Here is a 217,393-nt window from a genome sequence, read left to right as displayed (position 1 = left end):
CAGTCTACGTGTGCGTAGTGACGGGTCGGGGTGTCATATTCAACGTGAGAAGTGTTGATGGTGATACCACGAGCTTTTTCTTCCGGCGCGTTATCGATCTGGTCGAATGCACGAGCAGCACCGCCGTAGGTTTTAGCCAGTACGGTGGTGATTGCAGCGGTCAGAGTAGTTTTACCGTGGTCAACGTGGCCGATAGTACCAACGTTAACGTGCGGTTTTGTACGTTCAAATTTTTCTTTAGACACGGCTATATTCCTTACTATAGTGCTCTCCCCTTCAGGAGAGAGCACGGGACTTTGGTATTAACCCTTAGGCTTATTTACCACGGGCTTCAATTACGGCCTGAGCAACGTTACTCGGCGCTTCATCATACTTCAGGAATTCCATGGTGTATGATGCACGACCTTTGGTCAGAGAACGCAGCTGAGTTGCGTATCCGAACATTTCAGACAGCGGTACTTCAGCGTGGATCTTAACGCCAGTAACTTCAGATTCCTGACCTTTGAGCATACCACGACGACGGCTCAAGTCACCGATAACGTCACCGGTGTTCTCTTCTGGAGTTTCTACTTCAACCTTCATGATCGGCTCAAGCAGAACTGGTTTCGCTTTCTTAAAGCCTTCTTTAAAGGCGATAGAAGCAGCCAGTTTAAACGCCAGTTCAGAGGAGTCAACGTCATGGTAAGAACCGAAGTGCAGACGAACACCCATGTCTACTACCGGGTAGCCTGCCAGCGGACCTGCTTTCAGCTGTTCCTGGATACCTTTATCAACGGCCGGGATGTATTCGCCAGGGATTACACCACCTTTAATGTCGTTGATGAACTCGTAGCCTTTCGGGTTTGAACCCGGCTCCAGCGGGTACATGTCGATAACAACATGACCATACTGACCACGACCACCAGACTGTTTCGCGTGTTTACCTTCAACATCGGTAACTTTCTGGCGGATAGTTTCACGGTAAGCAACCTGCGGTTTACCTACGTTCGCTTCAACGTTGAATTCACGCTTCATACGGTCAACGATGATGTCGAGGTGCAGTTCGCCCATACCCGCGATGATGGTCTGGTTAGATTCTTCGTCAGTCCATACACGGAAAGACGGGTCTTCTTTAGCCAGACGGCCCAGAGCCAGACCCATTTTTTCCTGGTCAGCTTTGGTTTTCGGTTCAACTGCGATGGAGATTACCGGCTCAGGGAATTCCATACGTTCCAGAATGATCGGCGCATCCGGGTCACACAGGGTGTCACCAGTGGTTACGTCTTTCAGACCGATTGCAGCAGCGATGTCGCCCGCGCGAACTTCTTTGATCTCTTCACGTTTGTTAGCGTGCATCTGAACGATACGACCGAAACGCTCACGTGCAGCTTTCACGGAGTTCAGTACGGTATCACCAGAGTTAACCACACCGGAGTAAACACGGAAGAAGGTCAGGTTACCAACAAACGGGTCGGTAGCGATTTTGAACGCCAGTGCAGAGAACGGCTCGTCATCACTTGCGTGACGTTCAGCCGGAGTGTCTTTACCGTCGTCCAGGATACCGTTGATCGCAGGTACGTCAACCGGGGATGGCAGGTAATCAATTACCGCATCCAGCATCGCCTGAACACCTTTGTTCTTGAACGCAGAACCACAGGTTACCAGGATGATTTCGTTGTTCAGAACGCGCTGACGCAGAGCACCTTTGATTTCTGCTTCAGTCAGTTCTTCACCACCCAGGTATTTTTCCATCAGCTCTTCAGAAGCTTCAGCTGCGGATTCGATCAGGTACTGGTGCCATTCGTTAGCCAGTTCAACCATGTCTGCCGGGATATCTTCGTATTCGAAGGTTACGCCCTGGTCAGCGTCGTTCCAGTTGATAGCTTTCATTTTCACCAGGTCAACAACACCGGTGAAATGTTCTTCAGCACCAATCGCCAGCTGCAGCGGAACCGGGTTCGCGCCCAGACGGGTTTTGATCTGGTTAACAACTTTCAGGAAGTTCGCACCCATGCGGTCCATTTTGTTAACGAACGCAATGCGCGGAACTTTATATTTGTTTGCCTGACGCCATACGGTTTCAGACTGCGGCTGAACACCACCAACTGCGCAGTAAACCATTACCGCACCATCGAGAACACGCATGGAACGTTCTACTTCGATTGTGAAGTCAACGTGCCCCGGGGTGTCGATGATGTTGATGCGATGCGGCTCATACTGCTTAGCCATACCAGACCAGAATGCAGTAGTTGCAGCGGAAGTGATGGTAATACCACGTTCCTGCTCCTGCTCCATCCAGTCCATGGTTGCAGCGCCGTCATGAACTTCACCGATTTTATGGTTTACACCGGTGTAGAACAGAATACGTTCGGTAGTAGTGGTTTTACCGGCGTCGATGTGCGCACTGATACCGATGTTACGGTAACGTGCGATGGGTGTTGTACGAGCCATTTGTTTCCTCGTTTATCTTTTAGGCGTTCAATTTAAGTAGCCCAAAGCGGGCTGCTTACTGGAAGCGCCCGCCTGGTGACTAAAACTCCGAAGGGATTACCAACGGTAGTGTGCGAACGCCTTGTTGGCTTCGGCCATACGGTGAACGTCTTCACGTTTCTTAACTGCAGTACCTTTGTTTTCTGCAGCATCGGAAAGTTCGTTCGCCAGGCGCAGAGCCATGGATTTATCACCGCGTTTACGAGCAGCTTCAACGATCCAACGCATTGCCAGAGCATTACGACGAACCGGACGGACTTCAACTGGTACCTGATAAGTAGAACCACCAACGCGGCGAGACTTAACTTCTACAGTCGGGCGCACGTTTTCGAGAGCTACTTCGAATGCTTCCAGTTCAGATTTACCAGAGCGCTGAGCCAGGGTCTCCAGCGCGCTGTATACGATAGATTCAGCAGTAGATTTTTTACCATCTACCATCAGGATATTTACAAATTTAGCCAGCAGTTCTGATCCGAACTTCGGATCCGGCAGAATTTTACGCTGACCAATGACGCGACGACGTGGCATGGAAATACTCCGTTGTTAATTCAGGATTGTCCAAAACTCTACGAGTTTAGTTTGACATTTAAGTTAAAACGTTTGGCCTTACTTAACGGAGAACCATTAAGCCTTAGGACGCTTCACGCCATACTTGGAACGAGCCTGCTTACGGTCTTTAACGCCGGAGCAGTCAAGCGCACCACGTACGGTGTGGTAACGAACACCCGGGAGGTCTTTAACACGACCGCCACGGATCAGGATCACGGAGTGCTCCTGCAGGTTGTGACCTTCACCACCGATGTAGGAAGTCACTTCGAAACCGTTAGTCAGACGAACACGGCATACTTTACGCAGTGCGGAGTTCGGTTTTTTAGGGGTGGTAGTATATACACGGGTACATACGCCACGTTTTTGCGGGCATGCTTCCAGCGCAGGCACGTTGCTTTTCGCAACTTTGCGAGCACGTGGTTTGCGTACCAGCTGGTTAACTGTTGCCATTAAATAGCTCCTGGTTTTAGCTTTTGCTTCGTAAACACGTAATAAAACGTCCTCACACAATATGAGGACGCCGAATTTTAGGGCGGTGTCGAAAAGGTGTCAAGAAATATACAACGATCCCGCCGTCACCAGGCCATCTGGCTGGTGTGCTTAACCGTAAGTCTGACGAAATCAGTATAGTCAATTGGGATGATATCGTTCGAAATTTGAGCAGTCAAACCGCGGGCAATGAGGTCTTCGTTCAGGGCATAAACCTTAATGGGGGCATTACGCAGACTTTCAAGGTAGCGGTTGCCGTCAACTGCGGCAGTTACGCCATCCTGCAATAACAGCAGTTCGTCGCCCTCACTGAGCAGACGCAGCAGCGCAGGAAAATCTGTCAGCCAGGGTGAGCGATGTAATGTGTGCAGCATGTACGCCTCAAAATCTCAAAATAACATCGTAGTTGCCGAGTTCGCTGCGTAAGGCTTCTGCTTCAAGCGGCGTGGCTTCGACAACAAAAGGTGTCTGCGGATCTAACCCGCGCTCGCGCAGAGAAGCCGCACAAACCCAGCACTGTTCAATGTCGTACAGATCCAACAATTTAAAAGTGGCAATGTAATCACGCGCCAGCACCGCATCGGGCTTTTGTCCTGGCAGAAGCTGAAAAACGCCATCGGCGATAAAGAAGACGGCGAGATCGTCAGTTAAAGCGGAAGTTGCCAGTAAAGCATCTAATCCCTCACGACCAGCCGCGGTGCCATGAGGCGCAGTAGAAAAGACAAACGCTATTCGTTTCATCAGAACTGTACCACCCTGTCACAGGTTAGCGAGGCTTCTGCCAGAGCGCCAAGTCCGCTTAAGGTAAATCCCGGCTGAAGGTTTGACGAGGCCAGCCCCAGTCTTCCTGCTTCAGTTTCATCGACGATACCGCGGCGTAACGCTGCCGCTACGCAGATATTCAGTGCCACGCCATGTTGCGCATTCAACTGTTGCCAGCCGCGCACAAGGTCAAATTCGTCGCTTGCCGGTGAGGTCAATTGGTTAGCGTTATAGACCCCTTCCCGGTAGAAAAAGACGCTACTCAACTCATGGCCTTCTGCTATCAGCGCCTGTGCAAACTGAAAAGCACTACTCGCCTGTTGCGTTCCGTATGCTGGCCCGGTCACCACGATGGCAAAACGCATTACTTATCTTGCCCCTGGAAATCACCGCTCTTGAACTGACGGATATAGAGATAAACAGTATGTTTGGAGATGTTGAGACGATCAGCAACCTGGTTGATCGCATCTTTGATATCGAAAATGCCTTTCTCGTAAAGATTCAACACGATTTGACGATTTTTGGCGTTATTAGAAACATTACGATCGGCGTTCACTTCTTCAATGGTGAACTCCAGTGTTTGGGTAACCAGATCTTCAACCGAAGACGCAAAGTTGACACTTGAACCGACGTCCGGGGTTTCTGGCGGCACAAAAGTGCTCATAATCTGCGAGAAGGGAACATCAAGATTCATATTGATGCACAGCAGACCAATTACACGCTGTTCGCGGTTACGAATCGCGATGGTCAGGGACTTCATTAATACGCCGCTTTTGGCGCGAGTAAAGTAGCATTTAGAAACGCTGCTATCCGCTCCCGTCATGTCGTGCAGCATACGCAGTGCCAGATCGGTAATTGGCGAGCCAATCTTCCGGCCTGTATGTTCGCCGTTGGCAATACGAATGGCTGAACATTTTAAATCCTGCAAAGAGTGCAAAACGATTTCACAGTGGGAACCAATGAGCATCGCTAACCCGTCCACCACCGCTTCGTAGGATTTCAGAATATCAAAATCGGTCTGGTCGAAAGGACGTTGATCCAGTAAATCCAACTCACTGGTTTCGTTGGTTAAAAGCGACCTGGACATGAAAAAAAACACTCCTTTTCAGGAGCCTGTCGTTAACTTTTCAGGGCAGGCTCATTAATGATGCGGGTAATTAAATTAATACAGCGGAGGTTCCGCTTTCCAGCACTAATTATATCCGGCCTGCAATAAAAAAACCGCCGCCTAGTCAGGCGGCGGTTTTTAATGCTTATTTTTTAGCAGAATCTGCTGCTTTAGCATCTGCTTCTGGCTTCGTATCAGCCTTCGGTGCTGGTTTCACATCCAGCAGTTCTACGTCAAATACCAGAGTAGAGTTCGGTGGGATCCCCGGAACGCCCGCTTTGCCGTAAGCCAGCTCTGGTGGAATAACCAGTTTGATCTTACCGCCTTTCTTGATGTTCTTCAGACCTTCAGTCCAGCCAGGGATCACGCCGTCCAGACGGAACGAGAGCGGTTCACCACGGGTGTATGAGTTATCGAACTCTTTACCGTCGATCAGCGTACCTTTGTAGTTCACCACTACAGTATCGCTGTCTTTCGGTGCTTCGCCTTTACCAGCTTCCACTACCTGATAAACCAAGCCAGTTGAAGAGGTTTTTACACCTTTCTCTTTGGCAAATTTCTCGCGGTACTCTTTACCTTTCGCTTCGTTATCAGCAGCATCTTTTTCCATCTTCGCCTGAGCGGAGGACTTCACGCGTGCTTCAAACGCTTGCAGAGTCTGTTCGATCTCTTGATCGGAGAGTTTGCTTTTATCAGCAAATGCATCCTGAACACCCGCGATTAGCTGATCTTTATCCAGTTTGATGCCCAGCTTTTCTTGTTCTTTCAGAGAATTGTCCATGTAACGACCGAGCGAAGCACCCAGCGCGTAAGCTGATTTCTGATCGTCATTTTTGAACGCTGCTTTGCTGTCAGCAGTTGCAGTTGGTTTCGCCGCTTCGGCAGCAAAAGTGATTGGTGCATGCAGGGCAACGGCCATTGTGGTCGCCAGCAGCGTTACTTTAAACAGTGATTTCATCCATATCTCCAGGATCGGGGCATCTCACCCCTGGGTTAACTATTATCAGAAAGGTACTATAAAACGTTGTCGAACAAATCTACATACAGATACGCCCTATTATCATCTATTTTCAGACTCTTTTTGTTTAAATTAGTTTCGATGACTGCGAAATGAGTGCTGTCTCGGGCAGCAAAGTTAAGTAGAATCCGCGGCGACCATTCGACAAAAGAGGTGAATCATGCAGGATTTAACTTTGGAAGCACGCCTGGCAGAACTGGAGAGCCGGCTGGCTTTTCAGGAAATCACCATTGAAGAACTGAACGTCACGGTGACCGCTCATGAAATGGAGATGGCGAAACTGCGCGATCATCTGCGTCTGCTGACCGAGAAGTTAAAAGCCAGCCAGCCGTCGAACATCGCGTCGCAGGCTGAAGAAACGCCACCGCCGCATTATTGAGGCGTAAAAAAAGCGGGGATTCCCCGCTTTTTTGTCACTTTTTCGGTATTAGTGGCAACCGCAACCGCCGTTACCTTTACCGCCACAGCAGCCTTCGCCACCGTGTTCATGACCGTGATCGTGGCCATGACCGCCGCAGCAACCGTCGTGGTCGTGATCGTGGTGATGATCGTGCGCACCGTGAACGTGACCATGAGCCAGTTCTTCTTCAGTCGCTTCGCGAATCGCCACAACTTCAACGTTGAATTTCAGATTCTGACCAGCCAGCATGTGGTTACCGTCAACCACAACGTGATCGTCTTCAACCGCAGTGATTTCAACCGGTACTGGACCCTGGTCGGTTTCAGCCAGGAAGCGCATACCTACCTGCAGTTCATCAACGCCCATAAATACGTCTTTAGGAACGCGCTGCACCAGGTTTTCGTCGTACTGACCGTAAGCGTCGTTCGCGCCAACAGCGACATCAAATTTGTCGCCAACTTCATGACCTTCCAGCGCTGTTTCCAGGCCAGAGATCAGGGAACCGTGACCATGCAGATAGTCCAGCGGCGCACTCACCGGAGACTCATCAACCAACACACCGTCTTCTGTACGTACCTGATAGGCCAGGCTGACCACCAGGTCTTTTGCTACTTTCATGATATCTCCTGAGCATGGGAAGAATAGTGGCGCAGATTGTAGCGGAATTCTGCAGCCGTGTACTCACTAGCTTAAAAAAACTCGGCGCATATCGCTAGTCCGGATGAAAAATCCCGATCACTTGTTCATCTTTGCGAACGTGATCGCGGGCTTCTTTGTCTGCTTCTCGCATCTGATGTCCGCACTTAACACATTCAACAATATCAATATTATTTTCGCGCCACATCGCCATTGAATCCTGTGCCTGACAGGCAGGGCATTTTGCGCCCGCAATAAAACGTTTTCGGATTGCCATCTTTACCCTCTACTCAAATTCATCCCAGCCGTCCAGCTGGCGTCGTTCTTGTTGCATCTCACGCTGGAAAATCTCTTCCAGTTCGCGTCGGGCTTCCCTGGCGCGAGAAATTTGTACGGTATCGGCATGCATCGGGATAAGCTCCCGCAGCATACGCATATCCAGGCGACGAAAATGCAGCTGCGCCCGCTGTGCCTGATGCGGGTGCATCCCAAGCGTAACCAGCGTTTTGCGCCCCAGCTCTAACGCACTGGAGAATGTCTCACGGGAAAACTGCGTCACCCCTGCCTGTAATAACTCATGCGCTTCCACACGTCCGCGTGCTCGCGCAAGAATATGCAAATGCGGGAAGTGTTGCTGGCAAATCTCCACCAGCTTCATGGTGTCTTCCGGCTCGTTACAGGTAATGACAATAGACTCTGCGGCCTCTGCACCCGCAGAACGTAAAAGATCTACCTGCGTGGCGTCACCGTAATAAACTTTGTAGCCATATTTACGCATCAGGTTAACAGCGCTGATATCCCGCTCCAGCACAGTAATGCGCATTTTATTTGCCATCAGCAAACGACCAATCACCTGACCAAAACGCCCAAAGCCCACGACAATGACCTGCGGTTTATCATCGTTGACCCACGGTTTTTCGTCTTCTTCTTCCGGTCCGTTAAACTGGCGGGATAGCCATTTATCCACCAGCTTCATCAGCAGCGGCGTGGTCATCATGGAAAGCGTCACCGTCACCAGCAACAGCGCCATCTGGTCGCCCTGGAATAAGCGTTGTGAAGAAGCGGTAGAAAAGAGTACAAAGGCAAACTCACCACCCTGACTCAATACACCAGCAAACTGCATTCGCTCTGAGCTACGCACGCCATACAGTCGCGCCAGTAGATACAGCACGAGAATTTTCACCGCCACCAGCACAACCACGCTTATCACTACCCACAACAGATGGGTATAAAGCACCCCGAGGTTGAGCGACATCCCGACCGAGATAAAAAATAGCCCGAGCAGCAACCCCTTAAACGGATCGATTGCCGTTTCCAGTTCGTGGCGATATTCGCTTTCTGCCAGCAACACGCCAGCAATAAACGTACCGAGCGCCATCGACAGCCCCAGCGCATCCATAAATAACGCAGACCCCAGCACCAGCAGTAACGTCGCGGCGGTGAACACTTCTCGCACACCAGAAGCCGCAATAAAGCGAAATACCGGACGCAGCAAATAGCGTCCACCAATCAACATGCCGACAAACGCCAGCACCTTCATACCGACTTTCATCCAGTCGAAATGTTCGTCAGCCGATCCCGCCAACAACGGCACTAACGCCAGTGCCGGGATCACCGCCAGATCCTGAAACAGTAACACCGAGAAGCCTAACTGGCCGGATTCGCTGCGATTCATCCCTTTTTCGCGCATCAATTGCAACGCCATTGCAGTTGAAGACATCGCAAGGCCAATGCCACCGACCACCGCCGCCTGCCAGGCGAAATCCGTCAGCATCAATAATCCCGCCAGCAACGCCGCGCTTAACAGCACCTGTGCCGCGCCTACGCCAAAAATCGAACGCCGCAGTTGCCAAAGCTTGGAGGGATTCAACTCCAGGCCGATGATAAACATCAGGAATACCACGCCAAGCTCTGAAAAATGGAGGATCTCATCGACGTCGCTAATAAACCCCAGTCCCCACGGGCCAATTGCAATCCCTGCCAGCAAATATCCCAACACAGCGCCAATACCCAGCCGCGATGCCAACGGCACCGCAGCCACCGCCGCGAAGAGAAACAGTACTCCTGCGAGTAAAAAATCGGAACCTTCCATCAGCGGCCTCCTGGAGACAGTGGATTTGCCAGCCAGTCACCGTAGGCTCTGGCGTGGCTCGCCAGCTCCTGTGCGCTTTGCCGTCTCGCCCAGTAAATAATGATGGGGCTTAACCAATGCATCCGGCACATGCCCGCCGCCAGTTCAAAGGGGCGCAGAACATCGCTCATCGGGTAGCGATTCAATGCGTCATAACGGTAAGCACTTTCCGGCTCGCCGGTGGTAATCACGCTACGCCAGTACTTTCCCGCCAGTTGGTTTCCCCCCGGCCCGCTGGCAAAACCACGACTTAATACCCGGTCCAGCCACTCTTTCAGTAGCGCCGGGCAGCTATAGGTATAAAGAGGATGCTGAAAGACAATCACCTCGTGCTCGCGCAGTAATGCCTGCTCACGTGGGATATCAATAAAAAAGTCGGGATAGTGCGCGTAAAGGTCGTGCACGGTAACATTGCTGAGCTGCGTGGCCGGTTTAAGCAGTACCCGGTTTGCCACCGAGTCCTGAGATTCCGGATGGGCATACAGCAGCAAAACTTTCGCTGGCTGAGACATCATCCCCCTCCCGGTATGGTTTTTGTGTATAGTCGCTGTTTTGGGCTACCATTGCGCCCGGTGCGGCAGCTCGCCCATACATTACATTATCATAATGATAAGTTAACATAGTCTGAACATACGGCGCCTTATGATTGTTTTCTCCTCGTTACAAATTCGTCGCGGCGTGCGCGTCCTGCTGGATAATGCCACCGCCACCATCAACCCCGGGCAGAAAGTCGGCCTGGTGGGTAAAAACGGCTGTGGTAAATCTACCCTGCTGGCATTGCTGAAAAATGAAATCAGCGCCGACGGCGGCAGCTACACCTTTCCGGGAAACTGGCAACTGGCGTGGGTGAATCAGGAAACGCCGGCACTGCCGCAAGCGGCGCTGGAATATGTCATTGATGGCGACCGTGAATATCGCCAACTGGAAGCGCAACTACACGACGCCAATGAACGTAACGATGGGCACGCCATTGCGACCATTCATGGCAAGCTGGACGCTATCGACGCATGGAGTATTCGCTCCCGCGCCGCCAGCCTGCTGCACGGCCTCGGTTTCAGCAATGAACAACTGGAGCGCCCGGTGAGTGATTTCTCCGGTGGCTGGCGTATGCGTCTTAACCTTGCCCAGGCGCTGATTTGCCGTTCAGACTTACTGCTGCTCGACGAACCAACTAACCACCTCGATCTCGATGCCGTTATCTGGCTGGAAAAATGGCTGAAGAGCTATCAGGGCACGCTGATCCTGATCTCTCACGACCGCGACTTCCTCGATCCGATCGTTGATAAAATTATTCATATCGAACAACAAAGCATGTTCGAGTACACCGGTAACTACAGCTCGTTTGAAGTGCAGCGCGCCACCCGTCTGGCGCAGCAACAGGCGATGTACGAAAGCCAGCAGGAACGCGTGGCGCATCTGCAAAGTTATATCGACCGTTTCCGTGCCAAAGCCACCAAAGCGAAGCAGGCCCAGAGTCGCATTAAGATGCTCGAGCGTATGGAGCTGATTGCCCCTGCGCACGTCGACAACCCGTTCCGCTTTAGCTTCCGCGCGCCGGAAAGCCTGCCAAATCCGTTACTGAAGATGGAAAAAGTCAGTGCGGGCTATGGCGATCGCATTATTCTCGACTCGATTAAACTGAATCTGGTCCCCGGTTCGCGCATTGGTCTGTTAGGCCGCAATGGCGCGGGTAAATCGACATTAATCAAACTGTTAGCCGGAGAACTTGCGCCAGTCAGCGGTGAAATTGGTCTGGCGAAAGGGATCAAACTCGGCTACTTCGCCCAGCATCAACTGGAATACCTGCGCGCCGACGAATCGCCTATTCAACATCTGGCACGTTTAGCGCCGCAGGAGCTGGAGCAAAAACTGCGTGACTATCTCGGCGGCTTTGGTTTCCAGGGCGATAAAGTGACGGAAGAAACGCGCCGCTTCTCCGGTGGTGAAAAAGCCCGCCTGGTGCTGGCATTAATTGTCTGGCAGCGCCCGAATCTGCTGCTGCTCGACGAACCGACCAACCACCTTGATCTCGACATGCGTCAGGCACTCACCGAAGCATTAATCGAGTTCGAAGGTGCGCTGGTTGTCGTCTCGCACGACCGTCATTTGCTGCGTTCCACCACTGACGATCTCTATCTGGTTCACGATCGTAAAGTCGAACCGTTCGACGGCGATCTGGAAGATTATCAACAGTGGTTGAGCGACGTACAAAAGCAGGAAAACCAGACCGACGACGCGCCAAAAGAGAACGCGAACAGCGCCCAGGCACGTAAAGATCAGAAGCGTCGGGAAGCGGAGCTGCGTGCGCAAACCCAGCCACTGCGTAAAGAGATTGCCCGTCTGGAAAAAGAGATGGAGAAGCTGAACGCGCAACTGGCGCAGGCGGAAGAGAAACTCGGCGACAGCGAACTGTACGACCAGAGCCGTAAAGCGGAACTGACCGCCTGCCTGCAACAACAAGCGAGCGCTAAATCCGGGCTGGAAGAGTGCGAAATGGCATGGCTGGAGGCCCAGGAGCAGCTTGAGCAGATGCTGCAGGAAGGCCAAAGCAACTGATGGCACAGATAACGACGACCGATGCCAATGAATTCAGCAGCAGTGCTGAATTCATCCCTATGCGCGGTTTCAGCAATTGCCATCTGCAAACCATGCTGCCGCGTCTGTTTCGTCGTCAGGTGAAATTCACTCCGCACTGGCAGCGGCTGGAGTTGCCCGACGGCGATTTTGTCGATCTCGCGTGGAGTGAAGACCCTGCACAGGCGAAACATAAACCGCGTCTGGTGGTGTTTCATGGTCTGGAAGGCAGTCTCAATAGCCCTTACGCCCACGGCTTGGTTGATGCGGCGAAAAAGCGCGGCTGGCTGGGTGTGGTGATGCATTTTCGCGGATGCAGCGGTGAACCTAATCGCATGCACCGCATTTACCATTCGGGCGAAACCGAAGACGCCAGTTGGTTTTTACGCTGGCTGCAACGTGAGTTTGGTCATTCGCCAACGGCTGCCGTCGGCTATTCGCTCGGCGGTAATATGCTGGCCTGTTTGCTGGCAAAAGAAGGCAATGATCTCCCGATTGATGCGGCAGTGATTGTCTCCGCGCCGTTTGTGCTGGAAGCCTGTAGTTACCATATGGAAAAGGGCTTTTCCCGCGTTTATCAGCGTTATTTGCTGAACCTGCTAAAAGCCAATGCGGCGCGCAAGCTGGCGGCCTACCCCGGTACGCTACCGATTAATCTCGCGCAGTTAAAATCGGTACGTCGCATCCGTGAATTTGACGATCTGATCACCGCCAGAATTCACGGCTACGCTGACGCTATCGACTATTATCGTCAGTGTAGCGCCATGCCTATGCTGAACCGGATCGCCAAACCGACGCTGATTATTCACGCCAAAGACGATCCGTTTATGGATCACCAGGTGATCCCGAAACCGGAAAATCTTCCTCCGCAAGTAGAGTATCAACTGACCGAACATGGGGGTCATGTTGGTTTTATTGGCGGTACATTACTTCACCCGCAAATGTGGCTGGAGTCACGCATTCCTGACTGGTTAACAACGTATCTGGAGGCGAAATCATGTTGATTCCCTGGCAAGACATCTCCCCTGAAACGCTGGAAAATTTAATTGAAAGCTTTGTGTTACGTGAAGGCACCGATTATGGTGAACAAGAGCGTACGCTTGAACAGAAAGTCGCCGACGTCAAACGCCAGCTACAGTGCGGAGAAGCGGTACTGGTCTGGTCGGAACTGCACGAGACGGTCAATATCATGCCGCGCAGTCAGTTTCGCGAATAACCTGCAACCGTCGGCGGACGAAATAATAATGATAGCCAAGTCATGGAGTTACTATGTCTGCCAAACATCCGGTCATTGCGGTAACAGGATCCAGCGGTGCGGGGACTACCACCACCAGCCTCGCGTTTCGTAAAATATTCGCCCAGTTAAATCTGCAAGCCGCCGAGGTGGAAGGCGACAGTTTTCACCGCTACACCCGCCCGGAAATGGACATGGCGATCCGCAAAGCGCGCGACGCCGGGCGGCATATCAGCTACTTCGGTCCCGAAGCCAACGACTTCGGCCTGCTGGAACAGACCTTTATTGAATACGGCCAGAGCGGCAAAGGGAAATCTCGCAAATATCTACATACCTACGACGAAGCCGTGCCGTGGAATCAGGTGCCAGGCACATTCACCCCGTGGCAGGCGCTACCGGAACCCACCGATGTGCTGTTTTATGAAGGTTTGCACGGCGGCGTGGTCACACCACAGCATAACGTTGCGCAGCATGTAGACTTACTGGTTGGCGTGGTGCCTATCGTTAACCTGGAGTGGATTCAAAAACTCATCCGCGACACCAGCGAGCGCGGGCACTCACGAGAAGCGGTGATGGACTCTGTAGTGCGTTCAATGGAAGACTATATCAACTACATCACGCCGCAGTTTTCCCGCACCCATCTTAACTTCCAGCGCGTTCCCACCGTCGACACTTCAAACCCGTTCGCGGCAAAAGGCATTCCATCGCTGGATGAAAGCTTTGTGGTGATCCATTTTCGTAATCTGGAAGGGATTGATTTCCCCTGGCTACTGGCGATGTTGCAGGGCTCATTCATTTCCCACATCAATACATTAGTGGTGCCGGGCGGCAAAATGGGTCTGGCAATGGAGTTAATTATGCTGCCGCTGGTGCAACGACTGATGGAAGGGAAGAAAATCGAGTAGCGCCGCTAATAAGCCGGATAAAATACTATCCGGCGTCACAACGGGATAGTTAAATCACGCAGCAACCACTTCATACGAGTGGGTAATATTCACGGCTTTTTCCAGCATCAGCGCCACTGAACAATATTTCTCAGCAGAGAGATCCACCGCACGCGCAACCGCTGCGTCCTTCAGGTCGCGACCGGTGACGATAAAATGCAAATTGATATGGGTAAACAGGCGCGGAGCCTCTTCGCGGCGTTCAGAGGTTAGTTTTACTTCACAATCAACCACATCCTGACGCCCTTTTTGCAGGATAGAAACCACATCAATGGCGCTACAGCCACCCGCCGCCATCAGCACCATTTCCATTGGACTTGGCGCTTTATCGCCAGAGTTGCCATCCATTAAAATCTGGTGACCAGAGGCGGATTCACCCAAAAAAGTTAACCCTTCAACCCACTTCACACGCGCTTGCATAATCGGAACTCCATTGCGTCAATTTTCCTGACAGAGTACGCGTACTGACCAAATCGCGCAACGGAAGGCGACCTGGGTCATGCTGAAGCGAGACACCAGGAGACACAGAGCGAAAGCTATGCTAAAACAGTCAGGATGCTACAGTAATACATTGATGTACTGCATGTATGTAAAGGACGTCACATTACCGTGCAGTTCAGTTGATAGCCCCTTCCCAGGTAGCGGGAAGCACATTTCGGCAACCCAGAGACAGCGGCGTTTTCTGGCTCTGGAGAAAGCTTATAACAGAGGATAACCGCGCATGGTGCTTGGCAAACCGCAAACAGACCCGACTCTCGAATGGTTCTTGTCTCATTGCCACATTCATAAGTATCCATCCAAGAGCACGCTTATTCACCAGGGTGAAAAAGCGGAAACGCTGTACTACATCGTTAAAGGCTCTGTGGCAGTGCTGATCAAAGACGAGGAGGGTAAAGAAATGATCCTCTCCTATCTGAATCAGGGTGATTTTATTGGCGAATTGGGCCTGTTTGAAGAAGGCCAGGAACGTAGCGCATGGGTACGTGCAAAAACCGCCTGTGAAGTAGCTGAAATTTCCTACAAAAAATTTCGTCAATTAATTCAGGTTAACCCGGATATTCTGATGCGTCTCTCCGCGCAGATGGCGCGTCGTCTGCAAGTCACTTCAGAGAAAGTAGGCAACCTCGCTTTCCTCGACGTTACAGGTCGCATCGCGCAGACGCTGCTGAATCTGGCGAAACAACCCGATGCCATGACTCACCCGGACGGTATGCAAATTAAAATTACCCGTCAGGAAATCGGTCAGATTGTCGGCTGTTCTCGTGAAACCGTGGGGCGCATTCTGAAGATGCTGGAAGATCAGAACCTGATCTCCGCACACGGGAAAACCATCGTCGTTTACGGCACCCGTTAACCCCATCGGAGTGGCGCGTTACCTGGTAGCGCGCCATTTTGTTTAAACCGATGTGGCGCAGACTGATTTATCATCCTGATATCAACTATGCACTACGACAAACACTGGTGCTATGTTTGCCCGTGGCCGTTGGTCTGTTGTTTGGCGAATTAAGACTCGGCCTGCTGTTTTCACTCGTCCCTGCCTGTTGCAACATTGCGGGGCTTGATACCCCCCATAAACGTTTTTTCAAACGCTTGATTATTGGCGCGTCGCTGTTTGCTACCTGTAGCTTATTGACACAGCTGCTGTTGGAAAAAGATATCCCCCTACCCTTTCTGCTGACCGGGTTAACGCTGGTACTTGGCGTCACTGCCGAGCTTGGGCCATTACACGCAAAATTGCTTCCTGCATCGCTGCTGGCTGCCATTTTTACCCTCAGTCTGGCGGGATATATGCCGGTATGGGAGCCATTGCTCATTTATGCGTTAGGCACACTCTGGTACGGGCTGTTTAACTGGTTTTGGTTCTGGATCTGGCGCGAACAACCCCTACGCGAATCACTTAGTCTGCTCTACCGTGAACTGGCTGATTACTGTGAAATCAAATACAGTCTGCTCACTCAGCATACCGATCCCGAAAAAGCGCTCCCGCCACTACTGGTACGCCAGCAAAAAGCGGTCGATTTAATTACCCAGTGCTATCAGCAAATGCACATGCTTTCCGCGCAAAATAATACTGACTACAAGCGGATGTTGCGCATTTTCCAGGAAGCTCTGGATTTACAGGAACATATTTCGGTCAGTTTGCATCAACCTGAAGAGGTGCAAAAGTTGGTCGAGCGTAGCCATGCGGAGGAAGTTATCCGCTGGAATGCGCAAACCATCGCTGCTCGCCTGCGCGTGCTGGCTGATGACATTCTTTACCATCGCCTGCCGACGCGTTTTACGATGGAGAAGCAAATTGGTGCACTGGAGAAAATCGCCCGCCAACACCCGGATAACCCCGTGGGGCAATTCTGCTACTGGCACTTCAGCCGCATCGCTCGTGTGCTGCGTACCCAGAAACCGCTCTATGCCCGCGATCTGCTGGCGGATAAACAGCGGCGGATGCCATTACTTCCGGCGCTGAAAAGTTATCTTTCATTGAAATCTCCGGCACTGCGCAATGCCGGGCGACTCAGTGTGATGTTGAGCGTCGCCAGTTTGATGGGTACCGCGCTGCATCTGCCGAAGTCGTATTGGATCCTGATGACGGTGTTGCTGGTGACACAAAATGGTTACGGCGCGACCCGTCTGAGGATTGTGAATCGCTCCGTGGGAACCGTGGTCGGGTTAATCATTGCGGGCGTGGCGCTGCACTTTAAAATTCCCGAAGGTTACACCCTGACGCTGATGCTGTTTACCACCCTCGCCAGCTACCTGATATTGCGCAAAAACTACGGCTGGGCAACGGTCGGCTTTACCATTACTGCGGTGTATACCCTGCAACTGTTGTGGCTGAACGGTGAGCAATACATCATTCCGCGTCTTATCGATACCATTATTGGTTGTTTGATTGCCTTCGGTGGCACGGTATGGCTGTGGCCGCAGTGGCAGAGCGGGTTATTGCGTAAGAACGCCCATGATGCTTTAGAAACCTACCAGGAAGCGATTCGTCTGATCCTGAGTAAAGATCCGCAACCAACACCACTGGCCTGGCAGCGAATGCGGGTGAATCAGGCACATAATACTCTGTATAACTCATTAAATCAGGCGATGCAGGAACCCGCGTTTAACAGCCATTATCTGGCTGACATGAAACTGTGGGTAACACATAGTCAGTTTATTGTTGAACATATTAATGCCATGACCACGCTGGCGCGAGAACACCGGACATTACCACAGGAGCTGGCGCAAGAGTATTTGCAGTCTTGTGAAATCGCTATTCAACGCTGTCAACAGCGACTGGAATATGACGAGCCGGGCGGGTCTGGTGACGCCAATATCATAGACGCGCCAGAGATGCTGCCGCACGAAGGCGCGGCTGGTACCCTGGAACAGCATTTACAACGGGTTATTGGCCATCTGAACACCATGCACACCATATCGTCGATGGCGTGGCGTCAGCGACCGCATCACGGGATTTGGTTGAGTCGCAAGTTGCGGGATTCGAAGGCGTAATCAATTCATTGCCAGAAGCGACATCTTTTGCCTGATGCGACGATGACGCGTCTTATTTACGCCCCGACCACCTTCGCCACCGCGTGGGCGAAACGTTGCATCCCTTCATCGATATCCGCATCATCCACCACCAGCGATGGCGCAAAACGCATCACATCCGGCCCAGCGTTCAGCACCATTACGCCAGCCTCGGCACCCGCATAAAGAAAATCACGCGCCTGACCTTTGTACTGAGGTTTTAGCTCCGCGCCAATCAACAACCCCATGCCGCGAATATCGCTAAACACATCAAACTGCTGATCGATCTTCTGCAAATGGTCAACAAAACGCTGGCGTTTCGCCTGAATGCCTTCCAGCACTTCAGGGGTATTGATGATATCAAATGCCGCACCCGCGACTGCACAGGCCAGTGGATTACCGCCATAGGTGGAACCGTGAGAACCAGGATGAAACGCTGAAGCAATCTCCGCCGTGGTCAGCATGGCGCTAATCGGGAAGCCGCCGCCCAGGGCTTTCGCAGAGGTCAAAATATCTGGCGTCACGCCGTAGTGCATATAGGCAAACAAATCGCCAGTCCGCCCCATTCCACACTGCACTTCATCAAACACCAGCAAGGCATGATGCTGATCGCACAACTCACGCAAGCCCTGCAAAAACGCTGGCGTCGCCGCCGTCACGCCGCCCTCACCCTGAATAGGCTCAACCACCACCGCGCAGGTATGGTCATCCATCACCGCTTTCACTGCGTGAAGATCATTAAAAGGCACGTGGATAATATCTGCCGGTTTCGGCCCAAAGCCGTCGGAATATTTTGGCTGCCCGCCCACAGAAACGGTAAACAACGAGCGACCATGAAAGGCGCTATGGAAGGCGATGATTTTGGTTTTAAACGGACTATGACGCACGCAGGCGTAGTGACGCGCCAGTTTAAAAGCGGTTTCGTTGGCTTCCGTACCGGAGTTCATAAACACCACGCGTTCGGCAAACGTCGCCTCAATCAGTTTACGCCCAAGACGCAGCGCCGGTTCATTGGTGAAAACGTTGCTGATATGCCACAGAGTTTCCCCCTGGGTTTTTAACGCTTCCACCAGCGCCGGATGGCAATGGCCTAACGCCGTTACCGCAATCCCGCCCGCGAAATCGACATACTCTTTGCCTTGCTGATCCCAGACTCGGCTGCCCTGACCTTTTACCGGAATAAACTCTGCCGGAGCATAAATCGGCAGAATCACTTCATCGAAAGTCGCGCGTGTAATTGCTATTTGTTCAATTGCCATCTCATGATCACCCTGTTACGCATAAATCAATGTGAAATTATAATCACAAAATATGCATAAAAAATCACTTGATAGCAATCAGAAATCAGCGATGCAGGAAATTAGCCAGCAGTTGATGTCCTTGTTCGCTAAGAATACTTTCTGGATGGAACTGCACACCTTCCAGATCCCACTGGCGATGGCGAATCCCCATAATCTCCCCGGTTTCGCTCCAGGCCGTCACGTCAAAGCACGCTGGTAATGAGTCAGGTTCCACCACCAGCGAATGGTAGCGCGTCACAGTGAGTGGATTCGCTAGCCCCAGGAATACGCCCTCACCGTTATGTGTAATCGGCGAGGTTTTGCCGTGCATGACCTTTGCGGCGCGCACAACTTTGCCACCAAAAGCCTGTGCCATCGCCTGATGACCGAGGCAGACGCCAAGGATCGGCAAGCGCCCGGCATAGTGACGAATAACGTCAAGGGAGATCCCGGCTTCATCTGGCGTACAGGGGCCGGGTGATATGACAATTTTTTGTGGTTTAAGGGCGTCAATATCCGCCAACGTCAACGCATCGTTGCGCTTAACCAGCACATCGGCCCCCAGTTCACAAAAGTACTGGTAGAGGTTCCAGGTAAAAGAATCGTAGTTATCAATAAGCAGGATCATGGCGGCTCCGGTACGAAAGAACCGCGCTATTTTACTCAGATTCCCCGGCTTCGCTTACCACTTTGCTAAATATCATCTGCAGCGCGGTAAGATCACCCATTGCCCCACTCTGATTCGCCTGATTCCAGGCCTCTTCACCAATACCTTGCCAGTTCAGTTGATATCCGGCATGAATCGCCAGTTGTTCGAAGAAGATCCGCTGCGCCAGACCGCTTCCCGCACGGAATGGATGCAGAACGTTGATTTCACAATAGTAGTGCGCCAGCCGCTCGACGAACTTCGCTTTCTCCAGGCCAACCAGATAACCTTCTTCCTCCAGATCCTGCATCAGGGCATTGCCCTCTTTTTCGATATAGGCAAAGTGGCAGAACGGCGTATCGCCCTGATAAATATCGACTTCGCGTAGTTGCCCCGCCCAGTCGAAAATATCCTGATAAAGCTGGCGATGAATAGCGCGCAAATGCGGTAAACCGCGCACCAGCGGACCAAGCTCAATGGCCGCAGCACGCAGCGCCGTCATTTCGTAAGCAGCCTGTTCCAGCCGCTGCTGCTGGCGGATATTCAACCGATTACGCATGATATCAAGGCCAGGATAAAGATACGGATCGCGCCCTTCGCCGAATTTATCGCTCATAGTGCCTCCTCAGCTCTTCAAGGCGTGCTAAAGCCTCTGCGGCAGTAAGAGTGACTAATGGCATCTCGACGCCTTCAAGGCGGCGGCTGGCCTGGAAATTACGATTACGCTGAAGCTCCCAGAGACGGGACTTTTGCTTATCGGTGAGTTTCTTCACTTGATGCCTCCCTGAACGTGTCCGTTTGCCACAAGTATAAGCGGCAAATCCAGGTTACGCCGGGAGAGCAGAGGCGCGGGCAAGATTACCCGCGCGAGAAATCATTACGGCAGGACTTTAGCGGAAAGGATAACTACCGGTTTTGACGGCACATTCTGGTACGGGCCAACATCATGGGTTGGGACCTGGGAAATCTTGTCAGCAACATCCATGCCTTTCACCACTTTGCCAAATACCGCGTAACCGAAATCACGCTGACCGTGGTCGAGGAAGGCGTTATCGGCAACGTTGATAAAGAACTGGCTGGTGGCGCTGTCTTTGTCGGCGGTACGCGCCATCGCGATGGTGCCACGGGTGTTACGCAGACCGTTATCAGCCTCATTTTTGATCGGCGGATTCGGTTTTTTCTGCTGCATCTGCTCGGTAAATCCACCACCCTGAATCATAAAGCCCGGGATCACCCGGTGAAAAGTGGTGTTGTTATAAAAGCCGCTGTTCACATAATCGACGAAATTTTGCACTGATACTGGCGCTTTCTGGCTATCCAGCTCCAGTTCGATATTACCAGCAGAGGTTGTTAACAATACGTGCGGATCCCCTTTCGCTGCCATTGCTTCAGGTGAGAGAGCAGAAAGAGCGAAAACAGCTACAACAGCTGCCAGGGTCGATTTGAACATGAGATTTCCTTAACAGAGCAGAAAAAAAGCAAGTGGAGAGATTCTAAATAGCCTTCAATGACAAGGCCATTCCTTTACCTAATTTTACGCACTTGAAATATATGTAACCTGATGATCACGTATATTTCGTGATGAGAATCACTTTAAATATTGCAAATTAGCAACCGTTTGCAATTAAATATTTAATCAGATCACAAAATCACCTAAAATCGCCCGCTCGCAGCATATCCACTATGCCATTTTATCTTTTAACGCAGGCCAATCATGACTAACAGCAATCGCATCAAGCTCACATGGATTAGCTTTCTCTCCTACGCACTGACCGGTGCGTTGGTTATTGTCACCGGGATGGTGATGGGAAACATCGCCGATTATTTCAATCTGCCTGTTTCCAGTATGAGTAATACCTTCACCTTCCTCAATGCCGGCATTTTAATCTCTATCTTCCTCAACGCCTGGCTGATGGAAATCGTCCCGTTGAAAACGCAGTTACGTTTTGGCTTTCTCCTGATGGTGCTGGCGGTTGCCGGTTTGATGTTCAGCCACAGCCTGGCGCTGTTCTCGGCGGCGATGTTCATTCTCGGGGTGGTTAGCGGCATCACCATGTCGATTGGTACGTTCCTGATAACGCAAATGTATGAAGGGCGTCAGCGCGGTTCCCGCCTGTTATTTACCGACTCCTTCTTCAGCATGGCCGGGATGATTTTCCCGATGATTGCCGCGTATCTGCTGGCACGCAGCATTGAGTGGTACTGGGTTTATGCCTGCATCGGGCTGGTGTACGTCGCTATCTTTATTCTGACCTTCGGCTGTGAGTTCCCGGCACTGGGTAAACATGCGCCAAAAACTGACGCTCCGGTAGCGAAAGAAAAATGGGGGATCGGCGTGCTGTTTCTCTCCATTGCGGCACTGTGCTACATCCTCGGTCAGTTAGGTTTTATCTCCTGGGTGCCGGAATATGCCAAAGGTCTGGGCATGAGCCTGAACGATGCGGGTACGCTGGTAAGCAACTTCTGGATGTCTTACATGGTTGGCATGTGGGCATTCAGCTTTATTCTTCGCTTCTTTGATCTGCAACGCATTCTGACCGTACTGGCTGGTCTGGCTGCGATTCTGATGTATGTCTTTAACACCGGAACACCGGCACATATGGCGTGGTCAATTCTCGCTCTGGGCTTCTTCTCCAGCGCGATCTATACCACCATCATCACCCTGGGTTCACAGCAGACCAAAGTACCATCGCCAAAACTGGTTAACTTTGTCCTGACCTGCGGGACCATCGGCACCATGTTGACCTTTGTGGTTACCGGACCGATTGTTGAACATAGCGGTCCACAGGCAGCACTGCTCACTGCAAACGGTCTGTACGCTGTTGTATTCGTGATGTGCTTCCTGTTAGGTTTCGTCAGCCGTCACCGTCAGCACAACACCCTGACCTCTCATTAATTGCTCATGCCGGGCGGCGCTATCGTCGTCCGGCCTTTTCTTCTCTTCCCCCGCAACGTGCCTTCATCTCTATAAAACCTTTCATTTTGTGTATTTTTTACACAAACATGAAATATCAGACAATTCCGTGACTTAAGAAAATTTATACAAATCAGCAATATACCACTTAAGGAGTATATAAAGGTGAATTTGATTTACATCAATAAGCGGGGTTGCTGAATCGTTAAGGTAGGCGGTAATAAAAAAGAAATCGAGGCAAAAATGAGCAAAGTCAGACTCGCAATTATCGGTAACGGTATGGTCGGCCATCGCTTTATCGAAGATCTTCTTGATAAATCTGATGCGGCCAACTTTGATATTACCGTTTTCTGTGAAGAACCGCGCATCGCTTATGACCGCGTACACCTCTCGTCTTACTTCTCTCACCACACCGCCGAAGAGCTGTCGCTGGTGCGCGAAGGCTTCTACGAGAAACACGGCATCAAAGTTCTGGTCGGCGAACGCGCTATCACCATTAACCGTCAGGAGAAGGTGATCCACTCCAGCGCCGGGCGTACCGTTTTTTATGACAAGCTGATCATGGCGACCGGTTCCTACCCGTGGATCCCGCCAATCAAAGGTTCTGATACTCAGGACTGCTTTGTCTATCGCACCATTGAAGACCTCAACGCCATTGAATCCTGCGCCCGTCGCAGCAAACGCGGTGCCGTTGTTGGTGGCGGCCTGTTAGGTCTGGAAGCCGCTGGAGCGCTGAAAAACTTAGGTATTGAAACCCACGTTATTGAATTTGCCCCTATGCTGATGGCAGAACAGCTTGATCAGATGGGCGGCGAACAGCTGCGTCGCAAAATCGAAAGCATGGGTGTACGCGTTCACACCAGCAAAAACACCCTTGAGATTGTGCAGGAAGGGGTTGAAGCGCGTAAAACCATGCGTTTTGCCGACGGCAGCGAGCTGGAAGTTGACTTTATCGTCTTCTCTACCGGTATCCGTCCGCGCGATAAGCTGGCAACCCAGTGTGGTCTGGACGTAGCTCCGCGTGGGGGTATCGTCATTAATGATTCCTGCCAGACTTCCGATCCGGATATCTACGCCATCGGTGAATGCGCAAGCTGGAACAACCGTGTATTTGGTCTGGTCGCACCTGGCTACAAAATGGCGCAGGTCGCCGTTGACCACATTCTCGGCAACGAAAACGCCTTTGAAGGTGCTGACCTTAGCGCCAAGTTGAAACTGCTGGGCGTAGACGTAGGCGGTATTGGTGATGCACACGGTCGCACGCCTGGCGCACGTAGCTACGTTTACCTCGACGAAAGCAAAGAGATCTACAAACGCCTGATTGTCAGCGAAGACAACAAAACCCTGCTCGGCGCGGTACTGGTGGGCGATACCAGCGACTACGGTAACCTGCTGCAACTGGTGCTGAACGCTATCGAGCTGCCGGAAAACCCGGATTCCCTGATCCTGCCAGCGCACTCTGGTAGCGGTAAGCCGTCTATCGGTGTTGATAAACTGCCGGACAGCGCGCAAATCTGCTCCTGCTTCGACGTCACCAAAGGCGATCTGATTGCTGCCATCAACAAAGGCTGCCACACCGTTGCGGCGCTGAAAGCCGAAACCAAAGCGGGTACTGGCTGCGGTGGCTGTATCCCGCTGGTCACTCAGGTACTGAACGCGGAACTGGCGAAACAGGGCATCGAAGTTAACAACAACCTGTGCGAACACTTTGCTTATTCGCGTCAGGAACTGTTCCATTTGATCCGCGTTGAAGGCATTAAAACCTTCGAAGAACTGCTGGCGAAACACGGCAAAGGCTACGGTTGTGAAGTTTGTAAACCGACCGTCGGTTCGCTGCTGGCCTCCTGCTGGAACGAATACATTCTGAAGCCGGAACATACTCCGCTGCAGGATTCTAACGACAACTTCCTCGCTAACATCCAGAAAGACGGCACCTACTCGGTGATCCCGCGTTCTCCGGGCGGTGAAATCACCCCGGAAGGGCTGATGGCAGTGGGTCGTATCGCGCGTGAATTTAATCTCTACACCAAAATCACCGGCTCCCAGCGCCTGGCGATGTTTGGCGCACAAAAAGACGATCTGCCGGAGATCTGGCGTCAGCTGATTGAAGCAGGCTTCGAAACCGGTCATGCCTATGCGAAAGCACTGCGTATGGCGAAAACCTGCGTGGGTAGCACCTGGTGCCGCTACGGCGTTGGCGACAGCGTCGGCCTCGGCGTGGAACTGGAAAACCGCTACAAAGGCATCCGTACTCCGCACAAAATGAAGTTCGGTGTCTCCGGCTGTACCCGTGAATGTTCAGAAGCTCAGGGTAAAGACGTGGGTATTATCGCCACTGAAAAAGGCTGGAACCTGTACGTTTGCGGTAACGGCGGTATGAAACCGCGTCATGCGGATCTGCTGGCGGCGGATATCGATCGCGAAACGCTGATCAAATACCTCGACCGCTTCATGATGTTCTACATCCGTACCGCCGACAAACTGACGCGTACCGCACCGTGGTTAGAAAACCTCGAAGGCGGCATTGATTACCTGAAAGCGGTGATCATTGACGACAAACTGGGGCTGAACGCACATCTGGAAGAAGAGATGGCGCGCCTGCGTGAAGCGGTAGTGTGTGAGTGGACTGAAACGGTCAACACGCCGTCTGCGCAGACTCGCTTCAAACACTTCATCAACAGCGACAAGCGTGACCCGAACGTGCAGATGGTGCCAGAGCGCGAACAGCACCGTCCGGCAACGCCGTATGAACGTATCCCGGTAACTCTGGTGGAGGACAACGCATGAGCCAGTGGAAAGACATCTGCAAAATCGATGACATCCTGCCTGAAACCGGCGTCTGCGCGCTGTTAGGTGACGAGCAGGTCGCGATTTTCCGCCCGTATCACAGCGATCAGGTGTTTGCGATCAGCAACATCGATCCGTTCTTCGAATCCAGCGTGCTGTCACGCGGGCTGATTGCGGAACACCAGGGCGAGCTGTGGGTCGCCAGCCCGCTGAAAAAACAGCGTTTTCGCTTAAGCGACGGCTTGTGCATGGAAGACGAGCAGTTTTCCGTCAAGCATTACGAAGCACGAGTGAAAGACGGCGTGGTACAGCTACGCGGTTAATGTTTTAACGGGAGGCGCAATGCCTCCCCTTTTTGCATTGTCCTGTAATGACCTTCGGTATATTGCAGGACATTTTTTAAACTTTTTGTTTTACTTTTTGTTTTTATTTTTTTAAAGGATAATCAAATGTTTACAGACACTATTAATAAGTGTGCGGCTAATGCTGCGCGCATTGCTCGCCTGTCGGCAAATAACCCGCTCGGCTTTTGGGTCAGCTCCGCCATGGCGGGCGCGTATGTGGGTCTTGGGATCATCCTGATTTTCACGCTCGGTAATTTGCTCGATCCGTCCATACGTCCTCTGGTGATGGGCGCGACTTTTGGTATCGCCTTAACGCTGGTGATTATCGCCGGTTCTGAACTGTTCACCGGACACACAATGTTCCTCACCTTTGGGGTGAAAGCGGGCACCATCAGCCACGGGCAAATGTGGGCAATCCTGCCGCAAACCTGGCTGGGTAATCTGGTCGGTTCCGTCTTTGTTGCCATGCTCTATAGCTGGGGCGGTGGTAGCCTGCTGCCGGTAGATACCAGCATCGTTCACTCCGTCGCGCTGGCTAAAACCACCGCACCGGCAATGGTACTGTTCTTCAAAGGTGCATTGTGTAACTGGCTGGTTTGCCTGGCAATCTGGATGGCGTTGCGCACTGAAGGGGCGGCGAAGTTTATCGCTATCTGGTGGTGTCTGCTGGCATTTATCGCGTCCGGCTATGAGCACTCCATCGCTAACATGACGCTGTTCGCGCTCTCCTGGTTCGGCAACCACAGCGAGGTCTACACGCTGGCGGGTATCGGTCATAACCTGCTGTGGGTGACGCTGGGTAATACTTTATCGGGCGCCGTATTCATGGGATTGGGTTATTGGTATGCTACGCCGAAAGCGAATCGTCCGATTGCGGACAAATTTAATCAAACTGAAACGGCTGCCGGTTAATTACTAAGGGGTTTTTACGTGGATCATTTGCCTATATTTTGCCAATTACGCGATCGCGACTGTCTGATTGTCGGCGGTGGTGATGTCGCGGAACGCAAAGCAAGGTTGCTGTTAGACGCAGGCGCTCGCTTAACGGTGAATGCATTAGCGTTTATTCCACAGTTCACCGCATGGGCAGATGCAGGCATGTTAACCCTCGTCGAAGGGCCATTTGATGAAAGCCTTCTCGACACCTGCTGGCTGGCGATTGCAGCGACGGATGATGACGCGCTTAACCAGCGTGTCAGCGAAGCTGCTGAATCTCGTCGTATCTTCTGTAACGTGGTCGATGCGCCGAAAGCCGCCAGCTTTATTATGCCGTCGATTATTGACCGCTCACCGCTAATGGTAGCGGTCTCCTCTGGCGGGACCTCTCCGGTTCTGGCGCGACTGTTGCGCGAAAAACTTGAATCACTGCTGCCGCTGCATCTGGGCCAGGTGGCGAAATATGCCGGGCAGTTACGCAGTCGGGTCAAACAACAGTTCGCCACGATGGGTGAACGTCGCCGTTTCTGGGAAAAATTGTTCGTTAACGACCGCCTGGCGCAGTCGCTGGCAAACAACGATCAGAAAGCCATTACTGAAACCACCGAACAGTTAATCAACGAACCGCTCGATCATCGTGGTGAAGTGGTGCTGGTTGGCGCAGGTCCGGGCGATGCCGGGCTGCTGACTCTGAAAGGTCTGCAACAAATTCAGCAGGCTGATGTGGTGGTATACGACCGTCTGGTTTCTGACGATATTATGAATCTGGTACGTCGAGATGCGGATCGTGTCTTCGTCGGTAAACGCGCGGGATACCACTGCGTACCGCAGGAAGAGATTAACCAGATCCTGCTGCGGGAAGCGCAAAAAGGCAAACGCGTAGTGCGTCTGAAAGGCGGCGATCCGTTTATTTTCGGCCGTGGTGGCGAAGAGCTGGAAACACTGTGCAACGCGGGTATTCCGTTCTCGGTGGTTCCGGGTATTACCGCAGCTTCTGGTTGCTCTGCCTATTCGGGTATTCCACTTACGCATCGCGATTATGCTCAGAGCGTACGCTTAATTACCGGACACTTAAAAACCGGTGGCGAGCTGGACTGGGAAAATCTGGCGGCAGAAAAACAGACGCTGGTGTTCTATATGGGGCTGAATCAGGCCGCGACTATTCAGCAAAAGCTGATTGAACACGGAATGCCAGGCGAAATGCCAGTGGCGATTGTTGAAAACGGCACGGCGGTCACGCAACGCGTGATTGACGGTACGCTCGCGCAGCTAGGTGAACTGGCTCAACAAATGAACAGCCCATCATTAATTATTATTGGTCGGGTCGTTGGCCTGCGCAATAAATTAAATTGGTTCTCTAACCATTAATTTAAAAAAAATTAACTAAGGCCGGATATTTCTGGCCTTTTTTTATTTACAAACATACTTATATTAATGTTTATTTTCAGCATACATAAAACAAACTTTTAACTAATTTATTTTAATAACGCCCTGCAGTTACAGCGGCTTACAAATATAAGCATAATATTCATAGTCCGTTCACTGACGCACAATAAATATTCCTGTATCGTCTTTAGCGAGCTGTTTGCTTATATTCACATAATCAATGAATATTACTCGATATATTTTACATAGGGAATGAAAATGAACAAGTTTATTAAAGTGGCACTGGTTGGTGCAGTCCTGGCAACATTAACTGCATGTACTGGTCATATTGAAAACCGTGAAAAGAACTGCTCTTACGACTACCTGCTGCACCCGGCAATTTCTATTTCTAAAATCATTGGCGGCTGCGGTCCTACTGCACAGTAAGTCTCTGACTGAAATTAGCTAACGCTGATTTAATTACCTGACGCCCTCGGGATTACCTGAGGGCGTATTTGTTTTTGTATTAACTCCGAAAACGTCATTCACAACGATTAAACGCTGGCAATACTCTCACGCAAAATCCGCAGCACCGTCTCTTCTCCACTACGATTCGGATTAATGCGAATCGCACAATGTTCTAATTGTGGATTCGCCTGGCGAAACGTTCCGGAAAGGCGGTAAAAGAGCGGCGGGATTTCATATTTCGACTCCGCACCCACCGGGTAAGGCAACGCGCCGCGCTTTTGCGCCTCTTCCAGCACCCTGGCGGCAATCGGCTGATGAAACTCCACAATTAATACTTTCGACTGCGCATTAGCAATGACGGCGTTTTTAACTTCCGGCACCGCACCACCGTTAAGTAAAGCCAGCAACCGTTCAGAAACGCCCGCCTGCACCGCATGCATTACAGGCGCGAACACCAGCCCACGCAACACTTCCAGCGCCTGAGCACCCTGAATCTGGCTGCCGCCGGAGTAAAGCGTGGCGCGAATCCGACTAATAACATCGGCATCACCTACCACCGCGCCAACACCCTCTGGCCCAAACAGCTTGAAGCAGGAGAATGTCGAAACATTCGCCCCGCATTCGCAGCCGATTCGCGCTACCTTCATCACCGCATAGTTGTCATCGGTTAACGCTGGAACGCCAGACGAGCGCAACGTTGCCAGCACATCTGCCAGCACGTAGCTGTCCTGTGGCTGCTGGCGCGTATGCTGTACCAGCGCCGCATCCGGTTGTTGCTCTTCGACGACCTGCTTAAGTGCCGCCAGGTCATTGAAATCAGCAGTGATAAGCGTCAGCCCCATCTGCTCAACAATGACCTGCGTCGTCGGATAAACAGGCGCGTCATGCACCAGAAGACGCTGCCCCGGTTTGAGCAAAGCCGCCAGCCCGGCGCGAATTGCTCCAGTCCCCGCGCCCTGCACCAGCGCCGCGGCCTGTGCGTGAAATGCATCAGCCAGCACCTGCTCCACCCGTTGGGTAATACGCGGTTGATTCAGACCTGGAGTTAACCCTAAATCACCGCCAGTAAGAAACTCGCTGCCGGGGAAATGGCGACAAATGCTATCCACCAGCGCAAACTGCTTTTGCTGCGCCTCAATAATCGTCAGGCTTTGCAGAGGAAACGTCTTCATCAATGCCTTCCTTAAGCCGGAACGAACAGGCCAAGCCAGTAAAGAACATTCAGCAGGATGCCGGTGATCATTACTGCCACGACCGGTGCCGCCATTTTCTGTACCGGACGGCCCAGGGATTCGTTGAGGAAGTAAATGGCAACCGCGATAGAGAATCCGGTATAACCCGCCATCTTAATTGCTGCGAAAATCGAACCGACCAGCAGCGCCACTTCCATCAGCATATTCATGGCGTTACGGATGTTATCCGACGCATTACGCACCGACGGGTAGCGCCCCAGCCATTTGCCGATCGAACGAAGCAGCAAGACTTCTGCCGAAATAACCACTGCGCCTAATACCGCTGCAACCATCGGATTCGGCGAGAGATAGCCCACCGCATAAACAAAGGTAAAGCCCGCAACTGCATATACGCCGGTGGCTAACGCGGTGGTGGCAATCAACGGCACAAACCCCAGCCCACGCATAAATTCCGCCAGTGCCGCCTGATTGATCAGCGTTTGCGATTGTTCCGGCGTTACGCCTGCGGAATATGCTTTCTCCAGTGTGAAGATCGACACTTCGCTACCAGCAAAAATCTTCATGCTGGCAACGGCGGCAATCAATGCCCCCACGATGGCGATATAGGGTAAATTTTTGATAATCCGCGACGTACGCTCTTCAAAGACGGAAAGTCCGCTTGTATCAAGATCATTTTCATCACGATGACGCAGGTCGTGAGTTATCGCGATCCCCAGCAGCATCACCATACCAATAAAGATTTCGATGGATTCCGGATTGAGATGCGGGAAATAGCGCACGACTACCACACGGGTCATCAGCACAACCACGGCGGCGATCAGACTTTGCTTCCAGCCAAACTGGTAGAAAATCGCCACCAGTGGGAACAGTGCAAAAGCTGAAACCACCGGCGAGCTTAATTCCCCCAGGCTACCTAATACATCCACCGGTAGCGCGGTCAGCAGCTGGTTTACTGGCAACAGACAGGTGAGGATCAATATCCCCCAGATAGCGCCAAGGCCAAACGCCATCAGGCTGTTTATCGCCAGTACGCCGAGGATATCGGTAGGAAGAAAGAGTAGCCATGCGTTTAGCAGCCCGGTTTTCAGGGTAAAAGAGATCCCCACCGAGGCCACAAAACCAATGCTCAGACCAAAAGCGATACTCCCCGCCTCGCGACGGTTCATATAGCCTTCAATCAGTTGCGGCAGGATCGGTCGGATGCCGTCATGAAAAACAGCCGCCGAGCGATGCGCCAGAAGCGATGTCATACCCGTCAGGCACGCCACCACGATAATCTGAATATACAGATCCATAGTCGTGCCTTTTATTTCAGATGGTTAATCAACATCGGAATCGCGTGTTCGACGTGCTCAACGGAAAGCCCAAACGCCACTTTCCCTTCGGCGATCATTTTGGCGATATGTTCGTCTTTCGCTTTGATACCCGGCTTGGCAATGGTGCAACTTTTGTTATAACCAATCACCGCGATAGCAATCGACAATGCCGCGCCCGCACCGGTATTACACGCGCCGATGTAGTAATCCAGTTGCCCGGATTTCACTTTCATCGCTGCTTCCATGTCGTTGTGAATGAAAACTTCAAAACAGCCTGGAGCCGTCGCTTCAATGGTTTTTTTAATCTGCTCACGCTGTAAGCCTGCAACGCCAATCTTTTTCATGAGTCTGTCCTTATTGGAAAAATTGAGAGGGATTTTCACGTAACATCACATCCACATCGGCCTGACTGAATCCTGACTGGCGCAATTGCGGAATAAAGGTGGTCAATAAAAAGTCATAGCCATAACCACCGTTGGCTTTTAAATGGGAGCGGCGCGTAATATCCATCGACAGCATGACGCGGTTCAGCAACCCACGGTCGCGTAGCGCATGAAGCATCGCAATACGCTTTTCGTCCGGGTAGTAACTATTCTTACCAATGGTGTCGAACTGCACGTACGCGCCGAGATCGATCATCTTCAAAATGTTATCGAGGTTGTCTTTCAGATCGCAGTGACCAACGGTGACGCGCGAAAGATCAACTCCGTGGGCTTGCAACAGAGCCAGTTGTTCCAGCCCCATCGTGCTAAAAGAGGTATGTGTGGAGATCGGGCGTCCGGTCTGGTTATGTGCCAGCGCGGCGGCAATAAACACCTTCTCTTCCAGCGGCGTAATCATTCCTTCGCTGGAGCCGATCTCCGCGATGATCCCGGCTTTCAGTTCCGTGCCATCGATACCCTGCTCAATTTCATCGACCATCTCTTGCGCCAGTTCCTGCACGCTGCGGGTCGCCACATGTTCGGGGAAAAACGCGTCCTGGTAATAACCGGTACAGGCCACCACGTTGATCCCGGTTTCGCGCATTACATCGAGCATAAATTGCGCATTGCGCCCCATGTAACGGTTGGTCATCTCAATCACATTACGCACGCCCTGGGCCATCAGGTCGTTCATCTCCTGGCAAATGAACGCATACTGATCAAGGCGGCAGTCCACGTTGTTTTTAAAGCCGGAGAGATCAATATGCAGATGCTCATGGGCCAGGGTGTAGCCCGTTGAATCAAAACTCATAGGGTGTCTCCTGCAAACCGGAGGGAGGAAAGAAAAGAGCGACCATTTTGTGGCGGTGGCGCACGGAAAAATTCACACACGGTAGCCCCCACATCAGAAAGCGTGGTGCGAACACCAAGCTGCGTGGCAGCCAGGCCTTGCTGATAAACCAGCACCGGCACGACTTCGCGGGTATGGTGGCTGTGACCGATTGTCGGATCGTTACCATGATCCGCCATCACGACCAGGCAGTCATCTGGCTGCATCGCCTCAACCAGGAGAGCAAGATTACGGTCAACGACCTGCAAACGTTCGGCATAACGTGCGACGTCTTCTGCGTGACCAGCGAGGTCGGTTTCCTGAATGTTGGTGCAAATAAACGCTGTCTGATGGGTGATAAATTCGTCGAGGGTGATATCCATAATCCGCTGGCTATCCACCAGGTTTTGCCAGCTCACGCCATAAGGATTGTTGACGATATCTGCCACCTTACCCACCAGCACGGTTGGCACGCCTGCTTCATACAGTTTTTGTGGCACCTGCACTTTTTCATCGACGCCATAGCCCATATGCACGACCTGGAAACCGTTGTCATAAGCGCCAGAACGCGGCGCGTTGATGCCAATAAAGCGCCCTTCTTTGCTTTCTGCGGCATCGAGAATACGCTGACTGTCGGTTAACAGGCCGCCAAATGTAATGACCCGACCGACCTGTACCTGGTCACGCACGATACGACCAATTTTGATTGCGTCGTCAAAAGAGATCACAGAGAGATTGGCGGTAATGTTATAGACCTGGCCTAAATCCGCCTCGAGATTATCGCCAATCGCAACCGCCTGATTGACCCACAGAAATTGCAGATCATCGCCACGGCGCTCCACCTGCCAGCCAGCGTTAAGTAATGCTTGCTCAACACGGTCAATCACATCGCGAAAGGGCATCCGTAGCGGCGGTAGCGGGCGCGTGCCTAAAATTTCCTGATGCCCCATAAAGGTGTCGCCACCTTCATGTTGCAGCTCTGCCACGCCCCAGGTTGCAGAATCTGACGGCTGCATATCTCCAGGCGCATAACCTAATGCGTTGATTAGCCCCATTTTCTCCAGCGTTGGCAGCTGCAAATGCGGCAGCTGGCTCAGAATGTGACCACAGGTATTCGCTCCCGCATCTTGCGGGCGCACCAGCGTGACATCTTTCATTGCGCCTACGCCAAAGCTATCAATCACTAACACCACGAATCGCGCCATTACGCCCCCAGAGAGTTTCCAAGACTGTCATAACGACCGACGATTTCCGGTTCGCCACGCTGAATACCCGATACCAGCACCACATCACTGCGGGTAACAAAAATTTGTGTACGAAAACAGAGCACCACCGCGCTGCTCACCGGAAACTCACCTGCTAACGGCAGGGTGTAGTCGATACTGCTGTCATCTACAGTTTTGAGATTGGTTTCAGTAATCTTTTGATTTTCTTTAGTAAAAACCAGAGCGCGGTGAGCATGACCACGACGGTAGTAACCGCCGCCGTAGCAGTAGCTGTCGCCACGGAAATGATGGGAGATTTCACTTAACCAGAGCATGGCGATACGTTCAGGCTGATCGCCCTGCTGGTTTGCCGGAATAGTGCCCGTCAGTGCATGACCGGGTTCGGCATGAGTCACACCGTATTCCGCCAGTAATGGCAGCGAAGTGCAGCTGGTCGCTGAAGGCGCGTTCAGTTGCTCAATCGCAATACCAGATTTCGCCAGTTGCTCCCGTGCTTGTACCAGCGTGTGAAGATTCGGTGTCGGCAAAACTTTCCCGCTTGTTTCATCCCAAAGCAGGCAAGGGAAATGGGTAAGTCCCGCTAAATGTAGTCCCGGCAGTTTCTGCATTTCAGCGACAATGTCATGCAGCGTGTTTTGGGGAAAACCGCTCTCCTGGCCCGGATAAAGAAAATCATCGTCGCTATAAACTTTGAGCAGCACAGACTGCACACGTCCGGCATTCACCGCTGCCGCAGAGACTTCCCGCGCTTTGTCGAGAGTAAACACGGTGATGACGTCAGTTCCCTGTGCAACGGCGTCAGAAACCTGGTGACAAGGGATTTGCACCAGATGTCCCTGATGCGCCACCGGCAGACCGGCGCGGCGCATGACCCGCGCCTCTTTGTAATCCACCGCCACAATGCCGCTGTAGCCCAGTGCCAGAAGTTTTTCCGCCAGCCATGGATTACGGCCAAACTGCTTGGTCATCAGATACAGCTCAATGCCGTAAAGCCGCGCCGTCTCAATCAGCCTCTTACCGTTTTCCAGTAACTGATCCACGTCGACAACCCAACTGTCCGGGGCGATCTTGCCCTGCTGCCACAAGCTTAGTGCGGCGGAAATCAGCGCTGGGTTCTGGCGTTTCAATGCTTCTACAAACATCTTGTTGCCTCGTTTCTATTCCTTGAATTAAACATTCATTTTTTTGAATATTTAAGTTATGTGACGCGGATTTGCCGTATAACTCAGACACCTTCGTTGGCGGCCATCCATAATCCATAGAGATTGGCCAGCAAATACCCTTCTTCACACGGGTTAATTTCCAGCGCGAATTCCTTCAATAGCACCTGATGCAATTGCACAATCGCTGGCCAGTATGTGGATTGCGCCAGTTCCGCCAGTAATTCGTCATCCAGCGGCAGTATGTGTTCGCCCCGACGACTGCGCATCAGCGCACTCGCCATATGCGTCATCGCCATCGTTCCCTGCTCGCTGCGTATGGGAAGATGGCATTCTGTTTCCAGTACTTTGACGACCTGCATCATGCCTTTGCAGATGTCCTTATCAATGACGCCTGCCTCGCAAAGCAGGTTGAGTCTGTTTTCCATTTAAGACGCCTTTCGCTTAATAACTGGGTTCAAGTTCCCCACTGACGACTCGCTGTTGATGAGCAAGCAGGGCATGTTTATCAACAACCGCACGTAGCAATTGTTGCATCGGGTAATCATCGGCTCGCGTTAGCACCACGGCTTCAGTGGCCTGTAAAAATCGTGGATCGTTCGTCAGCGGCGTCGCTTCTAATCCCAGCATGGCCAGTTCGCTTTCCGCCACCACGTTCCAGATAACCGCATCGACATCGCCTTTTACAATGCGTTGTAAACTCTCGTGATATGAGAGGTCGACGCGCTCCACATCGCTATTGCCAAAAAAGACATCGGTCATGATTTTCTGATCCGCCGAGCGGTTATCCAGCCCCACGCGTTTCACGTTGCCAGACGCCCCTTTACGGCAAATCAGCTGGTGCTCGCCAACATAGGTATGTGGCCCAAGTTCCAGCGCCAGGCATAACCCTTTTTGCGTGAGATAACTTTCTGCCGCCAGGCGGGACACTACCGCCATGTCATAGACGCCGTTAAGTAAACACTCCACGCGAATATCCGCGCCGCGCATATGCGCATAATAAAAAGGAATGCTATCAAACTGAGCTTTCAGCCCGCTTGCCAGTCCTTCGTACAAACGGGTATAGGGCAAGGGCATCGCACATACCACGTTGTTGATATCCACATGAGTCAGCAATGCTTTGTTATTCATCTCGACCAGATAACTGCCATTGCGCCCACGGCGTTCAATTCTAATCGCGCCGCTTGATTCCAGCGTTTTCAGCGCGGCCTGTGTCAGACCAACCGATGAATGGCATTCAGTTGCCAGTTCATCTATGGTTTTCAATCGATTACCGCACTTTTCACCTAACAGATAACGAGCCAGAGTCGTGATGACGACGCCTTCTTTTTTGATAAACGTTCGACGCATAATATATTTTCAATAAAGTGAATATTTATATCTTCATTAAAATGAAGATAAGTGGCAACTAAGAGATGTGGAAACGGCGAGGCACTTCACATTTTTTCGGGTTGTTGCGAAAAGAGGATAAAAAAACCGGGTTTCCCCAGTTTCAGAGTGATGATAAAAGCAAAATTGCCTGATGGCGCTACGCTTATCAGGCCTACATTTCCTTGCAATATGTGCATTACTTTGTAGGCCGGATAAGGCGTTCACGCCGCATCCGGCATGAACAAAGCGCAATTTGCCGGCAATAGTGAATTACGGCTTCGCCACAAAACCAATCGCTTCATACACCGCTTTCAGCGTACGGGAAGCGTGCGCGCTGGCTTTTTCTGCGCCGTCTTTCATCACCTGTTGCAGGAAGGCTTCATCGTTGCGGAAACGGTGATAGCGTTCCTGCAATTCAGTCAGCATACCGGAAACGGCATCAGCCACTTCGCCTTTCAGATGACCATACATCTTGCCTTCGAACTGTTTTTCCAGTTCCGGGATGCTCTTGCCAGTAACTGCAGAAAGGATATCCAGCAGGTTGGAAACGCCCGCTTTGTTCTGCACATCGTAGCGAACTACCGGTGGCTCGTCGGAGTCAGTGACCGCACGTTTGATTTTCTTCACTACCGATTTCGGATCTTCCAGCAGGCCGATAACGTTATTGCGGTTATCGTCAGACTTGGACATCTTCTTGGTCGGCTCCAGCAACGACATTACGCGCGCGCCAGATTTCGGAATAAACGGCTCCGGTACTTTAAAAATATCGCCATACAGCGCGTTGAAACGCTGGGCGATATCGCGGCTCAGTTCCAGATGCTGTTTCTGATCTTCACCGACCGGCACCAGATTGGTTTGATACAGCAGGATGTCCGCCGCCATCAGCACCGGATAGTCAAACAGACCAGCGTTGATGTTCTCGGCATAACGCGCAGATTTATCTTTGAATTGGGTCATGCGGCTCAGTTCGCCGAAGTAGGTATAGCAGTTCAACGCCCAGCCTAGCTGCGCATGTTCTGGTACATGGGACTGAACAAAAATGGTGCTTTTCTCAGGATCGATGCCACATGCCAGGTACAGAGCCAGCGTATCCAGCGTCGCTTTACGCAGCTTTTGCGCATCCTGGCGCACGGTGATGGCATGTTGGTCAACGATGCAGTAAATGCAATGGTAGTCATCCTGCATGTTTACCCACTGACGCAGCGCACCCATGTAGTTACCAATGGTCAATTCACCTGAGGGCTGTGCGCCACTAAAAACGATGGGCTTAGTCATTTTTCGATTCCTGATTTTCGCTATGCGGAAGCCCTAATGCGGGCAGAAGGTCATTTATAGAGTGATAAATTACATCAGGCTGGCTGAGATCGATAGCCTCGCCGTAGTTATATCCGTAGGTTAAGCCAACTGATGGGCAACCTGCCGCTTTTGCCGCCTGAATATCATTGCGTGAGTCGCCAACAAACAGCATCTGTTGTGGGGCAATTCCCATCCGCGCAGCCACCAGTAACAGCGGGTCCGGATGCGGTTTTTTGTTTTGCACGTCATCACCACCAATCACCACGCTGAAGTATTTGGCGATATCTAAGGCTTCGAGCAGCGGCGCGACGAACGGCGTCGGTTTGTTGGTAACCAGGCCTAGCGGCAGGCCTTTAGCCTGCAACGCGCCCAGAGTATCGGCAACGTGCGGGAACAAAAACGTCCCCTCTTCGGCAACCTCGCCATAGTAGCGATCGAACAGTTTACGCAGAATACGTACCTGTTCTTCTGCCGGAATGTCGTCATCAACGGGCGGTTTACCCATTGTTTTACGCAGGGTCGCACGTTCCTGACGCGCCCAAGCCAATGCCCGCTCCATCAGGACATCTGCGCCGTTGCCAATCCAGGTAATAACGCGTTCTTCGCCTGCAACGGGCAACTCCAGCGCATACAGCGCCATATCTACCGCAGCAGCAAGACCAGGAGCACTGTCCACCAGCGTACCGTCGAGATCAAAAGCGACGCCGCGAATATCTTCAAACTTATTCATGACTTACCTTTGCCAGTTCACTGCGCATTTCATCAATGACTTTTTTGTAGTCTGGCTGGTCGAAGATTGCCGAACCGGCGACGAACATATCCGCTCCCGCCGCAGCGATTTCGCCAATGTTGTTCACCTTCACGCCACCGTCCACTTCCAGACGGATATCAAAGCCCGACTCATCGATGCGGCGGCGCACTTCGCGCAGTTTATCCAGTGTTTGCGGAATGAAAGACTGACCGCCGAAACCAGGGTTGACAGACATCAGCAGGATCACATCCAGCTTGTCCATCACATAATCCAGATAGCTCAATGGTGTCGCCGGGTTAAATACCAGCCCCGCTTTACAGCCATTTTCTTTAATCAGTTGCAGCGTGCGGTCAACATGCTCGGAGGCTTCTGGATGAAAGGTAATGATACTGGCGCCAGCAGCAGCGAAATCCGGCACAATGCGATCGACGGGTTTCACCATCAGATGCACGTCGATAGGGGCGGTAATGCCGTAGTTACGCAAGGATTTCAGTACCATTGGCCCAATTGTCAGGTTGGGAACATAGTGGTTATCCATGACGTCAAAATGCACGACATCAGCGCCAGCTGCCAGGGCCTTTGCGGTATCTTCACCCAGGCGGGCAAAATCAGCCGACAGAATTGAGGGGGCAATCAAATACTGTTTCATCCGCTTCTCCTTGAGAATTATTTTTTCGCGGGTGAAACGACTCCTGGTTTGTACAAAGCCAGCAGTTCGTCCACCTTTTTACGTGTGCCGCCGTTGCTGCTTATACTGCGTCGAACTTTGACGACATGCAATTTTGCGCGCTGATACCACTCACGCGTTAACATCGTATCGTGATTGGAGATCAGCACAGGAATATGGCGATCAACCAGACCTTCTGCGATCTCCGCCAGATGGGCTTGTTGTTCAAGCGTAAAACTGTTTGTGTGATACGCCGTGAAGTTAGCGGTCGCAGAAAGCGGCGCATAAGGCGGATCGCAATAGACGACGGATGCATCATCTGCGCGCGCCATGCTGTCGGCGTAAGACTCACAATAGAAAAAGGCATTCTGCGCTTTTTCGGCAAAATGATACAACTCAGCTTCCGGGAAATAGGGCTTTTTATAACGGCCAAACGGCACATTAAATTCACCGCGCAGATTGTAACGGCACAAACCGTTGTAACCGTAGCGGTTCAAATATAAAAACAGTACTGCCCGACGCAAGGGATCCTGGCTTTTGTTGAACTCTTCGCGGAACTGATAGTAGACCTCGGCGCAATTTGTTTCGGGAACAAACAGCTCGCGGGCAGCCTGCACATACTCTTCAGTACGCGTCTTTACAATGTTGTAGAGACTAATCAGATCGCTGTTGATATCAGCAAGGATATAACGAGAAAAGTCGGTGTTAAGAAACACCGACCCGGCACCAACAAAAGGCTCAACCAGACATTCGCCCTTAGGCAAATGCCGTTTAATATCATCAAGCAAGGGATATTTGCCCCCTGCCCACTTCAAAAAAGCGCGATTTTTCTTCATGCTGACTAACTAATTACACCTTCTCCGGCTGTGGAGAAAGCTCCGACAGCATCCAGCGCTTCAGGCAGTTCCCGCAACGGTTATCCATTGCGGGAAATAGCCTTGATTACTTCAGATCGGCCTGTACCTGACGCAGCGGTTTCGCCCAAGGATTTTTGGCCTGGACATCGGCTGGCAATGTAGATACCGCTTTTTTCGCTTCTTCTTTCGAAGCGTACACGCCAGAAACCAGGACATACCACGGCTGACCATTACGCGTCGTTTCATAGACAACGTAGTTTTTCAGGTTCTCTTTCTTCGCCCAACCGTTCAGGTTGTCGTAGTTAGAGGAACTGCTCAACTGCAGAGTGTAATGGCTTGACGGTGCCGATTTCAACGAACCAACATTACCCGCGCTCTTCGCCCCAGCAGCTGGTGTTGTCGTGGTTTGCGCCGGAGATGCCGTTTGTGCCGGCTCCGTGCTGGCAGTCGCATTCGGCGCTGGCGTTGCCGCTGGCGTAGAAGTCGCAGCCGGTGCCTTCGAGCTCGCCACTGGCGCTGCTGGTTCGGTACGCTTCGGTTGCTGTGCTACCGGCTTCGGTTCGGTTTTCACAGTTGCTTGCGGTTTTTTCGGTTCAATCACTGCCTGCTGACGCGGCGGACGCGTGGTGGTCGGACGTTCAGCGGTTTGCGTTTTTGCCGTGTCGCGCGATGCATTGCCATTGCGTACTGGCGCAACCGTTGCGGGTTCGGTCGGCAATGTCGAATTTACCGCCACATTGTTCAGCTGTTGCTGATTTTGTGGCTGGGTCAGGGCATTGTTCAGATCACCCTGTACTTCAACACGCTGTTGACCATCCGTTGCCGCCGGGGTCTGCCCCTGGGTCGGCGTAGAAGAAATCGGCGGCAGAGAAACATCCTGCTGAGTATTTTCCGCAGACGTGGTTCCCGGTGCTGGCTGCACGCCATTCGCCTGATCGGTCGCATTGCCAGCAAGATCAATACTCTTCTCGCCAGACGCAGTTTGATCGCTGGAAGAGGTCGAGGGGGCTTTTAACGCAGAACCGATACCGATGATCAACAGCAACAGAACCAGAATACCGACGCCCATCATCATATACTGACGAGAAGCAGGTTTGCTGGCTGCTTTTTTGCGCTTACGCGGACGCCGCTCTACACGCTCTTCATCCACCGTTTCATCTTCGGATTCGTCATATTCTTGTTCGATTTCCGGTTCCTCATCGCGCTCTTTTTGCGCGCGGGTCGGACGGCGATCATCCGTATCATCAAGTTCAATATCATCAAAATTGATCTGCGGTTCGCCACGTTCAGTACGTTCAGAACGCTCAGAAGATTGACGAGAACGACCAGTACGACGATCGCTGGGATCGGGTTTCAGCTCGTCTTCTGGTTTGAATTCATCCATTTAACACCCCACTAAAAGGTTAATGCTTACCACGTTGCAATTAACCTGAAGCTAATAAACCGCCGGATAAGCGGCCTGACCTTTCTTGTTGTTACGCTAACTGACAATCAGCAATGGCGTTAAGAACGATATCGTGCGAAACACCGCCGCGAACTTCGCTCTTACCAATTGCCAGCGGAAGAATTAAGCGCATTTCTCCCGCAAGAACTTTCTTGTCACGCAGCATATGCGGTAAATATGCCTGCGCGGACATTTCGCGCGGCCCATTGACCGGTAACCCAGCCCGCGTGAGCAGGGTAATAATACGCTGCGTTTCGGCAGAACTGAACTGCCCGAGACGTTCCGATGTGCGCGCCGCCATTACCATACCCGCAGCAACCGCTTCACCGTGTAGCCAATTACCATAGCCCATTTCAGCTTCAATGGCATGACCAAAGGTATGTCCAAGATTGAGTAAAGCACGTAAGCCAGCTTCACGCTCGTCGGCGGCGACAACTTCTGCTTTCAGCTCACAGCAGCGGCGAATACAGTACGCCATTGCAGGGCCATCCAGACGAAGCAGCGCGTCGAGATTCTCTTCCAGCCAGTGGAAAAACTCGCCGTCAAGAATAATGCCGTATTTGATGACTTCCGCTAGCCCCGAAGCTAACTCACGCTGAGGAAGCGTTTTCAGACAATCGAGATCTACCACCACCGATGCAGGTTGGTAAAACGCGCCAATCATGTTTTTACCGAGGGGATGGTTTACCGCGGTTTTGCCGCCAACGGAGGAGTCAACCTGCGACAATAACGTCGTTGGGACTTGAATGAAGCGAACGCCGCGCTGATAGCTCGCCGCCGCGAAACCGGTAAGATCGCCCACCACGCCGCCGCCAAGTGCAACCAGTGTAGTATCGCGGCCATGCGGCTTTTGCAACAACGCTGTAAAGACGGTGTCGAGTACAGCCAGGCTTTTATACTGCTCGCCGTCAGGGAGGATAACGCTATCGACGTTAACACCCGCCTGTTCAAGTACGCCGCGGACCTTATCGAGATACAGAGGAGCCAGGGTTTCGTTGGTGACCAACATCACCTGCTCGCCCGATTTCAGCGGTAAGAATGAAGCTGGTTCGTTAAACAAACCAGATGCGATGGTAATTGGGTAACTACGTTCCCCGAGAGTGACGACTATCCTCTCCATAACGCGACATCCACCTTAATTACTGTACCCGCAGACGAGTGTATTTAAAGCCAGAATTAGTTGCTTTCCAGCATGTTAATAATCTGGTTTGCGACCACTTTAGCGCTTTGGTCATCAGTACGAATGGTCACGTCGGCAATCTCTTCATACAGCGGATTGCGTTCATTGGCCAACGCTTCCAGAACTTCACGTGGCGGTGTTTCAACGTGCAGCAACGGGCGTTTTTTATCACGCTGCGTGCGTGCAAGTTGCTTTTCGATGGTCGTTTCAAGATAAACGACAACGCCACGAGCGGAAAGACGGTTACGCGTTTCGCGGGATTTCACAGAGCCGCCGCCAGTAGCCAGCACAATACCCTGCTTCTCGGTCAATTCATTGATGACCTTTTCTTCGCGATCGCGGAAGCCTTCTTCGCCTTCTAAATCGAAAACCCAGCCCACATCAGCTCCGGTTCGTTTCTCAATCTCTTGATCGGAATCGTAAAATTCCATATTGAGTTGTTGAGCTAACTGGCGCCCAATAGTGCTTTTTCCGGCACCCATAGGCCCAACCAGAAAGATATTGCGTTTCTCTGCCATTTTTTCGGTACTACTAAGACTATTCGTTAATGATAAACCCGCTTCGCTCAGAGAGCGCAGCAGGACATGAACTGAAACCTCATAAGATATTGCGAGAGTCAGACTGAAAATTATCTCAATACTCCAGCAGGTTTGGCAACTGAATAAATCGCCCATCCCTCTGCATATCTGGTCGCTGCAGGCATGCTGCCTTGCTATCACCGCTTTGGCGATAAATCACCGGGTAAGATTAGCGTAAAAAAGACAGCAAAATGCCGCCTGAATGATAAATCATCATCATAAAACGCAGGCAGCTAAGAGCACCAACTCTCAAATCGGTACTCCTTGTATGCTAAATACCTGCGCGCGTCAAATAGATGAAACACGTTCAACGTAAAAACATCACCGCTTTTGCGGCGGTTTACTCACTGGAAACCAGTCGTGGCGTGATAAACACCACTAACTCACGTCGTTCATCTTCTTTTCCGTCATGACGAAATAATTGCCCGAACCAGGGAATGTCACCCAACAGCGGTACGCTATCCTGACCCGATTTATTTTTACGGGTAAAAATGCCGCCCAGCGCCAACGTTTCTCCGCTTTTGACCTCGACTTGCGTTTCGATCTCCTGCTTGTCAATTGCCAGCACTTCGCCATCGGCTTGTTGAAGGACCTGCCCCGGAACGTTCTGGCTGATGTGTAATTTCAGCCGGATACGACCTTTTTGTAACACCGTGGGCGTGACCTCCATTCCCAGTACCGCCTCTTTAAACTCCACCGATGTTGCACCACTTTCACCACTGGAAACCTGATACGGAATTTCGCTTCCCTGTTTAATGCTGGCTGGCTGGAGATGCGAAGCCAGTAAACGTGGACTGGCGATGATATCCAGTTGCTGTTTCTGTTCTAGTGCGGAAAGCTCCAGATCCAGCAAACGTCCGTTGATCCGCCCAATGTTAAAACCGATATGCGTCGTCGCCGTCGCCACCGCGAGATCGCTACCGAGCGTAGTCACTTGCCCAACGCCGCCAGCTTGTTGCGCATCGGCCAACGTCCATTTCACGCCTAACTCGCGCAGACTTTTTTCATTAATGGTGACAATGTGTGCCGACAGTTCAACCTGGCCTACCGGCAAATCCATTTGCATGACCCACTGTTCCAGTGCAGTTAACGCCGCCTGGTTATCGCGCAGCAAAAGGCGATTAGTGCGTTTATCAACGGTCATGCTGCCTTTGGCGCTAAGTAGCTTCTCCCCCGCTTTCGCCAACTCTCCGGCATCGGCGTATTGCAGGGTAATGCTGCGATTTTCCAGCGGCAGGTTTGCCTGCGCCCGTGCCTTCTCTGCCTCCTGGCGGGCGATATTTTCATTTTGCCAGGCAACGGAATGCACTGAAAGAATATTGCCTTCCTGACGCGTTATCAGCCCGGCGCTTTTCACTACGGTTTGTAGCGCCTGCTTCCAGGGAACATCCGTTAAATGTAGCGATACCGTACCGCTGACGTCTGGCGACACCACCAGGTTTAGCTTCTCCTGTTCGGCCAGCGCCTGCAAAACCTGAGCAACCGGAACGTCATCCACCATCAGCGTGACTTTTTGCGGCTTTGCCGCCTGCACGATGGGCATCATCATCAACAGTAGTGCGGCTATCCATTGCTTCATTTGTATCTCCTTGCCGTTGCCACAACCACTGTGGCGGTTCGCAGTTTGTCCCGGTTCCCAGCGTTAGTGTGTCTGGCGTCAGCTGTAAGATCGTCCAGCCGTTTTCCAGCACATCGTTTTGCTGCACCCGTCGCCATTTCTTTTGCCCATCTTTTATTACGCCGATAACGCGCTCGCCTCTTCCTACCATCCCCTGATAGCGCCACTGGGTAAGTTCGCTAATCCGGCATAGATCTTCCGGTGGTTTAAACGGGTCGCGCATGCCGGTTAATAGCCATAATGCAACACCAGCCAGCAGCCAACGTTTAGCCATCATTCGCCCCCTCTAGTTGGAGCGTGAACAAGAGTTCATCACCTTCCACGCTTAACGAAAAACGACTTACGCTGACGTTGCGCTCTGCCAGTCGTGTAAATGCCGACGGCACCGCTTCCCAGAGCGTTTTCAACGCCAGCTCCCCTCCCTGGGCTGACGGATGCCAGTAAACCAGTTGCGCGCCAGGCAACTGAAAATCCAGCGGCGAAAAGGACAACGTCTTTTCTTCGCGGATGGGTGTGGTGTCTACCAAGCGATGCAGTGCAGCCCACTGCTGGTGATTACTTGCCCGCAGTCGAATTAATGCGTCGCTCTCTTCCTGATGGGCCAATGAAAGAACGATGATTGTGAATAACACCAGCAACCAGACTGCCCAGCCAAACTGACGGGTACGAGGAGATGTGGCAAACCACCAGTCAAAGAGCGAGTTCATCGCTAACCTTCCTTGTTAACTGATACGCAAATTGCCAGCGCCCTTGTGCATCCTGCTGCGTGGCCCCTCGCTGGTTGAGCTGAAAAGAGGCATCCTCACGGAGTGACTTCTCCAACACATTTAGTGCTGTGATGTTCGACGTAAGTCCTTTGACTTCCAGCGTTCCCTGCTGCCAGCTCAGCGTGGTCAGCCAGGCTTTTTCTGGTAAAAGCGTCGCCAGCGCTTCCAGCGCTGGTTGCCAGTCGCGGGTAAATTGTCGCTGACGCTGACGTCGCAAATGCTGTTCGCGTAACTGTTGGCGTTCCAGCAAACGTGGCTTAGTGACCTGTAAGCTACGGGCGAGTTGTTGTTCTCCCTCGAGCAAAATGGCGTCTACGCGTGCTTCGGCGTTATATGCCAGACGCTGCATTAGCGTTATCCCTACGGTCAGCAGCAGAGGGGCAACAAACATCTGCAACCAGAAGCGAAAAAAGGCCGCACGACGTTGCTGTCGCCATGGCAAAAAATTGATTGGTGGGTTCATTAGCGACTCTCCCCAAGCGCCAGCCCCAGCGCAATGGCGAAGTCTCCACCTGGTGGCGGTAGCGGCGGCTGACGAACAGAAACCGCCTCCCAGGGGTCAAATCCGCCTTCGCCGCATATTGCGATACTGTCGGGATCCACGGATAACATCGCTGCAAGGTCATTCGCGCTTGTCATCCCCACCACCAGCTTGCGCCCCCAGCTATAACGCGTCGCCCACAACCACTGTTCGTGATCACACCAGGCCAGACATTGCTTGTGAGGGGGTAAAAAAGGCAAAAACCGTTGTAAAGCGCAGGCATCTGGGGTAATCGCGCTAACGTGAACACGCAATCTTTCTGCCAGGGTAAGTAACGTTGCCAACTCTTTGCTTTGTGCGGCGGTCACGTTATAGGCCGGGCTTAGTGAATCTTCGCTATAATCGAAGCGCAGGGAGTCCGGTTCCATATCCAGCTCGCGTGCCATTGTGCCTGCCAGCCATGCCGTTTGCTCTCGCTCACCGAGAGACATCGCCGGGCGTGGAAATGCCCTCTGTAACGTTCGACCAGCAGGAAATGCCAGCATAATGTGATGTCGATGCGGCAGTTCACGACTCCACGGTAACAACGTTTTTGCCAGCCGCTCTGTATCGAGAATGCGTCCATCTTTGATAATGTCTGTCGCCAGCGGCAAGCGCCACCAACGTTGCAAAAAACATTCTTTTGCACCACGCACGATAGCAACCGCCACCGCTTCTTGCTGTTGTAAATGCAACCCAATTTGCCAGTTCTTAAATGCCATTGTGATGATCTCCTTATCACCCGTCACTCTGACAGGTATATCAATGCGTCTGGCTTGCCTTTATACTACCGCGCGTTTGTTTATAAACTGCCCAAATGAAACCAAATCGGAAATTTCCAGTGAAGTTCGTAAAGTATTTATTGATCCTTGCAGTCTGTTGCATTCTGCTGGGAGCAGGCTCGATTTATGGCCTCTACCGCTACATCGAGCCACAACTGCCGGATGTGGCGACATTAAAAGATGTTCGCCTGCAAATTCCGATGCAGATTTACAGCGCCGATGGCGAGCTAATTGCGCAATATGGTGAAAAACGTCGTATTCCGGTTACGTTGGATCAAATCCCGCCGGAAATGGTGAAAGCCTTTATCGCGACGGAGGACAGCCGCTTTTATGAGCATCACGGCGTTGACCCGGTGGGGATCTTCCGTGCGGCAAGTGTGGCGTTGTTCTCTGGTCACGCGTCACAAGGGGCGAGTACCATTACCCAGCAACTGGCGAGAAACTTCTTCCTCAGTCCGGAACGCACGCTGATGCGTAAGATTAAGGAAGTCTTCCTCGCGATTCGTATTGAACAGTTGCTGACTAAAGACGAGATCCTCGAGCTTTATCTGAACAAGATTTACCTCGGTTACCGCGCCTATGGTGTCGGTGCTGCGGCACAAGTCTATTTCGGTAAAACGGTCGACCAACTGACGCTGAACGAAATGGCGGTGATTGCCGGGCTGCCAAAAGCCCCATCCACTTTCAACCCGCTCTACTCAATGGATCGCGCCGTCGCGCGGCGTAACGTTGTGCTGTCGCGTATGTTGAGCGAAGGGTATATCACCCAGCAGCAATATGATCAGACGCGTAGTGAGCCGATTAACGCCAATTATCACGCGCCGGAAATTGCCTTCTCGGCGCCGTATCTCACCGAAATGGTGCGTCAGGAGATGTATAGCCGTTACGGCGAAAGCGCTTATGAAGACGGTTATCGCATTTACACCACCATTACCCGCAAAGTTCAGCAGGCCGCGCAGCAAGCGGTGCGTAACAACGTGCTGGACTACGACATGCGTCACGGTTATCGCGGCCCGGCTAATGTGCTGTGGAAAGTGGGTGAGACGGCGTGGGACACCAAAAAGATAACCAATACTCTGAAAGCGTTGCCGACTTACGGTCCGCTGCTGCCTGCCGCAGTTACCAGCACCAATCCGCAGGAAGCGACAGCGATGCTGGCTGACGGAACGTCCGTAACGTTGCGTATGGAAGGCGTTCGCTGGGCGCGTCCTTACCGTTCAGACACTCAACAGGGACCAACGCCGCGTAAAGTGACTGATGTGGTGCAAACGGGTCAGCAAATCTGGGTTCGCCAGGTTGGCGATGCCTGGTGGCTGGCGCAGGTGCCAGAGGTGAACTCGGCGCTTGTGTCGATCAATCCGCAAAACGGTGCCGTCATGGCGCTGGTTGGTGGCTTTGACTTCAACCAGAGCAAGTTTAACCGCGCAACTCAGGCGCTGCGCCAGGTGGGTTCGAATATCAAACCGTTCCTCTACACCGCAGCAATGGATAAAGGTCTGACGCTGGCAAGTATGCTGAACGATGTGCCGATTTCCCGCTGGGACGCCGGTGCTGGTTCTGACTGGGAGCCGAAAAACTCACCGCCGCAATATGCCGGTCCAATCCGTTTACGTCAGGGACTGGGTCAGTCGAAGAACGTAGTGATGGTGCGTGCAATGCGGGCTATGGGCGTCGACTACGCTGCAGAGTATCTGCAACGCTTCGGCTTCCCGGCGCAAAACATTGTTCATACCGAATCGCTGGCGCTGGGTTCCGCGTCCTTCACGCCGCTGCAGGTGGCGCGCGGCTATGCAGTAATGGCGAACGGTGGCTTCCTGGTGGATCCGTGGTTTATCAGCAAAATTGAAAACGACCAGGGCGGCGTGATTTTCGAAGCGAAACCGAAAGTAGCTTGCCCGGAATGCGATATCCCGGTGATTTATGGCGATACGCAAAAATCGAACGTGCTGGAAAATAACGACGTTGAAGACGTGGCTATCTCCCGCGAGCAGCAAAATGTTTCGGTGCCGATGCCGCAACTGGAGCAAGCTAATCAGACATTAGTCGCGAAGACCGGCGCGCAGGAGTATGCACCGCACGTTATCAGCACTCCGCTGGCATTCCTGATTAAGAGCGCACTGAACACCAATATCTTTGGTGAACCAGGCTGGCAAGGTACTGGCTGGCGCGCAGGTCGTGATTTGCAACGTCATGATATCGGCGGGAAAACCGGAACCACCAACAGCTCGAAGGATGCATGGTTCTCGGGTTACGGACCAGGCGTAGTAACCTCAGTATGGATTGGCTTTGACGACCACCGTCGTAATCTCGGTCATACCACGGCTTCCGGGGCAATTAAAGATCAGATCTCTGGTTATGAAGGTGGTGCTAAAAGCGCGCAGCCTGCATGGGACGCTTATATGAAAGCCGTTCTGGAAGGCGTACCGGAACAACCGCTGACGCCGCCGCCGGGTATTGTGACGGTGAATATCGATCGCAGCACTGGGCAACTGGCCAGCGGCGGCAACAGCCGCGAAGAGTACTTCATTGAAGGTACACAGCCTACACAGCAGGCGGTGCGCGAGGTGGGAACGACCATTATCGATAATGGTGAGGCACAGGAATTGTTCTGATTAAAAAGGCGCTTCGGCGCCTTTTTAGTTTGCTGGCAAAGTGCGCGTTGTTCATGCCGGATGCGGCATGAACGCCTTAGCCGGCATGCAAAATCTTGAAAACTCAATACATTGCAGGAATCCCGTAGGCCTGATATGTATGACGCATCAGGCAAGATCTACGTATTTACAACCGTCCCTGCCCCTTCAACCACTCACGTACCAGGAACAGCGCGCTGACATTGCGCGCTTCATTGAAGTCAGGATCTTCGAGCAAATCCATCATATGCGCCAGCGGCCAGCGAACCTGCGGTAGCGGCTCTGGCTCATCGCCTTCCAGCGATTCCGGGTAGAGATCTTGCGCCACCACAATATTCATTTTGCTGGAAAAGTAAGACGGCGCCATGCTGAGTTTCTTCAAAAAAGTCAGATCGTTCGCACCAAATCCCACTTCTTCTTTTAGCTCGCGGTTAGCTGCTTCGTAGACGCTTTCACCGGGATCAATCAGCCCTTTCGAAAACCCTAACTCGTAGGATTCAGTTCCCACCGCGTACTCGCGAATCAGGATCAGATGGTCGTCCACAATAGGCACAATCATCACCGCTTCCCTGTTGGTTGGACGCATTCGTTCATAAACACGCCGCACGCCATTGCTGAACTCCAGATCCACGCTTTCGACGGTAAACAGTCGGGAACGGGCTACAGTTTCAACATTCAGAATGGTGGGTTTTTGTAATGATTTTCTCATTGTGGAATCTTTGCAGTGAAATCAGTATTTATTGTGCGATATCGGACACCGTTTCGGCAATGTGAATTGCATGTTATTTACATTTATGCAACCTGATAAATAATCGTTCTCAAATCAAATTAAAAGTCAATAGGTTGAAATAACTCCAGGAATTTGCTGATATTCCGCCCTCAGAGGGTTTGCTATGATCAGCGGTTACTGGGATGCGCTTAATGATGCTCAAGTTCAACTCCACGCTTGCCGATAGCCAACCGCAGAATCCTATATTGTGTCCAGGGTGCGAATAATCACGCCTGACAAATTAAGTAAGATGGGGAAAGCATGAGCACCATTGTGATTTTTTTAGCTGCTTTGCTGGCCTGCTCACTACTTGCGGGATGGCTGATAAAAACCCGCACCAGGCGGCGACAATTGCCCTGGGCTAACGCCTTCGCTGATGCGCAAACGCGCAAACTCACTTCTGAAGAACGTAGCGCCGTTGAAAATTATCTCGAAAGCCTGACGCAGATTTTGCAGGTTCCCGGTCCGACGGGTGCCAGCACGGCGCCTGTCTCTCTGACGCTGAACGCCGAAAGCAATAATGTGATGATGCTGACGCACGCTATCACACGTTATGGCATCTCTACCGACGATCCCAATAAATGGCGCTACTACCTTGACTCGGTAGAAGTCCACCTGCCGCCTTTCTGGGAGCAGTACATCAACGACGAAAACACCGTTGAACTGATTTATACCGACTCACTCCCATTAGTCATTTCACTCAACGGCCATACGCTGCAAGAGTATATGCAGGAGACTCGCGGTTACACGTTACAACCTATTCCATCAACGCAGGCATCGATTCGCGGTGAAGAGAGCGAACAAATTGAGTTGCTCAACATTCGCCAGGAAACGCACGAAGAGTATGCACTTAGCCGCCCACGAGGATTGCGGGAAGCGCTGCTGATTGTCGCCTCATTCCTGATGTTCTATTTCTGCCTGGTGACCCCGGATGTATTTGTCCCGTGGTTGGTTGGCGGCGCGCTGCTGCTGCTGGGCGCGGGCCTGTGGGGATTATATGCGCCACCTGCCAAATCCTCCCTAAGGGAAATCCACTGCCTGCGCGGGACACCGCGTCGCTGGGGGCTGTTTGGTGAAAACTCTCAGGAACAGATTAACAATATTTCGCTTGGTATTATCGATCTGGTCTACCCCGCGCACTGGCAACCTTACATTGCCCAGGATCTCGGACAACAAACCGATATCGATATCTACCTCGACCGCCACGTCGTGCGCCAGGGGCGCTATCTTTCGCTGCATGACGAAGTAAAAAACTTCCCGTTGCAGCACTGGCTACGCAGCACGGTTATCGCAGCCGGTTCGCTGATAGTCTTGTTTATGCTGCTGTTCTGGATCCCACTGGATATGCCGCTGAAATTCACTCTCTCGTGGATGAAAGGCGCGCAGACTATTGAGGCCACCAGTGTTAAACAACTCACGGACGCTGGCGTACGCGTAGGCGATACCTTACGTCTAAGTGGTACAGGCATGTGTAATATCCGCACTTCCGGCACCTGGAGCGCGAAAACCAATTCACCGTTTTTGCCGTTTGACTGCTCGCAAATCATCTGGAATGACGCCCGTTCATTGCCATTACCGGAATCGGAACTGGTTAACAAAGCTACGGCACTGACCGAAGCAGTAAACCGTCAACTGCACCCTAAACCAGAAGATGAATCACGCGTCAGTGCCTCATTACGTTCTGCGATTCAGAAATCCGGCATGGTTTTGCTTGATGACTTTGGCGACATCGTACTGAAGACAGCAGATCTCTGTGCAGCCAAAGATGATTGTGTGCGCTTAAAAAACGCCCTGGTGAATCTTGGCAACAGTAAGGACTGGGACGCACTGGTGAAACGCGCCAACGCAGGAAAACTTGATGGTGTGAATGTATTACTCCGCCCGGTGAGCGCAGAATCGCTGGATAATCTGGTGGCGACTTCCACCGCACCGTTTATCACTCATGAAACGGCGCGAGCGGCACAATCACTGAATAGCCCAGCGCCTGGCGGCTTCCTGATTGTCAGCGACGAAGGCAGCGATTTTGTCGATCAACCGTGGCCAGCAGCCTCACTTTATGACTACCCGGCGCAAGAACAATGGAACGCTTTCCAGAAGCTGGCGCAAATGTTGATGCATACACCGTTTAACGCCGAGGGGATCGTCACCAATATTTTCACCGATGCCAACGGCACGCAGCATATCAGCTTGCACCCTATTCCGGACCGTTCTGGTCTGTGGCGCTATCTCGGCACCACATTACTGCTACTGACGATGTTCGGCTGTGCCATCTATAATGGCGTGCAGGCCTGGCGTCGTTACCAGCGTCATCGCACCCGCATGATGGAGATTAAGGAATATTACGAAAGCTGCCTGAATCCGACGCTGCTCACGTCTTCAGAAAGCCTCATCGAATAACACGTTTGCGCGGCAGGTTATGCTACCCTGTCGCGCAAATTGCTTCACTCTGGAGATTTCCCCCATGCATATCAACATTGCCTGGCAGGACGTAGACACCGTTCTGCTGGATATGGACGGCACGTTGCTCGACCTCGCCTTCGATAACTATTTTTGGCAAAAGCTGGTGCCTGAAACATGGGGCGCGAAAAACGGTGTTACGCCACAGGAAGCAATGGAATATATGCGCCAGCAATATCACGACGTGCAGCATACGCTAAACTGGTACTGTCTTGATTACTGGAGCGAGCAACTGGGTCTGGATATCTGTGCGATGACCACCGAGATGGGGCCGCGTGCTGTGTTGCGTGAAGATACTATTCCGTTTCTCGAAGCGCTGAAAGCCAGCGGCAAGCAGCGTATTTTGCTCACTAACGCCCATCCACATAACCTGGCCGTTAAACTTGAGCATACGGGTCTGGACGCACACCTTGATTTATTACTTTCCACCCACACATTTGGTTATCCGAAAGAGGATCAGCGGTTATGGCATGCGGTGGCCGAAGCTACGGGTCTGAAAGCTGAAAGAACGCTGTTTATTGATGACAGCGAAGCCATTCTCGATGCTGCCGCGCAATTTGGTATTCGTTACTGTCTCGGCGTCACCAACCCTGACTCTGGAATAGCCGAAAAACAGTATGAACGCCATCCGTCACTGAATGACTACCGCCGCCTGATCCCCTCGCTAATGTGAAGGAGACGCCATGAAAGAAAAACCGGCTGTTGAGGTTCGACTGGATAAATGGCTATGGGCCGCCCGTTTTTATAAAACCCGCGCGCTGGCCCGCGAAATGATTGAAGGCGGTAAGGTGCATTACAACGGGCAACGCAGCAAGCCGAGTAAAGTCGTCGAGCTGAATGCCACGCTCACGCTGCGCCAGGGAAATGACGAACGAACGGTGATTGTAAAGGCGATTACTGAACAGCGTCGCCCCGCCAGCGAGGCGGTCTTGTTGTATGAAGAGACTGCGGAAAGTGTAGAGAAACGCGAAAAAATGGCGCTGGCACGTAAACTTAATGCCTTAACCATGCCGCACCCGGACCGGCGCCCGGACAAAAAAGAGCGCCGTGACCTGTTACGATTTAAACACGGCGACAGTGAATAACTGTCACCTGCAAGAGAGATGATTATGCCGCAACATGACCAATTACATCGCTATCTGTTTGAAAACTTTGCCGTTCGCGGCGAACTGGTAACCGTTTCGGAAACCCTGCAACAGATCCTTGAGAATCACGATTATCCGCAGCCGGTGAAAAACGTGCTGGCAGAACTGCTGGTCGCGACCAGCCTGTTGACCGCTACGCTGAAGTTTGATGGTGATATCACCGTACAGCTGCAAGGCGACGGTCCGATGAATCTGGCGGTTATTAACGGTAACAACAAACAGCAGATGCGCGGTGTGGCGCGCGTGCAGGGCGAAATTCCAGAAAATGCCGACCTGAAAACGCTGGTCGGCAATGGTTACGTGGTGATCACCATTACCCCGAGCGAAGGCGAACGCTATCAGGGCGTGGTTGGTCTGGAAGGTGATACCCTGGCGGCTTGCCTGGAAGATTACTTTATGCGTTCTGAACAGCTGCCGACGCGCCTGTTTATTCGCACCGGTGACGTAGGCGGCAAACCGGCTGCGGGCGGTATGTTGTTGCAGGTAATGCCTGCGCAAAATGCCCAGCAAGACGACTTCGACCACCTGGCGACGCTGACCGAAACCATCAAAACTGAAGAGCTGCTGACGTTACCGGCAAACGAAGTTTTGTGGCGCTTATACCACGAAGAAGAGGTGACGGTTTACGATCCGCAGGATGTTGAGTTCAAATGCACCTGCTCGCGTGAACGTTGCGCAGGCGCGCTGAAAACGCTGCCGGATGAAGAAGTTGATAGCATCCTCGCGGAAGAAGGCGAAATTGACATGCATTGTGATTACTGTGGTAACCACTATCTGTTCAATGCAATGGATATTGCTGAGATCCGCAACAATGCGTCTCCGGCAGATCCGCAGGTTCATTAATCGCCATGTCCGGCAGAGATGACTCTGCCGGATATCATGACTAAATTGCCTGATGCGCTGCGCTTATCTGGCCTACGGATTAAATGCAATTTATCGCAGGTAAGATAAGGCGCCGCATCCAAACGCGCTGTCATTAATTCAGATTCAAATCCAGCGTTTCACCATCCACCGTAAGATCGCGCCACACTTTAGGCTTCGTCCCCAGTTTTCCATCCTTCGCCGCTGTGAGTAATTTCTCTTTCGTTATTACACGCGGGAGTGAACTCATCGTAATCTCTTTCCATTCTTTCCCGGCAGGATCAATACCATAGACAATGACTCTTTCATCATTAAAGGCAAACAGGATCCGCTCAGCCCTACCATCACTATTCAGATCTTGCTCTACCAGCACGCAGGCATCTTTTTCAACACATATCATTGCGTTATAGCGATTTTTCATCACTACCGACCAGAATGTCGTATCAGGTTTGCCAGAACCTGGGGCAATAAATACATTATCAGCTAATGCTTTTTCCGATATCTGCTGCTGAAGACGTTGCACTCCATCAAACGCCATCAGCAGACCCCGCCTGCGTTTCGGGTCTTTCATATACTCGACATCGCTTTTCAGCGACTCAAGCGCTGCACGCCCATAGCGACCGCTATGTTCGAGCATGTAGATACTTACCTGGTCTGGCGTGTTCTTGCCACTCTGATAACGCGCCATATGGCTGTTCACGCTAATGCGCATACTGTCCAGCACCGGTGAATTAAGAAGCACCAGTATCACCAGCACCAATAACGAAACCGTAAGGTTCACTTTGCCCTGAAGAACAAGGGGATTTTGCCCTTTACGCCAGGCAATACTGACGAAATACCCCAGCGACCAGACCAGTAACACCACCACCGCCAGTGCGCCGTGCAAGCGTTCGGCAGTCCAGCCGTATTGAGCGACCCGCATCCATATAGCCCAGGCGGCGATCAACACATAGAGCGGCGCCACCAGCAGAGACGTTTTTATCAGGCAACGCAACGGGCCAGTCCAGGGAAGCGATGCTTTTTGCGGATCGCGGACAATGGCCATTAAGAGCAACTGCAAAAAGGCCAGAGTTAAAAGCAGCCCAGCGGCGGAGATGTGGCGGGAAATCGCATTCAAACCAGCAAAGGGCAAAGTGATAATAAACAGCAGCGTCAGCAGTGAAACCAGTGGTAGCAAACCTGTAGCGATTAACGTGAAGAGCTTTTGAATAGAGGCGATTAACCGCGATTGAGTCCGCGCAAGAATGACTGCCAGCGCGGTAACCAGGCCCAGCGTAAGATAAATAAACCAGTCGGTTGAAAAAAAGAGGGTACTGAAAAACGTGATGCCAACAAGTTTAAATAACTCACTCCACAGTAAAAGTACCAGCCATGTCAGACCATTAGTGATCAAAATCACCATCAATATTAGAGCGTTATGCCACGCTGACTGGTAAAAAAAGCTATAGTTCGTTCGCTCTTTTCTGTCGTGTAAATTCAGTTGTATCCAGGGCAATAACAACATCGCCATTAACAGCAGATAACAACCAAATTCCCAGAGTTCCTGGTCCGCTCGCCAGGGACTCATGCCATCAATTTGCCACTTCAGCCAGCCGCTCATCGCCAGGGTGGCAATAAATACCAGCGCCAGCCACCCCCACAAACGCTTCTGTTTGAAGGATTCCACGGTGAATAACAAAACGGATGAAAGCGCCACGGTCGCAGGAATGCCGTAAACAAGCCAGTTGTTATTGTCCACAGCCAGCCAGGTTATCAGAAAATAGCAAACCAGCCCCTGGATTAATCCAGTGGCGACCATTCCCCACCGTGTTGCAGGTGAAATTTCAACGTTATCCATGTTCGTGATCCGGAATCAAAAGGAAGGTTAATTATTGCATTCAGGCAGTACTAATAATTATTTTAAGAAAAATTTACAAAAAATTTTGCGGTGGTGAATCGATACTTTACTGATTGATTTTACATAAATTTCAATCAAGAATGAGATTTAACTCACATTATAATGGCCAATTAAACTAACATTTAACCTTTTAGGAACATTTTCCACACCTGGAATGCTATTTCTGCGATAATAGCAACCGTTTCGTGACAGGAATCACGGAGTTTTTTGTCAAATATGAATTTCTCCAGATGCGTAAATCTATGAGCCTTGTCGCGGTTAACACCCCCAAAAAGACTTTACTATTCAGGCAATACATATTGGCTAAGGAGCAGTGAAATGCGCGTTAACAATGGTTTGACCCCGCAAGAACTCGAGGCTTATGGTATCAGTGACGTACATGATATCGTTTACAACCCAAGCTACGACCTGCTGTATCAGGAAGAGCTCGATCCGAGCCTGACAGGTTATGAGCGCGGGGTGTTAACTAATCTGGGTGCCGTTGCCGTGGATACCGGGATCTTCACCGGGCGTTCACCAAAAGATAAGTATATCGTCCGTGACGATACGACTCGCGATACATTCTGGTGGGCAGACAAAGGCAAAGGTAAGAACGACAACAAACCTCTCTCTCCGGAAACCTGGCAACATCTGAAAGGCCTGGTGACCAAACAGCTTTCCGGCAAACGCCTGTTCGTGGTTGATGCTTTCTGTGGCGCTAACCCGGATACTCGCCTTTCCGTACGTTTCATCACCGAAGTGGCCTGGCAAGCGCATTTCGTCAAGAACATGTTTATTCGCCCGAGTGATGAAGAGCTGGAAGGTTTCAAACCTGACTTTATCGTCATGAACGGCGCGAAGTGCACCAACCCGCAGTGGAAAGAACAGGGTCTGAACTCTGAAAACTTCGTGGCGTTTAACCTCACCGAGCGCATGCAGCTGATTGGTGGCACCTGGTACGGCGGCGAAATGAAGAAAGGGATGTTCTCAATGATGAACTACCTGCTGCCGCTGAAAGGTATCGCTTCTATGCACTGCTCCGCCAACGTTGGCGAGAAAGGCGATGTTGCGGTGTTCTTCGGCCTTTCCGGCACCGGTAAAACCACCCTTTCCACCGACCCGAAACGTCGCCTGATTGGCGATGACGAGCACGGTTGGGACGATGACGGTGTGTTTAACTTCGAAGGCGGCTGCTACGCGAAAACCATTAAACTGTCGAAAGAAGCAGAGCCAGAAATCTATGGCGCTATCCGTCGCGATGCACTGCTGGAAAACGTCACTGTACGTGAAGATGGCACCATCGACTTTGATGATGGTTCAAAAACCGAGAACACCCGCGTTTCTTATCCGATCTATCACATCGATAACATCGTTAAGCCAGTTTCCAAAGCGGGCCACGCGACTAAAGTTATCTTCCTGACCGCAGATGCTTTTGGCGTACTGCCGCCGGTTTCTCGCCTGACTGCCGATCAAACTCAGTACCACTTCCTCTCAGGCTTCACCGCCAAACTGGCTGGTACAGAGCGTGGCATCACCGAACCGACACCAACCTTCTCTGCCTGCTTCGGCGCGGCATTCCTGTCGCTGCACCCAACTCAGTACGCAGAAGTGCTGGTAAAACGTATGCAGGCAGCGGGCGCGCAGGCATATCTGGTTAACACTGGCTGGAACGGCACTGGCAAACGTATCTCCATTAAAGATACCCGCGCCATTATCGACGCCATCCTCAACGGTTCGCTGGATAACGCAGAAACCTTCACTCTGCCGATGTTTAACCTGGCGATCCCGACCGAACTGCCGGGCGTAGACACGAAGATCCTCGATCCGCGTAACACCTACGCTTCTCCGGAACAGTGGCAGGAAAAAGCTGAAACGCTGGCGAAACTGTTTATCGACAACTTCGATAAATACACCGACACCCCAGCGGGTGCCGCGCTGGTAGCGGCTGGTCCGAAGCTGTAATCGGTTAATATTTCACTGACCCCTTATCCAAACGGATAAGGGGTTTTTTTATATCTAATTGGCTACCAATATGTACACGGTACACTTATAATTATCAATAGACCGCAGGATGCACTATGTTCACGTTTATTGAACTACAAGGATTTAGCAAACGCCGCCAGCTATTGTTGCCTGATGATGAGTTCCGGGCTTTTCAGGAACTACTCATTCAAGATCCATCTGCCGGTGACATTATCGCGGGCACAGGCAGTTTCAGAAAAATTCGCTGGAACCGTTCTGGAATGGGGAAACGGGGCGGCATTCGGATAATTTATTACAACGTAACACGCAATGGCCGAATTTATCTGGCATTGATTTATCCTAAAAATGAACAGGATGATTTAACAGAAGAACAAAGAAAGGCATTGAAACTATTGTCCGAAAAGCTGCTTTAATGTTGAAGCTCAACAAATCCCATCACGGCCGCAACGCCAACGGAGGCATTGGAAATAGATGAAAGACGAATTATTTGCTGATCTTCTTGCCAGCGCAGAAGAAATGGTACGCATCGAAAAGGGTGAAAAAACGCCTGAGCCAGAACACGTCCATACTTTTAGCGAAATCGATGTAAAAGCGATCCGTGAAGCAACTGGCTTACGTCAGCAAGATTTCGCTGTCGCCGTGGGGGTGAGTTACGACCTGGTAAAAAGCTGGGAAACCAAACGCCGTCAACCTACCGGAGCACCTCGAAAATTGCTCCTGCTTTTGCAAGCGAATCCTTTCATTATCAATCAATTGAAAACAATCTAAAAACGGGAGGCACCTTCGCCTCCCGTTTATTTACCCTTCTTTTGTCGTGCCCTGCGCCCGCGTTACCGGTAATGGCAGCCAGGCGCGAATGGAAAGCCCGCCCCGCTTGCTGGTGCCAAGCTCCAGCATCCCGTTATGGTTATCCACGATACGCTGCACAATCGCCAGGCCTAGTCCCGTGCCGCTAATGGTGCGCGCACTGTCGCCGCGGACAAAAGGCTGGAACAGATGCTTACGCTGTTCAGGCTCGATACCCGGACCGTCGTCTTCCACCTGGAACCAGGCGCGATTTGGCTCGGTGCCACTGCTGACTTTAATCCAACCATTGCCATAGCGGGCAGCGTTCACCACCATATTCGCCACCGCACGTTTGATTGACAGCGGATGCATTTTCACTTCTATGCAGTCAGGATAAAGCGCGGTATCAATTTCACGCTCATAGCCACTTTCCGCGGCAATCACCTCACCAAGCACCGCATTAAGATCCGCCAGTTCCATTGGCATCTCCTGCCCGGTGCGCAGGTAGTCGATAAACTGCTCAATGATGGCGTTGCACTCTTCGATATCTTTGTTGATCGATTCCGCCAGGTAGCCATCCTGCTCGCTCATCATCTCGGTCGCCAGGCGAATACGCGTCAGTGGCGTGCGCAGGTCATGACTTACCCCTGCCATCAGCAGCGTGCGGTCATCCGCCAGTTGCTTAACACCAGCCGCCATATGGTTGAAGGCTCGGGTAACCGAACGCACCTCCGAAGCGCCATATTCACGCAGCGGCGGCGGAATAATCCCTTTACCGACCTGCAAAGCAGCATGTTCGAGATCGACCAACGGTCGGTTCTGAATACGAATAAACAGCCACGCCCCGCCAATCGCCAACAGCATAATCGCCAGCGTATAGCGGAACAGCGGAGAAAAATCGCCCTGATGAATTTCGGTCAGCGGCACACGTACCCAGATATTGGGCGACAGCCAGGTTTTCAGCCAGACGACAGGCGAGCTTTTGTTAACCTCGACGCGAACTTCCGTCGGACCGCCCAGCTGCTGCGCCATCTGATGGCTTAAGAATTCATAGTGTTGCGCCCAACGCAGCCCGGCCTCTTCGGCAGCTTCGTTGGAATAGAGAGAGATCCCCAGCTCACGGTAGATCTCCCGACGGAAAGCGGGAGGCACAACCAGCTGCGTGCCGTCCTCCAGTTGCAGTTTGTCGGTCATCAACATACGCACTTCGTACGCGAGGACTTTATTAAACTGCTGGAGGCTCGGCAAAATCGCGAAGTTCAGCACCACCAGATAAGTCGTCACCAAGCTGACGAACAGCAAGGTGACGATGAGCAATAACGTGCGGGCAAATGAACTTCGTGGCGAGAAGCGCAATCGCCTCATGCTTTAGAACCGTCCGGCACGAAAACGTAGCCCAGACCCCAAACGGTCTGAATGTAACGCGGATGCGCCGGATCTTCTTCCACCATGCGGCGCAGACGAGAGATCTGCACGTCGATGGAACGTTCCATTGCGGAATATTCACGGCCACGGGCAAGGTTCATCAGCTTATCGCGGGAGAGCGGCTCACGCGGGTGGCTGACCAGCGCCTTCAGAACCGCAAATTCACCGCTGGTCAGCGGCATCGGTTCATCTTCGCGGAACATTTCACGCGTACCCAGGTTAAGTTTGAACTTACCGAAAGCAATCACAGCTTCTTCCTGTGACGGCGCACCCGGCAGTTCATTCGCCTGACGACGCAGCACCGCACGGATGCGGGCCAGCAATTCACGCGGGTTAAATGGTTTTGGAATGTAATCGTCAGCACCAATTTCCAGGCCAACGATACGGTCAACTTCTTCCCCTTTCGCCGTTACCATAATGATCGGCATCGGGTTACTCTGGCTACGAAGACGTCGGCAAATCGACAAACCATCTTCACCAGGTAACATCAAATCCAGTACCATAAGATGGAAAGATTCACGAGTCAGCAGGCGATCCATCTGTTCTGCATTAGCGACGCTTCGAACCTGGAAGCCTTGTTCGGTGAGATAACGCTCCAGCAGCGCACGCAAGCGCATGTCGTCATCGACCACCAGAATCTTGTAGTTCTCTTGCATTGTTTGTACTCCCAAAGGTTCGCAACAATTTGTAAGCGTGTATTCTTAAAAAAGCTCACGTTCGTCACCAGCTAAATCTGGTATGAATTTCAGCCTAAATTGTTACAAAGCATATTAAACAGCGGCTTAAGTATACAATTTATTCAGCGAAACATTATTGATTCTGTTGATATGATCACGTTATACCCAATGTGCGCATTATCAAACAGACAAAGGGAATCAACGAGATGAAAACGCCCCTGGTTACCCGGGAAGGGTATGAAAAACTCAAACAAGAGCTAAATTATCTCTGGCGTGAAGAGCGCCCGGAAGTCACAAAGAAGGTGACCTGGGCCGCAAGTCTGGGCGACCGCAGCGAAAACGCTGACTATCAGTATAATAAAAAGCGCCTGCGTGAAATCGACCGTCGTGTGCGCTATCTCACTAAATGCATGGAAAATCTCAAAATCGTCGATTACTCGCCCCAGCAGGAAGGCAAAGTTTTCTTTGGCGCGTGGGTAGAGATTGAAAACGACGATGGCGTGACTCACCGTTTCCGTATCGTCGGCTACGATGAAATCTTTGGCCGTAAAGATTACATCTCTATCGATTCCCCGATGGCTCGCGCATTGTTGAAAAAAGAGGTGGGCGATTTGGCGGTGGTGAATACCCCTGCCGGGGAAGCGAGCTGGTATGTTAATGCTATCGAGTACGTGAAACCGTAAGGAAGAGTCTTAACCTCCTGCCAATGGCTGGCATTTTGGCCAGCCAGTCCGTATAACTATCCCCTGATTTTTGATCCGAAAAGATGAACTCAAACCATGATGAATGATTCGTTCTGCCGCATTATTGCGGGTGAAATTCAGGCACGCCCGGAACAGGTTGACGCAGCCGTTCGCCTGCTTGACGAAGGGAATACCGTGCCGTTTATCGCACGTTATCGTAAGGAAATCACCGGCGGTCTGGATGACACGCAGCTGCGTAATCTGGAAACGCGTCTGAGCTATCTGCGCGAGCTGGAAGAGAGACGTCAGGCTATTCTCAAGTCCATTTCTGAGCAAGGTAAACTCACCGACGAGCTGGCGAATGCCATCAACGCTACCTTGAGCAAAACCGAACTCGAAGACCTTTACCTGCCCTACAAACCGAAACGTCGTACCCGCGGGCAAATCGCCATTGAAGCAGGGCTTGAGCCGTTGGCTGAACTGCTGTGGAGCGATCCATCACACACGCCAGAAGTCGCCGCTGCACAATATGTTGATGCCGATAAAGGCGTAGCAGATACCAAAGCCGCGCTGGACGGCGCGCGCTATATCCTGATGGAACGCTTTGCCGAAGATGCCGCGCTGCTGGCGAAAGTGCGTGATTATCTGTGGAAGAACGCGCATCTGGTGTCGACCGTAGTGAACGGTAAAGAAGAGGAAGGCGCGAAATTCCGCGACTATTTCGATCATCACGAACCGCTGTCAACGGTGCCTTCTCACCGCGCGCTGGCGATGTTCCGTGGGCGTAACGAAGGTGTACTCCAGCTTTCGCTGAATGCCGATCCGCAGTTCGACGAGCCGCCGAAAGAGAGCTATTGCGAGCAAATCATCATGGATCATCTCGGCCTGCGCCTGAACAATGCCCCGGCGGATAGCTGGCGCAAAGGCGTGGTGAGCTGGACGTGGCGCATCAAGGTGCTGATGCACCTGGAAACAGAACTGATGGGAACCGTGCGCGAACGTGCGGAAGATGAAGCGATTAATGTCTTTGCCCGTAACCTGCACGATCTGCTGATGGCGGCCCCTGCCGGACTGCGTGCGACGATGGGCCTCGATCCGGGTCTGCGTACCGGGGTAAAAGTAGCGGTGGTCGACGCAACGGGCAAACTGGTAGCAACCGATACCATTTATCCGCACACCGGACAGGCCGCAAAGGCGGCGATGACCGTTGCCGCCCTGTGTGAAAAACATAATGTTGAACTGGTAGCGATCGGTAACGGTACGGCTTCCCGCGAAACCGAGCGTTTCTATCTTGATGTCCAGAAGCAGTTCCCGAAGGTTACCGCACAGAAAGTGATCGTCAGCGAAGCTGGCGCGTCGGTTTACTCGGCTTCCGAGCTGGCAGCGCAGGAGTTCCCGGATCTCGACGTTTCTCTGCGTGGCGCAGTATCTATCGCCCGCCGTTTGCAGGATCCGCTGGCGGAGCTGGTGAAAATCGATCCGAAATCTATCGGCGTTGGTCAGTATCAGCATGACGTCAGCCAGACGCAGCTGGCCCGCAAGCTGGATGCAGTAGTAGAAGACTGCGTAAACGCCGTTGGCGTTGATCTGAATACTGCTTCTGTTCCGCTGTTAACTCGCGTGGCGGGCCTGACGCGCATGATGGCGCAAAACATCGTGGCCTGGCGCGATGAAAATGGTCAGTTCCAGAACCGTCAGCAACTGTTAAAAGTGAGCCGTCTGGGGCCGAAAGCCTTCGAACAGTGCGCGGGCTTCTTGCGCATTAACCACGGCGATAACCCGCTGGACGCGTCTACCGTTCACCCGGAAGCCTATCCGGTGGTGGAACGCATTCTGGCAGCAACACAGCAGGCGCTGAAAGATCTGATGGGTAACAGCAGTGAACTGCGTAATCTGAAAGCGTCTGATTTCACCGATGAGAAATTCGGTGTGCCGACGGTAACCGACATCATCAAAGAGCTGGAAAAACCGGGTCGCGATCCGCGTCCGGAATTTAAAACCGCTCAGTTTGCTGATGGCGTCGAAACGATGAACGACCTGCAACCGGGTATGATCCTCGAAGGTGCTGTCACCAACGTCACCAATTTTGGTGCTTTTGTTGATATCGGCGTACATCAGGACGGCCTGGTTCACATCTCTTCTTTGTCGAACAAGTTTGTGGAAGATCCGCATACCGTGGTGAAAGCAGGCGACATTGTGAAGGTGAAAGTGCTGGAAGTGGATCTTCAGCGTAAACGTATCGCCCTGACCATGCGTCTGGACGAGCAGCCTGGCGAAACCAACGCTCGTCGCGGCGGCGGTAACGATCGCCCGCAAAACAACCGCCCGGCAGCCAAACCGCGTGGGCGTGAAGCGCAGCCTGCCGGTAATAGCGCGATGATGGATGCGCTGGCAGCGGCAATGGGCAAAAAGCGTTAAACGCTCCGACTGGCCTACGGTTCGAATTTGCACGAAATCGTAGGCCAGATAAGGCGTTCACGCCGCATCTGGCAACGAACGCCTTGCCTGACATAAAAATGCCGGAGAATATCTCCGGCATTTTTATTCCACAACGAAACTCACACTATATTTCGTTAATATTTATCACAACATTAACAATTGAAACCTTAATAAAACATTAAGCAGCCATAATAATTCGTCCTCCGAATTATATTTTTGCTCCGATATAACCTTGAGCCACATCAACATTCACGCAGATTATTATCTAAACCAACATTCGCACACATTTTAAGTATTGCTGATAGAAACCATTCTCATTATCATTGTACTGTTGATTATTTAATCTCTCCTTCGTTGGCAAATCATCTGGTCCCATGTCGCTGTCAAACGCCCCATGAGGTAGTTATCCAGTTAATGAGAAACAAGTAGGCACCTATGCAATACACTCCAGATACTGCGTGGAAAATCACTGGCTTTTCCCGTGAAATCAGCCCGGCATATCGTCAGAAGCTGCTTTCTCTTGGCATGTTACCTGGCTCCTCTTTTAATGTGGTGCGCGTCGCTCCACTCGGCGATCCCATTCATATCGAAACCCGTCGTGTAAGCCTGGTATTACGCAAAAAAGATCTGGCCTTATTAGAAGTGGAAGCGGTTTCCTGTTAATACGGTGATAACAACAATGAAAAAATTAACCATTGGCTTAATTGGTAATCCAAATTCTGGCAAGACAACCTTATTTAACCAGCTCACCGGAGCACGTCAGCGTGTAGGAAACTGGGCTGGCGTTACCGTCGAACGTAAAGAGGGGCAGTTTTCCACCACCGATCATCAGGTCACGCTGGTGGACCTGCCCGGTACTTATTCTCTGACTACTATTTCATCGCAGACGTCGTTGGACGAGCAAATCGCCTGCCACTACATTTTGAGTGGCGACGCCGATCTGCTGATTAACGTGGTGGATGCGTCTAACCTTGAGCGTAACCTGTATCTGACGCTACAGCTGCTGGAACTCGGTATTCCCTGCATCGTGGCGCTGAACATGCTCGACATTGCCGAGAAGCAAAATATTCGCATTGAAATTGATGCGCTGTCGGCGCGTCTTGGCTGCCCGGTGATCCCGCTGGTTTCCACGCGTGGTCGCGGTATCGAAGCTCTGAAACTGGCGATTGACCGCTACAAAGCCAACGACAATGTAGAACTGGTGCATTACGCACAGCCGCTGCTCAACGAAGCAGATTCACTGGCAAAAGTGATGCCGTCCGACATCCCGCTGAAACAGCGTCGCTGGCTGGGTCTGCAAATGCTGGAAGGCGATATCTACAGCCGCGCCTACGCCGGTGAAGCGTCGCAGCATCTGGATGCCGCCCTCGCCCGTCTGCGTAATGAGATGGACGATCCGGCGCTGCATATTGCCGATGCGCGTTACCAGTGTATTGCTGCTATCTGCGATGTGGTAAGCAACACGCTGACGGCAGAACCCAGTCGCTTCACCACGGCAGTGGATAAAATCGTGCTCAACCGTTTCCTCGGCCTACCGATTTTCCTCTTTGTGATGTACCTGATGTTCCTGCTGGCTATCAACATCGGCGGGGCGTTACAGCCGCTGTTTGACGTCGGCTCCGTGGCACTATTTGTGCATGGTATTCAGTGGATTGGCTACACGCTCCACTTCCCGGACTGGCTGACTATCTTCCTCGCCCAGGGCCTGGGCGGCGGTATTAACACTGTGCTGCCGCTGGTGCCGCAGATCGGCATGATGTATCTGTTCCTCTCCTTCCTCGAGGACTCCGGTTATATGGCGCGTGCGGCGTTTGTGATGGACCGCCTGATGCAGGCGCTGGGCTTGCCGGGGAAATCCTTTGTGCCGCTGATCGTCGGCTTCGGTTGTAACGTGCCGTCTGTGATGGGTGCGCGAACTCTTGATGCGCCGCGTGAACGCCTGATGACCATTATGATGGCACCGTTTATGTCCTGCGGCGCGCGTCTGGCTATCTTCGCAGTATTTGCGGCTGCCTTCTTCGGGCAGAACGGCGCGCTGGCGGTCTTCTCGCTGTATATGCTGGGTATCGTGATGGCGGTGCTGACTGGCCTGATGCTCAAGTACACCATCATGCGCGGTGAAGCGACGCCGTTTGTCATGGAGTTGCCGGTCTATCATGTACCACACGTTAAAAGCCTGATTATCCAGACCTGGCAGCGTCTGAAAGGCTTCGTTCTGCGTGCTGGTAAAGTGATCATCATCGTCAGCATTTTCCTGAGCGCCTTCAACAGCTTCTCGTTGAGCGGGAAAATCGTCGATAACATCAACGACTCGGCACTGGCTTCCGTTAGCCGTGTGATCACCCCGGTCTTCAAACCGATTGGCGTACATGAAGATAACTGGCAGGCAACGGTTGGCCTGTTTACAGGTGCCATGGCGAAAGAAGTGGTGGTGGGTACGCTCAACACTCTCTACACCGCAGAAAATATTCAGGACGAAGAGTTCAATCCAGCAGAATTTAACCTCGGTGAAGAGCTGTTCAGCGCGGTAGATGAAACCTGGCAGAGCCTGAAAGACACCTTCAGTCTTAGCGTACTGATGAACCCCATTGAAGCAAGCAAAGGCGACGGCGAAATGGGTACCGGGGCGATGGGCGTGATGGATCAGAAATTCGGTAGCGCAGCTGCCGCTTACAGCTACCTGATTTTCGTCTTGCTGTATGTACCGTGCATCTCGGTGATGGGAGCCATCGCCCGTGAATCAAGCCGTGGCTGGATGGGCTTCTCCATCCTGTGGGGGCTGAATATCGCTTACTCGCTGGCAACATTGTTCTATCAGGTTGCCAGCTACAGCCAGCATCCAACCTACAGCCTGGTGTGCATTCTGGCGGTTATCCTGTTTAACATCGTGGTTATCGGTTTGCTGCGCCGCGCGCGTAGCCGGGTGGATATCGAACTGCTGGCAACGCGCAAGTCGGTAAGCAGTTGCTGTGCAGCCAGCACCACTGGCGATTGCCACTAAGGATACAGCAATGGCTTCGCTCATTCAGGTGCGTGATTTGCTGGCGTTACGGGGGCGTATGGAAGCGGCCCAGATAAGCCAGACATTGAACACTCCACAGCCAATGATTAACGCCATGCTGCAACAACTGGAAAGTATGGGCAAAGCCGTGCGGATTCAGGAAGAACCTGACGGCTGCCTCTCCGGCAGTTGTAAAAGCTGCCCGGAAGGAAAAGCCTGTCTGCGCGAGTGGTGGGCGCTGCGTTAACCATACTCCATCGCCTGTTTTGAAAAGCCCGGTATGCGTTTGCTACCGGGCTTTTTTTGCGTGCGGCTTTCCATAAAAATGCAATTCTTGCAGCACAGCGTAAGTTCCTCTGAAAGCGTCTCGCAGGGATGAAAACTGGCTAATGCACAGGTGTGGAGTGGCGCGTAGAGTCGCGGCATTCAAACAACAGGTGAAGGAACGCCATGAGCAAAAAGCAGAGTTCCACCCCACACGATGCACTGTTCAAACTCTTTTTACGCCAACCGGACACGGCACGCGATTTTCTTGCGTTCCATTTACCGGCCCCTATTCACGCGCTCTGTGATATGAAAACCCTCAAGCTGGAGTCGAGCAGCTTTATTGATGACGATCTGCGTGAAAGCTATTCCGACGTGCTGTGGTCGGTGAAAACGGAGCAAGGACCAGGATATATCTATTGCCTGATTGAACATCAAAGCACATCAAACAAATTGATCGCATTTCGCATGATGCGTTATGCCATTGCCGCAATGCAGAACCACCTTGATGCCGGATACAAAACGTTGCCGATGGTGGTGCCGTTGTTGTTTTACCACGGTATTGAAAGCCCCTATCCCTATTCGCTGTGTTGGCTGGATTGTTTTGCCGATCCCAAACTGGCAAGGCAGCTTTATGCCTCTGCATTTCCGCTGATTGATGTCACCGTCATGCCTGATGATGAAATCATGCAGCACCGACGCATGGCGCTGCTGGAGTTAATTCAAAAACATATTCGTCAACGCGACCTGATGGGGCTGGTAGAGCAAATGGCCTGCTTATTAAGTAGTGGATACGCTAATGACAGACAAATCAAAGGGCTGTTTAATTACATACTACAGACTGGCGATGCGGTGCGTTTTAACGATTTTATCGACGGCGTTGCCGAACGTTCACTGAAACACAAGGAGAGTTTGATGACTATTGCGGAAAGATTGCGGCAGGAGGGAGAACAATCCAAAGCCCTGCATATAGCCAAAATAATGCTTGAATCCGGTGTCCCTCTTGCGGACATCATACGATTTACCGGGCTGTCAGAAGAAGAGTTGGCTGCGGCGAGTCAGTAGACACTATCCCCTGCTTAAGTGCTACTTTGTGCTATCTTGTATGTAACACAAAGTAGCACTTAAGGAACTAATATGCAGACAGTGAAATTACGGCAACAAGGAGGAGCCATGATCGTTACTATCCCACGAGATCTTGCTACCGATCTTGGATGGTCACCGGGCACAGAGCTTACCGTGGAGAAAAAAGGCGATAGTGTTAATTTGCGCCCCACAGAGCACAAACCGCGTGGGCGTCTTACCGTCGCGCAGTTGTTGAGCCAGATCGATGAAAACGAAATTACGGAGTTAAATCAGTCCACAGAAGGATGGGCTGAAGGAAAAAAAGGTAATGAAGCATGGTAAAGGCAAGGACGCCACATCGTGGAGAGATATGGTATTTTAACCCTGATCCGCTTGCCGGACATGAACTTCGCGGACCACATTATTGCATTGTGGTAACGGACAAAGAACTCAACAATGTTTTAAAAGTTGCTATGTGCTGTCCAATTTCAACAGGCGCAAATGCAGCGCGTTCCACAGGGGTGACAGTGAACGTCCTCCCCCATGATACGCAAACCGGTAGCCTGCATGGCGTTGTACTTTGTCACCAGCTAAAAGCCGTCGATCTTATTGCCCGTGGCGCTAAATTTCATACCGTTGCCGATGAAGCATTGATTAGTGAAGTTATCAGTAAACTGGTGAATTTAATCGACCCACAATAATTAGCTCTCACTTACCACCTACACCCTCTACTTCAACGCCACCAGCAGGTGACAAAACTCGACCGGATGCGAAATAAACGGCGCATGGGCCGCTTTGGCGAAGATGTATGACTCGCTGTGCGGCCAGGCTTCATCCAGCATCGGCACCACTTTGCGCGGCACCAGACCGTCGAGATAGCCATACAATCGCAAAAACGGCATAGGTACGTTTTGCAGCGACTGACGGAGATCGACCGTTTTCAAAATTTCCAGCCCACCATTAAGCACGTCAACCTCCGGCATCGGTAACGCCAGAACGGTTTTCTTCAGCGCTCGCGCATCCTGGCGTGCCGTTTCTGTACCCATGGTTTGTAACGCAAGGAACCGTTCTACTGTGCGCTGAAAATCTTCACTCAGTTGCTGCTGGAAACCTGCCAGCACGTCCGGTTTTATCCCAGGCCAGCCGTCACAAGCACTGAAACACGGTGACGATGCCACGGTAACCAACGCCTGAACACGCTCGGGATGGGTTAACGCAATCTGGCTTGCCACCAGTCCACCCAGACTCCAGCCCAGCCAGATGGCCTTATCTGGTGCCTGTCGCAGCACGACTTCTGCCATCTCAGCAAGCGACATCGCACCAAATCCCTGGCTGCGCCCGAAGCCAGGAAGATCAACAAGATGCAACGTAAAATGCGAGCTAAGTTCCTCGTCAATGCAACGCCACACTTCGGCATTCAGTCCCCATCCGTGCAGCAGCACAAGATGAACATTCCCCTGACCTTTGGTCTGCCACCAGATGTTATTCATCCGCTATTGTTCTCTTTTTACTTACAAGGATGAACATATGCTAACAGTACCGGGATTATGCTGGCTATGCCGAATGCCGCTGGCGTTAGGTCACTGGGGGATTTGTTCGGTATGCTCTCGTGCCGCCCGTACAGATAAAACGCTATGCCCACAATGTGGATTACCTGCCACACACTCACATCTTCCTTGCGGTCGCTGCCTGCAAAAACCGCCGCCCTGGCAAAGACTAGTCACGGTCGCCGACTATGCGCCCCCCTTAAGTCCGCTCATCCACCAGCTTAAGTTTTCGCTACGCAGCGAAATCGCCAGCGCCCTGTCACGTCTGTTACTATTAGAAGTCTTACACGCCCGTCGGACTACCGGATTACAACTGCCGGATCGCATCGTCAGCGTCCCGTTATGGCAGCGCCGTCACTGGCATCGGGGGTTTAATCAGAGCGACTTGCTGTGTCAGCCGTTATCACGCTGGTTGAATTGCCAATGGGATAGCGAAGCCGTCATGCGTACACGAGCCACTGCGACCCAGCATTTCCTCAGCGCCCGACTACGCAGACGCAATCTGAAGAATGCTTTTCGCCTTGAATTGCCCGTGCAAGGTCGCCATATGGTGATTGTGGATGATGTCGTTACCACCGGAAGTACCGTCGCAGAGATTGCGCAACTGCTTTTACGCAATGGTGCGGCGACAGTCCAGGTCTGGTGCCTTTGTCGAACCTTGTAGAGCCTCGATGATGGGCGTATTATAACCAACTAAAATAGTCAACTATTAGGCCATTACTATGATCCGTATTTCCGATGCTGCACAAGCGCACTTTGCCAAACTGCTGGCAAACCAGGAAGAAGGGACACAAATCCGCGTATTTGTGATTAACCCTGGCACGCCTAACGCTGAATGTGGTGTTTCTTATTGTCCGCCGGACGCTGTGGAAGCCACCGATACCGCCCTGAAATTTGACCTGCTGACCGCGTATGTTGATGAGTTAAGCGCACCTTACCTGGAAGATGCAGAGATTGATTTTGTTACCGACCAGTTGGGTTCTCAGCTGACGCTGAAAGCACCAAACGCCAAAATGCGTAAAGTGGCTGACGATGCGCCGCTGATGGAGCGTGTGGAGTACATGCTGCAATCGCAGATCAACCCACAACTTGCCGGTCACGGTGGTCGCGTTTCGCTGATGGAAATCACCGAAGACGGCTACGCCATTCTGCAATTCGGTGGCGGCTGTAACGGTTGTTCTATGGTCGATGTGACGCTGAAAGAAGGGATCGAGAAGCAGCTGCTGAACGAATTCCCGGAGCTGAAAGGTGTACGCGATCTCACCGAACACCAGCGCGGCGAACACTCCTACTACTAAGTTACCCTCTCTTTTGTAGATTGCCCGATGCGACGCTAAAGCGTCTTTTCGGGCCATCTGCCAGGCATTAGCGCTATATTGTCTCGGCAAATCCAATCCCTACGTTTCCCCGCGATAATATGACCAACCTCTCATAATTTAAATTTACCCCGCTCTGGTGATTCTCAAGCACGCGATGTTACCCGTATCATTTGCATGGGCACCAAACACACTCATAACATCTGACTACACTAACTAGTTTTAGAAGTCGTCAGCCATGGTGCTGTTATATCTCTGTTCCCAGTTGGGACGATCAGAATTTATCGTCAGAAGCCTGACGTTACCCATAACAAATGAAAGGCCAGGTAAATCATGCCATTAGTCATTGTTGCTGTCGGTGTAATCTTGTTATTACTCCTGATGATTCGCTTCAAAATGAACGGTTTCATCGCTCTCGTCCTGGTGGCACTTGCTGTTGGATTAATGCAAGGGATGCCGCTGGATAAAGTTATTGGCTCTATCAAAGCCGGTGTCGGCGGGACGCTCGGCAGCCTTGCCCTGATCATGGGTTTTGGCGCGATGCTGGGCAAAATGCTGGCAGACTGTGGCGGTGCACAACGTATCGCCACCACGCTGATTGCCAAATTTGGTAAAAAACATATCCAGTGGGCCGTGGTACTAACCGGTTTTACCGTTGGTTTTGCCCTGTTCTATGAAGTGGGCTTCGTACTGATGCTGCCGCTGGTGTTCACCATCGCCGCTGCGGCAAATATCCCGCTGCTGTATGTTGGTGTACCGATGGCCGCTGCGCTGTCTGTCACCCACGGCTTCCTGCCGCCGCATCCGGGCCCGACTGCGATTGCCACCATTTTCAATGCCGATATGGGTAAAACCCTGCTGTACGGCACCATTCTGGCAATCCCGACCGTGATTCTCGCGGGTCCGGTTTACGCTCGCGTGCTGAAAGGTATCGATAAGCCAATCCCGGAAGGTCTGTACAGCGCGAAAACCTTCAGCGAAGAAGAGATGCCGAGCTTTGGCGTCAGCGTCTGGACTTCTCTGGTGCCAGTTGTGCTGATGGCGATGCGTGCGATTGCCGAAATGATCCTGCCGAAAGGTCACGCTTTCCTGCCGGTGGCGGAGTTCCTCGGTGACCCGGTAATGGCAACGCTGATTGCCGTGCTGATTGCGATGTTCACCTTTGGTCTGAACCGTGGCCGTTCAATGGATCAGATTAACGACACGCTGGTTTCTTCCATCAAAATCATTGCGATGATGCTGTTGATCATCGGTGGTGGCGGTGCGTTCAAGCAGGTGCTGGTAGACAGCGGCGTGGACAAATACATTGCTTCCATGATGCACGAAACCAACATTTCTCCGCTGCTGATGGCCTGGTCGATTGCTGCCGTACTGCGTATCGCGCTGGGTTCCGCAACCGTTGCAGCAATCACTGCGGGTGGTATCGCTGCGCCGCTGATTGCAACGACGGGTGTTAGCCCAGAGCTGATGGTTATTGCGGTTGGTTCCGGTAGTGTGATTTTCTCGCACGTGAACGATCCGGGCTTCTGGCTGTTCAAAGAGTACTTTAACCTGACTATCGGCGAGACCATCAAATCCTGGTCGATGCTGGAAACCATTATCTCAGTGTGCGGTCTGGTTGGCTGTCTGCTGCTGAATATGGTGATTTGATAACACTGATGGCCGGATGCGGCGTGACCGCCTTATCCGGCCTACGATTCGGCATTAATTAGTAGGCCGGATAAGACGCGTCAAGCGTCGCATCCGGCATCAACCGCACTCTACTTCTTCTTCGCTACCGCCCTGCGCCGCTTGTCCAGATCCTTGATCAACTTGTTCACCCCATCATCGGCAAACATCGTCTCAAGCGTTGCGGAAAGCTTGCGTCGCCAGTTTTTGTACTGGTAACTGGTTCCAGGAATATTTACCGGTTCCGCCATATCCAGCCAGTCTTCCGGCTGTAGCCCTAACAGGGCGCTGTTGCTGTCGGCAATGTAGCGTTGCAAACCACGATTAAGCGTCGGCGTCATCGCCATCAGCGACGCCTTATGCCCGGTGCGTTTAGGCAGGCAGCCATATTTGTGCAGTGCATCCAGCAGCCCCTGCTTCGCCTGCTCACGATCCTGATACAAACCGCGTAGCACCTCTTCATCCGGATACAGCCCCAACGTTTTGCCCAGCGTTAAATCCCCGCTTTCCCAGTAGCCACGCAGCGTAGGCAGGTCGTGTGTCGCCGCAACCGCCATCGACTGCTCCGGGTACGCTTTCGGCGCGCGGAATGTCTTCTCGTGGTCGCTTTCGAAATAGAGCACTTTATAGGAGTAAACACCGCTACTGCGCAGTTTACCGACAATCTCTACTGGTACAGTGCCAAGATCTTCCCCAATCACCATGCAGCGATGACGCTGACTTTCGAGTGCCAGAATCGAGAGCAGATCATCCACCGGATAGTGAACATATGCCCCCTGATCCGCCGTCTCGCCATACGGTATCCACCACAAACGCAGCATCGACATCACATGGTCAATTCGTAATGCGCCGCAGTTTTGCATATTGGCACGCAGCAGCTCGATAAACGGTTCGTAGGCGCGCGCGGTGATGATATGCGGGTCCATCGGCGGCAAGCCCCAGTTCTGCCCCAGCGGGCCGAGGATATCCGGCGGCGCGCCAACCGACGCTTTCAGGCAATACAATTCGCGGTCGCACCAAGTTTCTGCCCCACCTTCTGCTACACCAACCGCCAGATCACGATACAAGCCAATCGGCATTTCATAGCCCTGGCTTATCTCCCAGCAGGCGGCAAACTGGCGGTAAGCCAGCCACTGCAACCAGAGATAAAAATCGATGTCATCGCGATGTTCTTCGCAGAACTGACGCACTTCTGGCGAATCCACGTTCTGATACATCTCAGGCCATGCTGGCCAGCCCCAGCGCATTTCGTCTTCTTTCACTTGCTGGGCATGTAGCGCATCAAAGGCTGCCTGCCAAAACAGGCTATCGCCTTGCTCTGCAACAAACTGGCGAAACGCGGTCATCTGCTCATCATCACGTTGCGCGAAACCTTTCCACGCCATCCGCAATGCTGTCATTTTCAGGGCGGTAACCGTGGAGTAATCTACCCAGCCGGCATCCCGCGCCTGTTGCAGCGTCTGCTGCGTGGTCGGCATGTGCCACCAGGCTTGCGCCTCTTCGCTAAGCTGAAAATCTTCAACAGCGTTGACGTCGATATAAATCACGTTCAGCCAGCGGCGAGAAGACGGGCTATATGGGCTGGCGCTTTCCGGGTTTGCCGGATAGAGCGCATGAATCGGATTCAGGCCGATAAACGCTCCACCACGTTTCGCCACGTCCACCAGCATAGCTTTGAGATCGCCAAAATCCCCAATACCCCAGTTTTTTTCCGATCGCAGCGTATAAAGCTGAACGCAAGCGCCCCACAGCTTTTGCTTATTGAGCAATGCCTGCGGTTCGTAGCAGCGTTTCGGGGCGACAATCACCCGACAATGAGCACGCTGTTCATCCTGAGTAAGCGTCAGCGTGTGATAACCTTCCGGCAGCTTCGTCGGTAGATTGAACGCGTTACCACCGCTCACGTGGCCTTTGTACTGCGTGCCTTCTTCGGTGGTCAGCAACCAGCTAAATTCGCCGCTGCCCTCTACTGCCATTGGCATTTTTTTCCCGGCGGTATACACCATGACATTTGGCACTGGTGTTACCGCCACTTTCGTGGCGGCACTTTGATGCATCGCATCAAGCAAACGCCGTTTGGTTTCGGCGCTAATCGACTGCGGTTTTCCATGGGCATTGATGTAATTGGGGCTGATCCCCGCCGCCAACGCGGCTTTGTCCAGACGTTTGCTTTCCATCGCGCTTCCTTAGCGTTTTGCCTGCCAGATACGGGCCTGATAATCACGGATTGAGCGATCCGAGCTAAACATACCGCAGCGGGCGGTATTGAGGATCGCCGCGCGAGTCCAGGCCTCCTGGTCGCGGTACAGCACATCCACGCGTTTTTGCGCTTCGACATAAGCCGCAAAGTCCGCCATCACCAGATACGGATCGCCGCCCTGCTTACCGAGGCTATGCAGCATCTGGTCAAACGCGTGTTTATCGCCATCGCTATATTTACCGCTTTCCAGCTCTTTTAATACCGCATCAAGCACCTTATCTTTCTTCCGCCATTTCACCGGATCATAGCCCTTAGCTTTCAGCGCCTTAACCTGCTCCACGGTATGACCAAAGATAAAGATATTCTCTTCACCGACTTTCTCGGCGATCTCCACGTTTGCACCATCCAGCGTGCCGACAGTGAGCGCACCGTTAAGCGCCAGTTTCATATTGCCAGTACCAGAAGCTTCTTTACCTGCGGTGGAGATCTGCTCGGAGATATCCGCCGCCGGGATCAGCATTTCCGCAGCAGATACACAATAATCTGGCAGGAATACAACCTTCAGCTTGTCGCCCACCTGCGGATCGTTGTTGATCACGTCAGCCACTTTGTTGATCGCAAAGATAATATTCTTCGCCAGGTAGTAGCCCGGTGCCGCTTTCGCGCCGAAGAGGAAGACGCGCGGTACGCGGTCAGCCTGCGGGTTTTCACGAATTTCTTTGTACAACGCCAGAATATGCAGCAGGTTCAGGTGTTGGCGTTTGTACTCGTGCAGGCGTTTGATCTGAATATCGAAAATCGCCTGAGGATTGATTTCAATACCGGTACGGACTTTCACAAACTCCGCCAGACGAACTTTATTGGCCTGTTTGATCTCGCGATATTGCTGACGGAATTTCGCGTCATCAGCGAATTTTTCCAGATTAATCAGTTGATCGAGATCGTTAGCCCACTCTTTTTTCAGTGACTTATCCAACAATGCTGCCAGTGCCGGGTTGCACTGTTTGATCCAGCGACGCGGGGTAATGCCGTTGGTGACGTTATGGAATTTGTTCGGCCATAGCTGGTGATATTCCGGGAACAGATCTTTCACCACCAGATCCGAGTGCAACGCCGCCACACCGTTTACCGCAAAGCCGCTTACCACGCACATATTGGCCATGCGAACTTGTTTGTCATGCACCACCGCCAGCTTCGCCCATACCGCTTTATCGCCCGGCCAGGTTTTTTCCACCAACTTCTTAAAGCGGTTGTTGATTTCGTTGATTACCTGCATATGGCGTGGCAGCAGGGCTTTTACCAGTTTCTCATCCCAGCACTCAAGTGCTTCTGGCATTAGGGTATGGTTGGTATAAGCAAAGGTATTGCTGGTGATTGCCCATGCGTCATCCCAGCTCATCTGGTGCTCATCGATTAGCACACGAAGCAGCTCCGGAATAGCGATAGTCGGGTGGGTGTCGTTCAGTTGAATGACTTCGTAATCTGCCAGCTCGTGCAGTTTACGCCCCGCCAGATGGTGACGACGCAGAATGTCGGCAACCGAACAAGCACACTGGAAATATTGCTGCATCAGACGCAGTTTTTTACCGGCAGTATGGTTGTCGTTTGGATAGAGCACTTTAGTCAGTTTTTCAGCGTCGATGCCCTGTTGTTCAGCTCGCAGGAAATCGCCGTCGTTGAATTTGGTGAGGTTAAACGGATGCGCATGTGTCGCTTGCCATAAACGCAGCGGCTGCGCCACACCATTTCGGTAGCCCAATACAGGTAAATCCCACGCCTGGCCGGTAATGGTAAATGCGGGCTCCCAACGACCGTCTTTCGTGACCTTGCCACCAATCCCAACCTGCACGTCAAGCGCTTCATTATGGCTGAACCACGGATAGTTACCGCGATGCCAGTCATCTGGCGCTTCCATTTGTTGACCGTCAACAAATGACTGACGGAACAGACCGTATTGATAGTTCAGACCATAGCCTGTTGCGGACTGTCCGACGGTCGCCATTGAGTCGAGGAAACATGCCGCCAGACGGCCCAGACCGCCGTTGCCCAGCGCCGGGTCAGTCTCTTCTTCCAGCAAATCTGTCAGGTTGATGTCATAGGATTTCAGCGAATCCTGAACAGCCTGATACCAACCGAGATTTAACAGGTTGTTGCCCGTCAGACGACCAATCAAAAACTCCATTGAGATGTAATTAACATGGCGCTGATTCGCCGTCGGTTTGGCAAAAGGCTGGGCACGCAACATTTCCGCCAGCGCTTCACTCACGGCCTGCCACCACTGACGAGGGGTCATCTCAGCTGCAGAAGTTAAGCCATAACGCTGCCATTGACGTGACAGGGCTTCCTGAAATTGCTTTTCATTAAAAATGGGTTGTGACATAGGAGTTCCAGTTTTCTTAGACATTAAACACAACGTTATCGTTAGTTTGCCAGGCTCCATGTTGACCTTCCTCATCCTACGGGGGATTAGGCGGGGAGGAGTGACGGGGATGAGCAAGAAAATGTGATCGCGAACACTTAAAGGTAGTGCAATCAACTGCAAAAGCATCGGCCCAGTGCCAAAGAGCGCAAAAAAACCGACGATTAACAGTAAGAAAGGGCGTCGCGTATTATCAAAAAGCGGAAAGCCACTCTATAAATTAAGTAAAGCAGCGAAATAGTTTCAGCAATGAAATACCAATCGTGATTCATCTCATTCTTAATAGATTTATTAAGATCATCTTTTTAGATAGACCTTTCATCATGAATTAAGGAAGCATCATTGCTTTAATAACACTATTGAACCACGAGAAAACACCATAAGATCCAGTATCTACGCTGGATCAGCGTAGTTTTAAGATGAAACATTAATAAAGGTTTTGAATTGTGACAGAGTGCAAATTCAGACACATAAAAAACCGTCATCGCTTGCATTGCACAGATTTCTGGCCGACCTTATAACCATTAATTACGAAGCGCAAAAAAAATAATATTTCCTCAATTTCCACAGTGAAGTGATTAACTATGCTGATTCCGTCAAAATTAAGTCGTCCGGTTCGACTCGACCATACCGTGGTTCGTGAGCGCCTGCTGGCTAAACTTTCCGGCGCGAACAACTTCAGGCTGGTGCTGATCACAAGTCCTGCGGGCTACGGAAAGACCACACTCATATCCCAATGGGCGGCAGGCAAAAACGATTTGGGCTGGTACTCGCTGGATGACGGCGATAACCAGCAAGAACGTTTCGCCAGCTACCTGATTGCCGCAATTCAACAGGCCACCAACGGGCATTGCCCCGCCAGTGAAGTGATGGCGCAAAAGCGGCAATATGCCAGTCTATCCTCACTTTTTGCCCAACTGTTTATCGAACTGGCAGAGTGGCACCAGCCGCTCTACCTGGTTATTGACGATTATCATCTGATCACTAACCCAGTGATTCACGAGTCAATGCGCTTCTTTATTCGTCATCAACCGGAAAATCTGACCCTGGTAGTTTTGTCGCGCAATCTTCCGCAACTGGGTATTGCCAATTTGCGTGTACGTGACCAACTGCTGGAAATTGGCAGCCAGCAACTGGCGTTTACCCACCAGGAAGCCAAGCAGTTTTTTGATTGCCGTCTGTCTTCGCCCATTGAAGCCGCTGAAAGTAGCCGGATTTGCGATGACGTTTCTGGTTGGGCAACGGCTTTACAATTAATCGCCCTCTCCGTCCGACAGAATACCCACTCTGCGCACAAATCCGCACGTCGCCTGGCGGGCATTAATGCCAGCCATCTTTCTGATTATCTGGTCGATGAAGTGTTAGATAACGTTGATCTGGCAACACGTCATTTCCTGCTGAAAAGTGCCATTTTGCGATCGATGAACGATACGCTAATCACCCGCGTGACCGGTGAAGACAACGGGCAAATGCGCCTCGAAGAAATTGAGCGTCAGGGACTGTTTTTGCAACGGATGGATGATACCGGCGAGTGGTTCTGCTATCACCCGTTGTTTGGCAACTTCCTGCGCCAGCGCTGCCAGTGGGAACTGGCGGCGGAACTGCCGGAAATTCATCGTGCCGCTGCAGAAAGCTGGATGGTGCAAGGTTTTCCCAGCGAAGCTATTCATCATGCGCTGGCCGCGGGCGACGCGCTGATGCTGCGCGATATTCTGCTTAATCACGCCTGGAGTTTGTTCAACCATAGCGAACTGTCATTGCTGGAAGAGTCGCTCAACGCCCTGCCGTGGGACAGCCTGCTGGAAAACCCACAGCTGGTGTTGTTGCAGGCGTGGCTGATGCAAAGCCAACATCGCTATGGTGAAGTGAACACCCTGCTTGCACGTGCCGAGCATGAGATCAAGGACATCAGAGAAGGCACCATGCACGCAGAATTTAACGCTTTGCGCGCCCAGGTGGCGATTAACGACGGCAATCCGGATGAAGCTGAACGGCTGGCAAAACTGGCACTGGAAGAACTGCCTCCGGGCTGGTTCTACAGCCGCATTGTGGCAACCTCCGTGCTTGGCGAAGTGTTGCACTGCAAAGGTGAATTGACCCGTTCACTGGCGTTAATGCAGCAAACCGAACAAATGGCACGTCAGCACGATGTCTGGCACTACGCCTTGTGGAGTTTAATCCAGCAAAGTGAAATTCTGTTTGCCCAAGGGTTCCTGCAAACTGCATGGGAAACACAGGAAAAAGCGTTCCAGTTGATAAACGAGCAGCATCTGGAACAGTTGCCGATGCATGAGTTTCTGGTGCGCATCCGTGCACAGCTGCTATGGGCCTGGGCGCGGCTGGATGAAGCCGAAGCCTCGGCACGAAGCGGGATTGAAGTCTTGTCGTCTTATCAGCCGCAGCAACAGCTTCAGTGCCTGGCAATGTTGATCCAATGCTCGCTGGCCCGTGGCGATTTAGATAACGCCCGTAGCCAGCTAAACCGTCTGGAAAACCTGCTGGGGAATGGCAAATATCACAGCGACTGGATCTCTAACGCCAACAAAGTCCGGGTGATTTACTGGCAAATGACCGGAGATAAAGCGGCTGCCGCCAACTGGCTGAGCCATACTGCGAAACCAGAGTTTGCGAACAATCACTTCCTGCAAGGTCAATGGCGCAACATTGCCCGCGCACAAATCTTGCTGGGAGAGTTTGAACCGGCGGAAATAGTCCTCGAAGAACTGAACGAAAACGCCCGTAGTCTGCGGTTGATGAGCGACCTCAACCGTAACCTGCTTTTACTCAATCAGTTGTACTGGCAAGCCGGGCGTAAAAGCGACGCCCAGCGTGTGTTGCTGGATGCTTTAAAACTGGCAAACCGCACTGGATTTATCAGTCATTTTGTTATTGAAGGCGAAGCGATGGCGCAGCAGTTACGTCAGCTGATTCAACTCAATACGCTGCCGGAACTGGAACAGCACCGCGCACAGCGTATTCTGCGGGAAATCAATCAACATCATCGACATAAATTCGCTCATTTCGATGAGAGTTTCGTTGAACGTCTGCTAAATCATCCGGAAGTGCCAGAACTAATCCGCACCAGCCCGCTGACGCAACGTGAATGGCAGGTACTGGGGCTGATTTACTCCGGCTACAGCAACGAGCAAATTGCGGGCGAGCTGGAAGTCGCGGCGACCACTATCAAGACGCATATCCGCAATCTGTACCAAAAACTCGGCGTCGCCCACCGCCAGGCTGCGGTACAACACGCGCAGAAACTGCTGAAGATGATGGGCTATGGAGTGTGAATTAAGCCGGATAACGCGCCAGATCCGGCTGACATCTCTGCATCATTCAACGCTCACTCGCGTTACGCCGTCTGTTTCTATCAGACTGAACCGCACGGGCAAGAAACGCTCCACCACCGCAATATTGGTCAGCAGATGGCATGAGGGATGGGCGACCGTAAATTGTCCCGCGCCCGCCAGCGCCATTGGCAACACTAGCTGGTCAGCAAGATATTCCCCCACCGCCGCCGTGCTTGCCAGGTAGCGCTTCACCTCTTTTATCAGTTGTGCCGCGACCACTTCGGCGCTGACGCGCTTTTCACCGACGACGAAAAAGCGTTCGGTAATATTTTCACTTTCGACTTCAAGCGAGACGGTATTACCCGGCCCCTGGTCGCGCGGCAGGTTATGAATATTCTGCTCATGCAGGGAAAAACTCCCCGCCAGCGTAGCGATTTCACGTTCAGCGACATGCCTCGGCACGCCAGCCAGTAACACCTCACCACGCATCCGCGTAATGTTTCCGCGCTCGACAAGTAGCAAGGTGTTAAACGATGTCACGGGCGCGACTTCCGTTGCCACCACCCCGCCTCCGGCAGGATAAAAACCGTGGCGTAATAGTGTGGTTTGCTGATGAATTCCTATTTTCGCCAGCAGCGGCTCCAGCACCCGGCGCATAAAATCCGCAGGCGGGGCCGACGGGTTATCGGTGCCGCCGCTCACTTCAACACGCGAAGGCCCATCGGCAAACCACAGCGCGGGCAGCACCGTTTGCAGCACCAGCGTACAACTTCCGGCGCTACCGATAGCAAAGCGATAATCGCCGCCACGCACGTTACCGGGCCGGAAGACCAGGCGCTGCGACCCCAGCTCCGCGCCTTCCACCGTTGCTCCGCAAATTTCCGTCGCCGCCTTTACCGCCGTCAGATGCTGGCGCAACAGCCCCGGTTTCGCCCGTCCGGCACGAATGCCGGTGATGGTAAATGGCTTGCCGGTTATCATCGACAGGCTCAGCGCCGAGCGCAGGATCTGCCCGCCGCCTTCGCCCTGTGCGCCATCCAGCGCAATCATCCTTTTCATCATTTATCCTTTTACGCACACCACCTGACGCAGGGTATAGATAACTTCCACCAGATCGCTTTGTGCCGCCATCACCGCATCAATATCTTTATACGCCATCGGGATTTCGTCGATCACTTCGGCATCTTTACGGCATTCCACATGCGCGGTGGCACGAATTTGATCTTCCACGCTGAACAGTTTTTTCGCTTTAGTACGGCTCATTACCCGTCCGGCACCGTGGCTGCACGAGCAGAATGACTCTTCATTTCCCAGACCACGGACGATAAAGCTTTTCGCCCCCATCGAACCGGGAATAATTCCGTACTGTCCGACACGCGCAGACACCGCCCCTTTACGCGTCACATAGATCTCTTCGCCAAAGTGCTGTTCTTTTTGCACATAGTTGTGGTGACAGTTGATCTCTTCCATCGCCAGCGTTTGTGGCTGTCTTACCGTTTTCTGCGTAACGCTCTGCAACGCCGTTACCACGTTTTCCATCATCGCATCGCGGTTAAGGCTGGCAAAAAGTTGCGCCCAGGCCACGGCTTTCAGGTAATCATCAAAGTATTCCGTACATTCCATAAAGTACGCCAGGTCACGCGATGGCAGCGTTTCAAGCTGGTCCTGCATCTCTTTTTGCGCCAGATCGATAAAATAAGTTCCGATGGCGTTACCAATTCCGCGTGAACCGGAGTGCAGCATAATCCACACCTGATCCGACTCATCAAGGCAGATTTCAATAAAGTGGTTACCCGTTCCCAGCGTTCCCAGGTGTTTATAATTATTGGTATTGAGGAAACGCGGATATTTTTGTGTTAACCACTGATAACCGGCTTCAAGCTCAGCCCATTTAGCATCGACGTTAACAGGCGGATTTTCCCATGCGCCTTTATCACGACGGCTACGATTATTGGAACGCCCGTGCGGTACGGCAGTTTCAATCGCCTGACGCAGCTCCGCCAGGTTTTCAGGCAGGTCTGCCGCCGTTAACGCGGTACGCAGCGCGTTCATTCCACAGCCGATATCCACGCCCACCGCCGCCGGAATAATCGCCCCTTTGGTCGGGATAACGCTACCAATGGTGGAACCTTTACCCAGGTGTACATCAGGCATTACCGCAATATGTTTGAAAATAAAAGGCATCTTCGCCGTATTAATAAGTTGCTGACGCGCATCGGCTTCTATCGGCACGCCTTTGGTCCACATTTTTACCGGGGCATTTTCAGTGGTCAGTAATTCGTAATTCATTTTGTTTTTCTCTTTTCGTTGGTATGTCCTGATAATTGCAACCGTCGTGCCAGAAAATTAAATATGCAGGTTAATTTTTTAATTCATTGTTTTTAAATAGATTATATCTTTACGTCCGTAAACGGAGATTTTCCGCAAAGCCAATTTACCGATAATGAAATATCGTCTTTTATAAGGATATCTAAGATGCGTAAAACAGTGGCTTTTGGTTTTGTCGGCACGGTGCTGGATTATGCCGGGCGCGGCAGTCAGCGCTGGTCAAAATGGCGTCCGACGCTCTGTTTATGCCAGCAAGAATTGTTGGTCATCGATCGACTGGAATTGTTGCACGACGCCCGCTCGCGCTCGCTGTTTGAAACGCTTAAACGCGATATCGCCAGCGTTTCGCCAGAAACAGAAGTAATGGGCGTTGAGATTGAACTGCATAACCCGTGGGATTTCGAAGAAGTTTACGCCTGCCTGCATGATTTCGCCCGTGGCTACGCGTTTCACCCTGATAAAGAAGACTATTTAATTCACATCACCACCGGTACCCACGTCGCGCAGATTTGCTGGTTTCTGCTGGCGGAAGCGCGTTATCTACCCGCCCGGCTGGCGCAGACCTCGCCTCCGCGCAAAAAAGAGCAGCCCGATAGTCCAGGCGCGGTAACGATTATCGATCTCGATTTAAGCCGTTATAACGCCATCGCCAGCCGCTTTGCCGAGGAACGCCAGCAAACGCTTGATTTTCTTAAGTCCGGCATTGCCACGCGTAACCCCCACTTCAACCGCATGATTGAGCAGATTGAAAAAGTGGCGATTAAATCCCGCGCGCCAATTCTGCTTAATGGCCCGACCGGTGCAGGTAAGTCATTTCTGGCGCGACGCATCTTCGAGCTAAAACAGGCGCGGCATCAGTTTAGCGGCGCGTTTGTGGAAGTGAACTGCGCCACCCTGCGCGGCGATACCGCCATGTCGACGCTGTTTGGTCATGTAAAAGGCGCGTTTACCGGGGCGCGGGAATCTCGTGAAGGATTATTACGCAGCGCCAACGGTGGAATGTTGTTTCTTGATGAGATTGGCGAACTGGGCGCAGACGAACAGGCAATGCTGCTGAAAGCCATTGAAGAGAAATCCTTTTATCCGTTTGGCAGCGATCGCCAGGTGAGTAGCGACTTTCAGCTTATCGCCGGAACGGTGCGCGATTTGCGCCAGCTGGTTGCCGAAGGCAAATTTCGCGAAGATCTGTACGCGCGGATCAATCTCTGGACCTTCACCCTGCCGGGTCTACGCCAGCGCCAGGAAGATATTGAACCGAACCTTGATTATGAAGTGGAGCGCCACGCCTCACTCACTGGCGACAGCGTGCGTTTTAACACCGAAGCGCGGCGCGCCTGGCTCGCCTTTGCGACATCTCCCCAGGCAACATGGCGCGGTAACTTTCGCGAACTTTCTGCCAGCGTCACGCGGATGGCTACCTTTGCTACTAGCGGACGCATTACTCTGGACGTAGTGGAAGATGAGATAAACCGTCTGCGCTATAACTGGCAGGAGAGTCGCCCCTCCGCGCTTACGCAACTGTTGGGCGCTGAAGCGGAAAACATCGATCTCTTCGACCGTATGCAACTGGAACACGTTATAGTCATCTGCCGCCAGGCAAAGTCGCTTTCTGCTGCCGGACGCCTGCTTTTTGATGTTTCGCGCCAGGGCAAAGCCAGCGTCAACGACGCGGATCGGCTACGCAAATACCTGGCGCGTTTTGGTCTGACGTGGGAAGCCGTGCAGGATCAGCACAGCTCCAGTTGAATATGATGGTCCGTCAGCACCTGCATCACGCCCGCTGGCGGCGGGGCGTCGGTGTAGACGGCATCAACCATGTTGATGCTGCCCATATTGACCATCGCGTTACGGCCAAATTTCGAGTGATCGACAACCAGCATAACGTGACGCGAGTTCTCAATAATGGCGCGTTTGGTGCGAACTTCGTGGTAATCGAACTCCAGCAGCGAGCCGTCGCTATCGATGCCGCTGATCCCCAGAATGCCAAAGTCCAGACGGAACTGAGAGATAAAATCGAGCGTCGCTTCGCCAATGATCCCGCCATCGCGGCTGCGTAATTCGCCTCCGGCGAGAATGATGCGAAAATCTTCTTTTACCATCAACGTGTTAGCAACGTTGAGGTTGTTGGTGACAATGCGCAAATTGCTGTGATTGAGCAACGCGTGCGCCACCGCTTCCGGCGTGGTGCCAATATCGATAAAAAGCGTCGAGCCGTTGGGGATTTGCTCCGCCACTTTACGGGCGATGCGCTCTTTTTCTTCGGTCTGGGTGGCCTTGCGATCGTGCCACGGCGTGTTAACCGAACTGGAAGGCAGCGCCGCACCGCCATGATGGCGCAGGATCAGGTTTTGCTCTGCCAGCTCGTTGAGGTCGCGGCGAATAGTCTGCGGGCTGACGGAGAAATGTTCTACCAGCTCTTCGGTGCTGACATAACCCTGCTGTTTAACCAGTTCGATAATACCGTTGTGACGTTGTGTTTGTTTCATTTATAAATCCCTGGAATTATTTTCGTTTTCGCGCATTGAGCGAATCAACAAAAGCCATCGCTAAACCCACGGCTAACCCGGCGATGTGTGCTCCGTTCGCCATCGACATCCCAAACAAATCAAACCATCCGGCGACAATCCAGATCAGCGCGAAGATGATTAACCCACGTTGCAGGTAAATGCCACTTTGCGGATCGCGTTCGCCACGTAGCCAGACGTAGCCCATCAGCGCATACACCACGCCAGAAAGCCCGCCAAACCACGGCCCGCTGAATTTTTGCTGCACATAGCCACTTAACAGGGCGCTAATGAGAGTAATGACAATTAGCTTACCGCTACCGAGGCGTTTTTCCACCGCACCGCCGAGATACCACCACCAGAGCAAGTTAAAGAGGATATGCATTAGTGAGAAATGCATTAACGCATGGGTGAAGTAGCGCCAGAACTCAAATTTCAGCGTCGGATCGAATGGCCAGGCCAACCATAGCATCACGTCCTGATCGCCAAGGATTTGCATGGCGATAAACACCAGCACGCAGGCGATCATCATCACCCAGGTTACCGGACCTGCACGTTCACGCAAGGCAGCAAAGAAAGGATAACGGCGATAATGCAGGCCACTGCCGGTATGGCCCGCCTGCCAGCTGGCAGCGAGATAACGCGGATCAGCCGGGTTTTCGAGAAAACGCGCCAGCTCCGCCCGCACACGTTCAGCCTGGGATTCATCCGCCAGCCAGACATCGCTTTGATTATGTTGTTGAATCGTGAGGATAACACCCTGCGTCGCCATGTAATCGACAAACGCCTGCGCCACGCGGGGGTTAGCAAAAGAGGTAATCATCAACATTGTTGCTGTCGCTTATTCCACACAAAAGGGGACAGTATAAAGCCTTACGCGCCGTACGCCACCTCTGTGGGAAACTGACGTTGCCAGGCTTCAAAACCGCCATCAATGCTATAGACCACATCGTAGCCCTGTTGCAGCAGATACTGCGCCGCGCCTTTGCTGCTATTACCGTGGTAACACATCACCATCACCGGCGTATCGAAGTCGTTATCACGCATAAACGCGCCCAGTGTGTCGTTAGTCAAATGGAAAGCCTGCGCCGCATGCCCCATTGCGAAACTCTGTGGATCGCGAATATCGACCAGCACCGCCTCTTTTTCCTGCAACTTCTGGTGCGCGTCGGCAACGTTAATACATTCGAACTGATCCATGCGTCTCTCTTTCTTTACAAACAAGTGGGCAAATTTACCGCACAGTTTACGTCGAAGCGGCAGATAAACGCCATAATGTTATACATATCACTCTAAAATGTTTTTTCAATGTTACCCAAAGCGCGATTCTTTGCTAATATGTTCGATAACGAACATTTATGAGCTTTAACGAAAGTGAATGAGGGCAGCATGGAAACCAAAGATCTGATTGTGATAGGTGGCGGCATCAATGGTGCTGGTATCGCGGCAGACGCCGCTGGACGCGGTTTATCCGTGCTGATGCTGGAAGCCCAGGATCTCGCTTGCGCGACCTCCTCCGCCAGTTCAAAACTCATTCACGGTGGCCTGCGCTACCTTGAGCACTATGAATTCCGACTGGTCAGCGAGGCGCTGGCCGAACGTGAAGTGCTACTGAAAATGGCGCCGCATATCGCCTTCCCGATGCGTTTTCGCCTGCCGCATCGTCCGCATCTGCGCCCGGCGTGGATGATTCGGATTGGTCTGTTTATGTACGATCATCTAGGTAAACGCACCAGCCTGCCGGGATCAACCGGTTTGCGTTTTGGCGAAAATTCAGTGTTAAAACCGGAAATTAAGCGCGGATTCGAATATTCCGACTGTTGGGTTGACGACGCCCGTCTGGTACTCGCCAACGCCCAGATGGTGGTGCGTAAAGGCGGTGAAGTGCTTACTCGTACTCGTGCCACTTCTGCTCGCCGCGAAAACGGCCTGTGGATTGTGGAAGCGGAAGATATCGATACTGGCAAAAAATATACATGGCAGGCGCGCGGCCTGGTTAACGCCACTGGCCCGTGGGTGAAACAGTTCTTCGACGACGGCATGCATTTGCCCTCGCCTTATGGCATTCGCCTGATCAAAGGCAGCCATATTGTGGTGCCGCGCGTGCATACCCAAAAACAAGCCTACATTCTGCAAAACGAAGATAAACGTATTGTCTTTGTGATCCCGTGGATGGACGAGTTTTCCATCATCGGCACTACCGATGTAGAGTACAAAGGCGATCCAAAAGCAGTGAAGATTGAAGAGAGTGAAATCAATTACCTGCTGAAAGTGTATAACACGCACTTTAAAAAGCAGTTAAGCCGGGACGATATCGTCTGGACCTACTCCGGCGTGCGCCCACTGTGTGATGACGAGTCCGATTCGCCGCAGGCCATTACCCGTGATTACACCCTTGATATTCATGATGAAAACGGCAAAGCACCGCTGCTGTCGGTATTTGGCGGTAAGCTGACCACCTACCGCAAACTGGCGGAACACGCGCTGGAAAAACTAACGCCGTATTATCAGGGCATTGGCCCGGCATGGACGAAAGAGAGCGTGCTGCCGGGTGGTGCCATTGAAGGCGACCGCGATGACTACGCCGCCCGCCTGCGCCGCCGCTATCCATTCATTACGGAATCGCTGGCGCGTCATTACGCACGCACTTACGGCAGCAACAGCGAGCTGCTGCTCGGCAATGCAGGGGCGATAAGCGACCTCGGGGAAGATTTCGGTCATGAGTTCTACGAAGCGGAACTGAAATACCTGGTGGATCACGAATGGGTCCGTCGCGCCGACGATGCCCTGTGGCGTCGCACGAAACAAGGCATGTGGCTGAATGCAGAACAACAATCTCGTGTGAGTCAGTGGCTGGTGGAGTATACGCAGCAGAAGTTGTCGCTGGCGTCGTAAACTAACGTAAGGTGGCCAGGTCAGATTTCAATCTGACCTGAGACTGATGATAAACAAAAAACCTGCCTGATGCGCTACGCTTATCAGGCCTACGTGATTTATGCAATACATTGAATTTGCACGATTTTGTAGGCCGAATAAGGCGTTCACGCCGCATCCGGCATGAGCAAAGCGCACTTTGTCAACAATCTGAGGTCAAATTTCAAACTAACCTACTTTTTGATTCAGGGAATTACCGCAAAGCCCACGCCATCATACCCAACGTAACAAAACTCAGACACATTACCCACTCGCCCCACTTCTTCCTCTGGCTTCTATTTTTGCTACGCCACTGGCAATAATATCCCAACGCAAAACCAAGCTGTGCACTTATCGGGCCGACAAAGCCAGTCCACGGTTGGGACCAAAATGGCGAAAAATTCAGTGGGAGCCAGACGACTGTCAGAAAGAAACTGCGCATATTTTCCAGCAACGCAATTTGCGCTGGCGCGACATAAAAAATGATATTCCACAGGAGCAACCAGAAATAAACTGGTGCGAATACCAGCCAACAATGGAGTCTGCTTTTCAATTCAGATTGAGTTCTGCGAGCAAATTGCCAACCGACGCAGCACATTACACAGAAGAAAAGCGCATATTCGACCGATAACCAAAGTTGTAATTCCAGAAATGAAATACGCCTGATCATGAGCGGGATAGAGAACAGTATCTCCCCCAGAAAACTCAGCGTTATAACAGAAGCAGCCAGCGCAACTACCGTCGGCCATATCAACAACGGTACAATAATAAAGCCGAGAATTAGCGGGGGAATATAAAGTCTGATTTTATTCATCTTTATTGTCCTGATGATTCGGATGATTCGGATGATGCGTCATACATCGCGCATAAACACTCATCAACCATCCAGTCATCTTCCCAGACCTGATATCGTGTGCCCTGTTCAGGCTGTTTAAGCGGGTTTTCAATCGATTGCCGCGCGCGTTCTTTCAGGATGGATTGCTTGTTGTCAGCCCAGGTATTGATTTGGGCGGTAATAGCTTTATCGTCATCATCCTGCTCAAAGCTACTATTTGTTCCTGCTGACTCAGGCAATATTCACAACAAACCACACATTGCTTCGGCACTGGATAACGGTGAAAGGTGTGATATATCTGCTCAATTAATGCCTGCATGGCGGGGCTGGGTTGCATAATTATCCCCTCGCCCGCTGGTCGCGTGTAAACGGTTGATAAACAAAACGAGCATTCGCCGCGTTCAGGCGAATAATAGTAGTATCCATATTATTTCTCCTGCTTTAAGGTTGCGTTTTATACAGCGGCACATAGCCCACATCTTCTACCAATTGCTGCCCCTGCGGGCTTAAAAACCAGTCGACGAACTTCTGCGTCTCCGGCGTGGGGTTTTCACGCGTCACCATATAAGCATCAATTATGTACGGATAAGTGCCGTTACGGATATTTTCCTCTGTAGGCGCAACACCGTTTATAGCCAGCAGTTTGATCTGTTTGCGCATTTTGAGCATATTGTCATTCATACGTGTGACGTAATAGTGGAAGGTGTATCCAATGGAAGATGGTGTGTTTTGATAGTCGGCGACTTCGGTAATTAAACCGCCCATAAGATCAATAACAGTGGATTTTTTGGCTGGCAGCATTGGAGTGTCTTGCATAACCAGTCCCTTCATAACCGTTTGGCTTCCAGAATCTTCTGGCCGCTGCCAGACTTTTATGCGGTCGTCACCACCGCCTACTTTATTCCAGCGACTCACTTTACCGCTAAAAATGTCTTTGACCTGCTGTTCGCTAAGCGAATTAACCGGGTTTTTGATATCAACGATAAAGACAAAGGCTTCGCGGGCAAACGCGGTATATTTCAGCTTAACTCCCGCTTCTTCTGCACGTTTTTTCTGTCCTTCAGAAGGTTGCGCGACAAAAATAACTGTCGCAGTACCTTTAATCAGACTATCGTAGGCTTCCGCTGTTCGGGTTTGCTGTAAACCATACGCCTGCCAGGCCAGCGAAGTTTGATCCGCATCTTTCGGCTCCGGTACTAATTCATAATATGCAGAAGCATACAGCGGGTATAAAGCTGTTGCACCGTACACTCTCGGCCATCTTGACCAATCATCGCTGTAACGTAATTCAGGTTCTCCCCGCAGAGAAGTCAGTCCCCGACTCTCTTCTTCCCTGACACTGTTATAGTAGGCTTCCCGGTCGGCGCATCCCGCCAGTAATACTGCACCTAACAGTAAAACGCCTGTGAATTTATTCATCGCGCTGATTCCTTTGCATCGAATTTTATTTCATTGTTGGATACATCGGCACATATCCCACATCTTCCACCAGGCTCTGCCCTACCGATGGCTAAAAGCGGGCTAATCCGTTTCTGCACTGACTCACATATCACTGATATTCCACCCGTAAAACAGCCAGGGCGTTATAACGCCCCGCGGCAGGTAGTCGCCCTGTGGTACTGACGGGGAGAGACAGAAAAGTCACGTCTGCCGTCTGAGCGGATGCTGCCCGGTTTTCTATTAACTTAAATGGTACTCCAACATGAGTAGCAAGAGCGTTCAAATCTACGGACTCCTGTTGGCTATCCATAATCATAATGCCAACGTCTGGGTTATCCTCCGCCTGAAGAATACTTTGCCGACCGTTAACATCTCTCGTTGATGAAATATTTCCATCAAAAACCAGCGTCATTACGGCATCAATATCTTTGTTCGTGCAATTGATCGGAATAGTGGTTGCAACTGGAGAAATACCTGTTGGCTTCACTCCAGCGCCAGCCCGACTTAACTCACTAGCCCAGACATCAGGCATATTAACGGTAAAACTGGTGCCCTCATTAATTGTGCAGCCTTGTGGAACCTCAATATTTAAGTTGCCAATATAAGCATTAAATACAGGAACGGGGCCATGTTCAGTTGGGAACTGGCTAACGTACAAAGAAACTAGTAGCACACTATTTATTGAGACATCGGATATTATTTTTTTATCCAGTCTGATTTTTATATATCCCTCTGTTCCTGAGGTCCAATCAGATGGTTTACTTCTGTCTGCTGGATAATTGGTGCTATAGTTATCAAAAGGTACTGTTTTATCTGTCATTGTGCCATTTTTATTATAGAGTTTTATATGTGTCGAGACAGATATTTCATGAGTCAGAGGAATAAATATATCGCTCCCCTGATGATCACCAGATGCTCCCGATGGGTCAATGCCAGACACACCGGAAAAATAAACTTCATAATCATCAAGAGAATTGCAATATGCCTTATAACGCCCTATTTTCCAGTTCTGCGTTGGTAATACCGTTCCAGGAGAGTTATTATTGACATCAGAGACAGTAATAGTACCAAAATTATAAGAAAATACTGCTGGCGTACTGTTATTACCAGGAGAACCAGGATAACAAAAAGCGCGATCACGTCCCATATCTTCAGCATACACAATGTTATAGAAATTACTGATTAAAAGAATAGAAAATATAAAAATTGCTTTTACATTTCCCCAAAAACAAGTAAACATCATGCCTCTCCAGTTATCCATGTATCGCTGCTGTACCCATAGCATTATTTTGCAAAACATTTAATTTCACACTCCATACAGGTAAAGCATTATTGTAAAGATCCAACGTCTGCCAGTTAATCTCGCAATATCCTTGCCCCTGACACCAATTCTGTTGACGATGGCTAAATGGTGCGACCATGCCACTATTTATGTTTTTACCATCAATAGATAAATTATAGAGTGTCACATACCAGGGTGTAGGATTAAAAACAGTGACAGCCTCATGGCTTCGCGACCAGCGTAACTGCTGATAAGCGTTAAGTGGATTACCTGATAACGCCTCCGGGCGATAAAATATTTTCATCCGGTTGCGTACAGCTACATGGAGTTGATTTTCGTGCTTAAGTTGTGAGTCTTGTTCCTGAGCAGGTAACGCAGCAACATTCAGTATAAATAAACTCTCACGATCTGTAGGTAACTGACCATCTACGCGATTAATTCTTATTTTGGTATTTTTATCTTGTTTAAGTACCAATAATGGTGGCGTAGCAATAAATGCCTTATCTGGAAGTAAAGGCTGAGATTCTACTGTCCCATTTAACTGACGTCCATCATCAGGTGTCACGGAAATTTTAACCAGCATATCTTTACTGGCAGTATTTTTAAGCTCGACCGAAATTGATGACTGCTTTTCTGGGTAAACAAAACGGGTACCGCCAACGACAACCCCTGCTTGCGCATTTACGCAACAGATTAAAAAGCATATCAGCACATTAATCATAAGTGACGATAAAGGAAACTGATGCATTCGCATCTCCTGGTTGGACATCATTTTTTATCGCTTTATAAGCAGCAAAGAAATGCAATGTATTATCTACCAATGGCGTAAGGGCATAACTGGTACTTTTTATACCATTACTAATACTTTGTTTGTTGTTATCATAAATAGCCAGTGCTAACCCCTCAACAGATCCCTCTTCCAGTTTATACAGAGTGGTATCTTCACTCACAGATGCTCCATCAAATTTGATATTGGCATTACTGACATCACTGCCACATCGGGTTAATTTTATAGAGAAGTCAATTTTTTCAGTGATATCTCCTGAATTTTTAACCCTATAACTGGGAACATCAGGCATGTTAACCGTGAAATTTTTAGACTCATCGGCAACAATACAAGTCTTTGCCGTTATTATTCCTTCGATGCGTACAACACCTGTATGCGTTGTATCATCAGCAATGGATGACATGGATATCACAGAGAATAACAGAGCAATTAAATTCCAATAGCGCGTCATATTATCCTCACTGATAGTCTATATCAAAGTACAACAGTGCATTCGCCTGCCCCGCATGTACGTTTTGCTGAGTTGACTTATAGCGGAGTTTAAAGGCCAAACTGGCATCACCATTATTATCTAAAACTAATTCCCGGAAGCCTGACTCACCATTAATTGCTATAATTTTATCATTGCTATCTAAAATTTCGACGCCCACTCCAGTTGCACTATCTGCACTGGAAGTAAGGCGTAATAAGGTGGTATTGATAGCATCTGTATCCCCGCTAAACCGCACATTAGCACTAACTCCTGAACTATAAACAGTGCTGGTTGTCGTTGGACACCCTTCCAGATTTATTGTAAATGTACGGCTACCAGAAACATCTCCCACATTTAAAAAATCATTGACGTCATAAGTTCCCATGTTTACTGGCTGGTCTTTACTTCCAGCTGTAATATCACACGTTTTTGCTAATAACTGGCCTGTAAATGTGACCACTACGGTATCGTTAGCCAGTGCATTATATGAAACCACCATCATGGATAATGAAGTGAAAATTAATAGAATAAATTGCTGTAATATATTCATCAGCGGCACTCCAGATTTGCATAGCTAATAGCATTATCTAGCTCACTTTCCGGTAATTGATAGCTTGCCTGACATTGCTGATAAGAACTTTCTCCCCACTGTATATTTATTATGCCTTGCAAAGGCAAACCGGAGAGATAAACCTGCCCACTGTCACCCACTATTCCTGTAATCTGAGTGGTTCCCTCAGTGGGTACACTGGCCGTCGCACCAAATGGAACTGGTTTATTACGATAGCTCAAATTAAATAAAGCACGAATACCGACATGGGCATTAAACTCAGCGCGAACTAAAGCGCCTTTACTGGGTATCACTTCCATGCTAGTGGCATCTAATTCTGTATGCATGTTCATAGACATAGGGTCTAAAGAGATATTATTACGCCGATATTCCGTGGCATAAGGTACGACAGCATAGCCACGCCAGTCTGTTTTAACCCCCGTTCCGCGCTCCACATTTACATTGTTTGCCCCAGGTGCTTTTATCAGTATATTTGTTTCACCTAACGGCTGACTTAGCGTGATACCATTTTCGTGAACAACCATGGCACCACTTAAACCATAGTTAAATTGCTGGTTACCATTATTATCGTAGCTGTATCCGGAATTTAGTGAACCATAAGTACCGCGGTAATTTAAACCTACCGAGCCATTTCCGGTATTATTCTGATTGGCAAAATTTTGTTGAATATTATAGTTGAGATTATGTTCTTCCAGCAGTGAGCCAGATACTCCAGCATACTGATTCACATGACCGCTATTATCTTGACTGTAACCATAGGTCGCTGTCATAGAATTTGTCGCAGTGCGTCCATCGACTGCTGGTGATAACCAATTGCTGATCGGCAATGATATATTGACGGATAAGATTCTGTCCGCATCTGAACCTGGTGATTTGCTGTAATTATAAGCAATATTTAAATAAACCCCATGCACACTCGTATTATAGCCAACCTGGTATAAGGTATCTTTATTATTCGTATTCCAATAAGTTTGTTGACTCGCTGCCAAATACATAGAGCCATATTCGCCCAATGGTTGAGATATATTTGCCTGAAACTTTCCTCTTTTGTTATAACGTAAATTATAAAAATCATTCCAGTTATAAACATAGTCTTTTTCATTAAGGGTATCTGGATCGATAACCGTACCCGACATTTGTTTGTATGTGGTATCACTCAACGAATAAAATCCCTCCGTCGAGTAGCGATAACCAATAATCTGAAAAGCTGTACCTGTTTGCACTAACGATTTTGAGTATAGAAAACGGTACGATTGCCCTTGATGTTTACTGCCATCAGCAAGTGTGCTATTGGCTTGCGTCAAATCAAATGAGGTCGCACCAAACATACCAAGGTTGAACCCAAGCCCGAGTGCTATTGCCCGATAATTATCAGAGTATTGTATCCCTCCATAGGCGGTAATATCCCAGGGTAACCCCCAAATCACATCGCCTTGAAAGATATTCGGATTATTTTGATTATAGCTATTACTACGATATTTACCGGCCGTCGCAGAATATTTTATATGTCCTTCGCGTTGAAGGATGGGCACAGCGGCGTAAGGAATAGTATAGACAGTTTCGGAATTATCAGACTCTTTGATCGTAACTTCCAAATCCCCTGCGGAAGACGTAGGGTTCAGATCGTTGATTTCAAAAGGCCCAGGGGGAGTATAGGTCTGATAAATAACATAACCGTTTTGTTTAATCGTTACCTGAGCATTACTCTTAGCAATGCCGCGCACAGTAGGAGCAAAGCCACTTTGGCTATCCGGCAGCATGTTTTCATCGGACTCAAGTTTAGCACCACGAATACTCACGCTGTCGAAAACATCTGATGAAGACCAGGTATCACCCAGTGTTAATTCACTTTTGAACGGAATAATTACCCGTTGTAACGTACTACTCACATGTGCAATTTTACCCGGAGAATTACCTGAACGACTCCATGTAGAATAATCACGAAAACGCCACGCCCCTAAATTTAAACCTGAACGAAGATTTAAATAATAACTATCAGACGCATAGTCTCCACGATCGCTGTTACCAGAAAAGTCATAATTAATAAGAACAGCCGGGATACCATTATCCCATTCCTCAGGTGGGATATAACCACGTGCTTCATGCTTTAATATTGCCTGCGGGAAGGTCAGTTTGAGTCGTTGCGCATCCAGTTCAGGAGTATATTGAACTTCAGCAAACCATATACGTAAATCGAGACAATGATTTCCCTCTGCTTGCGCCTGCTCCGGCAATGCACTTTTGTTAATTCCTAAAGTAACTAACTCATCAAGCGAAAAACAGGGAATCAACTGATTCTGCTCATCAGCTTTGAAAGTAACCTTACGTGATGCCAAAGGCGAATCATTGACCCATATTTCAACCTCATAGCTACCTGGCAGATACGTCATCCCTTTCTCAAAACGAGATAAATCAGCAACAGCTTCTGTATCACCCGACAGGAATGCAGGATTAAAGCGCATACCCGCCACTGAACACGTAGGCAAAAGTGTCAGGAGAAGCGGTATACACAGCCCCATCTGCTTTTTCCTTGCCATCCAGTGTTCGAGTTTTCTGAGCTTTAGGTTCATATCCCTGACCTGAGTTGCTTTAACGTTTTAATCTTCCAGGTTTATTGCATCGTTCCCTTTTGCCTGGCCGTTGTGGCACCGTAATCATTGATAGTTTGATAAGTAATTTCGCCCGCTAACGTCACCGGAGAAGAAACTGTGATGTCACTTTTCGGGGGAACAAACGCATTGGGTAATTTTGCCCCTTGCACCCTGATTCCTGTCACCGTCAGATAATAGGGAGAAGGGTTAATGACTCTCAGCTTTTTAGCTTCGTATTTAAATCGCAACATATCCCGTGCTTTACCAGCTTGAACGGGTAAATTAGTCGGACGGTAAAATAATTTAATTCTGTTTTGTAACGCCAGTTGTAACGTGTTTTTCTGGGTATTCTTCTCATCCGTTGGCGGAATCGCTTTCACATTCATCCAGAATAATGTTTCGCGATCAGTCGGTAACTGCGATTTGCCAATAAACATTATCCTCAATGATGCCTCTTTTCGGGTTGGCAACATAAATAAAGGAGGCGTAACCACAAAATCCTGACTTTTTTTACTGCTTTGATTGTCATCAATCCATGACTGGATTAAATAGCTGGTGTTAGCCCCACCATTCTGTACACTTAACGTAATTTGCTGACTGTCAGATGGATAAACCAGACGCGTAGAACCAAGACCGAAACCACCCGCAGCCATAGCGTTGACAGATATGGCGGACAGCAAAAATAGAGCCGCTGCCCTTATGGCATATTGAGTCTTCAGCAAAGAATTTATATTTCTATTGGCTAAACATTTATTTTTTGAAATCCATCTCATACTGCATCCTTGTAGATGAAATTAATTGTAATTGCTGATACGTGTCTATTTATTATAAATAAACACGTAATATTAATTTCAGGCTACAATTAACTGTAACCTGAAATTATCTTGCTGTAATTATTCGTACAGCACAACGAAACTTGCCGTAGCTTTCACCAGACCTGGTGCAACGGTACTACCGTTCTGCGCATAGCCCGCGGTAAATGCGGCAGTATAATCATGTTTGGCTGCATCGCCAGGAATCACGTAAGCTGCCGAAGAACTACTCCCCTGAGGAGTTTGTGTATTCAGTTTAATCAGACCATCAGCTGTAGTGTTTTTAGAATAAATACGAATCCCTACACCTGTTGCACCTGCTTCGCCAGTACTATCAGCATCAGCGGCCCCTTCAACTTCATTGGCAAGCGTCTGGTTGGCACTGTCTGCTACGCCAGTAAAACGAAATTCAATGTTTTGACTGTCTGTATTGCTGCAGTCGGTCAGTTTAATGTTGAAGTCAGTCTGGTTACTGGCACCCGTTGCTTCGGTATCAATGCCCGTGAAAGCGTTAGAAGGTACGACTGGCAGTACCACTTCAATCTGTTTCGATTCTGTAGCAACCTTACACGTCGCTTTAACCACACGACCAGTAAAGCGGATGTTTCCGCCCATCGCATCGGTGTTGCTATCCATATCGGTGAGTTTTGGATAATCAACGGTGCTCCAGTCTGTATCCGCACCACCAAATTGTGATGCATCGCCTGGCGCTGCAGTTACCGCAGTTGACATCAGCATACCTGATGCGAGTAAAACTACGGATAAATTAGATAGATTGAATTTCATTTATACCTTTCCTTTTGTTAAAAAATCCAAGCAATATTGGCGATTATTTTTACATTCAGCTTTAACAAATCACATTATTTAAATGAATAAAGCTGGTGTGGTTAATCCCAGAAAAATTAAGAGATAGAATGGCTGGAAAATATTATATGAGCTGCTTGGTAATGTAACTAAAAGAATCAATGCTCGCAATAATTGACTTTATATAAAAATACAGTCATTTGAAAACAAAGGAGTTTATTTTAGAAAGAAGAACTGAGAAGTGAGTAAATATATAAACACGACAAATGATTTATTATTTATTTATAATGTTCGTTATATGGAACATTCCCTGATGAGGTACCTTATTAATAAATAACAAATATTAATTATATATTGATAGCATATGTAAATTTTCATGATATTTTGTTTATCTGATATAAAAATGCCGTGTGCCCATTAACGGTAGCTTTAAGGGAACACACGGCAGTTATCACTTTACGAACTTACAATCTCACTGGATCAATATGCCAGATATGATCGGCGTACTCTTTTATCGTACGGTCTGAAGAGAAGTAGCCCATATTGGCGATGTTCAGCATCGCTTTTGCAGTCCACTCTTCCTGACGCTCGTAGAGTTCGTCGACTTTATCCTGACAATCGACATAGCTGCGATAATCCGCCAGCACCTGATAGTGGTCGCCAAAGTTGATCAGCGAATCAACCAGATCGCGGTAACGGCCTGGGTCTTCAGGGCTGAACACGCCGCTGCCGATTTGCGTCAGCACCTGATGCAGCTCTTCATCTTTCTCGTAGTATTCACGCGGTTTGTAACCCTGACGACGCAGTTCTTCCACCTCTTCCGCAGTGTTACCAAAGATAAAGATATTGTCATCACCGACATGATCCAGCATCTCGACGTTCGCGCCGTCCAGCGTACCGATAGTCAGCGCGCCGTTAAGAGCAAACTTCATGTTACTGGTGCCGGAGGCTTCCGTCCCCGCCAGTGAAATCTGTTCAGACAGATCGGCCGCCGGAATGATCAACTGCGCCAGACTAACGCTGTAGTTCGGAATAAACACCACTTTCAGCTTGTCGCCAATCTGCGGATCGTTGTTGATCACTTTAGCAACATCGTTGATCAAATGGATAATGTGCTTCGCCATGTAATAAGCCGAAGCGGCCTTGCCGCCAAAAATATTCACGCGCGGCACCCAATTAGCATCCGGATCGGCCTTGATACGGTTATAACGAGTGATAACGTGCAACACATTCATCAATTGACGTTTGTATTCGTGAATACGTTTGATCTGCACATCAAACAGCGCCTTCGGATTCACCACCACATTCAACTGCTGGGCGATGTACTCGGCCAGACGTTTTTTGTTATCCAGCTTCGCCTGATGCACCGCATGGTTGACCATCGGGAAATCACAGTGCTGTTGCAGCTCGCTCAGCTGGCTAAGGTCGGTGCGCCAGTTACGGCCCAGGTGTTCGTCCAGCACGGCTGAAAGCGATGGGTTTGCTACTGCCAGCCAGCGACGCGGCGTCACACCGTTGGTAACGTTGGTGAAACGACCCGGGAAGATTTTCGCAAAATCAGCAAACAGTGACTGCACCATCAGGTTAGAGTGCAACTCCGAAACACCGTTGACTTTATGACTCACGACAACCGCCAGCCAGGCCATCCGCACACGACGCCCGTTGGATTCATCAATGATTGACGCCCGTCCCAGCAGGTCAGTGTCGTTCGGATACTGCTCTTGCAAGGTTTTCAGGAAATAGTCGTTGATTTCAAAGATTATCTGCAAGTGACGCGGCAGAATTTTACCCAGCATATCTACCGGCCAGGTTTCCAGCGCCTCGCTCATCAGCGTGTGGTTAGTGTAAGAGAAGACCTCGCAACACACTTCAAAAGCGTCATCCCAGCTGAATTTATGCTCGTCAATCAGCAGACGCATCAATTCAGGAATCGACAGCACCGGATGGGTGTCATTGAGATGAATCGCGATTTTATCTGCCAGATTATCGTAGGTTTTATGCAGCTGATAATGGCGGCTTAAAATGTCCTGAATGGTCGAGGAAACCAGGAAGTATTCCTGACGCAGACGCAGTTCACGCCCGGAATAAGTGGAGTCGTCCGGGTACAGTACGCGAGATACGTTCTCGGAGTGGTTTTTGTCTTCCACCGCCGCGAAGTAGTCACCCTGATTGAATTTACCCAGGTTAATTTCGCTACTGGCTTGTGCGCTCCATAAACGCAGGGTATTAGTTGCGTCAGTGTCATAGCCGGGGATTATCTGGTCATAAGCAACGGCCAGAATTTCTTCAGTTTCAATCCAGCGAGTTTTCTTGCCTTCTTGCTGAATACGTCCGCCAAAACGCACTTTGTAGCGCGTATTGTGTCGTTTAAATTCCCACGGGTTGCCGTACTCCAGCCAGTAGTCCGGTGACTCTTTCTGGCTGCCGTTAACGATGTTCTGCTTGAACATGCCGTAGTCGTAACGAATACCGTAGCCGCGACCTGGTAACCCTAAAGTCGCCAGAGAATCCAGGAAGCAGGCCGCCAGACGCCCCAGACCGCCGTTACCGAGGCCAGGGTCATTTTCCTCATCAATCAACTCTTCGAGATTCAATCCCATCGACTCCAGCGCTCCCTGGACATCGTCATAAATACCTAACGACAGCATGGCGTTGGAGAGAGTACGACCGATCAAAAACTCCATCGACAGATAGTAAACCTGACGAGTTTCTTGCGACAGCTGGGCACGATTCGAGCGTAACCAGCGCTCCACGAGACGATCGCGCACAGCAAATAACGTTGCGTTCAGCCATTCATGTTTATTGGCAACGACAGGATCCTTGCCAATCGTAAACATCAGCTTATAAGCGATAGAGTGCTTAAGAGCTTCTACGCTAAGCGTGGGCGATGAATATGTAAACGGAGCATTCATATAGGCGTTTCCTGAAAACTATTTCAAGCGATAGTAAAGCTCACGGTACGACTTCGCCGCGACCTGCCAGCTAAAATCCATTGCCATAGCCTGACGTTGCACAAACCGCCACAATGAAGGGCGGGACCACAGAACAAAAGCGCGTCGAATAGCCCGTAACAACGACCAGGCATTACTATCTTCAAAGACAAACCCACTGGCGACGCCATCTGCAAGGTTCTCAAGAGAACAGTCAGAAACCGTATCAGCAAGCCCACCGGTACGCCGCACTAACGGCAGCGTGCCGTACTTCAATCCATAAAGTTGCGTTAAGCCGCACGGTTCAAAACGACTGGGCACCAGAATGACGTCCGCGCCGCCCATAATGCGATGCGAAAATGCTTCGTGATAACCAATCTGTACACCAACCTGACCGGGGTGTTCCGCTGCTGCAGCAAGGAAACCTTCCTGCAATACCGGATCGCCCGCGCCGAGCAGCGCCAGTTGTCCACCCTGTTCCAGAAGGCCCGGTAAGGCCTCTAACACCAGATCCAGGCCTTTCTGGCTGGTCAGACGGCTCACCACTGCAAAAAGCGGCACTTTATCGTCAACCTTAAGCCCCATTGCGATTTGCAACTGGCGCTTATTCTCCGCTTTATCCTCCAATGAATCGCGGGTGTAACGCGAGGCTAAAAGTAAGTCCGTCTCTGGACTCCAGATTTTCTCGTCCACGCCGTTCAGTACGCCGGAAAGTCGTCCTTCACGATGACGCTGCTGAAGTAAACCTTCCATACCGTAGGCAAACTGTGGTTCAGTAATCTCGCGAGCGTAGGTCGGACTAACCGCTGTAATATGGTCAGCGTAATACAGTCCGGCTTTCAGGAAAGAGATTTGCCCGTTGAACTCCAGCCCGTGAACATTAAAGAATGACCATGGCAATTGGATGTCATTCATGTGATGTGCATAAAACATGCCTTGATAGGCCAGATTGTGCACAGTAAACACCGACTTCGCCGGACGCCCGCGTGCCGCCAGATACGCAGGCGCAAGGCCTGCATGCCAGTCGTGCGCGTGCACTACATCAGGGCGCCAGAATGGGTCCAGCCCACTGGCCATTTCTGCCCCGACCCACCCCAACAGCGCAAAACGCAACACGTTGTCAGTGTAGGCAAATAAGTTGGTATCGTGATACGGGCTTCCGGGACGATTGTAGAGATGCGGCGCGTCAATCAGGTAAATACCAACCCCGTTGTAATGTCCGAACAGCAGCGTGATATGCCCGGCAAAGGTATCACGACGAGATACCACCTGCGCATCGGTCACGCCACGGCGAATATCGGGAAATGCAGGCAACAGTACGCGAGCGTCAACGCCGTCTGCGATTTGTGCTGCGGGTAATGCCCCAATAACATCAGCCAGACCGCCGGTTTTAAGCAGCGGGAACATCTCTGAACATACATGTAAAACCTGCATTATCGCTCCTGTTTATACCCTAACTTCCGTAGCATTTCGCGCGTAACCAGCACGATGCCTTCTTCTGAACGATAGAAACGACGTGCATCTTCCTCTGCATCCTCACCAATCACCATGCCTTCCGGAATGACACACGCGCGGTCAATGACACAGCGGCGCAGACGGCACGAGCGACCTACCCATACTTCCGGTAACAATACGGCGGAATCAATGTTGCAGAATGAATTAACACGAACGCGCGAGAACAGAACGGACTGCACCACCACTGAACCAGAGATTACACAACCGCCGGAAACCAGTGAGTTAAGGGTCATCCCATGGCTACCGGAGCGATCCTGAACGAATTTCGCTGGTGGCAATGATTCATTGTAGGTGCGAATTGGCCAGTTGCGATCGTACATATCCAGTTCCGGCACCACAGAGGCCAGATCAAGGTTCGCTTTCCAGTAAGCTTCCAGCGTTCCCACATCGCGCCAGTACGGCTCGGCGTCTGGGTCAGACTGTACGCAAGAGAGAGGGAATGGATGCGCATAAGCCAGGCCTTCTTCGGTGATTTTTGGAATCAAATCTTTACCAAAGTCGTGGCTGGAATTTTCATCACGATCGTCTTCTTCCAGCAATTCATATAGATAGTCGGCGTCAAAGACGTAGATACCCATACTCGCCAGAGATTTGCTCGGATCGTTTGGCATTGATGGCGGGTTAGCAGGTTTTTCAACAAATTCGATAATTTTATCGTTTTCATCGACTGCCATAACGCCAAATGCAGAGGCTTCTTCAATCGGTACTGGCATACAAGCAACAGTACAACGCGCACCTTTTTCGACGTGGTCGATAAGCATTCGCGAGTAGTCTTGCTTGTAGATGTGGTCACCAGCCAGGATCACCACATACTCCGCTTTATAGCGGCGGATAATATCGAGGTTTTGAGTTACCGCGTCTGCGGTACCGCGATACCAGTTTTCCCCTTTCATTCTCTGCTGCGCGGGCAGCAGGTCGACAAACTCGTTCATTTCTTCATTGAAGAACGACCAGCCGCGCTGAATATGCTGCACCAGGGTGTGAGACTGGTACTGGGTGATCACGCCCATACGACGGATCCCAGAGTTGATACAGTTGGACAGCGCAAAGTCGATAATGCGGAACTTACCGCCGAAGTGTACGGCAGGCTTTGCTCTCTTATTGGTTAAATCCTTCAGGCGGGTACCACGTCCTCCCGCCAGTATCAGGGCAACAGATTTCAATGGCAGCTGGCGCGCCAACATTAAGTGATCGTTCTTCTCTAAACTAACCATGACTAACTCCTTTTTTATCATCTCTGGAACACACACAATCCGTGTGCAGGTCCCGGCCAGACAGCCGTAATCACTGGGTTATCCTCTCCAGCGAATGGGGGAATGGCGTGCCACTCCCCAGCAGGTAAAACAATCTCTGTTACCTCAAGCGTGGCGTTTATTGCGATCAAAAAACGATCCGAAAGCAAAATTTGCAGCTGCTTTGGCCCGTTTTGCCACTCATCCGAGCTTAAAGGTTGAGCATATCGATTCAGCCAACGGACATTGCCATCGCCTTCTTCCCACCAGCGATCCTCTACCAAAGCAGGAATGCGCTTGCGCAAATGGATTAACGCGGCGGTAAACCCCGTTAACCCACTGTTTGCCTGCGACCAGTCCAACCACGTTAGTTGGTTATCCTGACAGTAGGCATTGTTATTGCCATGCTGGCTGTGACCATGTTCATCACCTGCCAGTAACATCGGCGTACCCTGGGAGAGCAACAACGTCGTTAACAGGGCGTGAATGCTGTCGCGCCGCCGTTCAATCAAATCAAGAGTACCGCCTAACCCTTCTTTACCATGATTGTTACTGTAATTGTTGTTGGTCCCGTCGCGATTTTCCTCTCCATTTGCTTCATTGTGTTTATGGTTGAAACAAACGCAGTCGCGAAGCGTAAAACCGTCATGCGCAGTGACGAGATTAATCGCAGCGCTCGGCAGACGGCCATTACGTTTAAAAACATCGCTGGAGGCGGCAAAACGCCCGGCAAACTCACCCAGCGACAAGTTATAGTGCAGCCAGAAACGGCGTGCGGCGTCGCGGAAATGATCATTCCACTCGGCAAACAGCGGTGGGAAATTGCCCACCTGATAACCACCTGGCGCGATATCCCACGGTTCGGCAATCAACTTCACTTGCGAAAGCACTGGGCAATTCTGGATAGCCGTAAACAGCGGCGCATCCTGACGAAACTCCGGTGTTCGCCCCATGACTGCTGCGAGATCGAAGCGGAAACCATCAACGTGGCAGGTTTCCACCCAGTAGCGTAGACAGGCGCTGGCGTACTCCACTACCGCCGGATGGCTCAGATTGAGCGTATTACCACAGCCGGTCCAGTTGTGATAATCGCCGTCTTCTCTTATCCAATAATAGCTACGGTTGTCGATCCCGCGCAGTGAGAATACCGGGCCGTCCAGGTCCAGTTCCGCACTGTGGTTGAGTACGATGTCGAGAATAACTTCAATACCCGCCTTGTGCAGGGCTTTCACTGCGTCGCGGAATTCGTCCAACGCCGTTTCGGGCGAGCTGGCATATGCCGGATGCAACGCAAACAGCGCCACCGGATTGTAGCCCCAGTAGTTACTTAGCCCCATGCGTTGCAGGCGCGGTTCACTGGCAAACTGCGCCACTGGCAACAGTTCCAGTGCGGTAATACCCAACCGTTTTAAATAGTTGATCATCACCGGATGGCCGAGCGCTTTATAGGTGCCGCGGATCTCTACCGGGATCTCCGGATGCAGATAGGTTAATCCTTTGACATGGGCTTCATAAATGATGGTGCTGCCCCACGGCGTGCGCGGCGGGGCATCATCCTCCCAGTCATAGTGATCGACCACCACCACGCATTTCGGCGCAATGGCGGCGTTGTCACGATAATCAGGTTCATTATGGCCTGCATGCAGCAGCGGGTTATCTTTAAACTCACCCTCAATTTGCCGCGCGCAAGGATCAATCAACAACTTCGCCGGGTTAAAGCGATGCCCCACGGCAGGTTGCCAGGGGCCATGTACGCGATACCCATAGTGCAAACCCGGGCGCGCATCCGGCAAGTAACCGTGCCAGACATCGCCGCTGCGTCCTGGCAAGTCATACCGGTGTTCTATGCCCTGAGCGTCAAACACACATAGCTCTACCCGCTCAGCATGAGCGGAAAAGAGCGTGAAGTTGACGCCCTGGCCATCATAGTGCGCGCCAAGGGGAGCAGGTTTGCCAATGGCGAGTTGTGTCATTCTCCCTCCCGCACCAGCCAGATAGTGGCCAGCGGTGGTAGAGTAAGGCTCAATGAATGCTGACGACCGTGGCTGGCGATCTCATAGCTATGTACCGCGCCGCCATTGCCAGCATTGCTGCCGTGGTAGTGCATGGAATCGGTGTTGAGAATCTCACGCCACTTACCTGGCTGATTAATGCCAAAGCGATAATCATGGCGCGGCACCGGCGTAAAGTTGCTGGCAACGATAATTTCGTTACCCTCTTTATCGCGACGCACAAAGATCAGCACCGAGCGCTCATGGTCATCCACCACCAGCCATTCAAAGCCGTAGGCGTCGAAATCCAGCTCGTGCAGAGCTTTGTGGTGACGATAAGTATGGTTCAGATCGCGTACCAGTCGCTGGACACCGTGATGCCAGTTGTCGCCACCTTCCAGCAGATGCCAGTCGAGGCTGGCATCGTGGTTCCACTCACGCCCTTGGGCAAATTCGTTACCCATGAACAACAGTTTCTTGCCCGGGAACGCCCACATCCAGGCATAGTAGGCTCGCAGATTGGCAAACTTCTGCCATGCATCGCCTGGCATCCTGTCGAGAATCGATTTTTTGCCGTGCACCACTTCGTCGTGCGACAGCGGCAGGACGAAGTTTTCAGTGTAGTTGTAGAGCATCCCGAAGGTGAGTTTATTGTGGTGGTATTGACGATAAACCGGGTCGAGCTTCATGTAATCCAGAGTGTCGTGCATCCAGCCGAGGTTCCACTTGTACCAGAAGCCCAGACCACCAATATCCTGCGGGCGGGAAACGTTCGGGAAGTCGGTAGACTCCTCCGCCATCGTTACTGCACCAGGAACTTGTTCACCGATAATACGGTTGGTATTGCGAAGGAATTCAATCGCTTCCAGATTCTCGCGTCCACCATACTCGTTCGGGATCCACTCGCCTTCTTTACGGCTGTAATCACGATAAATCATCGAAGCAACCGCATCGACGCGCAGCGCATCGATACCAAAACGCTCGATCCAGTACAGCGCATTACCAACAAGGAAATTGCTGACTTCACGGCGGCCATAGTTGTAAATCAGGGTGTTCCAGTCCTGATGGTAGCCTTCACGCGGATCGCTGTGTTCATACAGATTTGTGCCGTCAAATTCGGCAAGTGCAAAGTCATCTGTCGGGAAGTGACCCGGCACCCAGTCGAGAATCACGTTCAAACCTGCTGCGTGGGCGGCATCAATGAAATAGCGGAAATCATCGCGAGTGCCAAAACGGCGAGTTGGCGCATACAAACCTGTCGGCTGATAGCCCCAACTGCCATCGAATGGATGTTCGTTAATTGGCAGCAGTTCGAGGTGGGTAAAGCCCATCCATTTAGCGTAAGGCACCAACTGTTCGGCAAGTTCGCGATAGCTTAACCAGAAGTTGTTGTCTGCATGACGACGCCATGACCCCAGGTGAACTTCATAGATAGAAATTGGCGCATCAAACTGATTCGCTTTTTTGCGCTCTTCGGTCTGCACGACCTTTTCAGGCAGTCCGCAAATAAGGGAAGCGGTTTCCGGGCGCATCTGCGCTTCGAAGGCATAAGGATCAGACTTCAAACGCAGATTGCCATTGGCATCAATCATTTCGTATTTATAGAGCTGACCGTTATGCGCGCCAGGGATAAACAGTTCCCAAATGCCGCTCTCTTTACGCAGGCGCATCGGGTGACGACGACCATCCCAGTAGTTGAATTGCCCAACAACCGAGACACGGCGGGCATTTGGCGCCCAGACAGAAAAACGCGTGCCGGTAACGCCATCCATAGTATCTGCGTGCGCACCTAAGGTTTCATATGGGCGCAGGTGGGTACCTTCAGATAACAACCAGGCGTCCATTTCCTGGATTAAAGGGCCAAAACGGTAAGGATCATCAATCAGATTCTGCTGGCCATGCCAGACAACCGCCAACTGATAGCGGAAAAAATTTTTACGCCGAGGAACGACGCCGCTGAAGAATCCACGAGAGTCGAGACACTCCAGTTTAGCGACTTTGCGTCCAGTTTTTGGTTCAATTACCCACACATCGGTGGCGTCAGGTAAAAGGGCACGGACTTCCAGTCCCGCTGTGGTTTTATGCATTCCAAGTACGGAAAAAGGATCCGCAAAATGACCTGCAATTAGCGCGTTAATCACGTCTCTATCGATACGATCGGACATGCTTGTCTTCCTGTTTTATTGTGTCACCCCATCCAACTAATTTTTGACATCTGGTTGTGACATTTTTTTGACCTGAACGGCGCAGCACTCTGTGCATCCTCTCTACGCCGTCCTCACTTCAGGTAAGGCATTGAATACGTATGTATCCCGCCACCCTTAAAGAATAGCCAATGCTCTACTTAACTCCCGGTAAATCATGAAACATCTGCGCTTACTCCTGTACTACGCACTAAAAGGGGCAGCATTACGCCCCAAATTTAATGAATAAACATTACGCCAGTTGACGAAGCATCCGGCGTAGCGGCTCCGCGGCCCCCCACAGCAGCTGGTCGCCCACGGTAAAGGCTGACAGGAACTCAGGTCCCATATTCAGCTTACGCAAACGGCCTACCGGCGTGGTCAGCGTACCGGTGACGGCAGCTGGGGTTAGCTCACGCATAGTTATTTCGCGATCGTTTGGAACCACTTTTGCCCACGGGTTATGGGCCGCCAACAGTTCTTCCACGGTCGGAATAGACACATCTTTTTTCAATTTGATGGTGAATGCCTGGCTGTGGCAGCGCAACGCCCCGACACGCACACACAAACCATCTACCGGAATAACGGAAGATGTGTTGAGAATCTTGTTGGTTTCTGCCTGCCCTTTCCATTCTTCGCGGCTCTGACCGTTATCAAGCTGTTTGTCGATCCACGGAATCAGGCTACCCGCCAGCGGCACGCCAAAGTTATCCACTGACAACTCGCCGCTGCGGGTTAAAGTCGTGACTTTGCGTTCAATATCGAGAATAGCAGAGGACGGTGTCGCGAGTTCATCCGCCACATGGCCATACAGTTGGCCCATCTGGGTTAACAACTCACGCATATGTCGCGCACCACCGCCGGAAGCCGCCTGGTAGGTTGCAACGGAAACCCAATCTACAAGATCATTGGCGAATAAACCGCCCAACGACATCAACATCAGGCTTACGGTACAGTTACCGCCAACAAAAGTCCTGATGCCTTTATTTAATCCATCAGTAATGACGTCCTGATTGACTGGGTCAAGAATGATGATGGCGTCATCTTTCATGCGCAGAGACGATGCTGCGTCAATCCAGTAACCTTGCCATCCGCTCTCACGGAGCATTGGATAGATTTCGTTGGTATAATCGCCGCCCTGACAGGTTACGATGATATCGAGAGCCTTCAGCGCCTCCAGATCAAAGGCATCCTGAAGTGTGCCAGAAGCACCGCCGAAGGAAGGCGCAGCCTGACCAGACTGTGAAGTCGAAAAGAAGACAGGGCGAATGGCGTCGAAGTCGCGCTCTTCAACCATGCGTTGCATGAGAACGGAGCCGACCATACCGCGCCAGCCGATAAAACCAACATTTTTCATAAGCGTTTTTTCCTGCAAAGATGTGTGCTGTATATATGTGCCGGTGTCCTCATGGCACATCTTTCACCATACAAAAAGCAGCCAAAGTCGCAAGTGAAATTAATCAATGATAGCGAAGCCATCAGTAATGCGACTTATCCTGCTTTCGTAGCACGCAGAAAGTCCACGGCAATTATCAGGGAACTTGAGTTATGAATGAAATCATTTCTGCAGCAGTTTTATTGATCTTGATTATGGATCCGCTCGGAAATCTACCTATTTTTATGTCCGTACTGAAACATACAGAACCGAAAAGACGTCGGGCAATCATGGTGCGAGAGTTGCTTATTGCTCTCATGGTGATGCTGGTGTTCCTGTTTGCGGGTGAGAAAATTCTGGCATTTCTTAGCCTGCGGGCAGAAACCGTCTCCATTTCTGGCGGCATCATTCTCTTTCTGATCGCCATTAAGATGATTTTCCCCAGTGCTTCTGGCAATAGCAGTGGGCTTCCGGCAGGTGAAGAGCCGTTTATTGTGCCGCTGGCAATCCCATTAGTAGCAGGGCCGACTATCCTCGCCACATTAATGTTGCTGTCTCACCAGTACCCGAATCAGATGGGGCATCTGGTGATTGCGCTGCTGCTGGCCTGGGGCGGCACCTTTGTTATCCTGCTACAGTCATCGCTATTTTTACGTCTGCTGGGCGAGAAAGGAGTGAATGCGCTGGAACGCCTGATGGGATTGATTCTGGTGATGATGGCAACCCAGATGTTCCTCGACGGCATTCGGATGTGGATGAAGGGGTGACGAGAGGCATTACCAGGAAGGAGCCCGGTAGTGTAAGACCTACCGGGCAAACAGACTTAACTCAACAACTGGAACGCAATCATCCCGACGATGGCACCAACAGTGCCGAGGATGGTTTCCATCATGGTCCAGGTTTTCAACGTTTCGGCTTCGGTCGCACCGGTAAATTTACCGAACAACCAGAAACCAGCGTCGTTAACGTGGCTGACAACAATCGAACCACCGGCGATACAAATCGACAGTGCCGCCATTTGCGCACCGGAGTAATTCAATTGTTCAATGACCGGCATCACCAGCCCCACCGCCGTTAAACAGGCAACGGTGGCAGACCCCTGAATGATGCGCACTGCAGCTGCCAACACGAAGCAGGTGATAGCAATCGGCAGGCCCATGCCGGTTAACGCTTCGCCCAGCGCCGGACCTACGCCAGAGTCAACCAGCACCTGTTTGAACACGCCGCCTGCACCAATCACCAGCAGAATGATCCCCGCCGGTTGCAGCGCGTGACCGCAAATCTCCATCACTTTGTCTTTTGGCATGCCCTGACGCATTGCCAGGCCATAAATCGCTACCAGACAAGCAACCAGAATCGCAGTAAACGGATGACCGATAAACTCAAACCATTCGTAAGCAGTTGATCCTTCTGGTACAAAACGCGCAGCAATGGTTTTAAGACCTACCAGCACCAGCGGCAGCAGGATCAGCGACAGGCTGAATCCAAAAGACGGCATTTTGCCTTCGCCGAGATGCGGTTCGCTGATATCGTCAGGAATATGCAGCTCAACATAACGGCTGATGAAGTTACCCCACAGCGGCCCGGCGATGATCATCCCCGGAATTGCCGCACACAGGCCAATCAGGATCATCCAGCCAAAGTCGGCGTTCATCTGCGATGCCAGCAGCATTGGCGCTGGTCCAGGCACCAGAAATGCAGCCGCTGCCGCCACGCCTGCGAATAATGGGATTACCAGTTTCACCAGGTTCGTACCGGTGTGGCGCGCCATCGAGAAGGCAACGCTAATCAGCAGAACAATCGCCACTTCAAAGAACAGCGGTAGCGCGCAGACCAGCCCCGCAAGGCCGATGGCATAATGCGCGCGGCTGTGACCGAAGGATTTGAGCATTTTGACGGCAATCTGATCGACTGCGCCGGTTTCATGTAAGATCTTGCCAAACATGGCTCCCAGGGCGACAACCACCGCCAGGAAGCCGAGGGTGCCTCCCATCCCTTTTTCCATCGTCGCTGCGATTTTATCGAGCGGCATACCGGAAAAAAGGCCAGCCCCCATAGACACCACCATCAAAGCCAGGAAAGCGTGCATACGCGCCTTCATGACTAAAAACAGCAGCAGTAAAACAGACCCTACTGCTGTTAAAACAAGCGTTAATGTAGTCACTACTTATTTGCCTTTTTTAATAACCTCAATGGTGCTTGCCACAACACCTTCCAGCGGTTGATCGATATCCACCACCAGTACATCGGTTTCGTCCGCACCCGGCTCCTGCAGCGTTTCAAACTGCGTCACCAGCATTTGGGTTTTAAAGAAATGGCCTTTGCGCGCTTTCAGGCGGCTTTCAATCACATCAAAATCGCCTTTCAGGTAGATGAAAGAGAGATTCGGATTACCTTCACGCAGCAGGTCGCGATAGTGTTTTTTCAGTGCAGAACAGACGATCAACGACACTTTATTGGTACGCTGCATGGCAAACGCGGCGTCGTTCAGCGCCTGCAACCACGGCTTGCGATCGTCGTCATTCAGCGGTTCACCAGACGCCATTTTTTCGATATTGCAGCGCGGATGGAGGAAATCGCCATCAAGAAACGCGGCATGAAGTTGATGCGCCACTTCACTTGCAACCGCAGATTTGCCGCTGCCTGAGACGCCCATCAGAACGTAAATGTGGTGATCATGGTTAGTCGTGCTCAAAGTGGTGCCCCCACAATACAAGAATTAAAAATGTTACGGGTAACTGTTATCGGTAACATTGTCCAGCCGGACAATATCAGAAGCAATATCCATCCGTGCCTTAAGTGTATAAGTGTGAGCTACTTCAAATTTGTAGGCTTAAATAGATCCGCCCGGTGACAAGGTGAAACCTAAATCTAACATTTTCGGTGTCACAGATTCGCCACGAATACGCGCCAGCAGGCGTTCAGCGCCAATACTGCCCATCCGCTCACGCGGCGTCAGCACGCTCGCTAACCGCGGCTCCATCACCTGACCAATGTCATGACCGTGGAAACCGGCAATCGCCATATCGTCAGGAACTTTCAATCCCAGACGCTGACATTCAAACGCCGCGCCGACCGCCAGGTCATCGTTGGTACAGAACACGCCATCCAACTGCGGATATTCCCGCCGCGCCTGGCGAATCAGTTCAATACCGGAAGAGTAAGAAGAAGATTGCTCAACCATCACGCTATACGGCACCAGACCTGCATCCAGCATCGCCTGTTCGTACCCCTTCTGTTTGATGATAGTACGTTCGTCGAGACGTGCGCCGAGATAGGCAATGTGGCGATGCCCGCGAGCAATAATGGCAGCAGTCATCTGGCGTGCCGCTTCAAAGTTATTAAAACCGACAGCGATATCAAGGCACGGCGACTGGCTGTCCATCAGTTCCACCACGGGAATACCCGCCACTTCAATCATCTTTAAGGTGCGCGGCGTGTGGGTACGTTCGGTGAGGATCAGGCCGTCGATATTCCAGGAGAGCATGGATTCGAGGCGTTCTTGCTCCATTTCCGGTTTATAACCGTAGTGCGCCAGCATGGTCTGATAACCGTGCGCGTCGGTGACGCTTTCGATTCCGCGTAATACTTCCGCGAAAACCTGGTTGGTGAGAGAAGGTAACAGGACGCCAATCGCCCGGCTGGTGGCGTTAGAGAGGATATCGGGCGCACGATTGGGAATATAGCCCAGTTCATCAAGAGCGGCGGCAATCTTGCCGCGTAGAGCGACGGAAACCTGCTCCGGGTTGCGTAAAAAACGGCTGACCGTCATTTTGGTCACGCCTACACGGTCAGCCACATCCTGAAGTACGGGTCTTTTCTTTTTCATCGTCCTGAAAGGTACAAAAGGGATAGATTCCTTTAGTTTACCACGGACGCATCACAACCTTCCCGATTCCTCGGGAAGGTTGTGAGATAAATTTAGACTGGCGGTAAATCGAACAGCAGGATTTCACTATCGCTATCGGCATGGATGGAAATCGCCTGCTCATCCCAGATTGCCAGACCATCGCTGGTCGAGGCTTTCACGCCGTTAATAGTGACATTACCTTTCACCACCTGGATCCAGACGCGGCGTTCAGCGGCAATCTGATGTATCGACTGCTCATCTTTTACCAGCGCCCAGCGGTACAGTTCCATATCCTGATACACTTTCAGCGAACCGTCACGCGCATCCGGCGAGAGCACCAGCTGTTTGCCCTGCACGGCATCGAAGCGACGCTGTTCATAACGCGGCGTAATACCGTTTTCTTCTGGCATGATCCAGATCTGATACAGGTGCAGACGCTCGGTGCTGCTTGGGTTGTACTCTGAGTGACGAATCCCCGTACCCGCACTCATAATCTGGAATTCACCCGCCGGAACCTGCTCTTTATTGCCCATGCTGTCCTGATGCTCAACAGTACCTTCCAGCACGTAGGTCAAAATTTCCATATCTTTATGCGGGTGAGTGCCAAAGCCCTGCCCTGCTTCAATCACGTCGTCGTTAATCACGCGTAGCGCGGAGAAGCCCATAAAGTTCGGATCGTAATAGTTGGCAAAAGAGAAAGTATGCCAGGAGTCCAGCCAGCCATGATTTGCATGACCACGTTCATTTGCTTTGCGTAAGTAGATCATTTGTATTCGCCCCCTAAATGATTTCGATGGGCTTAGTGTGGACCCGATCTGCCTGGGATGATAGAGGGTGAAAATTGACCCCTCTGTTCAAAAAAATTGAACTATTCGAGGGGCCATCAAACTTACTTCGCGAGAGTCACTGTGGAGGGAGAGGCTTGCTCAAATCCGCGTTCAAGGATTTCCAGATTGGTAAGAGCTTCAGATTCCTTGACATAATTTGGCGCACCGCTGGTGATGGTTTGGTACAACGCATCATAAACGCGCCCATAATCGCCCATCTCCGGCTTCATCTCTTCTCTGACCGTCACACCCTCGTCATTGACATACTCCAGCACACCGACCGAATCATCCGCTGCGAATCCCGGTTCGCCCGGCATAATATTAGCCTTCAGGCTGGTTTCCTGCTGGTCGATACCGTATTTAATAAACGAACCTTTCTTACCGTGAACGATAAATTTCGGATAATCGATTTTCACCAGATGACTGGTTTTAACGATCGCTTTCAGGTCGCCATAAAACAGCTGCGCTTCAAAGGTGTCGTCAGGATTGGCTTTATTACGCAGACTGCGGATGTCATAAGCGACGTGATCCGGGCGACCAAACAGCGAGATAACCTGGTCCAGGGTATGCACACCAAGCCCATAGAACGCGCCATCCTGCGGCAGTCCAGGTTTGGTTTCTGCCACCGGGCGGTAATAGTCAAAATGGCTTTCCACTTCGACAATCTCTCCCAGCTTGCCGCTTTCAATCGCTTTTTTCGCCGTCAGGAAGCAGGAATCAAAGCGACGATTCTGATACGGCGTGACGGTCAGCCCTTTACTTTTCGCCAGCGCAAACAGCTCTTTCGCCTGCGCAAGCGTCGGGGTGAACGGTTTTTCGACAAGTACATTTTTCCCGGCTTCCAGCGCGCGCTTCGCGTACTCGAAGTGGCTGTCCGCGTGGGTGCAGACGACAACCAGCTTAACATCGGGATCGTTTAACACTTCGTCGAGATCGCTGGTGAAATGAATATGGGAATAAATGGGAGCCTGTTCTTCCGGCTTCGCATGGCGGCGAAAAATATGCGCGACATGCCAGCTATCCTTGCGGTTAAGTACATACGGAAGATGGTAACGGGTGGTGCTTTTGCCGAAGCCAATAAAGGCACAGTTGATGACCATGATTTCGTCCTTTTTAAGGTGGTTATTTACACCTTAGCGCAAAGCGGACGCGGTTCCTATGCCTGGGCTTCAGTACGTCAGATTGTTGGCAAAGTGCACTTTGATCATGCCGGATGCGGCGTGAACGCCTTACCTGCCTACACAAAATGGCATCGGTTTGTAGGTCTGATAAGCGTAGCGCATCAGGCAATTTTGCATTTGTCTCGACACGAGGAACACTTCACGTGGACAAAATGGCAAACAAACCAGTACGAAAGCAAAAAAAAGCCAGCACCCGGCTGGCTAAGTAATACTGGAAGCAATGTGAGCAATGTCGTGCTTTCAGGTTCTCCGCGAGGGTCTTCCTGATCGCGATACAATAATAATCATTCTCATTCGCACTTGTCCAACACTTTTTGCAAAAAAATGCATTTGACTCGTATTTGAAAGTCAATGATGTTGAAAGGGACATTTACCCGAAAGAGGACAGAGGAATGAGTGAGATAGTAATACGCCACGCAGAAACGCGCGATTATGAGGCCATTCGGCATATCCACGCCCAGCCGGAGGTGTATTACAACACACTACAAGTGCCTCATCCTTCAGAACATATGTGGCTGGAACGACTCGCCGATCGCCCCAGCATCAAGCAACTCGTCGCCTGTATTGATGGAACTGTAGTAGGTCATCTCACCATTGATGTACAGCAACGCCCGCGCCGCAGTCATGTTGCCGATTTTGGTATCTGTGTCGACGCCCGCTGGAAGAATCGCGGCGTCGCCAGCGCCCTGATGCGAGAGATGATTGAAATGTGCGACAACTGGTTGCGGGTAGATCGTATTGAACTAACGGTGTTCGTCGATAACGCGCCAGCAATTAAGGTCTATAAAAAATTCGGCTTTGAGATTGAAGGGACTGGCAAGAAGTACGCATTGCGTAATGGTGAATATATCGATGCGTATTATATGGCGCGGGTGAAATAGAGAATTTGCAATCTAAGTTTGTCATTTAAGCCCTCACCTACCAGGAGAGGGCTTAAGATATTAGTACCCTGCTGTTAAATCATCCACCGAGCGCGGGTCGGATGCGCCGTACAACTCACCGTCAGGCCCAACCATAATGCTTTGTGTACTGCCCATCGCCTCTTTCAGCGCCACTTTCTGACCTTTTGCTTCCAGCAGCTTGATCGTATCCGGGCTAAACCCCTTCTCGACACGCAGCTCGTCCGGCAACCACTGATGGTGGAAACGCGGCGCATTGGTCGCTTCGGCGACGTTCATCCCATAATCGATGCTATTTACCACCATTTGCAGCACAGTGGTGATAATCCGGCTACCGCCAGGGCTACCAGTCACCAGCCAGGTTTTACCGTCTTTCACCACAATAGTCGGCGACATCGACGACAGCGGACGTTTGTTCGGCCCGACGGCGTTGGCATCACCGCCCACCAGCCCGTAAACGTTCGGCACGCCCGGTTTGGCGGAGAAATCATCCATCTGGTTATTGAGCAAAATACCGCTCTCACCCGCGACAATGCCCGTACCGAAGGTGGTGTTCAGCGTATAGGTCACCGCCACCGCGTTACCGTCTTTATCCACTACAGAGTAATGGGTAGTTTGATTACTCTCATAAGGCGCAAGCTTGCCAGGGCGAATCTCGCTGGACGGCTTCGCTTTATTGATATCGATTTGCTCGGCAATAGATTTGGCATAGGCTTTATTGGTCAGCGCCTGCCACGGGACTTTGACAAAATCCGGGTCGCCAAGATATTCCGAGCGGTCGGCGTAGGCATATTTCTCAGCTTCTGCCATGATTTGCATCGCATCGGCGCTGCCAAAGCCGTATTTCTGCATATCGAAGTTTTCCAGAATATTGAGGATTTGTACGATATGAATCCCGCCGGAAGAGGGCGGTGGCATGGAGTAAACCTGATACCCGCGATAATCGCCGCTAATCGGTGTGCGTTCTACTGCTTTATACGCGGCTAAATCTTCTTTCGTAATCAAGCCACCGTTTTTCTGCATCTCCTGAGCGATCTGCTCCGCTATCGTGCCTTTATAGAATTCATCCGGGCCGTTTTCGGCAATCATCTCCAGGCTCTTTGCCAGGTTCGCCTGCACCAGCTTGTCGCCCTTTTTCAGCGGTTCGCCCTCTTTCCAGAAGATAGCTTTGCTGTTTTCGTGATTCGGCAGCACTTCGCTACCGTAGGTTTTGAGATCGTCTGCCAAAGCGTCGTTAATGATAAAACCATCGCGTGCCAGTTTAAACGCCGGTTGCACCACTTTGTTCAACGGCATGGTGCCGTATTTATCCAACGCCAACGAGAAACCTGCTACCGTACCGGGCGTGCCGGAAGCCAGATGCGAAGTGAGTGATTTTTTGCTGTCCGGGTTGCCCTGATCATCAAGGAACATATCGCGGGTCGCTTTGGCGGGCGCCATTTCGCGGAAATCGATAGCCGTGGTATTGCCATTTTTCGAGCGGATTAACATAAAACCACCGCCGCCCAGATTCCCTGCCTGCGGATGCGTTACCGCCAGCGCGTAGCCCACCGCCACGGCGGCATCAACGGCATTCCCGCCCTCCTTGAGGATATCCACCCCCACCTGAGTGGCAGTAGCATCTACAGACGCCACCATCCCCTGCTTTGCGCGTACCGGATGGAAGACATCTTCCTCCACACCATAAGAAACAGGTGGCGCGGCTGCCGCACTAAAACAACATCCTGAAAGCAAAGCTGCAATCGCCGCCCGGCGTAAAAACGTCGGTTTTATCATCGTTATTCTCCAGTTATGTGTGGGGCAACCCCAGCTAAGCCTGGTATATAACTCTGAATTAATCATCGTTTTGCCGGGAAGCGAGTAAACTTAAAGGATATCTTCAGAGGAGGATACGCGATGAAACGACTTCTGCTTTTGACGGCACTCCTGCCGTTTGTCGGCTTTGCACAGCCCATTAATACTCTGAATAATCCTAACCAGCCGGGGTATCAGATCCCCAGCCAGCAGCGGATGCAAACTCAAATGCAGACTCAGCAAATCCAGCAAAAAGGGATGCTGAATCAGCAACTGAAAACTCAGACGCAATTGCAACAGCAGCATTTAGAAAATCAGATTAATAGCAACTCTCAGCGGGTATTGCAGTCGCAGCCAGGGGAGCTAAATCCTGCCCGGCAGCAAATGCTGCCCAACACCAACGGCGGGATGTTAAACAGTAACCATAATCCGGATAGTTCGCTAAATCAGCAGCATATGCTGCAAGAGAGGAAAAACGGCGACATGCTGAATCCGCCCAGCACGTCGCAGCCTGACATTCCGTTGAAAACTATTGGGCCGTAAAGTTCGGACCAATCACATCAATCGCATCGGTACAGATGCAATCCACGCCCCAGCGCAGCAACTCTGCCGCGCGCTGGGGTTTGTTGACGGTATACACCAGAATCCGCAGTCCAGCGTCTTTCAACTGCATCACTCGCGCTTTATCGAGCAACTTATGATTGAGATGAATAGAGACGCAGCCCAGCCGCGCGGTCAGTTCGCGCCAGTCGTCGCGCCACTCATCAAGCAATAAACCACGTGGCAGTTCCGGTGCCGCCAATTGTGCGGCTTCTAAAGCATCAATCTCAAACGATGACAGCAGCGGCGGCGTCATACCTGCCCACAGTTCGCGCGCCGCCAGCGATACCATTTTGCCCGTTAATGGCCCGGTGCCAGTGGTGGGCTTGATTTCGATATTCGCCATCATCCCATGTTCGCGACAGCGTTCCGCCACCTGCGAAAGCAACGGCAGCGGCTCACCTTTAAACGCTTTGCTGTACCAACTGCCCGCATCCACGCGCAGTAAATCCTGCCAGTTCAGCTCGCCCGCAACGCCCCAACCGTTGCTGGTACGTTCGAGATTATCGTCATGGAGCAGGAAGATCTCGCCATCTTTCGATAACTTCGCGTCAAATTCGATCATCTTATGACCGTATTTTGCCCCTACGTCGATTGCCGCCAAGGTGTTTTCCGGGGCCAACTTACCGCCGCCACGATGAGCGACGATGCGGGGATAAGGCCAGTTACTCATACTCGTTGTCCTGTTTCACCATCAAAAAGATGTAGCTGATTTTCCGGCAGATGCAGCCACAGCGTGCTGCCTGCCGTCGGGCGCTCCTGATGCGCCAGTCGCACCACCAGCTTCTGTTCGCCCCAGCGTCCGTGTGCCAGATTATCAGCGCCGAGGATCTCCAGCGTGTCCATCACCAGTGGCACGCCGCCTTCTGCCTGCGAACTTAGCGCAATATGTTCCGGGCGGATACCGAGGGTCATTTTACGCCCGGCATACTGGCGATAGTAACCGTTTAGCGGCAGCGCAATACCGCCATCCAGTTCGAAATGCGTGCCTTCGTTATTCACGCGGCCAGCCAGTAGGTTCATCGCCGGGCTGCCGATAAAACTCGCCACAAACAGGCTGGCGGGCTTTTCGTAGACTTCAACTGGCGTGCCAATCTGTTCGGCAACACCGCCGTTCATTACCATCACTCGCTGGGCGAGGGTCATCGCTTCAACCTGATCGTGGGTAACGTAGAGTGAAGTTGTTTTCAGGCGACGGTGCAGTTGTTGTAGTTCAAGACGCATCTGCACGCGCAGCTTGGCATCGAGGTTAGAGAGCGGCTCATCAAACAAGAACACCGCCGGCTCACGCACAATCGCGCGCCCCATCGCCACACGCTGGCGCTGACCGCCGGAAAGCTCGCGCGGGCGGCGCTTGAGCAGGCCGTCCAGCTCCAGAATACGCGCCGCTTCTTTAACGCGCTCGGCGATTTGCTGCTTGCCCATGCCGCGGATTTTCAGCCCCCACGCCATGTTCTCCTCAACGCTCATATGCGGATAGAGCGCGTAGTTCTGGAATACCATCGAAATTCCGCGATCTTTCGGCTCCATTTCAGTGACACGCTTGCGGTCGATCCAGATATCGCCCGTCGTTACCCGCTCCAGTCCGGCCACCATTCGCAATAACGTCGATTTCCCGCAGCCAGACGGCCCGACCATCACGATAAATTCACCATCCGCCACATCAAGGGTCAGCGGTTTAATGACCTGGGTTTTGCCATCCCAGCTTTTGGTTACTGCCTGTAATTTCAGTCCTGCCATCTTATTTCTCACTATCGACCAGGCCGCGCACAAAGGCACGCTGCATCACTAAAACAATCACTACTGGTGGGATCAGGGTTAACAACATCGCCGCCATCACCGAGTTCCATTCCGTTGTACCTTCGCCAGTGGCGATCATCCCTTTAATCCCTGCCACGGTGGTGCCGAGATCAACGTCGGTAATAATCAACAACGGCCACAAATACTGGTTCCAGCCGTAAATAAAGGTGATCACAAACAGCGCCGCCAGATTGGTTTTTGACAGCGGAAAAACGATGTCGCAAAAGAAACGTATTGGCGACGCGCCGTCGATCCGCGCCGCTTCCACCAGTTCATCCGGCAGCGTCATAAAGAACTGGCGGAACAGGAAGGTAGCGGTCGCCGAGGCCATCAGCGGCAGCGTTAAACCAGCGTAGCTGTCGAGCATCTTCAGGTTGGCGATGACTTCCACCGTCGGGAAGATACGCACTTCAACCGGCAACATCAGGGTGATAAAAATCATCCAGAAGAAGAGGTTACGTAGCGGAAAACGAAACCAGACAATGGCAAATGCCGAGAGCATCGAGACGGTAATTTTGCCGAGCGTAATGCTGAACGCCATCACAAAGCTGTTAAGCAACATCCGCCAGAACGGCGCGCTATTCGTGCCGACCCCGTTCACCCAGATATTGTGGATGTTTTCCAGCAGATGCGTGCCGGGAATAAGCGTCATCGGCGCGGCGTAGACTTCTTGTTTATCCAGCGTCGCCGCGACAAACGCCACGTACAGCGGGAAGAGGATCACCGCGATCCCGAGGATCAACATGGTATGGCTGAATATTGTCAGCCACGGACGGTTCTCAATCATTGGTAACGCACCTTGCTTTCAACATAGCGGAACTGCACCACCGTCAGCACGATGACGAGGAACATCAACACCACCGACTGCGCGGCAGACGAAGCCAGATCCAGTCCGGTAAAGCCTTCGCGGTAGATCTTATAAATCAGCGTCGTGGTGGCCTGAACCGGCCCGCCGGACGTGGCGGCGTCGATCACCGGGAAGGTGTCGAAGAAGGCGTACACCAGGTTCACCACCAACAGGAAGAAGCTCACCGGGGCGATAAGCGGCAGCGCAATCTTAAAGAAGCGGCGAATTGGACCTGCGCCGTCGATGGCTGCGGCTTCAATCAACGAACGGGGAATGGATTGCAGCGCGGCATAGAAGAACAGGAAGTTGTAGCTGATTTGCTTCCACACCGAGGCAAATACCACCAGAAACATCGCCTGACCGCTGTTTTGCGCATGGTTCCAGTCGTAGCCGAACTCTGCGAGAAAATGAGTGATCAGCCCGCGACCGGGGTTAAACAGGAAGATCCACAATACGGCGGCAACGGCGGGAGCCACGGCATACGGCAGCAGCATTAAGGTTTGATAGAAACGGCTGCCGCGCACGATGTACTCCACCAGCGCCGCGAAGAACAACGACACCAGCAAACCGCTGACGGTGACAAAGGTGCTGAATTTTATCGTCGTCCAGAAGGAGTCGAGATAGTAGCTGTCATGGAACAGCGTGACGAAGTTATCCAGGCCGACAAACTGGCTGGAGAAACCAAACGGATCGACGCTTTGTAGCGAGTACCACAACGCTTCGCCCGCAGGCCAGATAAAAAAGATAACGGTGATGATGAGCTGCGGCGCGACCAGCAAATAAGGCAGCCAGCGCGAGCGAAACACCGGACGGGATGATGACATTACGGTTAATTCCTGAACTGTGCCGGATACGCTTCGCTTATTCTGCCTACACACGATGGCAGGTCGGATAAGCGAAGCGCACCCGACATTTCACTGGTTAAGACTTCGTCGATTTCTCAAAGCGGCGCAGCAACTGATTCCCACGCTCAACGGCGGTATCCAGCGCCTGCTGTGGCGTCTTCTTACCGGTCCACACGCTTTCCAGTTCTTCATCCACAATCACGCGGATCTGCGGCATGTTGCCCAGACGCAGCCCTTTGGTGAACGGCAACGGCGGCTTGTTCAGCATCTGACGCGTCGCGGTATCCGCCCCGGGGTTTTTCTCGTAAAAGCCCTGCTCACGGGTCAGGTCATACGCTGCTTTGGTGATTGGCAGATAACCGGTTTTCTGATGCCACTCGGCAGCGTTTTCTGGCTTCGCGAGGAAGTCGAGGAACTTCGCCACGCCGGTATACGTTTCTTTATCTTTGCCCTGCATCACCCACAGGCTGGCCCCGCCGATAATGGCGTTTTGTGGCGCACCTTTCGCATCGGCGTCGTAAGGCATCATGCCTACGCCGTAGTTGAATTTGGCGTACTCGCGAATGTTGGCAAGAGAACCAGAAGAGGCTGTCGTCATTGCGCAATCACCGTTATAGAACTTCTCGGTGGATTCATCCTTACGCCCGACGTAGCTGAAGTCGCCCTTCTTGTTCATCTCTTCGAGCATGGTGATGTGTTTCACCTGCTCCGGCTTGTTGAATTCAAGCACCGCGTCTGTGCCGTCAAAGCCGTTGTTTTTGCTGGCAAACGGCAGACCGTTCCAGGCGCTAAAGTTTTCCAGTTGGATCCAGCCCTGCCAACCGCTGGCGTAGCCGCAATTCATGCCGGAGGCTTTCAGTTTCGCGGCATAGTCAGCCAGATCCTGCCAGGTTTTCGGCGGCTGTTCCGGGTCTAACCCTGCTTTCTTGAAGGCGTCTTTGTTGTAATAGAGAACGGGGGTCGAGCTGTTGAACGGCTGGGAGAGTAAGTGGCCCGTTTTGCTGTCGGAGTAGTAACCTGAAACCGTCGGCACAAACTGCGACTCATCAAATTGAATCCCCGCCTCTTTAAACACGTCATACACCGGTTTAATGGCTTTCGACGCCATCATGGTGGCGGTGCCAACTTCATAAACCTGCAAAATAGCCGGCGCGTTACCGGTACGGAATGCGGCAATCCCCGCGCTTAAATTCTGTTCGTAGTTGCCTTTATAGGTCGGTACAATTTTGTAATCCGGGTTTTCGGCGTTAAAACGTTGGGCCAGAGAGTCCACCTCCTTCCCCAGTTCCCCTTCCATAGAATGCCAGAACGGAATGGTCGTCACTGCCTGCGCATTGCCCATTAACGCCAGTCCGAGCGCCAGTGCTGAAGCTGTATAATGTAACGGTTTCATTGATTATCTCTCTTGTTGTACCGAATGCGCGAATTCACGCGTTTTATGCTCGCGGGGTAACATGACATGCTCGAATTACAGAAAAATAACTCTTTTGTTACATTTTTAAGATAGTAAGGTGTCAGAAAGATGACAAGGCGGTGACGGTGCGGGTGAGGGAAAATGGGAGATGGGGCACGGATATCCCAAGAATGCACTGAAAAGAGGCGATTAACGACCTTCTAATCGCCAGAACGCCTTACCATGAAGAGCAAAAATGGCAGCAAATTCTGCGTCCAGTTTTGCTGCCCGATGAGAAGTGCATTTTTCAATTTTAACAATGGATTGCCGCTACACTGGTCTAACGGCAAAGAAGATTTTCATCGCACCACACTCTGCTTCAGTCGTTCATTGGCGGTCTTAATCCATTCCCGGTGGTGTTTTCTATAATGAGGTCTTGAGCGTTTAGCCGTATCAACCACAGCAACATACTGCTCGTTGGCTTCACGTAGTCGACTCATTTTCGCCAGCATTTCCGCATAGTAAATACGCGCCTGCGGGCCGGGGTAATAAGAAACAAGCACCTCAAACTCGCTTTCCGCATCAGCGTATTTTTCCTGGGCGGCTAAGGTTCTGGCGAACAATAAATGCCCGTCTGCCGACTGAAAATCGGGGTTATAACGCATCACATCTTCCAGCGTCTGCTGGCAGGCGGCGAACTCCTGGATGGCAAATTGTGCCTGCGCCAGGCTCAACATCATTGCCGCTTCATGGACGAATATCCCGCTTAACGCCTGCTGATAATGGGGAACGGCTTCGTGATAGCGCCCAAGGCGCGCCAGTTCATTAGCCAACGCATAATGGTTTTGATTGGTCTTCGCAATCGCCAGCTCTTCGGTTAATTTGTGCAGGTGGCGTTCCGGGCTGATTGTGTCCTGCAGACGCATCAGCAAAGTACGCCCGTGACGGTCAGCGCCCGTTTCAGGCAGCATCACCATGACAAAATACGCCACGCAACCAATCACCGGAAAACAGAAGATGATAAAAATCCAATACCGCTCTTGTCCGGTACGGTAAGCGTGAATACAGCAAAGCAGTTCAAGCATGGCGACAACAGCATAATGCATGGGAGGGAACCTTTCCGTGGCAAATAAGTGGTCTGGTTTTAATCCTCCTGGTCAGTCGAAACAAGTCTGTATACGGACGAATACCCGACAGAAGCTGGCTGCCGGGTATTCGATAATTTACCCGCCTAAATACGCACTTCTCACCGCTTCATTCGCCAGCAGCGCGTCGCCAGTATCGGAGAGCACCACATGGCCGTTTTCCAGCACGTAGCCCCGATCCGCCAGTTTTAGCGCCTGGTTGGCGTTCTGCTCGACGAGGAAGATAGTCATCCCCTGCTCGCGCAGCTGCTCGATGGTGTCGAAGATTTGCTGGATGATAATCGGCGCAAGACCGAGCGAGGGCTCATCAAGCAACAACAAACGCGGGTTGCTCATCAGCGCGCGACCAATCGCCAGCATCTGCTGTTCACCGCCGGACATCGTTCCCGCCCGCTGAACACGGCGCTCATGCAGACGTGGAAACAGTTCATACACCCACTTTATGCGCTCCTGAAACTGGTCGCGTTCAGCAAAGAAGCCGCCCATCGCCAGGTTCTCTTCCACCGTCATCCGCGAGAAGACGCGACGCCCTTCTGGGACAATCGCTACCGCTTCGCGCATGATTTTCGCCGTCTGCCAGTCGGTAATGTCTTTATCATCAAACACAATTCGCCCGCTGGTGGCGCGCGGGTCGCCGCATAACGTGCCGAGCAAGGTGGTTTTCCCCGCCCCGTTCGCGCCAATGAGGGTGACAATCTCGCCCTGATTGATATGCAGGCTCACCTCATGTAGCGCCTGGATTTTGCCGTAGTGGGCGCTGACTTTGTCAAAGGACAACATGACTTTTTCCATCTTATGCCTCACCTAAATAGGCACGGATCACGTCCGGGTTATTACGGATCTGCTCCGGCGTACCGTTTGCCAGCGGCGTCCCCTGATTGACCACGTAGATTCTGTCTGAAATTCCCATCACCAGCTTCATATCGTGTTCAATCAACAAGATAGTGGTGTTGTGATGGTTACGCAGTTCGGCAATCAGCTCATCCAGCTCTTTCGTCTCTTTCGGGTTAAGACCTGCTGCCGGTTCGTCGAGCATTAAAATCTCCGGCTGCGTCACCATACAGCGGGCGATCTCCAGACGGCGCTGGTCACCGTAGGCCAGGTTACTCGCCTGACGGTTAGCGTGTTCCAGCAAACCAATGCGCTCAAGCCAGGTGGCGGCGCGATCGAGCGCTTCGCTCTGGGCGCGACGGAAAGAAGGCGTTTTCAATAGGCCAGAGAACAGCCCGGTTTTCAGTTGCTGATGCTGCGCCACCAGCAGGTTTTCAATCACCGTCATTTCGCGGAACAGACGCACATGCTGGAAGGTACGCACCACGCCCATGCGGGCAATTTGCTGACCTGGCAAACCTTCCAGATGCTGATCGCGCAGTAAAATGGTGCCGCCAGTGGGTTTGTAGAATCCGGTCAGGCAGTTGAAGACCGTGGTTTTTCCGGCTCCGTTAGGGCCGATTAACGAGACGATCTCCTGCGGGTGCAGTTCAAGATTGACGTTGTTCACCGCCAGCAGGCCGCCGAATCGCATCATCAGGCCGTTAACAGATAATAATGGCTGACTCATGCCTGCTCTCCTTTCGCTGCGCCGTTTTTCAGCTTCAGTTGCGGGCGCGTCATGGGCAGCAAGCCCTGCGGGCGCCAGATCATCATCAGCACCATCAAACCACCGAGCATTAACATGCTGTATTCGTTGAAATCACGCATCAATTCGCGCGACACCACCAGCAGAACAGCCGCCAGAATCACTGCAAATTGCGATCCCATACCGCCGAGCACCACTATCGCCAGCACAAACGCCGATTCGGCAAAGGTGAAGGATTCCGGGCTGACAAAGCCCTGACGCGCCGCGAACAGCGTTCCGGCAAAACCGGCAAACGCAGCGCTGATGGTAAAGGCAGTCAGCTTGATACGACGCGGGCTTAAGCCCAGCGAACGACAGGCGATTTCATCTTCTCGCAACGCTTCCCACGCGCGGCCCAGCGGCATCCGCAGTAAACGATTAATGACGAACAAAGAGAACACGACCAGCAGCAACGCCACCAGGTAGAGGAAGATGACGCGATCGGAGGGATCGTATTTCAGGCCAAAGAAATTACTGAAGGTGTCCCAGCCCCCTTCACGGGCGGTACGGCTGAACTCAAGGCCGAAGAAAGTCGGTTTCGGGATCTGACTGATACCGTTTGGGCCGCCGGTAATCTCGGTGTTATTGAGCAGCAATATGCGCACAATTTCGCCGAAACCGAGGGTAACGATCGCCAGATAGTCACCGCGCAAGCGCAGCACCGGAAAACCAAGCAGGAAGCCCGCCGCCGCTGCCATTAATCCAGCAATCGGCAGACAGGTCCAGAAGCCCAAGCCGTAATAGTGATTGAGCAGCGCAAAGGTGTAAGCGCCGATGGCGTAAAAGCCGCCGTACCCCAGCACCAGCAGGCCGGAAAGCCCCACCACCACGTTCAGCCCGAGGCCGAGAATAATGTAGATCATGGTCAGGGTGGCGATATCCACCGTCCCGCGCGAGACCATAAACGGCCACGCCACCGCAAGCACCAGCAGCGCCACGAGGAACAGCTTTTGCTTCACCGTGGAGCCATCAATGGCTGGCAGAATAAACTTCGGTCCGGAAACGCTTTTTAGCCCTTTCTGGAAAGCAGGTCGCAAAAGCTGGAAGAAAAAGACCACCGCCGTGCCGATAAACACCCACTCCCAACGGACATCCGAAGCGCTATCGACCACCAGTTTGGTGCCATCCAGCTCCAGTTGCACGCCCATAAAGACGCCAGCGAGGACAAAGAACATCGCGGCAGAAAGCAGCGCCATTGCAATATGCATCGGTTTCATACTTTCTCTACCTCCGGGCGACCCAGAATACCGGTCGGCATCACCAGCAGCACCAGGATCAGCAGGGCGAATGAGACCACATCTTTATATTCCGTACTCAGATAGGCAGAAGAGAGCGCCTCCGCAATCCCCAGAATCAGGCCGCCAATCATCGCCCCCGGAATACTGCCAATCCCGCCGAGCACCGCAGCGGTAAAGGCTTTCATCCCGGCCATAAAGCCGATGTAGGGGTTAATGACGCCGTAGAACTGACCGAGCAGCACGCCCGCCACCGCCGCCATCGCCGCGCCAATCACAAAGGTCAGCGCAATCACCCGGTCGGTGTTAATGCCAAGCAGGCTCGCCATTTTCAGATCTTCCGCGCAGGCACGACAGGCGCGACCCATGCGGGAATAGCGAATGAAAATCGTCAGCGCCAGCATGGCGAGAAAAGTAACAATCCAGATCACCGCCTGCATGGTAGTAATAGAGGCAGAGAAGTTTTCGCTATGACCCACCACCCACTGACCGTTAAACAGGCTCGGCAGCGCCACGTCGCGCGAACCTTCGGTCAGGCTGACGTAGTTTTGCAGGAAGATGGACATACCGATTGCCGAGATGAGTGCAATCAGGCGCTTAGAGTTACGCACCGGGCGATAGGCCACCCGTTCGATACTCCAGCCGTAGGCGCTGGCAATGACTATCGCGCCGACGAATCCCGCCGCCACCAGCAGCCAGCCGGTATCAATGCCCATCATCATCAGTGCGGCGATGATCATAAATGAGACATAGCTGCCAATCATATAAACCTCGCCGTGGGCGAAGTTGATCATGCCGATAATGCCGTAAACCATGGTGTAGCCGATGGCTATCAACGCGTAGGTACTGCCCAGCGTGACGCCGTTAAACATCTGCTGCAAGAAATACAAAAACTGCTCAGACATAAGGTAACCTTTCTAAACCCGCCCGCATTTCACGGGCGGTGGGATGATCACTTGGCTGCCGTGGATGAACCGTCGGCGTGCCACTGGAAGACACCAAAATCAAATCCCTTAAGATCGCCTTTTTCATCCCAGTTCAGCGGCCCAATCACGGTATTTGCACCGTTAGCTTTTAAATCTTTCACCAGCGCCAGCGGTTCATCGCTGCCGGTACGCTCAAGGGCAGTCGCCAGAGATTGCACCGCCGCGTAGGTGATCCAGACATAGGGGCCGGTTGGATCTTTTTTGTCGCCTTTCAGGGCATCAACGATGCCCTGGTTTGCCGGGTCCTGGTCATAGCGCTTTGGCATGGTGACCAACATACCTTCGGCGGCATCACCGGCAATGTTCGACAGCGACGCATTACCCACACCTTCCGGCCCCATAAATTGAGTTTTCAGGCCAACGGAACGGGCCTGGCGCAGCATCTGCCCCATTTCCGGGTAGTAACCGCCGTAGTAAACAAAGTCGATGTTTTCTTTTTTCAGGCGGGCAATCAGCGCAGAGAAATCTTTCTCGCCAGCGGTAATGCCGTCGAAGAAAACGATGTTGGCATTAGCCGCTTTCAGACTATCCTGCACCGAACGCGCCAGCCCTTCGCCATACTGTTGTTTGTCGTGAATGATGGCAATGCGCTGGGGCTTCACCGTCTCAAGAATGTATTTTGCCGCCGTTGGCCCCTGGGAAGAGTCCAGCCCAGCAGTACGCATGATGTGTTGATAACCGCGTTGGGTCAGCTCCGGGTTGGTCGCTCCCGGCGAGATCATCAGGATACCTTCGTCTTCATAGATATCTGACGCAGGTTGGGTAGAAGAAGAACACAGATGACCAATAACGTATTTAATGCCGTCGTTAACGATTTTGTTGGCGACCGCAACGGCTTGTTTCGGGTCGCAGGCGTCGTCATATTCCACGCCAACCAGCTTATCGCCTTTAATTCCCCCTTTGGCATTGATGTCTTTGATTGCCTGACGCGCGCCGTTAAATTCCATATCGCCCCACTGGGCAACCGGGCCGGACATCGCGCCGACAACGGCAACTTTAATATCGTCGGCCAACGCGGTGTGTGATATTGCCAGTGCAATCATCCCTGCGATGATAGTTTTCGCATTCCGTTTCATTATTCAAAATCCCCACTCGTAATGTTGTGCTGCTTTGTTTTTATGTATTCAGAAATCAGACTGTTCTTTTTTTATACTGCACTGTTTTTACCTGTCTGATTAAGGGTTTAGCGCAGTATATTGTGATAATAGCGATTAAAATCCCTATTTTTCAGTCGATTAAGAACAGATAATATTCTGAATATGTTGATAGATAAACAGAAAAAAGCGTCGTTGTCAGCATAAAATAACGGCATAAAGGGCGGAACAATTCACTACCCATCAGGGGATTATGCTGGACAATTTTCATTCTCTAATGTTTTTAATTTGTAATTATTGCTGAAAAAAAATTAATCACCTGCCAAAAGAAATAAAAAAGAGAAAGCCTCCGATTAAATTATTTCGCTACACTGGTTCCACTTTTGTGATTTACACGGGTTACCCATGAAGCTGACCATCATTCGATTAGAAAACTTTAGCGACCAGGACCGGATTGACCTGCAAAAGATCTGGCCGGAGTATTCCCCTTCCTCTTTACAGATTGACGATAACCACCGTATCTACGCCGCGCGTTTTAACGAGCGTCTGCTCGCGGCCGTGCGGGTAACCTTAAGCGGCACCGAGGGAGCACTGGATTCCCTGCGCGTGCGGGAAGTCACCCGGCGTCGCGGTGTAGGGCAATATCTGCTGGAAGAGGCTTTGCGTAACAATCCTGGCGTTTCAGGCTGGTGGATGGCGGATGCTGGCGTGGAAGACCGCAGCGTGATGACAGCGTTTATGCAGGCATTGGGGTTTACGGCACAACAGGACGGCTGGGAGAAGCGTTAATCGCTCTGTGTAAAAAGCAGTTCAATGGATTTGGTTGGGAAAAATAACGCATTTTCGTTTTCTCCGACCAGCGGGATAAAGCCCAGCGACTGATAAAACGTATGGGCTTTTTCATTCAGCGCCTCGACAAAAAGACCGTGAATACCTACCGCTAAAGAGGCTGACCAGACGACTTTCATGGCATGAGCAACCAATGTTGCTCCCCATCCCTGCCCCTGTAATGAACGATCAATTGCCAGACGCCCAAGAGTGACGCTGGGAATATTTTTGTAGGGAATTTTTTTCTGTTTCGATTTCGAGGGCAATGCGGCTCGTTCAAAACAACTGCCGGATAATGTGTAATATCCCAGCACCTGACGTTCTGGAGTGTTGCGACAAAGGATATACGCTCGCAGAATTTTATTGCGATGTTGACGAACCAGATGTGTCGTCAGAAAGAGATTTAACGCTTCCTCGCCGCAGTCGAATCGCTGTAGATCATAATCTGCATCATCGGTCAGAATCTCTATCGTCAGATCATCCATAAATTATTACATTCCCTGAAGACGTTTTGCCGCGCGTTTTAGCTTTTCACCTGGTGACGGGGGATTACTCAGCGCATCCATCACCCGCGTCCAGGATTCCTCATTGAGGATCATCCGCCGATGCTGTTCAATCACTTCCGCAGCCCGCTGTGAAGCGCTGTTCAACATAAATTGGCTGACGGACTGATTAGATATCGCTGCCGCTTCCTCAATCATACTTTTATCATCGTCAGTTAAACGCAGATCGATACGCTGCTTTTTAACAGCAGACATGTGAACTCTCCTGCTCCGTATAATATGTACGGCACATCACCGTACAATAAGCATATCCTGGATTGTTTAATCTTTCTACAACCATTTCGACAAACACAAAAAAACCCGATAGCCGTTAAGCGCATCGGGCATTTTCATTTATCTATCTGTTACTTCGCATCGGTCGCCGTGCCGTTGGCGTGCCAGTCAAATACGCCGAACTCAAAGCCTTTCAGATCGCCTTTCTCATCCCACGTCAGCGGTCCCATCACGGTATCAACCGAATTCGCTTTCAGGTATTTGGCGATCTCCGCCGGATCGTCAGACTGATTCAGGCCCGCCTGCAAAGATTGCAGCGCGGCGTAGGTGGTCCAGACGAACGCACCGCTTGGATCCTGTTTTTTCGCTTTGATCGCGTCAACAATCGGTTTGTTCGCCGGAACCTGATCGTAGTTCTTCGGCTTGGTCACCAGCAGCCCTTCCGCTGACTCGCCCGCGATATTAGACAGCGAGACGTTAGCCACGCCTTCCGGCCCCATAAACTGAGTTTTCAGCCCTGCCGCGCGTGCCTGACGCAGGATTTGCCCCATTTCCGGGTGGTAACCGCCGTAGTAAACGAAATCGATATTCTCTTTCTTCAGACGCGCCACCAGCGTCGAGAAATCTTTTTCCCCAGCGGTGATGCCATCAAAGAACACCACGTTAGCATTGCCTTTCTTCAGGCCGTCCTGCACCGCACGCGCCAGACCTTCGCCGTACTGTTGTTTGTCGTGGACGATAGCAATACGCTGCGGTTTCACTTTCTCAAGAATATATTTCGCCGCCGTCGGTCCCTGGTCGGAGTCCAGGCCGGTGGTGCGCATAATCAACTTATAGCCACGCGCAGTCAGCTCTGGCGCGGTTGCCGCTGGGGTGATCATTAAAATGCCTTCGTCTTCGTAGATGTCAGACGCTGGCTGCGTTGATGAAGAACAGAGGTGACCAATCACGTATTTAATGCCGTCGTTAACGACCTTGTTCGCCACCGCGACCGCTTGTTTCGGGTCACAGGCATCGTCATATTTTACGATTTGCAGTTTGTTGCCTTTAACGCCGCCTTTGGCGTTGATATCCGCTACCGCCTGCTCTGCGCCAGTAAACTCCTGGTCACCGTACTGGGCCACCGGACCAGACATCGCGCCCACGACCGCAACTTTAATATCTTCCGCCAGAGCCATATTGCTGAATGCCAGCGCGATACATCCTGCCAGTAACGCTTTACCCTTTATATTCATCCTGAGAATCCCCATTCTTCTGGTTATTACGTGTGTTGTGATGTTGTTATTCAGCACTTTATTTCGTTTTATGCATGGCTACCCGTGCTTTAGCAGCATACTCTGCTAAAACATACCCGATTTTTATGATATTGGAATAGCTATTTTGACAGTTTATTAACAATCTGCGTTGGGATTGGCGTTTTGCCGGAGGGGGAAATTGATTATTGCAGAGGCCCAAAAAACAAAAACCCCGGACTCTCATCCAGGGTTCTCTGCTTAACAGCGGAAATTACGCTTCAATAGCAGCGCGAAGTTTTTTCATCGCGTTCTTTTCCAGCTGACGCACACGCTCAGCGGAAACGCCGTAACGGTCAGCCAGTTCCTGCAACGTGGACTTGTTGTCTTCGTCCAGCCAGCGCGCGCGGATGATATCCTGGCTACGCTCGTCCAGACCTTGCATCGCATCGGTCAGGCGGTTTGCCGCCTGCTCTTCCCAGTTATCATCTTCAATGCCGTCGGCAAAGTTGGATGATTTATCCTGCAGATAGAGCACCGGAGCCATCGGCTGGCTATCGGAATCGTCGTCGGAAGACAGGTCAAAGGTCATGTCCTGCGCTGCCATACGCGACTCCATCTCACGCACGTCTTTGCTGGTTACGCCCAGTTCACGGGCCACCATTTCGACTTCGTCCTGGTTAAACCAGCCCAGACGCTGCTTGGTTTTACGCAGGTTGAAGAACAGTTTGCGTTGCGCTTTGGTGGTCGCAACTTTGACGATACGCCAGTTACGCAGAACGTATTCGTGGATCTCTGCTTTGATCCAGTGAACGGCGAAGGAGACCAGGCGCACACCCACTTCCGGGTTAAAACGGCGCACTGCTTTCATCAGGCCGATGTTACCTTCCTGAATCAAATCCGCCTGTGGCAGGCCATAGCCCGCATAATTACGAGCAATATGAACAACAAACCGCAGGTGAGACAGGATCAGCGTTTTAGCTGCTTCCAGATCGCCATGGTAATGCAGCTTTTCAGCCAGCGCCCGCTCCTCGTCAGCCGACAACATCGGCCACGCGTTAGCTGCCCGGATGTAGGAATCCAGGTTGCCAACAGGGGCTAAAGCTAAACTTTGCATTTTGTCAGTCATTCAAATCCTCTCAATCGATATCTTCTGGCGCCTCAGTGGTAGCAACAACTGTGCCAGAGCTTAAGAGCAATGAGGTTATCATTCACTGTTTTATCAGACCGTGATTTTATCCACAAGTTCAATGCAACGCTGTGAATAAATTACGCACAAAATGTGACATAGAGATGAAATACCGGGAAGAGACAACGGGGTCTCTTTCCCTGCTACGGAACCCATTGCAGGGAAAGAGTATAACACGCTTTTATTATTCAGGCGTAAAATGGCGTAAATGTTGTACCGTGGCAAGCCAGGCTGCCACCCAGCCAATCATCGAACACACCAGCAGCAAAAGCAGACATTCATCGAACGATAAGCCATTGATATCAAACTTAGTTCCGAAAACCTGCGCCACTTCCGCCACCGCTGACGACAAACGCAGTACCAGAATTTCTGACAAAATTAATGACAACAATGCGCCAGAAAATCCCAGCAGCGCACCGCCGTACAGGAACGGGCGAAGGATGAAACCATCCGTCGCACCAATCAGTTTCTGCACGTTGATGGAGTCACGGCGAGCAAAGATGCTCAGACGCACACTGTTGCCGATGACGAGGAACACAGCCGCCACCATCAATACGCCGATCATCGCCGAAACGCGCCCGACCAGCCCGGTCAACGCCGCCAGACGGGCAAACCAGCTGTCATCCATCCGCACTTCGTCAATGCCGTTAATCTGAGTGATTCGATCGCGCAGCGTATTCAGTGACTCCGTCCCCTGAAAATCGAGTTTCGGGATCACCACCGCTACTGCCGGAAGCGGGTTTTCTTCCAGCATATCCAGCGCACCACCAAAGCCAGACCAGTTACGGAACTCGCCCAGTGCGTCTTCACGAGAAAGATAGTTCACTTTCTCCACGCCCTGCTCGGCCTGTAGCTGCGCCACCACGCCTGCTGCGGCGTCATCATCCAGTGTTTTTTGTAGATAAACAGTGATTTGTGGTGACGGATAATACTGCGTCGCCGCCTGGTTAACGTTTTTGTACACCATATAACAGACGCTTGGCAGCGTCAGGGAGATGGCGATGACCATCACGGTTAGAAACGTGGCGAACGGTTTGCTTTTCAGATCCTGCAAAGCGCCGTGGAACGCATAGCGCACCTGTTCGTTGAAAACGTTGGTTTTGCGATTTGCCGGTTTTGGCGAGGACTTCGCGCGTTTCGGCGCGTTACGCCCCCCGTCGCCAGAGCCGCCAGCCGATTTACGGAAGCGATCAAGACGCCCGCCAAACTGCCGGATATGATTGATTGCATCGCGCTTATTCATGGCCCACGCCTCCATGCAAGTGACCATCGCTCAGGGTGAGCATGCGATAGGAACGTCGTGAAATCAGGTTGATGTCGTGTGTAGCCATCAATACTGTTACCCCAACGCGATTAAACTCTTCAAACAGACGTAAAATCCCTTCTGACAGCGCATCATCCAGGTTACCGGTCGGTTCGTCCGCCAGCAGTACCGCAGGTTTGTTCACCACCGCGCGGGCAATGCCAACGCGCTGCTGTTCACCACCAGAAAGCTGTATTGGAAAGTTTTTCGCTTTGTCCAGTAGCCCGACTTTGTCCAGCGCCGCCGATACACGGCGACGAATATCGTCACCGCTGGCACCGGCGATAATCAACGGGATCGCCACGTTATCATAGACTGTACGGTCCATCAGTAGATGGTGATCCTGGAAAATCATGCCGATCTGGCGGCGCAGAAACGGAACTTCACGGTTTTTCAGACGCGTGATGTCATGGCCGCTAAACCAGATTTTCCCGGCGCTTGGCCGCTCAATCCCACAGATCAGCTTCAGGAGGGTACTTTTCCCTGCACCGGAATGACCGGTCAGAAACGCCATCTCACCCGGCTGCATATGAAACGTAACGCCCTGCAGCGCCTGTCTCCCACCGAGATAAGCCTTGCTGACATGTTCAAAGCGAATCATTGTTAATCCTCTCGGGCAAAAAGTGCCTCTATAAAGTCGTCCGCCTTAAACGGACGCAAATCCTCAATACGTTCGCCGACACCAATATAGCGGATAGGAATACCAAACTGGTCAGCCACCGAGAAAATTACCCCGCCTTTCGCCGTGCCGTCCAGTTTCGTTAACGTGATGCCGGTTAAGCCAACCGCTTCGTGGAACAGTTTGGCCTGGCTTACCGCATTCTGCCCGGTGCTGGCATCGATAGTCAGCATAACTTCATGCGGGGCTTCAACGTCGAGTTTCTTCATCACGCGGACGATTTTCTTCAGCTCTTCCATCAGGTGCGATTTGTTCTGCAGGCGTCCGGCGGTATCGGCAATCAGAACGTCAACATTACGCGCCTTCGCAGCCTGAATGGCGTCGAAGATAACAGAGGCGGAATCCGCACCGGTATGCTGAGCAATCACCGGGATATTGTTGCGCTGACCCCAGACCTGAAGCTGCTCAACCGCTGCCGCACGGAAAGTATCGCCCGCCGCCAGCATCACCGATTTACCTTGCTGTTCAAACTGACGCGCCAGCTTGCCAATCGTCGTGGTTTTCCCCACGCCATTGACGCCGACCATCAGGATCACAAACGGCGCTTTGCCTTCGACGTTCAGTGGTTCATCGACTTTCGCCAGAATCTCGCCCATCTCTTCTTTCAGCAGGCCATAGAGCGCCTCGGCGTCACGAAGCTGCTTGCGGGATGCGCCTTCTGTCAGATTGGTGATGATTTTACGCGTGGTTTCCACACCCACATCGGCGATCAAAAGCTGCTCTTCCAGCTCCTCAAACAGATCATCGTCGATTTTTTTACCGCGGAACAGGCTGATAAATCCGGAACCGAGATTTTCTTTGGTTTTTAACAGGCTGCGTTTCAGGCGCGCGAAGAAACCTTCTTTGGTCGGTTTTTCTTGCTCCTGGGCAATTTCTTCAACCGGCTGCTCTTCTTCTGCCGGAGGAACCACCATCACCGCCTCTTCTGCCGCTTCGGCAGCCAGCGCCTGTGCTTCCAGCTCTTCGTCGGTGATTTCTTCTTTAGCCGCTTCTTCTTGCGCCGCTTCGACAATCTCCACGGTTTCCGCTTCTGCCTGCCATTCTTCTGGCGAAACCTCTTCGGCGTTGACGTCTTCCGGCAACGGCAGCTCTTCACGCTCGATAGCCACTGGCTCCGGCGTGACTTCAGGTTCAACTACCGGTGCTGGCGATTCTTCCACTACGAGTTCTGGCTGCGCACTGGCTTCCGCTTCGACAACAGCGTCAGGCTGCACTTTCTCGCTTTCGGCAACCTGTTCCGTCACTTCCACCACTTCGGCAGCAAAAGTTTCCGCCTCGGCTTCAGTATGGGCCTGCGGCAACTCCTCAACAGGTTGTTCAGCAACCTTCGCAGGCTCTTCTGCCTGGACAGTTTCTTCTACAACCGATTGATCATTTTGGACTTCTGTCTCTCTTTCCGGGGTCTGCTCTTTTTGACCAAAGCCCAGCCAGGAAAAAAAGCCACGTTTTTTTTCTTTCGCCATCTGCGACTACACTCCTCGCTGTTGCTTCATGGCACAGCGTTAACGCTATGTACATAGCAGCTAAAAAAATGATGAAATAGTCTATCACTTAACTGAATACACATCACCGCCTGCAATTATGTGTTATCTGGCGGATTGAGCAATTTATCATGAAAAAACCGAATCATTCCGGTAGCGGCCAAATCCGCATTATTGGCGGGCAGTGGCGAGGCCGTAAACTCCCGGTTCCGGACAGCCCAGGCCTGCGCCCCACCACCGATCGCGTGCGCGAAACGTTATTTAACTGGCTGGCTCCGGTTATCGTCGATGCGCAATGTCTGGATTGCTTCGCCGGTAGCGGCGCGCTGGGGCTGGAAGCCTTGTCTCGCTACGCTGCGGGCGCCACGCTGATTGAGATGGATCGTGCGGTGCATCAGCAATTAATCAAGAATCTGGCAACCCTGAAAGCAGATAATGCGCGGGTGGTTAACAGCAATGCAATGTCATTCCTGGCGCAAAAAGGCACACCGCATAATATCGTGTTTGTCGATCCGCCATTCCGCCGTGGCTTGTTGGAAGAAACCATTAATTTACTGGAAGATAACGGCTGGCTGGCTGACGAAGCCTGGATATATGTCGAGAGTGAAGTAGAAAATGGCCTGCCTACTGTTCCGGCAAACTGGTCGTTATATCGGGAAAAAGTGGCGGGTCAAGTTGCTTATCGGTTGTATCAGCGTGAAACACAAGGAGAAAGTGATGCTGATTAATATTGGACGTTTGTTAATGCTTTGCGTATGGGGATTTTTAATCCTCAATCTTGTTCAGCCATTTCCGCGACCGCTGAATATTTTCGTTAACGTGGCGCTGATTTTTATGGTGCTGATGCATGGTTTGCAACTGGCATTACTGAAATCCACCTTGCCGAAAGACGGCCCGCAGATGACCACCGCCGAAAAGGTGCGTATTTTCCTTTTCGGCGTGTTTGAACTGCTGGCCTGGCAGAAGAAATTTAAAGTTAAAAAATAACCTTATTGTTCGCCAACAAAGCTGACAAAACGCGTGCCTTTATAGCTCAGCGTACCTTTATCGCCCACTGTCAGGGCGTGGTACTGCTGGGCATCTAGACGGAACGTCTGCTCCAGTCCACCGCTTTGCGGTTTGAAGCTTGCCTCATAGCGCACACTGGTGCCAGCCGGAGTCACTTCCTGCTGGCGCGAACGGCGATCGTTAATTGGTTTTTCCCGCTTGTTACTCACCACCACCAGCTTTTGCTGGAGCGGTGCCATATCATTATCAACTTTTTCCCGCCGCTGCTGCATAAAGCGAAATGATGCAGCGACAACAATTAAGCCAATGATAACAATAAAGAAAAGAGGTGGTTTACTCATCTTTGTACCTTATCGGAAAATGCGGAAATAAGCATACCCTGCCCGTTATGGTGTTGTCATCTGTCCGCCCTCGCCACTAAACTGAATAGCAAGACTGTAGGCATTCCGCTTACTAAATAATAACGAATTCAAGGAACTAAGATGCTTTGGTCGTTTATCGCTGTCTGTCTTTCCGCATGGCTATCTGTGGATGCCTCCTATCGTGGTTCAACCTGGCAACGCTGGGTGTTTAAGCCGTTAACTCTTCTTCTCCTGCTATTACTGGCCTGGCAAGCGCCGATGTTCGACGCCATTAGCTATCTGGTGCTGGCGGGGCTATGTGCGTCGCTGCTGGGCGATGCGCTAACGCTATTGCCACGTCAGCGTCTGATGTACGCCATTGGCGCATTTTTCCTCTCGCACCTGCTGTACACCATCTATTTTGCCAGCCAGATGACGCTCTCTTTCTTCTGGCCATTGCCGCTGGTGCTGCTGGTACTGGGCGCGCTGTTGCTGGCCATTATCTGGACACACCTGGAAGAGTTACGTTGGCCCATTTGTACCTTTGTCGGTATGACGCTGGTGATGGTGTGGCTGGCAGGCGAACTGTGGTTCTTCCGTCCGACCGCTCCGGCGCTCTCTGCGTTTGTCGGCGCTTCGTTACTGTTTATCAGTAACTTTGTCTGGCTGGGTAGTCACTATCGCCGACGCTTCCGGGCCGATAACGCGATTGCTGCTGCCTGCTACTTTGCCGGTCACTTCCTCATCGTCCGCTCGCTGTATCTCTGATAAAACTTGACTCTGGAGTCGACTCCAGAGTGTATCCTTCGGTTAATGAGAAAAAACTTAACCGGAGGATGCCATGTCGACTCCTGACAATCTCGGCAAGAAAGCCCCCCAATTTGCTGCGTTCAAACCGCTAACACCGGTAAAGAACGCCAACGACTGTTGCTGCGACGGCGCATGTTCCAGTACGCCAACACTCTCCGAAAACGTCTCCGGCAACCGCTATAGCTGGAAAGTCAGCGGCATGGACTGTGCCGCCTGTGCGCGCAAGGTAGAAAATGCCGTGCGCCAGCTTGTAGGCGTGAATCAGGTGCAGGTGTTGTTCGCCACCGAGAAGCTGGTGGTTGATGCCGACAATGACATCCGCGCACAAATTGAATCTGCGGTGCAAAAAGCAGGCTATTCCCTGCGCGATGAACAGGCCACCGACGAACCACAAGAATCACGCCTGAAAGAGAATCTGCCGCTGATTACGCTTATCGTGATGATGGCAATCAGTTGGGGACTGGAGCAGTTCAATCATCCGTTTGGTCAACTGGCGTTTATCGCCACCACGCTGGTTGGGCTGTACCCAATTGCTCGTCAGGCATTACGGCTGATCAAATCCGGCAGTTACTTTGCTATTGAAACGTTAATGAGCGTAGCCGCCATTGGTGCGCTGTTTATTGGCGCAACGGCTGAAGCTGCGATGGTGTTGCTGCTGTTTTTGATTGGCGAACGACTGGAAGGCTGGGCCGCCAGCCGCGCGCGTCAGGGCGTTAGCGCGTTAATGGCGCTGAAACCAGAAACCGCCACGCGTCTGCGTAACGGTGAGCGTGAAGAGGTGGCAATAAACAGCCTGCGGCCTGGCGATGTGATTGAAGTTGCGGCAGGTGGGCGTTTGCCTGCCGACGGTAAACTGCTCTCACCGTTTGCCAGTTTTGATGAAAGCGCCCTGACCGGAGAATCCATTCCGGTGGAGCGCGCAACGGGCGATAAAGTTCCTGCAGGCGCCACCAGCGTAGACCGTCTGGTAACGCTGGAAGTGCTGTCAGAACCGGGTGCCAGCGCCATTGACCGGATTCTGAAACTGATCGAAGAAGCCGAAGAGCGCCGCGCGCCCATTGAGCGGTTTATCGACCGTTTCAGCCGTATCTATACGCCCGCGATTATGGCCGTCGCTCTGCTGGTAACGCTGGTTCCGCCGCTGCTGTTTGCCGCAAGCTGGCAGGAGTGGATTTATAAAGGGCTGACGCTGCTACTGATTGGTTGCCCGTGTGCGTTAGTTATCTCCACGCCCGCGGCGATTACCTCCGGGCTGGCGGCGGCGGCACGTCGTGGGGCATTGATTAAAGGTGGCGCGGCGCTGGAACAGCTAGGTCGCGTTACCCAGGTGGCGTTTGATAAAACCGGAACGCTGACCGTCGGGAAACCACGCGTTACCGCCATCCATCCGGCAACGGGTATTAGCGAATCTGAACTGCTGACACTGGCGGCGGCGGTCGAGCAAGGCGCAACACATCCACTTGCGCAAGCCATAGTTCGTGAAGCGCAGGTCGCTGCACTCGCTATTCCCGCCGCCGAGTCACAGCGGGCGCTGGTCGGGTCCGGCATTGAAGCGCAGGTTAACGGTGAGCGCGTATTGATTTGCGCTGCCGGAAAACATCCTGCTGATGCATTCGCCGGTTTGATTAATGAACTGGAAAGCGCCGGGCAAACGGTAGTGCTGGTGGTACGTAACGATGACGTGCTGGGTGTCATTGCATTGCAGGACACCCTGCGCGCCGATGCCGCAACTGCTATCAATGAACTGAACGCGCTGGGCGTCAAAGGGGTGATCCTCACTGGCGATAATCCACGCGCAGCGGCGGCAATTGCCGGGGAACTGGGGCTGGAGTTTAAAGCGGGCCTCTTGCCGGAAGATAAAGTCAAAGCGGTGACCGAGCTGAATCAACATGCGCCGCTGGCGATGGTCGGCGACGGTATTAACGACGCGCCAGCGATGAAAGCCGCCGCCATCGGAATTGCAATGGGCAGTGGCACAGACGTGGCGCTGGAAACCGCAGATGCGGCATTAACCCATAACCACCTGCGCGGCCTGGTGCAAATGATTGAACTGGCGCGCGCCACTCACGCCAATATCCGCCAGAACATCACCATTGCATTGGGGCTGAAAGGCGTTTTCCTCGTCACCACACTGTTAGGGATGACCGGCCTGTGGCTGGCGGTGCTGGCAGATACGGGGGCGACGGTGCTGGTAACGGCGAATGCATTAAGGTTGTTGCGCAGGAGATAAAGGTGTTGCCTGATAGCCTCTGGCTATCAGGCTTAGTGCTGAGGCGGGAACGGCAGCATGGTCAGGAAAGCGTAATATAGCGCTAACATCAGAATGACGGAGATAACACTGAATGCAGCAACCAGGCGGGATGCTAATGATGGCCTTTTGAACATCAACCACAGGGCATAAGCAAGCCCGACACCGCTAAGTAAAGGTAAAAAAATCATTAACCAGAGCCAACCACAGGCAAGTACCCCCAGCCATCCCCCCATGATGATAAAAACAGGCATCAGCCAATTGGGGGCGAACATCGCCAGCAATCCCAGCAATCCCAGACAAACTGGAATTAAATCATCCATTTGTGCATTCCATTACACTTGCGTACCGGATGCGCCGTGAACGCCTTATCTGGCCTACACAGAGCATCGAACTCGTAGGCATGATAAGACACGGCAGCGTCGCATCAGGCATTGTGCACCGTATCGCAGATGCAGCTTGAACGCTTTATCCGTCCTGCAAACCGGTTGCAAGCCGCAACATTGAGCACGTTCGGTCCCCTCGCCCCTCTGGGGAGAAGGTTAGGGTGAGAGGAAAAGGCGGCATCGAAGCCAATCAGCCCCTATCAACCGCCTTTACGAATCAAATAACGATAAGGCAAGCCATCCGTCTCTTTAGCAACCAGTTCGTGTTCCATAAAGGTACAAAACCCAGGAATATCGCGGGTCGTCGCCGGATCGTCAGCAATAATCAGCAACGTTTTGCCAGGCTGCATATTGCGCACGGTTTTGCGCACCATCATCACCGGTTCCGGGCAGCGCAGGCCAAGCGCGTCGAGTGTGTGGTCAGGGCTGGAAAAGAGATCGGTCATTTTCTTCTCATCACATAAAAAAACGGCGCTAGTTTACGCTCTGTATGTCCGTTAGCAAACCAGGTTAACGATTGCGTGAAAATTAGCCATTGCATTGTCAACGTAAAGCAGTATCATGCGGCGGCTCGAAAAAAGGGTAAGCACGTTATTATGTTAAGGTAACAGACGTGTCGTACGTATTGGGTTCCCTCACCCCAATGGCTAATCAAAAAGGTACAATATGAACGTTTCCTCACAAACTCAACGCTATAAGGCGTTGTTCTGGTTATCGTTATTTCATCTGCTGGTGATCACCTCCAGTAACTATCTGGTTCAGCTTCCTGTCTCCATTTTTGGTTTTCATACCACCTGGGGCGCGTTTAGCTTTCCGTTTATCTTTCTCGCTACCGACCTGACCGTGCGTATTTTTGGCGCACCGCTGGCCCGTCGTATCATCTTTGCGGTGATGATCCCTGCGTTATTGATCTCCTATGTCATCTCGTCGCTGTTCTATATGGGTTCATGGCAGGGATTCGGCGCTCTCGCCCACTTCAACCTGTTTGTCGCCCGTATCGCTGCCGCCAGCTTTATGGCCTACGCGCTGGGGCAGATCCTCGACGTGCATGTCTTTAACCGCCTGCGTCAGAGTCGTCGCTGGTGGCTGGCGCCGACGGCGTCCACGCTGTTTGGTAACGTCAGCGATACACTGGCATTCTTCTTCATTGCTTTCTGGCGGAGTCCGGATGCCTTTATGGCCGAACACTGGATGGAAATCGCGCTGGTTGATTACTGTTTCAAAGTGTTAATCAGCATCGTTTTTTTCCTGCCAATGTATGGCGTATTACTCAATATGCTATTGAAAAGACTGGCAGATAAATCCGAAATCAACGCTTTGCAGGCCAGTTAAAGGTTCGTTATCAGACTTGTGATAAGATGGATGAATGAGCCGTTATGGCCGTTTATCGAAAGGAAGATGTCAATGCGCAATCTGGTTAAATATGTCGGAATTGGCCTGCTGGTTATGGGGCTTGCGGCCTGTGATGATAAAGACACTAACGCTACAGCGGAAGGTACAGTCGCGGAAAGTAACGCTACCGCGAATCCCGTCAACCTGCTTGATGGCAAGTTAAGCTTCTCGCTGCCAGCGGATATGACCGACCAGAGCGGTAAGCTGGGAACACAGGCCAATAACATGCACGTCTGGTCCGACGCCACCGGGCAGAAAGCGGTGATTGTTATTATGGGCGATGATCCGAAAGAAGACCTGGCTGTGCTGGCGAAGCGTCTGGAAGATCAGCAACGTAGCCGCGATCCACAGCTGCAAGTGGTGACCAACAAAGCCATTGAGCTGAAAGGTCACAAAATGCAGCAGTTAGACAGCGTTATCTCTGCTAAAGGCCAGACGGCGTACTCTTCCGTCATTCTGGGTAACGTAGGCAACCAACTGCTGACAATGCAAATCACACTGCCTGCTGACGATCAGCAAAAAGCGCAGACCACCGCAGAAAACATCATTAACACGCTGGTTATTCAGTAAGTTTTAAGATGACGAAACGGCCTCAGGTGCTTCCACCGGAGGCCGTTTTTTTAATCGCCACGTCAGCAATAACGCGATTGCGACCAGCCCCGCCGCCGCCAGATAAATCACCGGTACGCCCGCCCAACTCATCACCAGCCCTGCCAATGGTCCGGTAACTCCAAGCGATAAATCCATAAATACGGTGTAGGTTGCCAGCGCCGCCCCCTGATTCTGCTGCGGCACCGCTTTGACCGCCACTACGCCCAATGCCGGGAACACCAGCGAAAAGCCCGCCCCCGCCAGTAAGACGCCGATTTTCGCCATCCACGGCATAGTCGCCACGCCAACCAGCAGCAGGCCGATTATCTCAACGCTAAAGCAGAGCATCGCCACGTTTAAGCCACCAATGCGGTTTATGCCGTTAGGGAATAACAATCGCGTTCCAACAAACGCACAGCTAAACAACGTCAGCGCGAAGGCCGCACCGTCCCAGCCTTTAGCGTCATAAAACAGCGTGATAAAAGTGGCGATAACGCCAAACCCGGCGGAAGCCAACGCCAGCGCCATACCGTACAGCCAGACGCGCCCAAGCACCGCGCGAAACGGCAAAGGTTTGCCTTTACTGGCTTTCACCGTCGGACGCGGTATTGCCAACAAAATAGCCACCAGCGCCACGCCCATAATGATTAATGCCAACGCCTGCAAACCGCCCCAGTGATAAAACACCACACCTAACGGCGCGCCCATCGCCATCGCTCCGTAAGTGACAATGCCATTCCACGAAATCACTCGCCCGATATGCAGCGAACCGACCACGCCAACGCCCCACAGTGTCGACCCCGTTCCGGCAAAACTTTGCCCAATCCCAAGAATCACGCGCCCCAGGCAAAGTAATAACAGACTGATAATTGGCAGACTGGCGGTTAACCCAGCCACCAGATAACCCAGCCCGCTCAAAAAGCAGCCGCACAAACCGAAGACGACAATCTTTTTTGGCCCCAGCAAATCAGCATAACGCCCGGCATGAGGACGACTCAGCAACGTGGCGAAATATTGCAGACTGATAACCAACCCCGCCCAGAAGGCGCTAAAGCCCATCACATCATGGACATAGCCCGGTAGCACGGCGAGCGGTAATCCGATGGTCAGATAGCTGGCGAAGTTAAACATGACAATGGAGACAATGCGCAAATTCAGGCGCATTCCGTTAAGCGCCGGTTCGGCAACAGGTACGGGCATGAGGAGCACCACATTTTTACAACAGTGTTTCATTTTTACCACGTGGTGGCGTGTAAATCAGCAAGAAGAATCAGAATATTGCTGGCGTGACTCCCGCTACACTTAATACAAAAAGTCATAAGGAAGCCCCAATGGAAACATCTCAACCCGATAAAACGGGCATGCACATTCTACTCAAGCTGGCTTCACTGGTAGTAATCCTCGCGGGTATTCACGCAGCGGCAGATATCATTGTGCAATTGTTACTGGCGCTGTTTTTCGCCATCGTCCTCAATCCACTGGTGACCTGGTTTATTCGTCGCGGAGTTCAGCGTCCCGTTGCCATTACGATTGTGGTCGTAGTGATGTTGATTGCGCTTACTGCGCTGGTCGGTGTGCTGGCGGCATCGTTTAACGAATTCATCTCTATGCTGCCGAAGTTTAATAAGGAGCTGACGCGCAAGCTTTTTAAATTGCAGGAGATGCTGCCTTTTCTTAATTTGCATATGTCGCCGGAACGAATGTTGCAGCGGATGGATTCAGAAAAAGTGGTTACCTTCACCACCGCTTTAATGACCGGGCTTTCCGGGGCAATGGCGAGCGTACTTCTGCTGGTGATGACCGTTGTTTTTATGTTGTTTGAAGTACGCCACGTCCCTTACAAAATGCGCTTTGCGTTGAATAACCCACAGATTCACATCGCCGGATTACACCGCGCATTAAAAGGCGTTTCGCATTATCTGGCATTAAAAACGCTGCTAAGTTTATGGACGGGCGTTATCGTCTGGCTGGGGCTGGCGCTGATGGGCGTGCAGTTTGCGCTGATGTGGGCGGTACTGGCTTTTTTACTCAACTACGTCCCCAATATCGGCGCGGTAATTTCCGCCGTACCGCCAATGATTCAGGTGCTGCTGTTTAATGGTGTTTACGAATGTATTCTGGTCGGCGCATTGTTTTTAGTTGTCCATATGGTCATCGGCAATATTTTAGAACCACGGATGATGGGCCATCGCCTGGGGATGTCCACCATGGTGGTATTTCTTTCGTTGTTGGTTTGGGGATGGCTGCTCGGTCCGGTAGGGATGCTACTTTCGGTGCCATTAACCAGCGTCTGTAAAATCTGGATGGAAACCACGAAAGGCGGTAGCAAACTGGCGATTTTACTGGGGCCAGGCAGACCGAAAAGTCGGTTACCGGGGTAATAGCGCACCCTGATCAGACAATGGCCACCGTTTATCTAACGGTGGCCATTTGATTCGAGAAAATGATGCAATATTATTCAGAAAATTAATTTCTAAAAACCACTCCTTAAGTCAAATATATATAAACACCAAATAATCATTAAATTCCCATCCCAGAGAACGCACTGATTATATTGTGTTATTTTTATTGCCTCATTTTTCTCACTCACTTATAGTTGGTCCCCGCTGGCAGTAATTTAGTCATCTCAAAATGATTTGTTCTGATGTGCACTTACTGACTTATCTCATAAGTAAATTTTTCGCTAAATAAAGAATAGTGATACCAGCAATTACAGTTAAATCCTGCTTTACTCGTAAAAACAATACTTTAATGGGGCTTTAATGAAACACTACATGAAATGGTTTGCTGCTATTGCTGTTGTCGGCGCTTTAGCGGGTTGTGCGCGTACTGCACCAATTGATCAAGTCCACTCAACCGTCAGCGCCGGTCATACCCAGGATCAAGTTAAAAAAGCGATTCTGAAAGCTGGCGTTGAACGCAAATGGATTATGTCCGAAGCCGGACAAGGTGTAATTAAAGCACGTCAACAGTCACGCGATCATTCAGCAGAAATTCGCATTAACTACACGGCATCCAGCTACGATATCAATTATGAAAATAGTCAGAACCTGCAAGCATCAGGCGGACAAATTCATAAAAACTATAATCGCTGGGTCCGCAATCTCGACAAAGATATTCAACTGAATTTGTCGGCTGGCGCAGATTTGTAATTTCCCCTAAAGTCGGGCCGCTTCGGTCCGATAATAATTTAATTCCCTCTTAACAGGTTGTGCCCAACATGTACGAACAGGATTCTCTTAGCGCACTGGATGCGATTACCGAAGCTCAACGCATTGCCTTTGCCCCCATGCTTTTTCAAACAGCTCTCTGCCTGCGTAATGCGGGTGTACTTTCTTATCTGGATCGGCAAGGCAAACATGGCGCAACGCTGTCTGATATCACCGAAAATAGTCATATCAACGAATATGCTGCCAGCGTTCTGTTAGATATGGGCTTAAGCGGGCGAATTATTACCTGCAAAGAGGGAATTTATTACCTGGCGAAAATCGGTCATTACCTCCTGCATGACACCATGACGCGCGTGAATATGGATTTCACCCAGGATGTCTGTTATCAGGGGCTATTCTTCCTCGCCGATTCACTCAATGAAGGCAAACCTTCCGGGTTAAAAGTATTTGGCGACTGGCCGACGATATATCCGGCACTTTCACAATTACCTGACGCCGCCCGTGAAAGCTGGTTCGCGTTTGATCATTACTATTCAGATGGCGCATTTAACGCCGCACTGCCTTATGTATTCGCCAACAACCCCACAACCTTGTACGATGTAGGCGGCAATACCGGTAAGTGGGCTTTGCGCTGCTGTAAATACAACGAAAACATCACCGTTACGTTATTAGATCTGCCACAACAAATCGTGCTCGCCAAAGAAAATATCGCGAATGCAGGCTTTTCTGATCGTATAGATTTCCATGCTGTGGATATGCTAAGCGATGCGCCGTTACCGGGCGAGGCTGATATCTGGTGGATGAGTCAATTTTTAGACTGTTTTTCACCCGAACAAATAATTAGCATACTCAGCAAAGTTGCCAGCGTAATGAAGCCCGGGGCAAAACTTTGCATTATGGAGTTGTTCTGGGATGCGCAGCGGTTTGAAGCGGCATCGTTTAGCCTGAATGCCTCCTCACTTTATTTCACCTGCATGGCAAACGGTAACAGCCGTTTCTATAGCGCAGAGAAATTTTACGACTATCTGAATAAAGCAGGATTTCAGGTAGCAGAGCGCCACGATAATTTAGGCGTTGGGCATACATTATTGATATGCCAAAAGAAATAATCGTCACTTAATAATTTTGGTTTACCGCGGGCGCGCGTTGATGAAATTTACATTAAATATTACCGACTGGAAGGCACTGGCGCCTGGACTCAGCGAAGCCCAGCAATGGCAAGCATGGTCGCGCCAGCCGTGGGCGGTTGACCCTGCTGCACCGTTGGCAAAATTATGCGAATTGCCAATGATGACCGCCCGCCGTCTCAGTTCTGGCAGCAAACTGGCCGTGGAGTGCGGTCTGGCAATGCTACGCCGCCATCAAATAGACGCCGTTTTGTATACCAGTCGTCATGGCGAACTGGAACGCAATTACCGCATTGTTCATGCACTGGCAACCGAACAGGCACTCTCTCCGACAGACTTCGCGCTCTCCGTACACAACTCTTCCGTGGGTAACCTGACCATTGCGGCCAAACAACCGATCGTTTCGTCATCGCTTTCGGCTGGTCGCGACAGTTTCCAGCAAGGTTTATGTGAAGTGCTTAGCCTGTTACAAGCGGGATACCAGCGCGTGTTGATGGTCGATTTTGATGGCTTTCTGCCTGAGTTCTATCACCCACAACTGCCAGCAGAAATGCCGACCTGGCCGTACGCCGTCGCGCTGGTGATTGAAGCTGGCGATGACTGGCAATGTGAAACACAGCCAGCCATTGCGGGCAATGAAACATCACTGCCGCAAAGCATGTTGTTTTTACAGCACTATTTACAAAACGCTAATAAATTTTCACTGCCTGGCGAGCGCGTGCAATGGCGCTGGAGCCGCAGATGCGTAAGCTGATGTCGCGCCTGGAGTGGACATGGCGACTGATTATGACCGGGTTGTGTTTTGCCCTGTTTGGCCTCGGCGGACTACTGCTCTCTGTGGTGTGGTTTAACGTATTGTTAGTTTTGGTGTGGGATACTTCCCGCCGCCGTCGTGTGGCGCGCCGCAGCATTGCCGCCAGTTTTCGTCTGTTTTTAACAGTCGCAAAAGGGCTTGGCGTGCTGGATTATCGGATTGATGGGGCTGAAATTTTACGTCAGGAACGCGGTTGCCTCGTCGTAGCCAATCATCCCACGCTGATCGATTACGTACTGCTGGCGTCAGTCATGCCAGAAACTGACTGCCTGGTGAAAAGCGCGCTGTTAAAAAATCCTTTTCTTGGCGGCGTCGTGCGGGCGGCAGATTATTTAATCAACAGCGAAGCTGAAACCCTCTTACCCCGTTGCCAACAGCGACTGGCACAGGGCGACACTATCTTGATTTTCCCCGAAGGCACGCGAACGAAGCCTGGTGAAAAAATGACGTTGCAGCGCGGGGCAGCGAATATTGCCGTGCGCTGTGCCAGCGATTTACGCATCGTGACGATCGGCTGTAGCGAGCATCTGCTGGATAAACAAAGTAAATGGTATGACGTTCCGCCTGCCAGGCCGTTTTTTACGGTTGAAGTCCGTGGGCGGGTAGAAATCAATAAATTTTACGATGCAACTTCACAAGAACCGGCGCTGGCAGCAAGGCGGTTAAACCGGCATCTTTTGCTTCAATTACAACAAGGTTGTTTACCTCTCTCAGGAATAAATAATGCAAGCGCTTTATCTGGAAATTAAAAATCTCATCATCAGCACCCTCAATCTGGACGAGTTGACTCCTGATGATATCGATACCGATGCGCCGCTGTTCGGCGACGGTTTAGGGCTGGATTCCATCGATGCCCTGGAACTGGGGCTGGCAGTGAAAAATGAATATGGCGTTGTGCTTTCCGCGGAAAGTGAAGAGATGCGTCAGCACTTTTTCTCCGTCGCCACTCTGGCCTCTTTCATTGCTGCGCAACGCGCCTGAGGAAAGCCATCATGACAGAACAACAAACCGTCTATCAGGAAGTCTCAGCTCTGCTGGTCAAGCTGTTTGAAATCGATCCGCAGGACATCAAACCTGAAGCGCGCCTGTACGAAGATCTGGAACTGGACAGCATTGACGCCGTTGACATGATTGTGCACCTGCAAAAGAAAACCGGTAAGAAAATCAAGCCGGAAGAGTTTAAAGCAGTGCGTACAGTCCAGGATGTCGTAGAGGCCGTAGAACGCCTGCTACAAGAAGCCTGATCTGATGTCGGGCATTCGCTCGCTACCGATTATTAAGCTGCTGACTGGATTATTGCTGCTCGCCTGGCCGTTCGTGATTTGGCTTGGTTTGGCACATAACGGCCTGCATTGGCTGTTGCCGCTGATGGCGCTGCTGCTTTTGTTGCGCCTGCGCCAGACCCGTCGCCAGGCGGGGCCGCTCCAGGTCGTCACACAAATCGTCGCTGTCGTGGGCATCGCCTTGTGTGTCGCCAGCTTTCTGTTGAAAACGCACCAGCTACTGCTGTTTTACCCGGTAGTGGTTAATGCGGTAATGCTGGCGGTTTTTGGCGGTTCGCTGTGGTCGGCAATGCCGATAGTTGAGCGGTTGGCGCGTTTGCAGGAGCCAGACCTTCCGGAAAAGGGCGTGCGCTATACCCGCCACGTCACGCAAATCTGGTGCGGCTTTTTCATCATCAACGGCGGAATTGCCCTGTTTACCGCGCTGCATGGCGATATGTCGTTATGGACTGCCTGGAACGGCATGATCGCTTATTTGTTGATGGGGACGTTAATGGCTGGTGAATGGCTGGTGCGCCGTCAGGTGATGAAAAGAGATCGCTCATGAAGCAGACCTTACCGCTTGCACGCTGGCTGACTGCGCCACGCCCTGATGACACGCCCATTGCGTGGCTGGACGAAAGCACCTGGGCGCTGGGCGATTTGCGTCACGATGTCGCGCAACTTATCTGCCGTTTACAGCAACAGCCCGGGAAACGCTGGGCGCTATGCTTTGAGAACAGCTATCTGTTTATCGTTGCCCTGCTCGCCACGCTACACGCCGGAAAAACGCCGGTGCTTCCGGGGCATAACCGCGTCATCCAGCTTAATGAGCAACGTGAACTGTTCGATGGTGTGCTTAGCGACAGCGAACTTAACTGGCAAGGTTCATTGCTGTTGGTAGCAAGTTCCCCACAAGTCGCGCCACAATCATTCACCTTTGCTGCTATAGCGCCAGACGCTTATATCGAGCTGTTTACCTCTGGTTCCACGGGGCAGCCGAAGCGGGTGATTAAACCTGTTCATTTGCTGGACCGTGAAGCAGAACTGCTGGCAGAACGATTAGGCGCACGTCTTGCCGGATGTTGTGTCGTCGGTTCCGTATTGCCACAGCATTTGTACGGCCTGACTTTTCGCATTTTCCTGCCAATGGCGCTGGGATTACCGCTGCACGCCGCCATGCTCTGGTATGTCGAACAGTTTGCCGCGTTGAGTCACCAGCATCGCTATATCTTCATCAGCAGCCCGGCATTTTTGAAGCGTCTGGATGCTCAGCTATCCCCGCCGCCTGTTCAGGTGCTTCTGTCTGCTGGCGGTGAGCTACCGTGGCAGGACGTACAACACACCGCGAGCTGGCTACGCGTCTGGCCTGATGAAATCTACGGCAGCACGGAAACCGGCGTCATTGCCTGGCGTTACCGCGATCAGGAGCAACGCCGCTGGCTGCCCTTTCCAGGTATGAAGTTCCAGGCCGAAGGTGATTCTTTTCGCCTCTTTTCACCGCTGATGGCGGATGATAACGGCCTGTTACTCGACGATATCTTACAGTTTAGCGAAGATGGTCAGTTCCATCTGATGGGGCGTCGCGGGCGCGTGGTGAAAATTGAAGAGAAACGCATTTCTCTGCAGGAAGTGGAACAACGTCTGCTGGCGCTGGACGGTATTCGCGAGGTGGCGGCAGTTCCCGTTACGCGCGGCGGGCGTCAGTGCATTGGCGTTTTGCTGGTGCTGGATGACGAAGCTCATCTGCAATGGCAGAACGGTGGCGGGCATAGCCAGGAAATGACCTGGCGGCGATTACTGCGCCCGACGCTGGAGCCAGTTGCCATTCCGCGTTACTGGCGCGTTATTGATGAAATGCCAGTAAACAGTATGAACAAGCGTGTCTATGCGCAATTACAGGAGTTATTTCATGAAGCCCCATGAAATCGAGCGCCATCAGGCACAAGCGAATCACCTTGAGATTGTTTTGCATCTCAGGGCAGATCTGTTCTGGTTTCGCGGCCATTTTGCCGTGCAACCATTACTCCCTGGCGTGGCGCAAATCGACTGGGCGATGAGCTACGCGCTCACTCTGCTCGCGCCCGGCTGGCGTTTTCACTCCATTCAGAACATAAAATTCCAGTCTCCGTTGCTGCCGGAAAACCGCGTCACGCTCACGCTTAACTGGCAGGAAGATCGCCAGATTCTGAGCTTTAGCTATCAGCGTCACGACGGTGACGCCCGCCACACCGCCAGTAGCGGGAAGATCCGCCTATGTCGGTAAACTTTTCTCCCTGCGTGTTGATCCCCTGCTACAACCACGGCGCAATGATGCCGGGCGTGCTGGCGCGTCTTAAGCCATTTAATCTGCCCTGTATTGTGGTGGATGACGGCAGCGATACCGCCACGCAACAGCAACTGGATAAGCTGGTTAGCGAACAGCCTGGCGTGACCTTAATTCGCCAGGCAGAAAACGCAGGCAAAGGCGCGGCGGTGATGCGCGGCTTACAGGCGGCGGCAGACGCAGGGTTCAGCCATGCGGTACAGGTGGATGCTGACGGTCAGCACGCGATTGAAGATATCCCCAAACTGCTGGCACTTGCTGAACAGCACCCTGCGGCGCTGATCTCCGGCCAGCCGATTTACGATGAATCCATCCCCCGCTCACGGCTGTACGGGCGCTGGGTCACCCACGTCTGGGTATGGATCGAAACGCTCTCCCTGCAACTGAAAGACAGCATGTGCGGCTTTCGCGTTTATCCGGTTGCGCCGACGCTGCAACTGGCAAAATACGCCACCATCGGCAAGCGGATGGATTTCGACACCGAAGTGATGGTGCGCCTCTACTGGCAGGGAAATACCAGTTATTTCGTGCCGACCCGCGTCACCTATCCGCTGGACGGACTTTCGCATTTTGATGCCCTGAAAGATAACGTCCGCATCTCGCTCATGCACACGCGTCTGTTTTTCGGCATGTTGCCGCGTATTCCTTCGCTGTTAATGCGCCGCTCTTCCAGCCACTGGGCGCGGCAGAGTGAAGTGAAAGGATTATGGGGAATGCGCCTGATGCTGCTGGTCTGGCGTCTGCTGGGAAGAACGGCGTTTACCGCGCTGCTTTACCCGGTGGTGGGCGTCTACTGGCTCACCGCCTCCCGTGCGCGTAAAGCATCGCAAGACTGGCTCGCCCGTGTGCGCCAGCATCAACCACAGGCAGCAAAACTCAACAGCTACCAGCACTTTTTACGTTTCGGCAACGCCATGCTCGACAAAATCGCCAGTTGGCGCGGCGAGCTGCAACTGGGGCGCGATGTGCTGTTTGCGCCAGGCGCAGAAGCGGCGCTTGACGTCCGCGATCCGCGCGGCAAATTGCTGCTGGCCTCGCATCTTGGCGATGTGGAAGTGTGCCGGGCGCTGGCAAAAATTCAGGGCTACAAAACCATTAACGCGCTGGTGTTTAGCGAAAACGCCCAACGCTTTAAACAGATAATGCAGGAGATGGCCCCGCAGGCTGGCATCAACCTGCTCCCGGTAACAGATATCGGCCCGGAAACCGCCATCCTGCTGAAAGAGAAGCTGGATAACGGCGAATGGGTGGCGATTGTCGGTGACCGCATCGCCGTCAACCCGCAACGCGGCGGCGACTGGCGCGTCTGCTGGAGTCCGTTTATGGGCCAGCCTGCACCTTTCCCACAGGGGCCGTTTATTCTCGCGTCCATTTTGCGCTGCCCGGTGAATCTGATTTTCGCCCTGCGCCAGCACGGCAAGCTGCATATTCACTGCGAAACCTTTGCCGACCCGCTGCTGTTGCCGCGTGGCGAACGCCAGCAGGCGCTGCAAAACGCTATCGACCACTACGCCGCGCGTCTGGAACATTTCGCGCTCCAGTCGCCCCTCGACTGGTTTAATTTTTTCGATTTCTGGCAACTGCCGCAAATTCAGGACAAGGAGTAAAGGGTGCTTAACGATCCCCGATTTACCGCTGAAGTCGAGCTGACCATTCCCTTTCACGACGTCGATATGATGGGCGTGGCCTGGCACGGTAACTATTTTCGCTACTTTGAAGTGGCCCGCGAGGCGCTGCTCAACCAGTTCAATTACGGCTATCGGCAGATGAAAGAGTCAGGTTATTTGTGGCCAGTGGTCGATGCGCGGGTGAAATATCGCCACGCCCTCACCTTTGAGCAGCGCATCCGCGTGCGTGCGCATATCGAAGAGTTCGAAAACCGTCTGCGGATTGCCTATCAGATTTTCGATGCCGAAACGGGTAAACGCGCCACCACCGGATACACCATTCAGGTCGCGGTCGACGAGAAAAGCCGCGAACTGTGCTTTGTCAGCCCCGATATTCTGTTTGAACGCATGGGAGTCAAACCATGAAATTTTTACCGCTGCTGGCGCTGCTGATTAGCCCGTTTGTCAGCGCCCTGACCCTGGACGATCTTCAGCAACGCTTTACCGAACAGCCGGTGATCCGCGCCCATTTCGATCAAACCCGGACGATTAAAGATCTGCCGCAGCCGCTGAGATCGCAGGGCCAGATGTTGATCGCCCGTGACCATGGGTTATTGTGGGATCAAACCTCACCGTTCTCCATGCAGCTATTGCTGGACGATAAACGCATGGTGCAGGTGATCAACGGTCAGCCGCCGCAAATCATCACGGCAGAAAATAACCCGCAGATGTTCCAGTTTAACCACCTGCTGCGCGCGCTGTTCCAGGCCGATCGCAAAGTGCTGGAACAAAACTTCCGCGTCGAATTTGCTGACAAAGGCGAAGGCCGCTGGACGCTGCGCCTGACCCCAACCACCACGCCGCTGGATAAAATTTTCAACACCATCGATCTCGCCGGGCAAACCTATCTGGAGAGCATTCAGCTTAATGATAAACAGGGCGATCGCACCGATATCGCTCTTACCCAACATCAACTGACGCCAGCGCAACTGACCGATGACGAACGCCAACGTTTTGCCGCCCAGTAAACGCCCCGCGCTGTTATGGGGGCTAGTCTGCCTGGTCATGGCGGCGGCGTTGCTGATTCTGCTGCCGCAATCACGGCTGAACAGTAGCGTGCTGGCAATGTTACCCCAACAGGCGATGGGCGATATTCCCCCAGCGCTGAATGACGGCTTTATGCAGCGTCTGGACCGCCAACTGGTGTGGCTGGTCAGCCCCGGTAAAGAGGCTAATCCCAGGGTGGCTCAGGAGTGGCTGACGCTGCTGCAAAAATCCGCTGCGCTCGGCGACGTTAAAGGGCCAATGGATGCCGCCAGCCAGCAGGCGTGGGGAGCATTTTTCTGGCAGCACCGCAACGGCCTGATGGACCCCGACACCCGCGCCCGCCTGCAAAACGGCGGCGAAGCGCAGGCGCAGTGGATCCTCTCCCAGCTTTATTCTGCGTTCTCCGGGGTAAGCGGCAAGGAGCTGCAAAACGATCCGCTGATGTTAATGCGCGGCTCGCAGCTGGCGATGGCGAAAAACGGCCAGCGTTTACGACTGATGGACGGCTGGCTGGTGACGCAGGATCCCCAGGGAAACTACTGGTATCTGCTGCACGGCGAACTGGCGGGATCGTCGTTTGATATGCAGCAAACCCACAAGCTCATCACGACCCTGAATACGCTGGAAAAAGATCTGAAAACACGTTACCCGCAGGCGCAACTGCTCTCGCGCGGCACGGTGTTTTACAGCGATTACGCCAGTCAACAGGCGAAGCAGGATATCTCCACCCTGGGCGTGGCAACGCTGCTGGGGGTGATATTGCTGATTGTGGCGGTGTTCCGCTCTTTACGTCCGTTGCTGCTCTGCGTGATTTCCATCGGCATCGGCACGCTGGCGGGAACGGTCGCCACATTGTTGATTTTCGGTGAATTACACCTGATGACGCTGGTGATGAGCATGAGCGTTATTGGCATTTCCGCTGACTACACGCTCTATTACCTTACCGAGCGGATGGTGCACGGCAACGACGTTTCGCCGTGGCAAAGCCTGGCGAAAGTGCGCAATGCCCTGCTGCTGGCGCTGCTCACCACCGTGGCGGCGTATCTGATTATGATGCTCGCCCCCTTCCCCGGCATTCGCCAGATGGCGATTTTTGCCGCCGTCGGGTTGAGCGCCTCTTGTCTGACCGTCCTGTTCTGGCATCCGTGGCTGTGCCGTGGCCTGCCAGTGCGTCCGGTTCCGGCGATGGCGCTGATGCTGCGCTGGCTGGCAGCGTGGCGGCGTAATAAAAAACTGTCGCGGGGTCTGCCCGTCGCGCTGGCGCTGTTTTCGCTGGCAGGGATGTCAATGCTGCGCGTCGATGACGATATCTCGCAGTTACAGGCGCTGCCGCAGCATATTCTGGCGCAGGAGAAAGCCATTACCGCCCTGACCGGACAAAGCGTCGATCAAAAATGGTTTGTAGTTTACGGCGACTCCCCACAGCAAACCTTGGGACGACTGGAGACATTTACCACCTCGCTGGAGAAAGCGAAAAAAGACGGCCTTATCAGCAACTACCGCACTATTCCGCTGAACTCCCTGGCGCGGCAGGAGGAAGATTTACATCTGCTGAAAACGGCTGCCCCGACAGTAACGAAAGCACTGCAAAATGCCGGGCTGACGGCGGTGAAACCAGATCTCAACGCCATGCCAGTGAACGTTGATGAATGGCTGGCAAGCCCCGCCAGTGAAGGCTGGCGTCTGCTGTGGTTGACGCTGGAAAACGGCGCAAGCGGCGTACTGGTGCCGGTTGAAGGGGTTAAAAGTAGCGCGTTGTTGCAGGAAATCGCCAGCTATTACCCTGGCGGCATTGCCTGGGTTGATCGCAAAAGTACCTTTGATGAATTGTTCGCACTTTACCGCTACGTCTTAACCGGCTTGTTGCTGGTGGCGCTGGCAGTGATTGCCTGCGGCGCAGTGGCCCGCCTCGGCTGGCGCAAAGGGCTTATCAGCCTGGTGCCTTCGGTACTTTCGCTGGGCTGCGGTCTGGCGGTGCTGGCGATGAGCGGACAGGCGGTGAATCTCTTTTCGCTACTGGCGCTGGTGCTGGTGCTTGGCATCGGCATCAACTACACGCTGTTTTTCAGTAATCCGCGCGGTACACCGTTAACTTCACTACTGGCGATCACGCTGGCAATGCTCACCACCTTGCTGACGCTGGGTATGCTGGTATTCAGCGCCACCCAGGCCATCAGCAGTTTTGGCATTGTGCTGGTGAGCGGTATTTTCACTGCCTTCCTGCTTTCGCCGCTGGCTATGCCCGATAAAAAGAGAACAAAAAAATGATCAAACCCACATTCTGGCGAGCGTTCGCCCTGACCGCTACGCTTATCCTCACCGGCTGTAGCCACTCGCAACCGGAACAGGAAGGTCGCCCGCAGGCGTGGCTGCAACCTGGCACGCGCATCACGCTGCCTGCGCCGGGGATTTCACCCGCCGTCAATTCCCAGCAACTGTTGACCGGCAGCTTCAACGGCAAAACCCAGTCGCTGCTAGTGATGCTTAACGCCGACGACCAGAAAATCACCCTTGCCGGGCTGTCGTCGGTCGGCATTCGCCTGTTTCTGGTGACCTACGATGCGCAAGGGCTACGCGCCGAGCAATCCATCGTCGTCCCACAGTTACCGCCCGCAAGTCAGGTACTGGCTGACGTAATGCTCAGCCACTGGCCGATTAGCGCCTGGCAACCGCAACTCCCCGCAGGCTGGACGCTTCGCGACAACGGCGACAAACGCGAGCTGCGTAACGCCAGCGGCAAACTGGTCACGGAAATCACCTATCTGAATCGCAAGGGCAAACGCGTGCCAATCAGCATTGAGCAGCATGTCTTTAAATACCACATCACCATTCAATACTTAGGTGACTGATATGATTTATATTTCCGCCGTCGGCATGATCAACGCCCTGGGAAATAACCTTGACGAAATCGCAGCCAACCTGACTCGCGGTGTTGCTCCCGGAATGCGCCCACGCGCAGGCTGGTTGCAGGGGCATCCGCAGGCGGTCCTGGCTGGCGTGGATGGCGAGCTTCCGCTTATCCCGGAAAAATTCGCTGCGCACCGCTCGCGCAACAATCAGATCCTGCTGGCGGCGCTGGCGCAGATCCAGCCGCAAGTTGATGACGCTATTGCGAAATATGGTCGCGAGCGCATCGCGATTGTGCTTGGCACCAGCACCTCCGGCCTGCATGAAGGCGACACGCACGTTAAGCTGCGCACCAACGGACAGCCGAGCACCACGTGGCACTATGCACAACAGGAACTCGGCGATCCGTCGCGTTTTCTCAGCCACTGGCTGGCGCTCGACGGCCCGGCCTATACCCTTTCAACCGCCTGCTCCTCCAGTGCCAGAGCGATGATCAGCGGGCGCAGGCTTATCGAGGCGGGGCTGGTCGATGCCGCCATTGTGGGTGGCGCAGATACCCTGAGCCGAATGCCGATTAACGGTTTTCACAGCCTCGAATCACTGTCGCCAACTTTATGTCAGCCGTTTGGTCGTGACCGCGCGGGTATTACCATTGGCGAAGGGGCGGGGCTGATGTTATTAACCCGTGAACCGCAGCCCATCGCGTTGCTGGGCGTTGGTGAATCAAGCGACGCTTACCATATTTCGGCCCCGCATCCGCAGGGCGAAGGGGCGATCCGCGCTATTAATCAGGCGCTGACCGATGCGCAGCTTACGCCAGATGACGTCGGCTATATCAACCTGCACGGCACCGCCACACAACTCAACGATCAGATTGAATCAATGGTGGTTAACGCCCTGTTTGGCGAACGCGTACCTTGCAGCTCCACCAAACATTTGACCGGACACACGCTGGGCGCGGCGGGCATTACCGAGGCGGCAATCAGCATGTTGATCTTACAGCGTGATTTACCGCTGCCCGCTCAGGACTTCAGCCTGTCGCCGCGCGATCCCAGGCTGCCACTGTGTGGCATTATCGAACAACCGCAGCCGCTGGCACGTCCGGTGATCCTGTCCAATTCCTTCGCCTTTGGCGGCAATAACGCCAGCATTCTGCTCGGGAGGGTTTCGTGAGCCACTATTTATCACCCGGCGCTTATCTGCCCCACGACGCGCCCATGTTACTGCTGGAAGAAGTGGTGAGCGTCAGCGATGACAGCGCGGTCTGCCGCGTAATAGTTTCGCCCAGTGGCGTACTGGCACCGTTTCTCGACCCGGACGGCAATCTCCCTGGTTGGTTTGCCCTTGAACTGATGGCGCAAACCGTCGGCGTCTGGTCTGGCTGGCATCGCCACCAGCAGGGCAAAAACAGTATTGAGTTAGGGATGGTACTGGGCGCGCGTGAATTGCTTTGCACCACTGGCATTCTGCCCGCAGGCCAGACGCTGACCATTACCGTCAAACTGCTGATGCAAGACGATCGCTTCGGCAGTTTTGAGTGCAGCATCAACGACGGCGAGGCGACGGGCCGCATTAACACCTTCCAGCCGACCGCGGAAGAACTTACCACCCTGTTTCAACAAGGAGCGTCCTGATGAGTCGTTCAGTTCTGGTTACTGGTGCCAGCAAAGGCATTGGTCGCGCCATCGCCTGCCAACTGGCGGCAGACGGCTTTAACATTGGCGTTCACTATCACCGTGACGCCGCAGGCGCTCAGGAAACGCTGAATGCCATTGTCGCCAACGGTGGTAACGGGCGTTTGCTCAGTTTCGACGTCGCAAACCGCGAACAATGTCGGGAAGTGCTGGAGCACGAGATCGCGCAACACGGCGCCTGGTACGGCGTAGTCAGTAACGCCGGGATCGCCCGCGACGCCGCTTTTCCGGCTTTAAGCGATGACGACTGGGATGCAGTGATCCACACCAATCTCGACAGTTTCTACAACGTCATTCAGCCGTGCATTATGCCGATGATCGGTGCGCGGCAGGGCGGACGCATCATCACGCTGTCCTCGGTTTCCGGCGTAATGGGCAATCGCGGCCAGGTGAATTACAGCGCTGCCAAAGCCGGAATTATCGGCGCAACAAAAGCGCTGGCTATCGAACTCGCGAAGCGCAAAATCACCGTCAACTGCATCGCGCCGGGGCTTATTGATACCGGGATGATCGAAATGGAAGAGAGCGCTCTGAAAGAGGCAATGTCGATGATCCCAATGAAACGCATGGGCCAGGCGGAAGAAGTTGCCGGGCTTGCCAGCTATTTAATGTCTGATATTGCGGGTTACGTCACCCGCCAGGTTATTTCCATCAACGGAGGGATGTTATGACACGTCGCGTAGTGATTACAGGAATGGGCGGCGTGACTGCCTTTGGTGAAAACTGGCAGGACGTTTCTGCACGCTTACTGGCGTATGAAAACGCGGTGCGCAAAATGCCGGAGTGGCAGGTTTACGATGGCCTGCACACCCTGCTTGGCGCGCCTATTGATGATTTCACGCTACCGGAGCACTACACCCGCAAGCGTATCCGTGCGATGGGCCGCGTGTCGCAAATGTCGACCCGCGCCAGCGAGCTGGCGTTAGAGCAGGCAGGGTTGATTGGCGATCCGATATTAACCAGCGGCGAAACGGGCATTGCGTACGGTTCATCGACCGGCAGTACCGGTCCGGTGAGCGAATTTGCCACCATGCTGACGGAAAAGCACACCAATAACATCACTGGCACCACCTATGTGCAGATGATGCCGCACACCACCGCCGTTAATACTGGCCTCTTTTTCGGCCTGCGCGGGCGGGTGATCCCAACCTCCAGCGCCTGTACCTCCGGCAGCCAGGCGATCGGTTATGCGTGGGAAGCCATTCGCCACGGTTATCAAACGGTGATGGTTGCTGGTGGTGCCGAAGAGTTATGCCCTTCAGAAGCAGCGGTATTTGATACGCTTTTCGCCACCAGCCAGCACAATGATGCGCCGAAAACCACACCTTCACCGTTCGATGAAAACCGCGACGGGCTGGTGATTGGTGAAGGCGCAGGGACGCTCATCCTCGAAGAACTGGAGCACGCCAAAGCGCGCGGCGCAACCATTTACGGTGAAATCGTCGGCTTTGCGACTAACTGCGACGCGGCACATATTACCCAGCCGCAGCGCGAAACCATGCAGTATTGTATGGAGCAATCGCTGAAAATCGCCGGGTTAAGCGCACAAGATATCGGCTATATTTCGGCGCATGGCACGGCGACCGATCGCGGCGATGTGGCAGAAAGTCTGGCGACAGCAACCATTTACGGTGATAATGTGCCGCTCTCCTCGCTGAAAAGTTATTTTGGTCATACGCTTGGTGCCTGTGGCGCGCTCGAAGCCTGGATGAGTCTGCAAATGATGCGCGAAGGCTGGTTTGCTCCTACGCTAAACCTGAATAAACCAGACCCGAACTGTGGCGCGCTGGATTACATCATGCATGAAGCCCGCAAGGTTGATTGTGAGTTTTTGCAGAGTAACAACTTTGCCTTTGGCGGCATTAATACATCCATCATCATTAAACGTTGGCCCTGATATGTATCGGATAGTTCTGGGGAAAGTTTCGACCTTAAGCGCAGCTCCACTGCCACCGGATTTACGCGATCAAGCACCGCAAGGTCCACGACGCGAACGCTGGCTGGCGGGGCGTGCATTGCTTTCGCACACGCTTTCCCCGCTACCGGAGATCATCTATGGCGAACAAGGCAAACCGGCATTCGCGCCGGAAACGCCGCTATGGTTCAACTTAAGCCATAGCGGTGACGATATCGCCCTGCTGTTGAGCGATGAAGGCGAAGTCGGCTGCGATATCGAAGTGATTCGCCCCCGCGCCAACTGGCGCTGGCTGGCGAACGCGGTGTTCAGCCTCGGGGAACATGCTGAGATGGACGCCGTGCATCCTGATCAGCAACTGGAAATGTTCTGGCGCATCTGGACGCGCAAAGAAGCCATCGTTAAACAGCGTGGTGGCAGCGCCTGGCAAATCGTCAGCGTAGACAGCACCTATCAGTCATCGCTGTCAGTCAGCCATTGCCAGCTCGACAATTTAAGCCTGGCAATCTGCACCCCTACCCCCTTTACGCTCACCGCCGACAGTGTGCAATGGATCGATTCAGTTAACTGATCCGCCCGTCCGACTGCCTATCTCTTGATCCAGAACAGGTAATCAGTATGACGAATACTTAAAATCGTCATACTGATTTCCGCCATCTATTTTAATCCATTGGGGTTACCATGCTCTCCACACTCCGCCGCACTCTATTTGCGCTGCTGGCTTGTGCGTCTTTTATCGTTCATGCCGCCGCGCCAGATGAAATCACCACCGCCTGGCCGGTGAATGTCGGGCCACTAAACCCACACCTTTACACGCCTAATCAGATGTTCGCCCAGAGCATGGTTTATGAACCGCTGGTGAAATATCAGGCAGACGGTTCTGTGATCCCGTGGCTGGCAACAAGCTGGACCCATTCGGAAGATGGCAAAACCTGGACCTTCACTCTGCGTGATGGCGTGAAATTCTCTAACGGCGAACCGTTTGATGCAGAGGCGGCGGCAGAAAACTTCCGCGCAGTGCTCGATAACCGTCAACGTCACGCCTGGCTGGAGCTGGCAAACCAGATTGTTGATGTCAAAGCACTCAGTAAAAACGAGCTGCAAATCACCCTGAAAAGCGCCTACTATCCTTTCCTGCAAGAACTGGCCCTGCCCCGCCCTTTCCGCTTTATCGCCCCCTCGCAGTTTAAAAACCATGAAACCATGAACGGGATTAAAGCGCCGATTGGCACTGGGCCGTGGGTTTTGCAGGAATCGAAACTGAATCAGTACGATGTCTTCGTCCGAAACGAAAACTACTGGGGCGAAAAGCCGGCGATTAAAAAGATCACTTTTAACGTGATCCCGGACCCGACTACCCGCGCGGTAGCGTTTGAAACTGGCGATATCGACCTGCTGTACGGAAACGAAGGGTTATTACCGCTCGATACCTTCGCCCGCTTTAGCCAGAATCCGGCTTATCACACCCAACTGTCACAGCCGATCGAAACCGTGATGCTGGCACTTAATACCGCCAAAGCCCCCACCAACGAGCTGGCAGTACGTGAAGCTCTCAATTACGCGGTAAACAAAAAATCGCTGATTGATAACGCGTTGTATGGCACCCAGCAGGTCGCAGACACTCTGTTTGCCCCTTCTGTACCCTACGCCAACCTCGGCCTGAAACCGCGCCAGTACGATCCGCAGAAAGCGAAAGAGTTGCTGGAAAAAGCAGGCTGGACGCTACCTGCGGGCAAAGACATCCGCGAGAAAAACGGTCAGCCGCTGCGCATTGAACTGTCGTTCATCGGTACCGATGCGTTAAGCAAATCGATGGCGGAAATCATTCAGGCTGATATGCGCCTGATTGGCGCAGATGTCTCGCTGATTGGCGAAGAAGAGAGCAGTATCTATGCTCGTCAGCGCGACGGTCGTTTTGGCATGATTTTCCACCGCACCTGGGGCGCGCCATACGATCCACACGCCTTCCTGAGTTCAATGCGCGTACCGTCGCACGCTGACTTCCAGGCACAGCAAGGATTAGCCGACAAACCGCTGATTGATAAAGAGATCGGCGAAGTGCTGGCGGCCCATGACGAAACGCAACGTCAGGCGCTGTATCGCGACATTCTGACCCGTCTGCATGACGAGGCGGTTTATCTGCCGATCAGTTACATCTCAATGATGGTGGTATCAAAACCGGAGCTGGGTAACATCCCCTACGCGCCGATCGCCACCGAAATTCCGTTTGAACAGATTAAACCGGTGAAACCTTAATGTTGCGTTACGTATTACGCCGCTTTCTGCTGCTGTTCCCGATGGTGCTCGCCGCCTCGGTGATCATTTTTCTGATGCTGCGCCTCGGCACCGGCGACCCGGCGCTCGATTATCTGCGTCTGTCTAACCTGCCGCCGACACCGGAGATGCTGGCCTCTACCCGCACCATGCTGGGGCTGGATCAGCCGCTGTACGTCCAGTACGGCACCTGGTTGTGGAAAGCACTGCATCTTGACTTTGGTATCTCATTCGCCAGCCAACGCCCGGTGCTGGACGATATGCTGAACTTCCTGCCCGCCACGCTGGAACTGGCGGGCGCGGCGCTGGTGTTAATTCTGCTTACCTCAGTGCCACTCGGTATCTGGGCGGCGCGCCATCGCGACCGTCTGCCGGATTTCGCCGTACGTTTTATCGCGTTTCTCGGCGTGTCGATGCCCAACTTCTGGCTGGCGTTTTTACTGGTGATGGCGTTTTCGGTGTATCTGCAATGGCTACCTGCGATGGGCTACGGCGGCTGGCAGCACATCATTTTGCCTGCGGTTTCCATCGCCTTTATGTCGCTGGCGATTAACGCGCGGCTGCTGCGCGCCAGTATGCTGGACGTTGCCGGTCAGCGTCATGTGACCTGGGCGCGACTGCGCGGCCTGAACGACAAACAGACCGAACGCCGCCATATTCTGCGCAATGCGTCGCTGCCGATGATCACCGCCGTGGGGATGCACATCGGCGAGCTTATCGGCGGGACGATGATTATCGAAAACATCTTTGCCTGGCCGGGCGTCGGGCGCTATGCGGTGTCGGCGATTTTTAACCGTGACTATCCGGTTATTCAGTGCTTTACGCTGATGATGGTGGTGGTTTTTGTGATCTGTAATTTGATTGTTGATTTGCTCAACGCCGCGCTGGACCCGCGCATTCGTCGTCATGAAGGAGCGCACGCGTGAACTTTTTCCTCTCTTCCCGCTGGTCGGTTCGCCTGGCGCTGATCATTATCGCCCTGCTGGCGCTGATTGCGCTCACCAGCCAGTGGTGGCTGCCGTATGACCCCCAGGCGATTGATTTGCCTTCGCGCCTGCTTTCACCGGATGCGCAGCACTGGCTGGGCACCGATCATTTAGGGCGCGATATTTTCTCGCGGCTGATGGCAGCGACCCGCGTGTCGCTCGGTTCGGTAATGGCCTGCCTGCTGCTGGTACTGACATTAGGGCTGGTTATTGGCGGCAGCGCCGGACTGATTGGCGGGCGCGTTGATCAGGCCACCATGCGCGTCGCCGATATGTTTATGACCTTCCCGACCTCGATTCTGTCGTTCTTTATGGTTGGCGTGCTCGGCACCGGGCTGACCAACGTAATTATCGCCATCGCCCTGTCGCACTGGGCGTGGTATGCACGCATGGTGCGCAGCCTGGTGATTTCACTGCGCCAGCGCGAGTTTGTGCTGGCGTCACGGCTTTCTGGTGCGGGCCATGTGCGGGTGTTTGTTGATCATCTGGCAGGTGCGGTGATCCCCTCGCTGCTGGTGCTGGCAACGCTGGATATCGGCCATATGATGCTGCACGTCGCGGGTATGTCCTTCCTCGGCCTCGGCGTGACCGCGCCGACCGCCGAATGGGGCGTGATGATTAACGACGCGCGCCAGTATATCTGGACCCAGCCGCTGCAAATGTTCTGGCCGGGGCTGGCGCTGTTTATCAGCGTGATGGCCTTTAACCTGGTGGGTGACGCATTGCGCGATCATCTGGATCCTCATCTGGTGACGGAGCACGCACACTAATGCCGCAACAGATTGAACTACGTAATATCGCGCTACAGGCCGCGCAGCCGCTGGTGCACGGTGTATCGTTAACCCTGCAACGCGGGCGCGTGCTGGCGTTAGTCGGCGGCAGCGGCAGCGGAAAATCACTGACCTGCGCCGCAGCGCTGGGCATTCTGCCCGCTGGCGTTCGCCAGACGGCGGGGGAAATTTTAGCCGATGGCAAACCGGTTTCTCCCTGCGCCCTGCGCGGCATCAAAATTGCCACCATCATGCAGAACCCGCGCAGCGCCTTTAATCCGCTGCACACCATGCACACCCACGCGCGGGAAACCTGCCTGGCGCTGGGGAAACCCGCCGATGACGCCACGCTTACCGCTGCCATAGAAGCGGTGGGGCTGGAAAACGCCGCGCGCGTATTGAAGCTGTACCCGTTCGAGATGAGCGGCGGCATGTTGCAGCGCATGATGATTGCGATGGCGGTGCTGTGTGAATCACCTTTTATCATCGCTGATGAACCCACCACCGACCTTGACGTGGTGGCGCAGGCGCGCATCCTCGATCTGCTGGAAAGCATTATGCAAAAACAAGCGCCGGGAATGCTGCTGGTCACCCATGATATGGGCGTTGTGGCGCGTCTGGCGGATGACGTGGCGGTGATGTCGCACGGTAAGATTGTCGAACAGGGCGATGTAGAAACGCTGTTTAACGCCCCCAAACATGCGGTGACGCGCAGCCTGGTTTCCGCTCATCTCGCCCTTTATGGTATGGAGCTGGCATCATGACTTTACTTAACGTCTGCGACCTTTCCCATCACTATGCGCACGGTGGATTTAGCGGTAAGCACCAGCATCAGGCGGTGCTGAATAACGTTTCCCTGACCCTGAAAAGCGGTGAAACCGTCGCCCTGCTGGGGCGCAGCGGCTGCGGAAAAAGCACTCTCGCGCGGCTGCTGGTAGGCTTAGAATCGCCCTCGCAGGGAAATATTAGCTGGCGCGGCGAACCGCTGGCGAAACTTAATCGCGCGCAACGTAAAGCGTTCCGTCGTGATATTCAAATGGTGTTTCAGGACTCTATCAGCGCCGTTAACCCGCGCAAAACCGTGCGCGAGATCCTGCGTGAACCGATGCGCCACCTGCTATCGCTGAAAAAATCGGAGCAACTGGCGCGCGCCAGCGAAATGCTGAAGGCGGTCGACCTCGACGACAGCGTGCTCGACAAGCGCCCACCGCAGTTAAGCGGCGGCCAGCTCCAGCGCGTCTGCCTTGCGCGCGCGCTGGCGGTCGAACCGAAACTGCTGATTCTGGATGAAGCCGTTTCTAACCTTGATCTCGTGTTACAGGCGGGCGTCATTCGCCTGCTGAAAAAGCTACAACAACAGTTTGGCACCGCCTGCCTGTTCATCACCCACGACTTACGTCTTGTAGAACGCTTCTGTCAGCGGGTGATGGTGATGGACAACGGAAAAATCGTCGAAACCCAGGCGGTGGGAGATAAATTAACCTTTTCCTCTGACGCCGGACGTGTGCTACAAAACGCGGTATTACCCGCATTCCCCGTGCGCCGTCGCGCCACAGAAAAGGTTTAACGCAAATGCAACGAGTCACCATCACGCTTGATGACGATTTACTGGAGACGCTGGACAGCCTGAGCCAGCGTCGTGGTTATAACAACCGTTCCGAAGCTATCCGCGATATTCTGCGCAGCGCCCTGGCGCAGGAAGCTACCCAGCAGCACGGCACACAAGGTTTCGCGGTGCTGTCGTATGTGTATGAACACGAAAAACGCGACTTAGCCAGCCGTATTGTCTCCACGCAGCATCACCACCACGATCTCTCGGTCGCCACGCTGCATGTGCACATTAATCACGACGACTGTCTGGAAATTGCCGTGCTGAAAGGTGACATGGGCGACGTGCAGCATTTTGCCGATGACGTTATCGCCCAACGCGGCGTACGACACGGGCATTTGCAGTGCTTGCCGAAGGAAGATTAACTCCTACCAACGCGCCGTTATTTCCTGACGGCGCAGTAAATTTCTGCCAAATATCGACTTGCGTCACATTTTTTTGATCACGATTTGGTCCCCCAAAATGTGAGACGCTTCGATCCTCTTTTTAGCCTGTTCACCTACTATACGCTTGAAGTTGTCCATGATTGTCCATAGACAACTGTGAATGTTCAGGTGCGCGCCATGAAATCATTAAGTAAGTCGTCACAAATACCGCTCTATCAACAAGTGGTGGAGTGGATAAGAGAAAGTATTTATACCGGGGATCTGGTGGAAGACGATCGCATTCCTTCGGAATACCAGATTATGGATATGCTGGAAGTGAGTCGGGGAACCGTTAAAAAAGCGGTCGCCCAACTGGTAAAAGAAGGCGTGTTGATTCAGGTCCAGGGCAAGGGAACATTTGTTAAAAAAGAGAACGTGGCATATCCGTTAGGTGAAGGATTATTGTCATTCGCGGAATCGCTGGAAAGCCAGAAAATACATTTTACCACTGAAGTTATTACGTCACGGATTGAACCGGCTAATCGTTATGTGGCAGAGAAATTAAGAATAACGCCCGGTCAGGATATTCTTTACCTTGAGCGTTTACGTTCAATTGGTGATGAAAAAGCAATGCTGATAGAGAACCGTATCAATATTGAGCTATGCCCCGGCATCGCGGAAATAGATTTTAATCAACACAATTTATTTCCAACCATTGAAAGTTTGTCGCAAAGAAAAATTCGTTACTCGGAAAGTCGCTATGCCGCGCGATTAATTGGTAATGAACGCGGCCATTTTTTAGATATCAGTGAAGATGCCCCCGTTTTGCATCTGGAGCAGTTAGTCTTTTTCTCCCGCGAGCTGCCCGTTGAGTTTGGCAACGTCTGGTTAAAAGGAAATAAATATTATCTTGGCACCGTACTACAACGGCGGGAAGTGAGTTAAATATACTTTTTAATGAGGAATGAAATGCAAGGAATACAGTTTCAGGAAAATTTTATTCAGCGTCTCCCGGCAGGGTTAAGCGTTGAAGAGATCATCCGTCAGTTAGCGCAACCGTTGGTTACCGCCGAACTGGTGGTCCCTGATTTTGCCGACCATGTGCTGAAACGTGAGGCAACGTACCCAACGGGGCTGCCTACCGAACCACCGTGCGTCGCCATTCCACACACGGATCATAAACATGTCAGACACAATGCGATTGCCGTCGGCATCCTGCCGGAGCCGGTAGAGTTTGCTGATATGGGCGGCGATCCTGACCCCGTACCTGTAAGAGTGATTTTTTTGCTCGCATTAAGCGAAAGCAACAAACAATTAAATGCCCTGGGCTGGATTATGGAGATGATTCAGGATACGCCCTTTATGTGCGCCCTGCTTACGATGGAAACAACAGAAATACACACAGTAATCTTAAACAAAATGAAAGAACGAGGTGAAATATGAGTCAAACTATTTTATTTGTCTGCGCCACGGGGATTGCCACATCCACGGCGGTAACAGAAAAAGTCATGGAATATTGCAAAGAGCACGGTCTTAACGTCAATTATTCCCAAACCAACGTTGCCTCTTTACCCGGAAATACCGACGGCGTAGCACTGGTTGTTTCAACCACGAAAGTACCTTATGAACTCGACGTGCCGGTGGTTAACGGCTTGCCAATTATTACCGGTATTGGCGAAGAGAAAGTGCTGGCGCAAATTGTTTCTATCCTTAAAAAGTAATTAATAATAATTAATTTCAACACACTCCATCAGGCGCTAACGCGAGGTGCGCTCTCGCCTGAAAAAGAGGTTTATTATGAACGATATCGCGCATACCCTCTATAATATTGTGCAATATATATTGGGATTTGGCCCCACGGTAATGTTGCCGCTGGTGTTATTTATTCTTGCTCTCTGTTTTAAAGTAAAACCCGCTAAAGCCTTACGCTCGTCATTAACGGTCGGCATTGGTTTTGTCGGTATTTATGCCATTTTCGATATTCTTACCAGCAATGTCGGGCCAGCGGCCCAGGCGATGGTTGAACGCACTGGAATTAATTTACCGGTGGTGGATTTAGGCTGGCCGCCACTTTCCGCAATTACATGGGGTTCGCCAATTGCCCCGTTTGTTATTCCCCTGACCATTCTGATTAACGTGGCGATGCTGGCGTTAAATAAAACCCGCACCGTTGACGTAGATATGTGGAACTACTGGCATTTTGCCCTTGCTGGTACGCTGGTTTATTACAGCACCGACAGCCTGTTCTTTGGTTTGCTGGCGGCGGCGATTGCTGCGGTGGTAGTACTTAAACTCGCCGACTGGTCTGCGCCACTGGTACAAAAATACTTTGGTCTGGAAGGGATTTCATTGCCGACGCTCTCTTCGGTAGTGTTCTTCCCGGTCGGTCTGCTGGTCGACAAAATCATCGACCATATCCCTGGCCTCAATCGTATTCATATCGACCCGGAAACCGTACAGAAAAAGTTTGGCATCTTCGGCGAACCGATGATGGTTGGCACTATTCTGGGCATTCTGCTCGGCGTGATTGCTGGATACGATTTCAAAAAAGTCTTGTTGCTTGGCATCAGTATTGGCGGTGTGATGTTCATCCTGCCACGCATGGTACGCATTCTGATGGAAGGTTTATTACCGCTGTCTGAAGCCATCAAAAAGTATCTCAACGCCAAATACCCTGACCGTGACGATCTCTATATCGGCCTGGATATCGCCGTTGCCGTAGGTAACCCGGCGATTATCTCCACCGCCCTGCTGCTGACGCCCATCTCGGTCTTTATCGCTTTTGTGTTGCCGGGTAATGAAGTCCTGCCGCTTGGCGACCTTGCCAACCTGGCAGTAATGGCCTCGATGATAGCTTTAGCCAACCGTGGCAATATTTTCCGTACCGTTATTGCAGCAATCCCGGTAATTATTGCCGACCTGTGGATTGCCACCAAAATCGCGCCGTTTATTACCGGAATGGCGAAAGACGTTAATTTCAAATTTGCCGAAGGCTCCAGCGGCCAGGTCTCCAGTTTCCTTGATGGCGGTAACCCGTTCCGCTTCTGGCTGCTGGAAATCTTCAATGGCAATATCATCGCCATTGGTCTGGTGCCGATTATCGCCCTGGTACTGTATGGCATTTTCCGAATGACCCGGAGCACGGTTTATGCCTGATAACAGCGCAGCTATCGTTATCGATATTGGCACCACCAATTGCAAAGTCACCTGCTTTTCCTGCCTGGATGCAACGACGTTGGGCGCGCATAAATTCGTGACGGCAAAACAGATCTCTCCACAGGGTGATGTCGATTTCGATATCGACGCCCTCTGGCAGGAGGTCCGTCAGGCGATAGCACAACTGAACGCCGCCTCGCCACTGCCAGTCAGGCGGATCAGCATTGCCAGTTTTGGCGAATCAGGCGTGTTCCTTGACGAGCACGGCGAGATCCTGACGCCAATGCTTGCCTGGTATGACCGTCGCGGTGAAGAGTATCTGGCAACGCTTAGCGAGGCAGACAGTGCGGCACTTTATGACATCTGCGGGCTACCGCTGCACAGCAATTACTCTGCCTTCAAAATGCGTTGGTTACTGGAGCATTACCCGCTGCGTAATCGTTGCGGTCTGCGTTGGCTACATGCGCCGGAAGTGCTGCTCTGGCTACTGACTGGCGAACAGCGCACGGATATCACCTTAGCCAGCCGTACGCTGTGTCTGGACGTGCGCAAAGGCGAATGGTCAGCGAAAGCGGCGGCGTTGTTACACGTTCCCTGTTCAGCATTTGCGCCATTGGTGCAGCCAGGCGAACACGCCGGATGGGTCAGCGAGTCGCTCTGCAAAACGCTTGGGTTCTCGCAATCGGTCAGCGTGACGCTGGCCGGACATGACCATATGGTGGGTGCGCGGGCGTTGCAGATGATGCCGGGCGATATCCTTAACTCGACGGGGACCACGGAAGGGATTCTGCAACTGGATACACAACCGACGCTGGATGAACAGGCGAAGCGCGACAAGCTGGCAAACGGCTGTTACTCGCTTGCCAACCAGTTCACCCTGTTTGCTTCGCTGCCCGTGGGCGGTTTCGCGCTGGAGTGGCTGCGCAACACGTTCCGGCTAACCGATGAGGAGATCGCCGCATCACTTACTCGCGGACATGCGGATTACCTGGCGGGGAACTGGTCGCTCGATGACATTCCCGTCTTTATTCCGCATCTTCGCGGTTCAGGTTCGCCCTATAAAAATCGCCATACCCGAGGATTATTTTATGGGCTTGGCGATACATTAAATATCGACATGTTAATTGCCAGTATTTCACTGGGATTAACCATGGAATTTGCCAACTGTTTTGCCTGTTTTAATGTGCCTGGCACCAGCGCGTTAAAAGTGATTGGTCCGGCGACCCATAATCCTCTTTGGCTGCAATTAAAGGCGGATATTTTACAGCGTCCGGTTGAAGCAATTGCATTTAACGAGGCGGTTTCTGTCGGAGCATTATTAACCGCCGCACCAGATATTCCACCGCCGCAAGTCACCATTGCCCAACGTTTGTTACCGAATCGGGCGAGATACCATCAATTGCAGCGTTATCAGCACAAGTGGAAAAGCTGGTATCAGTTGAAATTACAGCAAGAAGGCGTGATTCCATTACATCATCGGGAGGAGCACTATGTTGAGTAAAACCGTGGAGGTCAGAAACAGTACTGGCCTACATGCACGTCCGGCGGCCTGTCTGGCGAAAGCCGCCAAAAAATATAGCTGTAAAGTGACGCTGCACTATGAGGGTAATGATATTAATGCCACCAGCATGATGAATATTATGCGCGCCGGAATAAAAGGCGGCAAAACGGTGGAAATACGCTGCGAAGGTGATGATGAAAACGAGGCAATACAGACTCTCGTTGCCTTATTTCGTGACCGCTTCGGTGAGACTGAATAATTAACTGATATTAAAAGATGAGGTTTTCAATATGCCATTAGTTAATGGACGGATACTGCTCGACCGCATTCAGGAAAAACGGGTATTAGCGGGCGCGTTTAATACCACCAATCTGGAGACGACAATTTCAATTTTAAACGCTATTGAGCGTTCGGGATTACCCAACTTCATTCAGATTGCGCCCACCAATGCACAACTCTCGGGATACGATTACATTTATGAAATCGTGAAACGTCACGCCGATAAAATGGATGTTCCGGTCAGTCTTCATCTTGATCACGGGAAAACCCAGGAGGATGTTAAACAGGCGGTGCGCGCGGGCTTTACCTCGGTCATGATTGACGGTGCCGCATTCTCTTTTGAAGAGAATATCGCTTTCACTCAGGAAGCTGTCGATTTCTGTAAATCCTATGGCGTACCGGTTGAAGCGGAGCTGGGGGCGATTCTCGGCAAAGAAGACGATCACGTCAGCGAAGCCGATTGTAAAACGGAACCGGAAAAGGTGAAGACCTTTGTCGAGCGCACCGGTTGCGACATGCTGGCAGTTTCTATTGGCAACGTTCATGGCCTGGACGATATACCGCGGATCGATATCCCCCTGCTGAAGCGCATTGCCGAAGTCTGCCCGGTGCCACTGGTTATTCACGGCGGCTCCGGTATCGCCCCGGAAATATTACGCAGCTTTGTTAATTATCGCGTCGCTAAAGTAAATATCGCCAGCGATCTGCGCAAAGCGTTTATCACCGCCGTCGGCAAAGCGTATGTGAATAATCACAACGAGGCGAATCTGGCGCGAGTGATGGCATCAGCAAAAAACGCCGTCGAGGAAGATGTGTATAGCAAAATCCTGATGATGAATGAGGGCCATCGGTTGGTTAGAAAGGTATCTTAAGAGCCACAAAAATATAGCGGCGCAACAGAAATTGTTGGGCCGCTATAAGTTATAAATGATTCAAACGCTCATTCAGCGTTTCAATAATATAAGTATTAACAGAGACTTGTTGCTGCGCAGCCGCATTATTAAGGCGTTCACTCAGCGATTCTGGATAGCGTAACGTAAAGGTTTTAATCTTTTCTGTACGCGCATACGGCTCAATACCCGCAGCTTTACAATCCTCAAGATACTCTCGCAGGGAAAGCTCCCCTTCTTTTTGCAGCCCCTGAATGCTGTCAGAGACAAAATCACAATAACCTGACAAGCCCAGGAATTTGCCACGAAATGCATTTAGTTCTGGCACGTAGGTAATAACAGCAGGTTGCCCGGCAATCTCCATAGAGTTTGGCGTCTTCAGTTTGATCATGGTTTTACCCCTATACTTAGTAACCAGTCACGCACGCTTTCTACAGCGCCTTTATCGGTATCTGGCGACGGATGAGGCCGATGGAAACACGCAACGCTCATATTTAGTATGAACTTACAACGCGAACCTCTTCCTTCCTTAATTTCTCCGCCTAATGCTTTAACCAGTGACTCTATATCAGACCACTTGATCCCTTGAGGAACAGGAGATTTAAATATTTGATCCAATGTGTTTTTTTGTTTCTTCCGTAAAGCCTGTACCTGGGTTCTCATGGCATGTCCTTATGACTTCACTTTATGACATCAATAGTATGACATCACAGTATGAAGTCAAGTTTCCCTTCCTTACGCCATTGTTCCAATCGTCTTCCTGAATCGCAGCAGCGCGATGGTGAAAAACGCGCCGCCAATTGCCATCAGCGTCAGGAACTGCGGCCAGACGATTTCGAATCCGGCACCACGGTAGAGAATGGCCTGTGCAAGGCTGACAAAATGTGTCGTCGGCATGGTCAGCATAATGTCCTGCACCATCTGCGGCATACTTTCGCGCGGCGTGGAGCCACCAGAAAGCATTTGCAGCGGCAGCAGCACCAGAATCACCAGCAGCCCCAGTTGCGGCATTGAACGCGCTATCGTCCCCATAAAAATGCCAATTGACGTAGTGGCAAACAGACTGAGCGCCACGCCCAGCATAAACAGCGGGATAGAGCCTTCAATCGGTACGCCCAGCACGCCTTTCACCATCAATACCAGCGATAATCCCGATACCACCAGCACCACCAGCCCCATCGACCAGACCTTCGCCATCATGATCTCAAACGGCGTTATCGGCATCACCAATAAATGTTCCACCGTGCCGTGTTCACGCTCGCGGATCAGCGCCGATCCGGTCAGCACAATCGCCAGCATGGTAATGTTGTTGATGATCGCCATCACCCCGCCAAACCACGCAGGATCAAGGTTCGGGTTAAAGCGCATCCGGGTTTCCAGCGATACCAACGGTTCGCTGTTATCACGGTAGCGCGCGACGAAACTGTTCACTTCACCGTTGATAATATTCTGGATATAACCGTTGCCAGTGAATGCCTGGCTCATGCGCGTGGCATCAACGTTCACCTGAATATCCGGCTGGCGTCCGGCGAGGACATCACGCTGAAAATTAGGCGGGATATTTATCGCGAAGGTATAGCGTCCGGCGTCCAGTCCGGCATCCATCTCATCGGCGGTGATCATCTTCGGTGGCAAAAACCACGGGCGGTAGAAGCTGTTAACGATCCGGTTCGATAGCTGCGATTGATCCATATCGGCTATGGCGATCGGCGCGAGGTTCAATGATCCTGGCGTGACGGTCGCTGACGAATACACCGACACCGTAAACGAGAAGACAATCAATGTCAGCATCGCTTTATCACCGAGCAGACTGCGCAACTCTTTGATACCCAGATTAAAAATATTGCGTAAATGGCGCATCATCCCTCCTGTTTTTTCAGCAGCAGGATGCTTAAGCCCATCACCAGCGGGATGGCTATCAGCAACGGGATAAAAAGTTGCCACAAATCAGTCAGATCCAGCGCCTTCGAGAACGTCCCGCGGGCGATAGTCAGAAAATGACTGGTCGGGTAAACCTCGCCGATCCAACGTCCAGGCCCTTCCAGCGAAGCTACCGGATCGATCATCCCGGAAAACTGTGTCGCCGGGATCAACGTGATAATCGCCGTACCGAAAATGGCGGCAATCTGGCTTTTCATAAAGGTGGAGATCAGCAGCCCCATTCCAGTGGCGATGATGATATACAGCAGCGCCGCCAGGGTGAGCGTCAGGAAACTGCCTTTATGCGGTACGCCAAACACAAACACCGACAGGGCACAGAGCAGGAAAAAGTTCAGCATCCCCAGCGCGATGTACGGCAGCTGTTTGCCAAGCAAAAATTCGCTACGGGTGGTAGGAGTCACGTAAAGGTTGATAATCGACCCAAGCTCTTTTTCCCGCACCACGCTAAGGGCGCTTAGCATTGATGGAATCATCATCAGCAGAAGCGGGATCACCGCCGGAACAATCGCTGGCAGGCTTTTTACGTCCGGGTTATAGCGATAGCGCGTCTCAATGTTCATCAGCCCGCTTTGGCTGGCAGGCGTGGATTGTCGACTCGCCACATCCTGTAGCCAGCTCTGGTGCATGGCCTGCACGTAACCTTTTACCGTTTCGGCACGGCTCGGCATTGCACCGTCGATCCAGACACCGAGTTCCACAGGCGTACCACGCGCGATATCGCGCCCGAAATTGGGTGGGATCTCAATCGCCACCGTGATATCGCCCGCACGCATCCGACGGTCAAGTTCGTCATAACTGGTGAGCGGCGGCTGTTCGATAAAGTAACGGGAACCGGAGAGATTGAGCGTCCACGCCTGGCTACTGACGGTCTGGTCGCGGTCAAGCACCGCAAAGCGCAGGTTTTCCACATCCATACTGATGCCGTAACCCATTATCAGCATCAGGATCACCGTTCCCATCAGCGCCAGCGTCGAACGTACCGGATCGCGTCGCAGTTCCAGTGCTTCGCGACGGCTGTAGCTAAACAGACGGCGCAGGCTAAATCCCTGACGCGGCGCGTGGGTAGTGTCATGTACCACAGGTGGCGCTTCGGCTTCGTTGCTCTGCCCTGCCGCCTCCTGCAAATAGGCGATAAATGCCTCTTCCAGACTGGCGGCTCCACGTTTTTCAACCAGTTCCTGCGGTGTACCGCTGGCAAGCACTTTTCCGGCGTGCATCAGTGAGATACGGTCGCAGCGTTCCGCTTCGTTCATAAAGTGGGTGGAGATGAAGATAGTCACTTTGTCCTGGCGCGAGAGATCGACCATCAACTGCCAGAACATATCCCTCGCCACCGGATCGACGCCAGAAGTGGGTTCATCGAGTATTAACATTTCCGGGCGATGAATCACCGCCACCGCCAGCGAAAGCCGCTGGCGAATGCCGAGCGGCAATGACTCCGGCAGAACATCTTCAACGTCGTTGAGCTTAAAACGCTCGCTCATTTCAGCCACTCGCGCGGGAATTTCTGCTTCCGGGATGTGAAACAAACGGGCATGTAACTCCAGATTTTGCCGCACGGTGAGTTCGTTATAGAGCGAAAACGCCTGCGACATATAGCCCACCCGACGACGCGTATCGATATCTTTTGGATCAACCGGTTGCCCAAACAGCCATGCCTCACCTTCGCTGGCGGGCAGCAGTCCGGTAAGCATTTTCATGGTGGTGGATTTACCGCAGCCGTTCGAACCGAGAAAGCCAAAAATCTCCCCGCGTGGAATGCGGAAATTGACGTGATCAACAGCGACAAAGGAACCAAAACGCATGGTCAGATCGCGCGCTTCAATGGCAATTTCTGCGTTTTCAGCTTGATACGGTGGGATCACTACCGCCTGATGCGCCTGGCGTTGCGCTTCTGGTAACAAAGCGATAAACGCCTCTTCCAGCGTGGCGCTTTGCGTTTGCTGCCGCAGCTCTTCGGCGCTGCCGGTTGCCAGCACTTCTCCGGCATTCATCGCTACCAGCCAGTCGAAGCGTTCGGCCTCTTCCATGTAGGCGGTGGCGACCAGCACGCTCATATTGCTCTGCCGCTGGCGAATGCTGTCGATCAGATCCCAGAACTGGGCGCGAGAGAGCGGGTCAACCCCCGTTGTTGGCTCATCAAGAATCAACAGTTCCGGGTCGTGGATTAACGCACAGCACAGCCCAAGTTTTTGCTTCATCCCGCCGGAGAGTTTCCCTGCCGGACGATCGCGAAACGGTGCTAACCCGGTGCTGGTCAGCAGCTCATTAATTCGCACTTCCCGCTCCGCTTTGTCGTGACCGAACAGGCGGGCGAAAAAATCGACGTTTTCATACACCGACAAGGTGTGGTAGAGGTTTTTGCCCAGCCCTTGCGGCATCCAGGCGATGCGCGGGCAAACGTCGCGGCGATGCTTCGGGTCGCGCATATCGCCGCCCAGCACCATCACGTTGCCCTGCTCAATGACACGAGCACCGGAAATCAATGACAATAAACTCGACTTACCGACGCCGTCCGGGCCAATCAGCCCGACCATGCAGCGGGCCGGAATCTTGAGAGTGATATTGTTCAGCGCAACGGTTTTTCCATAATGCTGGCTCACGCCCACCAGTTGCGCGACAGGCGGGACGGGAACCAGTTCCAGATGCGTCATTGCGGCAACCTCACCACCAGGTCTTCAGGCCACGGAAGTTCTTCACTCACCCGCACCCACGCCACGCCCGGCAAGCCCGTTTTGACATATTCCAGATGCTGCTGGAGTAATTCCGGTGGGATGCGCGCTTTGACGCGAAACATCAGTTTCAGCCGTTCATCGCTGGTTTCGACGGTTTTTGGCGTGAACTGGGCGACGCTGGCGACAAAGCTGATGGTCGCAGGAATACGCAGATCTGGCGCGGCATCGAGGATCAGCCGTGCTTCACCGCCAAGTTTCAGCGTGCCCGCCTGTTCGGTTGGCAGGAAGAAGGTCATGTAGACGTCGCTCAAATCGACCATATTCAGCACCCGACCACCTGCCGCCAGCACTTCGCCTGGCTCGGCAACCCGATACTGCACGCGTCCGTCACGCGGGGCTTTCAGTTCGCTGTCATCGATATCTGCGGCAATGCGCCGTTCAGTGGCTTGTGCCGCTTCGACGCGCGTTTGCGCCTGAATGATATTGGTGCGTGCCGCCTCTATAGCAGCTTTAGAAGCCGAAACCTGGGCTTTTGCCGATTCCAGCGCAGCACGGGCGCCTTCGGCAGCGGCGCGGTCGTCATCCAGCTGTTGCGCAGAAATAGCCCCACGATGGGCGAGCGAGCGGGAACGGGTATGACGTTTGGCTACGGAGTCCAGTTCAGCCTGGCGTTGATTAACCAGCGACTGTGCGGCACGAGTTTCACTTTGCCGCTGTTCCAGCAAAGCCTGCGCGGCGGCAACGGCACTTTGCGCCTCTTTGATTTGCGCGATGGCCTCCAGTCGCTGTTCCTGCAACACACGAGTATCCATCTTCGCCAGCACTTCGCCTTTGCGAACAAACTGGCCTTCTTTCACCAGAATGGTGTCGATACGCCCGGCAATTTTGCTGGCGATATCCACTTCCGTCGCTTCAATGCGCCCATTGCTGACGGCAAAGCCTTCCGGCACACCTGCTGGACGCAACAGCCACCACGCCACGATAGCAGCCACCGCCAGTAACCCGACAACCCACCACGCCAGATGGCGCTTAATATTATCCATAATCGACCCGCCATAATCCCTGTAAGCAATCGACGCGTGTTACAACTGCCACCGAACGACGTTCAGCGAATTATTCCATCCGGGATAAGAAGGAAACGGCAAAGGCGGCCAGGGCGCAGCAAACTGAGCGCCAACGGGGAAGGTCTGGTGAAAACGGGTAGTAATGTTGTCATCATCAGCATTCCTGGCCGTAAATGAAACACGCATACTCATAAGTGAAATCAATTAAATACTAACAGTTATATTCATGTTGTCTATTTGATTACCATCAGCTTGTGATACATCGCGATGTTCTTCTGTCCGATAGCGTTTTTAACCAAAAATCTTCTGCACAGGTTCTCAGGTACTACTGCGTAGATTTCCGTAACAGAAAACCCGATGACTATCACATAGCGTTATTATCGCCGAGGTGCAAATATTTACCGAAAGCGAAATAATTTTTTAAAAAGATGATAAAGGCTTATGTATTAAATAAAGCAGTCTCGAACAAGGTCGTTTAAAGCAACAAAATAAAAATATACTCGTCATACTTCAAGTTGCATGTGCTGCGTCTGCGTTCGCTCACCCCAGTCACTTACTCATGTAAGCTCCTGGGGATTCACTCGCTTGTCGCCTTCCTGCAACTCGAATTATTTAGGGTATAAGATAAAGATATTAACTCGGAATTTACCTTAGGATAAATATTTATTTATCAGCATTAACTCACATCTAAAACTTAACACTCCGGGCAATAAATCCGGCTATAGTAAAGTTACTTGTTACATTTGGTGGTATCTCATTGTTATATTTAACTGACTAAAAATACTACTGATACGCTTTCTTATATTAGCAGAAAGTACACATGGAGTTTAAAATGAATATATATATCGGATGGCTATTTAAATTAATCCCTTTAATTATGGGGATAATATGTATTGCATTGGGTGATTTTGTATTAGCAGGTTCCTGGCAAAGTGAGTATTTTGTGGCGGGACATGTACTTATTTCGCTTTCTGCAATATGTCTGGCGTTATTCACTACTGCATTTATTATTATTTCGCAGTTAACGCATGGTGTGAATAAGCTCTACAGCACACTTTTTCCTGTTATTGGTTACGCTGGGTCTGTCGCAACTATGATTTGGGGATGGTTGCTGCTGGCAAGTGATAATGTCATGGCCGATGAATTTGTTGCCGGGCATGTTATTTTCGGTGTTGGGATGATTGCTGCCTGCGTATCAACCGTGGCGGCGTCTTCCGGGCATTTTCTGCTAATTCCCAAAAACGCCTCGGGCAGTAAGAGTGATGGTACGCCGTTGCAGGCTTATTCTTCAACAATCGGTAATGGCTTAATTGCCGTTCCCGTTCTGCTTACTCTCTTTGGTTTCATTTGGTCAGTCGCGCTGTTACGTAGTGCAAATATCACACCACATTATGTTGCTGGTCACGTACTGCTGGGGTTAACGGCAATTTGCGCTTGTCTTATTGGTCTTGTCGCCACTATTGTCCATCAAACGCGGAATACGTTCTCAATGAAAGAGCATTGGCTGTGGTGCTATTGGGTTATTTTACTTGGCTCACTGACGGTTATTCAGGGGATCTACGTTTTAGTCAGTTCTGATGAAAGTGCCAGACTGGCACCCGGCATTATTCTTATTTGTCTGGGAATGATTTGCTACAGTATTTTCTCCAAAGTGTGGTTGTTGGCGCTGGTATGGAGACGCACCTGTTCGTTAGCCAACAGAATACCCATGATTCCGGTATTTACCTGTCTGTTTTGCCTGTTCCTCGCAGCGTTCCTTGCTGAAATTGCGCAAACCGATATGGCTTATTTTATTCCTTCGCGAGTTTTGGTTGGCTTAGGTGCAGTGTGTTTTACACTGTTTTCCATCGTTTCTATATTAGAAGCGGGGTCTGCGAAAAAATAATAGAAAAGGCTTCAGATAAGGCGTCGAGCGTCTTATCTGGACTTTGTTCAGGTAATCCCCCCCTGGTTACACCGCGAAAACGAGGGGGGGGCATTTTGCCTCTTATTCTGCCGCCAAATCCTGCGCACAAGCCCACGCACTGGACCACGCCCACTGGAAGTTATAGCCCCCTAGCCAGCCGGTAACGTCCATCACTTCGCCGATAAAGTACAAGCCCGGAACTTTACGTGCTTCCATCATCCGTGAAGAGAGTTCATTGGTGTCCACGCCGCCGAGCGTCACTTCGGCGGTGCGATAGCCTTCAGTGCCGTTAGGTTGTACGCGCCAGTCGGTCAATGTGGCAATGAGCGCCTGTTGGTCACGCACGTTGAGCTGTTTTAACGAGACGTCCGGGATCTGCCCAAGTTGTTGTAAACGCTCAACCAACCGTTTCGGCAGATGAACCGCCAGCGTGTTTTTCAGGCTCTGATTTGGATGCGCGTTACGCTGTTCATTAAGAAAAGTGTCCAGGTCGACATCCGGTAGCAGATTGATGCTGACAAATTCACCCGGTTGCCAGTAGCTGGATATCTGCAATACCGCAGGGCCAGACAAGCCGCGGTGGGTGAAGAGTAAGTTCTCACGGAACACGGTGCCGTTTTCAGCGGTTATCACAGAAGGCACCGCCACGCCCGCCAGCACCTGTAACTCCTCCAGCAACGGTTTATGCAGGGTGAATGGCACCAGGCCTGCGCGCGTCGGCAACACGTTCAGCCCGAATTGTTCGGCAATCTTATAACCAAACGGCGACGCGCCCAGCCCCGGCATCGAGAGGCCTCCGGTCGCAATGACCAGTTTATCGCAGCCTACGGTCATGCCGTTCAGTTCAAGCGTGAATCCCGCGTCATCCTTCGTCACGCTCAACACTTCGCTACGTAATCTGAAGGTCACATTGCCCTTCTCGCACTCATCCACCAGCATGTCGACAATCTGTTGAGCGGAGTCATCACAGAAGAGTTGCCCTAACGTTTTCTCGTGCCAGGCGATGCCGTGCTTATTGACCAGATCAATGAAATCCCACTGAGTAAATCGGGCAAGCGCAGACTTGCAAAAATGCGGATTCTGGCTCAGATAGGCACCTGGTTCGACATAAAGGTTGGTGAAGTTACAGCGCCCACCACCAGACATGAGGATTTTGCGCCCCGGTTTTTTGCCATTATCGATCAGCAAAACTCTGCGCCCTGCCTGACCTGCCAGCGCAGAACAGAACATACCCGCCGCGCCAGCGCCTATAATAATGGCATCAAACTTTTCCACGTTGCGTTCCTCTTAGAAAAAACGGGCGTGAATTGTAAAGATTCCTCAGTGGTCGCACCAGCATCAATATTACTTAGGGGAAGTATTTGTCTGAATTATATAAGATAATTATTTTTTGAGCGAAATTCATACAGGAGGCAAATCAAAAAAATCTATATTTCACTTTGCCCGCGCCGCGAAAGTCACTGATAATGCGCCGCGTTCATGTCCTCAAAATGGCGTAACGTCCTATGCTACATTTGTTTGCTGGCCTGGATTTGCATACCGGGCTGTTATTATTGCTTGCACTGGCTTTTGTGCTGTTCTACGAAGCCATCAATGGTTTCCATGACACAGCCAACGCCGTGGCAACTGTCATCTATACCCGCGCGATGCGTTCTCAGCTCGCTGTGGTTATGGCGGCAGTGTTCAACTTCCTGGGTGTTTTGCTGGGTGGTCTTAGTGTTGCCTATGCCATTGTGCATATGCTGCCGACAGACCTGCTGCTTAATATGGGATCGTCCCATGGTCTTGCCATGGTGTTCTCTATGTTGCTGGCAGCAATTATCTGGAACCTTGGTACCTGGTACTTTGGTTTACCTGCATCCAGCTCCCATACGCTGATTGGCGCGATCATCGGTATTGGTTTAACCAATGCGTTGATGTCCGGTACGTCAGTGGTGGATGCACTCAATATCCCGAAAGTATTAAGTATTTTCGCATCTCTGATCGTTTCCCCTATTGTCGGCCTGGTGTTTGCTGGCGGTCTTATCTTCTTGCTGCGTCGCTACTGGAGCGGCACCAAGAAACGCGCCCGTATCCACCTGACCCCAGCGGAACGTGAAAAGAAAGACGGCAAGAAAAAGCCGCCGTTCTGGACGCGTATCGCGCTGATCCTTTCCGCTATCGGCGTGGCGTTTTCTCACGGCGCGAACGATGGTCAGAAAGGCATTGGTCTGGTTATGTTGGTTCTGATTGGCGTCGCACCAGCGGGCTTCGTGGTGAATATGAATGCCACTGGCTACGAAATCACCCGTACCCGTGATGCCATCAACAATGTGGAAGCTTACTTTGAGCAGCATCCTGCACTGCTTAAGCAGGCGACCGGTGCCGATCAGTTAGTACCGGCTCCGGAAGCAGGCGCAACACAACCTGCGGAGTTCCATTGCCATCCGTCGAATACCATTAACGCGCTCAACCGCCTGAAAGGCATGCTGACCGCCGATGTGGAAAGCTACGACAAGCTGTCGCTTGACCAACGTAGCCAGATGCGCCGCATTATGCTGTGCGTTTCTGACACTATCGACAAAGTGGTGAAAATGCCTGGCGTCACTGCGGATGATCAGCGTCTGTTGAAGAAACTGAAGTCCGATATGCTGAGCACCATCGAGTATGCTCCGGTGTGGATCATCATGGCGGTCGCGCTGGCGTTAGGTATCGGTACGATGATTGGCTGGCGTCGTGTGGCGACCACTATCGGTGAGAAAATCGGTAAGAAAGGCATGACCTACGCTCAGGGTATGTCTGCTCAGATGACGGCAGCGGTGTCTATCGGTCTGGCGAGTTATACCGGGATGCCGGTTTCCACCACTCACGTACTCTCCTCTTCCGTAGCGGGGACAATGGTGGTTGACGGCGGCGGCTTACAGCGTAAAACCGTAACCAGCATTCTGATGGCCTGGGTGTTTACCCTCCCGGCTGCAGTTCTGCTCTCCGGTGCGCTGTACTGGATCTCCTTGCAGTTCCTGTAATCGCACGCATAAAAACGAGCGGGTCAGTTTACTGGCCCGCTTTTTTTATGCGTTATTACCGTGGCGCTTAATGCCAAATCACCAACGCAATCAGGCTTACCACCACCAGGCCACACAATGCGCTGGTCAGAATAAACTGACGACGCACGCGCTCGCAGCGACGGATAAACTCATCATCGTGATGATCGCGATAACGTTGAGCATAGATATACCAAACGAGACGCACCTGTTTGTTGGGTTGGCCATGTGAGGTAAAAAAGCCCCCTCCATCAACATATTGATAGAGCAATGGATCGCAATTACGCAGTACCACTAACAACGCGCGTAGTGATGAGAAATAGCGCGCCATGTTAACAATGCAAACGACACATAAAGCCCAAAATAATGCGACGGTGCTTATCATACCCCCTCCCCGGCGACCTGCCCGCGGAGTTCCCCTCCGGGGCTACCGCTCCCGATACGCTGCCAATCAGTTAACACCAGGACCTGGAGAAACCGCTTTTGTGATGACAAACATCCGAGCGGCTCTATAGATAGTGTAGGAGATCAGGTTGTTTTTTTTCCATAAGGTTAACCACTATCAATACATTCATGTAGAAAATTTGATTATCTACCTGGTAAGCAAGGCGGATTGACGGATCATCCAGGTCGCTATAAGGTAAGGATGGTCTTTTCACTGAATCTTTACGGCTGGGTTAGCCCCGCGCACGTAGTTCGCAGGACGCGGGTGACGTAACGGCACAAGAAACGCAAGCTGGCCAGTCATCGACAACTTTATGGAAGGAGTAACACTATGGCTTATAAACACATTCTCATCGCGGTCGATCTCTCCCCGGAAAGCAAAGTTCTGGTAGAGAAAGCAGTCTCTATGGCTCGCCCCTACAATGCGAAAGTTTCTCTGATCCACGTAGATGTAAACTACTCTGACCTATACACCGGACTTATTGATGTAAATCTGGGTGACATGCAGAAACGCATTTCCGAAGAGACTCATCATGCATTGACCGAACTCTCCACCAACGCAGGATACCCAATCACTGAAACCCTTAGCGGCAGCGGCGATTTGGGTCAGGTTCTGGTTGATGCGATCAAGAAATACGACATGGACCTGGTTGTTTGTGGTCACCACCAGGACTTCTGGAGCAAACTGATGTCTTCCGCGCGTCAGCTGATCAACACCGTTCACGTTGATATGCTGATTGTTCCGCTGCGCGACGAAGAAGAATAATATCTCCCCCACTTGCTCCTGGACGCCCGCTTATGCGGGCGTTCTGCTTTTTGTGTTGTACCCGAATGCGACGTGCGGGTACAAACACGGGAGTGCTCAATCAAGCCGGTGTTCATCTGCGGTCAGAAACTTCAACTACGCATCGAATAATTCAAATTTACCCACCAAAAAAAACAGCATTTAACGCCATCATACTTCAAACAATCAGCATGATTATCTGGTTATTTTTTGCTGAGATAGTGCATTAATGCATTCATTGCATCAATATTAAGAATTTTAGACATGTGTAAACTCTTTCGCGCGCAATCACTTACGCGTTCATACTTTTCATGATGGTATTGAAAGGCTAAAAATTATGAATACAACAACACCCACTGGGATGCTGCAGCAACCCCGCCCATTCTTCATGATCTTTTTTGTCGAACTATGGGAGCGATTCGGTTACTACGGCGTGCAAGGCGTCCTGGCCGTTTTCTTCGTTAAACAGCTCGGTTTCTCACAAGAACAGGCTTTTGTCACCTTTGGTGCCTTCGCTGCGTTGGTCTATGGCCTTATCTCGATCGGTGGTTATGTTGGCGACCATCTGTTAGGAACTAAACGCACCATTGTCCTTGGGGCAATTGTTCTGGCGATGGGCTACTTCATGACCGGGATGTCGCTACTCAAGCCAGACCTGATATTCATCGCGCTGGGAACAATCGCCGTCGGCAACGGCCTGTTTAAAGCCAACCCGGCAAGCCTGCTTTCGAAGTGCTATCCACCGAAAGATCCTCGTCTCGATGGCGCTTTCACCCTGTTCTATATGTCGATCAATATCGGCTCGTTGATTGCGCTGTCGCTAGCACCGGTTATCGCTGACAGATTTGGCTATTCCGTCACCTATAACTTATGCGGAGCAGGATTGATTGTCGCGCTACTGGTTTACATCGCCTGTCGCGGAATGGTGAAAGATATTGGTTCTGAACCAGATTTCCGACCGATGAACTTCAGCAAATTGTTGTACGTGCTGATGGGCAGCGTGGTGATGATTTTCGTTTGCGCATGGCTGATGCACAACGTGGAAGTCGCCAATCTGGTACTGATTGTTCTCTCTATCGTCGTGACCATTATCTTCTTCCGTCAGGCATTCAAGCTGGATAAAACCGGGCGCAATAAGATGTTTGTCGCCTTTGTGCTGATGCTTGAAGCGGTAGTGTTTTACATCCTCTACGCCCAGATGCCAACGTCGCTGAACTTCTTTGCTATCAACAACGTGCATCATGAAATTCTCGGTTTTTCCATCAACCCGGTGAGCTTCCAGGCGCTTAACCCGTTCTGGGTGGTGCTCGCCAGCCCAGTTCTGGCAGGCATTTACACGCATCTGGGTAACAAAGGCAAAGACCTCTCCATGCCGATGAAATTTACTCTCGGTATGTTTATGTGCTCGCTAGGCTTTTTGACAGCCGCAGCAGCGGGAATGTGGTTTGCGGATGCCCAGGGGCTGACATCGCCATGGTTTATCGTGCTGGTTTACTTATTCCAGAGCTTAGGTGAACTGCTTATTAGCGCCCTGGGCCTGGCAATGATTGCCGCTCTGGTGCCACAACATTTGATGGGCTTTATTCTCGGGATGTGGTTCCTTACGCAGGCTGCCGCGTTCTTGCTGGGCGGCTATGTGGCAACATTTACCGCAGTACCAGACAACATTACCGACCCGCTTGAGACGCTGCCTGTCTATACCAACGTGTTTGGTAAGATTGGTCTGGTTACACTGGCCGTTGCAGTAGTGATGCTGTTGATGGTGCCGTGGCTGAAACGCATGATTGAGACGCCGGAAAGCCATTGATTATTTTGGAAGAAAACAGGGTAGCGATAACGCTACCCTGTTTTACTTTTACGCCGGTGTACCAGCATAAATATCAAAGCGATGCCCTTTAGTGACGACCGCGTTTGGCGTGGCGACATTCGCCAGCGGCGGCGCGTAGTCCGGGCGTTTCACCACCACACGTTTGGTCGCCAGCAGCCGCGCAGGCTCCAGCAACCCATCGGCGTCGAGATCCGGCCCCACCAGTGACTGAAACACGCGCATCTCTTTTTTCACCAGCGCGCTTTTCTGCTTATGCGGGAACATCGGGTCGAGATAGACCACCTGCGGGCGCGGGGTAATATCAGTCAGCGCCGTCAGGCTGGAGGCGTGGATCAGCTGCAAACGCTCCTGCAACCAGCCGCCGATCTCCGCATCCGCATAACCACGCGCCAGGCCATCGTCGAGCAATGCAGCAACCACTGGATTACGCTCCAGCATCCGTACGCGGCAGCCGACCGAAGCCAGCACAAAGGCATCGCGCCCCAGCCCTGCGGTAGCATCGACGACATCCGGCAGATAATCGCCTTTAATGCCCACCGCTTTCGCCACCGCCTCACCGCGACCACCGCCAAATTTGCGGCGGTGTGCCATCGCCCCGCCAACAAAATCAACGTAAATGCCGCCAAGCTTTGGCTCATCGCGCTTGCGCAGTTCCAGATGCTCCGGCGTTAACACCAGCGCCATCAGGTTGTCTTCATCATGTTCCAGCCCCCAGCGGGCCGCCAGAACAGATAAGGCGCCGTCTCCGGCGCCCGTTTCATCAATTAAGCAGATTTTCACTGAATGATCAGCCCTTAATGCCGTAATGCTCCAGCATCGCATCCAGTTGCGGTTCACGACCGCGGAAACGTTTGAACAGCTCCATCGGCTCTTCTGAACCACCACGGCTCAGAATATTGTCGAGGAACGACTGCCCGGTTTCACGGTTGAAAATGCCCTCTTCCTCAAAACGCGAGAAGGCATCTGCTGCCAGCACATCGGCCCACAGGTAGCTGTAGTAGCCTGCCGCATAACCACCGGCGAAAATATGGCTGAAAGCGTGCGGGAAACGGCCCCATGACGGAGACGGTACCACGGCAACCAGTTTCTTGATTTCTGCCAGAGTTTCGAGGATTTTCGCTCCCTGATCCGGGCGGAACTCTGCATGGAGGCGGAAATCGAACAGGCCGAACTCCAGCTGACGCAGAATAAACAGCGCCGCCTGGTAGTTTTTCGCTGCCAGCATTTTATCCAGCAACTCCTTCGGCAGCGGTTCGCCGGTTTCATAGTGACCGGAGATAAACGCCAGCGCCTCAGGCTCCCAGCACCAGTTTTCCATAAACTGGCTCGGCAGTTCGACCGCATCCCACGGCACGCCGCTGATCCCGGAAACACCGGCAGTTTCGATGCGGGTCAGCATATGATGCAGGCCGTGACCGAACTCGTGGAACAGGGTGATCACTTCGTCGTGGGTAAACAGCGCCGGTTTGCCATTTACCGGGCGGTTGAAGTTACAGGTCAAATACGCGACCGGTTTTTGCAGCGAACCGTCTGCTTTACGCATCTGGCCAACGCAGTCATCCATCCACGCCCCGCCGCGCTTGTTCTCACGGGCATACAGGTCGAGGTAGAAGCTGCCGCGCAGTTCGTTGTTCTCGTCATACAGTTCGAAGAAACGTACATCCGGATGCCAGACATCAACATCTTTACGCTCTTTAGCGGTGATGCCGTAAATACGTTTCACCACTTCAAACAAGCCGTTAACCGCTTTGTTTTCCGGGAAGTACGGACGCAGCTGTTCGTCACTGATGCTGTAAAGATGCTGTTTTTGTTTTTCGCTGTAGTAAGCGATATCCCACGGCTGCAACTCATCGACGCCAAATTCGGCTTTGGCGAAGGCGCGCAGCTGCGCCAGCTCTTTTTCGCCCTGCGGACGCGCGCGTTTTGCCAGATCGGTTAAGAAATCCAGAACCTGCTGCGGGTTTTCTGCCATTTTAGTGGCAAGGGATTTAAAGGCGTAGTTTTCAAAGCCCAGCAGTTGCGCCAGTTCGTGACGCAGCGCGAGGATCTCTTCCATCACCTTGCTGTTATCCCACTTACCGGCATTCGGGCCTTGATCGGAGGCGCGGGTGCTGTAAGCGCGATACATCTCTTCACGCAGAGCCTGGTTGTCGCAGTAGGTCATTACCGGCAGGTAGCTTGGGATATCCAGCGTCAGCAGGTAACCTTCCAGTTCTTTCGCTTCGGCCTGGGCTTTTGCCGCAGCCAGCGCGCTTTCTGGCATACCCGCCAGCTCAGCTTCGTCGGTAACGAGTTTGGTCCAGCCCATCGTCGCATCAAGGACGTTGTTGCTGTACTGGTTGCCCAGCTCGGAAAGACGGGTAGCAATTTCGCCGTAACGCTGCTGTTTCTCTTTCGGCAGACCGATGCCAGAGAGTTCGAAGTCGCGCAGTGCGTTATCAACCGCTTTCTTCTGCGCCGTATTCAGCGTGGCGTAGTTATCGCCATCGCGCAGATCGCGATACGCTTTATACAGCCCTTCATGTTGCCCTACCCAGGTGCTGTATTCTGACAGCAGCGGCAAGGTTTGTTCGTAGGCTTCGCGCAGTTCCGGGCTATTTTTCACCGAGTTCAGGTGGCTGACCGGGGAGAAGATACGCCCCAGCACATCGTCCACTTCCGCCAGCGGCTGGCAGAGATTTTCCCAGGTGTACGGTGCCCCTTGCGCTACTACGCGCTCCACATTTTCGCGGCAGTCGTTCAGCGCCTTAGTCACGGCTGGAACCACATGTTCCGGGAGAATTTTAGAAAACGGAGGCAATTCAAAGGGAGTCAGTAACGGATTCGTCATAGGTACAGTCCTGGTTAAAGAGGGGAACAAAACGCTCACAGGCGCTTTCGCCGGGTGTGACACAAAGCATCTCATCCGGCGCGTAATGGCAATAGCATGGGGTTAAGTGTAGTGAATTTCAATGAGAAACGTTACGCTTTCGCGGCGGCGGCCTCTTTTCGGTATACTGTCCGGATACGCTTTTGTGCGCCCCAAATACGGGCCGATTTTTACTTACCGGAACACCTTTACCCATGCTCAGTTATCGCCACAGCTTTCACGCTGGCAACCACGCCGACGTCCTTAAACATACCGTTCAGAGCCTGATCATCGAGTCGCTGAAAGAGAAAGATAAACCGTTTCTCTATCTCGACACCCACGCAGGCGCCGGGCGTTATCAGTTAGGCAGCGAACATGCCGAGCGTACCGGCGAATATCTCGAAGGTATCGCCCGTATCTGGCAGCAGGAGGATTTGCCTGCGGAGCTGGAGCCGTACATCAATGTGGTAAAACACTTCAACCGTAGCGGTCAGTTGCGTTACTACCCTGGTTCGCCGTTGATTGCTCGCCAGCTACTGCGCGAACAAGACAGCCTGCAACTGACCGAGCTGCACCCGAGCGATTACCCGTTGCTGCGTTCTGAATTTCAGAAAGACAGCCGTGCGCGCGTGGAAAAAGCCGACGGTTTCCAGCAGCTTAAGGCCAAGCTGCCGCCGGTTTCCCGCCGTGGTTTAATCCTTATCGACCCGCCGTATGAAATGAAAACCGACTATCAGGCGGTGGTCAGCGGGATAGCAGAAGGTTACAAACGTTTCGCCACTGGCACTTACGCATTGTGGTATCCAGTAGTGCTGCGCCAGCAAATTAAGCGCATGATCCACGACCTGGAAGCGACCGGCATTCGCAAAATTCTGCAAATTGAACTGGCGGTGCTGCCAGACAGCGATCGCCGTGGCATGACCGCTTCCGGCATGATTGTGATTAACCCGCCGTGGAAGCTGGAACAGCAGATGAATAACGTGCTGCCGTGGCTGCACAGCAAACTGGTTCCGGCTGGCACCGGGCACGCCACCGTAAGCTGGATCGTGCCGGAGTAATTGCAGCCATTGCTGGCACCTATTACGTCTCGCGCTACAATCGCGGTAATCAACGATAAGGACACTCTGTCATGACTAAACACTATGATTACATCGCCATCGGCGGCGGCAGCGGCGGTATCGCCTCCATCAACCGCGCGGCTATGTACGGCCAGAAATGCGCGCTGATTGAAGCCAAAGAGCTGGGCGGCACCTGCGTGAACGTCGGCTGCGTGCCGAAAAAAGTGATGTGGCACGCGGCGCAAATCCGTGAAGCGATCCATATGTACGGCCCGGATTATGGTTTCGATACCACTATCAATAAATTCAACTGGGAAACGTTGATCGCCAGCCGTACCGCTTATATCGACCGTATTCATACTTCCTATGAAAACGTGCTCGGTAAAAATAACGTTGATGTAATCAAAGGCTTTGCCCGCTTCGTTGATGCCAAAACGCTAGAGGTAAACGGCGAAACCATCACGGCCGATCATATTCTGATCGCCACCGGCGGTCGTCCGAGCCACCCGGATATTCCAGGCGTGGAATATGGTATTGATTCCGATGGTTTCTTCGCCCTTCCTGCTTTGCCAGAGCGTGTAGCGGTTGTTGGCGCAGGTTACATCGCTGTTGAGCTGGCGGGCGTGATTAACGGCTTGGGCGCGAAAACGCATCTGTTTGTGCGTAAACATGCGCCGCTGCGCAGTTTCGACCCGATGATCTCTGAAACGCTGGTTGAAGTGATGAACGCCGAAGGCCCGCAGCTGCACACCAACGCCATCCCGAAAGCGGTGGTGAAAAATGCCGATGGCAGCCTGACGCTGGAGCTGGAAGATGGTCGCAGTAAAACGGTGGATTGCCTGATTTGGGCGATTGGTCGCGAGCCTGCCAATGACAACATCAACCTGGAAGCCGCTGGCGTTAAAACCGACGAAAAAGGCTATATCGTCGTCGATAAATATCAAAACACCAACATTGAAGGTATTTACGCGGTGGGCGATAACACGGGTGCAGTGGAACTGACACCGGTGGCAGTTGCAGCGGGTCGCCGTCTCTCTGAACGCCTGTTTAATAACAAGCCGGATGAGCATCTGGATTACAGCAACATTCCGACCGTGGTCTTCAGCCATCCGCCGATTGGTACTGTTGGTTTAACGGAACCGCAGGCGCGCGAGCAGTACGGCGACGATCAAGTGAAAGTGTATAAATCCTCTTTCACCGCGATGTATACCGCCGTCACCACTCACCGCCAGCCGTGCCGCATGAAACTGGTATGCGTTGGACCAGAAGAGAAGATTGTCGGTATTCACGGCATTGGCTTTGGTATGGATGAAATGTTGCAGGGCTTCGCGGTGGCGCTGAAGATGGGCGCAACCAAAAAAGACTTCGACAACACGGTTGCCATTCACCCGACAGCGGCAGAAGAGTTCGTGACAATGCGTTAAATGTTAAAGGGCTAAGAGTAGTGTGCTCTTAGCCCTTAATTACGTTTCCGCTATCAGTTCAGAAGCTGAAGCAGGAAGCGGATCAGTTCCAGCAGCGCAATTAACGCCCCAAGAACGATGATTGCTTTATCAATCACCCGTTTTCTCCATGCGATGGAGTGAGAATGCATCCGCTTACTCATCCACTGCCTGTCACGGCGCATGCCTCATTGTTAGATGTGGGCAATCTCACTCCGGCCAGAGCATCAGTTAACGGCACCACCCGTACCACTGATCAGGACTTTGAAAGCGTTTATGCGCATTGCCAGAGTGAAAATGCCTCAGAGCCAACTGGATAATCATACAGTGAAATTAGGCTAAATAACCAGCATAACCTTGCAATGTATCCTTTAAGGTAATAGCATGGAAAAGTTAGATGTGGGCATTCTCACTCCAGTCAGAGCCACCAACTCAGGGCTGAAGAGTAAAAAAACCGACGCAAAGTCGGTTTTTTTACGTCCTGATTCGGACAAGCCTTAATACGGCGATAATCCGGTGAAAGTATATAAATCGTCTTTCACTGCGATATATACCGAAGTGGCCCCTCCGCCAGCTGAAGAAATCGCTAATTCTTGCAATGTTAGCCACTGGCTAATAGTATTGAACTGTTAGATAAGAGCTCTCTCACTCCGGCCAGAGCCTCCAACTCAGGCTGAAGAGTAAAAAACCGACGCAAAGTCGGTTTTTTTACGTCCTGATTCAGACCGCCTTTCAAATGAATACCCAACTCAAAATTCACACCTATTACCATCTTCTGCACTTACACATTCATTAATTCATATATGTTTTTGACTTATCCGCTTTGAAGAGAGACACTGCCTGCAACAATCAGGAGCGCAATATGTCATTTCTGTTACCCATCCAACTGTTCAAAATTCTTGCCGATGATACCCGTCTGGGCATCGTTTTACTGCTCAGCGAGCTGGGCGAGTTATGCGTCTGTGATCTCTGCACTGCCCTCGATCAGTCGCAGCCCAAGATCTCCCGCCATCTGGCGTTACTTCGGGAAAGTGGTTTGTTGCTGGACCGCAAGCAAGGAAAGTGGGTTCATTACCGCTTATCGCCGCATATTCCATCGTGGGCGGCGAAAATTATTGATGAGGCCTGGCGGTGTGAGCAGGAAAAGGTTCAGGTGATTGTCCGCAACCTGGCTCGACAAAATTGTTCCGCAGACAGTAAGAACATTTGCAGTTAAAAAATTTAGCTAAACACATATGGATTTACACATGTGTCTTATCCGGGAGGCATTATGTTACTGGCAGGCGCTATCTTTGTCCTGACCATCGTATTGGTTATCTGGCAGCCGAAAGGTTTAGGCATCGGCTGGAGTGCAACGCTCGGCGCAATACTGGCGTTAGCTACGGGCGTGGTTCATCCGGGTGATATTCCGGTGGTGTGGAATATCGTCTGGAACGCGACGGCTGCGTTTATTGCCGTCATTATCATCAGCCTGCTACTGGATGAGTCCGGCTTTTTTGAATGGGCGGCGCTGCACGTCTCACGCTGGGGCAATGGACGCGGTCGCCTGCTGTTTAGCTGGATTGTCCTGCTCGGTGCCGCCGTTGCGGCCCTGTTTGCCAATGATGGCGCGGCGCTTATTTTGACGCCGATTGTCATCGCCATGCTGCTGGCTTTAGGTTTTAGCAAAGGCACGACGCTGGCGTTCGTGATGGCAGCGGGATTCATTGCCGATACCGCCAGCCTGCCACTTATTGTCTCTAACCTGGTGAATATCGTTTCGGCAGATTTCTTTGGTCTTGGCTTTCGCGAATACGCCTCGGTGATGGTGCCGGTGGATATCGCCGCGATACTGGCGACCCTGGTGATGTTGCATCTCTATTTCCGCAAAGATATTCCGCAGAACTACGATATGGCGCTGCTAAAATCTCCCGCAGAAGCGATTAAAGATCCTGCTACGTTCAAAACTGGCTGGGTTGTTTTACTGCTTCTGCTGGTGGGATTTTTCGTCCTGGAACCACTCGGCATTCCGGTAAGCGCCATTGCGGCAGTGGGCGCGCTGATATTATTTGCCGTCGCTAAACGCGGTCACGCGATTAATACGGGTAAGGTGCTGCGCGGTGCACCCTGGCAGATTGTCATCTTCTCGCTCGGCATGTATCTGGTGGTTTATGGCCTGCGCAATGCCGGATTAACGGAACATCTTTCTGGCGTACTCAACATGCTGGCGGATAACGGCCTGTGGGCCGCGACGCTCGGCACCGGATTCCTCACCGCCTTCCTATCTTCTATTATGAACAATATGCCAACGGTGCTGTTTGGCGCGTTATCCATTGATGGCAGCACGGCATCTGGCGTTATCAAAGAAGCGATGGTTTATGCCAACGTGATTGGCTGCGATTTGGGGCCGAAAATTACCCCGATTGGTAGTCTGGCAACGCTGCTCTGGCTGCACGTACTTTCGCAGAAGAATATGACAATCAGCTGGGGATATTACTTCCGTACAGGAATTATCATGACCCTGCCGGTGCTGTTTGTGACGCTGACCGCGCTGGCGCTACGCCTCTATTTCACATCGTAATGAGATACTGATATGAGCAACATTACCATTTATCACAACCCGGCCTGCGGCACGTCGCGTAATACGCTGGAGATGATCCGCAACAGCGGTACAGAACCGACCATTATCTATTATCTGGAAACACCGCCGACGCGCGATGAACTGGTCAAACTCATTGCCGATATGGGGATTTCGGTACGCGCGCTGCTGCGTAAAAACGTCGAGCCATATGAGGATCTGGGCCTTGCGGAAGATAAATTTACTGACGATCGGTTAATCGACTTTATGCTGCAATATCCCATCCTGATTAATCGCCCGATTGTGGTTACACCGCTGGGAACTCGTCTGTGCCGCCCTTCAGAAGTGGTGCTGGAAATTCTGCCAGATGCGCAACAAGGCGCGTTCACCAAGGAAGATGGTGAGAAAGTGGTTGATGAGGCGGGTAAACGATTAAAATAAACAAAGGGGGCGGCTGCGCCCTCTCATTATTGACAAAAAATACATAATTTCGATCGTGCAATTTCAGTAAATTATTGATATCCATGCAGAACGGATAAACAATGTTTTTTTAATGGACAGATAAAATGAGTCATATAATAAGTGTTTTTAAATTGAAGATCCCCAAAGTTAAAATTACGAATGGCTTGCATATCTAACATTTATAAACCATTATCATCACATCAATAACAATCTTTACACCATGTGCCATTAGAAATAAGAGCCGCCTTATAATATCCCATATTATAAGGAGACACATAATAACATCACACATCAATGCTTTCCGGATCTCATCTGCAAGGATATAAATATCAGACAGGTTTACGTTACTATCAGGCATATCACCTGAAAATCAGATGAAAACCATAAAGAAATATCTATTATGGTTTTAACATTTGTTGATAAGGATAGTAACATGAACAAGTCAAAAGGTGCTCTCATCTTCAGCCTTGCATTATTGCTTGCCGCGTGTAGTTCTATTCCACAAAATATCAAAGGTAATAACCAGCCTGATATCCAAAAAAGTTTTGTTGCTGTTCATAACCAACCAAATTTATACGTTGGTCAGCAGGCCCGCTTTGGCGGTAAAGTCATTAACGTCATTAATGGCAAAACCGATACATTGCTAGAAATCGCCGTATTGCCGTTGGATAGCTATGCGAAACCTGACATTGAGGCCAACTATCAAGGGCGACTGCTCGCCAGACAAAGTGGTTTCCTTGACCCAGTAAACTACCGTAACCACTATGTCACCATCCTCGGAACCATTCAGGGCGAACAACCTGGCTTTATCAATAAAGTCCCATATAACTTCCTTGAAGTGAATATGCAGGGGATTCAGGTGTGGCATTTACGAGAAGTGGTGAACACAACCTATAACCTGTGGGATTACGGCTACGGCGCATTCTGGCCAGAACCCGGCTGGGGCGGCACTCCTTACTATACCGATGCGGTTAGCCAGGTAACTCCAGAACTGGTCAAATAACATTACCTGAAGATGCAGATATTGATGAGATATCTGCATCTTTGAACACATTCAATTAATGTACAGCAAGCGAATTAGTATAATTACAAGCCCTGACCTTTTTATTACCTTTGGCAACCTGATTATAAAGTTAATGTTCGCAAAGGGAGTCGGTTATGTTTCTTATAATTACCAAAGACACCATGTTTTTCACCGCGATGAAAAATATTGTAAGTAAAGGTAATGTCGTTCATATACAGAACGAAGAAGAGATTGACTTAACGTTGCATCAGAATGCCTTAGTGATTATTGATACATTAATGAATAATGTATTCCACTCATCAATGCTCAACAAAATTGAACGCCTGCGGCCTGTTCATGTCATTGTTTTCTCGCCGTTTAATATTAAACGCTGTCTGGGGAAAGTTCCGGTAACCTTTGTCCAGAGAAATATTACGATTATTGACTTCATCGCACTGCTCAATGGCAGTTATTGCTCTGTACCTGAAGCAGACGTGTCACTCTCGCGCAAACAGCATCAGGTTCTGAGCTGCATTGCGAATCAAATGACGACAGAAGATATTCTGGGGAAACTCAAAATATCGCTGAAAACATTCTACTGCCATAAACACAATATTATGATGATCCTCAATCTTAAGCGGATCAATGAGCTGGTACGTCATCAACATATTGATTATCTGGTCTGAAATCTCCAGCTGATATTTATAAAGAGGCCCGGCGACAGCCAGACCTCCGGATAATGACTCGTTATGCAGCAACGCCTTCCTGCGTCAGCGCCGCAATCTGTTTACGCCATTGCGCCTGCTCCTGTTCCCCTTCAGTACGCTGACCATAAAGTTGCGCAATCTGCGTACCATCATGAGCAAACAGTTCCAGGCTGGTTACGTAGCCATCGCTGGTCGGTTTACGGGTAACCCAGGCTTCAGCAATGCTCTCTTCTAATAGATGAAGAGTAAACGTCGGGTTGAAAATATTCAGCCAACCTTTCATTAGCACCACTTTTTCTACCACACCCGTGAAAATCTGTACGCAGCCACGGTTGCCAACAAACACCATGATTTCATTGCCATCCTGCTGTGCAGATTCAAGAATTTGCGCCAGCGCACTACCAGGTACTTTGCAGGCCAAATCGTCTGCCACCAGATTGAACGCCTGCTGACGAGCCAGGTTGTGGCGCTTGAGCAACGTAAAAAACTGATGGACATCCGTCATCGCACGCCACTCTTGTTCTACAACACTGGCATCGACGTCGGTTTGTGCGACAGGCGCATCAACCGTTGTTAACTCAAGCGGCGTATTTTCCTCGACGGTAAAGCGTGCCAGAAGCTCATTCCATGCCGCCATATCGGTATTGTCGGTAGCATAAACTTTCAGTAATGCATCGCCCTGATGATCAAAGAACTGAATACTCTGACGTTCACCACGAGCCGTGTTTTCTTTTATATGGAAAACACTGGCCCACTGATTAAGAAACAGTCGCAAATCCAGCGCGCGCGGGTTGAGTATTAATCCGGCATGACCGTTCAAATGCTGGTTTGTGAACGAGCCAACTTGCTCATGGACTGCATATTCATTACGACAAATACATTTGGTTTCACCAACGCTTTCCAGCGCTGCCAGAATTTCACGAATATCGCCGCGCATCCGCCACGCGTCGTGAGTGACGCGCGCAAATGCCAGTTCTGCTTCGCTGATATTCATTAAACCTGCGATGTCACGCGCGTACTTTCCGGGATTTTGTTCTTTTAACTCAAGCCAGCGTGTGTAGTGGTTCATTGTCTCTCTTCCTTCCAGATAAATGCCCCGAAATATCGGGGCTGATGATTACCATTGATAACTCACGAAAATTTTGCCGTTACGTCCATCCTGTGGGATGCCCTGCGGCGACCAGTACTCTTTATCGAAGGCATTGCCCAATACCAGAGTCGTGGTCATGCCTTTGAGCGCCTGCTGCCCTTGATAACTGACGTAGAAATCATTCACGCCGTAGCCAGGTTGTTTGCTGTAGCTGCTGCTGATATGTGTTGAGCGATCGGCAAACGTACCTACCCAACCAACAGAGAAGCCACTGTGAGCGATCGGAATATTCAGGGTGCTGGTAACGGTATCCGGGTTAATGCTGGAGATATATTCCCCGGTATCGGTGTCTTTGCCGCGGGTACGGTTATAGGCCACATCAAGACTAAACAGGTCAGTGGTATATTTCGTCATCACATCCCAGCCCCAGATTTTGGCGTTCGGGACGTTATAAGACATGGTTGTCGCCGCCGCGAAATCGACGGTTGTGGAGATGTAATCCTTCGCTTTGGTATCAAAGTAGCTGGCTTTAAATTCCAGGGCATCATTGGACAACATCAGGTCATCAAAACGCAGCCCAAAGCCGTATTCCTGAGTTTCGTTGGTTTCCGGACGTAAATTCGGGTTTGGCACCCAATAGTTGGTATAGAAGCGACCAATCGAGAAGTGCTTAGAATCGTTGTACATTTCGCCCATCGTCGGCGCGCGGAATGCCTGGGCATATGAGCCAAATAACATCAGCCAGTTGGTCGGATTGATAGTCATCCCTGCACGAGACGACCATTTGTCGGCATCAACATCTTTGTAGCCGTCGCTGCTACCGCGATAACTGTCATAGCGGGTTCCGCCAAGCAGGGTAATCGGCAGATCGCGTAAGGTGATCTCATCCTGTAGCCAGCCGGAACTGAAATCAATTTTTGCTTGCGGGAAGCCCGTCGTCGCGCCGCCCGGATGCTGTTCCTGACGATAATACTCACCGCCATACGTCAGCAGGTGAGAGGCAAAACTCTCGGCAAACAGAGTGGAACGGTTCTCCAGTTTGGCACCTTTTGTTGTCTGTTCGCGATACTCACCGGAACTTCCCGTGTTTTGCGCATTAATACGAACTTCCGACCAGTAAACTTTTGCATCAGCATTTAACCAGTCGTTGCCCACTGGAGAGAGTTTATAAGAAAGCTGAGCATCACGTTGAATCGTTGAACGATCAACCATCGGATTACTGCTGTCAGACGCTTCAACGGTCTGCGGATTTTTTGGTTCGCGCGCGTCGTTATTGTAGTAACGCACTAATCCGCTCAGAGCCTGGGCAGAATCAATTTGCCAGGTTCCTTTCGCCAGCATGTTATTAATAGCCTCATCATTCGGCGCGGTTTCGCCATTGCTCTGGCGTAAATCACCACGATCGCGACTGGACCAGGCCACAATACCATCCAGATTTTCCGTTCGCCCAAACGCGCTCGCGCCTAATCCCAGGCTATGGTCCCCCGTGCCACCGGTGCCAAAAACGCGAAAACCGCTGCTTTGTCCTTCCTGCAATAAATCTTTTGCATCGACCGTATCGTAGGAGATAACCCCACCCAGCGCGCCACTGCCATACAGTAATGCCGAAGGTCCACGGACAATCTCGACACGTTTGATCAGCGCCGGATCGAGGAAAGTCCCATTCAGGTGTCCGGTATCCGTTCCCTGACGAACGCCATCGACAAGAACCAGCACGCCGCGATGGTCATAACCACGCATATTTACATCCTGACCGTTGGTTCGTCCGGTACCATCTAGAGTAATTCCAGGAACATGACGCAGCAGATCGGTGGCTGAAGTCGCCGTTTGGTTTTCAGGAGCGGAAGTGTCGAGGACGCTGACCATCATTGGTGCTTCGAAGGAACTACGGGCATTCCCCGTTGCCGTAACGGTCATGGTTTCAGTAGCAAAAGCAAACGTTGGCAAGGTGGCAGAAACAGCCAAAGCCAACAAACTCAAGCGCAACGAGGTAAATTGCGGACGTGACATAGCGATTCTCCATGAGGAAAATAAAAAATGCTGGCTACCTGGATTAATACCGGGATGGCTGGCGAAAAATAAATTTATTTACAATTCAAAGCGATAATATTCGCCGGGTGAGTTAACAGGCGTTTATATCCGGTGAAATTGCCTGGTATCCCGGACAATTCGCCCTCTTTGTCAGGCAAAGCGATATGCCGCATCTGGAGTGAAGAGCGCTGTGCGTTATCCCTTGCAAAAGCTATGATTTTGTTATCCATATAGTCATATTTTGTTAAAGCCAGACGTGATAATGAGAATTATTATCGATCAATTTTTTATGATCAAGCTTTTTTTTAACCGCCATTAACACAATAAACAGGGGGTTATGAAAGCTATCCTGTATCCAGAAAACCATTTTTTTCTTGTGGCATTCCCCCACGACCTCATAACGAAACGTTGTCGTTAACCGCGATAATTTTCTCTTCTCTTTGCTCTGCAAGCCGCGATATCTCTGAGATCTCAGCTTTTTCCCGCCCTGAAATTTTGTCGGTAACAAGAACGTTAGCTGACGAAGCATCTTGATAAAAATCAAAAATAAATACGCTTGTAACGCCTTGCGTATTGAATCGACGGTTGTATTTCATATATAACTCAAATGATAATCATGATCATTCTCAATTCGATAAGAGTTCTCATATGATGCCAAGGATCACCAACAGGCCGTATCTTTTTTCCCCACTAACGTTATGTATTTCAGCCGTGGCCTCTGTCGCGAAGACTGCGGTAAAACGAAAAAAATTGTTTACGGCAGCACTGGCTCTTAGCTGGGCTTTTAGCGCAACGGCTGCCGAACGCATTGTGGTCGCTGGAGGATCACTGACGGAGCTAATCTACGCGATGGGTGCTGGCGAGCGCGTGGTGGGTGTCGATGAAACGACATCTTATCCCCCAGAAACCGCCAAACTGCCGCATATTGGCTACTGGAAACAACTCAGCAGCGAAGGCATTTTGTCACTTCGCCCGGATAGCGTAATTACCTGGCAGGATGCAGGACCGCAAATTGTGCTCGACCAGTTGCGGGCGCAAAAGGTCAACGTCGTCACTCTGCCGCGTGTACCAGCCACCCTTGAGCAGATGTACGCCAACATTCGCCAACTGGCAAAAACGTTACAGGTTCCTGAACAAGGCGAGGCGCTGGTGACACAAATCAGCCAACGCCTGGAGCGAGTACAGCAAAGCGTGGCGGCAAAAAAAGCCCCGGTTAAAGCGATGTTTATTCTCTCTGCTGGCGGCAGCGCGCCACAGGTCGCCGGTAAAGGCAGCGTCGCAGACGCCATTCTGTCGCTTGCCGGAGCAGAAAACGTCGCTACCCACCAGCAGTACAAAAGCTACAGCGCGGAATCGCTGATTGCGGCTAACCCTGAAGTGATTGTCGTAACCTCACAAATGGTCGATGGCGATATTAATCGGCTACGTTCTATTGCCGGAATTACCCACACCGCCGCCTGGAAGAACCAGCGCATTATCACCGTTGATCAAAACCTGATTCTGGGAATGGGCCCGCGTATTGCTGATGTCGTTGAGTCTTTACACCAGCAACTTTGGCCGCAATAAACGGATTTAAATCAGACGTATGGACATGAAAAACACCCTGGATCTCACGCCTCATTTTGCTTTAGACGGTGACCAGCCATTTAAAGACAGGCGTGCCATGATGCCGTTTCGTGGGGCCATTCCGGTCGCCAAAGAACAACTGGCACAGACCTGGCAAGAGATGATCAGTCAAACAACCTCACCTCGTAAGCGACTGGTTTATCTTCATATTCCTTTTTGCGCGACACACTGCACGTTTTGCGGTTTTTATCAGAATCGTTTTAATGAAGATGCGTGTGCTCATTATACCGATGCCCTGATTCGAGAAATCGAACAGGAGGCAGACAGCGTATTGCATCAGTCCGCGCCCATCCATGCGGTCTATTTCGGTGGCGGTACGCCTTCCGCACTCTCCGCGCGCGATTTGGCAAGAATCATCACCACACTACGAGAAAAATTACCACTGGCACCCGATTGTGAAATCACCATTGAAGGCCGGGTACTGAATTTTGACGCTGAGCGAATCGACGCTTGCCTTGATGCGGGAGCAAACCGCTTCTCAATTGGTATTCAGTCGTTTAACAGCAAAATCCGCAAGAAAATGGCCCGCACCTCGGATGGCCCAACCGCCATTGCGTTTATGGAAAGCCTGGTCAAACGCGACCGTGCTGCGGTGGTCTGTGACCTGCTGTTTGGCCTGCCAGGTCAGGATGCGCAAACCTGGGGAGAAGATCTGGCTATTACCCGCGATATCGGTCTTGACGGCGTCGACCTCTATGCGCTCAACGTCCTGCCCAACACGCCACTGGGCAAAGCCGTGGAAAACGGGCGCACTACCGTGCCCTCTCCGGCGGAGCGTCGCGATCTTTACCTGCAAGGGTGTGATTTTATGGACGATGCCGGTTGGCGCTGCATCAGTAACAGCCACTGGGGCCGTACCACACGCGAACGCAATCTCTATAACCTGCTGATAAAACAAGGTGCCGATTGTCTGGCCTTTGGTTCCGGCGCAGGTGGTTCGATTAATGGTTACTCCTGGATGAACGAACGCAATCTACAGACCTGGCATGAATCCGTCGCGGCAGGCAAAAAACCGCTGATGATGATCATGCGTAACGCCGAACGTAACGCGCAGTGGCGTCATACCTTGCAGTCGGGCATTGAAACGGCGCGTGTACCGCTGGACGAACTTACGCCACATGCTGAAAAACTCGCACCATTACTGGCCCAGTGGCACCAAAAAGGCTTAAGCCGCGATGCTTCAACGTGCCTGCGGTTGACCAATGAAGGTCGTTTCTGGGCAAGCAACATTTTGCAGTCTCTTAATGAACTGATTCAGGTACTTAATGCGCCAGCGATTGCGCTTGAAAAACCATAACAGGAGTGATTTATGAGCCATGTCTCGTTACAGGAATTTTTGAAAACGGAGCCAGACGGTACGCTGGAGGCGATCGCCGAACAATACAACACCACGTTGCTGGAGGTAGTGAAAAATCTGCCCTCTCCGACAGTTGTGTCAGGCGATAAATTCGATACTGTCTGGGATACCGTCTGCGAATGGGGCAACGTCACCACGCTGGTGCATACTGCCGATGTGATCCTCGAATTTAGCGGCGAACTGCCTTCGGGTTTCCACCGCCACGGCTATTTCAATCTGCGTGGAAAGCACGGCATGTCCGGGCATATCAAAGCAGAAAACTGCACGCATATTGCCTTAATCGAACGTAAATTTATGGGCATGGACACCGCATCCATTCTCTTTTTCAACAAAGAAGGCAGCGCCATGCTGAAAATCTTCCTCGGCAGGGATGACCATCGTCAGCTCCTGAGTGAACAGGTCAACGCCTTCCATGCTCTGGCAGCATCGTTAAAGGAACACGCCTGATGACACCGTGGCTACTCTTTGGCGCGGGCGGAAAAGGTGTGGGCGCCAGAACGCTTGAACTGGCGCTGGCGGAACAACGTCCGGTCGTCGCTGTCGTTCGCCGTGCAGACGCTGCGGCTCAACTGACGCAACAAGGTGTGCAGGCTTTTACTGGCGACGCTTGTGACGCCAGCGTAGTCGCAGCCGCCTGCCGCGCGGCTGGTCCGCAAGCACTTATCATCTCAACAATGGGCGGCGCACAGGATTATCTGGCCCACAGAACAGTGATTGATGAGGCCGAAAAGGCAGGCATCAGTCGCATGATTCTGGTGACTTCTTTGGGATGCGGCGATAGTTGGCCGTTCTTATCGGATCGGGCAAAAGCCGCGTTTGGTCAGGCGGTGCGCGAAAAGACACTGGCGGAAAGCTGGCTGCAAACCAGCCAGCTAGACTACGCCATTCTCCGCCCTGGCGGTCTGCTTGACGGCGCAGCAACAGGCAAAGCACAACGGATACAAAATCAGGAGTGTCATGGTTTTGTCCGCCGTGCCGATGTCGCCGCACACATTCATGAACTGGCAAACGCGCCAGCACTCAACAAGCAGATCTACAGTCTGATTGAACCTGACCTGAAACCGGCGTAATCCCATGCGGCGCAGACTCTCCGCGCCGCAACGTCATAACGGAGTTTTGCGTGCTCAAGGATTCATTTTCATCCGCCAGTGTCTTTATGGGGCTATCACTATTATTGCTTGCCCTGGTGCTGTTCGGTGCCAGTCAGGGCGCGTTAAAAATCAGCTTTAGCGCCCTTCTTGATGAGGAATACCGCGATATCTGGCTAAATATTCGCCTGCCGCGCGTTTTACTGGCAGTGCTGGTAGGCGCCGCGTTGGCAACCGCCGGGGTGATTATGCAGGGGCTTTTCCGCAACCCCATGGCTGACCCAGGATTACTCGGCGTCAGTAGCGGTTCGGCATTAATGGTTGGCGTTGCTATTGTGCTGCCCTTTTCCTTCCCCGTGGTGCTGGTGCTCTATGAGCAAATGGTGTTTGCCATCGCCGGAAGTTTAGTGGTCTGCACCATCATTTTTCTCATCACGCAGCGCCATCGCGATGGCAGCATGATGCAATTGTTACTCGCCGGTATCGCCATCAATGCCCTATGCGGCGCAGCAATCGGCATACTGAGCTATATCGGCGATGAGCAGCAATTACGACAACTCACGTTGTGGATGATGGGCAATCTCGGTCAGGCGCAATGGCCAACGTTATTGGTTGCCAGCTCCTTCATTCTGCCCGCCATTATGGCAACAACGTGTCTCGCCGGAACGCTGAATTTGCTGCAACTTGGTGATGAAGAAGCCCATTACCTCGGCGTGAACGTAAAGCGTAAACGCCAACAATTACTGTTGATTAGCTCACTGCTCGTTGGCGCTGCCGTATCGGTAAGCGGCATTATCGGCTTTATTGGCCTGGTGATCCCGCATCTGATTCGCATGACTACCGGAGCAAATCATCGCTGGCTAATTCCTTGCTCTGCCCTTGCCGGAGCCTGCTTATTACTGATGGCAGACACGCTTGCCCGCACACAGGTACAGCCAGCAGAAATGCCTGTAGGATTACTAACCAGCCTGCTTGGCGGTCCGTATTTCATGTGGTTGATTCTGCGCAACCGGAGGATCGCATGATTAGCGCCCGGAACCTGGTTTATAGCCTTCATGGGCGATGCCTGACTGACAATGTCTCGCTGACTTTTCCCGGCGGGGAAATTGTTGCCATTCTCGGTCCTAATGGTGCGGGAAAATCCACGTTGCTTCGCCAACTCACCGGCTATCTTCAACCTGATAGCGGCGAATGCCGGTTATTTAATAAGCCATTAAATGAATGGTCAATTACCGAACTGGCGAAACACCGGGCCGTGATGCGTCAGAATAGCCATATGGCGTTCCCATTCAGCGTACAAGAAGTGATCCAGATGGGGCGCCATCCGCATCGTACCGGTAATCAGGGGGATGAAACGGCACAGATAATGGCGCTATGCGACTGTCAGGCGTTAGCAAACCGCGACTATCGGCAATTATCCGGCGGTGAACAACAGCGTGTGCAATTAGCGCGCCTGCTGGTACAACTTTGGGAAGCAATACCCTCGCCGAAATGGTTATTTCTTGATGAACCAACGTCGGCGCTGGATATTCACCATCAGCAGCATCTGTTTCGTTTATTACGTCAGTTAGTTCGCGAACGGCAATTCAACGTCTGCTGTGTATTGCACGATCTTAATCTTGCCGCCCGCTATGCCGACCGTGTTGTATTGATGCAAAAAGGAAAGGTTATCGCCAATGGTAAACCGCAGGACGTGTTGACACAGCAGGCGCTGACTATGCTCTACGGCGCGGATATTACTGTATTAAACGCCCCTGCCAATCATTCTCCGCTGATTGTCCTAGATAGTTAAATACGACGGGAGTACCGGGTGTACTCCCGTCGATATCATTAATATTCACATTAGCTGATTGAAACACCTTTCACACCCGTCATGTCTTTTAGCGACTTTAATAAGTCTTCAATCGACGTCGCCGCATGAAGCTGAATATCAATAGCAACCACGTCATGATCTTCATTTTCTTGCAACGAAACTAAATCAGTTTTTATTTTTTGTTGTTTAAACCAGTCGAGCATCGACAGCGTATTACCGTTCACCAACGTCAGCTGTAAATGGTAATTCTTGTTCATCAGCCGGAAAGTTAATTGATGGAAGACTTCCAGTACCAACAAGGTCATTACAGAACCGTAAATCCCCAGCTCATACATGCCGCTACCAATCACCATACCGATTGCTGCTGTTACCCAGATATCCGCAGCGGTGGTGAGGCCGACAATATTTTGATTACGGACGAGGATATTACCCGCGCCTATAAAACCGACGCCAGTGACAACCTGAGCGGCAATACGACTGGGATCAAGCCCGACGTGATCCAGCGCCAGCACATCAGCGAAACCATATTTCGACACAATCATAAACAGGGCGCTACCCATACCGATTAAGACATGTGTACGAAGCCCTGCCCCTTTGCCGCGCATTTGCCTTTCCATGCCAATAGCACCACAGGCAATAGCAGCCAGGATTAGACGAATAATAAATTCTGCAGTCATATAAAAATGCAAAAAGGAGCAGCAAGATGGCTCAACTTGCTACTCCTTTTTGCTTTATTCCTGTTAATTCGGCAGGACATTTGCCAATTTATCTTTGAAGGTATACAAATTTTTCTGCGGATTTTTCTTACAATATTCAATCACTTTAGGAATCTGAGTCAGATCAGTTTCATTTAAGGTTACAGTATCACCACCTTTGTAAACCGTTTCCTCATGCAGCATCCACCATGCAACCGGTGTCATCGCTTTTGGATTCAGGTCAATAAATTCCTGACAAGTCATATCTTTAGCAGATTCATTAGCAGCCAGTGCAGATTGTGCATTAACCAGTGAAAGTGCCGCTACAGCGCCAACGAAAATCATGGCTTTACGTAGAGATGAAATATTCATTTTACAACCCATTCAACAAATAAAGTATATATGAACAGGAGGATTATCTGCTTTTAACGCGAGGTATTCCTGCCTGTTCAATATTCAAGGAAATACGATGCAACGCATTCCATGAATTACATATCTTTCTTAATCTTGTCCCATTCGCCTTTAACTTTATCTTTAAAGCTGGCTTGTTTATCCTGAGTACAAGCCTGAACGATAGCTGGGGTTACGGTTGCAATGCCCTGAACATCCATAACCGCATCTTCTGGTTTATCTTTGTTATTCAGTGCTTCAGCAAAACCGACTGCAGTCGGCTGGAAGGATTCGTCCACAGCCAGGAAATCTTCACAGGTCCAGGAGTTGACAGGTTTTTTATTGTCAGCTGCTTTTTGTGCATCCGCGGCATTGCTCACAACTGGCAGAAGAAGCAGGCCACCAAGAATTACACCTAATACTTTTTTCATCGTAATATCCTCAACTATAAAGTGAAAGAGCCGTCACGAATCAATTTCGACATTGAGGTTATAACCTGGTTTTTTGGGTATGTCATGTTGAGATAAAATATCAAAATCAGATATTTTTATTTAAATACAACAAGTTACATGGGTATTGAACACATTAATTAGGAAATTTTTATTAAATCACATGCATTCCTGGATGCATTTTTGGCATAGATTGATAGTAGGGATTTTTCTTCTTAAATTTATAGGGTGGTTCTATGTTATATATAGATAAGGCAACAATTTTGAAATTTGATCTGGATATGCTTAAGAAGCATCGGAGAGCAATCCAGTTTATTGCTGTGCTACTGTTTATTGTCGGTTTGCTGTGTATAAGCTTCCCGTTTGTCTCTGGCGATATCCTTAGCACAGTCGTTGGCGCATTATTAATCTGCTCAGGCATTGCGCTTATTGTCGGTTTATTCAGCAACCGGAGTCATAATTTCTGGCCTGTATTATCCGGCTTCCTTGTCGCTGTCGCCTATTTGTTGATCGGCTATTTCTTCATCCGCGCACCAGAACTGGGAATTTTTGCTATTGCGGCGTTTATCGCTGGCTTGTTTTGTGTCGCTGGGGTTATTCGCTTGATGAGCTGGTATCGCCAGCGTTCAATGAAAGGCAGCTGGCTACAACTAGTCATTGGTATCCTGGATATCATCATCGCATGGATATTCCTGGGTGCAACGCCAATGGTTTCTGTAACACTAGTTTCTACACTGGTGGGGATAGAACTAATATTCAGCGCTGCCAGCTTGTTTAGCTTCGCTAGTTTATTCGTTAAAAAATAATCAATATCAGACCGTCGGCACAGTATTTCCCACACCGCCTCATAATCACTTATGGTGACTATGAGGCATATAACACTCCCACTTCATATCGCCACCATGGCAAAACATAAACCATCGTTGAAATAATTACCGTGCGACTCATTAAACAACTCGCTGAAACCTTTATGGTTTTATAAATTTCACAGCAAATTAGCCATTTCAAACATTATCATGGCTGATATTTTCTGTAGTCAGGTTTAATGTTTAAAAGTGCTGTGGGAAAATGAAATCAAGATTTGGCAAGCATTGACTCAATAAGAAGGTAATTAATGCAGTTGATGTTAATTTTCCCCAAAAATTAAAAAGAAAGCTGGCAATCCAATTGCCAGCTTAAGTAGAAACAAGGAGACTCGATATTTAAATCGGATTACTTTTTTATTTTAGTTTTATCATTCAGAAATCACAAACTTTAAATTGATAACTTATTCTTGGTAAAAATATGGGAGTTGTTAATTTCCTGTTAGCACTAACAAATTTATAACAACCAGGAATATTACCTAGGATCAATATATGGAGTGCGTGATGGATAAATCTCAAGTTTTGATTAGTGTTAATAGACGTATTAGTTCACGAAGGGCAACGTTCTTATAGGCGTTTACTATATTGAACAACGAATTCGGACATGGATGTAAATAATGAAAAGGATGACATGTTCGAAACAATAACGGCTAAGGAGCAAGTTATGATTTTTCTCATGACGAAGGATTCTTTTCTTTTACAGGGCTTTTTGCAGTTGAAAGATAATCACGAAATGATAAAAATCAATTCCCTGTCAGAGATAAAAAGCATAGGTAACAAACCATTCAAGGTGATCATTGATACCTATCATAATCATATCCTTGATGAAGAAGCGATTAAGTTTCTTGAGAAGTTAGATGCTGAAAGAATCATTGTTCTGGCACCTTACCACATCAGCAAACTTAAAAGTCAGTCGCCTATCTTTTTTATCAGCCGTAAAGAAAGCATTAAAAATCTGATTGATATTACTTATGGAAAACACTTGCCTCATAAGAATTCTCAATTATGTTTCTCGCATAATCAATTCAAAATTATGCAATTAATCCTGAAGAACAAAAATGAAAGTAATATCACGTCAACACTGAAAATTTCGCAGCAGACATTAAAGATCCAGAAATTCAATATTATGTACAAGCTGAAACTTAGACGTATGAGCGACATCGTGACTCTGGGGATCTCTTCTTATTTTTAAGAAGGCGTTGATGTGGCCCAGCGATAAGTGCCTGAAATTGACGGCTGGCATGACGAGGGATGCAAATGCTGACTCCATTACTCCCGGTGATAACCAAAGGAGAAGCAAAAACGAACTTATTCCCCTGGTTTATGTATCCACCAGTAGAAACATTCGTTGCCCGGACGCAGGCAGAGACTGCCAGCAGAACGGCAACATTTTTTTTGCCATCTAAATCGCCACGTTGGTCACTCGGCCTGCATGCGCCATCACAGGCGGCCTGCACTATGCTGCAGGTCTGTAAATCCCTCATGCCTCTCCCCGCACACATTCAAAAAATCCGTAATTCTTCACGAATTTTCAGGGAATAAAATGAACAGAAAAAGAAAACTGTTAATACCGTTGTTATTCTGCGGCGTAATTCTCACCGCATGCGACGACAAATCAGCGCAAAATGCTGCCGCCATGACGCCAGAAGTGGGCGTGGTGACGCTCTCCCCCGGCTCAATCAATGTCATGAGCGAATTGCCCGGCAGAACTGTTCCTTATGAAGTTGCTGAGATTCGCCCGCAGGTGGGTGGCATCATCATTAAACGCAATTTTATTGAAGGCGATAAAGTTAACCAGGGCGATTCGTTGTATCAGATTGACCCTGCGCCCTTGCAGGCAGAGCTGAACTCAGCCAAAGGTTCGCTGGCGAAAGCCCTCTCTACCGCTAGCAATGCCCGCATTACCTTTAATCGCCAGGCATCGTTGCTGAAAACCAACTACGTCAGCCGTCAGGATTACGACACCGCGCGCACCCAGCTGAATGAGGCGGAAGCCAATGTCACCGTTGCCAAAGCGGCTGTTGAGCAGGCAACCATCAATCTGCAATACGCGAATGTCACCTCGCCCATTACGGGCGTCAGCGGGAAATCATCAGTGACCGTCGGCGCACTCGTTACCGCTAATCAGGCAGATTCGCTGGTTACCGTACAACGTCTGGACCCGATTTATGTCGATCTCACGCAGTCGGTGCAGGATTTCTTGCGCATGAAAGAAGAGGTCGCCAGTGGGCAAATCAAACAGGTTCAGGGCAGTACGCCAGTACAGCTCAATCTGGAAAATGGTAAACGTTACAGCCAGACTGGCACGCTGAAATTCTCCGACCCGACGGTGGATGAAACCACGGGCTCCGTGACGTTACGGGCGATTTTCCCCAACCCAAATGGTGACTTGCTGCCTGGCATGTATGTCACGGCATTAGTGGATGAAGGTAGCCGCCAGAATGTATTACTGGTGCCGCAGGAAGGCGTCACCCACAACGCCCAGGGTAAAGCAACGGCACTCATTCTGGATAAAGACGATGTCGTGCAGCTACGCGAAATCGAAGCCAGCAAAGCCATCGGTGACCAGTGGGTTGTCACCTCTGGCTTGCAGGCTGGCGATCGGGTGATCGTTTCCGGTTTGCAACGCATTCGTCCGGGTATCAAAGCACGTGCAATTTCCTCCAGCCAGGAAAACGCCAGCACCGAATCGAAACAATAACGTTGCAGGCTTAAGGGGACTTTCATGGCTAACTATTTTATTGATCGCCCGGTTTTTGCCTGGGTACTTGCCATTATTTTGATGCTCGCAGGCGGGCTGGCGATCATGAACTTACCGGTGGCGCAATATCCGCAGATTGCACCACCGACCATCACCGTTAGCGCCACCTATCCGGGTGCTGATGCGCAAACGGTAGAAGATTCAGTCACTCAGGTGATTGAGCAAAATATGAATGGACTTGATGGCCTGATGTATATGTCATCAACCAGTGATGCGGCGGGTAATGCGTCCATCACACTGACCTTTGAGACAGGAACGTCGCCCGATATTGCGCAGGTTCAGGTGCAGAATAAACTGCAACTTGCTATGCCATCACTCCCCGAAGCAGTACAGCAACAAGGGATTAGCGTCAATAAGTCGAGCAGCAATATCCTGATGGTGGCAGCGTTTATCTCTGAAAACGGCAGCCTCAACCAGTACGACATTGCAGACTATGTGGCTTCTAATATTAAAGATCCATTAAGTCGTACCGCAGGTGTCGGTAGCGTGCAGCTCTTTGGTTCAGAGTACGCCATGCGTATCTGGCTGGACCCGCAAAAACTCAATAAATACAACCTTGTTCCTGCCGATGTCATTTCCCAAATCAAGGTACAGAACAACCAGATTTCCGGCGGTCAACTGGGCGGAATGCCACAGGCGGCAGACCAACAACTGAACGCCTCGATCATTGTGCAGACACGTCTGCAAACACCGGAAGAATTTGGCAAAATCCTGCTGAAAGTTCAGCAAGATGGTTCACAAGTGCTGCTGCGCGACGTTGCCCGCGTCGAGCTGGGAGCGGAAGATTATTCCACCGTAGCGCGCTTTAACGGCAAACCTGCCGCCGGGATCGCTATCAAACTGGCTACCGGAGCAAACGCGCTCGATACCTCGCGGGCGGTAAAAGCAGAGCTCAACCGTTTATCAGCGTATTTCCCCGCCAGCCTGAAGACGGTTTATCCTTACGACACGACACCATTTATTAAAATTTCAATCCAGGAAGTTTTCAAAACGCTGGTTGAGGCCATCATCCTCGTCTTCCTGGTCATGTATCTGTTTTTACAAAACATTCGCGCTACGATCATCCCGACTATTGCCGTTCCGGTCGTTATTCTCGGCACATTTGCGATTTTGTCGGCGGTCGGTTTTACCATCAACACCCTCACCATGTTCGGGATGGTGCTGGCGATAGGGTTGCTGGTTGATGATGCTATCGTGGTGGTAGAAAACGTCGAGCGCGTGATAGCAGAAGATAAGCTGCCGCCGAAGGAAGCGACGCATAAATCAATGGGGCAAATCCAACGTGCGCTGGTCGGGATTGCCGTTGTGCTTTCTGCGGTGTTTATGCCAATGGCCTTTATGAGCGGCGCGACCGGGGAAATTTATCGTCAGTTCTCCATTACGCTGATCTCCTCCATGTTGCTTTCGGTGTTTGTGGCGATGAGTCTAACGCCTGCCCTTTGCGCCACCATTTTGAAAGCCGTTCCAGAAGGCGGTCACAAACAGAATGCGTTATTTGTGCGATTTAACCATCTGTTTGAAAAATCAACTCAACACTATACCGACAGTACCCGCTCACTGCTGCGCTGCACGGGTCGCTATATGGTGGTTTACCTGCTGATTTGTGCCGGGATGGCAGTGCTGTTTCTGCGTACACCGACCTCCTTCTTGCCGGAAGAGGATCAGGGGGTATTTATGACCACTGCACAGCTACCATCAGGTTCCACGATGGTTAACACCACTAAAGTGCTGCAGCAGGTGACCGATTACTATCTGACAAAAGAGAAAAATAATGTTCAGTCGGTGTTTACCGTTGGCGGCTTTGGTTTCAGCGGCCAGGGGCAAAACAACGGTCTGGCGTTTATCAGCCTGAAGCCGTGGTCTGAACGCGTCGGCGAAGAAAACTCGGTGACTGCAATCATTCAGCGAGCAATGGTGGCTCTTAGCCGCATCAATAAAGCAGTTATTTTCCCGTTCAACTTACCGGCGGTAGCAGAACTGGGTACAGCATCAGGTTTTGATATGGAACTCCTGGACAACGGCAACCTGGGGCATGAAAAGCTGACCCAGGCGAGAAACGAGTTGTTGTCGCTGGCAGCACAATCACCTGATCAGGTAACAGCGGTTCGCCCGAACGGCCTGGAAGATACGCCGATGTTCAAAGTGAACGTCAACGCCGCGAAAGCCGAAGCGATGGGCGTGGAACTGTCTGATATCAACCAGACACTCTCTACCGCCTTCGGCAGTAGCTACGTTAACGACTTCCTTAACCAGGGACGAGTGAAAAAAGTGTATGTCCAGGCGGGAACACCGTTCCGCATGCTGCCAGATAATATAAACCAATGGTATGTACGCAACGCCTCTGGCACGATGGCGCCGCTTTCTGCCTATTCTTCAACAGAATGGACCTACGGCTCACCACGTCTGGAACGCTACAACGGTATTCCAGCAATGGAGATTTTAGGTGAAGCGGCGGCAGGAAAAAGTACGGGTGACGCAATGAAATTTATGGCGGATCTGGTCGCAAAACTTCCGACTGGCGTTGGCTATTCATGGACCGGACTGTCATATCAGGAAGCGTTATCTTCCAACCAGGCACCGGCACTATATGCCATCTCGCTGGTCGTGGTGTTCCTTGCCCTCGCCGCACTTTATGAAAGCTGGTCAATTCCATTCTCAGTAATGCTGGTCGTACCGCTTGGGGTAATTGGCGCGTTACTGGCTACAGACCTGCGCGGCTTAAGCAATGACGTCTACTTCCAGGTTGGTCTGCTGACCACCATTGGGCTTTCCGCCAAGAACGCCATCCTGATTGTCGAGTTTGCGGTTGAGATGATGCAAAAAGAAGGGAAGACACCGATGGAAGCGATTATCGAAGCAGCACGGATGCGCTTACGCCCAATCCTGATGACCTCTCTGGCCTTTATTCTCGGCGTGCTGCCGCTGGTTATCAGTCATGGCGCAGGCTCCGGTGCGCAAAACGCAGTAGGTACAGGCGTTATGGGGGGGATGTTTGCAGCAACGGTGCTGGCGATTTACTTCGTTCCAGTCTTTTTCGTTGTGGTGGAACATCTCTTTGCCCGCTTTAAAAAAGCGTAACGCGTAAACGAGAGTAAGGTTGAACGTGAGGGTTCAGCCTTACTCTTTCCCGCTAACCACTCGCCACTCAACAGCCAGCTTACTGCCAGGAACATCAGACTCAGTAAACAGCATTGAAAGTAGAACCCGCTCCAACCGTTGGTTATCAATTTAAACAACACGACACTGACCAGAATTCCCGTAATTGTATGAATTGCAAACTTAATAATCCTGAACATGCCGCGTCTTTTCCTCCTGAAAATACGTTTAGTGTTTTGCAAACTGCGAAAGCAAACTTGCCGGTGACCCGGCAGAGTTAATGAGGAAAGATTTTCACATGAAGTGTGAGGGAGATCCTGACCGACTTTCGAATGAGAAATCCAGTCAGTTAAAGGTCCCAGTTGACTGTTGCGCAAACTGGTGCGGTGTTACGCCATAGTACTGGCGGAAAGTATTAATAAAGTACGACGTACTGCTATAGCCACATTTTTCTGCGACCATCGGCAGCGGGATTTGTCGTAACTCGAGTAATCGTCTGGCCATCGACATTCGCGAGGCCAACAATATTTTACTGAAGCAAGTATTTTCATCCTGCAATTTTTTCTTGATTAGGCTTTCACTGGTATACATTTTTTCGGCGATATCACGCAGATACCAACGTTTGGCTATATCACAGCTAATAATGCGTTCAACTTTACCTGAAACAGTACTAATGCTATTAAAAAGGAAGGGAATAAGTTCTTTATTTCGTGAAAACATCGAAAGACAGGAAAAGTAAAGCATATTACTTAATGTTCTGGACGCAATATCTTCTTGAGCAAAACTATCAAATATCGCAGTGACCAGCGGCATTGGTGGTGTTGGGTTAACTAGCAACCGTTTTTTACCATGCAGCCCTAAACACCGACCCGAAAGACGGACATTGTGCAAATAATGGCTAATGATCCTTTCATCGATATCTAGTCTGCGGGCATGGGATTCATCAAAAGGAAAATTCTCCACCATATATTTATCCATCAAAAGAATACTCTCTTTTTGCAAATAGAGTTTTTGCTGCTCATGATAAATATCAAATGAACGGCGGGTGAGGATCACTGAGCAAACGTGTGTCATGACAAGCCCTTATATTCCATTACTACAACCATTACAATTTCAGTATACAAATGAAATGATGTATGACTCCTGTAAAAATCCAAAACTGCCAAAATTGGTAGGACCAAAAAGTAATCACATACATAAGCGCATATATCAGTTAAGCCATAAAAAGTAAATGCATGCGTGATATATCTTAAATTTGTGTATAGCTTATGTTTATAAAAAATTGGCTGATCTTATCTCCAGCAAAAGTTATATTTAACCCACTGAGAGCACAAAGTTTCCCGTGCCAACATGGAGTGTTATAACGGCTTATTAGTCTGGAGACGGCAGACTATCCTCTTCCCGGTCCCCTATGCCGGGTTTTTTTTATCTTCAAAAAGCAATTATAACCTTACTATCCTTTCAGGGTGACAACACTTTCCTGCTAAACAAATGTCCATCATCAGAGGGTTATCACCCCCTCTTTCAGCTATTCGTTCATGATACTCAGTCGGTGTCATGCCATAATAATTGCGAAAAACATAAATAAAATACGACACACTGTTATAGCCACACAACACGGCCACTCGCTTTATAGAAAAGCCATGTATTACAATGAGTTGTAACGAGCGTCGCATTCTACATTCGGTAAGCAGTTGCGAATAAGACGTCTCTTCTTCACGCAATTTTTTCTTTAACAAACTTGGACTCATCAATAACTCGCTGGCTATTTTCGCCAATGACCATTCATGAGCAATATTACAGTTAATGACCGTACAAACCCGAGTTCGCATATTGGGCTGTAGGATATTCATGAGTAGCGCTATAAACTGTTCATCTTCAAGAAAAACCGACAATATTGCGAATATTAATGCCCTGTTACGTAAAATCTCACCATAGCGGAGATTTTTACTCTGTGAAAGCTGTACAACTTCCTGAAAAACAGGGATATCTCGGGTACAGTGATGCACGATTAACGAAGGAACTTTTTTACAGGCATGAAGAGTTAATGCCTCCTCCTTGAGCATTGGGAGAAATAATGAAAGTGTTTCCTTCGTGACAAAGACGACGTTCTCTGCACAGTTATCAACTAAAATCTGGTTTGCATCCGCAATAACCAAATCACCACCGTTAAAACAGCGATATTCACCATTCTGCATGGTAAGAATATATTTATGCTTTGCGTACGCAATTAAACAAGTTCCATGTAGTGATTGCATCATTAATACACTATAACAGAAACATATTATTGTATTTAATGTAGCACGCTAACACCCTAAGTCAAATCGCGATTTAAAAAAAGCTTAAACAAAAAAAATAATAGCATCCTAAGTGGTTAGAAGCATTGTTCCAGGTCACTTATTTTTCAATCTATTAGAGCAAAAATAAGCAATAATAACGGATATGAATAATAGCTGATGCATCCTATTGTAATTTGTACAAGATCTAATTTACATTGCAAATTATTCAATTATATGAATTTCCCAAAAAACAAAAAAATGATCAGAATTAGCATCCTGATCATTACGCCACTACTCTTATTTATAGGATATATTTCTTTACCGTGAATGAATTACACCCGCATGCTCCTGGCATGCAGGTGACATTCGGTTATCAGGTATGTTTAAAGCTGTTCTGCTGGGCAATGCCCTGCAGTTTCGGGTGATCGCTGAGGTATTTCAGTGAGGCTTTGTAGTCTTCCAGTAACAGTTCAGCGAAGTCCATTT

Annotated in this window: 213 protein-coding genes and 2 pseudogenes; 99 read left to right on the top strand and 116 right to left on the bottom strand. The window is 51.5% G+C overall.

Annotation, left to right across the window (positions count from 1 at the left end; all coding sequences use genetic code 11):
- The 9 genes from FEK42_RS10165 to fkpA all read right to left on the bottom strand — a co-directional run.
- Positions 1–245: GTP-binding protein (locus FEK42_RS10165; RefSeq protein WP_000031670.1), on the bottom strand; the 245-nt coding region annotated here is incomplete at its 3' end.
- A 70-nt stretch (positions 246–315) separates the two neighbouring features.
- Positions 316–2,430 (bottom strand): elongation factor G, encoded by a 2,115-nt coding sequence (gene fusA, locus FEK42_RS10160; RefSeq protein WP_130208915.1) that lies wholly within the window; start codon positions 2,428–2,430, stop codon positions 316–318.
- A 96-nt stretch (positions 2,431–2,526) separates the two neighbouring features.
- Positions 2,527–2,997: a 30S ribosomal protein S7 gene (rpsG, locus tag FEK42_RS10155; RefSeq protein ID WP_001138043.1), complete on the bottom strand. Its 471-nt coding sequence runs from the start codon at positions 2,995–2,997 to the stop codon at positions 2,527–2,529.
- Positions 2,998–3,093: 96 nt separating this feature from the next.
- Complete coding sequence (gene rpsL, locus FEK42_RS10150; RefSeq protein WP_000246815.1) at positions 3,094–3,468, bottom strand: 30S ribosomal protein S12; 375 nt, start codon at positions 3,466–3,468, stop codon at positions 3,094–3,096.
- A 125-nt stretch (positions 3,469–3,593) separates the two neighbouring features.
- The gene (tusB, locus tag FEK42_RS10145; RefSeq protein WP_130217612.1) at positions 3,594–3,881 is read right to left on the bottom strand and encodes a sulfurtransferase complex subunit TusB; all 288 of its coding nucleotides are present in this window, start codon (positions 3,879–3,881) and stop codon (positions 3,594–3,596) included.
- Positions 3,882–3,888: 7 nt separating this feature from the next.
- Positions 3,889–4,248: a sulfurtransferase complex subunit TusC gene (tusC, locus tag FEK42_RS10140; protein ID WP_130261005.1), complete on the bottom strand. Its 360-nt coding sequence runs from the start codon at positions 4,246–4,248 to the stop codon at positions 3,889–3,891.
- Positions 4,248–4,634, bottom strand: coding sequence for a sulfurtransferase complex subunit TusD (tusD, locus tag FEK42_RS10135; RefSeq protein WP_001209689.1), 387 nt, complete (start codon positions 4,632–4,634; stop codon positions 4,248–4,250). Before tusD ends, tusC begins: the two co-directional genes overlap by 1 nt.
- Positions 4,634–5,356 (bottom strand): transcriptional regulator, encoded by a 723-nt coding sequence (locus FEK42_RS10130; protein ID WP_000091466.1) that lies wholly within the window; start codon positions 5,354–5,356, stop codon positions 4,634–4,636. The genes tusD and FEK42_RS10130 overlap by 1 nt, the downstream gene beginning before the upstream one ends.
- 166 nt (positions 5,357–5,522) lie before the next feature.
- The gene (gene fkpA / locus FEK42_RS10125; protein WP_130208921.1) at positions 5,523–6,335 is read right to left on the bottom strand and encodes an FKBP-type peptidyl-prolyl cis-trans isomerase; all 813 of its coding nucleotides are present in this window, start codon (positions 6,333–6,335) and stop codon (positions 5,523–5,525) included.
- Positions 6,336–6,555: 220 nt separating this feature from the next.
- Between fkpA and FEK42_RS10120 the strand changes: the two genes are divergently transcribed.
- Positions 6,556–6,774, top strand: coding sequence for a protein SlyX (locus FEK42_RS10120; RefSeq protein ID WP_064527535.1), 219 nt, complete (start codon positions 6,556–6,558; stop codon positions 6,772–6,774).
- 48 nt (positions 6,775–6,822) lie between these two features.
- Here the strand turns inward: FEK42_RS10120 and slyD are convergent, their stop codons facing one another.
- The 4 genes from slyD to kefG form a co-directional block, all read right to left on the bottom strand.
- A complete protein-coding gene (gene slyD, locus FEK42_RS10115; RefSeq protein WP_000861334.1) occupies positions 6,823–7,413 on the bottom strand; it encodes a peptidylprolyl isomerase in 591 nt (196 codons plus the stop codon).
- A 94-nt stretch (positions 7,414–7,507) separates the two neighbouring features.
- A complete protein-coding gene (locus FEK42_RS10110) occupies positions 7,508–7,708 on the bottom strand; it encodes a YheV family putative zinc ribbon protein (protein WP_001007730.1) in 201 nt (66 codons plus the stop codon).
- A gap of 9 nt (positions 7,709–7,717) precedes the next feature.
- Positions 7,718–9,523 (bottom strand): glutathione-regulated potassium-efflux system protein KefB, encoded by a 1,806-nt coding sequence (gene kefB / locus FEK42_RS10105; protein WP_000399147.1) that lies wholly within the window; start codon positions 9,521–9,523, stop codon positions 7,718–7,720.
- Positions 9,523–10,074: a glutathione-regulated potassium-efflux system ancillary protein KefG gene (gene kefG / locus FEK42_RS10100; RefSeq protein ID WP_001297514.1), complete on the bottom strand. Its 552-nt coding sequence runs from the start codon at positions 10,072–10,074 to the stop codon at positions 9,523–9,525. Before kefG ends, kefB begins: the two co-directional genes overlap by 1 nt.
- Before the next feature lie 130 nt (positions 10,075–10,204).
- Between kefG and FEK42_RS10095 the strand changes: the two genes are divergently transcribed.
- The 4 genes from FEK42_RS10095 to FEK42_RS10080 are packed head-to-tail and all read left to right on the top strand — an operon-like array spanning position 10,205 to position 14,275.
- Positions 10,205–12,118 carry an ABC transporter ATP-binding protein gene (locus FEK42_RS10095; protein WP_135493041.1) on the top strand — a complete coding sequence of 638 codons (1,914 nt, stop codon included), beginning with the start codon at positions 10,205–10,207 and terminating at the stop codon, positions 12,116–12,118.
- A complete protein-coding gene (locus FEK42_RS10090; protein WP_130208925.1) occupies positions 12,118–13,140 on the top strand; it encodes a hydrolase in 1,023 nt (340 codons plus the stop codon). The genes FEK42_RS10095 and FEK42_RS10090 overlap by 1 nt, the downstream gene beginning before the upstream one ends.
- A complete protein-coding gene (locus FEK42_RS10085) occupies positions 13,134–13,352 on the top strand; it encodes a YheU family protein (protein WP_064527543.1) in 219 nt (72 codons plus the stop codon). Before FEK42_RS10090 ends, FEK42_RS10085 begins: the two co-directional genes overlap by 7 nt.
- 53 nt (positions 13,353–13,405) lie before the next feature.
- Positions 13,406–14,275: a phosphoribulokinase gene (locus FEK42_RS10080; RefSeq protein ID WP_130261007.1), complete on the top strand. Its 870-nt coding sequence runs from the start codon at positions 13,406–13,408 to the stop codon at positions 14,273–14,275.
- A 54-nt stretch (positions 14,276–14,329) separates the two neighbouring features.
- Here the strand turns inward: FEK42_RS10080 and FEK42_RS10075 are convergent, their stop codons facing one another.
- A complete protein-coding gene (locus tag FEK42_RS10075) occupies positions 14,330–14,734 on the bottom strand; it encodes an OsmC family protein (protein WP_001148908.1) in 405 nt (134 codons plus the stop codon).
- A 301-nt stretch (positions 14,735–15,035) separates the two neighbouring features.
- Between FEK42_RS10075 and crp the strand changes: the two genes are divergently transcribed.
- On the top strand, positions 15,036–15,668 hold the full coding sequence (crp, locus tag FEK42_RS10070; protein WP_000242755.1) for a cAMP-activated global transcriptional regulator CRP: 633 nt from the start codon (positions 15,036–15,038) through the stop codon (positions 15,666–15,668).
- A gap of 50 nt (positions 15,669–15,718) precedes the next feature.
- Positions 15,719–17,809: a YccS/YhfK family putative transporter gene (locus FEK42_RS10065; protein ID WP_130209200.1), complete on the top strand. Its 2,091-nt coding sequence runs from the start codon at positions 15,719–15,721 to the stop codon at positions 17,807–17,809.
- A gap of 56 nt (positions 17,810–17,865) precedes the next feature.
- On the opposite strand, the gene argD is transcribed toward FEK42_RS10065, so the two are convergent.
- From argD to ppiA, 5 genes are all read right to left on the bottom strand, one after another.
- Positions 17,866–19,086: a bifunctional acetylornithine/succinyldiaminopimelate transaminase gene (argD, locus tag FEK42_RS10060; protein ID WP_135410777.1), complete on the bottom strand. Its 1,221-nt coding sequence runs from the start codon at positions 19,084–19,086 to the stop codon at positions 17,866–17,868.
- 85 nt (positions 19,087–19,171) lie between these two features.
- Entirely contained in the window at positions 19,172–19,735 is a 564-nt protein-coding gene (gene pabA, locus FEK42_RS10055) for an aminodeoxychorismate synthase component 2 (protein WP_135408026.1), read from the bottom strand.
- Between the two features lie 31 nt (positions 19,736–19,766).
- Positions 19,767–20,369, bottom strand: a complete 603-nt coding sequence (locus FEK42_RS10050) for a putative adenosine monophosphate-protein transferase Fic (RefSeq protein ID WP_131161827.1) — start codon at positions 20,367–20,369, stop codon at positions 19,767–19,769.
- Positions 20,359–20,526 (bottom strand): YhfG family protein, encoded by a 168-nt coding sequence (locus tag FEK42_RS10045; RefSeq protein ID WP_000736860.1) that lies wholly within the window; start codon positions 20,524–20,526, stop codon positions 20,359–20,361. The genes FEK42_RS10050 and FEK42_RS10045 overlap by 11 nt, the downstream gene beginning before the upstream one ends.
- 104 nt (positions 20,527–20,630) lie before the next feature.
- On the bottom strand, positions 20,631–21,203 hold the full coding sequence (gene ppiA, locus FEK42_RS10040; protein ID WP_064527557.1) for a peptidylprolyl isomerase A: 573 nt from the start codon (positions 21,201–21,203) through the stop codon (positions 20,631–20,633).
- A gap of 264 nt (positions 21,204–21,467) precedes the next feature.
- Here ppiA and tsgA point away from each other — a divergent pair, with 264 nt between their 5' ends.
- The 6 genes from tsgA to FEK42_RS10010 all read left to right on the top strand — a co-directional run bounded on the left by tsgA (position 21,468) and on the right by FEK42_RS10010 (position 28,546).
- Positions 21,468–22,649 (top strand): MFS transporter TsgA, encoded by a 1,182-nt coding sequence (gene tsgA, locus FEK42_RS10035; protein ID WP_130208935.1) that lies wholly within the window; start codon positions 21,468–21,470, stop codon positions 22,647–22,649.
- A 261-nt stretch (positions 22,650–22,910) separates the two neighbouring features.
- On the top strand, positions 22,911–25,454 hold the full coding sequence (gene nirB, locus FEK42_RS10030) for an NADPH-nitrite reductase large subunit (RefSeq protein ID WP_000049201.1): 2,544 nt from the start codon (positions 22,911–22,913) through the stop codon (positions 25,452–25,454).
- On the top strand, positions 25,451–25,777 hold the full coding sequence (gene nirD, locus FEK42_RS10025; protein WP_000084764.1) for a nitrite reductase small subunit NirD: 327 nt from the start codon (positions 25,451–25,453) through the stop codon (positions 25,775–25,777). Before nirB ends, nirD begins: the two co-directional genes overlap by 4 nt.
- A 126-nt stretch (positions 25,778–25,903) precedes the next feature.
- Positions 25,904–26,710: a nitrite transporter NirC gene (gene nirC, locus FEK42_RS10020; RefSeq protein ID WP_135493042.1), complete on the top strand. Its 807-nt coding sequence runs from the start codon at positions 25,904–25,906 to the stop codon at positions 26,708–26,710.
- Positions 26,711–26,728: 18 nt separating this feature from the next.
- Complete coding sequence (cysG, locus tag FEK42_RS10015; RefSeq protein WP_135493043.1) at positions 26,729–28,102, top strand: siroheme synthase CysG; 1,374 nt, start codon at positions 26,729–26,731, stop codon at positions 28,100–28,102.
- Between the two features lie 276 nt (positions 28,103–28,378).
- The gene (locus FEK42_RS10010) at positions 28,379–28,546 is read left to right on the top strand and encodes a YhfL family protein (protein WP_064527562.1); all 168 of its coding nucleotides are present in this window, start codon (positions 28,379–28,381) and stop codon (positions 28,544–28,546) included.
- Positions 28,547–28,653: 107 nt separating this feature from the next.
- Here FEK42_RS10010 and FEK42_RS10005 read toward each other — a convergent pair whose 3' ends face one another.
- From FEK42_RS10005 to hofM, 20 genes are all read right to left on the bottom strand, one after another.
- Positions 28,654–29,739: an aminotransferase class I/II-fold pyridoxal phosphate-dependent enzyme gene (locus tag FEK42_RS10005; RefSeq protein WP_138211821.1), complete on the bottom strand. Its 1,086-nt coding sequence runs from the start codon at positions 29,737–29,739 to the stop codon at positions 28,654–28,656.
- Between the two features lie 11 nt (positions 29,740–29,750).
- The gene (locus FEK42_RS10000; RefSeq protein ID WP_130208943.1) at positions 29,751–31,055 is read right to left on the bottom strand and encodes a YhfT family protein; all 1,305 of its coding nucleotides are present in this window, start codon (positions 31,053–31,055) and stop codon (positions 29,751–29,753) included.
- 11 nt (positions 31,056–31,066) lie between these two features.
- On the bottom strand, positions 31,067–31,420 hold the full coding sequence (locus tag FEK42_RS09995) for a DUF2620 domain-containing protein (RefSeq protein ID WP_000719728.1): 354 nt from the start codon (positions 31,418–31,420) through the stop codon (positions 31,067–31,069).
- Positions 31,421–31,430: 10 nt separating this feature from the next.
- The gene (locus FEK42_RS09990; RefSeq protein ID WP_135493044.1) at positions 31,431–32,309 is read right to left on the bottom strand and encodes a phosphotriesterase-related protein; all 879 of its coding nucleotides are present in this window, start codon (positions 32,307–32,309) and stop codon (positions 31,431–31,433) included.
- Positions 32,306–33,532 carry a phosphopentomutase gene (locus tag FEK42_RS09985; RefSeq protein WP_135493045.1) on the bottom strand — a complete coding sequence of 409 codons (1,227 nt, stop codon included), beginning with the start codon at positions 33,530–33,532 and terminating at the stop codon, positions 32,306–32,308. Before FEK42_RS09985 ends, FEK42_RS09990 begins: the two co-directional genes overlap by 4 nt.
- Positions 33,532–34,695 (bottom strand): YhfX family PLP-dependent enzyme, encoded by a 1,164-nt coding sequence (locus FEK42_RS09980; protein ID WP_135493046.1) that lies wholly within the window; start codon positions 34,693–34,695, stop codon positions 33,532–33,534. The genes FEK42_RS09985 and FEK42_RS09980 overlap by 1 nt, the downstream gene beginning before the upstream one ends.
- Positions 34,696–34,778: 83 nt before the next feature.
- Complete coding sequence (locus FEK42_RS09975) at positions 34,779–35,141, bottom strand: PRD domain-containing protein (RefSeq protein ID WP_130208951.1); 363 nt, start codon at positions 35,139–35,141, stop codon at positions 34,779–34,781.
- 16 nt (positions 35,142–35,157) lie between these two features.
- A complete protein-coding gene (yhfZ, locus tag FEK42_RS09970) occupies positions 35,158–36,063 on the bottom strand; it encodes a GntR family transcriptional regulator YhfZ (protein WP_130208953.1) in 906 nt (301 codons plus the stop codon).
- A gap of 291 nt (positions 36,064–36,354) precedes the next feature.
- Positions 36,355–37,359 carry a tryptophan--tRNA ligase gene (gene trpS, locus FEK42_RS09965; protein ID WP_130208955.1) on the bottom strand — a complete coding sequence of 335 codons (1,005 nt, stop codon included), beginning with the start codon at positions 37,357–37,359 and terminating at the stop codon, positions 36,355–36,357.
- Entirely contained in the window at positions 37,352–38,110 is a 759-nt protein-coding gene (gph, locus tag FEK42_RS09960) for a phosphoglycolate phosphatase (protein WP_130208957.1), read from the bottom strand. The genes trpS and gph overlap by 8 nt, the downstream gene beginning before the upstream one ends.
- Positions 38,103–38,780, bottom strand: coding sequence for a ribulose-phosphate 3-epimerase (gene rpe / locus FEK42_RS09955; protein WP_000816280.1), 678 nt, complete (start codon positions 38,778–38,780; stop codon positions 38,103–38,105). Before rpe ends, gph begins: the two co-directional genes overlap by 8 nt.
- A 17-nt stretch (positions 38,781–38,797) precedes the next feature.
- Positions 38,798–39,634, bottom strand: coding sequence for an adenine-specific DNA-methyltransferase (gene dam, locus FEK42_RS09950; protein WP_130217642.1), 837 nt, complete (start codon positions 39,632–39,634; stop codon positions 38,798–38,800).
- Between the two features lie 106 nt (positions 39,635–39,740).
- Positions 39,741–41,039 (bottom strand): cell division protein DamX, encoded by a 1,299-nt coding sequence (gene damX, locus FEK42_RS09945; RefSeq protein ID WP_130208961.1) that lies wholly within the window; start codon positions 41,037–41,039, stop codon positions 39,741–39,743.
- Between the two features lie 91 nt (positions 41,040–41,130).
- Entirely contained in the window at positions 41,131–42,219 is a 1,089-nt protein-coding gene (aroB, locus tag FEK42_RS09940) for a 3-dehydroquinate synthase (RefSeq protein WP_130208963.1), read from the bottom strand.
- Positions 42,220–42,275: 56 nt separating this feature from the next.
- Positions 42,276–42,797 carry a shikimate kinase AroK gene (aroK, locus tag FEK42_RS09935; RefSeq protein WP_001507994.1) on the bottom strand — a complete coding sequence of 174 codons (522 nt, stop codon included), beginning with the start codon at positions 42,795–42,797 and terminating at the stop codon, positions 42,276–42,278.
- Between the two features lie 400 nt (positions 42,798–43,197).
- Positions 43,198–44,436: a DNA uptake porin HofQ gene (hofQ, locus tag FEK42_RS09930; protein WP_130208965.1), complete on the bottom strand. Its 1,239-nt coding sequence runs from the start codon at positions 44,434–44,436 to the stop codon at positions 43,198–43,200.
- The gene (locus FEK42_RS09925) at positions 44,348–44,752 is read right to left on the bottom strand and encodes a DUF2531 family protein (RefSeq protein WP_130221396.1); all 405 of its coding nucleotides are present in this window, start codon (positions 44,750–44,752) and stop codon (positions 44,348–44,350) included. The genes hofQ and FEK42_RS09925 overlap by 89 nt, the downstream gene beginning before the upstream one ends.
- Positions 44,742–45,182 (bottom strand): DNA utilization protein HofO, encoded by a 441-nt coding sequence (locus tag FEK42_RS09920; RefSeq protein ID WP_135408040.1) that lies wholly within the window; start codon positions 45,180–45,182, stop codon positions 44,742–44,744. Before FEK42_RS09920 ends, FEK42_RS09925 begins: the two co-directional genes overlap by 11 nt.
- On the bottom strand, positions 45,166–45,705 hold the full coding sequence (locus tag FEK42_RS09915; RefSeq protein WP_130258693.1) for a PilN domain-containing protein: 540 nt from the start codon (positions 45,703–45,705) through the stop codon (positions 45,166–45,168). Before FEK42_RS09915 ends, FEK42_RS09920 begins: the two co-directional genes overlap by 17 nt.
- Positions 45,705–46,484, bottom strand: coding sequence for a DNA utilization protein HofM (hofM, locus tag FEK42_RS09910; RefSeq protein ID WP_130261024.1), 780 nt, complete (start codon positions 46,482–46,484; stop codon positions 45,705–45,707). The genes FEK42_RS09915 and hofM overlap by 1 nt, the downstream gene beginning before the upstream one ends.
- A 119-nt stretch (positions 46,485–46,603) precedes the next feature.
- On the opposite strand from hofM, the gene mrcA reads away from it, so the two are divergent.
- Positions 46,604–49,156 (top strand): peptidoglycan glycosyltransferase/peptidoglycan DD-transpeptidase MrcA, encoded by a 2,553-nt coding sequence (gene mrcA, locus FEK42_RS09905; RefSeq protein WP_130208973.1) that lies wholly within the window; start codon positions 46,604–46,606, stop codon positions 49,154–49,156.
- A gap of 166 nt (positions 49,157–49,322) precedes the next feature.
- Here mrcA and nudE read toward each other — a convergent pair whose 3' ends face one another.
- Positions 49,323–49,883 (bottom strand): ADP compounds hydrolase NudE, encoded by a 561-nt coding sequence (gene nudE / locus FEK42_RS09900; RefSeq protein WP_126511443.1) that lies wholly within the window; start codon positions 49,881–49,883, stop codon positions 49,323–49,325.
- A 321-nt stretch (positions 49,884–50,204) separates the two neighbouring features.
- On the opposite strand from nudE, the gene igaA reads away from it, so the two are divergent.
- The 4 genes from igaA (at position 50,205) to hslO (ending at position 54,388) form a co-directional block, all read left to right on the top strand.
- Entirely contained in the window at positions 50,205–52,340 is a 2,136-nt protein-coding gene (gene igaA, locus FEK42_RS09895) for an intracellular growth attenuator protein IgaA (protein WP_138211820.1), read from the top strand.
- Between the two features lie 64 nt (positions 52,341–52,404).
- Positions 52,405–53,073 carry a GMP/IMP nucleotidase gene (yrfG, locus tag FEK42_RS09890; protein WP_023155832.1) on the top strand — a complete coding sequence of 223 codons (669 nt, stop codon included), beginning with the start codon at positions 52,405–52,407 and terminating at the stop codon, positions 53,071–53,073.
- Between the two features lie 10 nt (positions 53,074–53,083).
- On the top strand, positions 53,084–53,485 hold the full coding sequence (gene hslR / locus FEK42_RS09885; protein ID WP_000660493.1) for a ribosome-associated heat shock protein Hsp15: 402 nt from the start codon (positions 53,084–53,086) through the stop codon (positions 53,483–53,485).
- Positions 53,486–53,509: 24 nt separating this feature from the next.
- Positions 53,510–54,388, top strand: a complete 879-nt coding sequence (gene hslO / locus FEK42_RS09880; protein WP_135493047.1) for an Hsp33 family molecular chaperone HslO — start codon at positions 53,510–53,512, stop codon at positions 54,386–54,388.
- 133 nt (positions 54,389–54,521) lie between these two features.
- On the opposite strand, the gene FEK42_RS09875 is transcribed toward hslO, so the two are convergent.
- On the bottom strand, positions 54,522–56,243 hold the full coding sequence (locus tag FEK42_RS09875; RefSeq protein WP_135493048.1) for a DUF4153 domain-containing protein: 1,722 nt from the start codon (positions 56,241–56,243) through the stop codon (positions 54,522–54,524).
- Positions 56,244–56,621: 378 nt separating this feature from the next.
- Here FEK42_RS09875 and pckA point away from each other — a divergent pair, with 378 nt between their 5' ends.
- From pckA to nadS, 3 genes are all read left to right on the top strand, one after another.
- Positions 56,622–58,244 (top strand): phosphoenolpyruvate carboxykinase (ATP), encoded by a 1,623-nt coding sequence (gene pckA, locus FEK42_RS09870; protein ID WP_130208983.1) that lies wholly within the window; start codon positions 56,622–56,624, stop codon positions 58,242–58,244.
- A gap of 116 nt (positions 58,245–58,360) precedes the next feature.
- Positions 58,361–58,678 carry a type II toxin-antitoxin system RelE/ParE family toxin gene (locus FEK42_RS09865; RefSeq protein ID WP_130208985.1) on the top strand — a complete coding sequence of 106 codons (318 nt, stop codon included), beginning with the start codon at positions 58,361–58,363 and terminating at the stop codon, positions 58,676–58,678.
- 58 nt (positions 58,679–58,736) lie between these two features.
- On the top strand, positions 58,737–59,033 hold the full coding sequence (nadS, locus tag FEK42_RS09860) for a NadS family protein (RefSeq protein WP_130208987.1): 297 nt from the start codon (positions 58,737–58,739) through the stop codon (positions 59,031–59,033).
- 30 nt (positions 59,034–59,063) lie between these two features.
- Here nadS and envZ read toward each other — a convergent pair whose 3' ends face one another.
- Positions 59,064–60,416 (bottom strand): two-component system sensor histidine kinase EnvZ, encoded by a 1,353-nt coding sequence (gene envZ / locus FEK42_RS09855; protein ID WP_138211819.1) that lies wholly within the window; start codon positions 60,414–60,416, stop codon positions 59,064–59,066.
- Positions 60,413–61,132 (bottom strand): two-component system response regulator OmpR, encoded by a 720-nt coding sequence (gene ompR / locus FEK42_RS09850; protein WP_001157751.1) that lies wholly within the window; start codon positions 61,130–61,132, stop codon positions 60,413–60,415. The genes envZ and ompR overlap by 4 nt, the downstream gene beginning before the upstream one ends.
- A 227-nt stretch (positions 61,133–61,359) precedes the next feature.
- Here ompR and greB point away from each other — a divergent pair, with 227 nt between their 5' ends.
- The 8 genes from greB to FEK42_RS09810 all read left to right on the top strand — a co-directional run bounded on the left by greB (position 61,360) and on the right by FEK42_RS09810 (position 69,306).
- Positions 61,360–61,836, top strand: coding sequence for a transcription elongation factor GreB (gene greB, locus FEK42_RS09845; protein WP_000856744.1), 477 nt, complete (start codon positions 61,360–61,362; stop codon positions 61,834–61,836).
- Between the two features lie 96 nt (positions 61,837–61,932).
- Entirely contained in the window at positions 61,933–64,254 is a 2,322-nt protein-coding gene (locus FEK42_RS09840) for a Tex family protein (RefSeq protein WP_135493049.1), read from the top strand.
- A 456-nt stretch (positions 64,255–64,710) separates the two neighbouring features.
- Positions 64,711–64,938, top strand: a complete 228-nt coding sequence (gene feoA / locus FEK42_RS09835; protein ID WP_001200455.1) for a ferrous iron transporter A — start codon at positions 64,711–64,713, stop codon at positions 64,936–64,938.
- A 16-nt stretch (positions 64,939–64,954) separates the two neighbouring features.
- Positions 64,955–67,276, top strand: coding sequence for a Fe(2+) transporter permease subunit FeoB (gene feoB, locus FEK42_RS09830; RefSeq protein WP_000736997.1), 2,322 nt, complete (start codon positions 64,955–64,957; stop codon positions 67,274–67,276).
- A gap of 10 nt (positions 67,277–67,286) precedes the next feature.
- Positions 67,287–67,523 carry a [Fe-S]-dependent transcriptional repressor FeoC gene (gene feoC / locus FEK42_RS09825; protein ID WP_000157586.1) on the top strand — a complete coding sequence of 79 codons (237 nt, stop codon included), beginning with the start codon at positions 67,287–67,289 and terminating at the stop codon, positions 67,521–67,523.
- A gap of 203 nt (positions 67,524–67,726) precedes the next feature.
- Positions 67,727–68,605: a recombination-promoting nuclease RpnA gene (gene rpnA / locus FEK42_RS09820; protein WP_135493050.1), complete on the top strand. Its 879-nt coding sequence runs from the start codon at positions 67,727–67,729 to the stop codon at positions 68,603–68,605.
- 72 nt (positions 68,606–68,677) lie between these two features.
- Positions 68,678–68,947, top strand: coding sequence for an AbrB/MazE/SpoVT family DNA-binding domain-containing protein (locus tag FEK42_RS09815; protein ID WP_130261031.1), 270 nt, complete (start codon positions 68,678–68,680; stop codon positions 68,945–68,947).
- The gene (locus tag FEK42_RS09810; protein ID WP_135493051.1) at positions 68,941–69,306 is read left to right on the top strand and encodes a type II toxin-antitoxin system PemK/MazF family toxin; all 366 of its coding nucleotides are present in this window, start codon (positions 68,941–68,943) and stop codon (positions 69,304–69,306) included. Before FEK42_RS09815 ends, FEK42_RS09810 begins: the two co-directional genes overlap by 7 nt.
- Before the next feature lie 27 nt (positions 69,307–69,333).
- Here the strand turns inward: FEK42_RS09810 and bioH are convergent, their stop codons facing one another.
- Positions 69,334–70,095 (bottom strand): pimeloyl-ACP methyl ester esterase BioH, encoded by a 762-nt coding sequence (bioH, locus tag FEK42_RS09805; protein WP_135493052.1) that lies wholly within the window; start codon positions 70,093–70,095, stop codon positions 69,334–69,336.
- Positions 70,096–70,132: 37 nt separating this feature from the next.
- On the opposite strand from bioH, the gene gntX reads away from it, so the two are divergent.
- From gntX to gntT, 3 genes are all read left to right on the top strand, one after another.
- Positions 70,133–70,816 carry a DNA utilization protein GntX gene (gene gntX / locus FEK42_RS09800; protein WP_135493053.1) on the top strand — a complete coding sequence of 228 codons (684 nt, stop codon included), beginning with the start codon at positions 70,133–70,135 and terminating at the stop codon, positions 70,814–70,816.
- A gap of 58 nt (positions 70,817–70,874) precedes the next feature.
- A complete protein-coding gene (gene nfuA, locus FEK42_RS09795; RefSeq protein ID WP_000619389.1) occupies positions 70,875–71,450 on the top strand; it encodes a Fe-S biogenesis protein NfuA in 576 nt (191 codons plus the stop codon).
- A gap of 351 nt (positions 71,451–71,801) precedes the next feature.
- Positions 71,802–73,118 (top strand): gluconate transporter, encoded by a 1,317-nt coding sequence (gene gntT, locus FEK42_RS09790; RefSeq protein ID WP_135493054.1) that lies wholly within the window; start codon positions 71,802–71,804, stop codon positions 73,116–73,118.
- 110 nt (positions 73,119–73,228) lie between these two features.
- Here the strand turns inward: gntT and malQ are convergent, their stop codons facing one another.
- Entirely contained in the window at positions 73,229–75,313 is a 2,085-nt protein-coding gene (gene malQ / locus FEK42_RS09785) for a 4-alpha-glucanotransferase (protein ID WP_135493055.1), read from the bottom strand.
- Positions 75,314–75,322: 9 nt separating this feature from the next.
- Entirely contained in the window at positions 75,323–77,716 is a 2,394-nt protein-coding gene (gene malP, locus FEK42_RS09780) for a maltodextrin phosphorylase (protein WP_135493056.1), read from the bottom strand.
- 623 nt (positions 77,717–78,339) lie between these two features.
- Between malP and malT the strand changes: the two genes are divergently transcribed.
- Complete coding sequence (gene malT / locus FEK42_RS09775; RefSeq protein WP_135493057.1) at positions 78,340–81,045, top strand: HTH-type transcriptional regulator MalT; 2,706 nt, start codon at positions 78,340–78,342, stop codon at positions 81,043–81,045.
- 42 nt (positions 81,046–81,087) lie between these two features.
- Here the strand turns inward: malT and rtcA are convergent, their stop codons facing one another.
- A complete protein-coding gene (gene rtcA, locus FEK42_RS09770; RefSeq protein ID WP_135493138.1) occupies positions 81,088–82,104 on the bottom strand; it encodes an RNA 3'-terminal phosphate cyclase in 1,017 nt (338 codons plus the stop codon).
- 3 nt (positions 82,105–82,107) lie between these two features.
- Entirely contained in the window at positions 82,108–83,334 is a 1,227-nt protein-coding gene (gene rtcB / locus FEK42_RS09765; protein WP_135490439.1) for an RNA-splicing ligase RtcB, read from the bottom strand.
- A gap of 186 nt (positions 83,335–83,520) precedes the next feature.
- On the opposite strand from rtcB, the gene rtcR reads away from it, so the two are divergent.
- Complete coding sequence (gene rtcR / locus FEK42_RS09760) at positions 83,521–85,119, top strand: DNA-binding transcriptional regulator RtcR (protein WP_135493058.1); 1,599 nt, start codon at positions 83,521–83,523, stop codon at positions 85,117–85,119.
- Here rtcR and FEK42_RS09755 read toward each other — a convergent pair.
- The 3 genes from FEK42_RS09755 to glpE are packed head-to-tail and all read right to left on the bottom strand — an operon-like array spanning position 85,101 to position 87,077.
- On the bottom strand, positions 85,101–85,859 hold the full coding sequence (locus FEK42_RS09755) for a DeoR/GlpR family transcriptional regulator (protein ID WP_130209015.1): 759 nt from the start codon (positions 85,857–85,859) through the stop codon (positions 85,101–85,103). The two genes, rtcR and FEK42_RS09755, sit on opposite strands and share 19 nt — an antisense overlap.
- A 16-nt stretch (positions 85,860–85,875) precedes the next feature.
- Entirely contained in the window at positions 85,876–86,706 is an 831-nt protein-coding gene (glpG, locus tag FEK42_RS09750) for a rhomboid family intramembrane serine protease GlpG (protein WP_130221379.1), read from the bottom strand.
- A gap of 44 nt (positions 86,707–86,750) precedes the next feature.
- The gene (gene glpE, locus FEK42_RS09745) at positions 86,751–87,077 is read right to left on the bottom strand and encodes a thiosulfate sulfurtransferase GlpE (protein WP_130221378.1); all 327 of its coding nucleotides are present in this window, start codon (positions 87,075–87,077) and stop codon (positions 86,751–86,753) included.
- 189 nt (positions 87,078–87,266) lie between these two features.
- On the opposite strand from glpE, the gene glpD reads away from it, so the two are divergent.
- Positions 87,267–88,772, top strand: a complete 1,506-nt coding sequence (glpD, locus tag FEK42_RS09740) for a glycerol-3-phosphate dehydrogenase (protein ID WP_135493059.1) — start codon at positions 87,267–87,269, stop codon at positions 88,770–88,772.
- Positions 88,773–89,004: 232 nt separating this feature from the next.
- Here the strand turns inward: glpD and FEK42_RS09735 are convergent, their stop codons facing one another.
- The 16 genes and pseudogenes from FEK42_RS09735 to asd all read right to left on the bottom strand — a co-directional run bounded on the left by FEK42_RS09735 (position 89,005) and on the right by asd (position 109,592).
- The gene (locus FEK42_RS09735) at positions 89,005–89,604 is read right to left on the bottom strand and encodes a hypothetical protein (protein ID WP_130258709.1); all 600 of its coding nucleotides are present in this window, start codon (positions 89,602–89,604) and stop codon (positions 89,005–89,007) included.
- A 2-nt stretch (positions 89,605–89,606) separates the two neighbouring features.
- Positions 89,607–89,962: pseudogene (locus FEK42_RS09730) on the bottom strand (hypothetical protein).
- A gap of 104 nt (positions 89,963–90,066) precedes the next feature.
- Positions 90,067–91,044: a PstS family phosphate ABC transporter substrate-binding protein gene (locus FEK42_RS09725; protein ID WP_135495242.1), complete on the bottom strand. Its 978-nt coding sequence runs from the start codon at positions 91,042–91,044 to the stop codon at positions 90,067–90,069.
- Between the two features lie 130 nt (positions 91,045–91,174).
- The gene (locus FEK42_RS09720; protein WP_171020822.1) at positions 91,175–92,305 is read right to left on the bottom strand and encodes a fimbrial protein; all 1,131 of its coding nucleotides are present in this window, start codon (positions 92,303–92,305) and stop codon (positions 91,175–91,177) included.
- A 13-nt stretch (positions 92,306–92,318) separates the two neighbouring features.
- Positions 92,319–93,095, bottom strand: a complete 777-nt coding sequence (locus FEK42_RS09715) for a molecular chaperone (RefSeq protein WP_135493060.1) — start codon at positions 93,093–93,095, stop codon at positions 92,319–92,321.
- Positions 93,061–93,585 carry a fimbrial protein gene (locus FEK42_RS09710; protein WP_135493061.1) on the bottom strand — a complete coding sequence of 175 codons (525 nt, stop codon included), beginning with the start codon at positions 93,583–93,585 and terminating at the stop codon, positions 93,061–93,063. Before FEK42_RS09710 ends, FEK42_RS09715 begins: the two co-directional genes overlap by 35 nt.
- Before the next feature lie 7 nt (positions 93,586–93,592).
- Positions 93,593–94,156, bottom strand: coding sequence for a fimbrial protein (locus FEK42_RS09705; RefSeq protein WP_135490445.1), 564 nt, complete (start codon positions 94,154–94,156; stop codon positions 93,593–93,595).
- Positions 94,156–96,747 carry a fimbrial biogenesis usher protein gene (locus FEK42_RS09700; protein ID WP_167852533.1) on the bottom strand — a complete coding sequence of 864 codons (2,592 nt, stop codon included), beginning with the start codon at positions 96,745–96,747 and terminating at the stop codon, positions 94,156–94,158. The genes FEK42_RS09705 and FEK42_RS09700 overlap by 1 nt, the downstream gene beginning before the upstream one ends.
- A gap of 41 nt (positions 96,748–96,788) precedes the next feature.
- The gene (locus FEK42_RS09695; protein ID WP_135559220.1) at positions 96,789–97,541 is read right to left on the bottom strand and encodes a fimbria/pilus periplasmic chaperone; all 753 of its coding nucleotides are present in this window, start codon (positions 97,539–97,541) and stop codon (positions 96,789–96,791) included.
- Between the two features lie 120 nt (positions 97,542–97,661).
- On the bottom strand, positions 97,662–98,366 hold the full coding sequence (locus FEK42_RS09690) for a fimbrial protein (RefSeq protein WP_130209033.1): 705 nt from the start codon (positions 98,364–98,366) through the stop codon (positions 97,662–97,664).
- 482 nt (positions 98,367–98,848) lie between these two features.
- Complete coding sequence (gene glgP, locus FEK42_RS09685) at positions 98,849–101,296, bottom strand: glycogen phosphorylase (RefSeq protein ID WP_130209035.1); 2,448 nt, start codon at positions 101,294–101,296, stop codon at positions 98,849–98,851.
- Between the two features lie 18 nt (positions 101,297–101,314).
- Positions 101,315–102,748, bottom strand: coding sequence for a glycogen synthase GlgA (gene glgA, locus FEK42_RS09680; RefSeq protein WP_130209037.1), 1,434 nt, complete (start codon positions 102,746–102,748; stop codon positions 101,315–101,317).
- Positions 102,748–104,043 carry a glucose-1-phosphate adenylyltransferase gene (glgC, locus tag FEK42_RS09675; RefSeq protein WP_130209039.1) on the bottom strand — a complete coding sequence of 432 codons (1,296 nt, stop codon included), beginning with the start codon at positions 104,041–104,043 and terminating at the stop codon, positions 102,748–102,750. Before glgC ends, glgA begins: the two co-directional genes overlap by 1 nt.
- Positions 104,044–104,060: 17 nt before the next feature.
- Complete coding sequence (gene glgX, locus FEK42_RS09670) at positions 104,061–106,034, bottom strand: glycogen debranching protein GlgX (protein WP_130209041.1); 1,974 nt, start codon at positions 106,032–106,034, stop codon at positions 104,061–104,063.
- Positions 106,031–108,217, bottom strand: coding sequence for a 1,4-alpha-glucan branching enzyme (glgB, locus tag FEK42_RS09665; protein ID WP_138211818.1), 2,187 nt, complete (start codon positions 108,215–108,217; stop codon positions 106,031–106,033). The genes glgX and glgB overlap by 4 nt, the downstream gene beginning before the upstream one ends.
- A 271-nt stretch (positions 108,218–108,488) precedes the next feature.
- Positions 108,489–109,592, bottom strand: a complete 1,104-nt coding sequence (asd, locus tag FEK42_RS09660; RefSeq protein ID WP_135493062.1) for an aspartate-semialdehyde dehydrogenase — start codon at positions 109,590–109,592, stop codon at positions 108,489–108,491.
- A 191-nt stretch (positions 109,593–109,783) separates the two neighbouring features.
- Between asd and yhgN the strand changes: the two genes are divergently transcribed.
- Entirely contained in the window at positions 109,784–110,377 is a 594-nt protein-coding gene (gene yhgN, locus FEK42_RS09655) for an NAAT family transporter YhgN (RefSeq protein ID WP_130217718.1), read from the top strand.
- 56 nt (positions 110,378–110,433) lie between these two features.
- Here the strand turns inward: yhgN and gntU are convergent, their stop codons facing one another.
- From gntU to FEK42_RS09630, 5 genes are all read right to left on the bottom strand, one after another.
- Complete coding sequence (gene gntU, locus FEK42_RS09650) at positions 110,434–111,774, bottom strand: gluconate transporter (RefSeq protein WP_000210111.1); 1,341 nt, start codon at positions 111,772–111,774, stop codon at positions 110,434–110,436.
- 3 nt (positions 111,775–111,777) lie between these two features.
- Positions 111,778–112,305, bottom strand: coding sequence for a gluconokinase (gene gntK, locus FEK42_RS09645; RefSeq protein WP_000108320.1), 528 nt, complete (start codon positions 112,303–112,305; stop codon positions 111,778–111,780).
- Positions 112,306–112,443: 138 nt separating this feature from the next.
- A complete protein-coding gene (gene gntR / locus FEK42_RS09640; protein ID WP_135493063.1) occupies positions 112,444–113,439 on the bottom strand; it encodes a gluconate operon transcriptional repressor GntR in 996 nt (331 codons plus the stop codon).
- 92 nt (positions 113,440–113,531) lie between these two features.
- Positions 113,532–114,227, bottom strand: a complete 696-nt coding sequence (gene yhhW, locus FEK42_RS09635; protein ID WP_000639820.1) for a quercetin 2,3-dioxygenase — start codon at positions 114,225–114,227, stop codon at positions 113,532–113,534.
- 122 nt (positions 114,228–114,349) lie between these two features.
- Positions 114,350–115,387, bottom strand: coding sequence for an oxidoreductase (locus tag FEK42_RS09630; protein ID WP_135493064.1), 1,038 nt, complete (start codon positions 115,385–115,387; stop codon positions 114,350–114,352).
- Positions 115,388–115,860: 473 nt separating this feature from the next.
- Between FEK42_RS09630 and yhhY the strand changes: the two genes are divergently transcribed.
- The gene (gene yhhY / locus FEK42_RS09625) at positions 115,861–116,349 is read left to right on the top strand and encodes an N-acetyltransferase (protein ID WP_130209054.1); all 489 of its coding nucleotides are present in this window, start codon (positions 115,861–115,863) and stop codon (positions 116,347–116,349) included.
- A gap of 60 nt (positions 116,350–116,409) precedes the next feature.
- Here yhhY and ggt read toward each other — a convergent pair whose 3' ends face one another.
- Positions 116,410–118,143: a gamma-glutamyltransferase gene (gene ggt / locus FEK42_RS09620; RefSeq protein WP_130209056.1), complete on the bottom strand. Its 1,734-nt coding sequence runs from the start codon at positions 118,141–118,143 to the stop codon at positions 116,410–116,412.
- 120 nt (positions 118,144–118,263) lie between these two features.
- Here ggt and FEK42_RS09615 point away from each other — a divergent pair, with 120 nt between their 5' ends.
- Entirely contained in the window at positions 118,264–118,704 is a 441-nt protein-coding gene (locus FEK42_RS09615) for a DUF2756 family protein (protein ID WP_130209058.1), read from the top strand.
- Here FEK42_RS09615 and ugpQ read toward each other — a convergent pair.
- The 11 genes from ugpQ to livK form a co-directional block, all read right to left on the bottom strand.
- Positions 118,691–119,434, bottom strand: coding sequence for a glycerophosphodiester phosphodiesterase (gene ugpQ / locus FEK42_RS09610; RefSeq protein ID WP_135493065.1), 744 nt, complete (start codon positions 119,432–119,434; stop codon positions 118,691–118,693). The two genes, FEK42_RS09615 and ugpQ, sit on opposite strands and share 14 nt — an antisense overlap.
- Positions 119,431–120,501 (bottom strand): sn-glycerol 3-phosphate ABC transporter ATP binding protein UgpC, encoded by a 1,071-nt coding sequence (gene ugpC / locus FEK42_RS09605; RefSeq protein ID WP_135493066.1) that lies wholly within the window; start codon positions 120,499–120,501, stop codon positions 119,431–119,433. The genes ugpQ and ugpC overlap by 4 nt, the downstream gene beginning before the upstream one ends.
- A gap of 1 nt (position 120,502) precedes the next feature.
- A complete protein-coding gene (gene ugpE / locus FEK42_RS09600) occupies positions 120,503–121,348 on the bottom strand; it encodes a sn-glycerol-3-phosphate ABC transporter permease UgpE (protein WP_135490447.1) in 846 nt (281 codons plus the stop codon).
- Positions 121,345–122,232 carry a sn-glycerol-3-phosphate ABC transporter permease UgpA gene (ugpA, locus tag FEK42_RS09595; RefSeq protein ID WP_000099289.1) on the bottom strand — a complete coding sequence of 296 codons (888 nt, stop codon included), beginning with the start codon at positions 122,230–122,232 and terminating at the stop codon, positions 121,345–121,347. The genes ugpE and ugpA overlap by 4 nt, the downstream gene beginning before the upstream one ends.
- A gap of 97 nt (positions 122,233–122,329) precedes the next feature.
- Positions 122,330–123,646 (bottom strand): sn-glycerol-3-phosphate ABC transporter substrate-binding protein UgpB, encoded by a 1,317-nt coding sequence (ugpB, locus tag FEK42_RS09590; RefSeq protein WP_135559215.1) that lies wholly within the window; start codon positions 123,644–123,646, stop codon positions 122,330–122,332.
- A gap of 359 nt (positions 123,647–124,005) precedes the next feature.
- Positions 124,006–124,752, bottom strand: coding sequence for a tetratricopeptide repeat protein (locus FEK42_RS09585; RefSeq protein WP_135410757.1), 747 nt, complete (start codon positions 124,750–124,752; stop codon positions 124,006–124,008).
- 117 nt (positions 124,753–124,869) lie between these two features.
- The gene (gene livF, locus FEK42_RS09580) at positions 124,870–125,583 is read right to left on the bottom strand and encodes a high-affinity branched-chain amino acid ABC transporter ATP-binding protein LivF (protein WP_000416895.1); all 714 of its coding nucleotides are present in this window, start codon (positions 125,581–125,583) and stop codon (positions 124,870–124,872) included.
- Between the two features lies 1 nt (position 125,584).
- Positions 125,585–126,352, bottom strand: a complete 768-nt coding sequence (livG, locus tag FEK42_RS09575) for a high-affinity branched-chain amino acid ABC transporter ATP-binding protein LivG (RefSeq protein WP_135493067.1) — start codon at positions 126,350–126,352, stop codon at positions 125,585–125,587.
- Positions 126,349–127,626, bottom strand: coding sequence for a branched chain amino acid ABC transporter permease LivM (livM, locus tag FEK42_RS09570; RefSeq protein WP_135493068.1), 1,278 nt, complete (start codon positions 127,624–127,626; stop codon positions 126,349–126,351). Before livM ends, livG begins: the two co-directional genes overlap by 4 nt.
- A complete protein-coding gene (livH, locus tag FEK42_RS09565) occupies positions 127,623–128,549 on the bottom strand; it encodes a high-affinity branched-chain amino acid ABC transporter permease LivH (protein WP_001295111.1) in 927 nt (308 codons plus the stop codon). Before livH ends, livM begins: the two co-directional genes overlap by 4 nt.
- A 47-nt stretch (positions 128,550–128,596) precedes the next feature.
- Complete coding sequence (gene livK, locus FEK42_RS09560) at positions 128,597–129,706, bottom strand: high-affinity branched-chain amino acid ABC transporter substrate-binding protein LivK (protein ID WP_135408145.1); 1,110 nt, start codon at positions 129,704–129,706, stop codon at positions 128,597–128,599.
- A 423-nt stretch (positions 129,707–130,129) separates the two neighbouring features.
- On the opposite strand from livK, the gene panM reads away from it, so the two are divergent.
- Entirely contained in the window at positions 130,130–130,513 is a 384-nt protein-coding gene (panM, locus tag FEK42_RS09555) for an aspartate 1-decarboxylase autocleavage activator PanM (RefSeq protein ID WP_135493069.1), read from the top strand.
- Here panM and ataT read toward each other — a convergent pair.
- The 7 genes from ataT to ftsY form a co-directional block, all read right to left on the bottom strand.
- Entirely contained in the window at positions 130,510–131,037 is a 528-nt protein-coding gene (gene ataT / locus FEK42_RS09550; protein WP_000342453.1) for a type II toxin-antitoxin system toxin acetyltransferase AtaT, read from the bottom strand. The genes panM and ataT overlap by 4 nt on opposite strands.
- 6 nt (positions 131,038–131,043) lie before the next feature.
- Complete coding sequence (gene ataR / locus FEK42_RS09545) at positions 131,044–131,310, bottom strand: type II toxin-antitoxin system antitoxin AtaR (protein ID WP_001277106.1); 267 nt, start codon at positions 131,308–131,310, stop codon at positions 131,044–131,046.
- A 149-nt stretch (positions 131,311–131,459) separates the two neighbouring features.
- The gene (gene livJ, locus FEK42_RS09540) at positions 131,460–132,563 is read right to left on the bottom strand and encodes a branched chain amino acid ABC transporter substrate-binding protein LivJ (protein ID WP_130209078.1); all 1,104 of its coding nucleotides are present in this window, start codon (positions 132,561–132,563) and stop codon (positions 131,460–131,462) included.
- A gap of 271 nt (positions 132,564–132,834) precedes the next feature.
- The gene (gene rpoH, locus FEK42_RS09535; RefSeq protein WP_000130217.1) at positions 132,835–133,689 is read right to left on the bottom strand and encodes an RNA polymerase sigma factor RpoH; all 855 of its coding nucleotides are present in this window, start codon (positions 133,687–133,689) and stop codon (positions 132,835–132,837) included.
- A gap of 244 nt (positions 133,690–133,933) precedes the next feature.
- On the bottom strand, positions 133,934–134,992 hold the full coding sequence (gene ftsX, locus FEK42_RS09530; protein WP_130209080.1) for a permease-like cell division protein FtsX: 1,059 nt from the start codon (positions 134,990–134,992) through the stop codon (positions 133,934–133,936).
- The gene (gene ftsE / locus FEK42_RS09525; protein WP_000617723.1) at positions 134,985–135,653 is read right to left on the bottom strand and encodes a cell division ATP-binding protein FtsE; all 669 of its coding nucleotides are present in this window, start codon (positions 135,651–135,653) and stop codon (positions 134,985–134,987) included. Before ftsE ends, ftsX begins: the two co-directional genes overlap by 8 nt.
- Positions 135,654–135,655: 2 nt before the next feature.
- Positions 135,656–137,194, bottom strand: a complete 1,539-nt coding sequence (gene ftsY / locus FEK42_RS09520; protein WP_138211817.1) for a signal recognition particle-docking protein FtsY — start codon at positions 137,192–137,194, stop codon at positions 135,656–135,658.
- Between the two features lie 149 nt (positions 137,195–137,343).
- On the opposite strand from ftsY, the gene rsmD reads away from it, so the two are divergent.
- A complete protein-coding gene (gene rsmD / locus FEK42_RS09515) occupies positions 137,344–137,940 on the top strand; it encodes a 16S rRNA (guanine(966)-N(2))-methyltransferase (RefSeq protein WP_130209084.1) in 597 nt (198 codons plus the stop codon).
- Positions 137,930–138,199: a DUF1145 family protein gene (locus tag FEK42_RS09510; RefSeq protein WP_135493071.1), complete on the top strand. Its 270-nt coding sequence runs from the start codon at positions 137,930–137,932 to the stop codon at positions 138,197–138,199. Before rsmD ends, FEK42_RS09510 begins: the two co-directional genes overlap by 11 nt.
- 2 nt (positions 138,200–138,201) lie before the next feature.
- Here FEK42_RS09510 and FEK42_RS09505 read toward each other — a convergent pair whose 3' ends face one another.
- Positions 138,202–138,561 (bottom strand): DUF2500 domain-containing protein, encoded by a 360-nt coding sequence (locus FEK42_RS09505; RefSeq protein WP_135493072.1) that lies wholly within the window; start codon positions 138,559–138,561, stop codon positions 138,202–138,204.
- Positions 138,562–138,702: 141 nt separating this feature from the next.
- On the opposite strand from FEK42_RS09505, the gene FEK42_RS09500 reads away from it, so the two are divergent.
- Together FEK42_RS09500 and zntA are read left to right on the top strand one after the other, a co-directional pair.
- Positions 138,703–139,329: a lysoplasmalogenase gene (locus FEK42_RS09500; RefSeq protein ID WP_135493073.1), complete on the top strand. Its 627-nt coding sequence runs from the start codon at positions 138,703–138,705 to the stop codon at positions 139,327–139,329.
- Between the two features lie 73 nt (positions 139,330–139,402).
- Entirely contained in the window at positions 139,403–141,601 is a 2,199-nt protein-coding gene (gene zntA, locus FEK42_RS09495; protein ID WP_135493074.1) for a Zn(II)/Cd(II)/Pb(II) translocating P-type ATPase ZntA, read from the top strand.
- 32 nt (positions 141,602–141,633) lie between these two features.
- On the opposite strand, the gene FEK42_RS09490 is transcribed toward zntA, so the two are convergent.
- Both FEK42_RS09490 and tusA read right to left on the bottom strand, forming a co-directional pair.
- Positions 141,634–141,942: a hypothetical protein gene (locus FEK42_RS09490; protein WP_135493075.1), complete on the bottom strand. Its 309-nt coding sequence runs from the start codon at positions 141,940–141,942 to the stop codon at positions 141,634–141,636.
- 263 nt (positions 141,943–142,205) lie between these two features.
- Entirely contained in the window at positions 142,206–142,451 is a 246-nt protein-coding gene (gene tusA / locus FEK42_RS09485) for a sulfurtransferase TusA (RefSeq protein WP_135493076.1), read from the bottom strand.
- 220 nt (positions 142,452–142,671) lie between these two features.
- On the opposite strand from tusA, the gene FEK42_RS09480 reads away from it, so the two are divergent.
- Complete coding sequence (locus FEK42_RS09480) at positions 142,672–143,337, top strand: 7-cyano-7-deazaguanine/7-aminomethyl-7-deazaguanine transporter (protein WP_138211816.1); 666 nt, start codon at positions 142,672–142,674, stop codon at positions 143,335–143,337.
- 72 nt (positions 143,338–143,409) lie between these two features.
- On the top strand, positions 143,410–143,967 hold the full coding sequence (dcrB, locus tag FEK42_RS09475) for a phage sensitivity protein DcrB (protein WP_130209096.1): 558 nt from the start codon (positions 143,410–143,412) through the stop codon (positions 143,965–143,967).
- A gap of 3 nt (positions 143,968–143,970) precedes the next feature.
- On the opposite strand, the gene FEK42_RS09470 is transcribed toward dcrB, so the two are convergent.
- Positions 143,971–145,221 carry an MFS transporter gene (locus FEK42_RS09470; RefSeq protein ID WP_130209098.1) on the bottom strand — a complete coding sequence of 417 codons (1,251 nt, stop codon included), beginning with the start codon at positions 145,219–145,221 and terminating at the stop codon, positions 143,971–143,973.
- A 98-nt stretch (positions 145,222–145,319) separates the two neighbouring features.
- On the opposite strand from FEK42_RS09470, the gene FEK42_RS09465 reads away from it, so the two are divergent.
- The 33 genes from FEK42_RS09465 (at position 145,320) to FEK42_RS09305 (ending at position 173,609) form a co-directional block, all read left to right on the top strand.
- A complete protein-coding gene (locus FEK42_RS09465) occupies positions 145,320–146,369 on the top strand; it encodes an AI-2E family transporter (protein WP_130209100.1) in 1,050 nt (349 codons plus the stop codon).
- A gap of 393 nt (positions 146,370–146,762) precedes the next feature.
- Positions 146,763–147,140, top strand: coding sequence for a hypothetical protein (locus FEK42_RS09460; RefSeq protein WP_130209208.1), 378 nt, complete (start codon positions 146,763–146,765; stop codon positions 147,138–147,140).
- A gap of 68 nt (positions 147,141–147,208) precedes the next feature.
- A complete protein-coding gene (locus tag FEK42_RS09455; RefSeq protein ID WP_135410751.1) occupies positions 147,209–148,267 on the top strand; it encodes a methyltransferase in 1,059 nt (352 codons plus the stop codon).
- Positions 148,268–148,307: 40 nt separating this feature from the next.
- Positions 148,308–149,039, top strand: coding sequence for a beta-ketoacyl synthase chain length factor (locus FEK42_RS09450; protein WP_130260970.1), 732 nt, complete (start codon positions 148,308–148,310; stop codon positions 149,037–149,039).
- Positions 149,027–149,848, top strand: coding sequence for a lysophospholipid acyltransferase family protein (locus FEK42_RS09445; RefSeq protein ID WP_135493077.1), 822 nt, complete (start codon positions 149,027–149,029; stop codon positions 149,846–149,848). The genes FEK42_RS09450 and FEK42_RS09445 overlap by 13 nt, the downstream gene beginning before the upstream one ends.
- Positions 149,823–150,080: a phosphopantetheine-binding protein gene (locus FEK42_RS09440; protein ID WP_047643688.1), complete on the top strand. Its 258-nt coding sequence runs from the start codon at positions 149,823–149,825 to the stop codon at positions 150,078–150,080. The genes FEK42_RS09445 and FEK42_RS09440 overlap by 26 nt, the downstream gene beginning before the upstream one ends.
- A gap of 11 nt (positions 150,081–150,091) precedes the next feature.
- Positions 150,092–150,343 (top strand): acyl carrier protein, encoded by a 252-nt coding sequence (locus FEK42_RS09435; RefSeq protein WP_000139646.1) that lies wholly within the window; start codon positions 150,092–150,094, stop codon positions 150,341–150,343.
- A 4-nt stretch (positions 150,344–150,347) separates the two neighbouring features.
- Positions 150,348–150,929, top strand: a complete 582-nt coding sequence (locus FEK42_RS09430) for a hypothetical protein (protein ID WP_130260972.1) — start codon at positions 150,348–150,350, stop codon at positions 150,927–150,929.
- Positions 150,926–152,287 carry an acyl-CoA synthetase gene (locus tag FEK42_RS09425; protein ID WP_135493078.1) on the top strand — a complete coding sequence of 454 codons (1,362 nt, stop codon included), beginning with the start codon at positions 150,926–150,928 and terminating at the stop codon, positions 152,285–152,287. Before FEK42_RS09430 ends, FEK42_RS09425 begins: the two co-directional genes overlap by 4 nt.
- Positions 152,274–152,627, top strand: coding sequence for a 3-hydroxyacyl-ACP dehydratase FabZ family protein (locus FEK42_RS09420; RefSeq protein ID WP_024225041.1), 354 nt, complete (start codon positions 152,274–152,276; stop codon positions 152,625–152,627). Before FEK42_RS09425 ends, FEK42_RS09420 begins: the two co-directional genes overlap by 14 nt.
- A complete protein-coding gene (locus FEK42_RS09415; protein WP_138211815.1) occupies positions 152,618–154,294 on the top strand; it encodes a glycosyltransferase in 1,677 nt (558 codons plus the stop codon). The genes FEK42_RS09420 and FEK42_RS09415 overlap by 10 nt, the downstream gene beginning before the upstream one ends.
- 3 nt (positions 154,295–154,297) lie before the next feature.
- Positions 154,298–154,720 carry a thioesterase family protein gene (locus tag FEK42_RS09410; RefSeq protein ID WP_130260976.1) on the top strand — a complete coding sequence of 141 codons (423 nt, stop codon included), beginning with the start codon at positions 154,298–154,300 and terminating at the stop codon, positions 154,718–154,720.
- The gene (locus FEK42_RS09405) at positions 154,717–155,322 is read left to right on the top strand and encodes an outer membrane lipoprotein carrier protein LolA (protein WP_135493079.1); all 606 of its coding nucleotides are present in this window, start codon (positions 154,717–154,719) and stop codon (positions 155,320–155,322) included. Before FEK42_RS09410 ends, FEK42_RS09405 begins: the two co-directional genes overlap by 4 nt.
- On the top strand, positions 155,291–157,609 hold the full coding sequence (locus FEK42_RS09400; RefSeq protein ID WP_138211814.1) for an MMPL family transporter: 2,319 nt from the start codon (positions 155,291–155,293) through the stop codon (positions 157,607–157,609). Before FEK42_RS09405 ends, FEK42_RS09400 begins: the two co-directional genes overlap by 32 nt.
- Entirely contained in the window at positions 157,606–158,190 is a 585-nt protein-coding gene (locus tag FEK42_RS09395) for a DUF3261 domain-containing protein (protein ID WP_000595148.1), read from the top strand. Before FEK42_RS09400 ends, FEK42_RS09395 begins: the two co-directional genes overlap by 4 nt.
- Position 158,191: 1 nt before the next feature.
- A complete protein-coding gene (locus FEK42_RS09390) occupies positions 158,192–159,361 on the top strand; it encodes a beta-ketoacyl-[acyl-carrier-protein] synthase family protein (RefSeq protein ID WP_135493081.1) in 1,170 nt (389 codons plus the stop codon).
- Positions 159,358–159,822: a 3-hydroxy-fatty acyl-ACP dehydratase gene (locus FEK42_RS09385; protein ID WP_135493082.1), complete on the top strand. Its 465-nt coding sequence runs from the start codon at positions 159,358–159,360 to the stop codon at positions 159,820–159,822. The genes FEK42_RS09390 and FEK42_RS09385 overlap by 4 nt, the downstream gene beginning before the upstream one ends.
- On the top strand, positions 159,822–160,553 hold the full coding sequence (locus tag FEK42_RS09380; protein WP_000091660.1) for a 3-ketoacyl-ACP reductase FabG2: 732 nt from the start codon (positions 159,822–159,824) through the stop codon (positions 160,551–160,553). The genes FEK42_RS09385 and FEK42_RS09380 overlap by 1 nt, the downstream gene beginning before the upstream one ends.
- Positions 160,550–161,779: a beta-ketoacyl-ACP synthase gene (locus FEK42_RS09375; RefSeq protein ID WP_135408181.1), complete on the top strand. Its 1,230-nt coding sequence runs from the start codon at positions 160,550–160,552 to the stop codon at positions 161,777–161,779. Before FEK42_RS09380 ends, FEK42_RS09375 begins: the two co-directional genes overlap by 4 nt.
- A gap of 1 nt (position 161,780) precedes the next feature.
- On the top strand, positions 161,781–162,368 hold the full coding sequence (gene acpT / locus FEK42_RS09370; RefSeq protein ID WP_130221333.1) for a 4'-phosphopantetheinyl transferase AcpT: 588 nt from the start codon (positions 161,781–161,783) through the stop codon (positions 162,366–162,368).
- Positions 162,369–162,478: 110 nt separating this feature from the next.
- Entirely contained in the window at positions 162,479–164,053 is a 1,575-nt protein-coding gene (gene nikA / locus FEK42_RS09365; RefSeq protein ID WP_135493083.1) for a nickel ABC transporter substrate-binding protein, read from the top strand.
- The gene (gene nikB, locus FEK42_RS09360) at positions 164,053–164,997 is read left to right on the top strand and encodes a nickel ABC transporter permease subunit NikB (protein ID WP_135493084.1); all 945 of its coding nucleotides are present in this window, start codon (positions 164,053–164,055) and stop codon (positions 164,995–164,997) included. Before nikA ends, nikB begins: the two co-directional genes overlap by 1 nt.
- Complete coding sequence (gene nikC / locus FEK42_RS09355; RefSeq protein WP_001008963.1) at positions 164,994–165,827, top strand: nickel ABC transporter permease subunit NikC; 834 nt, start codon at positions 164,994–164,996, stop codon at positions 165,825–165,827. Before nikB ends, nikC begins: the two co-directional genes overlap by 4 nt.
- Positions 165,827–166,591, top strand: coding sequence for a nickel import ATP-binding protein NikD (nikD, locus tag FEK42_RS09350; RefSeq protein ID WP_001136218.1), 765 nt, complete (start codon positions 165,827–165,829; stop codon positions 166,589–166,591). The genes nikC and nikD overlap by 1 nt, the downstream gene beginning before the upstream one ends.
- Positions 166,588–167,394, top strand: coding sequence for a nickel import ATP-binding protein NikE (gene nikE / locus FEK42_RS09345; protein WP_135493085.1), 807 nt, complete (start codon positions 166,588–166,590; stop codon positions 167,392–167,394). Before nikD ends, nikE begins: the two co-directional genes overlap by 4 nt.
- Positions 167,395–167,399: 5 nt before the next feature.
- Positions 167,400–167,801, top strand: a complete 402-nt coding sequence (gene nikR, locus FEK42_RS09340; RefSeq protein WP_001190062.1) for a nickel-responsive transcriptional regulator NikR — start codon at positions 167,400–167,402, stop codon at positions 167,799–167,801.
- Positions 167,802–167,999: 198 nt separating this feature from the next.
- Positions 168,000–168,746 carry a GntR family transcriptional regulator gene (locus tag FEK42_RS09335; protein WP_015674765.1) on the top strand — a complete coding sequence of 249 codons (747 nt, stop codon included), beginning with the start codon at positions 168,000–168,002 and terminating at the stop codon, positions 168,744–168,746.
- Positions 168,747–168,770: 24 nt separating this feature from the next.
- Positions 168,771–169,244 (top strand): PTS sugar transporter subunit IIA, encoded by a 474-nt coding sequence (locus tag FEK42_RS09330; protein ID WP_135493086.1) that lies wholly within the window; start codon positions 168,771–168,773, stop codon positions 169,242–169,244.
- Entirely contained in the window at positions 169,241–169,522 is a 282-nt protein-coding gene (locus FEK42_RS09325; RefSeq protein WP_000084021.1) for a PTS sugar transporter subunit IIB, read from the top strand. Before FEK42_RS09330 ends, FEK42_RS09325 begins: the two co-directional genes overlap by 4 nt.
- Before the next feature lie 76 nt (positions 169,523–169,598).
- Positions 169,599–170,957: a PTS galactitol transporter subunit IIC gene (locus FEK42_RS09320; RefSeq protein WP_130209137.1), complete on the top strand. Its 1,359-nt coding sequence runs from the start codon at positions 169,599–169,601 to the stop codon at positions 170,955–170,957.
- Positions 170,950–172,458: an FGGY-family carbohydrate kinase gene (locus FEK42_RS09315; protein ID WP_135493087.1), complete on the top strand. Its 1,509-nt coding sequence runs from the start codon at positions 170,950–170,952 to the stop codon at positions 172,456–172,458. Before FEK42_RS09320 ends, FEK42_RS09315 begins: the two co-directional genes overlap by 8 nt.
- Positions 172,448–172,717 (top strand): HPr family phosphocarrier protein, encoded by a 270-nt coding sequence (locus FEK42_RS09310; protein ID WP_135493088.1) that lies wholly within the window; start codon positions 172,448–172,450, stop codon positions 172,715–172,717. Before FEK42_RS09315 ends, FEK42_RS09310 begins: the two co-directional genes overlap by 11 nt.
- Positions 172,718–172,748: 31 nt before the next feature.
- On the top strand, positions 172,749–173,609 hold the full coding sequence (locus FEK42_RS09305; RefSeq protein WP_138211813.1) for a class II aldolase: 861 nt from the start codon (positions 172,749–172,751) through the stop codon (positions 173,607–173,609).
- A 49-nt stretch (positions 173,610–173,658) separates the two neighbouring features.
- Here the strand turns inward: FEK42_RS09305 and FEK42_RS09300 are convergent, their stop codons facing one another.
- The 6 genes from FEK42_RS09300 to FEK42_RS23020 all read right to left on the bottom strand — a co-directional run bounded on the left by FEK42_RS09300 (position 173,659) and on the right by FEK42_RS23020 (position 179,462).
- Positions 173,659–174,018 (bottom strand): type II toxin-antitoxin system HicB family antitoxin, encoded by a 360-nt coding sequence (locus FEK42_RS09300; protein ID WP_000593555.1) that lies wholly within the window; start codon positions 174,016–174,018, stop codon positions 173,659–173,661.
- Positions 174,015–174,290, bottom strand: a complete 276-nt coding sequence (locus tag FEK42_RS09295; RefSeq protein WP_001260301.1) for a type II toxin-antitoxin system HicA family toxin — start codon at positions 174,288–174,290, stop codon at positions 174,015–174,017. Before FEK42_RS09295 ends, FEK42_RS09300 begins: the two co-directional genes overlap by 4 nt.
- Positions 174,291–174,362: 72 nt before the next feature.
- Positions 174,363–175,487: an ABC transporter permease gene (locus FEK42_RS09290; RefSeq protein ID WP_135493140.1), complete on the bottom strand. Its 1,125-nt coding sequence runs from the start codon at positions 175,485–175,487 to the stop codon at positions 174,363–174,365.
- Positions 175,487–178,222: a ribosome-associated ATPase/putative transporter RbbA gene (rbbA, locus tag FEK42_RS09285; protein WP_138211812.1), complete on the bottom strand. Its 2,736-nt coding sequence runs from the start codon at positions 178,220–178,222 to the stop codon at positions 175,487–175,489. The genes FEK42_RS09290 and rbbA overlap by 1 nt, the downstream gene beginning before the upstream one ends.
- Positions 178,219–179,286 (bottom strand): HlyD family secretion protein, encoded by a 1,068-nt coding sequence (locus FEK42_RS09280; protein ID WP_135493089.1) that lies wholly within the window; start codon positions 179,284–179,286, stop codon positions 178,219–178,221. Before FEK42_RS09280 ends, rbbA begins: the two co-directional genes overlap by 4 nt.
- A 62-nt stretch (positions 179,287–179,348) precedes the next feature.
- Complete coding sequence (locus FEK42_RS23020; RefSeq protein ID WP_214251098.1) at positions 179,349–179,462, bottom strand: hypothetical protein; 114 nt, start codon at positions 179,460–179,462, stop codon at positions 179,349–179,351.
- 677 nt (positions 179,463–180,139) lie between these two features.
- Between FEK42_RS23020 and FEK42_RS09275 the strand changes: the two genes are divergently transcribed.
- Positions 180,140–181,192, top strand: a complete 1,053-nt coding sequence (locus tag FEK42_RS09275; protein WP_135493090.1) for a DUF2776 family protein — start codon at positions 180,140–180,142, stop codon at positions 181,190–181,192.
- A gap of 102 nt (positions 181,193–181,294) precedes the next feature.
- On the opposite strand, the gene FEK42_RS09270 is transcribed toward FEK42_RS09275, so the two are convergent.
- Complete coding sequence (locus FEK42_RS09270; RefSeq protein ID WP_138211811.1) at positions 181,295–182,488, bottom strand: NAD(P)/FAD-dependent oxidoreductase; 1,194 nt, start codon at positions 182,486–182,488, stop codon at positions 181,295–181,297.
- Positions 182,489–182,718: 230 nt separating this feature from the next.
- Here FEK42_RS09270 and pitA point away from each other — a divergent pair, with 230 nt between their 5' ends.
- Positions 182,719–184,218 (top strand): inorganic phosphate transporter PitA, encoded by a 1,500-nt coding sequence (gene pitA, locus FEK42_RS09265; protein WP_130209156.1) that lies wholly within the window; start codon positions 182,719–182,721, stop codon positions 184,216–184,218.
- A gap of 67 nt (positions 184,219–184,285) precedes the next feature.
- Here the strand turns inward: pitA and uspB are convergent, their stop codons facing one another.
- The gene (uspB, locus tag FEK42_RS09260; RefSeq protein ID WP_124038640.1) at positions 184,286–184,621 is read right to left on the bottom strand and encodes a universal stress protein UspB; all 336 of its coding nucleotides are present in this window, start codon (positions 184,619–184,621) and stop codon (positions 184,286–184,288) included.
- 390 nt (positions 184,622–185,011) lie between these two features.
- On the opposite strand from uspB, the gene uspA reads away from it, so the two are divergent.
- Together uspA and dtpB are read left to right on the top strand one after the other, a co-directional pair.
- On the top strand, positions 185,012–185,446 hold the full coding sequence (gene uspA / locus FEK42_RS09255; RefSeq protein ID WP_000323571.1) for a universal stress protein UspA: 435 nt from the start codon (positions 185,012–185,014) through the stop codon (positions 185,444–185,446).
- Between the two features lie 355 nt (positions 185,447–185,801).
- Positions 185,802–187,271 carry a dipeptide/tripeptide permease DtpB gene (gene dtpB, locus FEK42_RS09250; protein WP_130209158.1) on the top strand — a complete coding sequence of 490 codons (1,470 nt, stop codon included), beginning with the start codon at positions 185,802–185,804 and terminating at the stop codon, positions 187,269–187,271.
- A gap of 48 nt (positions 187,272–187,319) precedes the next feature.
- Here dtpB and rsmJ read toward each other — a convergent pair whose 3' ends face one another.
- Both rsmJ and prlC read right to left on the bottom strand, forming a co-directional pair.
- Positions 187,320–188,072, bottom strand: a complete 753-nt coding sequence (rsmJ, locus tag FEK42_RS09245) for a 16S rRNA (guanine(1516)-N(2))-methyltransferase RsmJ (RefSeq protein ID WP_130221308.1) — start codon at positions 188,070–188,072, stop codon at positions 187,320–187,322.
- A 7-nt stretch (positions 188,073–188,079) separates the two neighbouring features.
- A complete protein-coding gene (gene prlC, locus FEK42_RS09240; RefSeq protein WP_135493091.1) occupies positions 188,080–190,122 on the bottom strand; it encodes an oligopeptidase A in 2,043 nt (680 codons plus the stop codon).
- A 233-nt stretch (positions 190,123–190,355) separates the two neighbouring features.
- On the opposite strand from prlC, the gene rlmJ reads away from it, so the two are divergent.
- Both rlmJ and gorA read left to right on the top strand, forming a co-directional pair.
- The gene (rlmJ, locus tag FEK42_RS09235) at positions 190,356–191,198 is read left to right on the top strand and encodes a 23S rRNA (adenine(2030)-N(6))-methyltransferase (RefSeq protein WP_130209162.1); all 843 of its coding nucleotides are present in this window, start codon (positions 190,356–190,358) and stop codon (positions 191,196–191,198) included.
- A gap of 71 nt (positions 191,199–191,269) precedes the next feature.
- Positions 191,270–192,622, top strand: coding sequence for a glutathione-disulfide reductase (gene gorA, locus FEK42_RS09230; protein ID WP_135493092.1), 1,353 nt, complete (start codon positions 191,270–191,272; stop codon positions 192,620–192,622).
- Between the two features lie 53 nt (positions 192,623–192,675).
- On the opposite strand, the gene dinQ is transcribed toward gorA, so the two are convergent.
- Positions 192,676–192,759 (bottom strand): damage-inducible type I toxin DinQ, encoded by an 84-nt coding sequence (gene dinQ, locus FEK42_RS09225; RefSeq protein WP_001295215.1) that lies wholly within the window; start codon positions 192,757–192,759, stop codon positions 192,676–192,678.
- Between the two features lie 743 nt (positions 192,760–193,502).
- Between dinQ and arsR the strand changes: the two genes are divergently transcribed.
- From arsR to FEK42_RS09195, 5 genes are all read left to right on the top strand, one after another.
- Positions 193,503–193,856 (top strand): As(III)-sensing metalloregulatory transcriptional repressor ArsR, encoded by a 354-nt coding sequence (gene arsR / locus FEK42_RS09215; protein WP_135493094.1) that lies wholly within the window; start codon positions 193,503–193,505, stop codon positions 193,854–193,856.
- A gap of 54 nt (positions 193,857–193,910) precedes the next feature.
- Positions 193,911–195,200 (top strand): arsenite/antimonite:H(+) antiporter ArsB, encoded by a 1,290-nt coding sequence (arsB, locus tag FEK42_RS09210; protein ID WP_135493095.1) that lies wholly within the window; start codon positions 193,911–193,913, stop codon positions 195,198–195,200.
- Between the two features lie 12 nt (positions 195,201–195,212).
- Positions 195,213–195,638, top strand: a complete 426-nt coding sequence (gene arsC / locus FEK42_RS09205; RefSeq protein ID WP_138211810.1) for a glutaredoxin-dependent arsenate reductase — start codon at positions 195,213–195,215, stop codon at positions 195,636–195,638.
- Positions 195,639–196,092: 454 nt separating this feature from the next.
- Complete coding sequence (gene slp, locus FEK42_RS09200) at positions 196,093–196,662, top strand: outer membrane lipoprotein Slp (protein ID WP_135490471.1); 570 nt, start codon at positions 196,093–196,095, stop codon at positions 196,660–196,662.
- A gap of 155 nt (positions 196,663–196,817) precedes the next feature.
- The gene (locus FEK42_RS09195; protein WP_130209174.1) at positions 196,818–197,348 is read left to right on the top strand and encodes a LuxR C-terminal-related transcriptional regulator; all 531 of its coding nucleotides are present in this window, start codon (positions 196,818–196,820) and stop codon (positions 197,346–197,348) included.
- 61 nt (positions 197,349–197,409) lie between these two features.
- Here the strand turns inward: FEK42_RS09195 and chuS are convergent, their stop codons facing one another.
- The 3 genes from chuS to FEK42_RS22770 form a co-directional block, all read right to left on the bottom strand.
- Positions 197,410–198,438, bottom strand: a complete 1,029-nt coding sequence (gene chuS / locus FEK42_RS09190; protein ID WP_135493096.1) for a hematinate-forming heme oxygenase ChuS — start codon at positions 198,436–198,438, stop codon at positions 197,410–197,412.
- Positions 198,439–198,486: 48 nt separating this feature from the next.
- Complete coding sequence (chuA, locus tag FEK42_RS09185; protein WP_130221299.1) at positions 198,487–200,469, bottom strand: TonB-dependent heme/hemoglobin receptor ChuA/ShuA; 1,983 nt, start codon at positions 200,467–200,469, stop codon at positions 198,487–198,489.
- A gap of 416 nt (positions 200,470–200,885) precedes the next feature.
- The gene (locus tag FEK42_RS22770; RefSeq protein ID WP_165383169.1) at positions 200,886–201,086 is read right to left on the bottom strand and encodes a hypothetical protein; all 201 of its coding nucleotides are present in this window, start codon (positions 201,084–201,086) and stop codon (positions 200,886–200,888) included.
- 55 nt (positions 201,087–201,141) lie between these two features.
- On the opposite strand from FEK42_RS22770, the gene shuT reads away from it, so the two are divergent.
- Genes shuT through FEK42_RS09150 form a run of 6 tightly spaced genes read left to right on the top strand, consistent with a single transcriptional unit; the run spans position 201,142 to position 206,353 of the window.
- A complete protein-coding gene (gene shuT / locus FEK42_RS09175) occupies positions 201,142–202,056 on the top strand; it encodes a heme ABC transporter substrate-binding protein ShuT (RefSeq protein ID WP_130261002.1) in 915 nt (304 codons plus the stop codon).
- Between the two features lie 19 nt (positions 202,057–202,075).
- Positions 202,076–203,413, top strand: a complete 1,338-nt coding sequence (gene hutW / locus FEK42_RS09170) for a heme anaerobic degradation radical SAM methyltransferase ChuW/HutW (RefSeq protein ID WP_135493098.1) — start codon at positions 202,076–202,078, stop codon at positions 203,411–203,413.
- A gap of 12 nt (positions 203,414–203,425) precedes the next feature.
- On the top strand, positions 203,426–203,920 hold the full coding sequence (gene hutX / locus FEK42_RS09165) for a heme utilization cystosolic carrier protein HutX (protein WP_021550030.1): 495 nt from the start codon (positions 203,426–203,428) through the stop codon (positions 203,918–203,920).
- Positions 203,920–204,543, top strand: a complete 624-nt coding sequence (gene chuY / locus FEK42_RS09160) for an anaerobilin reductase (protein ID WP_130260994.1) — start codon at positions 203,920–203,922, stop codon at positions 204,541–204,543. The genes hutX and chuY overlap by 1 nt, the downstream gene beginning before the upstream one ends.
- A gap of 50 nt (positions 204,544–204,593) precedes the next feature.
- A complete protein-coding gene (shuU, locus tag FEK42_RS09155; RefSeq protein ID WP_240783140.1) occupies positions 204,594–205,586 on the top strand; it encodes a heme ABC transporter permease ShuU/ChuU in 993 nt (330 codons plus the stop codon).
- Entirely contained in the window at positions 205,583–206,353 is a 771-nt protein-coding gene (locus tag FEK42_RS09150) for a heme ABC transporter ATP-binding protein (RefSeq protein WP_135493099.1), read from the top strand. Before shuU ends, FEK42_RS09150 begins: the two co-directional genes overlap by 4 nt.
- Positions 206,354–206,403: 50 nt before the next feature.
- Here FEK42_RS09150 and FEK42_RS09145 read toward each other — a convergent pair whose 3' ends face one another.
- From FEK42_RS09145 to hdeA, 3 genes are all read right to left on the bottom strand, one after another.
- Complete coding sequence (locus FEK42_RS09145) at positions 206,404–207,051, bottom strand: MgtC/SapB family protein (protein ID WP_135487086.1); 648 nt, start codon at positions 207,049–207,051, stop codon at positions 206,404–206,406.
- 63 nt (positions 207,052–207,114) lie between these two features.
- The gene (hdeB, locus tag FEK42_RS09140; RefSeq protein WP_130209187.1) at positions 207,115–207,441 is read right to left on the bottom strand and encodes an acid-activated periplasmic chaperone HdeB; all 327 of its coding nucleotides are present in this window, start codon (positions 207,439–207,441) and stop codon (positions 207,115–207,117) included.
- Between the two features lie 116 nt (positions 207,442–207,557).
- Positions 207,558–207,890, bottom strand: a complete 333-nt coding sequence (hdeA, locus tag FEK42_RS09135; protein WP_130209189.1) for an acid-activated periplasmic chaperone HdeA — start codon at positions 207,888–207,890, stop codon at positions 207,558–207,560.
- A 254-nt stretch (positions 207,891–208,144) separates the two neighbouring features.
- On the opposite strand from hdeA, the gene hdeD reads away from it, so the two are divergent.
- Both hdeD and gadE read left to right on the top strand, forming a co-directional pair.
- Positions 208,145–208,714 (top strand): acid-resistance protein HdeD, encoded by a 570-nt coding sequence (gene hdeD, locus FEK42_RS09130; protein ID WP_130221293.1) that lies wholly within the window; start codon positions 208,145–208,147, stop codon positions 208,712–208,714.
- A gap of 721 nt (positions 208,715–209,435) precedes the next feature.
- Positions 209,436–209,963, top strand: coding sequence for an acid resistance transcriptional activator GadE (gene gadE, locus FEK42_RS09125; protein ID WP_064527778.1), 528 nt, complete (start codon positions 209,436–209,438; stop codon positions 209,961–209,963).
- 19 nt (positions 209,964–209,982) lie between these two features.
- On the opposite strand, the pseudogene FEK42_RS23250 reads toward gadE, so the two are convergent.
- Positions 209,983–210,255 (bottom strand): annotated as a pseudogene (locus FEK42_RS23250) (hypothetical protein); the annotation flags it as partial.
- Between the two features lie 107 nt (positions 210,256–210,362).
- On the opposite strand from FEK42_RS23250, the gene mdtE reads away from it, so the two are divergent.
- Entirely contained in the window at positions 210,363–211,472 is a 1,110-nt protein-coding gene (gene mdtE, locus FEK42_RS09115; protein WP_346763403.1) for a multidrug transporter subunit MdtE, read from the top strand.
- A gap of 24 nt (positions 211,473–211,496) precedes the next feature.
- Positions 211,497–214,610: a multidrug efflux pump RND permease MdtF gene (gene mdtF / locus FEK42_RS09110; RefSeq protein ID WP_135493101.1), complete on the top strand. Its 3,114-nt coding sequence runs from the start codon at positions 211,497–211,499 to the stop codon at positions 214,608–214,610.
- Between the two features lie 363 nt (positions 214,611–214,973).
- Here the strand turns inward: mdtF and gadW are convergent, their stop codons facing one another.
- The 3 genes from gadW to FEK42_RS23015 all read right to left on the bottom strand — a co-directional run.
- Positions 214,974–215,702: an acid resistance transcriptional activator GadW gene (gene gadW, locus FEK42_RS09105; protein WP_130209198.1), complete on the bottom strand. Its 729-nt coding sequence runs from the start codon at positions 215,700–215,702 to the stop codon at positions 214,974–214,976.
- Between the two features lie 368 nt (positions 215,703–216,070).
- Entirely contained in the window at positions 216,071–216,886 is an 816-nt protein-coding gene (gene gadX, locus FEK42_RS09100; protein WP_138211822.1) for a DNA-binding transcriptional regulator GadX, read from the bottom strand.
- A 394-nt stretch (positions 216,887–217,280) separates the two neighbouring features.
- Positions 217,281–217,393, bottom strand: a 113-nt coding sequence (locus tag FEK42_RS23015) for a hypothetical protein (RefSeq protein ID WP_000344822.1), incomplete at its 5' end; no start/stop codon positions are given.

The sequence above is a fragment of the Escherichia sp. E2748 genome (assembly GCF_005781125.1).
Classification (GTDB): domain Bacteria; phylum Pseudomonadota; class Gammaproteobacteria; order Enterobacterales; family Enterobacteriaceae; genus Escherichia.
The sequence above is the reverse complement of the archived record's forward strand: the minus strand, read 5'-3'. Positions and strand labels throughout refer to the sequence as shown.

Excerpts from the sequence above, each read along its gene's own strand:
- fusA (WP_130208915.1), bottom strand. The coding sequence starts at position 2,430 with ATGGCTCGTACAACACCCATCGCACGTTACCGTAACATCGGTATCAGT.
- rpsG (WP_001138043.1), bottom strand. The coding sequence starts at position 2,997 with ATGCCACGTCGTCGCGTCATTGGTCAGCGTAAAATTCTGCCGGATCCG.
- rpsL (WP_000246815.1), bottom strand. The coding sequence starts at position 3,468 with ATGGCAACAGTTAACCAGCTGGTACGCAAACCACGTGCTCGCAAAGTT.
- tusB (WP_130217612.1), bottom strand. The coding sequence starts at position 3,881 with ATGCTGCACACATTACATCGCTCACCCTGGCTGACAGATTTTCCTGCG.
- tusC (WP_130261005.1), bottom strand. The coding sequence starts at position 4,248 with ATGAAACGAATAGCGTTTGTCTTTTCTACTGCGCCTCATGGCACCGCG.
- tusD (WP_001209689.1), bottom strand. The coding sequence starts at position 4,634 with ATGCGTTTTGCCATCGTGGTGACCGGGCCAGCATACGGAACGCAACAG.
- FEK42_RS10130 (WP_000091466.1), bottom strand. The coding sequence starts at position 5,356 with ATGTCCAGGTCGCTTTTAACCAACGAAACCAGTGAGTTGGATTTACTG.
- fkpA (WP_130208921.1), bottom strand. The coding sequence starts at position 6,335 with ATGAAATCACTGTTTAAAGTAACGCTGCTGGCGACCACAATGGCCGTT.
- FEK42_RS10120 (WP_064527535.1), top strand. The coding sequence starts at position 6,556 with ATGCAGGATTTAACTTTGGAAGCACGCCTGGCAGAACTGGAGAGCCGG.
- slyD (WP_000861334.1), bottom strand. The coding sequence starts at position 7,413 with ATGAAAGTAGCAAAAGACCTGGTGGTCAGCCTGGCCTATCAGGTACGT.
- FEK42_RS10110 (WP_001007730.1), bottom strand. The coding sequence starts at position 7,708 with ATGGCAATCCGAAAACGTTTTATTGCGGGCGCAAAATGCCCTGCCTGT.
- kefB (WP_000399147.1), bottom strand. The coding sequence starts at position 9,523 with ATGGAAGGTTCCGATTTTTTACTCGCAGGAGTACTGTTTCTCTTCGCG.
- kefG (WP_001297514.1), bottom strand. The coding sequence starts at position 10,074 with ATGTCTCAGCCAGCGAAAGTTTTGCTGCTGTATGCCCATCCGGAATCT.
- FEK42_RS10095 (WP_135493041.1), top strand. The coding sequence starts at position 10,205 with ATGATTGTTTTCTCCTCGTTACAAATTCGTCGCGGCGTGCGCGTCCTG.
- FEK42_RS10090 (WP_130208925.1), top strand. The coding sequence starts at position 12,118 with ATGGCACAGATAACGACGACCGATGCCAATGAATTCAGCAGCAGTGCT.
- FEK42_RS10085 (WP_064527543.1), top strand. The coding sequence starts at position 13,134 with ATGTTGATTCCCTGGCAAGACATCTCCCCTGAAACGCTGGAAAATTTA.
- FEK42_RS10080 (WP_130261007.1), top strand. The coding sequence starts at position 13,406 with ATGTCTGCCAAACATCCGGTCATTGCGGTAACAGGATCCAGCGGTGCG.
- FEK42_RS10075 (WP_001148908.1), bottom strand. The coding sequence starts at position 14,734 with ATGCAAGCGCGTGTGAAGTGGGTTGAAGGGTTAACTTTTTTGGGTGAA.
- crp (WP_000242755.1), top strand. The coding sequence starts at position 15,036 with ATGGTGCTTGGCAAACCGCAAACAGACCCGACTCTCGAATGGTTCTTG.
- FEK42_RS10065 (WP_130209200.1), top strand. The coding sequence starts at position 15,719 with ATGTGGCGCAGACTGATTTATCATCCTGATATCAACTATGCACTACGA.
- argD (WP_135410777.1), bottom strand. The coding sequence starts at position 19,086 with ATGGCAATTGAACAAATAGCAATTACACGCGCGACTTTCGATGAAGTG.
- pabA (WP_135408026.1), bottom strand. The coding sequence starts at position 19,735 with ATGATCCTGCTTATTGATAACTACGATTCTTTTACCTGGAACCTCTAC.
- FEK42_RS10050 (WP_131161827.1), bottom strand. The coding sequence starts at position 20,369 with ATGAGCGATAAATTCGGCGAAGGGCGCGATCCGTATCTTTATCCTGGC.
- ppiA (WP_064527557.1), bottom strand. The coding sequence starts at position 21,203 with ATGTTCAAATCGACCCTGGCAGCTGTTGTAGCTGTTTTCGCTCTTTCT.
- tsgA (WP_130208935.1), top strand. The coding sequence starts at position 21,468 with ATGACTAACAGCAATCGCATCAAGCTCACATGGATTAGCTTTCTCTCC.
- nirB (WP_000049201.1), top strand. The coding sequence starts at position 22,911 with ATGAGCAAAGTCAGACTCGCAATTATCGGTAACGGTATGGTCGGCCAT.
- nirD (WP_000084764.1), top strand. The coding sequence starts at position 25,451 with ATGAGCCAGTGGAAAGACATCTGCAAAATCGATGACATCCTGCCTGAA.
- nirC (WP_135493042.1), top strand. The coding sequence starts at position 25,904 with ATGTTTACAGACACTATTAATAAGTGTGCGGCTAATGCTGCGCGCATT.
- FEK42_RS10010 (WP_064527562.1), top strand. The coding sequence starts at position 28,379 with ATGAACAAGTTTATTAAAGTGGCACTGGTTGGTGCAGTCCTGGCAACA.
- FEK42_RS10005 (WP_138211821.1), bottom strand. The coding sequence starts at position 29,739 with ATGAAGACGTTTCCTCTGCAAAGCCTGACGATTATTGAGGCGCAGCAA.
- FEK42_RS10000 (WP_130208943.1), bottom strand. The coding sequence starts at position 31,055 with ATGGATCTGTATATTCAGATTATCGTGGTGGCGTGCCTGACGGGTATG.
- FEK42_RS09995 (WP_000719728.1), bottom strand. The coding sequence starts at position 31,420 with ATGAAAAAGATTGGCGTTGCAGGCTTACAGCGTGAGCAGATTAAAAAA.
- FEK42_RS09990 (WP_135493044.1), bottom strand. The coding sequence starts at position 32,309 with ATGAGTTTTGATTCAACGGGCTACACCCTGGCCCATGAGCATCTGCAT.
- FEK42_RS09985 (WP_135493045.1), bottom strand. The coding sequence starts at position 33,532 with ATGGCGCGATTCGTGGTGTTAGTGATTGATAGCTTTGGCGTAGGCGCA.
- FEK42_RS09980 (WP_135493046.1), bottom strand. The coding sequence starts at position 34,695 with ATGTTTGTAGAAGCATTGAAACGCCAGAACCCAGCGCTGATTTCCGCC.
- FEK42_RS09975 (WP_130208951.1), bottom strand. The coding sequence starts at position 35,141 with ATGGAAAACAGACTCAACCTGCTTTGCGAGGCAGGCGTCATTGATAAG.
- yhfZ (WP_130208953.1), bottom strand. The coding sequence starts at position 36,063 with ATGCGTCGAACGTTTATCAAAAAAGAAGGCGTCGTCATCACGACTCTG.
- trpS (WP_130208955.1), bottom strand. The coding sequence starts at position 37,359 with ATGACTAAGCCCATCGTTTTTAGTGGCGCACAGCCCTCAGGTGAATTG.
- gph (WP_130208957.1), bottom strand. The coding sequence starts at position 38,110 with ATGAATAAGTTTGAAGATATTCGCGGCGTCGCTTTTGATCTCGACGGT.
- rpe (WP_000816280.1), bottom strand. The coding sequence starts at position 38,780 with ATGAAACAGTATTTGATTGCCCCCTCAATTCTGTCGGCTGATTTTGCC.
- dam (WP_130217642.1), bottom strand. The coding sequence starts at position 39,634 with ATGAAGAAAAATCGCGCTTTTTTGAAGTGGGCAGGGGGCAAATATCCC.
- damX (WP_130208961.1), bottom strand. The coding sequence starts at position 41,039 with ATGGATGAATTCAAACCAGAAGACGAGCTGAAACCCGATCCCAGCGAT.
- aroB (WP_130208963.1), bottom strand. The coding sequence starts at position 42,219 with ATGGAGAGGATAGTCGTCACTCTCGGGGAACGTAGTTACCCAATTACC.
- aroK (WP_001507994.1), bottom strand. The coding sequence starts at position 42,797 with ATGGCAGAGAAACGCAATATCTTTCTGGTTGGGCCTATGGGTGCCGGA.
- hofQ (WP_130208965.1), bottom strand. The coding sequence starts at position 44,436 with ATGAAGCAATGGATAGCCGCACTACTGTTGATGATGATGCCCATCGTG.
- FEK42_RS09925 (WP_130221396.1), bottom strand. The coding sequence starts at position 44,752 with ATGATGGCTAAACGTTGGCTGCTGGCTGGTGTTGCATTATGGCTATTA.
- FEK42_RS09920 (WP_135408040.1), bottom strand. The coding sequence starts at position 45,182 with ATGAACTCGCTCTTTGACTGGTGGTTTGCCACATCTCCTCGTACCCGT.
- FEK42_RS09915 (WP_130258693.1), bottom strand. The coding sequence starts at position 45,705 with ATGAACCCACCAATCAATTTTTTGCCATGGCGACAGCAACGTCGTGCG.
- hofM (WP_130261024.1), bottom strand. The coding sequence starts at position 46,484 with ATGGCATTTAAGAACTGGCAAATTGGGTTGCATTTACAACAGCAAGAA.
- nudE (WP_126511443.1), bottom strand. The coding sequence starts at position 49,883 with ATGAGAAAATCATTACAAAAACCCACCATTCTGAATGTTGAAACTGTA.
- igaA (WP_138211820.1), top strand. The coding sequence starts at position 50,205 with ATGAGCACCATTGTGATTTTTTTAGCTGCTTTGCTGGCCTGCTCACTA.
- yrfG (WP_023155832.1), top strand. The coding sequence starts at position 52,405 with ATGCATATCAACATTGCCTGGCAGGACGTAGACACCGTTCTGCTGGAT.
- hslR (WP_000660493.1), top strand. The coding sequence starts at position 53,084 with ATGAAAGAAAAACCGGCTGTTGAGGTTCGACTGGATAAATGGCTATGG.
- hslO (WP_135493047.1), top strand. The coding sequence starts at position 53,510 with ATGCCGCAACATGACCAATTACATCGCTATCTGTTTGAAAACTTTGCC.
- FEK42_RS09875 (WP_135493048.1), bottom strand. The coding sequence starts at position 56,243 with ATGGATAACGTTGAAATTTCACCTGCAACACGGTGGGGAATGGTCGCC.
- pckA (WP_130208983.1), top strand. The coding sequence starts at position 56,622 with ATGCGCGTTAACAATGGTTTGACCCCGCAAGAACTCGAGGCTTATGGT.
- FEK42_RS09865 (WP_130208985.1), top strand. The coding sequence starts at position 58,361 with ATGTTCACGTTTATTGAACTACAAGGATTTAGCAAACGCCGCCAGCTA.
- nadS (WP_130208987.1), top strand. The coding sequence starts at position 58,737 with ATGAAAGACGAATTATTTGCTGATCTTCTTGCCAGCGCAGAAGAAATG.
- envZ (WP_138211819.1), bottom strand. The coding sequence starts at position 60,416 with ATGAGGCGATTGCGCTTCTCGCCACGAAGTTCATTTGCCCGCACGTTA.
- ompR (WP_001157751.1), bottom strand. The coding sequence starts at position 61,132 with ATGCAAGAGAACTACAAGATTCTGGTGGTCGATGACGACATGCGCTTG.
- greB (WP_000856744.1), top strand. The coding sequence starts at position 61,360 with ATGAAAACGCCCCTGGTTACCCGGGAAGGGTATGAAAAACTCAAACAA.
- FEK42_RS09840 (WP_135493049.1), top strand. The coding sequence starts at position 61,933 with ATGATGAATGATTCGTTCTGCCGCATTATTGCGGGTGAAATTCAGGCA.
- feoA (WP_001200455.1), top strand. The coding sequence starts at position 64,711 with ATGCAATACACTCCAGATACTGCGTGGAAAATCACTGGCTTTTCCCGT.
- feoB (WP_000736997.1), top strand. The coding sequence starts at position 64,955 with ATGAAAAAATTAACCATTGGCTTAATTGGTAATCCAAATTCTGGCAAG.
- feoC (WP_000157586.1), top strand. The coding sequence starts at position 67,287 with ATGGCTTCGCTCATTCAGGTGCGTGATTTGCTGGCGTTACGGGGGCGT.
- rpnA (WP_135493050.1), top strand. The coding sequence starts at position 67,727 with ATGAGCAAAAAGCAGAGTTCCACCCCACACGATGCACTGTTCAAACTC.
- FEK42_RS09815 (WP_130261031.1), top strand. The coding sequence starts at position 68,678 with ATGCAGACAGTGAAATTACGGCAACAAGGAGGAGCCATGATCGTTACT.
- FEK42_RS09810 (WP_135493051.1), top strand. The coding sequence starts at position 68,941 with ATGGTAAAGGCAAGGACGCCACATCGTGGAGAGATATGGTATTTTAAC.
- bioH (WP_135493052.1), bottom strand. The coding sequence starts at position 70,095 with ATGAATAACATCTGGTGGCAGACCAAAGGTCAGGGGAATGTTCATCTT.
- gntX (WP_135493053.1), top strand. The coding sequence starts at position 70,133 with ATGCTAACAGTACCGGGATTATGCTGGCTATGCCGAATGCCGCTGGCG.
- nfuA (WP_000619389.1), top strand. The coding sequence starts at position 70,875 with ATGATCCGTATTTCCGATGCTGCACAAGCGCACTTTGCCAAACTGCTG.
- gntT (WP_135493054.1), top strand. The coding sequence starts at position 71,802 with ATGCCATTAGTCATTGTTGCTGTCGGTGTAATCTTGTTATTACTCCTG.
- malQ (WP_135493055.1), bottom strand. The coding sequence starts at position 75,313 with ATGGAAAGCAAACGTCTGGACAAAGCCGCGTTGGCGGCGGGGATCAGC.
- malP (WP_135493056.1), bottom strand. The coding sequence starts at position 77,716 with ATGTCACAACCCATTTTTAATGAAAAGCAATTTCAGGAAGCCCTGTCA.
- malT (WP_135493057.1), top strand. The coding sequence starts at position 78,340 with ATGCTGATTCCGTCAAAATTAAGTCGTCCGGTTCGACTCGACCATACC.
- rtcA (WP_135493138.1), bottom strand. The coding sequence starts at position 82,104 with ATGAAAAGGATGATTGCGCTGGATGGCGCACAGGGCGAAGGCGGCGGG.
- rtcB (WP_135490439.1), bottom strand. The coding sequence starts at position 83,334 with ATGAATTACGAATTACTGACCACTGAAAATGCCCCGGTAAAAATGTGG.
- rtcR (WP_135493058.1), top strand. The coding sequence starts at position 83,521 with ATGCGTAAAACAGTGGCTTTTGGTTTTGTCGGCACGGTGCTGGATTAT.
- FEK42_RS09755 (WP_130209015.1), bottom strand. The coding sequence starts at position 85,859 with ATGAAACAAACACAACGTCACAACGGTATTATCGAACTGGTTAAACAG.
- glpG (WP_130221379.1), bottom strand. The coding sequence starts at position 86,706 with ATGTTGATGATTACCTCTTTTGCTAACCCCCGCGTGGCGCAGGCGTTT.
- glpE (WP_130221378.1), bottom strand. The coding sequence starts at position 87,077 with ATGGATCAGTTCGAATGTATTAACGTTGCCGACGCGCACCAGAAGTTG.
- glpD (WP_135493059.1), top strand. The coding sequence starts at position 87,267 with ATGGAAACCAAAGATCTGATTGTGATAGGTGGCGGCATCAATGGTGCT.
- FEK42_RS09735 (WP_130258709.1), bottom strand. The coding sequence starts at position 89,604 with ATGAATAAAATCAGACTTTATATTCCCCCGCTAATTCTCGGCTTTATT.
- FEK42_RS09725 (WP_135495242.1), bottom strand. The coding sequence starts at position 91,044 with ATGAATAAATTCACAGGCGTTTTACTGTTAGGTGCAGTATTACTGGCG.
- FEK42_RS09720 (WP_171020822.1), bottom strand. The coding sequence starts at position 92,305 with ATGTTTACTTGTTTTTGGGGAAATGTAAAAGCAATTTTTATATTTTCT.
- FEK42_RS09715 (WP_135493060.1), bottom strand. The coding sequence starts at position 93,095 with ATGCATCAGTTTCCTTTATCGTCACTTATGATTAATGTGCTGATATGC.
- FEK42_RS09710 (WP_135493061.1), bottom strand. The coding sequence starts at position 93,585 with ATGACGCGCTATTGGAATTTAATTGCTCTGTTATTCTCTGTGATATCC.
- FEK42_RS09705 (WP_135490445.1), bottom strand. The coding sequence starts at position 94,156 with ATGAATATATTACAGCAATTTATTCTATTAATTTTCACTTCATTATCC.
- FEK42_RS09700 (WP_167852533.1), bottom strand. The coding sequence starts at position 96,747 with ATGAACCTAAAGCTCAGAAAACTCGAACACTGGATGGCAAGGAAAAAG.
- FEK42_RS09695 (WP_135559220.1), bottom strand. The coding sequence starts at position 97,541 with ATGAGATGGATTTCAAAAAATAAATGTTTAGCCAATAGAAATATAAAT.
- FEK42_RS09690 (WP_130209033.1), bottom strand. The coding sequence starts at position 98,366 with ATGAAATTCAATCTATCTAATTTATCCGTAGTTTTACTCGCATCAGGT.
- glgP (WP_130209035.1), bottom strand. The coding sequence starts at position 101,296 with ATGAATGCTCCGTTTACATATTCATCGCCCACGCTTAGCGTAGAAGCT.
- glgA (WP_130209037.1), bottom strand. The coding sequence starts at position 102,748 with ATGCAGGTTTTACATGTATGTTCAGAGATGTTCCCGCTGCTTAAAACC.
- glgC (WP_130209039.1), bottom strand. The coding sequence starts at position 104,043 with ATGGTTAGTTTAGAGAAGAACGATCACTTAATGTTGGCGCGCCAGCTG.
- glgX (WP_130209041.1), bottom strand. The coding sequence starts at position 106,034 with ATGACACAACTCGCCATTGGCAAACCTGCTCCCCTTGGCGCGCACTAT.
- glgB (WP_138211818.1), bottom strand. The coding sequence starts at position 108,217 with ATGTCCGATCGTATCGATAGAGACGTGATTAACGCGCTAATTGCAGGT.
- asd (WP_135493062.1), bottom strand. The coding sequence starts at position 109,592 with ATGAAAAATGTTGGTTTTATCGGCTGGCGCGGTATGGTCGGCTCCGTT.
- yhgN (WP_130217718.1), top strand. The coding sequence starts at position 109,784 with ATGAATGAAATCATTTCTGCAGCAGTTTTATTGATCTTGATTATGGAT.
- gntR (WP_135493063.1), bottom strand. The coding sequence starts at position 113,439 with ATGAAAAAGAAAAGACCCGTACTTCAGGATGTGGCTGACCGTGTAGGC.
- yhhW (WP_000639820.1), bottom strand. The coding sequence starts at position 114,227 with ATGATCTACTTACGCAAAGCAAATGAACGTGGTCATGCAAATCATGGC.
- FEK42_RS09630 (WP_135493064.1), bottom strand. The coding sequence starts at position 115,387 with ATGGTCATCAACTGTGCCTTTATTGGCTTCGGCAAAAGCACCACCCGT.
- yhhY (WP_130209054.1), top strand. The coding sequence starts at position 115,861 with ATGAGTGAGATAGTAATACGCCACGCAGAAACGCGCGATTATGAGGCC.
- ggt (WP_130209056.1), bottom strand. The coding sequence starts at position 118,143 with ATGATAAAACCGACGTTTTTACGCCGGGCGGCGATTGCAGCTTTGCTT.
- FEK42_RS09615 (WP_130209058.1), top strand. The coding sequence starts at position 118,264 with ATGAAACGACTTCTGCTTTTGACGGCACTCCTGCCGTTTGTCGGCTTT.
- ugpQ (WP_135493065.1), bottom strand. The coding sequence starts at position 119,434 with ATGAGTAACTGGCCTTATCCCCGCATCGTCGCTCATCGTGGCGGCGGT.
- ugpC (WP_135493066.1), bottom strand. The coding sequence starts at position 120,501 with ATGGCAGGACTGAAATTACAGGCAGTAACCAAAAGCTGGGATGGCAAA.
- ugpE (WP_135490447.1), bottom strand. The coding sequence starts at position 121,348 with ATGATTGAGAACCGTCCGTGGCTGACAATATTCAGCCATACCATGTTG.
- ugpA (WP_000099289.1), bottom strand. The coding sequence starts at position 122,232 with ATGTCATCATCCCGTCCGGTGTTTCGCTCGCGCTGGCTGCCTTATTTG.
- ugpB (WP_135559215.1), bottom strand. The coding sequence starts at position 123,646 with ATGAAACCGTTACATTATACAGCTTCAGCACTGGCGCTCGGACTGGCG.
- FEK42_RS09585 (WP_135410757.1), bottom strand. The coding sequence starts at position 124,752 with ATGCATTATGCTGTTGTCGCCATGCTTGAACTGCTTTGCTGTATTCAC.
- livF (WP_000416895.1), bottom strand. The coding sequence starts at position 125,583 with ATGGAAAAAGTCATGTTGTCCTTTGACAAAGTCAGCGCCCACTACGGC.
- livG (WP_135493067.1), bottom strand. The coding sequence starts at position 126,352 with ATGAGTCAGCCATTATTATCTGTTAACGGCCTGATGATGCGATTCGGC.
- livM (WP_135493068.1), bottom strand. The coding sequence starts at position 127,626 with ATGAAACCGATGCATATTGCAATGGCGCTGCTTTCTGCCGCGATGTTC.
- livH (WP_001295111.1), bottom strand. The coding sequence starts at position 128,549 with ATGTCTGAGCAGTTTTTGTATTTCTTGCAGCAGATGTTTAACGGCGTC.
- livK (WP_135408145.1), bottom strand. The coding sequence starts at position 129,706 with ATGAAACGGAATGCGAAAACTATCATCGCAGGGATGATTGCACTGGCA.
- panM (WP_135493069.1), top strand. The coding sequence starts at position 130,130 with ATGAAGCTGACCATCATTCGATTAGAAAACTTTAGCGACCAGGACCGG.
- ataT (WP_000342453.1), bottom strand. The coding sequence starts at position 131,037 with ATGGATGATCTGACGATAGAGATTCTGACCGATGATGCAGATTATGAT.
- ataR (WP_001277106.1), bottom strand. The coding sequence starts at position 131,310 with ATGTCTGCTGTTAAAAAGCAGCGTATCGATCTGCGTTTAACTGACGAT.
- livJ (WP_130209078.1), bottom strand. The coding sequence starts at position 132,563 with ATGAATATAAAGGGTAAAGCGTTACTGGCAGGATGTATCGCGCTGGCA.
- rpoH (WP_000130217.1), bottom strand. The coding sequence starts at position 133,689 with ATGACTGACAAAATGCAAAGTTTAGCTTTAGCCCCTGTTGGCAACCTG.
- ftsX (WP_130209080.1), bottom strand. The coding sequence starts at position 134,992 with ATGAATAAGCGCGATGCAATCAATCATATCCGGCAGTTTGGCGGGCGT.
- ftsE (WP_000617723.1), bottom strand. The coding sequence starts at position 135,653 with ATGATTCGCTTTGAACATGTCAGCAAGGCTTATCTCGGTGGGAGACAG.
- ftsY (WP_138211817.1), bottom strand. The coding sequence starts at position 137,194 with ATGGCGAAAGAAAAAAAACGTGGCTTTTTTTCCTGGCTGGGCTTTGGT.
- rsmD (WP_130209084.1), top strand. The coding sequence starts at position 137,344 with ATGAAAAAACCGAATCATTCCGGTAGCGGCCAAATCCGCATTATTGGC.
- FEK42_RS09510 (WP_135493071.1), top strand. The coding sequence starts at position 137,930 with ATGCTGATTAATATTGGACGTTTGTTAATGCTTTGCGTATGGGGATTT.
- FEK42_RS09505 (WP_135493072.1), bottom strand. The coding sequence starts at position 138,561 with ATGAGTAAACCACCTCTTTTCTTTATTGTTATCATTGGCTTAATTGTT.
- FEK42_RS09500 (WP_135493073.1), top strand. The coding sequence starts at position 138,703 with ATGCTTTGGTCGTTTATCGCTGTCTGTCTTTCCGCATGGCTATCTGTG.
- zntA (WP_135493074.1), top strand. The coding sequence starts at position 139,403 with ATGTCGACTCCTGACAATCTCGGCAAGAAAGCCCCCCAATTTGCTGCG.
- FEK42_RS09490 (WP_135493075.1), bottom strand. The coding sequence starts at position 141,942 with ATGGATGATTTAATTCCAGTTTGTCTGGGATTGCTGGGATTGCTGGCG.
- tusA (WP_135493076.1), bottom strand. The coding sequence starts at position 142,451 with ATGACCGATCTCTTTTCCAGCCCTGACCACACACTCGACGCGCTTGGC.
- FEK42_RS09480 (WP_138211816.1), top strand. The coding sequence starts at position 142,672 with ATGAACGTTTCCTCACAAACTCAACGCTATAAGGCGTTGTTCTGGTTA.
- dcrB (WP_130209096.1), top strand. The coding sequence starts at position 143,410 with ATGCGCAATCTGGTTAAATATGTCGGAATTGGCCTGCTGGTTATGGGG.
- FEK42_RS09470 (WP_130209098.1), bottom strand. The coding sequence starts at position 145,221 with ATGAAACACTGTTGTAAAAATGTGGTGCTCCTCATGCCCGTACCTGTT.
- FEK42_RS09465 (WP_130209100.1), top strand. The coding sequence starts at position 145,320 with ATGGAAACATCTCAACCCGATAAAACGGGCATGCACATTCTACTCAAG.
- FEK42_RS09460 (WP_130209208.1), top strand. The coding sequence starts at position 146,763 with ATGAAATGGTTTGCTGCTATTGCTGTTGTCGGCGCTTTAGCGGGTTGT.
- FEK42_RS09455 (WP_135410751.1), top strand. The coding sequence starts at position 147,209 with ATGTACGAACAGGATTCTCTTAGCGCACTGGATGCGATTACCGAAGCT.
- FEK42_RS09450 (WP_130260970.1), top strand. The coding sequence starts at position 148,308 with ATGAAATTTACATTAAATATTACCGACTGGAAGGCACTGGCGCCTGGA.
- FEK42_RS09445 (WP_135493077.1), top strand. The coding sequence starts at position 149,027 with ATGCGTAAGCTGATGTCGCGCCTGGAGTGGACATGGCGACTGATTATG.
- FEK42_RS09440 (WP_047643688.1), top strand. The coding sequence starts at position 149,823 with ATGCAAGCGCTTTATCTGGAAATTAAAAATCTCATCATCAGCACCCTC.
- FEK42_RS09435 (WP_000139646.1), top strand. The coding sequence starts at position 150,092 with ATGACAGAACAACAAACCGTCTATCAGGAAGTCTCAGCTCTGCTGGTC.
- FEK42_RS09430 (WP_130260972.1), top strand. The coding sequence starts at position 150,348 with ATGTCGGGCATTCGCTCGCTACCGATTATTAAGCTGCTGACTGGATTA.
- FEK42_RS09425 (WP_135493078.1), top strand. The coding sequence starts at position 150,926 with ATGAAGCAGACCTTACCGCTTGCACGCTGGCTGACTGCGCCACGCCCT.
- FEK42_RS09420 (WP_024225041.1), top strand. The coding sequence starts at position 152,274 with ATGAAGCCCCATGAAATCGAGCGCCATCAGGCACAAGCGAATCACCTT.
- FEK42_RS09415 (WP_138211815.1), top strand. The coding sequence starts at position 152,618 with ATGTCGGTAAACTTTTCTCCCTGCGTGTTGATCCCCTGCTACAACCAC.
- FEK42_RS09405 (WP_135493079.1), top strand. The coding sequence starts at position 154,717 with ATGAAATTTTTACCGCTGCTGGCGCTGCTGATTAGCCCGTTTGTCAGC.
- FEK42_RS09400 (WP_138211814.1), top strand. The coding sequence starts at position 155,291 with ATGACGAACGCCAACGTTTTGCCGCCCAGTAAACGCCCCGCGCTGTTA.
- FEK42_RS09395 (WP_000595148.1), top strand. The coding sequence starts at position 157,606 with ATGATCAAACCCACATTCTGGCGAGCGTTCGCCCTGACCGCTACGCTT.
- FEK42_RS09390 (WP_135493081.1), top strand. The coding sequence starts at position 158,192 with ATGATTTATATTTCCGCCGTCGGCATGATCAACGCCCTGGGAAATAAC.
- FEK42_RS09380 (WP_000091660.1), top strand. The coding sequence starts at position 159,822 with ATGAGTCGTTCAGTTCTGGTTACTGGTGCCAGCAAAGGCATTGGTCGC.
- FEK42_RS09375 (WP_135408181.1), top strand. The coding sequence starts at position 160,550 with ATGACACGTCGCGTAGTGATTACAGGAATGGGCGGCGTGACTGCCTTT.
- acpT (WP_130221333.1), top strand. The coding sequence starts at position 161,781 with ATGTATCGGATAGTTCTGGGGAAAGTTTCGACCTTAAGCGCAGCTCCA.
- nikA (WP_135493083.1), top strand. The coding sequence starts at position 162,479 with ATGCTCTCCACACTCCGCCGCACTCTATTTGCGCTGCTGGCTTGTGCG.
- nikB (WP_135493084.1), top strand. The coding sequence starts at position 164,053 with ATGTTGCGTTACGTATTACGCCGCTTTCTGCTGCTGTTCCCGATGGTG.
- nikD (WP_001136218.1), top strand. The coding sequence starts at position 165,827 with ATGCCGCAACAGATTGAACTACGTAATATCGCGCTACAGGCCGCGCAG.
- nikE (WP_135493085.1), top strand. The coding sequence starts at position 166,588 with ATGACTTTACTTAACGTCTGCGACCTTTCCCATCACTATGCGCACGGT.
- nikR (WP_001190062.1), top strand. The coding sequence starts at position 167,400 with ATGCAACGAGTCACCATCACGCTTGATGACGATTTACTGGAGACGCTG.
- FEK42_RS09335 (WP_015674765.1), top strand. The coding sequence starts at position 168,000 with ATGAAATCATTAAGTAAGTCGTCACAAATACCGCTCTATCAACAAGTG.
- FEK42_RS09330 (WP_135493086.1), top strand. The coding sequence starts at position 168,771 with ATGCAAGGAATACAGTTTCAGGAAAATTTTATTCAGCGTCTCCCGGCA.
- FEK42_RS09325 (WP_000084021.1), top strand. The coding sequence starts at position 169,241 with ATGAGTCAAACTATTTTATTTGTCTGCGCCACGGGGATTGCCACATCC.
- FEK42_RS09320 (WP_130209137.1), top strand. The coding sequence starts at position 169,599 with ATGAACGATATCGCGCATACCCTCTATAATATTGTGCAATATATATTG.
- FEK42_RS09315 (WP_135493087.1), top strand. The coding sequence starts at position 170,950 with ATGCCTGATAACAGCGCAGCTATCGTTATCGATATTGGCACCACCAAT.
- FEK42_RS09310 (WP_135493088.1), top strand. The coding sequence starts at position 172,448 with ATGTTGAGTAAAACCGTGGAGGTCAGAAACAGTACTGGCCTACATGCA.
- FEK42_RS09305 (WP_138211813.1), top strand. The coding sequence starts at position 172,749 with ATGCCATTAGTTAATGGACGGATACTGCTCGACCGCATTCAGGAAAAA.
- FEK42_RS09300 (WP_000593555.1), bottom strand. The coding sequence starts at position 174,018 with ATGATCAAACTGAAGACGCCAAACTCTATGGAGATTGCCGGGCAACCT.
- FEK42_RS09295 (WP_001260301.1), bottom strand. The coding sequence starts at position 174,290 with ATGAGAACCCAGGTACAGGCTTTACGGAAGAAACAAAAAAACACATTG.
- FEK42_RS09290 (WP_135493140.1), bottom strand. The coding sequence starts at position 175,487 with ATGCGCCATTTACGCAATATTTTTAATCTGGGTATCAAAGAGTTGCGC.
- rbbA (WP_138211812.1), bottom strand. The coding sequence starts at position 178,222 with ATGACGCATCTGGAACTGGTTCCCGTCCCGCCTGTCGCGCAACTGGTG.
- FEK42_RS09280 (WP_135493089.1), bottom strand. The coding sequence starts at position 179,286 with ATGGATAATATTAAGCGCCATCTGGCGTGGTGGGTTGTCGGGTTACTG.
- FEK42_RS23020 (WP_214251098.1), bottom strand. The coding sequence starts at position 179,462 with ATGATGACAACATTACTACCCGTTTTCACCAGACCTTCCCCGTTGGCG.
- FEK42_RS09275 (WP_135493090.1), top strand. The coding sequence starts at position 180,140 with ATGAATATATATATCGGATGGCTATTTAAATTAATCCCTTTAATTATG.
- pitA (WP_130209156.1), top strand. The coding sequence starts at position 182,719 with ATGCTACATTTGTTTGCTGGCCTGGATTTGCATACCGGGCTGTTATTA.
- uspB (WP_124038640.1), bottom strand. The coding sequence starts at position 184,621 with ATGATAAGCACCGTCGCATTATTTTGGGCTTTATGTGTCGTTTGCATT.
- uspA (WP_000323571.1), top strand. The coding sequence starts at position 185,012 with ATGGCTTATAAACACATTCTCATCGCGGTCGATCTCTCCCCGGAAAGC.
- dtpB (WP_130209158.1), top strand. The coding sequence starts at position 185,802 with ATGAATACAACAACACCCACTGGGATGCTGCAGCAACCCCGCCCATTC.
- prlC (WP_135493091.1), bottom strand. The coding sequence starts at position 190,122 with ATGACGAATCCGTTACTGACTCCCTTTGAATTGCCTCCGTTTTCTAAA.
- rlmJ (WP_130209162.1), top strand. The coding sequence starts at position 190,356 with ATGCTCAGTTATCGCCACAGCTTTCACGCTGGCAACCACGCCGACGTC.
- gorA (WP_135493092.1), top strand. The coding sequence starts at position 191,270 with ATGACTAAACACTATGATTACATCGCCATCGGCGGCGGCAGCGGCGGT.
- arsR (WP_135493094.1), top strand. The coding sequence starts at position 193,503 with ATGTCATTTCTGTTACCCATCCAACTGTTCAAAATTCTTGCCGATGAT.
- arsB (WP_135493095.1), top strand. The coding sequence starts at position 193,911 with ATGTTACTGGCAGGCGCTATCTTTGTCCTGACCATCGTATTGGTTATC.
- arsC (WP_138211810.1), top strand. The coding sequence starts at position 195,213 with ATGAGCAACATTACCATTTATCACAACCCGGCCTGCGGCACGTCGCGT.
- slp (WP_135490471.1), top strand. The coding sequence starts at position 196,093 with ATGAACAAGTCAAAAGGTGCTCTCATCTTCAGCCTTGCATTATTGCTT.
- FEK42_RS09195 (WP_130209174.1), top strand. The coding sequence starts at position 196,818 with ATGTTTCTTATAATTACCAAAGACACCATGTTTTTCACCGCGATGAAA.
- chuS (WP_135493096.1), bottom strand. The coding sequence starts at position 198,438 with ATGAACCACTACACACGCTGGCTTGAGTTAAAAGAACAAAATCCCGGA.
- chuA (WP_130221299.1), bottom strand. The coding sequence starts at position 200,469 with ATGTCACGTCCGCAATTTACCTCGTTGCGCTTGAGTTTGTTGGCTTTG.
- FEK42_RS22770 (WP_165383169.1), bottom strand. The coding sequence starts at position 201,086 with ATGAAATACAACCGTCGATTCAATACGCAAGGCGTTACAAGCGTATTT.
- shuT (WP_130261002.1), top strand. The coding sequence starts at position 201,142 with ATGCCAAGGATCACCAACAGGCCGTATCTTTTTTCCCCACTAACGTTA.
- hutW (WP_135493098.1), top strand. The coding sequence starts at position 202,076 with ATGGACATGAAAAACACCCTGGATCTCACGCCTCATTTTGCTTTAGAC.
- hutX (WP_021550030.1), top strand. The coding sequence starts at position 203,426 with ATGAGCCATGTCTCGTTACAGGAATTTTTGAAAACGGAGCCAGACGGT.
- chuY (WP_130260994.1), top strand. The coding sequence starts at position 203,920 with ATGACACCGTGGCTACTCTTTGGCGCGGGCGGAAAAGGTGTGGGCGCC.
- FEK42_RS09150 (WP_135493099.1), top strand. The coding sequence starts at position 205,583 with ATGATTAGCGCCCGGAACCTGGTTTATAGCCTTCATGGGCGATGCCTG.
- FEK42_RS09145 (WP_135487086.1), bottom strand. The coding sequence starts at position 207,051 with ATGACTGCAGAATTTATTATTCGTCTAATCCTGGCTGCTATTGCCTGT.
- hdeB (WP_130209187.1), bottom strand. The coding sequence starts at position 207,441 with ATGAATATTTCATCTCTACGTAAAGCCATGATTTTCGTTGGCGCTGTA.
- hdeA (WP_130209189.1), bottom strand. The coding sequence starts at position 207,890 with ATGAAAAAAGTATTAGGTGTAATTCTTGGTGGCCTGCTTCTTCTGCCA.
- hdeD (WP_130221293.1), top strand. The coding sequence starts at position 208,145 with ATGTTATATATAGATAAGGCAACAATTTTGAAATTTGATCTGGATATG.
- gadE (WP_064527778.1), top strand. The coding sequence starts at position 209,436 with ATGATTTTTCTCATGACGAAGGATTCTTTTCTTTTACAGGGCTTTTTG.
- mdtF (WP_135493101.1), top strand. The coding sequence starts at position 211,497 with ATGGCTAACTATTTTATTGATCGCCCGGTTTTTGCCTGGGTACTTGCC.
- gadW (WP_130209198.1), bottom strand. The coding sequence starts at position 215,702 with ATGACACACGTTTGCTCAGTGATCCTCACCCGCCGTTCATTTGATATT.
- gadX (WP_138211822.1), bottom strand. The coding sequence starts at position 216,886 with ATGCAATCACTACATGGAACTTGTTTAATTGCGTACGCAAAGCATAAA.